General features: G+C 73.5%; 209 protein-coding genes and 2 pseudogenes (2 of these 211 cut by a window edge). 89 read left to right on the top strand and 122 right to left on the bottom strand.

What is annotated here, in order from left to right; genetic code table 11:
- On the top strand, positions 1-606 hold the 3' portion of the coding sequence (cei, locus tag ACQPYX_RS13945) for an envelope integrity protein Cei (RefSeq protein WP_433803501.1). It extends 30 nt beyond the left edge of the window; 606 of the gene's 636 nt are visible here — the last part of the coding sequence; the start codon falls outside the window, past its left edge; its stop codon occupies positions 604-606.
- A 6-nt stretch (positions 607-612) separates the two neighbouring features.
- On the opposite strand, the gene ACQPYX_RS13940 is transcribed toward cei, so the two are convergent.
- Positions 613-1,473, bottom strand: coding sequence for an inositol monophosphatase family protein (locus ACQPYX_RS13940; protein ID WP_433803500.1), 861 nt, complete (start codon positions 1,471-1,473; stop codon positions 613-615).
- 49 nt (positions 1,474-1,522) lie between these two features.
- Here ACQPYX_RS13940 and ppgK point away from each other — a divergent pair, with 49 nt between their 5' ends.
- The 7 genes from ppgK (at position 1,523) to ACQPYX_RS13905 (ending at position 6,503) form a co-directional block, all read left to right on the top strand.
- Positions 1,523-2,269, top strand: coding sequence for a polyphosphate--glucose phosphotransferase (ppgK, locus tag ACQPYX_RS13935; RefSeq protein WP_433803499.1), 747 nt, complete (start codon positions 1,523-1,525; stop codon positions 2,267-2,269).
- Positions 2,270-2,496: 227 nt separating this feature from the next.
- Positions 2,497-3,888: an RNA polymerase sigma factor gene (locus ACQPYX_RS13930; protein ID WP_433803498.1), complete on the top strand. Its 1,392-nt coding sequence runs from the start codon at positions 2,497-2,499 to the stop codon at positions 3,886-3,888.
- An 85-nt stretch (positions 3,889-3,973) separates the two neighbouring features.
- Entirely contained in the window at positions 3,974-4,897 is a 924-nt protein-coding gene (locus ACQPYX_RS13925) for a DMT family transporter (protein WP_433803497.1), read from the top strand.
- Between the two features lie 65 nt (positions 4,898-4,962).
- Positions 4,963-5,169 (top strand): hypothetical protein, encoded by a 207-nt coding sequence (locus ACQPYX_RS13920; protein ID WP_433803496.1) that lies wholly within the window; start codon positions 4,963-4,965, stop codon positions 5,167-5,169.
- On the top strand, positions 5,166-5,603 hold the full coding sequence (locus ACQPYX_RS13915) for a PaaI family thioesterase (RefSeq protein WP_433803495.1): 438 nt from the start codon (positions 5,166-5,168) through the stop codon (positions 5,601-5,603). Before ACQPYX_RS13920 ends, ACQPYX_RS13915 begins: the two co-directional genes overlap by 4 nt.
- Positions 5,604-5,614: 11 nt before the next feature.
- Complete coding sequence (locus ACQPYX_RS13910) at positions 5,615-5,905, top strand: hypothetical protein (protein ID WP_433803494.1); 291 nt, start codon at positions 5,615-5,617, stop codon at positions 5,903-5,905.
- A gap of 52 nt (positions 5,906-5,957) precedes the next feature.
- Complete coding sequence (locus ACQPYX_RS13905) at positions 5,958-6,503, top strand: Uma2 family endonuclease (RefSeq protein WP_433803493.1); 546 nt, start codon at positions 5,958-5,960, stop codon at positions 6,501-6,503.
- Here ACQPYX_RS13905 and ACQPYX_RS13900 read toward each other — a convergent pair.
- On the bottom strand, positions 6,487-6,897 hold the full coding sequence (locus ACQPYX_RS13900) for a hypothetical protein (protein ID WP_433803492.1): 411 nt from the start codon (positions 6,895-6,897) through the stop codon (positions 6,487-6,489). The two genes, ACQPYX_RS13905 and ACQPYX_RS13900, sit on opposite strands and share 17 nt — an antisense overlap.
- A 53-nt stretch (positions 6,898-6,950) precedes the next feature.
- Between ACQPYX_RS13900 and ACQPYX_RS13895 the strand changes: the two genes are divergently transcribed.
- The gene (locus tag ACQPYX_RS13895; RefSeq protein WP_433803491.1) at positions 6,951-7,730 is read left to right on the top strand and encodes an inositol monophosphatase family protein; all 780 of its coding nucleotides are present in this window, start codon (positions 6,951-6,953) and stop codon (positions 7,728-7,730) included.
- On the opposite strand, the gene ACQPYX_RS13890 is transcribed toward ACQPYX_RS13895, so the two are convergent.
- Complete coding sequence (locus ACQPYX_RS13890) at positions 7,714-8,178, bottom strand: hypothetical protein (RefSeq protein WP_433803490.1); 465 nt, start codon at positions 8,176-8,178, stop codon at positions 7,714-7,716. The two genes, ACQPYX_RS13895 and ACQPYX_RS13890, sit on opposite strands and share 17 nt — an antisense overlap.
- 92 nt (positions 8,179-8,270) lie before the next feature.
- On the opposite strand from ACQPYX_RS13890, the gene ACQPYX_RS13885 reads away from it, so the two are divergent.
- Positions 8,271-9,209, top strand: a complete 939-nt coding sequence (locus tag ACQPYX_RS13885; RefSeq protein ID WP_433803489.1) for an aldo/keto reductase — start codon at positions 8,271-8,273, stop codon at positions 9,207-9,209.
- Here ACQPYX_RS13885 and ACQPYX_RS13880 read toward each other — a convergent pair.
- From ACQPYX_RS13880 to ACQPYX_RS13870, 3 genes are all read right to left on the bottom strand, one after another.
- Complete coding sequence (locus ACQPYX_RS13880; protein WP_433803488.1) at positions 9,172-10,170, bottom strand: endonuclease/exonuclease/phosphatase family protein; 999 nt, start codon at positions 10,168-10,170, stop codon at positions 9,172-9,174. The two genes, ACQPYX_RS13885 and ACQPYX_RS13880, sit on opposite strands and share 38 nt — an antisense overlap.
- 52 nt (positions 10,171-10,222) lie before the next feature.
- Positions 10,223-11,611, bottom strand: coding sequence for a glutamine synthetase (locus ACQPYX_RS13875; RefSeq protein WP_433803487.1), 1,389 nt, complete (start codon positions 11,609-11,611; stop codon positions 10,223-10,225).
- A gap of 207 nt (positions 11,612-11,818) precedes the next feature.
- The gene (locus tag ACQPYX_RS13870) at positions 11,819-12,652 is read right to left on the bottom strand and encodes an EamA family transporter (RefSeq protein ID WP_433803718.1); all 834 of its coding nucleotides are present in this window, start codon (positions 12,650-12,652) and stop codon (positions 11,819-11,821) included.
- Between the two features lie 254 nt (positions 12,653-12,906).
- Between ACQPYX_RS13870 and ACQPYX_RS13865 the strand changes: the two genes are divergently transcribed.
- The gene (locus tag ACQPYX_RS13865; RefSeq protein WP_230756975.1) at positions 12,907-13,101 is read left to right on the top strand and encodes a DUF7455 domain-containing protein; all 195 of its coding nucleotides are present in this window, start codon (positions 12,907-12,909) and stop codon (positions 13,099-13,101) included.
- Between the two features lie 366 nt (positions 13,102-13,467).
- On the opposite strand, the gene ACQPYX_RS13860 is transcribed toward ACQPYX_RS13865, so the two are convergent.
- The 6 genes from ACQPYX_RS13860 to ACQPYX_RS13835 form a co-directional block, all read right to left on the bottom strand.
- On the bottom strand, positions 13,468-15,243 hold the full coding sequence (locus tag ACQPYX_RS13860; protein ID WP_433803486.1) for a DEAD/DEAH box helicase: 1,776 nt from the start codon (positions 15,241-15,243) through the stop codon (positions 13,468-13,470).
- A gap of 67 nt (positions 15,244-15,310) precedes the next feature.
- The gene (locus ACQPYX_RS13855; RefSeq protein WP_230756972.1) at positions 15,311-15,562 is read right to left on the bottom strand and encodes a DUF3039 domain-containing protein; all 252 of its coding nucleotides are present in this window, start codon (positions 15,560-15,562) and stop codon (positions 15,311-15,313) included.
- Between the two features lie 31 nt (positions 15,563-15,593).
- Positions 15,594-16,016 (bottom strand): DUF3099 domain-containing protein, encoded by a 423-nt coding sequence (locus ACQPYX_RS13850; protein WP_433803485.1) that lies wholly within the window; start codon positions 16,014-16,016, stop codon positions 15,594-15,596.
- A 68-nt stretch (positions 16,017-16,084) separates the two neighbouring features.
- Positions 16,085-16,735: an ABC transporter ATP-binding protein gene (locus ACQPYX_RS13845; RefSeq protein WP_433803484.1), complete on the bottom strand. Its 651-nt coding sequence runs from the start codon at positions 16,733-16,735 to the stop codon at positions 16,085-16,087.
- Positions 16,732-17,676 carry an ABC transporter ATP-binding protein gene (locus tag ACQPYX_RS13840; protein WP_433803483.1) on the bottom strand — a complete coding sequence of 315 codons (945 nt, stop codon included), beginning with the start codon at positions 17,674-17,676 and terminating at the stop codon, positions 16,732-16,734. Before ACQPYX_RS13840 ends, ACQPYX_RS13845 begins: the two co-directional genes overlap by 4 nt.
- The gene (locus ACQPYX_RS13835) at positions 17,673-17,900 is read right to left on the bottom strand and encodes a hypothetical protein (RefSeq protein WP_433803482.1); all 228 of its coding nucleotides are present in this window, start codon (positions 17,898-17,900) and stop codon (positions 17,673-17,675) included. The genes ACQPYX_RS13840 and ACQPYX_RS13835 overlap by 4 nt, the downstream gene beginning before the upstream one ends.
- A 556-nt stretch (positions 17,901-18,456) precedes the next feature.
- Between ACQPYX_RS13835 and ACQPYX_RS13830 the strand changes: the two genes are divergently transcribed.
- From ACQPYX_RS13830 to ACQPYX_RS13815, 4 genes and pseudogenes are all read left to right on the top strand, one after another.
- On the top strand, positions 18,457-19,917 hold the full coding sequence (locus ACQPYX_RS13830; protein ID WP_286057112.1) for a cytochrome P450: 1,461 nt from the start codon (positions 18,457-18,459) through the stop codon (positions 19,915-19,917).
- Positions 19,918-19,976: 59 nt separating this feature from the next.
- The gene (locus tag ACQPYX_RS13825; protein ID WP_433803481.1) at positions 19,977-21,098 is read left to right on the top strand and encodes an acyl-CoA dehydrogenase family protein; all 1,122 of its coding nucleotides are present in this window, start codon (positions 19,977-19,979) and stop codon (positions 21,096-21,098) included.
- Positions 21,099-21,117: 19 nt separating this feature from the next.
- Positions 21,118-21,789 carry a TetR/AcrR family transcriptional regulator gene (locus ACQPYX_RS13820; RefSeq protein WP_230760762.1) on the top strand — a complete coding sequence of 224 codons (672 nt, stop codon included), beginning with the start codon at positions 21,118-21,120 and terminating at the stop codon, positions 21,787-21,789.
- Positions 21,790-21,870: 81 nt separating this feature from the next.
- Positions 21,871-22,098 (top strand): annotated as a pseudogene (locus ACQPYX_RS13815) (transposase); the annotation flags it as partial.
- Positions 22,099-22,128: 30 nt separating this feature from the next.
- On the opposite strand, the gene ACQPYX_RS13810 reads toward ACQPYX_RS13815, so the two are convergent.
- On the bottom strand, positions 22,129-23,250 hold the full coding sequence (locus ACQPYX_RS13810) for a tyrosine-type recombinase/integrase (RefSeq protein WP_433803480.1): 1,122 nt from the start codon (positions 23,248-23,250) through the stop codon (positions 22,129-22,131).
- A gap of 150 nt (positions 23,251-23,400) precedes the next feature.
- Here ACQPYX_RS13810 and ACQPYX_RS13805 point away from each other — a divergent pair, with 150 nt between their 5' ends.
- Positions 23,401-24,327 (top strand): hypothetical protein, encoded by a 927-nt coding sequence (locus ACQPYX_RS13805; RefSeq protein WP_286057059.1) that lies wholly within the window; start codon positions 23,401-23,403, stop codon positions 24,325-24,327.
- A 21-nt stretch (positions 24,328-24,348) separates the two neighbouring features.
- On the opposite strand, the gene ACQPYX_RS13800 is transcribed toward ACQPYX_RS13805, so the two are convergent.
- Positions 24,349-25,197, bottom strand: coding sequence for a TniB family NTP-binding protein (locus tag ACQPYX_RS13800; RefSeq protein ID WP_433803479.1), 849 nt, complete (start codon positions 25,195-25,197; stop codon positions 24,349-24,351).
- 92 nt (positions 25,198-25,289) lie between these two features.
- Positions 25,290-26,891, bottom strand: a complete 1,602-nt coding sequence (locus tag ACQPYX_RS13795) for a Mu transposase C-terminal domain-containing protein (protein ID WP_433803478.1) — start codon at positions 26,889-26,891, stop codon at positions 25,290-25,292.
- Positions 26,892-27,177: 286 nt separating this feature from the next.
- Here ACQPYX_RS13795 and ACQPYX_RS13790 point away from each other — a divergent pair, with 286 nt between their 5' ends.
- Complete coding sequence (locus ACQPYX_RS13790) at positions 27,178-27,762, top strand: TetR/AcrR family transcriptional regulator (protein WP_433803477.1); 585 nt, start codon at positions 27,178-27,180, stop codon at positions 27,760-27,762.
- A gap of 141 nt (positions 27,763-27,903) precedes the next feature.
- A complete protein-coding gene (locus ACQPYX_RS13785) occupies positions 27,904-28,233 on the top strand; it encodes a hypothetical protein (protein ID WP_433803476.1) in 330 nt (109 codons plus the stop codon).
- Here the strand turns inward: ACQPYX_RS13785 and ACQPYX_RS13780 are convergent.
- Together ACQPYX_RS13780 and ACQPYX_RS13775 are read right to left on the bottom strand one after the other, a co-directional pair.
- Entirely contained in the window at positions 28,219-29,676 is a 1,458-nt protein-coding gene (locus ACQPYX_RS13780; protein ID WP_433803475.1) for a glucose-6-phosphate dehydrogenase, read from the bottom strand. The two genes, ACQPYX_RS13785 and ACQPYX_RS13780, sit on opposite strands and share 15 nt — an antisense overlap.
- Positions 29,677-29,755: 79 nt before the next feature.
- Positions 29,756-31,183 carry an MFS transporter gene (locus ACQPYX_RS13775; protein WP_433803717.1) on the bottom strand — a complete coding sequence of 476 codons (1,428 nt, stop codon included), beginning with the start codon at positions 31,181-31,183 and terminating at the stop codon, positions 29,756-29,758.
- A 46-nt stretch (positions 31,184-31,229) separates the two neighbouring features.
- On the opposite strand from ACQPYX_RS13775, the gene ACQPYX_RS13770 reads away from it, so the two are divergent.
- Positions 31,230-31,943: a M50 family metallopeptidase gene (locus ACQPYX_RS13770; RefSeq protein ID WP_433803474.1), complete on the top strand. Its 714-nt coding sequence runs from the start codon at positions 31,230-31,232 to the stop codon at positions 31,941-31,943.
- Between the two features lie 16 nt (positions 31,944-31,959).
- On the opposite strand, the gene ACQPYX_RS13765 is transcribed toward ACQPYX_RS13770, so the two are convergent.
- Positions 31,960-32,667: a (2Fe-2S)-binding protein gene (locus ACQPYX_RS13765; RefSeq protein ID WP_433803473.1), complete on the bottom strand. Its 708-nt coding sequence runs from the start codon at positions 32,665-32,667 to the stop codon at positions 31,960-31,962.
- A gap of 61 nt (positions 32,668-32,728) precedes the next feature.
- Between ACQPYX_RS13765 and ACQPYX_RS13760 the strand changes: the two genes are divergently transcribed.
- Positions 32,729-34,423: a hypothetical protein gene (locus ACQPYX_RS13760; protein ID WP_433803472.1), complete on the top strand. Its 1,695-nt coding sequence runs from the start codon at positions 32,729-32,731 to the stop codon at positions 34,421-34,423.
- Between the two features lie 101 nt (positions 34,424-34,524).
- Here the strand turns inward: ACQPYX_RS13760 and ACQPYX_RS13755 are convergent, their stop codons facing one another.
- The 8 genes from ACQPYX_RS13755 to ACQPYX_RS13720 all read right to left on the bottom strand — a co-directional run bounded on the left by ACQPYX_RS13755 (position 34,525) and on the right by ACQPYX_RS13720 (position 42,431).
- On the bottom strand, positions 34,525-35,250 hold the full coding sequence (locus ACQPYX_RS13755) for an urease accessory protein UreD (protein ID WP_433803471.1): 726 nt from the start codon (positions 35,248-35,250) through the stop codon (positions 34,525-34,527).
- Positions 35,247-35,906, bottom strand: coding sequence for an urease accessory protein UreG (gene ureG / locus ACQPYX_RS13750; protein ID WP_433803470.1), 660 nt, complete (start codon positions 35,904-35,906; stop codon positions 35,247-35,249). Before ureG ends, ACQPYX_RS13755 begins: the two co-directional genes overlap by 4 nt.
- Positions 35,896-36,639 carry an urease accessory protein UreF gene (locus ACQPYX_RS13745; RefSeq protein WP_433803469.1) on the bottom strand — a complete coding sequence of 248 codons (744 nt, stop codon included), beginning with the start codon at positions 36,637-36,639 and terminating at the stop codon, positions 35,896-35,898. Before ACQPYX_RS13745 ends, ureG begins: the two co-directional genes overlap by 11 nt.
- Before the next feature lie 154 nt (positions 36,640-36,793).
- Positions 36,794-37,288: a methylated-DNA--[protein]-cysteine S-methyltransferase gene (locus ACQPYX_RS13740; protein WP_433803468.1), complete on the bottom strand. Its 495-nt coding sequence runs from the start codon at positions 37,286-37,288 to the stop codon at positions 36,794-36,796.
- Between the two features lie 75 nt (positions 37,289-37,363).
- Positions 37,364-39,415 carry an urease subunit alpha gene (locus ACQPYX_RS13735; RefSeq protein ID WP_433803467.1) on the bottom strand — a complete coding sequence of 684 codons (2,052 nt, stop codon included), beginning with the start codon at positions 39,413-39,415 and terminating at the stop codon, positions 37,364-37,366.
- Positions 39,412-39,714, bottom strand: coding sequence for an urease subunit gamma (locus ACQPYX_RS13730; RefSeq protein WP_018331582.1), 303 nt, complete (start codon positions 39,712-39,714; stop codon positions 39,412-39,414). The genes ACQPYX_RS13735 and ACQPYX_RS13730 overlap by 4 nt, the downstream gene beginning before the upstream one ends.
- A 33-nt stretch (positions 39,715-39,747) precedes the next feature.
- Positions 39,748-41,385 (bottom strand): purine-cytosine permease family protein, encoded by a 1,638-nt coding sequence (locus ACQPYX_RS13725; protein WP_433803466.1) that lies wholly within the window; start codon positions 41,383-41,385, stop codon positions 39,748-39,750.
- A gap of 71 nt (positions 41,386-41,456) precedes the next feature.
- Positions 41,457-42,431, bottom strand: coding sequence for a cation diffusion facilitator family transporter (locus tag ACQPYX_RS13720; protein WP_433803465.1), 975 nt, complete (start codon positions 42,429-42,431; stop codon positions 41,457-41,459).
- 227 nt (positions 42,432-42,658) lie between these two features.
- Here ACQPYX_RS13720 and ACQPYX_RS13715 point away from each other — a divergent pair, with 227 nt between their 5' ends.
- Together ACQPYX_RS13715 and ACQPYX_RS13710 are read left to right on the top strand one after the other, a co-directional pair.
- Positions 42,659-43,546 carry a hypothetical protein gene (locus tag ACQPYX_RS13715; RefSeq protein WP_433803464.1) on the top strand — a complete coding sequence of 296 codons (888 nt, stop codon included), beginning with the start codon at positions 42,659-42,661 and terminating at the stop codon, positions 43,544-43,546.
- A 204-nt stretch (positions 43,547-43,750) separates the two neighbouring features.
- Positions 43,751-44,371, top strand: coding sequence for a maleylpyruvate isomerase family mycothiol-dependent enzyme (locus ACQPYX_RS13710; RefSeq protein ID WP_433803716.1), 621 nt, complete (start codon positions 43,751-43,753; stop codon positions 44,369-44,371).
- Between the two features lie 4 nt (positions 44,372-44,375).
- Here the strand turns inward: ACQPYX_RS13710 and ACQPYX_RS13705 are convergent, their stop codons facing one another.
- Positions 44,376-44,903 (bottom strand): Uma2 family endonuclease, encoded by a 528-nt coding sequence (locus ACQPYX_RS13705; protein ID WP_433803463.1) that lies wholly within the window; start codon positions 44,901-44,903, stop codon positions 44,376-44,378.
- Positions 44,904-44,992: 89 nt separating this feature from the next.
- Here ACQPYX_RS13705 and ACQPYX_RS13700 point away from each other — a divergent pair, with 89 nt between their 5' ends.
- Positions 44,993-45,574, top strand: a complete 582-nt coding sequence (locus tag ACQPYX_RS13700) for a GNAT family N-acetyltransferase (protein WP_433803462.1) — start codon at positions 44,993-44,995, stop codon at positions 45,572-45,574.
- Here the strand turns inward: ACQPYX_RS13700 and ACQPYX_RS13695 are convergent.
- Together ACQPYX_RS13695 and ACQPYX_RS13690 are read right to left on the bottom strand one after the other, a co-directional pair.
- On the bottom strand, positions 45,532-46,197 hold the full coding sequence (locus ACQPYX_RS13695; RefSeq protein WP_433803461.1) for a response regulator: 666 nt from the start codon (positions 46,195-46,197) through the stop codon (positions 45,532-45,534). The two genes, ACQPYX_RS13700 and ACQPYX_RS13695, sit on opposite strands and share 43 nt — an antisense overlap.
- Positions 46,194-47,342, bottom strand: coding sequence for a sensor histidine kinase (locus ACQPYX_RS13690; RefSeq protein WP_433803460.1), 1,149 nt, complete (start codon positions 47,340-47,342; stop codon positions 46,194-46,196). Before ACQPYX_RS13690 ends, ACQPYX_RS13695 begins: the two co-directional genes overlap by 4 nt.
- A gap of 180 nt (positions 47,343-47,522) precedes the next feature.
- Between ACQPYX_RS13690 and ACQPYX_RS13685 the strand changes: the two genes are divergently transcribed.
- From ACQPYX_RS13685 to ACQPYX_RS13665, 5 genes are all read left to right on the top strand, one after another.
- Positions 47,523-47,975 (top strand): hypothetical protein, encoded by a 453-nt coding sequence (locus tag ACQPYX_RS13685; protein ID WP_433803459.1) that lies wholly within the window; start codon positions 47,523-47,525, stop codon positions 47,973-47,975.
- A 38-nt stretch (positions 47,976-48,013) separates the two neighbouring features.
- Positions 48,014-48,646 carry a class I SAM-dependent methyltransferase gene (locus ACQPYX_RS13680; protein ID WP_433803458.1) on the top strand — a complete coding sequence of 211 codons (633 nt, stop codon included), beginning with the start codon at positions 48,014-48,016 and terminating at the stop codon, positions 48,644-48,646.
- Positions 48,643-50,205: a Na+/H+ antiporter gene (locus ACQPYX_RS13675; protein WP_433803457.1), complete on the top strand. Its 1,563-nt coding sequence runs from the start codon at positions 48,643-48,645 to the stop codon at positions 50,203-50,205. Before ACQPYX_RS13680 ends, ACQPYX_RS13675 begins: the two co-directional genes overlap by 4 nt.
- Positions 50,206-50,680: 475 nt before the next feature.
- Positions 50,681-51,928: an ATP-binding protein gene (locus tag ACQPYX_RS13670; protein WP_433803456.1), complete on the top strand. Its 1,248-nt coding sequence runs from the start codon at positions 50,681-50,683 to the stop codon at positions 51,926-51,928.
- Positions 51,925-53,085, top strand: a complete 1,161-nt coding sequence (locus tag ACQPYX_RS13665) for a tetratricopeptide repeat protein (RefSeq protein WP_433803455.1) — start codon at positions 51,925-51,927, stop codon at positions 53,083-53,085. Before ACQPYX_RS13670 ends, ACQPYX_RS13665 begins: the two co-directional genes overlap by 4 nt.
- On the opposite strand, the gene ACQPYX_RS13660 is transcribed toward ACQPYX_RS13665, so the two are convergent.
- The 6 genes from ACQPYX_RS13660 to ACQPYX_RS13635 form a co-directional block, all read right to left on the bottom strand.
- Positions 53,072-53,380, bottom strand: a complete 309-nt coding sequence (locus tag ACQPYX_RS13660; RefSeq protein ID WP_433803454.1) for an EthD family reductase — start codon at positions 53,378-53,380, stop codon at positions 53,072-53,074. The two genes, ACQPYX_RS13665 and ACQPYX_RS13660, sit on opposite strands and share 14 nt — an antisense overlap.
- Before the next feature lie 73 nt (positions 53,381-53,453).
- Positions 53,454-54,413: a phytanoyl-CoA dioxygenase family protein gene (locus tag ACQPYX_RS13655; RefSeq protein ID WP_433803453.1), complete on the bottom strand. Its 960-nt coding sequence runs from the start codon at positions 54,411-54,413 to the stop codon at positions 53,454-53,456.
- A complete protein-coding gene (locus ACQPYX_RS13650; RefSeq protein ID WP_433803452.1) occupies positions 54,410-55,246 on the bottom strand; it encodes a class I SAM-dependent methyltransferase in 837 nt (278 codons plus the stop codon). Before ACQPYX_RS13650 ends, ACQPYX_RS13655 begins: the two co-directional genes overlap by 4 nt.
- Positions 55,247-55,332: 86 nt before the next feature.
- Positions 55,333-55,962, bottom strand: a complete 630-nt coding sequence (locus ACQPYX_RS13645; RefSeq protein ID WP_433803451.1) for a TMEM175 family protein — start codon at positions 55,960-55,962, stop codon at positions 55,333-55,335.
- A complete protein-coding gene (locus ACQPYX_RS13640; RefSeq protein WP_433803450.1) occupies positions 55,959-56,573 on the bottom strand; it encodes a histidine phosphatase family protein in 615 nt (204 codons plus the stop codon). Before ACQPYX_RS13640 ends, ACQPYX_RS13645 begins: the two co-directional genes overlap by 4 nt.
- Positions 56,573-57,001: an HIT family protein gene (locus ACQPYX_RS13635; RefSeq protein WP_433803449.1), complete on the bottom strand. Its 429-nt coding sequence runs from the start codon at positions 56,999-57,001 to the stop codon at positions 56,573-56,575. The genes ACQPYX_RS13640 and ACQPYX_RS13635 overlap by 1 nt, the downstream gene beginning before the upstream one ends.
- 94 nt (positions 57,002-57,095) lie before the next feature.
- Between ACQPYX_RS13635 and glgX the strand changes: the two genes are divergently transcribed.
- A complete protein-coding gene (gene glgX / locus ACQPYX_RS13630) occupies positions 57,096-59,309 on the top strand; it encodes a glycogen debranching protein GlgX (RefSeq protein WP_433803448.1) in 2,214 nt (737 codons plus the stop codon).
- Positions 59,306-61,693 (top strand): malto-oligosyltrehalose synthase, encoded by a 2,388-nt coding sequence (gene treY / locus ACQPYX_RS13625; RefSeq protein WP_433803447.1) that lies wholly within the window; start codon positions 59,306-59,308, stop codon positions 61,691-61,693. The genes glgX and treY overlap by 4 nt, the downstream gene beginning before the upstream one ends.
- 104 nt (positions 61,694-61,797) lie before the next feature.
- On the opposite strand, the gene ACQPYX_RS13620 is transcribed toward treY, so the two are convergent.
- From ACQPYX_RS13620 to ACQPYX_RS13605, 4 genes are read right to left on the bottom strand one after another with little or no spacing between them, the layout of a single operon-like run.
- Positions 61,798-62,529, bottom strand: a complete 732-nt coding sequence (locus ACQPYX_RS13620; protein WP_433803446.1) for a ferric reductase-like transmembrane domain-containing protein — start codon at positions 62,527-62,529, stop codon at positions 61,798-61,800.
- A gap of 4 nt (positions 62,530-62,533) precedes the next feature.
- Entirely contained in the window at positions 62,534-62,782 is a 249-nt protein-coding gene (locus ACQPYX_RS13615; protein WP_230748881.1) for a hypothetical protein, read from the bottom strand.
- Positions 62,783-62,815: 33 nt separating this feature from the next.
- A complete protein-coding gene (locus tag ACQPYX_RS13610) occupies positions 62,816-63,607 on the bottom strand; it encodes an ergot alkaloid biosynthesis protein (protein ID WP_433803445.1) in 792 nt (263 codons plus the stop codon).
- Positions 63,604-64,014 (bottom strand): nuclear transport factor 2 family protein, encoded by a 411-nt coding sequence (locus tag ACQPYX_RS13605; protein ID WP_433803444.1) that lies wholly within the window; start codon positions 64,012-64,014, stop codon positions 63,604-63,606. The genes ACQPYX_RS13610 and ACQPYX_RS13605 overlap by 4 nt, the downstream gene beginning before the upstream one ends.
- 92 nt (positions 64,015-64,106) lie before the next feature.
- On the opposite strand from ACQPYX_RS13605, the gene ACQPYX_RS13600 reads away from it, so the two are divergent.
- Positions 64,107-64,694: a TetR/AcrR family transcriptional regulator gene (locus tag ACQPYX_RS13600; RefSeq protein WP_433803443.1), complete on the top strand. Its 588-nt coding sequence runs from the start codon at positions 64,107-64,109 to the stop codon at positions 64,692-64,694.
- Here the strand turns inward: ACQPYX_RS13600 and ACQPYX_RS13595 are convergent.
- On the bottom strand, positions 64,691-65,698 hold the full coding sequence (locus ACQPYX_RS13595) for an aldo/keto reductase (protein WP_433803442.1): 1,008 nt from the start codon (positions 65,696-65,698) through the stop codon (positions 64,691-64,693). The two genes, ACQPYX_RS13600 and ACQPYX_RS13595, sit on opposite strands and share 4 nt — an antisense overlap.
- 99 nt (positions 65,699-65,797) lie before the next feature.
- Positions 65,798-66,469: a hypothetical protein gene (locus ACQPYX_RS13590; protein WP_433803441.1), complete on the bottom strand. Its 672-nt coding sequence runs from the start codon at positions 66,467-66,469 to the stop codon at positions 65,798-65,800.
- Positions 66,470-66,664: 195 nt separating this feature from the next.
- Between ACQPYX_RS13590 and ACQPYX_RS13585 the strand changes: the two genes are divergently transcribed.
- Entirely contained in the window at positions 66,665-68,758 is a 2,094-nt protein-coding gene (locus ACQPYX_RS13585; protein ID WP_433803440.1) for a sensor histidine kinase, read from the top strand.
- Positions 68,755-69,426, top strand: coding sequence for a response regulator (locus ACQPYX_RS13580; RefSeq protein WP_433803439.1), 672 nt, complete (start codon positions 68,755-68,757; stop codon positions 69,424-69,426). Before ACQPYX_RS13585 ends, ACQPYX_RS13580 begins: the two co-directional genes overlap by 4 nt.
- Here ACQPYX_RS13580 and ACQPYX_RS13575 read toward each other — a convergent pair.
- A complete protein-coding gene (locus ACQPYX_RS13575; protein ID WP_433803438.1) occupies positions 69,403-74,262 on the bottom strand; it encodes an ATP-binding protein in 4,860 nt (1,619 codons plus the stop codon). The two genes, ACQPYX_RS13580 and ACQPYX_RS13575, sit on opposite strands and share 24 nt — an antisense overlap.
- Before the next feature lie 102 nt (positions 74,263-74,364).
- On the opposite strand from ACQPYX_RS13575, the gene treZ reads away from it, so the two are divergent.
- The gene (gene treZ, locus ACQPYX_RS13570) at positions 74,365-76,101 is read left to right on the top strand and encodes a malto-oligosyltrehalose trehalohydrolase (protein ID WP_433803437.1); all 1,737 of its coding nucleotides are present in this window, start codon (positions 74,365-74,367) and stop codon (positions 76,099-76,101) included.
- Between the two features lie 55 nt (positions 76,102-76,156).
- Here the strand turns inward: treZ and acs are convergent, their stop codons facing one another.
- The 4 genes from acs to pyk all read right to left on the bottom strand — a co-directional run bounded on the left by acs (position 76,157) and on the right by pyk (position 81,117).
- Positions 76,157-78,082, bottom strand: a complete 1,926-nt coding sequence (acs, locus tag ACQPYX_RS13565; RefSeq protein ID WP_433803436.1) for an acetate--CoA ligase — start codon at positions 78,080-78,082, stop codon at positions 76,157-76,159.
- An 86-nt stretch (positions 78,083-78,168) separates the two neighbouring features.
- Positions 78,169-78,381 carry a hypothetical protein gene (locus ACQPYX_RS13560; protein ID WP_433803435.1) on the bottom strand — a complete coding sequence of 71 codons (213 nt, stop codon included), beginning with the start codon at positions 78,379-78,381 and terminating at the stop codon, positions 78,169-78,171.
- Positions 78,382-78,453: 72 nt separating this feature from the next.
- The gene (locus ACQPYX_RS13555; protein ID WP_433803434.1) at positions 78,454-79,623 is read right to left on the bottom strand and encodes a MalY/PatB family protein; all 1,170 of its coding nucleotides are present in this window, start codon (positions 79,621-79,623) and stop codon (positions 78,454-78,456) included.
- Between the two features lie 75 nt (positions 79,624-79,698).
- A complete protein-coding gene (gene pyk / locus ACQPYX_RS13550; RefSeq protein ID WP_433803433.1) occupies positions 79,699-81,117 on the bottom strand; it encodes a pyruvate kinase in 1,419 nt (472 codons plus the stop codon).
- Positions 81,118-81,295: 178 nt separating this feature from the next.
- Here pyk and ACQPYX_RS13545 point away from each other — a divergent pair, with 178 nt between their 5' ends.
- Both ACQPYX_RS13545 and ACQPYX_RS13540 read left to right on the top strand, forming a co-directional pair.
- A complete protein-coding gene (locus tag ACQPYX_RS13545; RefSeq protein ID WP_433803432.1) occupies positions 81,296-82,594 on the top strand; it encodes an AI-2E family transporter in 1,299 nt (432 codons plus the stop codon).
- The gene (locus ACQPYX_RS13540) at positions 82,591-82,842 is read left to right on the top strand and encodes a hypothetical protein (protein WP_433803431.1); all 252 of its coding nucleotides are present in this window, start codon (positions 82,591-82,593) and stop codon (positions 82,840-82,842) included. Before ACQPYX_RS13545 ends, ACQPYX_RS13540 begins: the two co-directional genes overlap by 4 nt.
- Here the strand turns inward: ACQPYX_RS13540 and ACQPYX_RS13535 are convergent.
- From ACQPYX_RS13535 to ACQPYX_RS13515, 5 genes are all read right to left on the bottom strand, one after another.
- Complete coding sequence (locus ACQPYX_RS13535) at positions 82,832-84,061, bottom strand: acyl-CoA dehydrogenase family protein (RefSeq protein WP_433803430.1); 1,230 nt, start codon at positions 84,059-84,061, stop codon at positions 82,832-82,834. The two genes, ACQPYX_RS13540 and ACQPYX_RS13535, sit on opposite strands and share 11 nt — an antisense overlap.
- 79 nt (positions 84,062-84,140) lie before the next feature.
- On the bottom strand, positions 84,141-84,938 hold the full coding sequence (locus ACQPYX_RS13530; RefSeq protein WP_433803429.1) for an enoyl-CoA hydratase/isomerase family protein: 798 nt from the start codon (positions 84,936-84,938) through the stop codon (positions 84,141-84,143).
- Positions 84,925-86,559, bottom strand: coding sequence for a class I adenylate-forming enzyme family protein (locus ACQPYX_RS13525; RefSeq protein WP_433803428.1), 1,635 nt, complete (start codon positions 86,557-86,559; stop codon positions 84,925-84,927). The genes ACQPYX_RS13530 and ACQPYX_RS13525 overlap by 14 nt, the downstream gene beginning before the upstream one ends.
- Positions 86,556-87,296, bottom strand: a complete 741-nt coding sequence (locus ACQPYX_RS13520; protein ID WP_433803427.1) for an SDR family NAD(P)-dependent oxidoreductase — start codon at positions 87,294-87,296, stop codon at positions 86,556-86,558. The genes ACQPYX_RS13525 and ACQPYX_RS13520 overlap by 4 nt, the downstream gene beginning before the upstream one ends.
- A gap of 14 nt (positions 87,297-87,310) precedes the next feature.
- Positions 87,311-88,453, bottom strand: a complete 1,143-nt coding sequence (locus ACQPYX_RS13515) for an acyl-CoA dehydrogenase family protein (protein ID WP_433803426.1) — start codon at positions 88,451-88,453, stop codon at positions 87,311-87,313.
- Between the two features lie 84 nt (positions 88,454-88,537).
- Here ACQPYX_RS13515 and ACQPYX_RS13510 point away from each other — a divergent pair, with 84 nt between their 5' ends.
- The gene (locus tag ACQPYX_RS13510) at positions 88,538-89,128 is read left to right on the top strand and encodes a TetR/AcrR family transcriptional regulator (protein WP_433803425.1); all 591 of its coding nucleotides are present in this window, start codon (positions 88,538-88,540) and stop codon (positions 89,126-89,128) included.
- Positions 89,129-89,132: 4 nt separating this feature from the next.
- On the opposite strand, the gene ACQPYX_RS13505 is transcribed toward ACQPYX_RS13510, so the two are convergent.
- From ACQPYX_RS13505 to ruvC, 9 genes are all read right to left on the bottom strand, one after another.
- Complete coding sequence (locus tag ACQPYX_RS13505) at positions 89,133-91,436, bottom strand: RelA/SpoT family protein (protein ID WP_433803715.1); 2,304 nt, start codon at positions 91,434-91,436, stop codon at positions 89,133-89,135.
- Positions 91,437-91,707: 271 nt separating this feature from the next.
- Positions 91,708-94,128: an FUSC family protein gene (locus ACQPYX_RS13500; RefSeq protein ID WP_433803424.1), complete on the bottom strand. Its 2,421-nt coding sequence runs from the start codon at positions 94,126-94,128 to the stop codon at positions 91,708-91,710.
- Positions 94,129-94,342: 214 nt separating this feature from the next.
- Positions 94,343-94,876, bottom strand: a complete 534-nt coding sequence (locus ACQPYX_RS13495; RefSeq protein WP_433803423.1) for an adenine phosphoribosyltransferase — start codon at positions 94,874-94,876, stop codon at positions 94,343-94,345.
- On the bottom strand, positions 94,873-96,246 hold the full coding sequence (secF, locus tag ACQPYX_RS13490; protein ID WP_433803422.1) for a protein translocase subunit SecF: 1,374 nt from the start codon (positions 96,244-96,246) through the stop codon (positions 94,873-94,875). The genes ACQPYX_RS13495 and secF overlap by 4 nt, the downstream gene beginning before the upstream one ends.
- On the bottom strand, positions 96,243-98,048 hold the full coding sequence (gene secD / locus ACQPYX_RS13485) for a protein translocase subunit SecD (RefSeq protein WP_433803421.1): 1,806 nt from the start codon (positions 98,046-98,048) through the stop codon (positions 96,243-96,245). Before secD ends, secF begins: the two co-directional genes overlap by 4 nt.
- A 210-nt stretch (positions 98,049-98,258) precedes the next feature.
- The gene (gene yajC / locus ACQPYX_RS13480) at positions 98,259-98,720 is read right to left on the bottom strand and encodes a preprotein translocase subunit YajC (protein ID WP_433803420.1); all 462 of its coding nucleotides are present in this window, start codon (positions 98,718-98,720) and stop codon (positions 98,259-98,261) included.
- Positions 98,721-98,768: 48 nt separating this feature from the next.
- Positions 98,769-99,842: a Holliday junction branch migration DNA helicase RuvB gene (gene ruvB / locus ACQPYX_RS13475; protein ID WP_433803419.1), complete on the bottom strand. Its 1,074-nt coding sequence runs from the start codon at positions 99,840-99,842 to the stop codon at positions 98,769-98,771.
- 28 nt (positions 99,843-99,870) lie between these two features.
- The gene (ruvA, locus tag ACQPYX_RS13470; protein WP_433803418.1) at positions 99,871-100,497 is read right to left on the bottom strand and encodes a Holliday junction branch migration protein RuvA; all 627 of its coding nucleotides are present in this window, start codon (positions 100,495-100,497) and stop codon (positions 99,871-99,873) included.
- Between the two features lie 115 nt (positions 100,498-100,612).
- Positions 100,613-101,185, bottom strand: coding sequence for a crossover junction endodeoxyribonuclease RuvC (ruvC, locus tag ACQPYX_RS13465; RefSeq protein WP_433803417.1), 573 nt, complete (start codon positions 101,183-101,185; stop codon positions 100,613-100,615).
- 107 nt (positions 101,186-101,292) lie between these two features.
- Here ruvC and ACQPYX_RS13460 point away from each other — a divergent pair, with 107 nt between their 5' ends.
- The gene (locus ACQPYX_RS13460) at positions 101,293-101,757 is read left to right on the top strand and encodes a nuclear transport factor 2 family protein (protein ID WP_433803416.1); all 465 of its coding nucleotides are present in this window, start codon (positions 101,293-101,295) and stop codon (positions 101,755-101,757) included.
- Between the two features lie 9 nt (positions 101,758-101,766).
- Here the strand turns inward: ACQPYX_RS13460 and ACQPYX_RS13455 are convergent, their stop codons facing one another.
- The gene (locus ACQPYX_RS13455) at positions 101,767-102,438 is read right to left on the bottom strand and encodes an alpha-ketoglutarate-dependent dioxygenase AlkB (RefSeq protein ID WP_433803415.1); all 672 of its coding nucleotides are present in this window, start codon (positions 102,436-102,438) and stop codon (positions 101,767-101,769) included.
- Between the two features lie 75 nt (positions 102,439-102,513).
- Between ACQPYX_RS13455 and ACQPYX_RS13450 the strand changes: the two genes are divergently transcribed.
- The 4 genes from ACQPYX_RS13450 (at position 102,514) to ACQPYX_RS13435 (ending at position 105,341) form a co-directional block, all read left to right on the top strand.
- Positions 102,514-102,780 carry an acylphosphatase gene (locus ACQPYX_RS13450; RefSeq protein WP_433803414.1) on the top strand — a complete coding sequence of 89 codons (267 nt, stop codon included), beginning with the start codon at positions 102,514-102,516 and terminating at the stop codon, positions 102,778-102,780.
- A 10-nt stretch (positions 102,781-102,790) separates the two neighbouring features.
- Complete coding sequence (locus tag ACQPYX_RS13445; protein ID WP_433803413.1) at positions 102,791-103,894, top strand: DNA glycosylase AlkZ-like family protein; 1,104 nt, start codon at positions 102,791-102,793, stop codon at positions 103,892-103,894.
- Positions 103,895-103,962: 68 nt separating this feature from the next.
- A complete protein-coding gene (locus ACQPYX_RS13440) occupies positions 103,963-104,136 on the top strand; it encodes a CsbD family protein (protein WP_179792893.1) in 174 nt (57 codons plus the stop codon).
- Positions 104,137-104,369: 233 nt separating this feature from the next.
- Complete coding sequence (locus ACQPYX_RS13435) at positions 104,370-105,341, top strand: FAD-dependent oxidoreductase (protein WP_433803412.1); 972 nt, start codon at positions 104,370-104,372, stop codon at positions 105,339-105,341.
- Here ACQPYX_RS13435 and ACQPYX_RS13430 read toward each other — a convergent pair.
- Positions 105,338-106,105 (bottom strand): hypothetical protein, encoded by a 768-nt coding sequence (locus ACQPYX_RS13430; RefSeq protein ID WP_433803411.1) that lies wholly within the window; start codon positions 106,103-106,105, stop codon positions 105,338-105,340. The genes ACQPYX_RS13435 and ACQPYX_RS13430 overlap by 4 nt on opposite strands.
- A 25-nt stretch (positions 106,106-106,130) precedes the next feature.
- Here ACQPYX_RS13430 and ACQPYX_RS13425 point away from each other — a divergent pair, with 25 nt between their 5' ends.
- The 5 genes from ACQPYX_RS13425 to ACQPYX_RS13405 all read left to right on the top strand — a co-directional run bounded on the left by ACQPYX_RS13425 (position 106,131) and on the right by ACQPYX_RS13405 (position 109,183).
- A complete protein-coding gene (locus ACQPYX_RS13425) occupies positions 106,131-106,727 on the top strand; it encodes a hypothetical protein (protein WP_433803410.1) in 597 nt (198 codons plus the stop codon).
- Positions 106,727-107,467, top strand: coding sequence for a hypothetical protein (locus ACQPYX_RS13420; protein WP_433803409.1), 741 nt, complete (start codon positions 106,727-106,729; stop codon positions 107,465-107,467). The genes ACQPYX_RS13425 and ACQPYX_RS13420 overlap by 1 nt, the downstream gene beginning before the upstream one ends.
- An 84-nt stretch (positions 107,468-107,551) precedes the next feature.
- Positions 107,552-108,058: a hypothetical protein gene (locus tag ACQPYX_RS13415; protein ID WP_433803408.1), complete on the top strand. Its 507-nt coding sequence runs from the start codon at positions 107,552-107,554 to the stop codon at positions 108,056-108,058.
- Complete coding sequence (locus tag ACQPYX_RS13410; protein WP_433803407.1) at positions 108,055-108,672, top strand: hypothetical protein; 618 nt, start codon at positions 108,055-108,057, stop codon at positions 108,670-108,672. The genes ACQPYX_RS13415 and ACQPYX_RS13410 overlap by 4 nt, the downstream gene beginning before the upstream one ends.
- A gap of 37 nt (positions 108,673-108,709) precedes the next feature.
- Positions 108,710-109,183 carry a hypothetical protein gene (locus ACQPYX_RS13405; protein WP_433803406.1) on the top strand — a complete coding sequence of 158 codons (474 nt, stop codon included), beginning with the start codon at positions 108,710-108,712 and terminating at the stop codon, positions 109,181-109,183.
- Here the strand turns inward: ACQPYX_RS13405 and ACQPYX_RS13400 are convergent.
- Positions 109,173-109,616, bottom strand: coding sequence for a DUF3293 domain-containing protein (locus ACQPYX_RS13400; protein WP_433803405.1), 444 nt, complete (start codon positions 109,614-109,616; stop codon positions 109,173-109,175). The genes ACQPYX_RS13405 and ACQPYX_RS13400 overlap by 11 nt on opposite strands.
- Before the next feature lie 93 nt (positions 109,617-109,709).
- Here ACQPYX_RS13400 and ACQPYX_RS13395 point away from each other — a divergent pair, with 93 nt between their 5' ends.
- Together ACQPYX_RS13395 and ACQPYX_RS13390 are read left to right on the top strand one after the other, a co-directional pair.
- Positions 109,710-111,008 (top strand): SLC13 family permease, encoded by a 1,299-nt coding sequence (locus tag ACQPYX_RS13395; protein ID WP_433803404.1) that lies wholly within the window; start codon positions 109,710-109,712, stop codon positions 111,006-111,008.
- 40 nt (positions 111,009-111,048) lie between these two features.
- Positions 111,049-111,300: a hypothetical protein gene (locus ACQPYX_RS13390; RefSeq protein ID WP_433803403.1), complete on the top strand. Its 252-nt coding sequence runs from the start codon at positions 111,049-111,051 to the stop codon at positions 111,298-111,300.
- Between the two features lie 13 nt (positions 111,301-111,313).
- Here ACQPYX_RS13390 and ACQPYX_RS13385 read toward each other — a convergent pair whose 3' ends face one another.
- From ACQPYX_RS13385 to ACQPYX_RS13375, 3 genes are all read right to left on the bottom strand, one after another.
- A complete protein-coding gene (locus tag ACQPYX_RS13385) occupies positions 111,314-111,709 on the bottom strand; it encodes a hypothetical protein (RefSeq protein ID WP_433803402.1) in 396 nt (131 codons plus the stop codon).
- Positions 111,700-112,914, bottom strand: a complete 1,215-nt coding sequence (locus ACQPYX_RS13380) for a DUF3293 domain-containing protein (protein ID WP_433803401.1) — start codon at positions 112,912-112,914, stop codon at positions 111,700-111,702. Before ACQPYX_RS13380 ends, ACQPYX_RS13385 begins: the two co-directional genes overlap by 10 nt.
- A 127-nt stretch (positions 112,915-113,041) precedes the next feature.
- A complete protein-coding gene (locus tag ACQPYX_RS13375) occupies positions 113,042-114,067 on the bottom strand; it encodes an EcsC family protein (RefSeq protein WP_433803400.1) in 1,026 nt (341 codons plus the stop codon).
- A gap of 179 nt (positions 114,068-114,246) precedes the next feature.
- On the opposite strand from ACQPYX_RS13375, the gene ACQPYX_RS13370 reads away from it, so the two are divergent.
- Genes ACQPYX_RS13370 through ACQPYX_RS13355 form a run of 4 tightly spaced genes read left to right on the top strand, consistent with a single transcriptional unit; the run spans position 114,247 to position 128,178 of the window.
- Positions 114,247-119,346 carry a DEAD/DEAH box helicase gene (locus ACQPYX_RS13370; protein ID WP_433803399.1) on the top strand — a complete coding sequence of 1,700 codons (5,100 nt, stop codon included), beginning with the start codon at positions 114,247-114,249 and terminating at the stop codon, positions 119,344-119,346.
- Between the two features lie 32 nt (positions 119,347-119,378).
- Positions 119,379-122,246: a helicase-related protein gene (locus tag ACQPYX_RS13365; RefSeq protein WP_433803398.1), complete on the top strand. Its 2,868-nt coding sequence runs from the start codon at positions 119,379-119,381 to the stop codon at positions 122,244-122,246.
- Positions 122,243-126,343: an Eco57I restriction-modification methylase domain-containing protein gene (locus tag ACQPYX_RS13360; RefSeq protein ID WP_433803397.1), complete on the top strand. Its 4,101-nt coding sequence runs from the start codon at positions 122,243-122,245 to the stop codon at positions 126,341-126,343. Before ACQPYX_RS13365 ends, ACQPYX_RS13360 begins: the two co-directional genes overlap by 4 nt.
- On the top strand, positions 126,340-128,178 hold the full coding sequence (locus tag ACQPYX_RS13355) for a DUF262 domain-containing protein (protein WP_433803396.1): 1,839 nt from the start codon (positions 126,340-126,342) through the stop codon (positions 128,176-128,178). The genes ACQPYX_RS13360 and ACQPYX_RS13355 overlap by 4 nt, the downstream gene beginning before the upstream one ends.
- A 15-nt stretch (positions 128,179-128,193) precedes the next feature.
- Here ACQPYX_RS13355 and ACQPYX_RS13350 read toward each other — a convergent pair whose 3' ends face one another.
- The 7 genes from ACQPYX_RS13350 to ACQPYX_RS13320 form a co-directional block, all read right to left on the bottom strand.
- Positions 128,194-129,054, bottom strand: a complete 861-nt coding sequence (locus ACQPYX_RS13350) for a DUF3037 domain-containing protein (RefSeq protein ID WP_433803395.1) — start codon at positions 129,052-129,054, stop codon at positions 128,194-128,196.
- A complete protein-coding gene (locus ACQPYX_RS13345) occupies positions 129,051-129,860 on the bottom strand; it encodes a hypothetical protein (RefSeq protein WP_433803394.1) in 810 nt (269 codons plus the stop codon). Before ACQPYX_RS13345 ends, ACQPYX_RS13350 begins: the two co-directional genes overlap by 4 nt.
- Before the next feature lie 72 nt (positions 129,861-129,932).
- Positions 129,933-130,235 (bottom strand): hypothetical protein, encoded by a 303-nt coding sequence (locus ACQPYX_RS13340; protein WP_433803393.1) that lies wholly within the window; start codon positions 130,233-130,235, stop codon positions 129,933-129,935.
- Positions 130,222-130,446 (bottom strand): hypothetical protein, encoded by a 225-nt coding sequence (locus tag ACQPYX_RS13335; RefSeq protein WP_433803392.1) that lies wholly within the window; start codon positions 130,444-130,446, stop codon positions 130,222-130,224. The genes ACQPYX_RS13340 and ACQPYX_RS13335 overlap by 14 nt, the downstream gene beginning before the upstream one ends.
- 51 nt (positions 130,447-130,497) lie before the next feature.
- Positions 130,498-134,877, bottom strand: a complete 4,380-nt coding sequence (locus ACQPYX_RS13330) for a protein kinase domain-containing protein (protein ID WP_433803391.1) — start codon at positions 134,875-134,877, stop codon at positions 130,498-130,500.
- A gap of 70 nt (positions 134,878-134,947) precedes the next feature.
- A complete protein-coding gene (locus tag ACQPYX_RS13325; protein WP_433803390.1) occupies positions 134,948-137,263 on the bottom strand; it encodes a GmrSD restriction endonuclease domain-containing protein in 2,316 nt (771 codons plus the stop codon).
- Between the two features lie 74 nt (positions 137,264-137,337).
- On the bottom strand, positions 137,338-138,186 hold the full coding sequence (locus ACQPYX_RS13320; RefSeq protein ID WP_433803389.1) for a hypothetical protein: 849 nt from the start codon (positions 138,184-138,186) through the stop codon (positions 137,338-137,340).
- A gap of 113 nt (positions 138,187-138,299) precedes the next feature.
- Between ACQPYX_RS13320 and ACQPYX_RS13315 the strand changes: the two genes are divergently transcribed.
- On the top strand, positions 138,300-139,046 hold the full coding sequence (locus ACQPYX_RS13315) for a dienelactone hydrolase family protein (protein ID WP_433803388.1): 747 nt from the start codon (positions 138,300-138,302) through the stop codon (positions 139,044-139,046).
- Here the strand turns inward: ACQPYX_RS13315 and ACQPYX_RS13310 are convergent.
- The 6 genes from ACQPYX_RS13310 to ACQPYX_RS13285 all read right to left on the bottom strand — a co-directional run bounded on the left by ACQPYX_RS13310 (position 139,018) and on the right by ACQPYX_RS13285 (position 143,378).
- A complete protein-coding gene (locus tag ACQPYX_RS13310; protein WP_433803387.1) occupies positions 139,018-139,440 on the bottom strand; it encodes an NUDIX domain-containing protein in 423 nt (140 codons plus the stop codon). The two genes, ACQPYX_RS13315 and ACQPYX_RS13310, sit on opposite strands and share 29 nt — an antisense overlap.
- 22 nt (positions 139,441-139,462) lie before the next feature.
- The gene (locus tag ACQPYX_RS13305; RefSeq protein WP_433803386.1) at positions 139,463-139,951 is read right to left on the bottom strand and encodes a DoxX family protein; all 489 of its coding nucleotides are present in this window, start codon (positions 139,949-139,951) and stop codon (positions 139,463-139,465) included.
- Positions 139,952-139,989: 38 nt separating this feature from the next.
- A complete protein-coding gene (locus ACQPYX_RS13300) occupies positions 139,990-140,661 on the bottom strand; it encodes a hypothetical protein (protein WP_433803385.1) in 672 nt (223 codons plus the stop codon).
- 93 nt (positions 140,662-140,754) lie between these two features.
- A complete protein-coding gene (locus ACQPYX_RS13295; RefSeq protein WP_433803384.1) occupies positions 140,755-141,789 on the bottom strand; it encodes a GGDEF domain-containing protein in 1,035 nt (344 codons plus the stop codon).
- Between the two features lie 103 nt (positions 141,790-141,892).
- Complete coding sequence (locus tag ACQPYX_RS13290) at positions 141,893-142,876, bottom strand: sensor domain-containing diguanylate cyclase (protein WP_433803383.1); 984 nt, start codon at positions 142,874-142,876, stop codon at positions 141,893-141,895.
- A gap of 67 nt (positions 142,877-142,943) precedes the next feature.
- Positions 142,944-143,378, bottom strand: a complete 435-nt coding sequence (locus ACQPYX_RS13285; protein WP_433803382.1) for an acetyltransferase — start codon at positions 143,376-143,378, stop codon at positions 142,944-142,946.
- 47 nt (positions 143,379-143,425) lie between these two features.
- Between ACQPYX_RS13285 and ACQPYX_RS13280 the strand changes: the two genes are divergently transcribed.
- From ACQPYX_RS13280 to ACQPYX_RS13270, 3 genes are read left to right on the top strand one after another with little or no spacing between them, the layout of a single operon-like run.
- The gene (locus tag ACQPYX_RS13280) at positions 143,426-144,187 is read left to right on the top strand and encodes a MerR family transcriptional regulator (protein WP_433803381.1); all 762 of its coding nucleotides are present in this window, start codon (positions 143,426-143,428) and stop codon (positions 144,185-144,187) included.
- Between the two features lie 57 nt (positions 144,188-144,244).
- The gene (locus ACQPYX_RS13275; protein WP_433803380.1) at positions 144,245-144,763 is read left to right on the top strand and encodes a Uma2 family endonuclease; all 519 of its coding nucleotides are present in this window, start codon (positions 144,245-144,247) and stop codon (positions 144,761-144,763) included.
- 1 nt (position 144,764) lies between these two features.
- Positions 144,765-146,216: an FGGY-family carbohydrate kinase gene (locus ACQPYX_RS13270; RefSeq protein WP_433803379.1), complete on the top strand. Its 1,452-nt coding sequence runs from the start codon at positions 144,765-144,767 to the stop codon at positions 146,214-146,216.
- On the opposite strand, the gene ACQPYX_RS13265 is transcribed toward ACQPYX_RS13270, so the two are convergent.
- From ACQPYX_RS13265 to ACQPYX_RS13250, 4 genes are all read right to left on the bottom strand, one after another.
- Complete coding sequence (locus ACQPYX_RS13265; RefSeq protein WP_433803378.1) at positions 146,206-147,183, bottom strand: zinc-binding alcohol dehydrogenase family protein; 978 nt, start codon at positions 147,181-147,183, stop codon at positions 146,206-146,208. The two genes, ACQPYX_RS13270 and ACQPYX_RS13265, sit on opposite strands and share 11 nt — an antisense overlap.
- 64 nt (positions 147,184-147,247) lie before the next feature.
- Positions 147,248-148,711: an aldehyde dehydrogenase gene (locus tag ACQPYX_RS13260; RefSeq protein ID WP_433803377.1), complete on the bottom strand. Its 1,464-nt coding sequence runs from the start codon at positions 148,709-148,711 to the stop codon at positions 147,248-147,250.
- A gap of 5 nt (positions 148,712-148,716) precedes the next feature.
- Positions 148,717-149,292 (bottom strand): 3,4-dihydroxy-2-butanone-4-phosphate synthase, encoded by a 576-nt coding sequence (locus ACQPYX_RS13255; protein WP_433803376.1) that lies wholly within the window; start codon positions 149,290-149,292, stop codon positions 148,717-148,719.
- A 38-nt stretch (positions 149,293-149,330) separates the two neighbouring features.
- The gene (locus ACQPYX_RS13250; RefSeq protein ID WP_433803375.1) at positions 149,331-149,870 is read right to left on the bottom strand and encodes an NAD(P)H-dependent oxidoreductase; all 540 of its coding nucleotides are present in this window, start codon (positions 149,868-149,870) and stop codon (positions 149,331-149,333) included.
- A 502-nt stretch (positions 149,871-150,372) separates the two neighbouring features.
- Between ACQPYX_RS13250 and ACQPYX_RS13245 the strand changes: the two genes are divergently transcribed.
- The gene (locus tag ACQPYX_RS13245) at positions 150,373-151,362 is read left to right on the top strand and encodes an AraC family transcriptional regulator (RefSeq protein ID WP_433803374.1); all 990 of its coding nucleotides are present in this window, start codon (positions 150,373-150,375) and stop codon (positions 151,360-151,362) included.
- Positions 151,363-151,472: 110 nt separating this feature from the next.
- Positions 151,473-152,615, top strand: a complete 1,143-nt coding sequence (locus ACQPYX_RS13240; protein WP_433803373.1) for an LLM class flavin-dependent oxidoreductase — start codon at positions 151,473-151,475, stop codon at positions 152,613-152,615.
- A gap of 50 nt (positions 152,616-152,665) precedes the next feature.
- On the opposite strand, the gene ACQPYX_RS13235 is transcribed toward ACQPYX_RS13240, so the two are convergent.
- Positions 152,666-154,354: a DUF885 domain-containing protein gene (locus ACQPYX_RS13235; protein WP_433803372.1), complete on the bottom strand. Its 1,689-nt coding sequence runs from the start codon at positions 154,352-154,354 to the stop codon at positions 152,666-152,668.
- 44 nt (positions 154,355-154,398) lie between these two features.
- On the opposite strand from ACQPYX_RS13235, the gene ACQPYX_RS13230 reads away from it, so the two are divergent.
- Complete coding sequence (locus ACQPYX_RS13230) at positions 154,399-156,765, top strand: transketolase-like TK C-terminal-containing protein (protein WP_433803371.1); 2,367 nt, start codon at positions 154,399-154,401, stop codon at positions 156,763-156,765.
- Positions 156,766-156,812: 47 nt separating this feature from the next.
- Here ACQPYX_RS13230 and ACQPYX_RS13225 read toward each other — a convergent pair whose 3' ends face one another.
- From ACQPYX_RS13225 to ACQPYX_RS13200, 6 genes are all read right to left on the bottom strand, one after another.
- Positions 156,813-157,091, bottom strand: a complete 279-nt coding sequence (locus ACQPYX_RS13225) for a hypothetical protein (RefSeq protein WP_433803370.1) — start codon at positions 157,089-157,091, stop codon at positions 156,813-156,815.
- Positions 157,092-157,114: 23 nt separating this feature from the next.
- The gene (locus tag ACQPYX_RS13220; protein WP_433803369.1) at positions 157,115-157,594 is read right to left on the bottom strand and encodes a (2Fe-2S)-binding protein; all 480 of its coding nucleotides are present in this window, start codon (positions 157,592-157,594) and stop codon (positions 157,115-157,117) included.
- 13 nt (positions 157,595-157,607) lie between these two features.
- Complete coding sequence (locus tag ACQPYX_RS13215) at positions 157,608-159,965, bottom strand: molybdopterin cofactor-binding domain-containing protein (protein ID WP_433803368.1); 2,358 nt, start codon at positions 159,963-159,965, stop codon at positions 157,608-157,610.
- 311 nt (positions 159,966-160,276) lie between these two features.
- The gene (locus ACQPYX_RS13210) at positions 160,277-162,037 is read right to left on the bottom strand and encodes a pyruvate dehydrogenase (protein ID WP_433803367.1); all 1,761 of its coding nucleotides are present in this window, start codon (positions 162,035-162,037) and stop codon (positions 160,277-160,279) included.
- Positions 162,038-162,156: 119 nt separating this feature from the next.
- Complete coding sequence (locus ACQPYX_RS13205; RefSeq protein WP_433803366.1) at positions 162,157-162,372, bottom strand: hypothetical protein; 216 nt, start codon at positions 162,370-162,372, stop codon at positions 162,157-162,159.
- Positions 162,373-162,454: 82 nt separating this feature from the next.
- Positions 162,455-163,129, bottom strand: coding sequence for a hypothetical protein (locus tag ACQPYX_RS13200; RefSeq protein WP_433803365.1), 675 nt, complete (start codon positions 163,127-163,129; stop codon positions 162,455-162,457).
- A gap of 169 nt (positions 163,130-163,298) precedes the next feature.
- Between ACQPYX_RS13200 and ACQPYX_RS13195 the strand changes: the two genes are divergently transcribed.
- Positions 163,299-164,054: a hypothetical protein gene (locus ACQPYX_RS13195; RefSeq protein ID WP_433803364.1), complete on the top strand. Its 756-nt coding sequence runs from the start codon at positions 163,299-163,301 to the stop codon at positions 164,052-164,054.
- Positions 164,055-164,058: 4 nt separating this feature from the next.
- Here ACQPYX_RS13195 and ACQPYX_RS13190 read toward each other — a convergent pair whose 3' ends face one another.
- Positions 164,059-166,014, bottom strand: coding sequence for a protein kinase domain-containing protein (locus ACQPYX_RS13190; protein ID WP_433803363.1), 1,956 nt, complete (start codon positions 166,012-166,014; stop codon positions 164,059-164,061).
- A gap of 96 nt (positions 166,015-166,110) precedes the next feature.
- Here ACQPYX_RS13190 and ACQPYX_RS13185 point away from each other — a divergent pair, with 96 nt between their 5' ends.
- The 4 genes from ACQPYX_RS13185 (at position 166,111) to ACQPYX_RS13170 (ending at position 171,325) form a co-directional block, all read left to right on the top strand.
- Positions 166,111-166,518 (top strand): DUF1490 family protein, encoded by a 408-nt coding sequence (locus ACQPYX_RS13185; RefSeq protein WP_433803362.1) that lies wholly within the window; start codon positions 166,111-166,113, stop codon positions 166,516-166,518.
- A gap of 1 nt (position 166,519) precedes the next feature.
- Positions 166,520-168,736 (top strand): heavy metal translocating P-type ATPase, encoded by a 2,217-nt coding sequence (locus tag ACQPYX_RS13180; protein ID WP_433803361.1) that lies wholly within the window; start codon positions 166,520-166,522, stop codon positions 168,734-168,736.
- Entirely contained in the window at positions 168,733-170,115 is a 1,383-nt protein-coding gene (locus ACQPYX_RS13175) for a YibE/F family protein (protein WP_433803360.1), read from the top strand. Before ACQPYX_RS13180 ends, ACQPYX_RS13175 begins: the two co-directional genes overlap by 4 nt.
- 70 nt (positions 170,116-170,185) lie before the next feature.
- On the top strand, positions 170,186-171,325 hold the full coding sequence (locus ACQPYX_RS13170) for an MFS transporter (protein ID WP_433803359.1): 1,140 nt from the start codon (positions 170,186-170,188) through the stop codon (positions 171,323-171,325).
- On the opposite strand, the gene ACQPYX_RS13165 is transcribed toward ACQPYX_RS13170, so the two are convergent.
- Complete coding sequence (locus ACQPYX_RS13165) at positions 171,306-172,679, bottom strand: protein adenylyltransferase SelO (protein WP_433803358.1); 1,374 nt, start codon at positions 172,677-172,679, stop codon at positions 171,306-171,308. The two genes, ACQPYX_RS13170 and ACQPYX_RS13165, sit on opposite strands and share 20 nt — an antisense overlap.
- A gap of 36 nt (positions 172,680-172,715) precedes the next feature.
- Here ACQPYX_RS13165 and ACQPYX_RS13160 point away from each other — a divergent pair, with 36 nt between their 5' ends.
- The gene (locus tag ACQPYX_RS13160) at positions 172,716-173,486 is read left to right on the top strand and encodes a class I SAM-dependent methyltransferase (protein WP_433803357.1); all 771 of its coding nucleotides are present in this window, start codon (positions 172,716-172,718) and stop codon (positions 173,484-173,486) included.
- Between the two features lie 4 nt (positions 173,487-173,490).
- On the opposite strand, the gene ACQPYX_RS13155 is transcribed toward ACQPYX_RS13160, so the two are convergent.
- The 5 genes from ACQPYX_RS13155 to ACQPYX_RS13135 form a co-directional block, all read right to left on the bottom strand.
- A complete protein-coding gene (locus ACQPYX_RS13155; RefSeq protein WP_433803356.1) occupies positions 173,491-174,147 on the bottom strand; it encodes a potassium channel family protein in 657 nt (218 codons plus the stop codon).
- Positions 174,140-175,468: a TrkH family potassium uptake protein gene (locus ACQPYX_RS13150; protein ID WP_433803355.1), complete on the bottom strand. Its 1,329-nt coding sequence runs from the start codon at positions 175,466-175,468 to the stop codon at positions 174,140-174,142. Before ACQPYX_RS13150 ends, ACQPYX_RS13155 begins: the two co-directional genes overlap by 8 nt.
- 1 nt (position 175,469) lies before the next feature.
- A complete protein-coding gene (locus ACQPYX_RS13145) occupies positions 175,470-175,799 on the bottom strand; it encodes a DUF1330 domain-containing protein (RefSeq protein ID WP_433803354.1) in 330 nt (109 codons plus the stop codon).
- Between the two features lie 170 nt (positions 175,800-175,969).
- Complete coding sequence (locus ACQPYX_RS13140) at positions 175,970-176,689, bottom strand: TIGR03943 family putative permease subunit (RefSeq protein WP_433803353.1); 720 nt, start codon at positions 176,687-176,689, stop codon at positions 175,970-175,972.
- Between the two features lie 34 nt (positions 176,690-176,723).
- A complete protein-coding gene (locus ACQPYX_RS13135) occupies positions 176,724-177,698 on the bottom strand; it encodes a permease (RefSeq protein WP_433803352.1) in 975 nt (324 codons plus the stop codon).
- 63 nt (positions 177,699-177,761) lie between these two features.
- Between ACQPYX_RS13135 and ACQPYX_RS13130 the strand changes: the two genes are divergently transcribed.
- On the top strand, positions 177,762-178,598 hold the full coding sequence (locus ACQPYX_RS13130) for a PaaX family transcriptional regulator (protein ID WP_433803351.1): 837 nt from the start codon (positions 177,762-177,764) through the stop codon (positions 178,596-178,598).
- A 78-nt stretch (positions 178,599-178,676) separates the two neighbouring features.
- Here ACQPYX_RS13130 and ACQPYX_RS13125 read toward each other — a convergent pair whose 3' ends face one another.
- The gene (locus tag ACQPYX_RS13125; protein WP_433803350.1) at positions 178,677-179,066 is read right to left on the bottom strand and encodes a RidA family protein; all 390 of its coding nucleotides are present in this window, start codon (positions 179,064-179,066) and stop codon (positions 178,677-178,679) included.
- Between the two features lie 46 nt (positions 179,067-179,112).
- Here ACQPYX_RS13125 and ACQPYX_RS13120 point away from each other — a divergent pair, with 46 nt between their 5' ends.
- The 7 genes from ACQPYX_RS13120 to ACQPYX_RS13090 all read left to right on the top strand — a co-directional run bounded on the left by ACQPYX_RS13120 (position 179,113) and on the right by ACQPYX_RS13090 (position 185,489).
- Positions 179,113-179,805, top strand: a complete 693-nt coding sequence (locus ACQPYX_RS13120; protein WP_433803349.1) for a fumarylacetoacetate hydrolase family protein — start codon at positions 179,113-179,115, stop codon at positions 179,803-179,805.
- Positions 179,802-180,272, top strand: coding sequence for a cupin domain-containing protein (locus ACQPYX_RS13115; protein WP_433803348.1), 471 nt, complete (start codon positions 179,802-179,804; stop codon positions 180,270-180,272). Before ACQPYX_RS13120 ends, ACQPYX_RS13115 begins: the two co-directional genes overlap by 4 nt.
- Positions 180,269-181,120 carry an acyl-CoA thioesterase gene (locus ACQPYX_RS13110; protein ID WP_433803347.1) on the top strand — a complete coding sequence of 284 codons (852 nt, stop codon included), beginning with the start codon at positions 180,269-180,271 and terminating at the stop codon, positions 181,118-181,120. The genes ACQPYX_RS13115 and ACQPYX_RS13110 overlap by 4 nt, the downstream gene beginning before the upstream one ends.
- A gap of 94 nt (positions 181,121-181,214) precedes the next feature.
- Positions 181,215-182,597, top strand: a complete 1,383-nt coding sequence (locus ACQPYX_RS13105) for a phenylacetate--CoA ligase family protein (protein ID WP_433803346.1) — start codon at positions 181,215-181,217, stop codon at positions 182,595-182,597.
- Positions 182,594-182,800 (top strand): hypothetical protein, encoded by a 207-nt coding sequence (locus ACQPYX_RS13100; RefSeq protein WP_433803345.1) that lies wholly within the window; start codon positions 182,594-182,596, stop codon positions 182,798-182,800. The genes ACQPYX_RS13105 and ACQPYX_RS13100 overlap by 4 nt, the downstream gene beginning before the upstream one ends.
- 2 nt (positions 182,801-182,802) lie before the next feature.
- A complete protein-coding gene (locus tag ACQPYX_RS13095) occupies positions 182,803-185,091 on the top strand; it encodes a bifunctional salicylyl-CoA 5-hydroxylase/oxidoreductase (protein WP_433803344.1) in 2,289 nt (762 codons plus the stop codon).
- On the top strand, positions 185,088-185,489 hold the full coding sequence (locus ACQPYX_RS13090; RefSeq protein WP_433803343.1) for an acyl-CoA thioesterase: 402 nt from the start codon (positions 185,088-185,090) through the stop codon (positions 185,487-185,489). Before ACQPYX_RS13095 ends, ACQPYX_RS13090 begins: the two co-directional genes overlap by 4 nt.
- A gap of 114 nt (positions 185,490-185,603) precedes the next feature.
- Here ACQPYX_RS13090 and ACQPYX_RS13085 read toward each other — a convergent pair whose 3' ends face one another.
- The 5 genes and pseudogenes from ACQPYX_RS13085 to ACQPYX_RS13065 form a co-directional block, all read right to left on the bottom strand.
- Positions 185,604-186,356: a dihydrofolate reductase family protein gene (locus ACQPYX_RS13085; protein ID WP_433803342.1), complete on the bottom strand. Its 753-nt coding sequence runs from the start codon at positions 186,354-186,356 to the stop codon at positions 185,604-185,606.
- Positions 186,356-187,210, bottom strand: a complete 855-nt coding sequence (gene folP, locus ACQPYX_RS13080) for a dihydropteroate synthase (protein ID WP_433803714.1) — start codon at positions 187,208-187,210, stop codon at positions 186,356-186,358. The genes ACQPYX_RS13085 and folP overlap by 1 nt, the downstream gene beginning before the upstream one ends.
- Before the next feature lie 124 nt (positions 187,211-187,334).
- Positions 187,335-188,909, bottom strand: a complete 1,575-nt coding sequence (locus tag ACQPYX_RS13075; protein ID WP_433803341.1) for a phytoene desaturase family protein — start codon at positions 188,907-188,909, stop codon at positions 187,335-187,337.
- A gap of 15 nt (positions 188,910-188,924) precedes the next feature.
- Positions 188,925-190,544, bottom strand: a pseudogene (locus ACQPYX_RS13070) (thiamine pyrophosphate-binding protein); the annotation flags it as partial.
- 5 nt (positions 190,545-190,549) lie between these two features.
- On the bottom strand, positions 190,550-191,332 hold the full coding sequence (locus ACQPYX_RS13065; protein WP_433803340.1) for a cyclase family protein: 783 nt from the start codon (positions 191,330-191,332) through the stop codon (positions 190,550-190,552).
- A 212-nt stretch (positions 191,333-191,544) separates the two neighbouring features.
- Here ACQPYX_RS13065 and ACQPYX_RS13060 point away from each other — a divergent pair, with 212 nt between their 5' ends.
- From ACQPYX_RS13060 to ACQPYX_RS13050, 3 genes are all read left to right on the top strand, one after another.
- On the top strand, positions 191,545-193,734 hold the full coding sequence (locus ACQPYX_RS13060; RefSeq protein WP_433803339.1) for a thiamine pyrophosphate-dependent enzyme: 2,190 nt from the start codon (positions 191,545-191,547) through the stop codon (positions 193,732-193,734).
- Positions 193,734-195,353: an indolepyruvate oxidoreductase subunit beta family protein gene (locus ACQPYX_RS13055; protein WP_433803338.1), complete on the top strand. Its 1,620-nt coding sequence runs from the start codon at positions 193,734-193,736 to the stop codon at positions 195,351-195,353. The genes ACQPYX_RS13060 and ACQPYX_RS13055 overlap by 1 nt, the downstream gene beginning before the upstream one ends.
- Positions 195,354-195,507: 154 nt before the next feature.
- Positions 195,508-196,599, top strand: coding sequence for an LLM class flavin-dependent oxidoreductase (locus ACQPYX_RS13050; RefSeq protein ID WP_433803337.1), 1,092 nt, complete (start codon positions 195,508-195,510; stop codon positions 196,597-196,599).
- 43 nt (positions 196,600-196,642) lie between these two features.
- On the opposite strand, the gene ACQPYX_RS13045 is transcribed toward ACQPYX_RS13050, so the two are convergent.
- Entirely contained in the window at positions 196,643-197,599 is a 957-nt protein-coding gene (locus tag ACQPYX_RS13045) for an AraC family transcriptional regulator (RefSeq protein WP_433803713.1), read from the bottom strand.
- A 95-nt stretch (positions 197,600-197,694) separates the two neighbouring features.
- On the opposite strand from ACQPYX_RS13045, the gene ACQPYX_RS13040 reads away from it, so the two are divergent.
- The 4 genes from ACQPYX_RS13040 (at position 197,695) to ACQPYX_RS13025 (ending at position 201,832) form a co-directional block, all read left to right on the top strand.
- Positions 197,695-198,489: an SDR family oxidoreductase gene (locus tag ACQPYX_RS13040; RefSeq protein ID WP_433803336.1), complete on the top strand. Its 795-nt coding sequence runs from the start codon at positions 197,695-197,697 to the stop codon at positions 198,487-198,489.
- Positions 198,490-198,492: 3 nt separating this feature from the next.
- Entirely contained in the window at positions 198,493-199,974 is a 1,482-nt protein-coding gene (locus tag ACQPYX_RS13035; RefSeq protein ID WP_433803335.1) for a flavin-containing monooxygenase, read from the top strand.
- 12 nt (positions 199,975-199,986) lie between these two features.
- The gene (locus ACQPYX_RS13030) at positions 199,987-200,985 is read left to right on the top strand and encodes an alcohol dehydrogenase catalytic domain-containing protein (RefSeq protein ID WP_433803334.1); all 999 of its coding nucleotides are present in this window, start codon (positions 199,987-199,989) and stop codon (positions 200,983-200,985) included.
- A gap of 271 nt (positions 200,986-201,256) precedes the next feature.
- Positions 201,257-201,832: a hypothetical protein gene (locus tag ACQPYX_RS13025; protein WP_433803333.1), complete on the top strand. Its 576-nt coding sequence runs from the start codon at positions 201,257-201,259 to the stop codon at positions 201,830-201,832.
- 134 nt (positions 201,833-201,966) lie between these two features.
- On the opposite strand, the gene ACQPYX_RS13020 is transcribed toward ACQPYX_RS13025, so the two are convergent.
- From ACQPYX_RS13020 to ACQPYX_RS12975, 10 genes are all read right to left on the bottom strand, one after another.
- On the bottom strand, positions 201,967-203,478 hold the full coding sequence (locus ACQPYX_RS13020; RefSeq protein ID WP_433803332.1) for a CHAD domain-containing protein: 1,512 nt from the start codon (positions 203,476-203,478) through the stop codon (positions 201,967-201,969).
- A 74-nt stretch (positions 203,479-203,552) separates the two neighbouring features.
- Positions 203,553-204,242 carry a response regulator gene (locus tag ACQPYX_RS13015; protein ID WP_433803331.1) on the bottom strand — a complete coding sequence of 230 codons (690 nt, stop codon included), beginning with the start codon at positions 204,240-204,242 and terminating at the stop codon, positions 203,553-203,555.
- A complete protein-coding gene (locus ACQPYX_RS13010) occupies positions 204,239-206,896 on the bottom strand; it encodes a DUF4118 domain-containing protein (protein ID WP_433803330.1) in 2,658 nt (885 codons plus the stop codon). The genes ACQPYX_RS13015 and ACQPYX_RS13010 overlap by 4 nt, the downstream gene beginning before the upstream one ends.
- Before the next feature lie 27 nt (positions 206,897-206,923).
- Positions 206,924-207,616: a potassium-transporting ATPase subunit C gene (locus ACQPYX_RS13005; protein ID WP_433803329.1), complete on the bottom strand. Its 693-nt coding sequence runs from the start codon at positions 207,614-207,616 to the stop codon at positions 206,924-206,926.
- Positions 207,617-207,620: 4 nt separating this feature from the next.
- Positions 207,621-209,720 carry a potassium-transporting ATPase subunit KdpB gene (gene kdpB, locus ACQPYX_RS13000; protein WP_433803328.1) on the bottom strand — a complete coding sequence of 700 codons (2,100 nt, stop codon included), beginning with the start codon at positions 209,718-209,720 and terminating at the stop codon, positions 207,621-207,623.
- Positions 209,717-211,420 carry a potassium-transporting ATPase subunit KdpA gene (gene kdpA, locus ACQPYX_RS12995; protein WP_433803327.1) on the bottom strand — a complete coding sequence of 568 codons (1,704 nt, stop codon included), beginning with the start codon at positions 211,418-211,420 and terminating at the stop codon, positions 209,717-209,719. The genes kdpB and kdpA overlap by 4 nt, the downstream gene beginning before the upstream one ends.
- A complete protein-coding gene (gene kdpF, locus ACQPYX_RS12990) occupies positions 211,420-211,515 on the bottom strand; it encodes a K(+)-transporting ATPase subunit F (RefSeq protein ID WP_179792835.1) in 96 nt (31 codons plus the stop codon). The genes kdpA and kdpF overlap by 1 nt, the downstream gene beginning before the upstream one ends.
- Entirely contained in the window at positions 211,512-211,652 is a 141-nt protein-coding gene (locus ACQPYX_RS12985) for a hypothetical protein (RefSeq protein ID WP_433803326.1), read from the bottom strand. The genes kdpF and ACQPYX_RS12985 overlap by 4 nt, the downstream gene beginning before the upstream one ends.
- 229 nt (positions 211,653-211,881) lie before the next feature.
- Positions 211,882-212,409, bottom strand: coding sequence for a GrpB family protein (locus ACQPYX_RS12980; RefSeq protein ID WP_433803325.1), 528 nt, complete (start codon positions 212,407-212,409; stop codon positions 211,882-211,884).
- A gap of 12 nt (positions 212,410-212,421) precedes the next feature.
- Positions 212,422-212,844: a group I truncated hemoglobin gene (locus ACQPYX_RS12975; RefSeq protein WP_285597123.1), complete on the bottom strand. Its 423-nt coding sequence runs from the start codon at positions 212,842-212,844 to the stop codon at positions 212,422-212,424.
- A gap of 116 nt (positions 212,845-212,960) precedes the next feature.
- On the opposite strand from ACQPYX_RS12975, the gene ACQPYX_RS12970 reads away from it, so the two are divergent.
- Positions 212,961-213,746, top strand: a complete 786-nt coding sequence (locus tag ACQPYX_RS12970; RefSeq protein WP_433803324.1) for an enoyl-CoA hydratase/isomerase family protein — start codon at positions 212,961-212,963, stop codon at positions 213,744-213,746.
- A 48-nt stretch (positions 213,747-213,794) separates the two neighbouring features.
- A complete protein-coding gene (locus ACQPYX_RS12965; protein WP_433803323.1) occupies positions 213,795-214,136 on the top strand; it encodes a hypothetical protein in 342 nt (113 codons plus the stop codon).
- A 6-nt stretch (positions 214,137-214,142) separates the two neighbouring features.
- Here ACQPYX_RS12965 and ACQPYX_RS12960 read toward each other — a convergent pair whose 3' ends face one another.
- Positions 214,143-215,639: a flavin-containing monooxygenase gene (locus ACQPYX_RS12960; RefSeq protein WP_433803322.1), complete on the bottom strand. Its 1,497-nt coding sequence runs from the start codon at positions 215,637-215,639 to the stop codon at positions 214,143-214,145.
- Positions 215,640-215,644: 5 nt separating this feature from the next.
- The gene (locus ACQPYX_RS12955; protein WP_433803321.1) at positions 215,645-216,577 is read right to left on the bottom strand and encodes an alpha/beta hydrolase; all 933 of its coding nucleotides are present in this window, start codon (positions 216,575-216,577) and stop codon (positions 215,645-215,647) included.
- Positions 216,578-216,723: 146 nt separating this feature from the next.
- Here ACQPYX_RS12955 and ACQPYX_RS12950 point away from each other — a divergent pair, with 146 nt between their 5' ends.
- Both ACQPYX_RS12950 and ACQPYX_RS12945 read left to right on the top strand, forming a co-directional pair.
- A complete protein-coding gene (locus tag ACQPYX_RS12950; RefSeq protein WP_433803320.1) occupies positions 216,724-217,992 on the top strand; it encodes a PucR family transcriptional regulator in 1,269 nt (422 codons plus the stop codon).
- 26 nt (positions 217,993-218,018) lie between these two features.
- Positions 218,019-219,764, top strand: coding sequence for an acyl-CoA dehydrogenase (locus tag ACQPYX_RS12945; protein ID WP_433803319.1), 1,746 nt, complete (start codon positions 218,019-218,021; stop codon positions 219,762-219,764).
- Here the strand turns inward: ACQPYX_RS12945 and ACQPYX_RS12940 are convergent.
- The 3 genes from ACQPYX_RS12940 to ACQPYX_RS12930 form a co-directional block, all read right to left on the bottom strand.
- Entirely contained in the window at positions 219,677-220,105 is a 429-nt protein-coding gene (locus ACQPYX_RS12940; protein ID WP_433803318.1) for a tetratricopeptide repeat protein, read from the bottom strand. The two genes, ACQPYX_RS12945 and ACQPYX_RS12940, sit on opposite strands and share 88 nt — an antisense overlap.
- Complete coding sequence (locus tag ACQPYX_RS12935; protein ID WP_433803317.1) at positions 220,102-220,281, bottom strand: hypothetical protein; 180 nt, start codon at positions 220,279-220,281, stop codon at positions 220,102-220,104. Before ACQPYX_RS12935 ends, ACQPYX_RS12940 begins: the two co-directional genes overlap by 4 nt.
- A 139-nt stretch (positions 220,282-220,420) precedes the next feature.
- On the bottom strand, positions 220,421-220,729 hold the full coding sequence (locus ACQPYX_RS12930) for a tetratricopeptide repeat protein (protein WP_433803316.1): 309 nt from the start codon (positions 220,727-220,729) through the stop codon (positions 220,421-220,423).
- 115 nt (positions 220,730-220,844) lie between these two features.
- Here ACQPYX_RS12930 and ACQPYX_RS12925 point away from each other — a divergent pair, with 115 nt between their 5' ends.
- Complete coding sequence (locus ACQPYX_RS12925; RefSeq protein WP_433803315.1) at positions 220,845-222,125, top strand: acetyl-CoA hydrolase/transferase family protein; 1,281 nt, start codon at positions 220,845-220,847, stop codon at positions 222,123-222,125.
- A gap of 1 nt (position 222,126) precedes the next feature.
- Here ACQPYX_RS12925 and ACQPYX_RS12920 read toward each other — a convergent pair whose 3' ends face one another.
- A complete protein-coding gene (locus ACQPYX_RS12920; protein WP_433803314.1) occupies positions 222,127-222,723 on the bottom strand; it encodes a TetR/AcrR family transcriptional regulator in 597 nt (198 codons plus the stop codon).
- A 71-nt stretch (positions 222,724-222,794) separates the two neighbouring features.
- Between ACQPYX_RS12920 and ACQPYX_RS12915 the strand changes: the two genes are divergently transcribed.
- From ACQPYX_RS12915 to ACQPYX_RS12905, 3 genes are read left to right on the top strand one after another with little or no spacing between them, the layout of a single operon-like run.
- On the top strand, positions 222,795-223,514 hold the full coding sequence (locus tag ACQPYX_RS12915; protein WP_433803313.1) for an SDR family oxidoreductase: 720 nt from the start codon (positions 222,795-222,797) through the stop codon (positions 223,512-223,514).
- 47 nt (positions 223,515-223,561) lie between these two features.
- A complete protein-coding gene (locus tag ACQPYX_RS12910) occupies positions 223,562-223,972 on the top strand; it encodes a DUF1707 SHOCT-like domain-containing protein (RefSeq protein WP_433803312.1) in 411 nt (136 codons plus the stop codon).
- 47 nt (positions 223,973-224,019) lie between these two features.
- A complete protein-coding gene (locus tag ACQPYX_RS12905; RefSeq protein WP_433803311.1) occupies positions 224,020-224,913 on the top strand; it encodes an SMP-30/gluconolactonase/LRE family protein in 894 nt (297 codons plus the stop codon).
- An 82-nt stretch (positions 224,914-224,995) separates the two neighbouring features.
- Here the strand turns inward: ACQPYX_RS12905 and lpdA are convergent, their stop codons facing one another.
- Positions 224,996-226,777 (bottom strand): dihydrolipoyl dehydrogenase, encoded by a 1,782-nt coding sequence (gene lpdA, locus ACQPYX_RS12900; protein ID WP_433803310.1) that lies wholly within the window; start codon positions 226,775-226,777, stop codon positions 224,996-224,998.
- Positions 226,778-226,871: 94 nt separating this feature from the next.
- On the bottom strand, positions 226,872-227,531 hold the 3' portion of the coding sequence (locus ACQPYX_RS12895; protein ID WP_433803309.1) for a 2-oxo acid dehydrogenase subunit E2. Its footprint extends 690 nt past the window's final position; 660 of the gene's 1,350 nt are visible here — the last part of the coding sequence; its start codon lies beyond the right edge, outside the window; the stop codon is at positions 226,872-226,874.

The following is a 227,531-nucleotide window of genomic DNA, read 5'->3' as shown; positions in this document are numbered from 1 at the left end:
GGCGGGTACCGGCGGCGGCACCTGCTGCCGATGGCCCTGCTGGTGGTCGTCCTGGCCGTCGCGAGCCTCCTCACCTGGGTCGTGGTGTTCGTGAACTCGACGGCGCAGTCGGTCACCTCGTGCAACGCGCCGCCCTCGGGCGGCGGCGCCGTCCAGGCCCGCACCGCCCTGGACCAGACGGCCGCGGCCGCCCCGTCCGCGGTGGCCGTGCGGGTGCTCAACGGCGCCGGCCAGCGCGGCCAGGCCCAGCTCGCGGCCGTGGAGCTCGGCGAGCTCGGCATGCCCGAGGCCGCGCAGCCCGACAACGATCCGCTCTACCCCGCCCAGGACCTCAGCTGCGTGGGGCAGATCCGCTACGGCCCGGACGGCGCGTCCGCGGCCCGCACCCTCTCGCTCGTCGTGCCGTGCGCGGAGCTGGTCGACGACGGGCGCCAGGGCTCGGCGGTCGACCTCGCCCTGGGCAGCGACTTCCGCGACATCACCCCGGGCGCGGGCGTGAACGACGCCCTCAAGGCGCTCGCCCGCGGCACCGAGTCGGGCGCGCCGGTGCCCGGCACCGACCCCGCGTCGTTGTCGACCCTGCGTGACGTCGACTGCTCCCAGTAGCGCGAGCTAGAGCTCTGCTGCCCCGGCGGCGCGCAGCAGGTCGGACAGCGGTCCCGCCACGGCGGGACCGGCGGCGAAGGTCGCCTCCGGACCCCACCCGTCGTCGGGACCGACCGACGGACGCCGCACCACCGCCCCCGCCTCCTCGGCGATGAGGGCGCCCGCGCACCAGTCCCACGGCTTGAGGCCGTGCTCGTAGAAGCCGTCGATCCAGCCCGCCGCCACCGAGCAGAGGTCCAGCGAGGCGCAGCCCTGGCGGCGCACGTCGCCGATCGAGCCCGCGACCCGGCCGAGCAGGGCCGCCTGGCGGGACCGTCGGGCCGGGTCGTAGGCGAGACCGGTGCCGACCACGGCGAGCTCGACCCGCTCCAGCGCGGACGCGCGCAGCCGGCGGCCGTCGAGACGGGCGCCGTGGCCCCGGGCGGCGGTCCACACCCGCCGCGAGACCGGCTCCACCACCGCGCCCGCGACGGCGTGCCCGTCGACCTCGGCGCCGAGCGAGACCGAGAACCAGGGCAGGCCGTGCGTGTAGTTCACGGTGCCGTCGATCGGGTCGACCACCCAGCGCACCTGCCCGGGGCGCGGCGAGGTCTCCCCGCCCTCCTCCTCCCCGAGCACGGCGTCGTCGGGGCGCAGCACCGCGAGGCGCTCACGCACGAGGGCCTCACACTCGCGGTCGCCGGCGGTGACGACGTCGGTCGCGGAGCTCTTGGTGCTCATGTCCGCGACGGAGCGGTCGCCGACCACCCGGTCGCGCACCGCGAGGGCCAGCTCGGCCGTCTCCTGCGCCACCTCGACCGCGATCTTCTCCAGGCCGACCGCGAGTTCGGAGCGCTCCTCGTCGTCCACGTCCCCATCCGACCACATCTGGCTAGGCTCGCCCGATATCGCGCGAGGGGAACGGGGTGTGAACGGGATGCGACGGCTGGGGATCGACGTCGGCGGCACCGGCGTGAAGGGCAACGTGGTCGACACGGAGACCGGGGACCTGCTGGCCGAGCGGGTCCGGATCGAGACGCCGCACCCCGCCACCCCGGAGGCGGTCGCCGACACCGTCGCGGCGGTGGTCGAGGCGCACGCCTACGACGGCCCGGTGGGGATCACCTTGCCCTCGGTGGTCAAGGCCGGCATCGCGCACACCGCGGCCAACATCGACCCCGCCTGGCCCGGCACCGACGCGGTGACCCTGTTCGGCGAGCGGCTCGGGCGCCGTCCGGTGTTCGTGCTGAACGACGCCGACGCGGCCGGGCTCGCGGAGGTGCGCTTCGGCGCGGGGGCCGGCCGCCGCGGCGTGGTGTGCATGCTGACCATCGGCACCGGCATCGGCTCGGCGCTCTTCCTCGACGGGCGCCTCCTGCCCTCCACCGAGTTCGGGCACCTCCAGGTCGACGGCCACGACGCCGAGAGCCGCGCCTCGGCGTCCGCCCGCGAGCGCGAGGAGCTGTCCTGGGGCAGGTGGGCGAAGCGGTTCTCCCGCTACCTGCAGGTGCTCGAGGACCTGATCTGGCCCGACCTGTTCATCCTCGGCGGCGGGGTGAGCAAGAAGCCGGACAAGTGGCTGCCGCTGCTGGAGGCGCGCACCGAGATCGTCGTCGCCCAGCTGCAGAACCAGGCGGGGATCGTCGGTGCGGCCATGGCCGCGGCCGAGGACACGAGCCCCTGACCTGCGGTTCCTTCCCGACGACCGGTCGCCACGCGCCGCCTGCCTGTGAGGTACGGGCGCCGGTCACCCGGCGTCGTTACAATGGCTGACAGCTTGCGGCGGTTCACCGCCGGAGCCGGAGCCCAAACCTTCCCGACCACTCCGCGTCGTGATCGTCCCGGCCCCGGGTCCGTCGATCCGGTGTCCGCCTCCACGCCCCTGCAGTAGATCGTCGCGAAAGGTCGTTTGTGGCAGCCGCAGATTCCGCCCGCCGTCGCGCCACCACCGCCACGGCGGAGCAGCCCTCCGGCCCGATCGGGGTCGTCACCGAGGACGCCGACGCCGCCGCGCCCGCCGCGGCGCCGAAGGCGACCCGGGCGCGGACCGCCACGAAGGCCGCTCCCAAGGGCGCCGCCGCGACGAAGGCGCCGGCCAAGAAGGCCCCCGCGAAGAAGGCCGCGCCCGCCAAGAAGGGCGCGAAGACCGAGGGTGCCGAGGGCGCCGAGGGCGCCGAGGGCGAGGCCCCGGAGGGCGAGCTCGAGGACGCCCCCGGCGACGCCGACCTCACCGAGGAGGTCGAGGCGCTGGGCGCCGAGGTCGTCGTCGAGGAGGTCGAGACCGAGGAGCCCACCGAGGAGGACAAGAAGTCCGGCGACTTCGTCTGGGACGAGGAGGAGTCCGAGGCGCTGCGCCAGGCGCGCAAGGACGCCGAGCTCACCGCCTCGGCCGACTCGGTCCGCGCCTACCTCAAGCAGATCGGCAAGGTGGCGCTGCTCAACGCCGAGGAGGAGGTCGAGCTCGCCAAGCGGATCGAGGCCGGCCTCTACGCGGCGGAGCGGCTGCGCAAGGTCGCCGAGACCCAGCAGGAGCTGCAGACGCAGATGCGTCGCGACCTGCGCTGGATCGTCCGCGACGGCGAGCGCGCCAAGTCCCACCTGCTCGAGGCGAACCTCCGCCTCGTCGTCTCGCTGGCCAAGCGCTACACCGGCCGCGGCATGGCGTTCCTGGACCTGATCCAGGAGGGCAACCTCGGTCTGATCCGTGCGGTCGAGAAGTTCGACTACACCAAGGGCTACAAGTTCTCGACCTACGCGACGTGGTGGATCCGCCAGGCCATCACCCGCGCGATGGCCGACCAGGCGCGCACCATCCGCATCCCGGTGCACATGGTCGAGGTCATCAACAAGCTCGGCCGCATCCAGCGCGAGCTGCTCCAGGACCTGGGCCGCGAGCCCACCCCGGAGGAGCTCGCCAAGGAGATGGACATCACCCCGGACAAGGTGCTGGAGATCCAGCAGTACGCCCGGGAGCCCATCTCGCTGGACCAGACCATCGGCGACGAGGGCGACTCGCAGCTCGGTGACTTCATCGAGGACTCCGAGGCGGTCGTCGCCGTCGACGCGGTGTCGTTCACGCTGCTGCAGGACCAGCTGCAGTCCGTCCTCGCGACGCTCTCCGAGCGTGAGGCCGGCGTGGTCCGGCTGCGCTTCGGCCTCACCGACGGCCAGCCGCGCACCCTCGACGAGATCGGCCAGGTCTACGGCGTGACGCGCGAGCGCATCCGGCAGATCGAGTCGAAGACGATGTCGAAGCTGCGTCACCCGTCGCGCTCCCAGGTGCTGCGCGACTACCTGGACTAGTCGTTCCCGACGAGGGCCCCCGAGCACCGCTCGGGGGCCCTCCGTCGTTTGCACGCCCGGTCGATCTCGCGTTGGCTGATCGCCCGTGACGTCGTCGCGGTGGACCGTCCCGCTGCTGAGCGTGCTGTTCGTGCTGCTGTGGGCGTCGGGGTTCATCGTCGCGAAGCTCGCCACCCGCACCACCGACGTCCCGACGGTGCTCTTCTGGCGGTTCGTCATCGCCGCGGCGGTCACCGGGGCGGCCGTGGCCTGGCTGCGCCCGGGGATGCCCCGCGGCCGGTCGCTGGTGCACCTCGTCGTGACGGCACTGCTGCTGCAGGTGGGCGTGTTCTCGGCCGTGTTCACCGGCCTCGCCCGCGGCGTGCCCGCCGGGCTGACCAGCCTCGTCGTCGGGCTGGCACCGCTGCTCGTCGGGCTGCTCACCCCGCTGGTGCTGCGGACCCGGCTCGGCGCCGCCCCGGCGATCGGGCTGATCATCGGAGCGGGCGGGGTGTACATCGTGGCCTCCGGCGGCCTCTCCGCCGGTGGACCGATCGGGCCGGTGCTGCTCCCGGTGCTCGGGATGGCCTTCCTGACGGCGGGCACGCTCTACCAGAAGCGGTTCAACGACGACACGCCCGTCGCCTCCAGCGTGGCCGTCCAGATGGTGACCTCGATGGTCGTCCTGGCCGTGGCGATGCCGTTCCTCGGCCCGCAGTGGCTCCCCGCCGGGGCCGGTGGATGGGTCGCGGTGGCCTGGTTGGGCGTGATCAACTCTGCCGGCACCTTCGCCGTCATGTTCGTGCTCCTGCGGCGGCGCTCGACGGTGCACGTGTCGGCGCTGATGAACCTCTCTCCCGCGACGACGGCGCTGCTGGCCGTCCCGCTGCTCGCCGAACCGCTGACCGGGCGCGCCGTGCTCGGCCTCGCCGTCGCCCTCGTCGGGATGTTCGTGGGCCTGGGGATCTGGCCCCGGCGGCGGGCGCAGGACGTGTCCCAGGTCACGCCGTCCGGTTCGATGCCCCCATGAGGACCACCGCGGCCGGGCGGACCATCGAGCCGGTGCTGCGCATCTGACCCGCTAGCGTGGGGCTCGTGCCGATGGAGGAGCGGGTCCGTCCCGACGAACGCCGCCGCTACGTGTTCCTGCTGTGGTTCAACGTCACGCTGGGCGTCCTCTGGGCCGTCGTGCTGGTGCTGACCGGGGTGTGGTGGTTCGCGGCGCTGCTGGCCGTCTCGGTCGTGCTCGGCAGTCTCTCGGCCTGGGCACTGAGCGTGCTGAACCGCGAAGGCCTGCGGTGACCGCAGCGTCGCTCGCCGAGCGTGCCGCGGCGGCGCTCGCGATCCCGCTGCAGGAGGCCCTCGGAGCGCGTCCGGCCGATCCCGCCGCGCCCACCGGCGGGCTCGTGTTCCCGGTCCGCGACCTCGCCCTCAACCCCGGCGGCACGCTGCACGCGGGCGCGCTCGGCGCGATCCTCGAGCTGCAGGGATTCCTGACGCTGCTCCCGGAGCTCGCCGACGACGAGCACGCCGTGACCCACCACATCTCGACGCAGCTGCTCAGCCCCGGGCAGCGGGACGAGGAGGTGCTCGTGACGGCGGTCCTCGAGCGCCGCACCCGGCGCCTGGGGTTCGTGAGCGCCACCGCGACCGTCGGCGACCGGCTCGTGGCACGCAGCCAGATCACCAAGTCCGTGATCGCCCTCCGCCGAGCGGAGCCCGCACGGGGTCTGTGATGCTCGCCGGCATGACCCAGCACCCCGAGGCCGACGACCTCCCGGGCCCCGACCCGGCCGACGTGCACCAGCGCAGCGTGGCCGTCATCCGCGCCATGGACGCCGGGGACCTGCGCGCCGTCGGCGAGCTGCTCGGCGAGCTCGGCGGCCCCGAGGAGTTCGGCGCCCAGGTGGTCAGCCTCGCCAGCCTCGCCCGCCTCCTGCTCGACCAGAACCCGCAGACCGCGCCGGAGCGCGACGACGCCCGGGGCGCCGTGCTCGACGAGCTCGCCCGGGTCCTGATCGCCGCGGAGACGCCGTAGGACCGCACGGAACCGTGCGAGCATGAGCGGCGTCGGAGGAGGTAGGAGGTCCATGACGATCGCGCGGCCCTGGCCCGACCACCTGCTCTCGCTCGACGAGTGGGAGGCGCTGGACGAGGAACTCGTCAAGACCGCCGAGCTCGTCGAGGGGGTGCTGGTCGTGTCGCCGAGCCCCTCGCCCGTCCACCAACGCCTCCTGTGGCGGCTCTGTGCGGCCCTGGAGCCACAGGTCGCCCCGGGCCACGTGCTGATCCCGGACCTCGACGTCCTCATCGACGCCGGGCCTCCCCCGACCGTGCGCAAGCCCGACGTCGCCGTGGTCCGGGCCGAGGCCTACGAGCGCGGTGAGCGCCTCGTCCCGGCCGACCTCCTCGCGGCGTTCGAGATCCTCTCCCCCGGCAGCCGACGGACCGACCGGGTCGCCAAGCTCGCGGAGTACGCGGAGGGCGCGATCCCGCACTACGGCATCGTCGACCCCGACGGCCCGACGCTCACCGAGTTCGCGCTCGTCGACGGCGCCTACCGGCCCGTCGCCGAGCACCAGGGCCTCGCCACGCTCGCGTTCGGCGCGACGCTCGACCTCACGACGCTGCCGTAGCGGTCACCCCGAGCCACACCAGCCCGGCCACCTTCGCCACCTCGAGCGCGACGTAGACGAGATGGGTGTGGCTGCGCCGGCCGGTGTCCGCGCCTGCGAGCACCCGGTCCGAGCGCCGTGTCAGCACGGGACGCACCGCCACGAGCTGGACCGTCAGCACCCCCACCGCGACCACACCCGCCGTCCGGAACGGCCCGAGCACCAGCCCGACCACGACGACGACCGCGAACACCACCTCGACGGCGTTGAGGGCGCGGAACACGACCCGGCCGATGCCGAGCCCCACCGGCAGCGTGACCCCGGTAGCGCGGAACTTGAGCGGCGCCTCCAGGAACGAGATCGCCAGCACCATCCCGAGCCACACCCATGCCACCGCGGCGAGCACATCGAGCACCTCACCACCCTGCCACCGCGCACCCGCCCGGTGGTGTGGGCCAAGATCGGGGGGTGAGCTCCGCCGACACCGTCCTGCCCGGCAGTCCCGCCTACGCGGAGGACGCCGCGCTGGCCCGGGAGCTGGCCGACGCGACCGGGCGCCTCCTGCTCGACCTGCGGGACGCGACGCCGCCCGGCCGCGACCGGGAGTACGCGGGCGACGAGCGCGCGCACGAGTACCTGACCGCCGAGCTCGCGCGGCGCCGGCCCGACGACGCGGTGCTCTCCGAGGAGGGCTCGCTCGACCCCCGCGGCCGCCGCGGGGCCCACCGGCTCTGGATCGTCGACCCGCTCGACGGCTCCTCCGGGTTCGGTCGCGGCACCGACGAGTGGGGCGTGCACGTGGCCCTCGTGGTCGACGGGCAGCTGGCCGCGGGCGCGGTCGCCGTGCCCGGCCTCGACGCCCTCGTCGACTCCGACACCGTGGAGCACGTGCCCGACGACCCGATCGGCGACGAGCTGGCGGTCACCGTGAGCCGGTCGCGGCCCCCGCACGAGCTCCGGGCGGTCGAGCGCGCGTTCCCCGTCCGGCTGGTCCGGCGCTCGGCGGCCGGGGTGAAGACGCTCGCGGTGCTCGACGGCGAGGCGGACGTCTACCTGCACTCCGGCGGGCAGTACGAGTGGGACAACGCCGCGCCGATGGCGGTCGCCATGGCCGCGGGCCTGTTCGCGACGCGCATCGACGGCTCGCCCGTGCCGTACGGGCAGGACGACCCCTACTCCCCCGACCTGCTCATCGCCCGCCCGACCGTGCACGCCGCGGTGCTGGCGGCGCTCACCGGCGAGCGGTGACCAGCTCCTCGAGCACCTCGACGACGTCCTCCGCCTCGGCGACCCGGTAGACGCCGTGCTCCGGCTCGTCGTCCGGGTCGGCCCCCGCCTCGACCAGCACCCCGAGGTCCCCGGCGCCCACTCCGGCGAGCGTCGCGGGATCGGTGTCGACGACGAGGACCACCGCGCCGAGCTCGCGGCGCAGTGGCTCCACGCCGTCCGGGTCGAGCATCCGCAGCCCGCCCTTGGCCCCGGAGAGGAACATCAGCTCGGCGACCTCGTCGGCGGGTCGCCGGGAGACGACCGCCACCGTGGTCCCGGGCAGGGCGAGCAGCACGTTGAGCGCCTCGGACGACTGCTGCAGCGCCCGGTCGTCCCCGAGCGGGGCGAGCGCACCGTCGAACCCGCAGGCCACGAGCAGGGTCGGCGCGTCCCCGAGGGCGGCCACCTCACCGAGCAGTTCCTCCACGGTCGCCGACCCTGCCACCGCGCCGATCACCCGACCAAGATCCCTCGGGCGCGTGCAGGGTCTGCCCCCGGCGGGCGGGGTAGACCCCTGACATGACTGCTCTTCCTGACGACGGGTTGTGCCTGGGCGGGAACGTCTTCGGCTGGACCGCCGACGAGCCGACCTCCCACGCCCTGCTCGACGCCTTCGTCGACGCCGGCGGCCGCATGATCGACACCGCCGACTCCTACATGGCGCGCGCCGAGGGCAACTCCGGCGGCGAGTCCGAGACCGTGATCGGGAACTGGCTGGCGCGCACCGGGCGCCGCGACGACGTCGTCATCGCGACGAAGGTCGGCTCCTGGGAGCAGCGCAAGGGCCTGCGCCCGGAGAACATCCGCGCCGCGTGCGACGACTCGCTGCGCCGCCTGCAGACCGACCACATCGACCTCTACTACGCCCACCGCGACGACCCCGACACCCCGCAGGAGGACTACGTCGGCGCGTTCGACGAGCTCGTCCGCGCCGGGAAGGTCCGGGCGGTCGGGGCGTCCAACTTCGACGCCGACCGGCTCGCGTGCGCCCTCGAGCTCGCCGACAAGCACGACCTGACCCGGTTCAGCGCCGTGCAGCCGCACTACAACCTCGTCGAGCGCGACTACGAGCGGGACCTGGCGCCGCTGGTCGAGCGCGAGGGCCTCGTCTGCTACCCGTACTTCGGGCTGGCGAAGGGTTTCCTCACGGGGAAGTACCGGCGCGGGTCCGACCAGGTCGACTCCGGGGCGTCGTCGGGAGCCATGGCGGGCGCGCGCGCCGAGGGCGCCCGGGCCTACCTCGACGACCACGGGGTCGCGGTGCTCGGTGTGCTCGACGAGATCGCCGCGGCGCACGACGTCCCGGTCGCCGCGGTGTCGCTGGCCTGGCTCGCCGCCCAACCGACCGTCGGTGCGCCGATCGCCTCGGGGCGCACGCTCGACCAGCTCCGCGAGATCCTGCCGGCGGTGTCGCTACGGCTCAGCGACGACGAGCTGCGGCGGCTGTCGGCCGCCTGAGCCGGGCGAGCACCGCGCGGTGGTCGCTGCCGGGGACGTCGAGGACCTCGACGGAGCCGACACCCACCGCGTCCGAGACGAGGACGTGGTCGATCGCGACGCCGAGGCGGCGGGGGCGCTGCGCGGGCCACGTCGCCTCGCGGGCCCGGCCCGCCTCGGCGGCGGCCGAGCGGACCCACCGCAGCACCCGCTGCAGCGCCCGGTGCTCGAGGGTCGCGTTCAGGTCGCCGACGACCACCGTGGGCCGGGGATCGTCGGCGACGAGGCCGGCGAGACGGTCCAGCTCGCGGCGCCACTCGTGGGTGCGGCTGGGCAGCAGCACCGCGGGGTGCACGGCGAGCAGGCGGGTGTCGCCGAGCGCCCCGCCGGACAGTTCGACCCACCCCGAGGCGGTGTCGCGGGTGACGGCCCGCACCGTGACGGCGCCGAGCCCGGGGGCGGCGAGCACCGAGGTGCAGGCGTGGTCCCCGGCGCCGGCGGCCTCCACCTCGACCCGACCCGGGGCGCACGACCACCCGCGGTAGCCCAGGTCGTCGATCTCGGAGGTGAGCGCCCACCGGAACCGGTCCCCGGCCTCGAGCAGCGCCACGACGTCCGGGCGTTCCCGGCGGATCGTCGCGCCGAGCGCGACCGGGTCCGCCCGCCCGATCCACACGTTCGCGCCGAGCACGGCGAACGGCTCCCCGACCGGGGTCCCGCCGGTGCGGCGTCGGTGCCGCACCGTCGAGACGGCGAGGGCGCCGGCCGCGACGATCCCGCTGCCGACGCCGAGGTCGCGCCACGGGCCCGGTCGCGTCGCCGCGAGGGCCGAGAGACCCGCCGTCGTGAGGGCGAGCCGGCGGCGGAACGCGGTGATGATCGGCCACGGCGCCGTCCGGTCGACCCCGAGGGCCTCGGGCAGCAGGACGGCGGTGGTCACCAGCGCGCCCGCGGCGGTCCGGGCGATCGTCGAACGTCCCACGCGTCGATGATCGCCCAGTCGCCGTCGGATCGGCGCGAGGCTCGTCCGGCGCTCAGTACTTCCAGCGCCAGGCGGCGAGGACCTCCTCGGTGTCCTTCTCCGCGGCCCAGGCGGCGTCGGCGCGGCGCACGGCGAGGAAGGCCTCGAGGAGCTCGTCGCCGAGCACGCCCGCGATGCGCGGGTTCGCGCGCAGCGCCTCCTCCTGCTCGGCCTGGGTGCTCGGCAGCTTCGCGATCCCCGCGGCGGCGCGTTCCTTCTTCTTCCAGGTGCCCGGGTCCTGCGCGGTCGGGGCCGGCGGGACGAGGTTCTCCTCGATCCCGGCCGCACCCGCCGTCAGGATCGCGGCGAGGGCGAGGTAGGGGTTGGCCGAGGCGTCGGAGGTCTTGAGCTCGACGTTGGCGTGGTCCTCGCCGAGCAGGGCGGAGCCGGGCACGTAGCGCAGCGGGGCCTCGCGGTTCTCCACGCCCCAGAAACCGGAGAACGCCCCCGCGAAGAAGCCGGGGCGCAGGCGGGCGAGCGAGCCCTGCGAGGGCGCGGTGATCGCGGCGAGCGCGGGCAGGTCGCGCAGCAGCCCGGCCACGTAGCCGGCGCCCGCGGTGCCGCGCGGCCCCTCCGGGCCGCCGGCGAGCAGGTTCTCCCCGCCGCGCCACAACGAGGTGTGGACGTGCCAGCCGTTGCCGGCGCCGTTCAGGGTCGGCAGCGGCGCGAAGGAGACCCGCAGGCCGTGCGCCTCGGCGGCCGCGAGGATCGTCTGGCGGGCGAGGAGCTGCTGGTCGGCGGCGGTCAGCGGGTCGGTGGCGGCGAGCGAGAGCTCGACCTGCGCGGGCCCGTACTCGGCGTGGATCTGGCCGAGGCGCAGTCCGTTGGCCTCCGCGTCGCGCATCACCGAGGCGATGAAGCCGTCGATCGGCAGGAGCGCGTGCGGGCTGTAGGCGGGGCCGTGGTGGGCGGGGAGCAGCTCCGTGTCGTCCGGGTCGGTCTCCGGCTCGAAGACGCCGAACTCCATCTCGTACCCGACGAGTGCGCTGTAGCCGTCGGCGGCGAGGCCCTCGACGACCCGCTCGAGCACCGAGCGCTGGTCGAACGCCCACGGCCCGCCGTCGGCGGCGAGCTGCTTCCCGGGTGCCCACGCGAAGGCGGGCTGGCCCGCGAGGCGGGTGATGCGGTCGAGCTGCGGGACGAGCCGGACGTCACCGGACGCGTTCTGCATGCCCGGGGAGCCGAACGCGATCGCGTCGTCGGTGTCGAAGACGGCGAACAGGTGGGTCACGCCGACGCCGCTGACCGCGACCTGCGGTAGCGCCGACACCGGGACCGTCCGCGAGCGCGGGATGCCGTTGTTGTCGGCCCACGCGACGGTCAGCCCGGCCACCCCGTCGGCGGCCAGCGCCGCGGCGAGCTCCCGGCCGCGCTCGCGCAACTCCTCGGTCACGTTCCCCACCCCTCGTCGACGGTCCAGCGCGGGTGAGGCTAGCCAGCGCCGCCTCCCGGCCCGTCGCCGACCGCCGCGTGGGGCAGCGCCGTCCCGAGCGAGCACCTGCGGTGGTCGACCGGGCCCGCAGCGGACCGACGGTGCTCGTTGATCAGAGCAGCCGGGCCGCACGCGTGAGGGGAGGATTCGAGCGCTCTTGTGGCACGAGGGTTCCCCTCACGCCGGCGGGTCGGCCGACGACGGGGGCGCGGGCTCCCGCCGCAGCGCCACCCCGACGACGACGGCCGCGATCCCCACCGCCTCCAGCGGCGCCGGGACCTGCGCGAGCCCGACCAGGCCCACCACCGTGGCGGTCAGCGGCAGCAGGGCGAGCAGCAGCGCGAAGCGGGCCCGGCCGACGCGGCGCAGCACGACCTGGTCGAGCACGTAGGGCACCACCGACGACAGCACCCCCAGCGCGAGCGCCGAGGAGAGCAGCAGGGGCTCCCCGGCGATCGGGCCCGCCGTCAGGGCCAGCGGCGAGAGCACCACGGCGGCGACGACGAAGCCGATCGCGAGCCCGTCGATGCCCTCCCCCGTCGAGCCGGAGCCGCTCGACACCCGGGCGCCGAGCACGATGTAGCCGGCCCACAGCAGCGCGGCCAGCAACGCGAACACGACTCCGGCCGGCGAGCCCTCGAGCCGCACGTCCGCGATCAGGGCGACCCCGACGACGACGAGCGCCAGCGCCGACCAGTCCCGCCGGCTCCGCGACCCGAGCGCCGCCACGAGCACCGGGCCCGCGAACTCGACGGCGACCGCGGTGCCCAGCGGCAGCCGCGCGATCGCCTCGTAGAAGACGATGTTCATGCCCGCCGTGACGAGACCGAAGGCCCCGGCCAGCGCGACCCGTCGTCGAGACCAGCGCACCCGCTCGGACCGCGACCAGCGCCGCGCCGCGAGCCGCCACACCGCGAGCACCACCGCGGCGCCCGCGAGCCGCAGCCAGGCGACCCCGGCGGGCGAGACCCGCTCGAACAGCCCCACCGCGAGCGCGGCGCCCACGTACATCGACACGCCGCCGAGCACGAAGAGTAGCGGCGCCGGGGGACCGCTCGTCGTCGATGATCGACTCACCATCGTGTGGTCCGCCCCCTTCCCGGATAACAACGGTCGCAATCCGTCGATGAGCGGTACGTGACCGAGAACAAAGCGTCGCGTGAACACGAGCGGTCGTCGCCCCGGTCTGACACAGTGGAGGGGCGACGGTCACTCGGCCGGAGCCTGCGGGACCGGTTCCCACACCGGTCTCCGAACGGAGGGAGATGACGATGCCCGGAACCCTGACCCGGCCAGAACTCACCGCCTCGGACCGTTGCGACCGCTGCGGTGCAGCGGCGAAGGTCCGCGCCATCCTGCCCTCCGGCGGGGAACTCCTCTTCTGCGGGCACCACGCCCGTACGCACGAGGCGAAGATGAAGGAGCTCTCCATCGACGTGCAGGCCGGGGAGTCGGCCTGACGGCCCGCTGACCTGCGGCGACGCCGATCGCCGCGAGAAGCCTCGAGACCACGGCGGGCGGGGACCACGACGGTCCCCGCCCGCCGTCGTCGTGTCCGGCCCCGTCCGCGGTTCCCGCCGACGAGCCGCCGCCGCGGGTCCACGGCGACACGCGCGAGCGCCGTCGATGACGCGCACGGTCGGGTGGTCCGCACCGTCACCCGCAGGCGTGACGCGGCCCCGGATCCGGCCGCCGACCCGGACCCGGCCTCGCGACCGTGCGTGACGACCACGTGTCGTCCGTGACGGCCACGTTTCGCGACGTGATCGACACGGTCGGCACACGTCACCCGACGGTGTGACGTCGACCACAGCGACGACCGACGGTCAGCGCTGCGGCTGCGATCGCCAGGACCGCAGCGTCGTGATCCGCTCCTCGATCTGCTCCGCCGTGGCCACCGGGGTCGCCGGTCCCCCGCAGGCCTTGCGGAGGTCGCCGTGGATCACCCCGTGCGGCTGGCCGGTGCGGTGGTGGTGCGCCGCGACGAGCGTGTTGAGCTCGCGGCGCAGCTCCTTGAGCTTCTCCGCCGCGGACGGCTTCAGCCGCGCGGGCGGCGGGGCGGCCGGCTCCGCCGGGGCCTCCCGGGCGCGCCGCGTCTCCTCGTCGAGCTGGTCGCTCTGGCGCTTGCGCAGCAGCGCCCGCACCTGGTCGGGGTCGAGCAGCCCCGGGAGCCCGAGGTAGTCCTGCTCCTCGTCGCTGCCCGCGCCGGCGGCCGTCCCGAACGAGGCCCCGTCGTAGATCAGCTGGTCGAGCTCCGCCTCCGCCGAGAGCGCCTCGAAGCTCTTCTCCTGCTCCCCCGGCTCGTCCTCGGTGCGGTTGGCCTGCTCGAGGAGCTCGTCGTCGAGACCCTCCTTCGGCCGGTGCGGCTCGCCCAGCACGTGGTCGCGCTGCAGCTCGAGCTCGCTGGCCAGGCCGAGCAGGGTCGGCACGCTGGGCAGGAAGACCGACGCGGTCTCGCCCGAGCGCCGCGACCGCACGAAGCGGCCGACCGCCTGGGCGAAGAAGAGCGGGGTCGAGGCGCTCGTGGCGTACACCCCGACGGCGAGCCGTGGGACGTCGACGCCCTCGCTGACCATGCGGACGGCCACGAGCCACCGGTCGTTCGACGCCGAGAAGCCCGCGATCCGCCCGGAGGCCTTCGGGTCGTCGGAGAGCACGACGACCGGCTCCTCGCCGGAGAGCCGCCCGAGGATCTTCGCGTACGCCTTGGCGGTGGTGTGGTCGGTGGCGATGACCAGGCCGCCGGCGTCGGGCATGCCGCCCTGCCGGAGCTGGGTGAGCCGGGTGTCGGCGGCCTGCAGGACCGCGGGCATCCAGTCGCCCTTGGGGTCGAGCGCCGTCTTCCAGGCCCGGGACGTCTGCTCCGCGGTGAGCGGCTCGCCGAGCCGGGCCGTCATCTCCTCGCCCGCGCTGGTCCGCCACGACGCCTGCCCGGAGTAGGCCAGGAACACCACGGGCCGCACCACTCCGTCGGCGAGCGCGTCGGAGTAGCCGTAGGAGTGGTCGGCCTTCGAGCGCAGGGCGCCGGCCGAGTCGGGCTCGTAGGTGATGAAGGGGATCGGGCTGTCGTCGGAGCGGAACGGCGTCCCGGTCAGGGCCAGTCGGCGCGTGGCGCCGCCGAACGCCTCCCGCGTGGCCTCGCCCCAGCTCTTCGCGTCCCCGGCGTGGTGGATCTCGTCGAAGATCACCAGCGTGCGCCGTGACTCGGTGCGGTTCATGTGCAGCATCGGGTGCGCCGCCACCTGGGCGTAGGTCACCGCGACACCGTGGAAGTCGGCCGAGAGCTTCCCGACCGAGTTCGAGTACTCCGGGTCGATCGCGATCCCGGCGCGCGTGGCCGCGCCCGCCCACTGGTGCTTGAGGTGCTCGGTGGGGCAGACGATCGTCACGGTGTCGACCGTGCGGTCGCCGAGGAGCTCAGCCGCGACCCGCAGGGCGAAGGTCGTCTTGCCCGCGCCCGGCGTCGCGACCGCGAGGAAGTCCTTGGGGCGCTCGGCGAGGTAGCGGGTCAGGGCGCGCCGCTGCCACTGCCGCAGGGGCGGGGCCGAGGGCGTGTCCGTGGCGGTCGTCGGGCCGGGTCGTCCGGGCGCGCGCGTGGTCAAGGACCCTCCGGGGAGCTGGTGAGCAGGCACCGGCCTCCGTCGTGGGAGGCCCGCGGGGGACGACGTCCTACTCGTCGTCCCCGCCGCCGCGCGGCAGCTTGTTGAAGATCTCCTTGCACGCCGGGCACACCGGCGAGCCGGGCTTGGGCGAGCGCGTGACCGGGAAGGTCTCCCCGCACAGCGCCACGACCATGTTCCCCATGACGGCGCTCTCGGCCACCTTGTCCTTGCGGACGTAGTGGAACATCTTCGGATCGTCGTCGTTCGTCCGATCCGTGGCGTCCGGGCGGACGTCGGGGAGGACCGCGGTCTGGCTCATGGCTCCATTGTGCCCCGGCGGGGTCCGACTCTCAGCCGTCGGTCCCGGTCCGCGGCGGCGCATGATCGGGACCGTCCTGCTGGGGCTGGCGGGGACCGTCGGTGCGCTGGGCGCGGGCGTCGAGCGCCTCGGCGGCCTCGATGATGCGCGCCTCGCTGACCTTCGGCAGGGCCGTGGCGTCCGACCGGTAGCGGTTGACCTTCTGCGACTTCTTCGGCGGCCGGTCGTTCGCAATAAGCACGGCCACCCACGGCAGCGGTACCGACAGCACGATGAACGCGACCGCCACCCACGGCCAGTTGAAGCCGATCCCGAAGATCCCGGCCAGCACCAGGCACGGGATGCGGAACGCCATGATCAGCGAGTACCGCTTCTTGCGGGCCGCGAACTCGTCCTCGAACGAGACGGCGGCCTCGGTGATCAGCACCGGCTCGTCCTCGTGACGCCGCTTCACGCCACCACCTCCAGGTTCCCACTGTCCCACCACGGGTCCCCGATGGCACGGCGGGCAATCATCCGGCCTCACCAGGGCCGCAGGACCTCGTCCGCCCAGGCCGCGAGCAGCGGTTCGTCGTGGCTGACGGTGAGGACGCCGAGGCCCCGCCCGACCTCCGCACCGAGGACCGCCACGAGCGCGGCGGTGGTCGACGCGTCGAGCATGGCGGTCATCTCGTCGCAGAGCAGGTAGTCCGGCCCCGCGGCGAGCGCCCGCGCCAGGCACGCGCGCTGGAGCTGCCCGTCGGAGACCTCGTGCGGCCGCCTGGTGCGCAGCTCCGACGTGAGGCCGACCCGCTCGCACAGCTCCGCCGCCCGCGCGTCGAGGACCGCGCGGTCCCGCTCCCCCGCGGCCCGCAGCGGCTCGGTGAGCACCTCGGTGAGGGTCAGGCGCGGGTCGACGGACGCCCGGGGCTGCTGGAACACGACCCCGACCCGACGGCGCAGCGCCGCCGGCGCCCGGTGGCGCATCCGCCGCACCGGGGTGCCGTCCACCGACACCGACCCGCCCCACGGGGTGTGCAGCAGGGCCAGCATCCGCACGAGCGTCGACTTCCCGCAGCCGCTCGGTCCCGCGATCCCCAGCACCCGGCCGGGCTCCACCGCCACGTCCAGGCCCGCGACGACGGGGTGGCCCCGGCGCCAGCCACCCACCAGGCCGCTCCCGACGAGGCTCACGCCGGCACCGCCGGGTGACAGGCGACGGCGCGGTCGCCGTGCCCGACGAGCGTCGGGTCGTCGCTGCAGGCCGACCGTCCACAACGCGGCCGGAAGGGGCACCCCGGCGGGAGGTCGGACAGCTCCGGGGGCTCCCCCGGCACGGGCACGAAGCCCTCCTCCGGCAGCGCTCCGAGCAGCCCGGCCGTGTACGGGTGCCACGGGCGGGCGAGCACCTCGGACGCGGGACCGGACTCCACGATCCGGCTGGCGTACATGACGGCGAGGTCGACGGGGCCGGCCGCGGCGATCCGGCGGACCGCGCGCAGGTCGTGGGTGATCAGCAGGACCGCCGTCCCGGCGCGGGCCAGGTCGACGAGCAGGTCGGTGGTGCGGTCCACGAGGGGCCGGTCGAGGCCGGCCGTGGGCTCGTCGGCGAGCAGGACCTCCGGGTCGCCCGCGAGGGCGGCCGCGAGACCGGCTCGCTGGGCGGTGCCGCCGGAGAGCTCGTGGGGGTAGAGGTCCAGCGCCGTCGCCGGCAGCCCCGCGCGCTCGGCGAGCACCTCGGCGGGCTCGGGTCCGTCCAGCAGCCGCACCGCCTCGCGCAGCTGGGCGCCCACGGTGCGCGTCGGGGTGAGGAAGGTGCCCGCGGACTGCCCGACGAGCCCGATCCGCCGCCCGCGGACCTCGTCGCGCAGGACGGTCTCGGGCGCCGCGAGCAGGTCGAGGCCCTGCAGGAGGGCCCGGCCGCGAACCTCGGCGTTGCCCGGCAGCAGCCCGGTGAGCGCCTCGGTGAGCACGGACTTGCCGCACCCCGACTCGCCGACCAGTGCGAGCAGCCGCCCGTGCCGCAGGGTGAGCCCGACGTCGCTGGCCGCGCGCACAAGCCGCGGCGGACCGCCCCGCGCCCCGCGAAGCCGGAAGCGCACGTCGAGTCCGGTGACCTCGAGCGCGGCCGTCACAGCGCCAGCTCCGAGCGCCGCCGGGGGCGGGTGCGGTCGCGCCACCAGGCCGCGATCCCGGCGACCGCCAACGTCGTGGCCGCGAGCAGCGCGGAGGGGAACACGACGATCCACCAGCTGCCCAGCAGCACCGCCTGGCGTCCTTCCGCGAGGATGTTGCCCAGACTCGCCAGGTGCGGCGGGAGCCCGAGGCCGAGGAACGAGAGCGCCGTCTCGTGCCACAAGACCGCGCCCGCGACCACCCGCTGGCGCGACGTCCGAGACCGCGCCCGCCGCCTGCCAGAACTCGAGACCGACGGCGCACATCACCTCCGCGACCTCGCACAGGCCCTCACAGCCTGAGCACTCGCCGACCCACGCGGGGCCGGGGAACCGACCAGCCACCGCAGAGCCGAGGTCACCGACCACGTTGGCCGGCCACCGGCCCGCAAACCTAGAGTCGCCTCCCCGGAAGCGGCGGCCCGAGCCCCGTGGCGGACCAGGCACGGGCAGGCCCCACGAGGACCCCGACGTCGATCGGGCGGCCGCCGGCTGGTTCCCGACTGATCCCGTCGTCGCCCGAGGCTGGCTCGTCGTGCGGCACGAGTCCGGAGGAGTCGCGCGGCCCGTCCCACTCCACGGACACGGTCCTTCTACATGTCCAGTCTTGACGGCAGCCCGGCCGCGAAGCATTCTGATGGCAGCCGCCTGCAGATGGCCCCGGGGCACGTCGAGTGCAGCCGCGCCCCCGTTCGACCCCCCCTCAAATTCGTCGTACGAGACACCGCAGCAGGAGCCCACATGACCACGCTCACCCAGCATGCACGGCGCGCCGTTCGCGAACGGATGTCCTCGGCGCTGCTCGCGCCGCTACCGTCCGCGATCGATCGCCGCCTGCTCGACCGGGTGCGTCAGGCACCGGGCACGCCCCTCGCCGCGCCGCCGCCAGATTCGGGCCTGTCACCCGTTCCCGGCGATCAGGGCCTCCCGGGGCTCGGCCGCACGCTGGAGTACATCCGCTTCGGCTCCGCGTTCACCCGCGCGCGATTCGAGCGGTACGGCCCGGTCTCCTGGTCGGGTTTCCTGGGGGAGCAGGTCGTCCAGGTCGCCGGACCTGAGGCGACGCACACCGTGCTCACCAACGCCGACAAGGCCTTCTCGCAGGAGGGCTGGCGTTTCCTGATCGACAACTTCTTCCACCGCGGACTGATGCTCCTGGACTTCGACGAGCACCGCTTCCACCGCCGGGTGATGCAGGAAGCGTTCACCGCTGAACGCCTGAGGGGCTACACCGACGAGACCGTCGCCTGCGTGCGGGAGACGGTGCCGACGTGGCGGCAGGACGCGCCCATTCGGCTCTACCCGGCGCTCAAGAGCCTCACGCTCGACGTCGCCACCCGGGTGTTCATGAACGAGCGTCCCGGGCACGAGGCCGAGGAAGTCAACAAGGCCTTCGTGGACTGCGTTCGAGCTGCGAGCAGCATCGTGAAATGGGATGTCCCGGGCACGCGGTGGCACGCGGGCCTGCGCGGTCGCCGCGTCCTCGAACAGTATTTCCGGGCGAACGTCGCTGCCAAACGAGCCAGCGGCGGGGCGGACCTGTTCTCGGCGCTGTGCCAGGCCCGGACACCGGACGGTGAGACGTTCTCCGACGACGACGTCGTCAACCACATGATCTTCCTCATGATGGCCGCCCACGACACGTCCACCATCACGAGCTCCGCCGTCGCCTATCTGCTCGGCGCGAACCCGCAGTGGCAGGAACGGGCGCGCGCCGAGTCACTCGCCCTCGGAGACACCCCGCCCGACCGCGCAGCCCTGGAATCACTGGACACGCTCAATCGCGTGATCAAGGAATCCCTGCGACTGGTCGCGCCGGTGCCGGTGGTGATGCGCCGCACCGTGGCCGACACCGCCGTCTGCGGACGCTACATACCGGCCGGGCAACTGATCATGGTGGCCGGAGCGGTCAACCACTTCGATCCGTCGTGCTGGAGCGAACCCGACACGTTCGACCCCGACCGCTTCGCGGAGCCCCGACGCGAGGACAAGACCCACCGCGACGCGTGGCTGCCCTTCGGCGGCGGCGTGCACAAGTGCATCGGCATGATCTTCGGGAGCCTCGAGGTGACCGCGATCATGCACGAGATGCTGCGCGCCCACCGGTGGAGCGTCGACCCCACATACCGCCCACGCTGGGACAACACCTCCCTCCCGGTCCCCGCCGACGGGCTGCCCCTGCGCCTGCGCCCACTGCACTGATCACCCCAATCGCCGCCGGCAACGACCCCTGGAGCAGCTACGTGACCCGCTCACCGTGGATGGACACCGACCTGGACGACTTCCGCGCCATGGCGCGGACGTTCTGCGAGAAGGAACTGGCCCCTCACCAGGAGCGCTGGGCCGCCCAGAAACAGGTCGACCGCGACCTGTGGACCCGCGCCGGCGAAGTCGGCCTGCTCTGCCTCTCGATTCCAGAGGAGTACGGCGGCGGAGGCGGAACCTTCGCCCACGAGGCGGTCCTTCTCGAGGAGCAGACCGCCGCCGGCGACAGCTGCTGGGGAGTCGCCCTGCACAACGCGATCGTCGCGCACTACGTGCTCGCCTACGGCACCGAGAGCCAGAAACGCTCCTGGTTGCCGAAGCTCGCCACCGGCGAATGGGTCGGCGCGATCGCCATGACCGAACCCGGCACGGGATCCGACCTGCAGAACATCACCACCCGGGCGCGCCGCGACGGCGAGGACTACGTCGTCTCCGGCTCCAAGACCTTCATCACCAACGGAGCTCAGGCCGACTTCGTGCTCGTCGCAGCGAAGACCGACCCTGACGCCGGCGCCCAAGGCGTCTCCCTGGTCGCAGTGGAGACCGCGCGAACCGGATTCAGCCGGGGCCGGGTCCTCGAGAAGGTCGGAATGAAGGGCCAGGACACCGCCGAGCTGAACTTCGCCGACGTCCGTGTGCCCGCAGAGAACCTCCTCGGCGAAGCAGAAGGCCAAGGCTTCGTCCAGCTCATGCAACAGCTTCCCCAAGAACGTCTCCTCATCGGCATCACCTCGGTGACGGTCATGGAGAGAGCTCTCTCGGAGACCATCGCCTACACCAAGGAGCGGACCGCATTCGGACGGGCGGTGTTCAACTTCCAGAACACCCGGTTCACCCTCGCCGAGGCCGCGACCGAGGCCCGCATCTGCCGGGTCTTCCTCGACGACTGCATCCTCAAGCACCTCGACGGACAACTCGACATCCCGACAGTGGCGATGCTCAAGTGGTGGACCAGCGACCGGGCCATGCACGTCGTCGACCAGTGCGTCCAGTTGTTCGGCGGCTACGGGTACATGGCCGAGTACCCCATCGCCCGCCTGTGGACGGACCAGCGGGTGCAGCGAATCTACGGCGGCACCAACGAGATCATGAAGGAGATCATCTCGCGCACCCTCTGAACAGGTACGGCCCGCGGTCGTGACCCAGCACGGGCTGCGTCAGGATGGGCGAGTGCATGCCCAGGGAACGGCGGGGACCTACGGAGGGCGCAGCGCCGAGGCGCGCCGGATCGAACGCCGACTGCGCCTGCTGGCCGCCGCTCGTGAGGTCTGGGGCACGGACGGCTGGGCCGCGGTCACGATGCGCGGCGTGTGCGGACGCGCCGGACTCGTCGACCGGTACTTCTACGAGAACTTCTCCGATCGTGACGCTCTCCTGGGCACAGTGTGGGACCAGGAGCGGGACGCACTGATCTCCCAAGTCCGCGCGGCGTTCGTCGTCAACGCCGGCCGCGATCTCGTCGGTGCGCTCCGCACCGTCATCGGCGCCGTGGTCGAGCACCTGCGCAGCGACCCGGTGTGCGCGCGCATCGTGCTCGGCGACCACGCCGGTAGCGCGGTGCTCGAGCCTCGGCGCCGGAAGATGCTGCGCACCGTCGCAGACCTCTTGGTCGACACCGCTGGCCCACATCTGCCGCCCACGACCGACCCGGCCCGGCTCCGCATGAGTACCTTGCTGGGCGTCGGAGGGTTCGCTGAGATCGTCGCGGCCTGGAACGCCGGCGAACTCGACGTCGACGCCTCGGACATCACAGAACACGCCACGATGGTCGCCGCGCTGCTCGTCGAGGGCCACCAACCACGAGGGTAGGCCGCCGCGCCTGCCCAATGTCGGAAGTTCCGAGCCCGGAGCCCTACGTAGAGACGCGGGTTGTCGCTCTACGAAGCTACGGTTGGGATCGAGGTCCCTCGCGACCGCGACTCGAGCTTCGACCCGGTCATCGTCGGCAAGCGTCAGCGGCGCCTGGACGGCATCGACGAGATCGTCCTGTCGCTGACCGCTCGGGGCCTGACCACCGGCGGAGTCAGCGCCCACTTCGAGGAGGTCTACGGGGCCAAGGTCTCCAAGGACACCATCTCCAGGATCACCGACAAGGTCCTCGAAGACCTCGCCGAGTGGGGAGAACCGGCCGCTGGATGCAGCCAATCGCTATGTCAGCCAGTGGGTGGGGTTGGTGGGGTCGAAGGTGCGGGCGGCGTCGATGTAGGAGTCCATGGAGGCGCGGGAGCGCCAGCGGCCGTGGCGTTGGACGTCGCGTTCGGGGACGCCGGCGGCGATGGCTTCGGTGGCGAACCCGCGGCGCAGGCTGTGTCCGCCCCACAGCTGCGCGTCGTCGAGGCCGGCGGCGTTGGCGCGGCGTTTGATGATCTCGGCGATCGAGTTGCGGTGCAGCCCGCCGGCGCGGGGGCGGCGGCCGTAGCGGTCGATCCCGCGCCAGGCGGGGCCTTCGAGGATGCCGTGGGAGCCGAGGAGGTCCCGCCAGCGGGTCCAGGCGGCACCGGCGTCGAGCAGCGTCGATTCGTCGCTCCCCTCCCCTACCGTCGCCTCGGGTGACGGGGCGGCGATGCCGAGCGTGGTGCCGGCGCCGTGCTGGTCGGTCTTGGAGCGGGCCAGGTGGACCGAGAGGCCCTGCTCGGAGGGGTGCAGGTCGGCCATCTGCAGGCGGGCGAGGTCGTCGGTGCGCAGCGCCGCCTTCCACCCGACCAGCAACAGGGCGTGGTCGCGGGCGTCCGCGAGCACCTCCTCCGGCTTCAGCAGGCGCAGCACCTCGACCAGCGGCTCCCGGCGGGCGGCGGCGCGACGACGGGTCGGGGCGACGCCGGGGTGGCGCCGGATCCCGGTGATGGTGCGGCGCACGGCTTCGGCCTGGACGGGGTTGTCAACCTGGGCGGTCTGGTGCACCACCGAGATCGCCGCCAGATACCCGGACAACGTCCCTGGTCGCAGGCCCTCCCGCTCACACACCTGCCCGGCCACCACCGAGCTCGACGGATCGGCCGGAGTCGCGGGCCGCCAGACCGGGGCGAGGTCGGCCAGGAACCGGGCCACGGTCAGCGGACCCGCCGGCAGCGCCCGCTCCCCCGCCGCCGCGCACCACGTCTCGAAGCGCCGCCACTGCCGCTCGTAGGCCGACCAAGTTTTCTCCGCCCGCGCCCCGCGCGCGTAGGACTCGGCGCGCGCGGTCAGCTCGTCGCGGAACCCGCGCAACGCAGCGGGCTCACTCCCGGGAACGGCGACGAGGGCTTCCTCATTCAGCTCCGCGGCGGTCATCGCGCCATGTTCTAACCGGCGGGCGAGCTGGCCCGGGAGGCGCGCCGCGCCAACCGTGCAGACATGCAGATTATGCACTGTAGGCCTTGAACAGGTCAGCCTAGAAGACGTAAAGCCTGACTAGACATGTAGAGCGGTACCCTCGTTCGCGTGGTCGCCGTCTACCCCTACGTCGGGAGCCGAGAGCGGGACGCGGCGCTGCGTCGGATCGCTGCTAGGCACCTGCGCTGCGAGGATTCTCGCTGGTCAGAGGCCGGGTGCGAGGGCGACGATCCGGCCCGCGACGTCCTGGACTACCTGCGTCGCCACCACACCCGGCTGCCCCGCGCGGTGTCCAGCGAGGACACCCGCGACGCCCTGGTGCTCAGTGCCTGGATCTACTGGGAGGAGCGCCGGCGGGAGCGGGATCTGCTGCGCCGCGCCCGCGGGTACGGGCACTCCCTGGGCGAGCTCGGAGCCTTCCTCGGGCTGAACACCCGCCAGGGCACCTACGACTACCTCGACCGGCTCGAGGCGCTCGTCGAGGCCCACAGCACCGACCAGGCACGCCAGCAGCGGGTGGCCGACGAGCGCGTGGAGCACCAGCGCGTTGCCGATGGGGTCGTGCGCGACCCTGATCTGATCGCCGGCCCGCTCGCGACGTCGACGTTGACTCCCCGCGACGACCTCTACCGACGCACCCGCGGGCGGCGGGCCTCCACCGCGGGCGCCGACCCCGACACGGTGCGGGCACGGCGACGCGACAGCAGGACACTTCCGGCGCGGGAGCGCTGGATCGCTGAGCACCACAGCGAGCTCGACGTCTTGGTCTCCGAGCTTCTGGGCCAGCTGCAGCGGCTCGGCATCGAGGCGCGCGAGCAGGAGTCCGACGACTTCGAGCTCGAGGACACCCTCGCGGTGCTGGACCGCCACCGAGACACCGGCGACTACTCCCCCGCCACCTTCGGCGCCATCGGGCTGGTGCTCGGCGAACTCCGCTTCCACCCCGCCCTTGGGCCGCTCGCCCGCAACCACGGCGTCCACCGAGCCATCGCCGCCGCCGACCGGCTCCGGGCACGCTTCGGCGCCTTGAGCTGACACGCCTCGACGCTCGGAGGGTCACCCCAGGGCGCGCTCGAAGACCCGACGGCGCTCGCTCGGGCCGAGGTACTCGGTCGCAGCCAGCGTCTCGGCGTTGATCGACTCGTCCCCACTGCTGATCGCGAGCGCGGCCGCGGAGGACAGAAGCGCGGCGAGCTCGCCGATCGTGCCCTCGGATCGCGCGATCAGGTACTCGGCCATCTCCGGCTGCGCGATGTCCGAGCGCCGACGCAGCGGGAACGACGCCGCGAAGCTCGCGAGCAGCGAGCGGGTCTCGTCGCTGTCGGCCTCCCAGCGCGGCAGCACCACCGGCTGGAAACGGTTCTCGAGCTGGTCGTCCGAGCGGATGGCGAGGTAGGCGTCGTGGGTGCCGACCCCCACCAGCGGGACACGCAGGTTGTTGCCCAGCTGGCGGAGCAGGTTGAGGAACTCGCGGCGACGGGAGGCGTTGCCGGCGAGCATGTTGTGCAGCTCGTCGATGACCAGGACCCGCAACCCGTTGCCGCCGAGCCACCACATGGCGGTGCGCTCGAGGTCGACCGCCCGCGGCCGGGCCTGACCACCGACCGGGTCGGGAGAGCCGCAGGCGTCCAGCAGTGCCGCGTAGAACCGCGTGACCGACGGCTCGGAGGGCATCTGCATGACCACCAGCGGGATCGGTGGCGTGAGCCGGTCCTCCGGCATGGCGGCGACGCGGGCGTCCACGGTGCGCCGGAACTTCTCGATCAGCATCGACTTGCCGTTGTTGGTCGGGCCGGCGATCAACAGGTTCGGCATGCGCTGTCGCGACGGCCAGTCCCAGAGTTCGTCGAGGCGGCGCAGGGCGGCGGCGACTCGTGGGTAGCCGATCCAGCGTTCGGCGCGCACACGTCGAAGGCGCTCCTCGTCGGGTCGGCGCGCGTGGTCTCGAGCTCCTGGGTGCAGGTGGGACAGGTCGAGCTCGTCGGGATCCACCCGAGTCACCACTCCTCGATGTCGTCGAACGGTGCTGGCGCCGGCTCTTCGGCTCTGGCGTCCCGGCGAAGGTCGGGCGGTGGCGGTGGGACGGCGATCGGACCGGGAGACGGCGTTGACGCCACGGGGCGGCGCTGACGTTCCCGGCGGGCGCGTCGGGTCGACTTCGTCGCGGTGTCGCTGACGTGGCGCATTTGCTCGACCGAGGCGAACAGGGCCTGCTCGTCGACCTCGCCGCGTCCTTGCTCCCGCAGGCTCGCGACGGCGGCCCGGTGTTCCCAGAGGCTGATTGCGGGGTGAGCGAGGTGGCGGTAGCCGACGCTGAGGTAGGCGTTGCTCTGCGGGTCGAGCACCCAGACCCGGGACAGATCGCGGGGGTCGCGCCGGACAACTACTTGGCCGATCTGTTGTCGGCGGGCGATCAGGGGCTTGAGGGTGTCGCTGAAGTAGTGCACGTGGTCGATGACGAGGCCGGTGCGGTTAAGTCGCCGGCGGACGACGGGCAGGAAGTCGACCAGGAAGGACCGGGGGTTGGCCACTGTCGTCGGCGGGTGCGCGGTGGCCTTCTCCTCCCACACCGCCAGCGGCGGGCGTCCGTGACCCTCGTGGACCTGGTGGTGGTAGGCGGCGACGGCGAAGGCCAGCCAACGTTGCAGCTCGAGCAGGGTCAGCGCCGCGGTCGCCTCACTGTCGTAGGGCCCGCGGTCGACCGGGTTGGAGAACGTCGTCCCCGGTAGCTCGTGAACCTCGCTCATCAGCGTGCCGATGAGCCTCTCCACGACTCCGCCGTACTGTGGTTCACCCGGCGGCCGGTAGTCCAGCGCGATGCCGTGTTCCTCGCACCCTCGTCGTAACGCCTCGGAGTGGAACTCCGCGCCGTTGTCGACGTACAGCTGCGCTGGCTTACCCGCCATCGGCCAGCTGACCTGCGCGCCGAGCGTTTCCAGCCATGCCTGCTTGTCCGTCGCGATGTGGGCCAGGCAGAGCCCGACAGAGGTCGCCGACGGCGGATCGAGGGTGACGACCATCCCGACGATCGCCCGGGTGGTCACGTCGATGCCCACTGTGAGAAATGGCCGGCCGATCGGGGCTCGGTCCTGCTCGTCGACGAGGACCACATCGATGACGGTGTGGTCGATCTGCACCTGCCCCAGAGGCTCGACCGGAGTCGTCGTGCTGCCTCCCGCTGAGTCGACCTTGCGTGCGGCGTCGGGTCCGCCACGAGAGCCCGCTGCGGCTCGAGGATCCAGAACCGCGATCCGACGCTCCACGGCACCACGCGACGGTGCGCTCAACCCCCTCACACGGCAGGCCCGCACGATCGAGCGGTGAACAGAGGCGACCGAGGGTCGTTGCCGCTTCAGATACCGCTTGCGCAAGACGTCCTTGATGACAGCCTCGACGTCGTCGGGTAGGCGGCCCTTGCCCCTCCCCCCAGACGACCGTCGGGGCAGCAGGTCCGAGACTCGACCGTCGCCGGCGCGCCATCTCAACAGCAGGGAGTAGGTCTGGCGACGGGAGAGATCCAGCGCGAGGGCCGCGCGATCAACTGCCTCGTGGCCCGGTGCGTCCAAGTGGGCGAGCTCGCGCACGACCGCGGCGCGCATGCGGGCCAGGGCCCAATCAGCCTCAGAGGCAGCGAGGAGCCCGCGCTCGGCTCCTGCAAGGTCCTCGCCTGCCATCACCGACCTCGCTCTGTGCAGCGCACTTCGGTCAAGATGCTGACCGTGCACATGACTCCGGCCAACACCAGTGTTCGCAGCCCTCTGCACCTGGTCAAGAATCCGCAGTTCAGGAGCGCAGTCCACTTCGAGAATTGACAGGCGCCACGCGGGTCGGGTTCCACCTGTACAACACCGACGCCGACGTCGACCTCGTGCTGGACGCCGTGCGGTGACCCGGCGCCGCGAGCCGACGCAGGAGCGGTCCCGGGCGACCGTGGAGCGCATCCTCGTCGCCGCGCGCGGCGTCCTGGCCGAGCGCGGCTACGCGGGGGCGAGCACGAACCGGATCGCGGCGGCCGCCGGCGTCGGCCCCGGGACGCTCTACCAGTACTTCCCGGACAAGGACGCGATCGTCGACCGGGTCGTCGCCGAGGTGTCCGCGGAGATGGAGTCGCGCATCCTGGCGGCGTTCCTCGCGAGCCTGCGGGCCGAGGACACGGTGCGGGCCAACCTGGAGGCGCTGCTGGACGCGCTCTCCGCCGACGCCGCGCTCCTGCGCACCGTCCGCGAGCACGCCCCCGGGTTGCTCGAGGCGCGGCGGCGGGAGTTCGCGGTGCGCGTCGAGCAGATGGTCGCGGGCGTGCTGCTCGCCGAGTCCCGCGACCTCCCGGCCGCCACCGTCGCCTGGATGCTGGTCCGCACCGTGGAGCACGTGACCGTGAGCTGGGTCGTCGAGGCACCCGACGTCCCGCGTGCGGCGCTGCTCGACGAGCTCACCGCGATGATCGGCGGCTACCTGGCCCGACGAGGCTGACGCCGGTGGGTGTGGTCACGCCGCACGGCCCCCGACGACGCCCTGACCTGCGGCGACGTCGGGGCGCGACGTGTCTCACCCGTCGTCGGGAAGAACCTCGGGCACCCTGGGGGTGCTCCCCGATCGTTCAGGAGGTGCGAGATGCGCACCCGAACCCACCACCGGCACGCCGTGACCGTGCTGCTGCTCAACGCCCGGTCGATCGTGCTGGCCCGCCGCCGCTCCGGACGCCACCCCGAGCTGTCGGACGCGGCGGTCAACGTCGTCTGCAACGGGCTGACCGGGGTCGCGGTGGACCCCGGCGCGGTGTCGGCGCAGCTGCGCGAGGAGGCGACGGCGCTCGCCCACCGCATCGTCGACGACGACCACCCCGAGGAGTCCCCGCTCTGGCCCGTGCCCGGGTGGGACCTGCCGGTGACCAGCTGGCTCCACCCCGAGCAGCGGCCCCGGCCGGCGTCACTGGTCGCCTAGCGTCCACCCGATCGGCTCCGCCAGGCGCAGCGCCTCGCGCGGACCCCACGAGCCCGGCTCGTAGGAGTGCAGCGGGGCCGAGCCGTCGAGCGCGGCGCCCGCGGCCTCCCAGACCTCCTCGAGCCCGTCCGGCCGGGTGAACAGCGTCCGGTCGCCGAGCAGGATGTCGTGGATCAGACGCACGTAGGGCGGCAGCGGGTCGCCGCCGCGCACGTCGTGCAGCGGGATCGACGTCCACTGCGTGGTGAGTTCCGACTGGCTGCCCGGCAGCTCGATGTTCATCGACAGCGACAGCTCGCCGTCGCCGGAGAGGTCGAACCGGATGACGTTGCCGCGCGGCGGGATGTCCGCGCACGCCGGGTTCCCGTCCTCGCCGGCCGGGCAGTACGGGCCGCCCTGCGGATCACGCATCACCAGCGACACCTTCTGGTGGCTCTCGGCCATCATCTTGCCGGTGCGCATGAGGAACGGGACGTCGCGCCAGCGGTCGGTGTCGACGAACATGCGCGCCGCGACGAAGGTCTCGGTGTCCGAGTCGTCGGCCACGTCGTCGATGTCGAGGTAGCCGTCGAACCGGCCGCGGACCACGTCGTCGGTGGTGAGCGGGCGGAAGGCCTTCACCGCGTCCGCGCGGGCCTGGGCGATGTCGTCCGACGCGAGGCTCGTCGGCGGCTCCATCGCGATCTCGGCCGCCACCTGGAACAGGTGGGTGACGAGCATGTCGAGCACGGCGCCGGTGGCGTCGTAGAACTCGGCGCGGTCGGCGACGTCGAGGGTCTCCGGCACGTCGATCTGCACGGCGGCGACGTGGTGGCGGTCCCAGCTCGTGCCGAACAGGCCGTTGGCGAAGCGCAGCGCGCGCAGCTGCTGCGTCGCCTCCTTCCCGAGGAAGTGGTCGATCCGGTAGACGTACGCCTCGTCGTAGACCCGGTGCACGGCCTCGTCGAGCTCGCGGAAGCTCTCCAGCGACGTGCCGAACGGCTTCTCGTAGACCACCCGGGAGCGGTCGGCGAGACCGTGCGCCCCGAGGGCGTCGGTGGTGGGCCCGAACGCGGTCGGCGGGACCCCGAGGTAGTGCACCCGCTGGACCGTCGACGGGTCGCCCTCGCCCAGCTCCTGCTCGGCCTGCGCCACCTTGTCGACCAGCTGGCCCGGGTCGTCGACCGAGAACCCGTCGCTCGCGAAGTGCAGGCGGGCCGCGAAGTCGTCCCAGGGCCCGTCGTCGGTCGCGGGCCCGAACTCGTCGAGCTTCTCCCGGACGTGCGCGCGGAAGTCGTCGTCGGAGAGCTTCCGACGCCCGCTGCCGATCAACTGCCAGGAGGGAGGCAGGAGCTTCTCCTGGGCGAGCCGGAAGAACGCCGGCAGCACGAGCCGCGCCGCGAGGTCACCGCTCGCGCCGAACAGGACGAACACGGTGGGCGGGGTGTCTCCGGGATCGGTCACGTGGACCTGCTTCCCCCGTCGGCGCACGTCTGACACGTCCCGGGGTCCGAACGCGCCCAGCGGCTGGTCCGGGAGGAGCTCAGCGCGCGTCCGGCGCCGGCTCGGAGACCCCGCAGTGCGAGCACTCGTGCACCTGGAAGCGCGACGACGGGCGCAGCAGCAGCGCTGTCAGCAGGGCGGCGCCCAGCAGCAGGCACGCCGCGATGATCACGGCCCGGTGGTAGCCCGCCGAGAACGCGGCCGGGTCGGTGTAGTCCGCGCCCGCGATGCCCGCGGCGGCCGGGATGACGGCGACGGCGAGCAGGTTGGCCGCGCGGGCGACCGCGTTGTTCACCCCCGAGGCGACCCCGGCGTGCCGGTCGTCGGCGGCGTCCAGGACGGTCGCGGTCAGCGGTGCGACGGTCGCCGCGAGCCCCAACGCGAAGATCAGGACCGCGGGCAGCACCTCGGTCCAGTAGGAGGCGCCGGGCCCGACGCGCAGGAGCAGCAGCATCCCGCCGGCCGCGACGACCAGGCCGACCGTCATCGGGAGGCGGGGGCCGATCCGGGTCGCGAGCCGCCCGGCACGGGCGGAGAGCAGCAGCATCACGAGCGTGATCGGCAGGGTGGACAGGCCCGCGCCCAGCGGCGAGAACCCGGCGACCACCTGCAGCTGCAGCACCAGGAGCACGAACAGCACCCCGAGCGCGGCGTACATCAGCAGCGTCACGACGTTGAGCGCGCTGAACCGGGGGTTGGCGAACAGGTCCGGCGGCACGAGCGGCGAGCGCGACCGGCGCTCCACCACGACGAAGGCGACGAGCGCGACCACCCCGGCCACACCCATCGTCACGACCGCGGGGGTGGCGCCGGCGGACCCGGCCTCGGTCAGGGCCCAGGTGACCGCGCCCAGCCCGAGCAGCGCGAGGACGGTGCCGGGGAGGTCGAGGTGCCTCGCCGCGGACGGGTCCTTCGACTCCGGCACGTGCCGCACCGCCGCGGCCACGACGACGGCGGCCACCGGCAGGTTGACGAGGAACACCGCCCGCCAGTTCCACTCCACGAGCCAGCCGCCGACGAACGGCCCGACGGCGCCCGCGACGCCGGCCAGGCCGGACCAGGCGCCGATCGCGGCGGCGCGGTCCTCCCCGTGGAAGGACGCGGAGATCAGGGCGAGCGAACCCGGCGTCAGGAGGGCTCCGCCGATCCCCTGCAGAGCGCGGGCCGCGATCAGCACCTCGACCGACGGCGCGAGGCCGCACAGCGCGGACGCGACAGCGAACCAGACGACGCCGAAGACGAAGATCCGGCGACGGCCGAACCGGTCGCCCAGCGACCCCCCGAGCAGGATGAAGCCCGCGAGCGTGAGCGTGTAGGCGTTGATCGTCCACTGCAGGTCGGCGAACTCGGCGTCGAAGTCCGACCCGATGCGCTCCAGCGCGACGTTGACCACCGTCGAGTCGAGCATCGCGAGGCCCGAGCCGAGCACCGTCGTCGCCAGCACCCAGCGCCCCGCCGGGGTGCGCATCCGCAACTCGGTCGTCACAGGGTCCCACGCTACGGTTCCGGGCACTGTGCTCGAACCACTCGGTGACCTCACCGCCGACCAGACCCAGGTCGCCCTCGTCGTCTGCGCCGGCCTCGTCGCCCTGCTCGTGATCGCCTTCGACACCACCTGGCGGATCGCGCGCAACGTCGTGACCATCGCCCACGAGGGCGGGCACGCGCTCGTCGCCATCGCGACCGGGCGCACGATGACCCGCATCCGGCTGCACTCCGACACGTCCGGCGTGACGCTGTCGAAGGGGCGCCCGACCGGGCCGGGCATGGCCTTCACGGCCTTCGCCGGCTATCCCACCCCACCGCTGCTGGGGCTGGGCGCGGCCGCACTGGTCGCCGGCGGGGCGGTCCAGACCATGCTCGGCCTCGCGATCATGGTCCTGCTCGGCACACTGGTGCTGATCCGCAACCTGTTCGGCGTGGTGTCGGTGGTGCTGACCGGGGCCGTGGTCGCGCTCGTCATCGCCTACGGGTCGGTCACCTGGCAGTACGCGTTCGCCTGCTTCGTGACGTGGTTCCTCATCGTCGGCGGCCTGCGGACCGTGGTCGAGATGGCGCAGAAGCGCTCCCGGCTGCAGCGTCGGGGCGCGCCGACGTCCGACCCCGACCAGGTCGAGCACCTCACCGGCATCCCCGCCGGGGCGGTCGTCGCGATGTTCGCGCTGATCGGCGTGATCGCGCTGATCCTCGCGGCGAACCTGCTGCTCGCGTGGCCGCCCCTGCCCTGATCCACCGGGCCCTGATCTACCGGGCCAGCACGCAGTCGGCGCAGGTCCCGCCGCCGGGCACCTGGTAGAAGAGGCAGCACGTCCGGCGGGAGAACCCGATCCCGGTCGGGTGCGCGGGCTCCGGCCCGAACTCCCCCAGCCCGGCCAACGGCGGGTTCCCGACGACGCCCCGGGCGAGGTCGATGGTCGCTGCGCCGGTGCGCGGGCGGTCGGTGAGGATCATCCGCAGGGCGCCGCCCACCGAGGACGCGACGTTCCCCCAGAGCACCTGGTCCGAGACGCGGGCCTGGGCGCCGATCGCGGCGAGCACGGGGTCGAGGGTGCGGGCGATCTCGGCGGTGGCGGTGGCGGCGAGATCGTCGTGGTCGTCGTCGGCAGCTGCGGGGGACTCGAGCCAGAGCGGTGCGGGACCCCCGGACCAGGGGCGCCAGCGCAGGCGGCCGTGCAGCCGGGGCACGAGGCCGTGCAGCGCGGCGGCACCGAGGACGAGACCGGTGATCCGGGCGGACACCGAGAGGCCGAGCAGCGACCCGGCGACCCGGCGGGAGGCGCCGAGCTGCTCGGCGACGGCGTCGATCCGGGCGTCGAGGACCTCGCCGGCGAACTCCGGGAGCGGGCGCCAGGACGGGTCGGCGCCCTCGGTCGGGCCGGTGGCGAGCACGAAGAACCCGCCGAGGGTGTCGACGTCGGCGAGGGCGTCGGCGGCCGTCGAGGTCGGTGCCATGTCCCCATGCTCCCGGAACCACGTCGTCATGGGTGTCGGTGGTGTTCGTTAGATTCGGCCCATGCTCGAGTCCGGTCTGCGCTTCGCGTTCGCCTTCCTGCCGGCGGGCGTCGCCGTCGTCGTGGGCCTCGTCCTGGCGATCCAGCGGCGTCGGGTGCAGCCCGACGTGGCGACGCCGGCGATGTGGGGGCTCGGGCTCCAGCTCGTGGCGATCGTCGCCGGGGCGCTGGTCAACGTCATCCCGTCCTCGATCGTCCAGGGCGGCGGGAACCCGTCCACCGCCGTCACCGTGGCCACGGTGATCGCGCTGCTGGTCGCGGCCCTCACCGTCGTGTCCTGGGTCCTCATCCTCACCGCGCTCTTCCGGCGTCTGCCGGCCGTCGCGAACGCCGACGCGCCGACCACGGCCGTGCCCACCCCGCCCCCCGGCTTCACCCCGGAGCCGTTCGCCGACGACGCGCCCACCGGGCGGCACGCGCTGCTCGACGAGCACGGTCAGCAGGTGGTCGCGCAGGCCGGCGTGCGGCTGTCGCCGCAGACGGCGGGGCTCGCGGCGGGCGCCGGTGTCGTGGGCGCGGCGGGTCTCGGTGCGGCTGCGGCGGCGTCCGACCCGGATCCGTCGGCACCCGGCCCCACCGCGGACCTGCCCACCGAGGCGGTGCCGATCGTGGGCCACCGCCCGGGCCCCTCCTCTGATGACAGCAATGCGTCACCGCTTGCGTCCGGTGACAGGGAATCCGGCTCCGTCGAGGCGCCCGACCCGGGCCCGGCCGGGGTCGACGAGGCCGCCGTGGGCGGGACCCCGACCGGCGCCGAGCCGGACGACCCGGCTGCCCCGTCCTCGCCCGCCCAGGTCGCGCGCCCGACCCCGTCCCCCGTCGCCACGCCCGACCCGGGGCCCGTCGGGGTGGACGAGGCGGCCGTGGGTGGCACGCCGACCGGCGTGGACCCGTCGGCCGACGAGAACGACACCGACCTCACGCCCGTGCCGGACGCCGAGCAGGTGGCCGAGGGCGTGGACGCCGCCGCCGAGGTGGAGGTCGACGAGGCCGCGGTCGGAGGCACGCCCACCACGGCCGACGCCGACCCGGCATCGCCGTCGACGGACGGGCAGTCCCCGACCCCGTCCTCCTCCCCGTTCCCGGCCGCCCCGGCCCGTCCCTCGCCGCGGCCCCAGCCCTCGGCGCCGTTCCCCGCGGCGTCCGGCCCGACGGCCGACCGCCCGGCGGCCTCGCCCTCCGGCCCGCAGCCCGCGGGGTCGGCGCCCTCCGGCCCGCAGCCCGCGGCACCTGCGCCCTCCGGCCCGCAGCCCGCTGTCGCGCCGCCCTCCGGCCCGCAGCCCGCGGCGCCGGCGGCGTCGTTCCCGAGCCCCGCACGCCCGGCCCCGCGTCCGCAGCCCTCGCCCGGCGCGGCCACCCCCGACCGCTCCGAGACACCCACCGCGGGTGGCTCGCGCCAGGACCCGGCCGCCACCGAGCACGACGACTCCGCCGAGCCGCCCTCGGGCACTCCGGCGAGCCACCCCGGGCTCGCGGGCACGATGCGCTCGCCGCGGCCGGCTCCGTCCGCGAGCGGTTCCGACCTGTTCACTCCCTCCGCGCCGATCCCCGAGGTCGCCGACGAGGCCGTCGGCGGCACGCCGGCGGAGCCGCCGGCCCGGCAGAGCCGGTCGTCGCGGGCGCCCGTGGCGGGCTGGTTCGAGCCGGTCACCGACGGTGCCGCCGACGGATTCGGGGCGGAGAACCGGGACAACTGACGGCGCGGTGCCGCGGCTAGGCAGATGATCATGCCGAGCGCGACGGATCGGGGCGTCGCGCTCGACGTGATCAACTGTCTAGCGGGCCGCGGGTGCTGTCCCTAGGCCGACGCCTCCACGCGCCCGGCCGCCGCGTCGAGCACCCGCGCGACACCCCGGACGCTCCCCACGGCCGAGAGCATCGACCCGGGCCCGTCGAGCGGGCTGCAGGCCCACGTCACCTCGTCCTCGGCTCCGGCGTCCTCGGTCGCGCCGACGTCGCCGATCCGCACCACCGCGCCGACCGACCGCGCTCCCCCGGAGCCGCCGATCCCGGCGAGGGCCGGATCCGTGCCGTCCAGGACGGTCGTGGTCGCCAGGAGGGGGCGCCCCTCGACCGTCGCCCGGATGGACGAGGCGCACCGCCCGCCCCGCTGCCCGGCGCGCCCGAGCACGACCTGCTCCGCGACCCGCGCCGTCGCACCTGCCGCCGCCGCGATCCGCACCGACGGGGCCCACACCGCGCCGTCGCACACCACCGTCGGCTCCGGCAGCCAGGCGAAGTCGGCACCGGCCGCGAGGCGCACGTCGACCACGAAGGACGCCTCCGACCCCGGCCGCCGGCCCGGCTGCACCACCGTGGCGGCGGCGGAGTGCACGGTGAGGCGCTCCCCCGGCCCGACGTCGATCCGCAGCCCCAGCCGGTCCCCGCCCAACGGCCCGCCGCCGACGGCGACGACGTGCACCTGCCGCACCCCGGTCCGGCGCAGCACGACCGGCGGCGACGACGCCCACCGCACCCGCCCATCCAGGACCGACAGCCGCGCCTGCGCGGCGACCTCGGTCACGCGGCGACCCGGACCTGGGCGCGCACCCAGTCCACCACCTCCGGGATCGGCGCGGTCCGCACGCTCACCAGCGCGGTCGGCCTGCCGTCCCGCACACGGGCGGCGTCGGCGGCCATCCGCTCGGTGTCCGCGCCGACGAGCGGACCGAGATCGACCTTGTTGATCACCAGGAGATCGGCCCCGGCCACGCCCGGTCCGCCCTTGCGCGGCACGTCGTCCCCGCCCGCGGTGTCGATGACGAAGATCTGGCGGTCGATCAGGCCGTAGCTGAAGGTCGCGGTGAGGTTGTCCCCGCCGGACTCGACGAGCACCAGGTCGGGATCGAATCGCTCGACCAGGTCCTCCACGGCGTCGAGGTTCGCCGTCACGTCGTCGCGGATCGCGGTGTGCGGGCAGCAGCCGGTCCGCACCGCGACGATCCGCTCGGGGTCGAGCACCGCCTCCCGGCGCAGGAAGTCGGCGTCCTCGGTGGTGTAGATGTCGTTCGTGACGACGGCGACCGACAGCTCGTCGCGCAGCACCCGGCACAGCGCCGCGACCAGCGCCGTCTTCCCGCATCCCACCGGCCCGCCGATCCCGATACGGACCGCGCGCCCGGGCTTCGGGTGGTCGTGCACGCCGCCGGACAGGTCGTGCTCGTCGAGTCTATGAAGCAAAGAGGGCCCCCTCGGATCGGGCGTGCAGGACGGCGAGCACCTCCGGCAACGGCGTCGTCGCGGTGGGCAGCAGGTCGGGGTCGTCCGCGAGCGCGGCCGCCGTCCCGGCGTCGGAGGCCTTCCCGACGACGGGTCCGTGCTCGGCCAGGGCACGGGCGTGGACACCGGCGAGGGCGAGCGGGTCGAGGCCGAGGAGACGGACGGCGGCGGAGCACACCTGGCCCACGAGGTGGTGGACGGCGAGCGCGGCGGCGTCGTGGGGAGTGCCGGCGGCCGCGGCGGCCGCCACGCCGAGCACGAGCGCCTGGTGCGGGCGGGTGCCGAGGCCGTCGACGGCGGCCGCCGGCCAGGCGGCACGCACCGTGCGCAGCATCGCCCGACCCTGCTGGCGCGACACCTCGCGCAGGGCCGCGACCGGCGTACGGGCCGAGATCGCGGTGTCCCAGGGCGCCCAGTCGACCGATCGCTCCCCGCGTGAGGGGACCCCTCGTGCGACAGGAGCGCTCGCATCCTCCCCTCGCGCCCGCGGCGTCCCGACGAGGGCGCACGCCGCAGCGGCCGCGGCGGCCGTGACCAGACCGGTCGTCGGGACCCTCCCGGCGAGCCACGATGCGACATCGGCCGGAGCGCGGACGAGGCCGTGGCGCACCGCCGCCTCGATGCCGCCGGAGTGGGCGTGCCCGCCGGTCGGCAGCCGCGAGTCGGCGAGCAGCCAGAGCTCCGGTGCGGGCACGCGGTCACCGTAGACGGCCCGTGTTACCGGCAGATTCCCCGGCAGCCCGCGCTGCATCCGGGCATGATCACGTCGAAGGGACCGTGGTGGCCGGATAGAAGATCGACATCAGCCACCTCCGCCCCGCCGGCGTGATCACGGACGAGCAGGGCGGTCACCCGAACAGCGTCGGCGCACCGAGCCCCTCGTGGTCGAGCAGGGCGCGCTTGCGCTCCATGCCCCCGCCGTAGCCGGTGAGGGACCCGTTCGCGCCGATCACCCGGTGGCACGGCACGACGATGCTGACCGGGTTCTTCCCGTTCGCCAGGCCCACCGCTCGGACGGCGGTGGGCGCGCCGATCGCCGTGGCCAGGTCGCCGTAGGTCCGGGTCTCGCCGAACGGGATGGTGCGCAGGGCCGACCACACGCGCGACTGGAACTCCGTGCCCCGCAGGACGACGTCGACGGTGAACTCCCGCAACGCCCCGTCGAAGTAGGCCGCCAGCTCCTCCCGCGCGGCCGGCACCGCGTCGGCGACCCGCTCCCCCAGCGCCTCGGCGCCCGGCCCGTGGCGGTGGTCGGTCATGTAGAGCCCCGACAGCACCCCGTCGTCGGCCCGCAGGGTCAGCGGGCCGAGCGGGCTGTCCATGATCGAGTGCGTGACCGCCATGTGAGGTGGCCTCCGGCCCTGTGAGTAGTAGTCCGTGCTCTGACACGGAAAAGTACTCACGAGGCCGAAGGCCACCTAGAACAGGAAGTACCGCTGGGCCATCGGCAGCTCGCGCACCGGGTCGGGGTCGACGACCGTGCCGTCGATCGTCACCGTGAACGTCTCCGGGTCGACGCGGATGTCCGGGGTCGCGTCGTTCTGCGGCATGTCGACCTTCGCCACGCCGCGGGTGGACCGCACCGGGACGAACCGGCGCGACACGTCCACGTCGGGCGGGGTGACGCCGGGCGCCGTGAAGAAGACGGACGACGCCGCCGGGGCGGCCCCCATCGCGCCGAACATCGGGCGGGACAGCTCGGGCTGTGGGGTCGGGATCGAGGCGTTGGCGTCGCCCATCCGGCCCCAGGCGATCATGCCGCCCTTGACGACGACCTGCGGACGGACGCCGAAGAACGCCGGGTCCCACAGCACGAGGTCGGCGAGCTTCCCGACCTCCACCGACCCGACCTCGCCGTCCAACCCGTGCGCCACCGCGGGGCAGATCGTGTACTTGGCGACGTAGCGCCGCGCGCGGTCGTTGTCGTCGCCGGACGCGGACACCCCGGTGAGCCCCGTGACGCGTCGTCGGGCCGCGTGCGCGGTCTGCCAGGTCCGCAGCACGACCTCCCCGACCCGCCCCATCGCCTGCGAGTCCGAGCCGATCATCGAGATGGCGCCGAGATCGTGGAGCAGGTCCTCCGCGGCGATCGTCGACGCCCGGATCCGCGACTCGGCGAACGCCAGGTCCTCCGTGATCGACGGCGAGAGGTGGTGGCAGACCATGAGCATGTCGAGGTGCTCGTCGACGGTGTTCACGGTGTGCGGGCGGGTCGGGTTGGTCGACGACGGGAGCACGTGCGGCTGCCCGGCGACCGTGATGATGTCCGGCGCGTGCCCGCCCCCGGCACCCTCGGTGTGGTACGCGTGGATCGACCGGCCGGCGATCGCGCCGAGCGTCGAGTCGACGTAGCCCGCCTCGTTGAGCGTGTCGGTGTGCAGCGCGACCTGCACGCCCGTCTCGTCGGCCACCCGCAGGGCCGCGTCGATCGCGGCCGGGGTCGCGCCCCAGTCCTCGTGCACCTTGAACCCGGACGCGCCCGCCGCGACCTGCTCGCGCATCGCCTCGAGCCCCACGGTATTGCCCTTGCCGAGCAGCGAGACGTTCAGCGGCACCGCGTCCAGCGCGGTGAACATCCGCGCGAGCCACCACGCGCCCGGCGTCACGGTCGTCGCCTTCGTGCCCTCGGCCGGGCCGGTGCCGCCGGCGATCCACGTCGTGATGCCGGAGCCGAGCGCCTCGGGGATCTGCTGCGGGCTGATGAGGTGGACATGGCAGTCGACCCCGCCCGCCGTCAGGACGAGGCCGTTCCCGGCGAGGATCTCCGTGGACGGGCCGATCACGAGCTCCGGCGAGACCCCGTCCATGGTGTCCGGGTTGCCGGCCTTGCCGAGCCCGACGATCCGTCCGTCGCGCACGCCGACGTCGGCCTTCACGACCCCCCAGTGGTCGAGCACCAGTGCCCCGGTGATCACCAGGTCGGCCGCACCCTCGGACCGGGTCGCGCGCGACTGCCCCATCGACTCGCGGATGACCTTCCCGCCGCCGAACACCGCCTCGTCCCCGCCGCGCGGGCCCCGCGAGCGGTCCTCCTCGACGCGGATCGTCAGGTCGGTGTCGGCCAGGCGGACACGGTCGCCCGTCGTCGGGCCGAAGAGCGCCGCGTAGCGGTCGCGCCCGACGCTCCAGCCACTGCTGGTGCTTCCCGACGACCACTCGGTGCCAAAGGGATCGGCCACGTCCAGACGCCCGCCCGGGAACGACCCCCGCCCGCCGAGCGCCACGAGGTCGACGTCCTTCTCGACACCGGGCTCGAACCGCACCGAGGTCCCCGCCTGGATCGCCAGGCGCATCCCGGACGCGGCCGCGCGGTCGAACGCCAGCGCCGGGTTCGTCGACGCGAAGTGCATGTGCGAGCCGACCTGGATCGGCCGGTCGCCCGTGTTCGTCACGGTCAGCGAGAGCGTCCGAGCTCCCTCCCCCGCGACGATGTCGCCGTCGCCGGGGAGGATCGCACCGGGGCCGGTCACTGGATCGGCTCGTGCACGGTGACGAGCTTCGTGCCGTCCGGGAACGTCGCCTCCACGGCCACGCTGGGGACCATCTCCGGCACGCCCTCCATGACGTCGTCGCGGGTCAGCACGTGCTGCCCGTCGGCCATGAGTTCGGCGACCGACCGCCCGTCGCGGGCGCCCTCGAGGATCCAGGAGCTCAGCAGGGCGACCGCCTCGGGGTGATTGAGCCGCAGGCCCCGCCCCCGACGTTCCCGGGCGAGGTTCGCCGCCACGTGCAGCAGCAACTTCTCCTGTTCGTGGGGCGACAGCAGCACCCTGGGCTCCTCCCGGTCGGCGTCGCGGCGAGATTACGGGGACGCCGGCAGGACGTGGGCTCCGCTGCGGTCGGTGGACAGGCACAGCGAGCAGACGTGGCCGCTCCCCGTGCCGGACGCGGTCATGTCCGGACGCTCGAAGTCCTGGTCGCAGACCTGGCAGTGCAGCGTCTCCGCCGAGGGATTGCCGTACTCGTCGAGCAGGGGCGAGTCGATCCCGTCGTCGGGACGGCGCAGGTAGTACCTCCCCTTCGTGGCGATCGCGAGGATCGGCGGCAGGACGAAGGCGAGCACGATGGCGACCAGGGGCGAGTACGGCGCGATCGTCGCCCCGAGCCCGCCGAAGAAGGCGACGATCGAGACGCCCGCCGAGACGATCATCGAGACGAACCCGACCGGGTTGACGTCGTAGATCATCCCGCGCCGGAACTCCGGCTGCTTCGGGGAGAGGCCGAGGACGTACTTGTTGATCGCGATGTCGGTGGCCACGACGACCACCCACGCCATGCCGCAGTTGGCGTAGAAGCCGAGGATCGTGTTGAGGAAGTCGAACATGTTGGCTTCCATCAGGATCAGCGCGATCGCCAGGTTCACGCCGAGGAACACGAGCCGGCCCGGGTAGTGCTTGGTGACGCGGGTGAACGAGTTCGTCCAGGCCAGGGAGCCCGAGTACGCGTTCGTCACGTTGATCTTGATCTGGCTGATCACGACGAGGATCACCGCGAGGGTGAGCGCGAGCCAGCCCGGCAGGATGTCGTTGTAGATCACGACGAACTGGCGCACGGGCTCGTTCGCGAACTCCGACGCACCCGCGACGTTGGCGAGCAGGTACACCGCGAGGAAGAGGCCCACCACCTGCTTCGCCGCCCCGAAGATGACCCAGCCAGGGCCGGCGAGCACCACCGCGGTCCACCAACGACGGGAGTTCGCGGGCGTCTTCGGCGGCATGAACCGCAGGTAGTCGATCTGCTCGGCGATCTGCGCGATCAGGGAGAGGCAGACCCCGGCGGCGAGGAAGACCGCGCCGAGCGACGGGGTCCCCTGCCCCTGTTCACCCTGGTAGGCGAAGAACGTCTGCACCGACTCCGGGTGGCTGAGCAGCAGGTAGACGAACGGCGCGACCATGAGGACGAGCCACAGCGGCGTCGTCCAGAGCTGCAGTTTCGAGAGCAGGCTCATCCCGTAGACGACCAGCGGGAAGATGATGACCGTCGAGAGGGCGTACCCCGCCCACAACGGCAGGCCGAGCCCGAGTTCGAGGCCCTGCGCCATGATCGAGCCCTCGAGGGCGAAGAAGATGAAGGTGAACGTCGCGAAGATGATGTTCGTGACGACGGACCCGTAGTAGCCGAAGCCGCTGCCCCGGGTGATGAGGTCGAGGTCGAGGTTGTAGCGCGCGGCGTAGTAGGCCAGCGGGAACCCCGACAGGAAGATGACGACCGCGAACACGCCGATCCCCCAGAGCGCGTTCACCGTGCCGTAGGAGATGCCGATGTTGGCGCCGATCGCGAAGTCGGCGAGATAGGCGATCCCGCCGAGGGCGGACGTCGCGACGACGCCGGTCGACCATTTCCGGTAGCTCCGTGGCGCGAACCGGAGGGTGTAGTCCTCCAGGGTCTCGTTGGCCTTCGCCGGAGCTGCCGCCGCCGGAGCCTGCACGTCCTGCGACATCCGCACCACCCCTTCCGCCCGCCACCCCGTTCGAGTGGTGGCGCGGTGAAGCCTGGGTGAGCCCGATGAGGTCAGCTTTGCCGCGGTGTCACGGGGTGGTTAACGGCGGGCGGGGCGCAGTGCTCCTCGTGGTCGGCGTGCTCGGGCGTCTCGATCTGCAGCGTGGAGTGCTCCAGGCCGAAGCGGTCGCGCAGCGCCGCGGCGGCCCGGTCGAGCACGCTGCCGTGGTCGGAGCGACCCTCGCAGTGCGAGGTGGTGCCGTCGTCCACGACGAGGTGCGCCGACGCGGCCGGGGTGCGGTCGGAGATGACCCACACGTGCAGGTCGTGCACCTCCCGCACGCCGGGCACGGCGAGCAGGGCCGCCCGCACCTCCTCGACGTCCATGCCCGCCGGCGCACCCTCGAGCAGGACGTGCGCGGTCGTCGAGAGCAGCGCGACGGTGCGCGGGACCAGGATCGCGACGATGACCAGCGAGGCCACGACGTCGGCGTAGGGCCAGCCGGTGAGCAGGAGGACGCCCGCGGCGACCATCACGGCCACCGACCCGAGCGCGTCGCCGAGGACGTGCAGCGCCGCACCGCGGACGTTGAGCGAACCGCTCCCGCCGGAGAGGACGGCCAGGGAGATCAGGTTCCCGACGAGGCCGACCGCACCGAAGACGAGCAGCGCCAGCCCGGGCACTTCCGGCGGCGTGTCGGCGAGCAGCCGCTCGACCGCCTCGACCGCGACCCACACGGTGACGGCGAGCAGGGCCAGAGCATTCACGGCGGCGCCGAGCACCTCGCTGCGCCCCAGCCCGAACGTGCGGCGGGCGCTCGGCGGACGCTGCGCGAGCCGCGCGGCCACGACGGCCGTGACGAGCGCGGCCACGTCGGTGACCTGGTGGCCGAGGTCGGCGAGCAGCGACAGGGAGCCGGTGATCCAGGCCCCGATCGCACCCGAGACGAGCACGAGCGCCGTGACCACGAGGGCGATCGTGAGCCGGCGCCCGTCGGCGCCTGCCCCGTGCCCGTGGCCATGTCCGTGCCCGTGATCGTGCCCCATGACCCGGACGATACATGCACGCATGCGCATGTGGGGCTTGCGCTTCATCACGCGTTGAAACTCGTCCGGAACCGACCCATCACCCTTCCGTGATCGTTTCGTTACCCGCGGTGTGACTGCGTCCGCGGTCGCGTCAGGACATCGGGGGAAGGACGCACCGGATGGGCAAGCACCGCATTCGACTGGGACGACGGACGGTTGCCGCACTCGCGGCAACCGGGGCACTGGTGATCGGCGGCACCTCCGCCGCGCTGCTCGGGTCGAGCAGCGCCGCGCCGCTCGACCTGCTGCCGATCGCGACACCCGCGAACACGACCTACGTCCTGCCGGACCTGATTCCGTTCGAGGACAACGGCTCGAAGGGCGCGGGGAAGGGCGAGGTCTCCGACGAGTACGGCGCGCCGGCCGGCGGCGGTAAGGCGGCTTTCCGCCTGTCGACCCCCACGGGCGACGACAAGGCGAGCTACGCCGCCCCGGCCCAAGGGGCGGAGACCGACCTGGCGAACTGGATCGCGACCGGGGCCTACTCCGCCTACCAGGGCGCCGCCGACACCGCGTTCCAGTTCCCGAGCCTGCAGCTGATCGTCGACTTCAACGGCGCCGAGACCGGAGGCTTCGCAACCCTCTTCTACGAGCCGGTCTACAACGCGGGCGCCAGCACCGCGCCGGACCAGTGGAACCGCTACCAGGCCGGGGCCGGTCGGTGGTGCTCGACGAAGGTCATCCCCGGCGTCCTCGCGGACAACCAGGCATTCTGCGCCAACGGCGGCGACAAGCCGCTCACGGACTACGTGACGGGAGCACCCGACCTCGTCGTGCAGGGCGTGGCCATCAACCAGGGCAGCGGTAACTCCGGCCTGGAGTCGGCGGTCGACCTGATCACGACGCCGAGGACCACCTACGACTTCGAGCTGACGAAGCCGACCACCCCGGTCGACCCGACCACGCCGCCCACCACGCCGCCCACCACCGAGCCCGGCAACGGCGGCGGCAACAACGGCGGCAACAACGGCCACCCGGGCAACAACCACGGCAACAACGGCCACCCGGGCAACAACGGTGGCGGCAACAGCGGGGGCCACGGCAACAACGGCGGCGACTGCGTCTGCGGCTGACCCCCACTCCCCGCCGCGAGAGGTACATGGGGCAGGTTCCGAAGCTCCGGAACCTGCCCTGTGTGCACCTCGGCGGTCGGGCCGCACGCCGCAGGACAGGCCCGTCTCGCGAGAGGCACACCATGCAGGACCCGCGGCCCCGGAACCTGCCCTGTGTCCCACTCAAGGAAGAGTCCGGTCCGTAGGGTGCCGCCCGTGACCGTGATGGATCTCGCCCGGGCCGAGCGCACCGAGTTCACCGACCTGCTCGCGGGGCTCACCGCGGAGCAGTGGGAGGCGCCCAGCCTCTGCGCGGGCTGGACGGTGCGCCAGGTCGTCGCCCACACCATCAGCTACGACGAGCTGTCCTGGGCGGACCTTGGACGCCGGCTCCTCCGGGCCGGCGGGAACCCGGACGGCGCCAACGCGCTGGGCGTGGAGGAGTACGGCCGACGCTCACCCGACGAGCTCGTCGCACTCCTGCGGGCCCACCTCACCCCGCAGGGTCTGACCGCCGGGATGGGCGGACGCATCGGTCTGGTCGACGGGCTCATCCACCAGCAGGACGTCCGGCGCCCGCTCGGGCTGCCGCGCTCCATCCCCGAGGAGCGACTCCGCCCGGCACTGACCCTCGCACTGTTCGCTCCGCCGATCCGCGGCGTCCTCGGCGTCCACGACCTGCGGCTCGAGGCCACGGACATCGCCTGGTCCTTCGGGCCCGTCACCCGCCGGCGCGGCACGGTGCGAGGACCGGCCGAGGCGCTCGTGATGGCGATCGCCGGGAGGCCGGTCGCCGATGAGCTCGAGGGCGACGGTGTCCCGGTCCTCGCCCCTCGACTCGGTTGATCGTTCAGATCGAGATCGTCGGACCGAGCGTCAGGCTCGCAGTTCCTCGGTGCTCCGCGACGAGCCGGTAGGTCCCGTCGTCGAGGACGAACTCCGCGACGGACCCGTCCGGGTCAACGATCACGTAGTACGGGATGCCGACCTCGGCGTACTCGGCGAGCTTCGCCACCCGGTCGGTCCGTCCCGAGCCAGGTGAGACGACCTCGAGCACAGCGACGAGGTCCCCCCGGCGGGCGCGGGCACGGTCCGCCACGAGGTCGGTCGGGAGGACCGCGACGTCGGGCACGCGCACGGTGGCGGGGCCAACGGAGTCGACGACGAGCTCGATCTCGGGCAACGCGGTCAGACCGTCCGGGAGCTGGGTCCGCAGTTGTCGGCACAGCTCGAACACCAGCTCCTGGTGCCGGAACGCCGGGCGAGGGCTGACGACCAGCACGCCCTCCACCAGCTCGCACCGCGCGGAGGTGTCCTCGGGCAGGGCCTCCCACTCGGCCAGGTCGATCAGGTGGTCCGGCGGGACGGTCACGGTCATCTCACCTCCTCGGACGCAGCCGATCGTCCCACGGTTCCCGCCGGACGAAATCCGTCCCGACCCGTCGTCGGCCGGAGTTGGCTGGCCCCGTGCACCTGATCTTCCGCCGCGTCACGGCCGACGACTTCCCGCTCATCGGGCGCTGGCTGGACGAGCCGCACGTGGCGCGATGGTGGGCGCACGACCCGAGCCCGGAGGCGGTCGAGCGGGACTTCGGACCGACCCTGCGCGGCCAGGAACCGGCCGAGGACCTGATCGCCGAGCTCGACGAGCGTCCCCTCGGCCTCTGTCAACGCTCCTTCTGGCACGCGTACCCGGAAGAGGTCGAGGAGTTCGCGAGCCAGATCGACGTCCCGACGGACGCGATGACGATCGACTACCTGATCGGCGACCCGGCCGACGTCGGCCACGGTCTCGGCACCGCGTTGATCCGCGCCCTCGCCGCCGACACCTTCGCCGCCCATCCGGACTGCGGCGTCCTGCTGGTCCCGGTCGTGGCCGGCAACCCCGCGTCCTGGCGGGCGTTGGAGAAGGCCGGGTTCCGGTTCGTCGGCGAGGCGCTCGCTGCGCCCGACAACCCGGTCGATCCCCCGGACCACCGCGTCTACCGCCTCGAGCGGGGGGCCGGTCAGCGATCGACCTCCCCGGGCTCCACGAGACCGGACTCGTAGGCGAGGACGACGGCCTGGACCCGGTCGCGCAGGTCCAGCTTGCGCAACAACCGGTTCACGTGGGTCTTGACCGTGCCCTCGCTGAGGAACAGGGTCCGGGCGATCTCCGCGTTGGACAGGCCGCGCGCCACGAGGCGGAGGACCTCCGACTCACGGTCGCTGATGTGCGCGAGTACGTCCCGGGCGGCCATGGCCGGCGACGGGCGCGACACGAAACGTTCGACCAGCCGACGGGTGATCGACGGATCGAGCAGCGACTCCCCCGCCGCGACCACCCGCACGGCGTGCACCAGGTGTTCCGGTGGAGAGCTCTTGAGCAGGAACCCGCCGGCACCGGCGCGCAGGGCGTCGTACACGTGGGCGTCCTGGTCGAACGTGGTCAACATCAGCGCCTTCGTCCCGGCCGACGAGCGGACGATCCGGCGCGTGGCCTCGAGCCCGTCGAGGCGCGGCATGCGGACGTCCATGAGGACCACCGCGGGGCGGAGATCGACGACGAGCCGGACGGCCTCCGCCCCGTCGGCGGCCTCGCCCACGACGACGAGATCGCCCTGGGCCTCGAGGATCATCCGGATCCCACCGCGGACCAGGGCCTCGTCGTCGGCGACCACGACGTCGATCACACCGGGGCACCGATCCGGGGCAGACGGGCCCGCACCACCCAGCCGCCGTCGTCGCGCGGTCCGGCGACGAAGTCGCCGTCGAACACCGCCACCCGCTCGCGCATCCCGATCAGCCCGAGGCCGGAGCCCGGCGTGCCGACACCGCCGCCTCCGCGTCCCTGGTCGTCGACCTCGACGGTGATCTCGTCCGGTGCGTAGTGCAGCCGGACCACCACGTCCTCCCGGGACCCGTGCCGCAGCGCGTTGGTCAACGCCTCCTGCACGATCCGGTGCACGGTGAGCGCCAGGCTCGGTGCGACGTCGTGGTCGCTACCGAACGTCACGACGGTGACGGGGAGCCCGCCCGCGCGGGTGCGCTCGACCAGATCGGCGACGCCGGTCCCCTGCAGCCCGCCGTCCGGTCCGTCCGCCGGGCGGAGCAGCCCCAGCAGTCGATGCATGTCGTCCAGCGAGCGGCGGCCGTTGTCCTCCACGGCCAGCAGGGCAGCCGTGACCGCCGGCTGGTCGTCGCTCAGCACCTGACGAGCCGCGCCCGCCTGGAGCGTCATGACGCTGATGCCGTGGGCGACCACGTCGTGGAGCTCCCGCGCGATCCGCGTCTGCTCCTCACGGACCGCCCGGCGCGCGCGTTCCTCCTGGTCCCGTACCGCGACAGCCGCCTCCACGCGACGTTGCTCCGCGTGCTCGCGCCACCGCCGAGCTCCTCGACCGAGGCCCCAGATCCCGACGAAGATGGCGGCGTTCCCGACGAGGTCGGCGACGCTCGTCTCCTCCCAGAAGAGGACGTCGTAGACGTGTACCCCGATCAGCACCCCGGCCAGCCCGACGCACGCCGCCACACGCTCGCTGCGGAGGGCGACCGAGTGCGTCACGACCATGAGCGCGAGGAACCCGCCGACGACCCCTGCCGCCCCGAGGGGCGTCTGCGCTGCCATCGCCGCAGCGCAGATGAGGGCGGCGCCGAGTGGAGCCGACCGGCGTAGACCCACCGCGAGGGTCGCGAGGAGGAACGTCAGCCGCTGGGCCCACTCCGGCCCCTCGACGACCTCGGCGAGCGAGAGTTCGACCTGCGTGGCGACAGTGAGGACGACCGCGAGGAGCACGTCGACGACCGGGGCCCGCACACGGTCCCAGCGCTCGGTCATGCGGCGGACGCTAACCGGACGAACCACGCGCGTCATCCATCCGTGGAGGTAGTGCCGCACACCTGGAGGCCGACGACTGCACCCCGTCCGTCCGGGTCGTCGTGCCCGTCGGTCGACGTCCGCACGGGCCGATGGTTCCTAGCGTCGGCATGGCCGGTTGACCTCACGAAAGGGTCCGACATGACCACCTCGACGCGTACGTCAGCACTCGCCCCTCGGCTCGCCCTCGGAGGCGCCGCCCTCCTCCTCATGTGGACCGCGGACGTCGTCGGGCTCCTGGTCGGGCCGGAACACCGCGTCGACGGGGGCGATCTCATCGTGATGTCGATCCAGACCGCAGTCGCCGTCGCGGTGTGGGCCGTCGTCCTGCTCCTGGCCCGCGAACCGGACGCCGGGAACCGTGCGGCTCCGGGCGCCGTCGTGACCGGGGCGCTCGGCACCCTCGGCTGCGCCGTCTTCTGGACCGGGGTGCCCCTGGTCCTCGGGATCGGGGCGGTGCTGCTCGGCCGGCTGGCGACGACGCGCGCCGACCAGGGGGCGGGCCGACTGTCGCTCGCCCGCACCGGCCTCACCCTCGGGGTCCTCGCGATCGTGCTCTGGCTGGCGGCCTTCGTGTTCGTCCAGGACTGGTGAGCCCGTCGCTCCGCCCACCTCCGCACTAACATGCGCCGGTGCCCGAGAACCCCTGGATCGCCGTCACCGGAGGCACCGCCGGACCCGGCTACGCGGAACGGTTCGCGACGATGGCGGCGGAGGGCGCCGACCTGCACGGCGAGGCCCGGCGGGTCCACGAACTGCTCGGCGCCTGCCCCGGGGACGTGCTCGACGCCGGGTGCGGGACGGGCCGCGTCGCGATCCACCTCGCCGGGCTCGGGCACCGCGTGGAGGGCGTCGACCTCGACGTCTCCATGCTCGACGAAGCCCGCGCGGCCGCGCCGCACCTCACGTGGCACCTGCGCGACCTGACCGCCCTCGACCTCGGCCGCCGTTTCGACCTCGTGGTCGGCGCAGGCAATCTCTGGCCGCTGCTGACGCCGGGGACGCACGCGCGCGTGGTCGCCCGCCTGGCCGCCCACCTGCGGCCGGGCGGGCTGCTCGTGCTCGGGTTCGGGCTCGACGACGAGCACGTCCCGTTCACCCTGCCCGACGGCGTCCCGTTCCCCGACCTGCACGCCTACGACACGGCCGCCGTCGGCGCCGGCCTGCAGCTGCTCACGCGCACCGCGGACTGGGACGGCGTCGAGCCGTACGCCGGTGGCGGCTACGCGGTGAGCGTCCACCGCCGAGGGAGCACCACCCCGTGAACGGCCTCGCCCTGCTCGTCGTCCTCGTCGTCTCGCTGGCGGTCACCGCCCTCGCCGACCGCTTCCGCGTCTCGTCGCCCCTGCTGCTCGTCCTGGTCGGGCTCGTGCTGTCCTTCGTCCCGGGCATCCCGAACGTGCCGCTGAACCCCGACCTCGTCCTCTTCCTCGTCCTCCCGCCGCTGCTCTACTCGGCGGCGCTGGAGTCCTCCGCGCTGCGCATCCGGGAGAACCTCAACCGCATCGGCCAGCTCGCGTTCGGGTTGGTCATCTTCACGACGGCGGTCGTCGGTCTCGTCGCGTGGTGGGTCGTCCCGGGCCTCCCGCTCGCGAGCGCACTCGTCCTCGGGGCGGTGGTCGCACCGCCGGACGCGGTGGCCGCCGCGTCGATCGGGCGCCGCCTCGGCCTCAACCGCCGCATGATGACCGTCCTCGAGGGCGAGAGCCTGCTCAACGACGCGACGGCGCTGACCCTGTTCCGGGTGCTCCTCGCGGTCGCCCTCGGCACCGGCGCGTCGCTCTGGGAGGGCATCGGCGAGTTCGTCCTCGCCGCCGCGGGCGGCATCGCCATCGGGGCCGTCGCGGGCTGGGTGATCCACCGCGTGCGGCTGCGGCTCGGCGACTCGTCGCTGGAGAGCGCGGTCGGTCTCGTCGTCCCGTTCGCGATCTACCTGCTCGCGGAGGAGGTCCACGCGTCCGGGGTGCTCGCCGTCGTGATCGCCGGGCTCTACCTCGGGCACAAGTCCAACGAGGGCGGGTTCGCCACCCGCATCCAGGACCAGGCGGTGTGGAAGGCGCTCGACCGGCTGCTCGAGGCACTCGTCTTCGCGCTGATCGGGCTGCAGCTGGCGGTCGTCGTCGCCGACCTGCGCATCTCCTTCGCCGTCGTCGCGTGGTCCTCGGTCGCCGTGCTCGCCGCCACGATCCTCGCCCGGTTCGCCTGGATGTTCCCGACGATCTACCTGCCGCGGCTCCTGCCCAAGGTCCGGGCGCGGGGACCGGCGATGCCGGCCCGGGTGCCCCTGGTGCTGTCGTGGGCCGGGATGCGGGGCGTGGTGACGCTCGCCGCGGCCTTCACCATCGACCCGCTGATGCCGGGCCGCGACATCGTGCTGTTCCTGGCCTTCGTCGTGACGGTCGGGACGCTCCTCCTGCAGGGCCTGTCGCTCCCCTGGGTCATCCGCCGGCTCAACGTCTACGACACCGGCGCCCAGGCCGACACGCTCAAGGAGGCCGCCGCGAAGCAGGCGGCCGCCGAGCACGCGCTGGCCCGACTCGAGGAGCTGACCGGGACCGACGACGACCGCACGCCCGACCACGTCACCGACCAGCTCCGCTCCTGGGCCGAACAGCGCTCCAACGGCGCCTGGGAACGGCTCGGCCGCCCCGCCGAGGAGATCGGCGAGTCGCCCTCGGTGGCGTTCGTCCGGCTGCGCCGCGCCATGCTCGACGCCGAGCGCCAGACCTTCGTCCGCTTCCGCGACATGGGACGTCTGGAGGAGACCGCGATGCGCGAACTCCTCCGCGAGCTGGACTACGAGGAGGCCATGCTCGACCGCTGATTCCCGACGACGGGCTGCGCTCGGGTGGTGTACCGCGCCCGAGGCGTTGCGCAGCGCACACGGTCAGGCGCGCCGGTGCCCCCGCACTCCCGCGTTGCGCGGCGCACACGGTCAAGCCCGCCGGTGCCCCCGCACTCCCGCGTTGCGCGGCGCACACGGTCAAGCCCGCCGGTGCCCCCGCACTCCCGCGTTTACGCGGCGCACACGGTCAGGCCCGCCGGTGCCCCCGCACTCCCGCGTTGCGCAGCGCAACGCGCGGCCCGACACGGGTCGTCACCCTCCACCGTGTGCGTCCCGCAACATGATCCGCCCCCCAGGTCCTTCATCCCGACCGTGTGCGGCACGCAACCCGACCCGCGCGGCAGGTCCGCCGGCCCGACTGTGTGCGTCCCGCAACCCACCCTGGGGGCTCCGTCCCCGGACGACTCGATCGTCCGGTCCCTCAGGGTGCGGCCGCAGCACTAGGGTGCGTCGGGTGAGCGGCGCCGATCCCCTGCTCGACAGCCTGCGGGCCGCCGTCACGGCGGCGCCGGAGGACACGACGCTGCGGCTGCACCTCGCCGGGCTGCTGCTCGACGCGGGCGAGCAGCCGGAGGCGGTCACGCACGTCGCCGCCGTGCTCGGGCGGGAGCCCGGGAACCCCGAGGCCACCGCCCTGATGGCGCGCGCCCTCGCGCCGCCCGCCGCGCCCCGACCGCCCGAACCGCCCCGCCCCGTCGTCGGGAAGCCCGCCTTCGACTGGGCGGCGGCCGAGGCCGAGGTCAGCGACGTCGTCGGACCGCGGTTCGCGCCCGAGGACGAGGCACCGGAGCCGGTCGGCGTGCACCCGCCCACCGGGAGCGGTCGCTTCGCGGTGGAGCGCCCGGACCTGCGGCTGGCCGACGTCGGCGGGATGGACGCGGTGAAGAAGCGGCTGGAGGCCGCCTTCCTGGCGCCGCTGCGCAACGAGAAGTTGCGGGCCTTGTACGGCAAGAGCCTGCGCGGCGGGCTGCTGCTCTACGGGCCGCCGGGATGCGGCAAGACGTTCTTCGCGCGAGCGCTCGCGGGTGAGCTGGGGGCGGGCTTCCTCGCCGTCGGCATCCACGACGTGCTCGAGCAGTGGGCCGGCACCTCCGAGCGGAACATGCACGACGTCTTCCTCGCCGCCCGCGCGGCCGCCCCCTGCGTCCTGTTCTTCGACGAGCTCGACGGCATCGCGCAGAAGCGCTCGGCGGTGGTCGGTGGGGTGCTGCGCCAGGTGATCACGCAGATGCTCGCCGAGCTCGACGGGGTGTCGGCCGACAACGAGGGCGTGTTCGTCCTGGCGGCGAGCAACATGCCGTGGGACGTCGACCCGGCCCTGCGCCGACCGGGACGGTTCGACCGGACGGTCCTCGTGGTGCCCCCGGACGACCATGCCCGCCGCGCCATCCTGGAGTACCACCTGCGCGACCGGCCGGTGGAGAACGTGAAGCTCAAGCCCCTCGTGGCCCGCACCGAGGGGTTCTCCGGCGCGGACCTGGCGCACCTCTGCGAGGCGGCGACCGAGCACGCCCTGCTCGACTCGGTGAGCACCGGCACCGTGCGGATGATCAGCCAGGACGACCTGCTCGCGGCAGCGGCCGAGATGCGGCCCTCGACCGGGCCGTGGTTCACCACCGCCCGGCAGGTGGCCCTGTACGCCAACGGCGACGGGTCCTACGACGACCTCGCCGCCTACATGAAGCGCCACAAGCTGCTGTGAGCGGCGAGGCCCGGCGGCGGGCGGGTCTGCTGGTCGACGCCCGCCAGTACGACCTCGCCCGCCCCGAGATCGTCCGCGCGCTCGCCGAGGACCCGGACGACGCGGCGGCCTTCCACGTGCTCGCGCTGCTGGAGCAACGGACCGGGAACCACGACGAGTCGCTGGCCGCGCTCGACCGCGCGGCGGAGCTCGGCCTCCCGCCGACCGCCCACCTCTACACGCGCCTCAACACGCTGTACCACGCGCGCCGCTTCCCGGAGGCGGTCGCGACCGCCGACGAGCTGCTCCGCCACGACCCGCAGCACGTCCTCGCGCACGTCCTGCTCGCCCAGATGCTCGGCGGGGAGGGCCGCGCCGACTACCACCGGGCCCGCGCGCACGGTGAGCAGGCCGTCGCGCTCGCCCCGGAGAACGACCACGCCCACTACGCCCTCGGGCAGGTCCTCGCCTCGACCCACGGCCGGTGGGGTGCCCGGGCAGCCCTGCCGCACCTGCAGCAGGCGGTGCGCCTCAAGCCCGACGACCCGGCCAACCTCAACGCCCTCGGGGTCGTCGAGCTGACCCTCGCGCGCTCGCGCCGTGCCCTGCGCTCCTTCGCGTCGGCCCTCGCGATCGACCCCACGCTGGAACCGGCGGCCTTCAACGTGCCGCTCGCCATGCTCGGGCTGGTGCGCCGCGCGGGTCTCGTGCTCGCCGTGCTGTTCCTCGCGGCGGCCGTCGTCGGCGTCGCGCTCGCCCCACGGCTCCCGACGTCGGCCGCGGGCGCCTCGACGGGCGCGGGGGCGCTCGGGCACGGGGCGGCGGTCGTGGCGGTGCTCGCCGTCGTGGGGCTGGTCGCCGCGTGGCTGCGCCGCGCGATCCCGGACTCGCTGCGGCCGGCGGCCGCCCGGGCGTGGCGGCGGGACCCGGTCGTCGCGCCGCTCGTGGTGTCCGCGATGGTGACGGCGGCCCTCGCCGTGGTGCTGGTCGCCCTGCCGGTGCCGAACGGGGTGCACGTCCCGCCCCTGCTGCTGCTCGGGCTCGTCGTGCGGCTGGTCGCGGTGCTCGTCAGCCGGGCCCGGACCGCGCGCTACGGGCGGGACCGGGCCACGGAGCGGGCCGAGCTGTGGCGGCCGCCGCCCAGGCGTCCGCCACGACCCGACGTCACACCGTCCTGACGACCTCCTGGAACTCCATGTCCATGCCGGCCTGGGCGAAGTTGTCGAGGTCGGCGACCGCCTTCTGCCCCGCCTCGGAGCCGAGCGACGCCTGCGCGGCCTCCTTCGAGTCCCAGTCCAGGACCGCGATCAGCGCGTGCGCCGGCTTCGAGCCGTCCGGCGTCTCACACACCCCCCAGGTGAACGCCCGGAGGTCCGGCAGGTCGTTGGCCAGCGGAGCGTGGACGTCGCGGTAGTGCGCGACGAACTTCTCCATGTCGGCGGGGTGGTGGTAGCTGGCGGTCAGGCGGTACATCGGTGGACCCTCCCTGCGCGGAATTCCGTGTGCGCTGCAACACAACCAGCCCGACCCGCCGTCGGGAAAGGGGTCAGCGGCGAACGGTGACGATCGGGTTCCGGGTGCTCGCCGCCGCCTCGCCCGGCTCGGTGTCCGGGACGAACAGCCGCCAGTCCCCGCTGACCATCGTCGGGTGGTCGATCACCCGGGCGCCATCGGCGTAGTAGGTCGCCCCCAGCACCATGCGCGGGGTCGTCGTGTGGTTCGCGCCGGCGGTGTGGAAGCACAGCGTCGAGTGGAAGCTGACGTCGCCGAGGGCGAACGGCTCGTCGTGCACGACGACGCCCGCGTCCCGCAGCGCCTCCGAGACGCGCAGGTCGTAGGAGGTCCCGACCTTGTCGAACGGCACGTCCTCGACCAGCCGCCAGGTGTCCATGCCGCGCGCGAACGAGAGCGGACCCATCGCGGCGGGCACGGGCTGCAGCGGCATCCAGGTGGAGATGACGTCGTGGGAGTCGAGCGGGAAGTGGTGGGCGTCGTAGTGCCACGGCGTCCGGCCCGCGCCGGGCTCCTTGCAGAGCGCGCTGTCGTGGTAGAGCCGCAACGTGTCGTGCCCGAGGAGGGCGGCGCAGATGCCGGCGATCCGCGGCGACAGCACGGCCGCGCGGACCAGCGGGTCCTCCAGCCACATCATCTCGCGGGCACGCAGGGCGGACCCGGTCGTCGTCGCGAGCAGGTCGGTCAGGCGGCGGCGCAGCACCTCGGCGGCGCCCGGGGACACCACCCGCGGGAGGACGACGAAACCGTCCGCGGCGAAGGCGCCGGCCGCGCCGACGGGCAGGTCGTAGGGCTCGGCGAGCTCGGCGATCACCGCGTCGTCGTCGGGCAGCGGGCCCGGATCCGCAGCGGGCACGTCGACGAGCTCGGCCGGGGCCCCGCCCTCGGCGAGGGACATGTACCAGTCCCACCACTGCTCGTTGTCACCGTCCCAGGCGGGGGCGACGTCGTCGGGGGCACCGGCCGCGGTGGCTTCGCTGAGGTGCGGGTTCATGCGGGTCTCTCCCATGTGAGGACGTGGACGACCTGGGTGAAGCGGTAGCCGTCGTCGCCGGCCCGGCCGGCGAGGTACTCCCCCACCGCGCCCTCGGACTCCATGCGCTCGAGGGGGACCGAGTCGTCGAACACGCAGCGCTGCAGGAACCCCTCGATCACCCGCCGGTCGGGGTGGCCGACGTCGTAGCGGATCGGGGCGACGGCGGGCTCGACGCCCGCCGCGACGAGGGCCTCGCGCACCTGCTCGGCGGTCGTGAACGGCACCGCGTCCGGGGCGAAGGTGGCGCGGAAGGCCTCTGCGAAGCGCAGGTAGTGCGAGTCCGCGGAGGCGTGGACGATCGCGCCGAACCCGCCGGGACGCTGCGCCTCGACCATCCGGGCGATCCCGACCCCGATCTCGGTGGGCGGGACGGCGTAGAGGGCGTGCGTCGCCCACGCGACGTCGAACCCGCCGACCTCGGCGGGGAGATCCTGGATGCGGACCTCGTGCTCGGCCCGCACGGTGAACGGGGCCGCCAGCACGGAGCGGGCCTCGGCGATCGAGAACGACGAGGGGTCGAGCAGATCGATCTCCACCCGGAGGTCGCCGACGGCGTCGGCGAGGCCCTGCCGCTGCAGCTCGGCAGGGAACTTGCCGCTGCCGCAGGCGACGTCGAGCACGGTGACCGCACCGCCGCGGGCGTGGTCGCGAAGGTCGGCCGCCCAGTCCCGGGCGGCGACCATCTGGCGGTAGTCCTCGGTGGCGAGCGCGTAGAACGCCTCCATGCCCGCCCGGCCCTCCTCGGCCCAGTGGGCGAGGCTGCGTTCCTCCGTGGTGCCCTGCTGCGGCATGGGTGCGCGCCTCCGTAGGTGCCGTGATGCCTGCTCCCGAACAGAACCACGTCCCCGGGGGTTCGGCAGGGCGAACCCAGCCCGGCTCAGCGGCGGAGGCGGCCGACGATCCTGGTGGTGAGCGGATCGAGGAACAGGGTCAGCAGGGCGAGGTAGCCCACGGCCGGGACGACCAGGACGAGCACCAGGGCGAGCACGATGTCGACGGTGGCGGCGAACGACCCGGTGACGAACGCCTCCGGCGGCCGGCGGGGGTCGTCGTGGGCGAGCGCCGTGCGACGCATGAGCACCGCCATCGCGGTGAGCAGACCGGTGGCGAGCGTCAGCACACCGATGTAGGTGCGCAGGACGAACGGGTCCGGGCCGTAGGTCGAGGTCAGCTGGGTGGTGAACGGCAGGAGGACCACCGTCAGCACCCAGAGGAGGTTGAGCAGCACCAACAGCGGGGTGAGACGCCCGCCGAACCCGAACAGGCGGTGGTGGACCAGCCAGAGCCGCCCGATCACCGCGAAGCTCAGCAGGAAGCTGCCGAACACCGGGAGGTTGTCGCGGATGAGGTCGAACGGCGGACCGGCCGGGCGGTCGTCGGCGGGGACGAGATCGGTGAGCTGGAGGACGAGCAGCGTCAGCGCGATGGCCACCGACGCGTCGACGAAGGCGACCATCCGCTCCTGGCCCGGCAGGGCCTCCGGGTCCGGCTCGTCCTCCGGGTTCACAGCAGGTCCGTCACATGGCCCGTCTCGTTCACCGACCGCACCTTGCGGCGCCCCGAGCGCGAGACGAGCACCCGGCTCAGGCTCACGTGGTCCAGCGGGAACGTCAGCGGCCGCGCCAGGCCCAGCTCGAGGGCGAGGAACAGGTTGATCGTGCCCGCGTGGCAAACGACGAGCACGGTCTCCCGGCCGGCGTCGGCGTGTCGGGCGACGATCCGGTCGAACGCCCCCCGGACGCGGGCCGTGAAGGCGCCCACGTCGACGAACTCGGGCAGGAACCCCTCCTGGATCCGTTCCCAGTCGGGGTCGTCGGACCCGAGCCGCTGGTGGACCGGGGTGTAGGACGGCCGGCCGACGTCGAACTCCGCCAGGTCCTCGTCGACGACCGGGGTGAGGCCGAGCGCGTTCGCCGCCGGCTCGGCGGTCTCCTGCGCGCGCCGCATCCCCGAGACGACGATCTCGGTCACCTTCTCGCCGGTGTTGTTCGCCGCCCACCAGCCGAGCGCGCTGGCCTGCACGCGCCCGCGCGGGGACAGCTCCGGGTCGGCGGCGGAGCCGTCGGGGGCCGCCACGGCCGCGACCGGCTCGGCGTGCCGGACGAGGACGAGCTGCATCAGGAGGCCGGGACGTGGTCGCCGTGACCCGCGGCACGCAGCCCGGCCCGGATCCGCTCGGCCTGGTCGTCCATCGCCGCCGGGTCGGGGTCGGACGCGGCCTGCGTGAAGTCGAACGCCTCCAGCCCCCACGCAGGGTGGACGTGGACGTGCAGGTGGGGCACCTCGAAGCCCGCGATCATGAGGGCGACCCGCGGGGGCTCGAAGACGTCGCGGATCACGGTGCCGATCGTGCGGGCGGTCGCCATGGCGTGCTCGAAGAGCCCGGTTGGCGCGTCGATCCACTGGTCAATCTCCTCGCGCGGCACCACGAGGGTGTGGCCGGGCCCCAGCGGGTTGATCGAGAGGAACCCGACGACCTGGTCGTCGGACCACACGAAACGCCCGGGGATCTCGCCGTTGATGATCTTGGTGAAGACGGTCGCCACGCGGCGGAGCCTAACGACCCGGGGGTGTCGGTGGGGGCCGGTAGCGTGGCGCGGGTCGACGTCGGGTCGGTGTTCGAGGTGTTGAGGAGAATCGATGCAGCCCTGGCCGGGCACGTCCTACCCGCTGGGCGCCACCTACGACGGGGCGGGGACCAACTTCGCGCTCTTCAGCGAGGTGGCGACGGGCGTGACGTTGTGTCTGTACGACGCCGACGGTGCCGAGACCTGCATCCCGCTCCCGGAGCGTGACGGGTTCGTCTGGCACGGCTACCTGCCCGGGGTGGTGCCCGGGCAGCGCTACGGCTACCGCGTGGAGGGCCCCCTCGACCCCGAGGCGGGCCAGCGGTGCAACCCGCACAAGCTGTTGATCGACCCGTACGCGAAGTCGATCGACGGGAGTCTCGGCCAGACCTACGGGTGGGACGAGTCGCTGTTCGGCTACCACTTCGAGAACCCCGACGAGGTCAACCACGACGACTCGGCGCAGCACGTGCCGAAGGCCGTCGTGGTCAACCCGTTCTTCGACTGGCACGACGACCGCCCGCCGCGCACGCCCTACCACGAGACGGTCATCTACGAGGCCCACGTCAAGGGCCTCACCTACCAGCACCCGGACATCCCGGAGGAGATGCGCGGCACGTACTCCGCCGTCGCGCACCCGGCCACGATCTCCCACCTGCAGCGGCTCGGGATCACCGCGATCGAGCTCATGCCGGTGCACCAGTTCGTGCACGACGACGCGCTCGTCCAGCGCGGGCTGCGCAACTACTGGGGCTACAACACGATCGCCTTCTTCGCGCCGCACTACGGCTACGCGAGCACCGGGCCCACCGGGACCACCGCGCCGGGCTCGCAGGTGCAGGAGTTCAAGGCGATGGTGCGCGACCTGCACGCCGCCGGCATCGAGGTCATCCTCGACGTGGTCTACAACCACACCGCCGAGGGCAACCACCAGGGCCCCACGCTGTCCATGCGCGGCATCGACAACCAGGCCTACTACCGGCTGGTGGACGACGAGCCGCGCTACTACATGGACTACACCGGCACCGGCAACTCGCTGAACGTCCGGCAGCCGCACACCCTGCAGCTGATCATGGACTCGCTGCGCTACTGGGTCACCGAGATGCACGTCGACGGCTTCCGCTTCGACCTCGCGTCCACCCTCGCGCGGGAGTTCTACGACGTCGACCGGCTGTCCACGTTCTTCGACCTCGTCCAGCAGGACCCGGTGATCTCGCAGGTCAAGCTGATCGCCGAGCCGTGGGACGTCGGTCCCGGCGGCTACCAGGTGGGCAACTTCCCGCCCGCGTGGACGGAGTGGAACGGCAAGTACCGCGACACCGTCCGCGACTTCTGGCGCGGCACCCCGGGCACCCTGGGCGAGTTCGGCTCGCGGCTCACCGGCTCCTCCGACCTCTACCAGGACGACGGCCGGCGCCCCTACGCGTCGATCAACTTCGTCACCGCGCACGACGGCTTCACCCTCAACGACCTCGTCTCCTACAACGAGAAGCACAACGAGGCCAACGGCGAGGGCGGCAACGACGGCGCCGACGACAACAACTCGTGGAACTGCGGCGTCGAGGGCCCGACCGACGACGCCGAGGTCCTCGAGCTGCGCCACCGCCAGCGGCGGAACTTCCTCGCGACGCTCTTCCTGTCCCAGGGCGTGCCGATGCTGCTGCACGGCGACGAGCAGGGCCGCACGCAGGACGGCAACAACAACGGCTACTGCCAGGACTCCGAGATCTCGTGGATGGACTGGGCGCCGGAGAAGGCCGACTCGGCGCTCATGACCTACACCTGCGAGCTCTCCGCCCTGCGCGCGGCGCACCCGGTGTTCCGCCGGCGCCGCTTCTTCAACGGCCGCGAGATCCGCCCGGCCCTGCCCGGCTCGTCCGACGAGCCGCAGCGCGACATCGCCTGGTTCACCCCGTCCGGGGAGGAGATGGGCGACGAGGACTGGGAGGCCGGCACCGCGGCGACGCTGACGGTCTTCCTCAACGGCGAGGGCATCGCCGAGGCCGACCAGCGCGGACAGCGGGTCGTCGACGACTCGTTCCTGCTGATCTTCAACGCCCACTACGAGGACGTCGAGGTCACGCTGCCCGGCGAGGGCCTGCCCGACCGGTGGGCCACGGTGCTCGACACCGTCGACGGCACCGTGGTGGTCGGCACCGCCCGCAGCACCGCGGTCACCGTGGTCGACGCGCTGCCCGACGACCTCGACACCCGCGGCGGCGGCGACACGGTGACGCTCACCGCGCGCTCGATGCTGCTCCTGCAGAAGACGGACGCGGGCTCGTGAGCGGCCGCATCCCCTCCTCCGGGTCCGGCTCCGCTTCGCTGCGCGTCCCGTCCTCCACCTACCGGCTCCAGCTCTCCCCCGAGCAGGACTTCGCCGCGGCGACCGACCTCGTCGGCTACCTCGGCGACCTCGGCGCGGGCGCGCTGTACTGCTCCCCGCTGCTGCAGCCCTCGCCCGGGTCGATGCACGGCTACGACGTCGTCGACCCCACGAAGGTCAACGACGAGCTGGGCGGTGAGCAGGCGCGCGTGGCGCTGATCGGCGCGCTGCGCGAGGCGGGTCTCAAGGCGCTGATCGACCTGGTGCCGAACCACATGGGCGTCGCCGTGCCGGAGGCGAACCCGTCGTGGTGGTCGCTGCTGCAGCTGGGTCCGGAGTCGCCGTACGCGTCCTGGTACGACGTCGACCTGTCCGTGCCGATCCTGATCCCGGTGCTCGGGTCGCCCGAGGACGTCGAGAAGCTCGAGCTGTCCGACGACGCCTCCGAGCTGCGGTACTTCGAGCACCGCTACCCGGTGGCGCCCGGCAGCGCCGAGGGCACCGCGCAGGAGGTGCACGAGCGCCAGCACTACCGGCTCGTGCACTGGCGGCGCGGCAACGCCGAGCTCACCTACCGGCGGTTCTTCGACGTCTCCGACCTCGCGGCCGTGCGGGTGGACGACCCGGCGGTGTTCGACGCCACGCACGCCGAGGTGCTGCGCTGGGTCGGGGCCGACCCCGACGTCGTGGCCGGCCTGCGGATCGACCACCCCGACGGGCTGACCGCCCCCGGCGCCTACCTGCTGCGGCTGCGTGAACGGTTGGGCGACGAGGCCTGGCTGCTCGTCGAGAAGATCACCTCGCTGCGGGCCGACGGGGTCACCGAGGCGCTGCCCGCCTCGTGGCCGGCCGACGGCACCACGGGCTACGACGCGCTGCGCGAGGTGTGTGGCCTGTTCGTCGACCCGCGCGGCGAGTCGCTGATCGAGCAGGTCGCCGCGGAGCACACCGGACAGAGGCAGCGCCTGTCGGTCGCCGAGCACACCGCGAAGCGGCTGGTCACCGACGAGATCCTGCTCGCCGAGGTGCGCCGGATCGCGCGGCTCGTCCCCGCGGAGGACGGGGACGACGAGGCGACGGTGCAGGACGCGGTGGCCGAGCTGCTGGCGGCCTACCCGGTGTACCGGTCGTACCTGCCCGAGGGGCGGGCCGACCTGGAGCTCGCCGTGGACACCGCGTCGACCGCGCGCCCGGAGCTGGCCCCCGTGGTCCGCCGGATCCGGGCCGCGATGATCGCCGACCCCGACGGGCCGCTGACGCTGCGCGTCGAGCAGACCAGCGGGATGGTCACCGCCAAGGGCGTCGAGGACACGACGTTCTACCGGTGGAACCGCTTCGTCGCCCTCAACGAGGTAGGCGGGAAGCCCGACCGGTTCGGGGTCTCCCCCGCCGAGTTCCACGCCGCGGCCGCGCACCGCGACGCGGCGACGCCGGTCGCGATGACCACGCTCTCGACGCACGACACCAAGCGCTCCGAGGACGTCCGGGCCCGGCTCGCCGTGCTCTCCGAGCTCACCGCCGAGTGGGGCGCGCTGCTGCGGACGCTGTCGGTACGGCACCCCCTGCCCTCGCCGTCGCTGGAGCTGCTGGCCTGGCAGTCGGTGATCGGGGCGTGGCCGCTGACCGAGGAACGGCTGGGCGGCTACCTGACGAAGGCTTCGAAGGAGGCGAAGCTCGTCACCGCGCACGTCGACGCGAACGCCGAGGTCGACGAGCAGATCGCCGCCTGGCCCGCCCAGGTGCTGGGCTCGGCGGAGACCGTCGCCGAGATCGAGTCCTTCGTCGCGCAGATCGACGGCCACGGGCGGTCGAACGCGCTCGGCCAGAAGCTGCTGCAGGTCGCTGGCCCGGGCGTGCCCGACGTCTACCAGGGCACGGAGCTCTTCGAGTACTCGCTGGTCGACCCCGACAACCGGCGGCCGGTCGAGTTCCCCCGGCGCCGCGAGCTGCTCGCGCGGATCGACGGTGGCTGGCTCCCGCCGGGCGACGACCCCGACGGCGCCTCGAAGCTGCTGGTCACCGCCGCGGCACTGCGCCTGCGCCGGTTCCGTCCGGAGCTGTTCGACGGGTACGCCCCGCTGCCCGCCGCCGGTCCGGCGGCCGAGCACGCGGTGGCGTTCGCCCGTGGCGGCCCGGCCGGGCGGGAGCGGCTCGTCGTCGTGGCGACCCGGCTCCCCGTGGGCCTCGAGGCGGCCGGCGGCTGGGCCGACACGGTGCTGCCGCTGCCCGGCGGGGCGTCGGACTGGACCGACATGGTCACCGGGGAGGCCGTCGTCGGGAGCACCCCGCGCATGGCCGACCTGCTCGCCCGCTACCCCGTGGCGTTGCTGGTCCGCCCGGCCTGATCGCTGCCCGCGCGAGGGTGACGTAGGGCAGGATTCGAGGCCGGAACCCCTGTCTCACGTCACCCTCGCGGAGTGGGTGGAACGCGGCGAGCCGGTGCGAACCCTCAGCGGCGCGGCTTCGGGGCGAGCGGGACGACCTTGCGGGCCGGGCGCACCGCCGGGAGCACCTCGGTCGCCGCCTCGACGGGCAACAGCGTCTCCGTCACCGCCTCCTCGACGGCCGGGCGGGCGATCGGCACCTCACCGGTGACGGCGCGGATGGCCTCCTCCGGCACCCGGCCCCGCTCGGCCACGGGCACGGCGGTGCGCCGCTTGTCCCGGCGCCGGTAGAACAGCGCGCCGACGATCGCGACGGTCGCGACGAACGGCACCACGAGCGTCCACCACGTGGTCCCGCGGAACGACAGGTTGAGCACCGCGTGGGCCACCACGATCGGCCAGCACAGGTACGACGACCAGTGCACCCAGAACCACACGCGCCGCGAGATCCGGGACCGGAGCACCGACGTCAGGATGATGGCGAGGATCAGGTCGAAGGCGAGCGTGCCCATCGCCGCGCCGATCGGGTTGTACAGCGCGATGCCGGGCACGAACACGTCCACCACGCGCAGGTGCACGTAGTCGGTCACCAGCACCGTCACGATGTGGAGCACCACGAACACGACCGTGATCAGCGACAGGTTCCGGTGCAGCGCCACCAGCACGAACCGAGGCAGCCCCAGCTCGGCGTTCTTCACCACCGAGGTGTTGTGCAGGATCCCCAGGACGACGACGAGGCTGAGCAGCAGCAGACCCATGGCCCCGAGGGCCCGCGAGACGAACCAGAGCTGGAGCACCGCGTCACCGCGTGAACGGCGTGTAGACGAGCGGGCCCTCCTGCGGCCGCGTGTACTGGTACTCCAGCGGCGTCACGCGCGGCACGTCGGGCGCCGAGGCGGTCGCCGAGATCGCGGCCTGCAACCCGACCGTCAACGCGGCGGCGACGGCCGTGATCCACGCCGTCGTCTCGACGATCATGCGCTTGTTCGTCTCGTGCTGGGTCTTCTTGCGCGCGCCAGTGCCCGCCCGCACCGCTCCCGACGCCGCCACGGACCCAGGATGCCGGATGAAGTCCCCGTGAGATCACCCGAGGGCGGCTCGGAGCACCGTGTCGAGCGGGCGGGCCGGCCGTCCGGTCACCCGCGCCACCACGTCCGTCACCCGGTCCTCCGCCCCGGCGGCGATCAGCTCGTCCAACCCGGCCAGCACCTGCGCCATCGGACGGGGCAGGCCCGCCTCCACCAGGTGGTCCACGAAGGCCGCCGGCGGCACCGACACGTGCTCCACCGGGTGCCCGACGACCCCCGCCGCCACCGCGCACGCCTCGTCGTAGGACAGGGCCTCGGGCCCGGTGATCAGCTGCTCGCCGGGCGCCGTCCCGACGAGGCCCGCGGCCGCGACCGCGGCGATGTCGCCGGCGTCGACGAACGGCACCCGACCCGCGCCGGTCGCGGTCAGCACGCGACCCGCCCGCACCCCCGCCGCGACGGCGTGGTCGCCGGTGAAGTTCTGTGCGAACCAGCTCGGCCGCAGCACCGTCCACTCCGGCGCCTCGCGCACCAGCGTCGCGAGCCCGCCGTACCCGCTCGACGACGGCTCGATCAGGGACGACGACAGCAGCACCACCCGGCGCAGGCCCCGGTCCAGCGCCCGCCGCAGCACCGGCTCGACCACCGGCAGCGGGTCGGCCTCCCCCACCGGGGCCATCAGGTAGAGCGCCTCCACCTCGTCGAACGCCGCGTCGTGCGTCGTCGGGTCGGCCCAGTCGAAGCCGGACAGCGACCGCGACGCCCGCCGTACGGGGACGTCGAGCGCCTCGAGCGCCGCCACCACGCGCCGACCGGTGGTCCCGGTCGCCCCGGTCACGAGCGTCACCACGACGGACCTCCCGCCGCACCCGTCGTCGGGAAGGCCAGGGGATTCCAGTAGTCGCGGTAGGAGGTGATCCCGTCGTCGCCGACGCTGATCACCGCCACGTAGCGCATCTCGTAGGGCGCACCCGTGGCCGCGACGTCCCCGGCCACGGTGAACTCGACGACGACGGTGGCGGGGTCGGCGGTGTCGTGCCGCTGCTCCCACGTCACCCGACGCGGCAGCACCGCGTCGGTGTAGCCCTCGAGGTAGGCGGCGACGGCGGCCCGCCCCTCCAGGTGCGTCACGCCGCCCGGCGGGGCGAACGGAAAGTCCATCGTGCCGTCGGGCGCCCACTCGGCCGCGAACGCCGCCATGTCGTGCGCCAGGACCGCCTCCAGCAGGCGGTCCACCGTGGTGTGTGTCCTCATCGGTCCTCCGTGACGTCGATACGGTCCCGTCCCGACGTCACGCTACACCGTCCCGACGACGGGTCGGTCCCGTCCCGACGTAGACTCCGACCATGGCCCGTGAACCCGCCGGTGCGGCGCTCCTGCGTCCGGAGCTCACCGAGGCGGTCGTCGACGCCGTGTTCGCGGAGCTCGCGGAGGTCGGCTACGGCCGGCTGTCGATGCAGAAGGTGGCCGCACGGGCCGGCGTCGGGAAGAGCGCCCTGTACCGGCGGTGGCCGGGCAAGCAGGAGATGGTGAGCGACGTGCTGTCGCGGCTCGGCGTGCCGGACGACCCGCCGCCCGACACCGGTGACCTCGCCGAGGACCTGCGCCTGCTGGTCCGCGACGTCCGGGACTGGCTGACGCACCCGCGGCTGCGGGGCATCGCCCCGGACCTGCTGGCCGAGGTCGGTCGCAACCCGGGCCTGGCGGCGGCGTTCCGCGACCGCCTCGCCGGGCCGCGCCGCGACCGGGTCCGGCCCGCCCTGGCCGCCGCCGTCGCCCGCGGGGAGATCGCGGACGACCCCACGACCGTCGAGGTGGTGACGGACGTGCTGGGCAGCGCGCCCTACTGGCGGCTCACGGTCGCGGGCGAGGACGTCGACGACCGGTACCTGGACCGGCTCGTCGACGTCCTCGTCGGAGGCCTGCGCCCCTAGCCGCGCTCCTGGCCGAGCAGCGTCGCGTCCGCCGGGGAGAGCCGGTCGGTGATCGTGTTCCGCTGGTGCCAGTACGGGTAGAGCAGCGGCATCGCGGAGACCTCGTCGAGGCGGCGGACCTCGTCGTCGGTGAGCGCGAGGTCGGCGGCGGCGAGGTTGTCGGCCAGCTGCTCCTCGGTGCGCGCACCGATCACGAGCGAGGTCACGCCGGGCTTGTGGAGCAGCCACGCGTTTGCCACCTGGGCCACCGAGACCCCGTGGGCGTCGCCGATCCCCGCGGCGACCTCGATGATGTCGTAGAGCCGCTCCCGGTCGTGCACCGGCGGCTCGGACCACTCGCCGAGGTGGCGCGAGGTCTCCGGGTCGTCCTGGCCGCGGCGGAACTTGCCCGAGAGCAGACCACCGGCGATCGGGCTCCAGACGAGGATGCCGAGCCCCTGGTCGATCGACACCGGGACCAGCTCGTTCTCCGCCTCGCGCGCCTGCAGCGTGTAGTGGATCTGCTGCGAGACGAAGCGCTGGAACTCACCGCGCTCGGAGACCCCGAGGGCCTTCATGATGTGCCACGCCGAGTAGTTCGAGCAGCCGATGTACCGGATCTTGCCCTTGCGGACGAGCGTGTCGAGCGCCTCGAGGGTCTCCTCGAGCGGCGTCTGCCCGTCCCAGCCGTGCAGCTGGTAGAGGTCGATGTGCTCGACGCCGAGGCGCCGGAGGCTGTCCTCGCAGGACCGGACGATGCGGGTCCGGGAGGCGCCGCCGTCGTTCGGGCCGTCGCCCATCGGGAAGCGCATCTTGGTGGCGAGGTAGAGGTCGTCGCGGTGGTTCTTCGTCGCCTGCCCGACGATCTCCTCGGACTGCCCGGCCGAGTACATGTCGGCGGTGTCGACGAGGTTCACGCCGTGGTCGACGCACAGGTCGATCTGTCGCGTGGCGCCCTCGACGTCGGTGGTGCCGAGCTGTTCGAACATGCCCCGGCCGCCGAAGGTCATCGTGCCCATCGTCATCGTCGAGACCTTCAGTCCCGACCGGCCCAGTTGCCTGTACTCCATGCGCGCCGGATGCCCGTCCGGGGACGTCCCCGAACGGGCGTGGCGGTCGCGGATTCAGCGGCGGGTGAGCTCCGGGCGGATCGCGAGGAGCAGGCCGAGCACCGTGTAGCCGAGGAGGAAGTGCACCCCGGCGACCACCGATCCGACGGCCGGGCCGAGCACGGCCAGCGCGGGGACCGCGACGAACACCCAGCTCTCCGCGACGACCGGCCAGGCCCGCAGCGCCCTCCGCCAGCGACCGGCGACCGCGACCTTCACCCCGATGACGGCCATGCCGAGCATCGACAGCGGCCAGAACGGGTCGAGGACGGTGGCGAGGGTGCTCCACTCGCCGTTTCCCGTCGGCAGGGTCAGCACGGACTGCACCGTGGCGATCCCGAGGACGACCGACTCGACGACGAGCATGCCGCGAGCGAGCCGGGTGGTCCCGGTGGCCCCGGTCCGCCACATCGCGGCGAGCAGGGCGAAGACCCCGAGCTGGAAGAACAGGCCGGTCAGCGAGATCGCGAAGCTGCCCTGCTCGGCGCCGTCGCCGGTGAGGACGAAGGTCGTCCCGTAGGCCCCGGCGCCGGCGGCGAGGGCGGCACCGAGGAGGCGGAACGTTCCCGACGATCCCGGGGTCACGTCCGGCGGGACCGGCGCGGGCGGGGCCACGTCGGTGCGGGCGGGGGCGGGGACGTGGCTGACGTGGCTGACGTGGCCGGTGGTGGCGCGGGTGCTGGTCATGGCGGGCTCCTGGAGGCATCGGTCGACGGTGGCGGGGTGCCGGTCGGTCATGGCGGCAAGCCTGCGGTGCCCGCGTCCCGGTCCCCCAGGGCCTGCGCTCCCGGTTCCGGTCCCGTCCCGTGTCCCGGACGTCCGGGACATCGCGCGGGACCGCGGTCCCTCGGCGGGGCGGCGATGGCGTGGCAGGGTCGGCGTGTGACGGAGACCCTCCCCCGCGCGCGGGCGACGGACGCGGACGTGTCGCGGGCGCCGTCGTCGTCGTGGGTCCGGGAGGCGGGGCTCGCGCTGGTCGCGCTCATCGCCCTCGTGATCACCGTCGTCGTGGTGGTGCTCGACGTCCGGGCGTCCGGTCGCCCCGTTCCGATGGGCGTGAACGCCGAGGCGAACTGGCCGATCGCCGCGTCGGGGCTCGCGCTGCTCGTGCCCGGCCTCGTCGTCGTCCGGGGTCGGCCGGGCCACCGGCTGGGGCCGGTGCTGCTCGTCGGGGGCCTGGCCTGGGTGGTCGACGCGCTCGCCGGCGCGTGGCTGCTGGAGGCGCTGGCGAGCGGCGCCCCGCTCGGCGGCCTCGCGTTCACCGTGATCGCGCGGTGGGGGGCCTTCCTGCTGCTCACCCTGCCGCTCGTCCTGCTGCTCTTCCCCGACGGCCGGCTGCCCCGCGGCCGGGCGGGCCGGTCCGCCGCGGTCGGCAGCCTGGCCGCCACCGCCCTGCTGCCGACGTGCCTCGTCGTCGTCCCGTCCGAGGTGCTGGACGCGCGGTTCGGCGAGACCACCGCGCCGGAGGTCCGTGTCCTCGGGATCGACACGCTGTCGGTGCCGTGGTCGGGCTGGCCGCTGGTGCTCGACGTCGCCTACGCGTTCCTCCCGCTCGGGCTGGTCGTGCCGCTGATCGCGGTGGTCGTGCGCTTCCGGCGGGCGACCGGGGTGCGGCGCCTGCAGATGCGGTGGCTGGTGTGGGCCGCGATCGTCGACGCGCTGGTGATGCTGACCAGCCGGGTGCTCCCGGCCTGGGCGACGGCGCCCGCGCTCTGCCTGGCGATCGGGGTGACGGCGGCGGCGGTGCTGGTGGCGGTGACCCGCTACCGGCTGGCCGAGATCGACCGGCTGCTCCCGGCGACGGTGCTGACCGCGCTGCTGGCGCTCGGCGTGGTCGGGGTCGACCTCGTCGTGCTGGGGCTCGCGGGATCGGTGCTCGGCGGACGGGACACCTTCTTCCTGGCCGTGGCCGTCGTCGCGGTCGCCTACACCCCGCTGCGCGGCCGGCTGTGGCGGCTCGCGCGGCGCCTGGTCCGGGGGACGCGCGACGACCCGGAGGGCACCGTCGCCGCTCTGGCGGACCGCCTCGAGTCGGCGTCGGCGCCCGACGCGCAGCTCGCGGCGCTGGCGCGCTCGGTCGTCGACGCCTTCCGCCTGCCCGGGGTCCGCGTCGAGGTCGACCGGGCCGACGGGGCCCGGGCCGTCGTCGAGCACGGGCGCCCGGGCGACGAGGTCGTCGAGCTCCCCCTGCGCTACCGCGACGAGCCGATCGGCCGCGTCGCCGTGCCCGCCCCCGCCTTCGCGGCGCTGTCCCGACGCGACCAGCGCCTGCTCGCCGACCTGCTCCGCCAGGCCGCCGCGGCCGCCCGCGCCGGTGCCCTCGGGGCGTCCCTGCAGCAGGCGCGCGAGCAGCTCGTCACCGCCCGCGAGGAGGAGCGCCGGCGGCTGCGCAACGACCTCCACGACTCCGTCGGACCGGGCCTGGGCGCCGTGACGCTGCGGATCGAGACCGCCCGGGAGCTCGCCACGGTCGACGTCGCGGCCGCGGACGCGATGCTCGACCGGGCCACCACCGAGGTCGCCGAGCTGCTCACCGAGGTCCGGCGCCTGGTGCACGACCTGCGCCCGCCCGCGCTCGACGAGCTCGGCCTGCTCGCGGCCCTGCGGGAACGGGCGCGGGCGCTCTCCGGCGAGCACCTGACGATCACGGTGCACGGGGACGAGCCGGGCGCGCTCGGCGCCGCGGTGGAGGTCGCCGCGTTCCGCATCGTCTCCGAGGCCCTCACCAACGTCGTCCGGCACGCCGACGCGGCCCACGCGCGGGTGGACCTCGCCCGCGAGGCCACGGCCCTCGTCGTCACCGTGACCGACGACGGCCGCGGCATCGACCCCGGACGCACCGCCGGCGTGGGCAGCCGCTCGCTGCGCGAGCGCGCGGCCGAGCTCGGCGGGACGACGACCGTGACGTGCCCGCCCGCCGGCGGCACCGTGGTGCGCGCCGTGCTGCCCGTCCGTCCCCCGGGGGGAGACCCGTGACCCGTGTCCTGCTGGCCGACGACCACCCGGTCTACCTCGAGGGGCTGGCCGGGCTGCTCGCCGCGACCACCGCGGCCACCGGGATCGAGGTGGTCGGCACGGCGGCCGACGGGACCGAGGCCGTCGCCCGCGCCGCGGAGCTGGCGCCCGACGTCGTCGTGATGGACGTCCGCATGCCCGGCCTCGACGGCATCGCCGCCACCCGCCGGGTCCTGGAGGCGCAGCCGGGGACCGGCGTCGTCGTGCTGACGATGAGCGAGGAGGACGAGACCGTCTTCGCCGCGATGCGCGCGGGGGCGCGGGGCTATCTGCTCAAGGGCGCGACCCGCGCGGAGATCACCAACGCGATCGCCACCGTCGCCGCGGGCGGGGCGGTGTTCGGGCCCGCGATCGCGCGCCGGGTCGCCGACTTCCTCGCGCCGCGCCCGGCCGCGGGCAGCGACGTGTTCCCCGAGCTCACCGGCCGCGAGCGCGAGGTGCTCGACCTCGTCGCTGCCGGTCGGGCGAACCCCGGGATCGCCGCCGCGCTGCACCTCTCGCCCAAGACGGTGCGCAACGTCGTGTCGTCGATCTTCGCGAAGCTGCAGGTGGCCGACCGGGCCGAGGCGATCGTGCGGGCGCGGGAGGCGGGCCTGGGCCGGGGCTCAGGTCCGGGCGGCCTGCGGTGAGGTGAGTCCGCTGAGCGCGAGGACCCGCGCGGCGGGCCCCGTCTCCGGCAGCACCAGCTCCGCGCCCGCCCCGGCCGCCGCGAGCAGCACGCCGATCCCGGCGCTGGCGAGGTGCCCGACGCCCGTGACGTCGAGCGTCCAGCGCGGGCCGGGCGGGGCGTCCAGGGCGCGCGAGAGCACGTCGGCCCCGGCGAGGTCGAGGTCGCCGGTGACCCGCACGGTGGTGCCCTCGACGGTCACCGTCGCCGTCCGGTCCGGGGCGACCACGGCGGTCGTGTCCCGGTCCGCGGCGCTCGAGCGGCGGGCCGGCGGCACGGTGAACGACACGGTGGTGCCGTCCGGTCCGGCGTCGAGGACGACGTCGGAGGCGAGCGCCCGGATCAGCGACAGGCCGCGGCCGCGGTGCCCCGGGTCGGTGGGGATGGTGCGCCAGGCGCCGTGGTCGGTGACGTCCACCGTCACGCCGCCGTCGGGCCGCACCGCGAGCGTGACGGTGACCTGCGCACCGGGCGGCGGCACCGCGCCGTAGGCGTGCTCGACGGCGTTCGTGGCGGCCTCGCCGAGCGCGAGCTGCAGGTCCTCCGCGACCTCGTCGCGCAGTCCGGCGGGCCCGGCCCACGCCCGCACCGCCCGCCGCATCCGGGCGAGCTCGGTGGGGTCGGCGGGGAAGGTCCGGGTCATCGGCGACGGAGCGAGCCGCACGACGACCACCGCCACGTCGTCGATCGCCTCCGCGGGGGCGAGCGCGTCGAGCAGGTGCGAGGCCATCGGCTCGGGGGCCGGGTCGACGCTCTGCCCCGCCACCGCGACGAGCCGGTCGAGGCCCTCGTCGAGGGACTCGCCGCGCCGTTCGACGAGGCCGTCGGTGTAGAGCACGAGGTCGGCGCCCGGCCGGACGTGGACCACGCCCTCGGTGCGGGGCGGCCGGTTCTCCTGCGCGAGCCCGAGCAGGGGGCCGTGTCCGGCGGCATCGGTGAGCAGGCGCGGCCCGGCGTCGTCGATCAGCAGCGCCGGCAGGTGGCCGGCCCGCGACCAGCGCACCTCGCCGGACTCGAGGTCGACGAGCAGGCAGATCGCCGTGGACGCCCGCGCACCGGCGACCCGCGAGACGAGCCCGTCGAGCAGGTCGAGCGCCGGACCCGGTCCGTGGCCGGCGAGCAGGTAGCCCGACAGCGCGGTGCGCAGCTGCCCCATGACGGCGGCCGCGGCGGTCCCCTGGCCGACGACGTCGCCGACCACCACCGCGACGTGGCGGGGCCCGACCTCGACGACGTCGTACCAGTCGCCGCCGGCCGAGGTGCCGACCGCCCCGGGCAGGTAGCGCACCGCGATCGGCAGGCGGGGCACCTCGGGCAGCGCCTGCGGGAGGAGCGAGCGCTGCAGCGTCTGCGCGATCTCGTGCTCGGCGCGGAACAGGCGCGCCCGGTCGAGGGCCACCGCGCAGGGCTCGGCGAGCGCGAGCAGGGTGGTGCGCTCCCCCGCGTCGAGCCGGCCCATGACGTCGCGGCCGACGGTGATGCCCCCGACGACGTTGCCCGCCGCGATCAACGGGACGGTGACCACCTTGCGCAGTCCGCGGGCCCGCATCAGCGCGACGAGCTCGGGGTCCTGGGCGTCGGTGGGCTCGCCGGGCTCGGGTTCGTGCACCCACAGCGAGCGCTCGGAGCGGACGGCCCGGGTGAGCAGGGTGTCGGCGTCCAGGGGGACGACGTTCCCGTTCGAGCGCGGGTCGAGCTGCGCCGGCCGCCGCGTGACCATGCGCAGCTCGCGCGTGGCGCGGTCGTACTCGAAGACGGCCGCCTGGGTGTCCTCGCCCAGCAGCTCCACGACGTGCTCCATCATCGCCCGGCCGACGTCGGCGGGCGTCGCGGCCGCGGAGAACGCGGTGGTGGCGTGGTGGACGATCGCGAGCCGGTGCGCGGCGCTGCGCTCGTCGGCGTAGAGCAGGGCGTTGTCGAGGCTCGGGAGGGTGCGGGCCACGACCTCGTCGACGAGGGCGCGGTCGGCGTCGGACCAGGCCGCGGCGGACGGGTCCCGTTCCAGCACCAGGACGCCGAGCGTGCGGTCGCGCACCCGCAGCGGACGTCGGAGCCGGTGCGGACCCTCGTCCACCCCGACCTCGCCGCTCTCGTCGACGTACACCCGGTCGCCGAGGTGCGCCTCGCCCAGCACCCGGGCCAGCTCGCGCAGCCGGCCGGCGACGGTGTCGGTCGACTCCATCCCCGCCCCGACCTCGGCGAGCAGCCGGGCGCGGTCGGCCTCGCGGAGCCGGGTCTCCACGTCCACCGCCGCGCCGACCCAGCCGCTGGCGTGGCCGTCCGGGCCCGGGACGGGCGTGGCCTGCTCGACGAGGCGGTGGTAGGTCCCGTCGGCGTGGCGCAGCCGGAAGTCGGTCTCCCAGCTCCGACCCCCGGCCCGGGCCGGGGCCACCACGGCCTCGTAGGTCTCGCGGTCCGCCGGGTGCAGCCCGGTGAGCCAGCCCCGGCCGAGCTCGTCGGCCCGGTCGCGCCCGGTGAACCGGGTCCAGCCGGCGTTGAGGAACACCCGCCGGCCCACGGCGTCGGACACCCAGATCATGGCCGGGGCGAGGTCGGCCACCGCGGAGAAGCGGGCCTCGGCCTCGCGGCGGGCGCGCCCGAGCTGCAGGTGGGCCTGCACGCGGGCCTGCAGCTCGCCGGGCGCGAACGGCTTGACGAGGTAGTCGTCGGCCTGGGCGGCGAGGCCCTCGACGGCGGCCTCCTCCCCCGCGCGCGCCGAGAGCAGCAGCACCGGGACGCGGTCGGTGCGCGGGTCGGAGCGCAGCGCGGTGAGCAGGCCGAGCCCGTCGCGGCCCGGCATCATCACGTCCGACACGATCATGTCCGGCGGGTCGGCGAGGGCGAGCTCGAGCGCCTCGTCGCCGTCCGCGGCGGTCTGCACCGTGCACCGCGGGGCGAGCAGGCGGCTCACGTAGTCGCGCATGTCGGCGTTGTCGTCGACCACCAGGACGCGGCCCAGCACCGACCGGTCCGACGCCGCCGGGCCCGCGCCGGCACCCGCGGGGACCCACAGCTCCGCCTCGTCGACGAGGGCCCGTGACCGGTCGGTCGGGTCGGCGGTCGTGTCCGCGGGGTCGGCCTCCGTGGTCGTGGTGACGGGCAACCGGACGGTGAACGTCGTCCCGACGCCGAGCTCGCTCCCGACCTGCACCGACCCGCCGTCGTACTCGACGAGGTCCCGCACGAGGGCGAGGCCGATCCCGCTGCCCTCCGCGGAGCGGGCCCACGTGCCCTCGATGCGGTGGAACCGCTCGAACAGGCGGGGCAGCTCGTCCGCGGCGATCCCGATGCCGGTGTCGGTCACGGTGAGCACCGCGTGGTCGCCCTCGCGGCGCAGCCGCACGGTCACCGAGCCGGCGCGGGTGTACTTGAGCGCGTTCGAGACGAGGTTGAGCACGACCCGTTCCCAGCCCGTGCGGTCCACCGCGACCCGCTCCGGCCAGGAAGGGGCGTCCACGACGTAGTCGAGTCCGGCCCGCTGCATCGCCGAGGCGACCATCCCCGCGACGTCGACGGTGAAGCGGCCGAGGTCCACCGGGGTGCGGACCGGCTCGGCGCCGCCGGCCTGCAGCCGGGCGACCTCGAGCAGGTCGCCGACGAGGCGGGTCAGCCGCCGGGTGTTGCGAGCGACGACCTCCAGGTCCCCGCGGGCGCGGGCCGGGGCGAGCCCGGGGTCGGCGAGGAGGCCGTCGACCGGCCCGGCGATCAGCGTCAGCGGTGTGCGCAGCTCGTGGCTGGCGTCGGCGAAGAAGCGGCGCCGGGCCTCGTCGAGCTCGGCGAGGGCCTCCGCCCGTCGTCGTTCCGACTCCGCGGCCCGGGCGTCGAGCACGCCGGACGTCACCTGGCTCGCGACGAGCTCGACGAAGTCGCGGTAGAGGTCGTCGAGGGCGAGGAAGCGGGACAGTCCGACGACGAGGACGCCGAGCAGGTCGTCGTCCGTGGCACCGGGCGGGCGCAACGGAACGAGCGCGACGCGGTCGCAGTCCTCCGGCACGGCCCCGCGCACCGCGGCCGGCAGGTCGACCACCGTGGTGCCGGCCCGCGCCCGGCCCAGCGGCCAGGGGCCCGCGTCGTCCGGGCCCGCGGTCCACGGCGCCGCCGGCCCGCCGCGCTCGGTGCCGATGGCGGCCACCAGCTCGGCCCCGCCGTCGCCCTGGAGGTAGACGAGCCCGAACGGGACGTCGCGGTGGTCGTCGCCGAGCACCGCGGCGGCCGCGTCGGCGACCGCCCGGGTGGAGCGGGCCGTGGTCATGGCGGTCGCGAGGTCGCGCAGGAAGGCCATGCGCCGTTCGGCGAGCACCCGCGGCGTGGTCTCGGCGACCGCGCAGAACAGCCCGCGGATCGTGCCGTGCTCGTCGGCGAGGGGACTGTAGGAGAACGTGTGGTACGTCTCCTCGGGCCAGCCGTGGCGCTCGAGGAAGAGCAGCAGGTCCTCGTCCCAGGTCGACTCGCCGCGCTCGATCACGGCCGTGACCCGAGGGAGCACCGCGTCGTACACCTCGGACCAGACCTCCCGGAACGGGCGGCCCAGCGCCCCCGGGTGCTTCGAGCGCAGCGTGTCCCGCCGGTAGGAGTCGTTGTAGAAGAACGTGAGGTCCGGACCCCACGCCATCCACATCGAGAACCGCGAGGTCAGGAGCACGCGGACCACCGTGCGCAGCTCCCGGGGCCAGGACCGCGACGGCCCGAGCGGGGTCGCCGCCCAGTCGACCTCCGCCATCGCGGCGGCCACGTCACCGCCGGTGGCGAACAGCGGATCGACGCCCGTCGGATCCACCTCGTCCGCTGCCCCAGCCATCCCCTGTCTCTCCTCCGTCTCCGCGACGATCGAGCCTAACGCCGGGGGCGTGTACCCGGTTCGCACGGCGATGCCCCGTGCGGACCGGGAGGATCGGCGCCCGTGACGGGTACGGGTGTCGACGGGACGTTCTCGGTGTGGGCTCCGACGGCGGGGACGGTGTCGGTGGTGGTCGACGGCGTCGCCTGGCCGATGAGCGCCGACGAGGGCTGGTGGACCGCCACCGTCGAGGGGGCCGGACCGGGAAGCTCGTACGCCTACGCCCTCGACGGCGCCGACCCGCTGCCCGACCCGCGCTCGCGCCGCCAGCCCGACGGGGTGCACGCGCCCTCCCAGGTCTGGGCCGCCCCCGGGGTTCCCGACGACGGGTGGACGGGCCGGGGGCTGCCGGGTGCGGTGATCTACGAGCTGCACGTCGGGACGTTCACCCCCGGCGGCACCTTCGACAGCGCGGTCGAGCGTCTCGACCACCTCGTCGAGCTCGGCGTGACGATCGTCGAGGTGCTCCCGGTCAACGCCTTCGACGGCACCCGCGGCTGGGGCTACGACGGGGTGCTGTGGTTCGCCGTCACCGAGAACTACGGCGGCCCGGACGCGTTCCGCCGGTTCGTCGACGCCTGCCACGACCGCGGCCTCGGCGTGGCGCTCGACGTCGTCTACAACCACCTCGGGCCGTCCGGGGCCTACCTCGACCGGTTCGGCCCGTACTTCGCGGGCTCCAACGACTGGGGCTCGGCGCTCAACCTCGACGGGCCCGGCTCGGACACCGTGCGGGCCTACATCCTCGAGAACGTGACGATGTGGTTCGTCGACTTCGGGGTCGACGCGCTGCGCCTGGACGCGGTGCACGCGCTGCGCGACACCCGCGCGACGCACCTGCTCGAGGAGATGGCGGTCCACGTCCAGGGCCTGGAGGCCGCGTTGGGGCGGCCGCTCACGCTGATCGCCGAGTCCGACCTGAACGACCCGCGTCTGGTCACCCCCCGCGAGGCCGGCGGCTACGGGCTCGACGCCCAGTGGTGCGACGACATCCACCACGCCCTGCACTCGACGCTGACCGGGGAGACCCAGGGCTACTACGTCGACTTCGGCGAGCTGGAGACGCTCGGACGCGTGCTGCGCGAGGCCTACGTGCACGCCGGGACGTGGTCGACGTTCCGTGGCCGCACGCACGGGCGACCCGTCGACCTCGACCGCGTGCCCGGGTGGCGCTTCCTCGCGTACCTGCAGGACCACGACCAGGTGGGCAACCGCGCGGGCGGCGACCGGCTCTCCGCGTCGCTGTCCCCCGGCCGGCTCGCGTGCGGCGCGGCGCTGGTGTTCTGCTCCCCGTTCACGCCGATGATCTGGATGGGCGAGGAGTGGGGCGCGTCCACCCCGTGGGCGTTCTTCGTCGGCTTCGAGGACCCGGAGCTGCAGGACGCCGTCCGGGAGGGGCGTCGTCGGGAGTTCGCGGAGCACGGCTGGGGCGCCGAGGAGGTCCCCGACCCGACAGACCTCGCGACCTTCGAGCGCTCCCGCCTGGACTGGACCGAGGCCGAGGAGGGCCAGCACGCCTGGCTGCTCGACGTCTACCGCACGCTCGTCGCGCTGCGCCGCACCGAGCGGGAGCTGGCCGACCCGCGGCTGGACCGGGTGCAGGTCGACGTCGACGCGCACGCCCGCACGCTCGTGGTGCATCGCGGGGCGCTGCGCCTCGTCGTGAACCTCGGTGGCGGGGAGGCGACGGTGCCCGTCGACGGCGCCACCGAGGTGGTGTGGGCGCCGTTCGAGGTGGGCCTCTCCGAGGCGGCCGTGGTGCTGCCGGCCGAGTCGTGCGCGGTGGTGCGGACCTGCTGAGTGCAAGCAATGCGTCACTGCTTGCACCCCGAGACAGGAAACCCCACTTCGTCGTTCAGGCCTGTAGCGCCGCCCGGGCCTGGTCGAGCGCCGTCGGGTCGACGATCGACGTCGTGTCCCCCGGCTCCCGGCCGGACGCGAGATCGAGCAGGAGCCGGCGCAGGATCTTGCCGGAGCGCGTCTTGGGCAACACCGACACCACGTGCACCTGCTGCGGGCGGGCGACCGGTCCGAGCTCGCGGGTCACGTGGGCGCGCAGATCGGCGGTCAGATCCTCGTCGGGCGCCGGCTCCCCGCGGGTGACGACGAAGGCCGTGACGGCCTGGCCCGTCGTCGGGTGCGGGGCGCCGATCACCGCCGCCTCACCGACCCGCGGGTGGCTGACCAGCGCGGACTCGAGCTCGATCGACGACAGCCGGTGCCCGGACACGTTCATCACGTCGTCCACGCGGCCCTGCAGCCAGACGTACCCGTCGGCGTCGATGCGGGCGCCGTCCCCGGCGAGGTACCAGCCCTGCGCCCGGAACCGCTCGAAGTACGAGGAGACGTACCGGTCCGGGTCGCCCCAGACGGTCCGGGCCATCGAGGGCCAGGGTCGGTCGACGACGAGCAGGCCGCCCTCGTCGGGGTCGGCGTCGGTGCCGTCCTCGCGGACCACCCGGACGCCGATCCCCGGCAGCGGTCGCGTCGCCGAACCCGGCTTCAGCGTCGTCGTGCCGGGCAGGGGCGCGACCATCGCGGCGCCGGTCTCGGACTGCCACCACGTGTCGACGATCGGGCACCGCCCGCCGCCGACGTGGGTGTGCAGCCACCGCCACGCCTCCGGGTTGATGGCCTCCCCGACGCTGCCGAGCAGCCGCAGCGACGACAGGTCGTGCCCGTCGGTGATCTCGGTGCCCCAGGTCATGAAGGTCCGGACGAGGGTCGGTGCCGTGTAGTACACGGTGACGCCGTAGCGGGCGAGGATCTCGAAGTGGCGACCGCGGTGCGGGGTGTCGGGCGTGCCCTCGTAGAGCACCTGCGTCACGCCGTTGGCGAGCGGGCCGTAGACCTCGTAGGTGTGCGCGGTGACCCAGGCGAGGTCGGCCTGGCACCAGTAGACGTCGTCGTCACGGTGGTCGAAGCACGCCCACGCGGTCCACGCGGTCTGCGTGAGGTAGCCGCCCATGGTGTGCACGAGGCCCTTGGGCTTCCCCGTGGTCCCGGAGGTGTAGATGAGGAAGAGCGGCGTCTCCGCGTCGAAGGCCTCGGCGGCGTGCTCGGTCGGCTGCTGCTCGACGACGTCGTGCCACCAGACGTCCCGGCCCTCGGTCCACGGGACGTCCTGGCCGGTCCGCCGGACGACGAGGACGTGCTCGATCGAGTCGACCGCGGTGACAGCGTGGTCCACGTTCTCCTTGACCGCGACGGCCTTCCCGCGCCGGTACTGCCCGTCGGTGGTGACGACGACCTTCGCCCGTCCGTCGGTCACCCGGAACCGCAGCGCCTCGGCGGAGAACCCGCCGAACACGAGCGAGTGCAGCGCCCCGATCCGCGCGCAGGCCAGCATCACGACGACGGTCTCGACCAGCACGGGCAGGTACACCACGACGACGTCGCCGCGCCCGACCCCGAGCGCGGTCAACCCGTGCGCCGCCTGCGCGACCCGGCGCTGCAGGTCGGCGTACGTGACGGCGACCCGGTCCCCCGGCTCGCCCTCCCAGTACAGCGCGACCTTCCCGCCGCGCCCCGCGGCCACGTGCCGGTCGACGCAGTTGTGCGCCACGTTGAGCCGGCCGTCGGCGAACCAGGTGACGAAGGGGTGGTCGCTGCCGTCGTGGCCCTGCGTCGGCTCGCGCTCCCAGTCGAGCTCGCGAGCCCGGGCGAGCCAGAACGCGTCGAGGTCGGCGGCCGCCTCGGCGCGCAGCCGGGCCTCGTCGGCGGCGGTGACGTTCGCGCGGGCGGCGAGGTCGGCGGGCGGGGCGTAGCGATCGTCGTCCATCGCGAGGTTGGGTTCCCCCTCGGTGGCAGCAAAGCGTCGTTGCTGTCGTCCAGTGGGAGGAAACCCACATCGTCGAGCGCCGTCGCTCAGTCGGGCGGCTCGTCGATCAGCTCGTCCAGCGTGACGAACAGCGGCTCCCCCCGAGCCTGGGCCCGCGCCGCGGCCCGGCGGGCGGCCGCGGCGATCCGGCCCAGCTCGTCGGCGCCGACCACCCGGGTCTGCACGACCTCGCCGTTCTCGTCCGTGAGCGTGACGGCGACCAGGCCGGTCTCGCGCTCCTCCGAGAACGACAACGGCATGGCTCCACCCTAGGCGCCGACGGTGCCGGATTTCCTGTCACTGGATGCAAGCAGTGACGCATCGCTTGCACGTCAGTGCAGCGCCGCCGCCATCCGCTCCAGCGCCTCCGCCAGCACCGGCCGCGCTGTCGCCAGCGTGAGCCGCATCCCGCCCGGCCCGCCGCACAGCGCGCCGTCGGTCATCACCACCCCGGCCTCCCGCGCGAAGAACGCCGACGCCGGCTCGTCGAGCCCGAGCCCGGACGCGTCCAGCCACGCCAGGTACGTCCCCTCCGGCACGATCGCCCCGACGCCGGGCAGGGTCGCCTCGCGCAGCAGGGCGCGGTTGCCGTCGAGGTAGGCGAGCACGTCGTCGAGCCACGGGTCGCCGTGGGCGTAGGCGGCCGTCGTGGCGAGGACACCGGGCGTCGCGGTGCTGTGCTCGGCGAGGTAGCCGTGCTCGGCCCAGGTCGCGGCGTCCTCGTCGTTCGACAGGATCACCTGCCCGCACTTCAGCCCCGGCAGGTTCCAGGCCTTCGACGCCGAGGTCGCCGTGATCGCGTGGGCCGCGGTCGTCCCCGACAGCGACGCGTAGGGCACGTGCGCCCGCCCGTCGAACGTCAGCGGCGCGTGGATCTCGTCGGCGAACACCCGCGCGCCGTGCCGCTCCACGACCGCCGCGACCGCCGTCAGCTCCTCCGCGGTGAACACGCGGCCGGTCGGGTTGTGCGGGTTCGTCAGCACCAGCAGCTTCGATCCCGACGAGGCGAACGCCGCGTCGAGTGCGTCCAGGTCCAGCGTGAAGGGGTCCCGCGCCATCGGGACCGGCACCATCTCGCGCCCCAGCCGCCCGGGCACCGTCAGGAACGGCATGTAGGCCGGCATCGGCAGCAGCACGGGCGTGCCGGGCGGCGTGAAGCGCTCGATGGTCGCGACCAGTGCGGTCATGACGTCGGGCACCGGCCGGATCCGCGCCGGATCCACCGACCAGCCGAACCGGTCGGCCCAGAACGCGGCGCACGCGGCCGCCATGTCGGCCACCCACGCGTCGGCGAGATAGCCGAACCGGGACGCGTCGACGCTCGCGCGGACCGCGTCGGCGACCGGATCCGCCGTCGGGAAGTCCATCTCGGCGACGAACGCGCCGATCAGGCCCCGGCCGTGCCGGTCGGTCCCGCCGGCCACGCCCTGGCCGGACCACTTCCACGTACCGCCGGCCCGCATCACGTCCGCGGTCAGGGCGTCGAACGGGTGCGCAGCCACGGCACCCATCCAACCGAACGAGCGGCACTTTCGCGCACATAGAAGCTGCGAGAGTGCCGTTCGCTCAGAACCCGGCTAGTGCGTGTCCTCCCCCAGCCGGTGCACCCGGATGAGGTTGGTCTTGCCGGCCTGCCCGGGCGGCGAGCCGGCCACGATGACGACGAGCTCACCCGGCGCGAAGCGGCCGATCTGCAGGATCGAGGCGTCGACGCGCGCGATCATCGCGTCGGTCGTCTCCTCCCAGGGCACCAGGAACGTCTCGACGCCCCACGACAGCGACAGCTGGGAGCGGATCGCCGGCACCGGGGTGAAGGCGAGGACGGGCAGCCGGGTGTGCAGCCGGGCGAGCCGGCGCACCGTGTCGCCGGAGCGCGTGAAGGCGACGAGCGCGCGGGCGTTGAGGCGCTCGCCGATGTCGCGCGCGGCCGTCGTCACCACGCCGCGCTGGGTCCGCGGCACGTGCTGGATCGCCGGGACCGAGGCCGGGCCGGACTCGACCGCCTCGACGATGCGCGACATCGTCTGCACCGTCTCGATCGGGTAGGCGCCGACCGAGGTCTCGCCCGAGAGCATCACCGCGTCGGCCCCGTCGAGCACCGCGTTCGCGACGTCGCTGGCCTCGGCGCGGGTCGGGCGGAAGTTGTGGATCATCGACTCGAGCATCTGCGTCGCGACGATCACCGGCTTGGCGTTCTCGCGGGCGATCTGCACCGCACGCTTCTGCACCAGCGGGACGTCCTCGAGCGCGAGCTCCACGCCGAGGTCGCCGCGCGCGACCATCACCGCGTCGAACGCGAGCACGATGGCCTCGAGCGCGTCGACCGCCTCGGGCTTCTCCAGCTTGGCGATCACGGGGAGCCGGCACTCGTACTCGTCCATGATCTTGTGCACGAGCTCGGCGTCCGCGGGCGAGCGCACGAACGACAGCGCGATCATGTCGACGCGCAGGCCGAGGGCGAAGCGCAGGTCGGCCTCGTCCTTCTCGCTCATCGCCGGGACCGACACCACGGTGCCCGGCAGCGAGATGCCCTTGTTGTCCGAGACCTTGCCGCCCTCGACCACCCGGCAGACCACGTCGCGGCCCTCGACCCCGGTGACCTCGACCGACACGTTGCCGTCGTCGATCAGCAGGGACTCGCCGGGTCGGACGTCGTCGGCGAGGCCCTTGTAGGTGGTGGAGACGCGGTCGTGCGTCCCGGCCACGTCCTCGGTGGTGATCCGCACGGTCTCGCCGGTGGCCCACATCTGCGGCCCGTCGGTGAAGCGGCCGAGCCGGATCTTCGGGCCCTGCAGGTCGGCGAGGATGCCGACCGCGCGTCCCTCGGCGTCCGCGGCGGCGCGCACGTTGGCGTAGACCTCCGCGTGCTGCGCGTGCTCCCCGTGGGAGAAGTTCAGGCGCGCGACGTCCATCCCCGCCCGGACGAGAGCGCGGATCCGCTCCGGGGACGACGTCGACGGGCCCAGCGTGCAGACGATCTTCGCGCGACGACTCACGGCCCTCACCCTACGCCGTTCTGCACCGATCCAGTAGGCCAGGACACCCCACTTTCCCGACGACGGGTCGCTCGGCTGCGTCCGCCCGTCGCCGACGTGGACGGCGGGCGAACCCGTCCGGAACATCTTCAGCCCGGCCGTCCGGCCCTGCGACCAGCGCAGGTCTACCGTGACGCCCGTGACGGCGCAGCGCGGTTCCGAGCCCGGCGCCCCGGAGGTCGTGGGCGACCGGCTCACGGATCCGGCCGCCGGTCGGGCGACGACGGCGGCGCCGGGCGTCGAGCCGGGGCCGGTGAAGCCGATGCGGCAGCGCTGGACGATCCCGCACGGCCTCGACGTCGCCGCGGGGCTCGCGTGGCGGGTCGTGCTGATCGCGGCCGCCGTGGCCACGCTGATCTACGTCGCGAGCACGCTCTCGGTCGTCCTCATCCCCGTGGTGATCGCCCTCATCCTGGCCTCGCTGCTCGCGCCCGAGGCCCACCTGATGAGCTCCCGGGTGCGCTGGCTCCCCCACGCCGTGGCCACCGCGATCGTGATCATCGCCGGGCTCGCGGTGGTCGGTGGCGTGTTCACCGGTGTCGTCTACGCCTTCATCTCCGGGCTCCCCGAGCTGACGAGCGCCTTCACCGGCAGCCTCGCCGAGATCCAGAACTGGGTGCGCACCGGACCACTCGGGCTGAACAACCAGCAGTTCGCCCAGATCGGCGAGCAGGTCCTCGGCAGCATCCAGGCGAGCCAGGCCGCGATCGCGGCGAGCGCCCTCGGCGCGGTGGGCACCGTCGGGGAGCTGTTCACCGAGGGGCTGCTCGCCCTGTTCACGCTGATCTTCCTCATCCACGACGGCGGCGTGATCTGGCGGTTCCTGCTCCGGGGCGTCCCGCGGGCGGTGCGCAACCGGGCGGACGTCGCCGGCCGGCGGGCGTTCGCCTCCCTCGTCGGCTACACCCGGGCGATCATCGTGGTGGCGTTCATCGACGCGGTGACGGCGGGCATCGGCCTCTGGCTCATCGGCGTCCCGCTCGCCGTCCCCCTCGCCGCCCTCATCTTCTTCGGGGCGTTCATCCCCACCCTGGGCGCCGTGATCTCCGGGGCGGTCGCGGCGCTCGTCGCGCTCGTCAGCGGCGGCCTCACCGACGCCCTGCTCGTGGTCCTGCTCCTGCTCGCCGTGCAGAACCTCGAGGGCTACATCCTGCAGCCCCTGTTCCTCGGGAAGTCGATCAAGTTGCACCCCCTGGCCGTGGTGCTCCCGATCGCGTGCGGGCTCGTCGTCGCCGGGATCGCGGGCGCGCTGCTCGCGGTGCCGCTGGTGACCGTCATCGACAACGGCGTCCGCTCCCTGACCCGGAAGTCCGACGCCGACGTCGACCCGGCCACGGTGAACCCGCTCGACCCGCGCAGCGCCCGCCCGGAGTACAACGCCGATCCCGCGGTGAACGTGGTCCCCGACGAGGAGGCGGCTCTAGGGTCCCGGTCATGACCCTGGTCGTGGCCTCGCGGTTCACCTGGAGCGACTACCCCGGGCTGCGCCCCGGCCGGGTCTACGCGGGCAGACCCGACCTGTTCCGCCGCCCGTCGGGCGACGTCCACGTCCTCGCGGAGGCTGACGCCACCAGCACCGTGTGCGGCCTGCCGCGGGCCGACTTCCCCTACGAGTTCACGACCGCCGACGCGATGGTGAAGGCGACCCCGTGCCCGGGATGCGGCCTGGGGTCACCTACCCCGTGACGTCGCGGCCGATGAGCTGCCGGGCGATGATCCAGTTCTGGAGCTCGTTGGCACCCTCGAAGATCTCGAGGATCTTCGCGTCGCGGTACATCTCCTCGAGGCGCACGGACTCGCCGGACTCGGAGACCTGTCGGGCGAACCCGACGGCCCCGTGGATCTGGATGGCCTCGCGGACGATGTCGTTGGCCAGCCGTGTGCCGAACTCCTTGGCCATCGCGGCCTCGGGCATCGCGGTCCGGTCCCCGCGGTCGAGCAGCATCGACGCCTTCTGGTAGAGGGTCCGGGCGCACTCGATCTCGGTGGCAAGCCGGGCCATCGTGAACTGCCAGTGCTGCATCGCCCCGAGTGGACCGCCGAACACGTGCCGGGTCCGCAGCCGCTCCACCGCGAGGTCCAGCGCGGCCTGCGCCATGCCGACCCCAGCGGCCCCGATCCCGATGCGTCCCCGCACCAGCGACCCGAGCGCGACGCCGAGGCCGTTGCCCCACTCCCCGAGCAGGTTCGCGGCCGGCACGTGCACGTCGTCGAACACGATGTCCGCGGTGATCTGGTCGCGATGGCCCATCTTCAGGTCCGGCTCGCCGATCCGGACCCCGGGCGAGCGCAGGTCGACCAGCAGCATCGCCGCGCGGTCGGTGTCCTCCGCGCGCACCAGCACCGTCACCCAGCCCGCGACCACGCTGTTGGTGATCCAGCGCTTGCGGCCGGTCACGGAGAAGCCGCCGTCGACCCGGGTCGCGACCGTCGACATCCGCTCCGCGGTGAGGTCGGAGCTGGTGTCCGGCTCCGTCGTGGCGAATGCGAACGACGTCTCGCCCGAGGTCAGCTCCGGGATCAGGCGTTCCCGCAGCTCGCTCGACGCGTGCACGAGGGTCTGCGGGACGAGCAGGCACTGCCCGTCGTAGACCCCCGCCATCGACGAGGAGTGGTAGGCGATCTCCTCGGTGACCGTGCACGTCGCGAGCATCGGGTACTCGAGTCCCGGCCCGAACGGTTCGGCGAACGGCACCGCGAACAGCCCCTCGCCGGCCAGACCCCGGAACGCCTCCCACGGGAACGAGTCCCGGGACTCCTCCCGCGAGCCGATCTCGCGCGCCACCGGCACCAGGTGCTTCTCCACGGCGACCCGCGCGCGGGCCCGCAGGTCGACGGTCTCGTCCGGCAACCAGACGTCGTGGGTCATGCGCTCCTGGGTGCGCGGCACGGCGGGAGAGGTCATGGACGCTGGATAGCAGAGCCCCCGGGGCCGGTCCCACGGATCGGATCGAAGGGGGCACCGGTCTCCCCCTCAGGTGCGGTCAGGTGGCCGACGGCCACGCCGGCGCCCGCTTCTCCCGCAGGGCCGCCACGCCCTCGTGCACGTCCGGGCCGAGGAAGCAGAGCATCTCGTAGGCCACGGACTGGTCGAACGTCGGTCCCATGGCGCGCAGCCAGTTGTTGAGGGACTTCTTGGTCAGCCGGATCGCCTGCTGCGACCCGGTGGCCAGCACGTCCGCGACCCGCAGCGCCTCGTCGAGCACCTGCTCGCGCGGCAGCGCCTTCGCCACCATGCCGAGCTTCTCCGCCTCGGCGCCGGTGACCATCTCGCCGGTGAGCAGGTAGTAGCGCGCCTTCGCCATCCCGGCCAGCAGCGGCCAGATGATCGCCGCGTGGTCGCCGGCGGAGACGCCGAGCTTGACGTGCCCGTCACCGAGCTTCGCGTCCTCCGCGGCGATCGCCACGTCCGCCAGCAGCGCCACCACCACGCCGGCGCCCACCGCGACGCCGTTGATCGCCGAGACGATCGGCTTCTCGCAGTCGATGATGTTGTAGACCAGCTCGGACGCCTCCTTGAGCATGTGCGAGACCCGCGCGTGGTCGCCCGCCATCCGCTCCACCATCGCGAGGTCGCCGCCGGCGGAGAACGCCTTGCCGGCGCCGGTCACCACCGCGACCCGCACGTCGGGGTCGGCGTCCACCTCACGCCACACCCGCGCGAGCTCGCCGTGGAGCTGCTCGTCGGTGGCGTTGTACTTGTCCGGGTTGTTGATCGTGATGAGCAGGACGCCGTGGTCGCGCCGCTCGAAGAGCAGCTGCTCGTAGCTATCGAAGGACATCCGTGCCTCCTCGCACGTCGGTGAACCGACCCGCCGCGACGTCGTCGACCGCCTGTTCGGTCGCCCGGTAGTGAATCTTCTTCCCCGTCGCGGTCAACGGCAGCGCGTCGACGAACCGGTAACCGCGCGGGCGCTTGTAGCGCGAGAGCATCGGGTGGTCCCGGCAGTGCGCCTCGCAGTCCTCCGCGGTGAGCGCCGGGTCGGCCCGCACCACGTAGGCCACGACCCGCCGGCCCCAGCGGTCGTCGGGCACGCCGACCACCAGTGAGTCCGCGACGCCGGGCAGCTCGTTGAGCGCCTCCTCGACCTGCACGGGGTGCACGTTCTCCCCGCCGGAGACGAGCATGTCGTCGGCGCGGCCGACGATCGTCACGACCTCCCCCGCCGCCCAGGTCGCGAGGTCGCCGAGGTGGATCCAGCCGTCGTCGTCGAACTTCGTCCGCTCCTGCTCGGGGACGTTCACGTAGGCGTAGCCGGCCTTCGGCGAGCGGACGATCACCTCCCCGACCGTCGCGCCGTCCGTCGGGACCTCCTCGTCCGGTCCGCCGCCGAGCGCGACCACCCGCACCTCGTCGTCGGTGCACGCCCGTCCCGCCGCCCCGGCGTGCGCGGGCAGGTCGGCCGGGCGGAGGAAGGTGTTCCAGAACGACTCGGTGGTCCCGTACCCGTTGAAGATCCGCTCGGTGAGGACCGACTGGTAGCGCAGGCAGGCCTCGCGCTCCAGCGGCGCCCCCATCGTGACGATGCCGCGCAACGACGCCAGGTCCCGTGGCCGCGCCTCCTGCGCCGCCGCCAGCATCGCCAGGTTCGTCGGCGCGCCGACCAGGAAGGTCAGCCCGTGCCGCTCGACGAGGTCGAGCACGAGGTCGGCGTCGAAGGCCCGCAGCGGCACCACCTGCGCGCCCACGTAGAACGCCGGGTTCGGTCCGCCGGAGTACAGCCCGCCGCGGTGGAACCACGGCGTCATGTTGAGCGTGACGTCCTCCGGCCCGAGCGGGAAGTGCATCGCCACGTCGTGCGCGCTGAACACCTCGACGAGGCTGTTCAGCGGCACGCCCTTCGGCACCCCCGTCGTCCCCGAGGTGTAGAGCCGGGTGGTCTCGTCGTAGACCGTTCCCGGCGGCGGGTCGACCGGGCCGCCCTCGGGCAGGAGGCCCGCGAGCTCCTCCCCCGGCTGCACCGCGATCACGACGTCGGGTCGGTGCGGGCTGCGCCGCAGGGCTTCGGCCACCGTCTCCTGCAGTGTCGCGTCGTACACGAACACCCGCGGCTCGCTGTCGGCGAGCACGTGCGCGACCTCCCCCGGCGCGAGCCGGAAGTTGATCGGCGATCCCACCGCGCCGAGGGCCTGCGTGGCGAGGTAGAGCCGCGCGAACTCCGGCGAGTTGTAGAGCTGGTAGGTCACGACGTCGCCCGGGCGCACCCCGGCGGCCGCGAGGCCCGCGGCGAGCCGGTCGACGTCGACGGCGAGCTCGGCGTAGGTCCAGGCCCGTCCCGACGAGGGGTCGGTGATCGCGGGGCGCTCGGCGAACCGCCGGGCGGTGCGCCGGAACCCGGCGAGATAGGTGAACGAGTGCTCGAAGAACCGCCGGTACGCGGTGGGGTCGTAGGTGTAGCTCATGACATCGTCATCCCGCCGCTGACGCTGACGGTCTGCCCGGTGACGAAGCCGGCCTCGTCGGAGGCCAGGAACGACACCGTCGGCGCCAGGTCGGTCGGCTGGGCGAGCCGGCGCATCGGGATGGCCTTGACCAGGGCGTCGCGCAGCCGGTCGTTGCCCTCGACGACGGAGGCGAAGAGCGCCGTGTCGGTCGGGCCCGGGCACACGCAGTTGGCGCGCACCTGGTGGCGGGCCGTCTCGCGGGCGATCGTCTTGGTGAACGCGATGATCCCGCCCTTGGCCGCGGAGTAGACCGCCTCCCCGGACGAGCCGACCCGGCCGGCGTCCGACCCGAGGTTCACCACCGCCCCGCGTCGCTGCGAGATCATCACCGGCAGCACCGCGTGGCAGGTGTTGAGGACGCCGACGAGGTTGATCCCGATGATGCGGCCCCACTGGTCGGGGTCGGAGTCGACGAACGGTCCGACGACGTCGAAGCCCGCGTTGTTCACCAGCACGTCGATCCGGCCGTGCTGCTCGACCGTCCGCGCCACCAGCGCGTCGACGGACGCCCGGTCGCTGACGTCGGCCGCGACCGCGGTGCCCCCGACGGCCGCCGCCGTGTCCTTCGCCGTGCCCTCGTCGACGTCGGTCGCCACCACCGTGGCGCCCTCGTCCGCCAACCTCTCCGCGATCGCCCGGCCGATGCCGCGTCCGGCGCCGGTCACGATCGCGACGTTCCCGTCGTGCCGTCCCATCGTGTCGGTCCTCCCTAGGGTGCGAGCGCTCGGCCGACGCGCTGCCGGGCGATGACGAGCTTCATGATCTGGGCGGTGCCGTCGCCGATCTGCAGACCGAGGACGTCGCGCATCCGCTGGTCGAAGGGCAGCTCGCGGCGGTAGCCGTACTGCCCGTGCAGCAGCAGGCACGCGGTGATCGCCTCGTGCGCCGCCTTCGGGGCCCACCACTTGCACATCGCCGCCTGCGCCGTGTGCGGACGGCCGGTGTCCTTGCGCCACAGCGTCTCCAGGCACAGCAGCCGGGCCGCCGCGAGGTAGGTCTCGTGCTCCGCGAGCGGGAAGGCGACGCCCTGCCGGGTCGACAGCGGGCGGTCGAACGCCTCCCGCTTCGTGACGTAGGACCAGGTCTCGTCGACCGACTGCTCCGCCGCGCCGAGGCACTGCAGCCCGATCAGCGCCCGGCTGAAGTCGAAGCCCTGCATCACCTGTCCGAACGCGGCGCCCTCGGCCCCGATGAGGTTCTCCGCGGGGACCCGGACGCCGTCGAGGTGCACGGCGCCGCGCCCGATGGCCGTGGTGCCCACGTCCGGGTAGGGCTCGCGCGTCACGCCGTCCGCGTCGAGGGGCACCAGGAACGCGGAGATCCCCTTGCCCCGGATGTCGCCCCCGGTCCGCGCGAAGACCACCACCGCCGCGGCGTCGGTCGCGAAGGAGAGCGACTTGACCCCCTCCAGCCGCCACGACCCGGCGTCCCGAACGGCCGTCATCCGTGGCATCCCGGCGTCGGAGCCGCCGTGCGGCTCGGTGAGCCCGATCCCGACGATCTCCTCCCCCGCCGTGATCCGCGGGACCCACTCCCGGGCGAGGTCCGGGGCGTTCGCCACGAGGATCTGCCCGACGAGCGAGCCGACGACCTGCAGGTAGGCGACGTTGACGTCGCCACGGCCGATCTCCTCGCACACCAGGCCGGTGGTGACGCGGTCGGTGCCGCGACCGCCCAGCTCCACCGGCAGCTCCGGGGCGATCAGGCCGAGCCCGCCCAGCTCGCGGCGCACCGCCGGATCGATCCGTCCCGCCCGCTCCCGCGCGGCGTAGCCGGGGAGCAGCGTGCCCATCGCGATCTCCCGAGCCGTGTCCCGCACCCGACGTTGGGCGGCGGTGAGTTCGAGGTCCATCGTCGGCCTCCGTCCTGGTGCTGACGAAGGTGCCGAAGTTTGACCGATGAGTCAAGAGTCGGCTCATGGGTTAAGATCGGGACCGTGAACCGGGTCCAGCGCAAGCGCGACGAGCGTGTGCGGCGCATCGTCGCGGTCGCGGCCGAGGTGTTCGGGGAGCGCGGCTACGAGGCGACGACCCTCGAGGAGGTCGCCGAGCGCCTCGACGTCACGAAGGGCTCGCTGTACTACTACTTCGCCGGGAAGGACGAGCTGGCCACGGCCGCGATCGAGACGCTCGGGACCGACTGGACCGAGCGGCTCGAGGCGCTGGCCGGATCGCTGGTGGACGCCCCGCGCCCCGAACGGCTGCGGGCGCTGCTGCGCGAGCACATCGCGATCGCCGTCGGTGAGTACCCGGCGGCGCTGCGCCTGTTCCTGGTCCCCGACTCGTGGCCGGCCGCGCTCCGCGACCGCATCCGGGAGCTCCGGCGGCGCCACGACCTGGTGTTCCGCCGCGAGATCACCGAGGGCGTGGCGGCCGGGGAGTTCACGGTGGTCTCGGTCGACGCGACCCTGCAGGCCATGCACGCAACGATGAGCCAGGCCCCCCTGTGGTGTTCACACCTCGCGGCGGAGGCCCGGGAGCAGGCGATCGACGACCTGGCCCAGGTGCTGAGCAAGCTCAGCACCTGACCGCTCAGCTGGCCGAGGTCATCCGGTACACGTCGTAGACGCCCTCGACGTTGCGGACCACCCGCAGCACGTGCCCGAGGTGCTTCGGGTCGCCCATCTCGAAGCTGAACCGGCTCACGGCGACCCGGTCGCGGCTCGTGGTCACCGACGCGGACAGGATGTTGACCTTCTCGTCGGCGAGCGCCTTGGTGATGTCGGAGAGCAGGCGGTGCCGGTCGAGCGCCTCCACCTGGATCGCCACGAGGAACACCGCCGTCGACGACGAGGCCCAGCTGACGTCCACCAGGCGCTCCGGCTCGGAGCGCAGGTCGTCGGCGTTGGTGCAGTCGGTCCGGTGGACCGACACCCCGCCGCCGCGGGTGACGAAGCCGAGGACGTCGTCGCCCGGGACGGGCGTGCAGCAGCGGGCGAGCTTGATCCACAGGTCGGTGGACGACTCGTCGTCGGAGTCCACGCCGTTCACGACGACGCCCACGTCGCCGGTGCCGCGGCGGCGCTGGACCGTCGACGGCGTCGCGCGCTCGGCGAGCTCGTCCTCGTTCTGCTCGACGCCGCCGAGCAGGGCGACCAGGCGCTGCACGACGTGCCGCGCGGAGACGTGGTGCTCCCCCACCGCCGCGTACAGCGCGGTGACGTCGGCGTAGCGCAGCTCGCGGGCGAGCGCGCCCATGGAGTCCGCCGAGACCAGGCGCTGCAACGGCAGCCCGGTGCGGCGCGCCTCCCGGGTGATCGAGTCCTTGCCCTCCTCGATCGCCTCCTCGCGGCGCTCCTTGGCGAACCACTGCTTGATCTTCTGCTTCGCCCGCGGCGAGGCGACGAAGCCCGTCCAGTCCTTCGACGGGCCCGCGCTCTCGGCCTTCGACGTGAAGATCTCGACGACCTCGCCGTTCTCGAGCTGCCGCTCGAGCGCGACCAGGCGGCCGTTGACCCGCGACCCGATGCACTTGTTGCCGACCTCGGTGTGGACCGCGTACGCGAAGTCCACCGGCGTGGAGCCGGCGGGCAGCGTGATCACGTCGCCCTTCGGCGTGAACACGAAGATCTCGCGGGTGGCGAGGTCGTAGCGCAGCGACTCCAGGAACTCGCCCGGGTCGGCCGCCTCCCGCTGCCAGTCGAGGAGCTGGCGCATCCACGCCATCTCGTCGAGCTCGAGCCCGCCGGTGTTGTGCGAGCCCTTGGTCTCCTTGTAGCGCCAGTGCGCGGCGATGCCGTACTCGGCGGTGCGGTGCATCTCGTGGGTGCGGATCTGCACCTCGAGGGGCTGCCCGTCCGGCCCGATCACGGTGGTGTGCAGCGACTGGTAGACGCCGAAGCGGGGCTGGGCGATGTAGTCCTTGAACCGGCCCGGCATGGGCTGCCACAGCGCGTGGACCATGCCCATCGCGGCGTAGCAGTCGCGCACGTCCTCGACGAGGATGCGGACGCCCACCAGGTCGTGGATGTCGTCGAAGTCCTTACCCTTGACGATCATCTTCTGGTAGATCGAGTAGTAGTGCTTCGGGCGGCCGAGCACCTCGGACTTCACCCGCGCGGCCTCGAGCTGGCCGGACACCTCGTCGATCACCGTGCGCAGGTAGGTGTCGCGGCTCGGCGCCCGGTCGGCCACCAGCCGCACGATCTCGTCGTAGCGCTTCGGGTGCAGGATCGCGAACGCGAGGTCCTCGAGCTCCCACTTGACCGTCGACATCCCCAGCCGGTGCGCCAGTGGGGCGAGCACCTCGAGCGTCTCCCGCGCCTTCTTCGCCTGCTTCTCGGGCTTGAGGAAGCGCATCGTGCGCATGTTGTGCAGCCGGTCGGCCAGCTTGATGACGAGCACCCGCGGGTCGCGCGCCATCGCCACGACCATCTTGCGGATGGTCTCCGCCTCGGCCGCCGCCCCGAGCTGGACCTTGTCGAGCTTCGTCACGCCGTCGACGAGGTGCGCCACCTCGGCGCCGAAGTCGGTCGCGAGGCGCTCGAGGGAGTAGTCGGTGTCCTCGACGGTGTCGTGCAGCAGCGCCGCGACCAGCGTCGTGGAGTCCATGCCCAGCTCGGCGAGGATCGTCGCGACGGCGAGCGGGTGGGTGATGTACGGGTCGCCCGACTTGCGCATCTGGCCCTCGTGGAAGGCCTCCGCGGTGTCGTACGCGCGCTGCAGGATCGCGAGGTCGGCGCTCGGGTGCAGCTCCCGGTGCACCGTCGCCAGCGGCTCGAGGACCGGCTTCACCGGCCCGGTGCGCTGCGCGGTGATCCGGCGGGCGATCCGGGCGCGGACCCGGCGGGTCGCCGAGCGCGGCCGCCCGGTGCTCGTGCCACCGACGGGTTCCAGCCGGCGGGCCTCGCGCGGCTCCGTCGACCCGACGGTCGGCTCCGCCGCCGCGCCGGACGACTCGGGCGTGACCGTCTCGACCGGCCCCACGTCCTGGCTCACGGTCACCTCCGCTGGTGCGACCCCCTGCTCACCCCGGTGAACGTCGTCGTCCACCGGAATCAGTCCAGACTAGGTCAGGAGCGGGTGCCCTGTCCGGCGGCGTCGCCGGTCGGTCACCTGGGGACGACGGCCCGTGTCCGCCCGGGCCGCCGCCTCGGTGAGCGGTCGTTCAGCGACGGAGGGCGCGAGCCGGGCGCAACAGGACGTCGTGCGTCCCGCCGGCCACCCGCCCGGCGTACGGCGTGTGACCGTCGGCCGCGACGACCACCTGCCACCAGCCGTCGTCGGGAAGGTGGAGGGCGAAGCTCCCGTCGGAGGCGGTGGTGACCCGCCCGTGCTGCGTGCCGTCCGGGTCGACCACGGTGACGACCGCGGCGACGCCGGCCCCGGTCTCGTCGTGCACCCGCCCGCGCAGGCCGCTCCCGACGACGGGCCGGCTCGGCCCGGGGTCGCCCTCCGCGGCCTCGGGGGCCGCGTCCGGGTCGATCTCGTGCAGCGCGACCAGGGCGCCGTGCAGCGCCGAGAGCTCGGTGAGCACGTCGTCCGGATCGTCGTCCCAGGCCCGGTGGCGGTGCTCGCCGGGGTCGCGGCCCTCGGCGAGCGCGTCGACCAGGCCCTGCACCGCGCGGGTGGCGGCACCGACGCGCTCGTGGCGCAGCGCGGGGTCCGAGCGCCGGCTGTGCTCAAGCTGCCGGGCGGCCTCGACGAGGGCCCGGACCCGCACCGCGCAGCGCACCCAGGCGGCGAGGCGACGGGCGATGGTCGGGCGGCGCCGGGCCCCGCCGGGCGCGACGCGCAGCGAGAGCGGCACGCCGATCAGCGCGAGCTGGTGCACGGCGGCGTCGAGGGCCCGGGCGCGGGCGTGCAGGTCCCGTCCCGTCTCCCCGTGCACCACGGCCGCCACGTCCGCGGTGGCCGCGCGGAGCTCCTCCGCCAGCCGGGTCCGGGCGGCGCGCTCGGCGCGCACGGCCGTGATCGGCAGGAAGGAGACGGCGACGACGCCCCCGACGACCGCCCCGAGCGCGGTCTCGCCGACGCGCAGGGCGAGCAGTCCGCTGGAGTAGGTGCCGAGCAGCTCGTAGAGCTCGGCGACGATGAGGGTCACCGCGAACGCCAGGCACGTGTACGAGACGCGGAACAGGTAGAAGCCGACGAAGATCGCCACGAGGATCACGGTGAGCGACACCGCGGCGGACGAGCCGAGCCACGGCACCACCACGAGGGCCACGACGACCCCCACCAGCGTGCCGACGGTGCGCTGCACGGCCTTGCGGATCGTCTCCGCGGCGGTGGCGGTGCCGGTGAACGCCAGGAAGCACGCGAGCACGGCCCAGTACCAGCGCTGACCGGACAGCGCGTCGCCGAGCGCGATCGACAGGCCGCCGGCGAGGGCGATCTGCCAGGCCTGCCGAGTGGAGAGCAGCATCCGGCCGGGGCGTCGGGTCCCGTCCGGCTCGTCCGCCCCCTCGTCCGGGGCCACCATCGGGCCGACGGTGGCGGCGCTGCCGGGCAGGAAGCCCGCGAACAGATCGGTGGCGGGCTCGAAGGGAGCCTCCTCCGGCCGGCCGCCGGGGCGGGGGCGACCGGCCCGGTCGTCGTCGAGCACGGTGTCGAGGTCGGCCAGCGCCTCGGTCACGGCGCGGTCGCCGCCCGGGTCGACGTCGTCCAGTGCCCGGGCGAGGGCGGCCTCGACCCGGATGACGGCGGCGCGTACGTCGACGGCGCGTGCCGCGTCGGTGAGAGCCCCGGGGACGGCCAGCTGGCCGTCGACGAGGACGGCGGCCTCGTTCACCCGCAGCACCGCGCGGTCTCGGGCGGTCTCGTCGGCGCGGCGCCACACCGGCCGCAGATCCGGATCACGGTGCTCGGCGAGGGCGACGCGGGTGCGCGCCGCGAACGAGTCGACCATGCGGCGCAGCCGTCGCGCGGGTCGCTGCGGGGCGATGACGAGTGCGATCACCAGCAGCAGCACGGTCGTCGTCGCGACGGCGAGCAGGACGACCGGGAGCTGGGCGAACGACAGCTGCAGGAACAGGGCGATGAAGTAGCCCATCCACGCGACCATGCCGCACGCGAATGCACGCGGCCCGAAGCGCCGGACCCACACGACCACGAACATCACGACGACGAACAGCGCGAGCGAGAGCACGCGGTGCTTGTCGACCAGCGTGCTCAGCGTGATCCCGGCGAGCATCGCCAGCGGCAGGCTCACCTGGGTGAGCGCCCGGCCGCCCGGCGTCGGGTCCGAGGCCGTGAACGTGGTGATCATCGTGAGGACCGCGCCCAGCACGATGACGATCACGGCCTGCGTCCCGACCAGCCCGAGGGCCTGGGCGAGGAGCGCCGACACCCCGAGTGCGAGGGCCAGCGATGCGGCCGCACGGGTGGCGAGCGCGAGCCGGACGTGCCCCGGGTCGGAGGCGACGAGACGGTCGCGCAGCCGGATGCGGGGCGTCGCGCCGGTGGTGGTCCGTTCGGGCGTCGACCGGCGTTCTCGGGTCGAGGCACCGAGCGTGTGGTCCGTCGGGGTACGGGGGTCCTCCGACCCGTCCCCGATGTCCGCGCGGCGCCCGGTCGCCTGGATCGTCATCGTCCTCCCTCGCCTCGGCCGCCAAAGATGTTAGCTGGGCGAACCAATCTGTGGAGGCAGACGGGGAGTTCCCGGACCGGATGTGGTCAATCCCCTAGGACGTCCGGCTCACGCCGGTCGCCCGCTCCCGGACTCGCGCGAGGTCCACACCACGCAGGCCCGGCGGCCCCGGACCCTGCCCCACGTCACCCTCGCGAGCGCAGCGGGACGGGGTTCAGCGGTCGAGGACGGCGTGCACCGGGCGGTCGCCGAGACGGGCGCGGCCGGACAGGGCCGGGAGTTCGAGCACGACCGACAGGGCTACGACCTGGGCGCCGCAGCTCTCGACGAGCTCGCTCGCCGCGGCGGCCGTGCCGCCCGTGGCGAGGACGTCGTCGACCAGCAGCGCCCGGGTGCCGGACGCGAGGACCCCGGCGGGCAGCTCGAGCGTGGCCGAGCCGTACTCCAGGTCGTAGGACCGGGACGCGGCGACCGCCGGGAGCTTGCCCTGCTTGCGCACCGGCACGATCCCGAGGCCGAGCGCCTGCGCGACCGCGGCGCCGAGCAGGAACCCGCGCGCCTCGATCCCGACGACGACGTCGACGCCCGTCGCGGCGACCGGCTCGCTGAGCAGTCGGGTGGTCGCGGCGAGCCCGGCGGCGTCGGCGAGCACCGGGGTGAGGTCCCAGAACCGGATGCCCGGCTCCGGGAAGTCGGGGACCGCCCGCAGCAGCTGCTCGACGGTCCCGCGGTCGTCCGCCGGGCTCACCGGCGACGCTTGCCGCTCGGCCGGCCCGACTTGCCCGCCGGGCGGGCACCGGGGCGCGGCGCCGAGGCCCGGCCGTCGGTGACGGGGCGGGACGCCGCGCCGGCACCCGCGGCGGCGACGGCCCGGGTGTCGATCACGTCGGTGTTCTCCCCCCGCGGGGCGTCGCCGGTCGTGGCCTTCCGGGCGTTCTTCTCCCGACGCGCCTGCACCCGCTGCGCCTGCTGGCTCCAGACGCGGTCGCGCATGGCGAGGTCGACGACGATCGGCGTCGCGAGGAGCACCGAGGACGCCGCCCCGATGATGGTGCCGACCAGCTGGACGAGCGCGAGGTCGCCGAGCACGCCGACCCCGAGGAGCACGACGCCCACCACGAACAGCCCGATCAGGGGCAGGGCCGCGATGAGCGAGGTGTTCAGCGACCGCATCAGGGTCTGGTTGACCGCGAGGTTCGCCGCCTCGGCGTAGGTACGGCGGGTGAGGCTCTGCAGGCCGCGCGTGTTCTCGCGGACCTTGTCGAACACGACCACCGTGTCGTACAGCGAGAACCCGAGGATCGTCAGCAGGCCGATGACGGTCGCGGGCGAGACCTCGAACCCCACCAGCGAGTAGACGCCGGCCGTCACGATGATGTCGTTCGCGAGGGCCACCAGCGCGGCGAACGCCATCCGGCGCTCGAAGTAGAACGCCAGGTAGACCGACACGAGCACGAGGAACACGACGAGCGCGATCAGCGCCTGCCGCGTGATCTCCCCGCCCCAGCTCGCGCTGACGGCACTGTCGCTGACCGCGTTCTGGTCGGGGGCCCCGGCCGTGTCGAGGGGCTGGAACCGGTCGAACAGGGCCTGCCGCAGCGCGACGACCTCGGCCTGGGAGAGGCGGTCGGACTTGATGATGATCGTCGCGTTGTCGCCGGCACCGGCCGTCTGCACGGTCTCGGCCGGGCGACCGACCGACTGGTCGAACACCTGCTGGACCTGGCTGACCTCGGCCACCCCGGTGGCCCCGCGGGCGGGGAACTGCACCGAGGTGCCGCCCTCGAAGTCGATCGAGAAGTTGAACCCGCGCAGGATCATGGAGAGCAGGCAGACGACGACGACGGCGCCGAAGACCGCGTACCAGGTCTTCGAGCGGCCGACGATGTCGAGCCCGCCGTTGCCCTCGTAGAGCGCGTCGAGCCGGCTGCGCCGCACCCGACGCCCGGCCGGCGCGTCCACGGGCCCGTCGTCCGGGGTGTCGTCGGCGTCGTCGACGTCGTCGGCGTCGCGGGCCTCGAGGTCGTCGTCCTCGGGGAGGGCGTCCTCGAACTCCTCGTCCCGGGCGTCACGGGGTTCGCGGGCGTCGCGGCCGGAGCGGCCGCCTGCGCGGGTCATCGGGCACCTCCGCGGCCGGAGCCGCTGCGCGTGGTGGAGCGGTTCGAGCGGCTGCCGCCGCCGCGGGAGCCGGCGGCGCGGGCCCCGACCCGGGGTGTGGCGCCGGGTCGCGGGCCGGAGCGGCCGGTCTGGTTGGCGACCTTGCCGAGGCCGGACCACGCCGGGCTCGCGAACAGCTTCGAGTTCGAGGCCAGCGCGAGCAGCGGGTGGGTGACGAGGAAGACCACGATGAGGTCGAGGATCGTCGACATGCCCAGCGTGAAGGCGAAGCCGCGGACCTGGCCGACGGCGAGGACGTAGAGCACGACGGCGGCGAGGAAACTGACCGCGTCGCCGGAGAGGATCGTGCGCCGGGCGCGGGTCCAGCCGCGGGGCACGGCGGACCGGAAGCTGCGGCCCTCGCGCATCTCGTCCTTGATGCGTTCGAAGAAGATGACGAACGAGTCCGCCGTGATGCCGATGGCCACGATGAACCCCGCGACGCCCGCGAGGTCGAGCGTGAACCCGATGCTGCGCCCGAGGAGCACGAGGACCGCGTAGACGATCAGCCCGGACAGGACCAGCGACAGGATCGTGAGCACGCCCAGCGCGCGGTAGTAGAACAGCGAGTAGACGAACACCAGGATCAGCCCGATGACGCCGGCGATCAGCCCGGCCTCGAGCGAGGCGAGCCCGAGCGTCGCGGAGATCGTCTGCGCGTCCGAGGTGTCGAAGGACAGCGGGAGCGAGCCGTAGCGCAGCACGTTCGCGAGGTCCTGCGCGGACTGCTGGTTGAAGTTGCCGCTGACCTGCGACGTCCCGGCCGGCTGCGCCGCCTGGATGACCGGCGCCGAGACGACCTCCGAGTCGAGCACGAACGCGACGGCCTGGCCGATGTTGGCGCTCGTGTACTGCGCCCAGATGCCCGCGCCCTCGGACTTGAAGGTCACGTCGATGACGTAGCCCGCGCCCTGCGGGTTCGGCGACGCGTTGGCGCCGGCGACCTCGGTGCCGGACAGGATCGACGGGCCCAGGACGTACTTCGCGGTGCCGTCGCGGTCGCAGGCGACGAGCGGCCGCGTCGGGTCGTCGTAGCCGCGCAGCGGGTCGTCCGCCGCACAGTTCAGGGCCTGCAGCGCCCGCGCCTGCACGGCGGGGTCGGTGCTCTGCCGGGTCTCCTTGGCCTGGGCGATCGCCGCCGCGAGCCGGGGGTCCTGGGAGGTCCCGCCCCCGGGCGAGGGGGACGGCGGCGGCGTCGGCTGCTGCGCGGGCAGCCGGACGGCCTGCCCCGCGGGCGCCTGACCGGGCGTGGCCGCGCCGCCCCCACCGGTCTGCCCGCCCTGTGGTTCGGTGCCCTGCTGTCCCGTGCCCTGCTGTCCCGTGCCCTGCTGTCCCGTGCCCTGCTGCCCGGTCTGGCCGGGCTGCGCGGCCGGCGGCGTCGCCGCGACCGGCCCGTTGGTGACGGGGCGGAAGTACAGCCGGGCGGTCTGCCCGAGGCTGCGGGCCTGGTCGCCGGAGGTGCCGGGGACCGTGATGACGAGGTTGTTGCCGTTCTGGACGACCTCCGCGCCGGACACGCCCAGGCCGTTCACACGCTGCTCGATGATCTGGCGCGCGAGGTTGAGCTGGTCGGGCGTCGGCGCGACCCCGGTCTCGGTGCGCGCGGTGAGCGTGACCTGCGTACCGCCCTGCAGGTCGATGCCGAGCTTCGGGGTGGGCCGACCGTCGCCGGTGAGGAACACCAGGCCGTACAGGATCGCCACGATGGCCACGAAGAAGGCCAGGTAGCGCCCGGGCCGGAACCGGACGGTGGGAGGGGCCACGCTGCGAACTCCTGGGTCGGGCGGGGATCAGGTCCTCGGGTCGGTCTCGCTGGCGGGCCCGGCGTCGGTCATCGACGCCCGGCCCACGGGCGCCGCGGCACCGGGCCGCGGCGGCCCGCGAAGGACCTCACCGCAGGGTAGGACCACCCTCCGACAGCGACCGCACCCGGCCCGTGACGTGCGACCGGGCGGCGTCCGCTAGGGACGGTCTCAGTTGTTGCGCGACTCCTTCGTCCCCGCGGGGACGCCGTTGCCGCTCGGGTCGGCGGTGGGATCGCCGAACGCCTGGTCGGAGCGGGTGTCCTTCGGCTCGGCGGCCGTGGCGGGCGCCTGCACCGACGCGGCCGGCGCGGCGGGCGTGGCCGTCTCGAGAGCGGGCTCGTCGTCGGCGTCCTCGACCAGGGCGGCGTCGGCGTCGCTCGACAGCTTCTCGCGCACCGCGGCGCGCAGCCACGTGGTGATGACGTCCGGCGCGATCTCGAGATCGATCGTGCGCTCGTCGTCGGTGTCGACCACGGTGCCGCTGATCCCGGAGGTCATGAGCACGACGTCGCCGACCGAGATCGAGTTCTGCAGGTTCTCCTGCTGCTGCTGCTGCTTCTTCCGCTGACGGTTCGAGAAGAAGATCATGCCGATCATGAAGATGATCAGGAGCGGGAAGAGGAGGTCCATCTCTCTCCAATGCGGGTACTCGGTGCGGTCGACCCCGAGTCTGCCAGCTCAACCGAAGAGCGTCGGCGGGCCCTGCTCCTCCGATTCGTCCCGCACGTCCGGTTCGGGGGGTGTCTCGCCCAGGTGTCGCCACGCCGCCGGGGTGGCGACGCGCCCGCGGGGCGTCCGCGCCAGCATGCCCGCGCGCACCAGGTAGGGCTCGCAGACCTCCTCGACGGTGCCGGGCTCCTCCCCCACCGCGACGGCGAGGGTGGACACCCCCACCGGGCCGCCGCCGAACGAGCGCACCAGGGCCCCGAGCACGGCGCGGTCGAGCCGGTCGAGGCCCAGCTCGTCGACGTCGTAGACGGCCAGTGCCGCACGCGCGACGTCGCGGGTCACCCGACCGTCCGCCCGCACCTCCGCGTAGTCCCGCACACGGCGGAGCAGCCGGTTCGCGATGCGGGGCGTGCCGCGGGAGCGCCGGGCGATCTCCCGCCCGCCGTCGGGCTGCAGGTCCACCTCGAGGATCTGGGCGCTGCGGCGCACCACCAGCTCGAGGTCCGAGGGCTCGTAGAACTCCATGTGGCCGGTGAAGCCGAACCGGTCGCGCAGCGGTCCGGTCAGCGACCCGGCGCGGGTCGTCGCGCCGACGAGGGTGAAGGGGGCGACGTCCAGCGGGATGGACGTGGCTCCCGGGCCCTTCCCGACGACGATGTCGACGCGGAAGTCCTCCATCGCGAGGTAGAGCATCTCCTCGGCCGGCCGGGCCATCCGGTGGATCTCGTCGATGAACAGGACGTCGCCCTCGACCAGGTTCGACAGCATGGCCGCGAGGTCGCCGGCGCGCTCGAGGGCGGGACCGCTGGTGATCCGGACGCCGCTGCCGAGCTCGGTGCCGATGATCATCGCGAGGCTCGTCTTGCCCAGCCCGGGCGGGCCGGAGAGCAGGACGTGGTCCGGCGGGCGGCCGCGGCGCAGAGCGCCCTGCAGGACGAGGTCGAGCTGCTCACGCACCCGGGGCTGGCCGATGAACTCGGTGAGCCGGGCCGGGCGCAGACGGTTCTCCAGGTCGGACTCGCCGACCTCGCGGGTGGCGGCCAGCGCCCGCTCCAGGTCGGCCGAGAGCTCGTCCCCGCTCATGCCGTCCTCCCGTCGCCCCGCTCGCCCCTCACCGGTTGGGACCCAGCCGGTGCAGGGCCGCGCGCAGCACCGCGGAGGAGCCGGCGGACTCGCCGAGTGCCCCGACGGTCTCGTCCACGGCCTTCTCCGCGGGCTTGGCGGCGAACCCGAGGCCGACCAGGGCCTCGACGACCTGGTCGCGCATCGTGCCCGACGCGACGACCGACCCGATGCCGTCGCCGTCGGCGCCCGCGGGCGGGTCGGCGACCGGGTCGGGCGGGGCGACCTTGTCGCGCAGCTCGACCACGAGCCGCTCGGCACCCTTGCGCCCGATCCCGGGCACGCTCATCAGCGTGGTCAGGTTGCCGTCGGCGAGCGCCCGCGACAGGGCCGCCGGGTCGAGCACCGCGAGGGTCGCGAGGGCGAGCCGGGGGCCGACGCCGGTGACCGTCTGCAGCAGGCCGAACAGCTCCCGCTCGGCGGCGTCGGCGAACCCGAAGAGGGTGAGCGAGTCCTCCCGCACGACGAGGGCGGTCTCGAGCCGGGCGCTCTGCCCGCGGCGCAGACCGGCGAGCGTGGTGGGCGTGGCCTGGACCGCCATCCCGACGCCGCCGACCTCGACCACGGCGTGGTCCAGCCCCACCGAGAGGACCTCACCGCGCACCGACGAGATCATCGTCCACCTCTCCCCGCCCCACCGACGACCACGAACACCTGTTCGACACGGGACGCTACCGCGCGGGTCCGACGATCACGGGAGGACCCGCCGGGCCCCCGTCGGGTGACGGAGGTCAGCGGCGGGCGCCGCGCCGGGTCGCGGCGGCGAGCTTCGCGGCGTGCACGCGGGTGAGCTCGGCCGCCCGGGCCTGCGCCTCGGCCATCCGAGCAGCCATCGGCGCGCGCCAGCAGTGGCAGACCGCGAGGGCGAGGGCGTCCGCGGCGTCGGCCGGGCGCGGCGGGGTGTCGAGGGCGAGGACGCGGGTGACCATGGCGGTCACCTGCGCCTTGTCCGCGCGACCCGAACCGGTGACCGCGGCCTTCACCTCCGAGGGCGTGTGGAAGGCGACCGGCAGCCCGGCCCGGCCGGCGACGAGCGCCACCACCCCGCCCGCCTGGGCGGTGCCGATCACCGAGCGCACGTTGTGCTGGCTGAACACCCGCTCCACGGCGACGACGTCGGGGCGGTGCCGGTCGATCCAGCCCTCCACCGCGTCGGCGATCGCGCCCAGCCGGGCGGCCACCTCGTCGTCGGGCGGGGTGCGCACCACGTCGACGGCGATCGCGCGGACCTCCCGGCCACGCACGCCCTCGACCACCCCGAGGCCGCACCGCGTGAGGCCGGGGTCGACGCCCAGAACCCGCATCCGTCCCCCGTCGCTCGGTGGTGTTCCCGGCGCACGCTACCGACCGCTCCGGGACGACCCGGACGACGACGCGCCCGGCGCCCTCCGGACGTGGTGAGGTGATCACCATGAGCAGCTCCGAGGAGGCCCGCCCGCCGTTCCCGCCGTTCGACGCCGAGAGCGCCGGGAAGAAGGTCCGCGCGGCCGAGAACGCCTGGAACACGCGCGACCCGCAGAAGGTGTCGCTCGCCTACACGGCCGACACCGTGTGGCGGAACCGCGACACCTGGGTGCAGGGCCGGGACGAGGTCGTGGCGTTCCTGACCGGGAAGTGGGAGCGGGAGCTCGACTACGCGCTGCGCAAGTCGCTCTGGGCGTTCTCCGGCCACCGGATCGCGGTCCGCTTCCAGTACGAGTGCCGGGACGCCGACGGGCAGTGGTGGCGCTGCTACGGCAACGAGAACTGGGAGTTCGCCGAGAACGGCCTGATGCGCCGCCGGGAGGCGAGCATCAACGATCTGCGGATCGACGAGGCGGACCGCCGGATCCACGGCCCGCGCGCCGAGGGCGACGAGTCCGACCTGCCCGTGTGACGGCGACGCTCAGCGCAGCGCCCACGCCGGGACCTCGCGGGCGCGCTCCGTGCGGGCCGCCACCGGCCCCGGGTCGGAGTGCCGGAACGTCACGCTGATCCGGGGCCCGGCTCCGGGGTCCTTCGGCACGGTGTGCTGCCACTCGTGCTGGCAGCGTCCGCCCATCACGAGCAGGTCCCCGCCGCAGACCGTGAGCCAGCGGGTGCGCCCGCCCGCGCCCACGGGGCGGAGCCCGAACCGCCGCGGCGCCCCGAGCGACACGATCGCCACGACCGGCGCCGGGTGGGTGAACCGCACCCGGTCGCCGTGCCAGGCCACCGAGTCGGCCCCGTCGCGGTAGAAGTTGGCGGACACCCGGTCGAACGTCTCCCCGTAGTGCTCCGCGAGCACCGGACCGAGCTCCGCCGAGGGCTCCGGGGCGTCCGCGAGCGCCCACCCGCACGTGAGCCGCGGCTCGACGATCTCCTGCTCGAACATCCGGCGGCGCCGCTGCTGCCAGGGCACCTCGCGGACCAGCCGGTCGAACCACTCCTCGGCACCCGGCAACCAGCCCGGCACCACGTCCACCCACGACCGCGCGTCGAGCTGCGTGCGGTGCGCGCCGGACCACGACACGTCGGCGGACGGCCCCGACGCGAGACCGGGGACGTCGAACAGGGAGGGGGTGAAGACCGCCGTCATGCGCTACAGTCGAACACATGTTCGACGCACCGGCAAGCCGCGTCACCCGGCGGCCGCCAGGGTACGAAGCACGCCATGAGCGCGCGTCACCTCGTCGTCCACGGCACCGTGCAGGGTGTCTTCTTCCGTGCGAGCGCGGAGCAGGAGGCCGGTCGGCTCGGCGTGGCCGGGTGGGTCCGCAACCGTGCGGACGGCACGGTGGAGATGGTGGCGGAGGGCGACGACGACGCGGTCGAGGCCCTCGTCCGCTGGGCGCACGAGGGTCCGCGGCGCGCGGAGGTCACGGGGGTGGACGTCTCCGACCGCGAGCCGGAGGGCCTCTCCGGATTCGTCCAGCGGTGAGGACGCCGCCGTGAGCACCGAGGTCCGCACCCACCGCGTCCTGGCCCGACGCGCCCGGCGACACTTCCTCGCCGACGCGACGGCGCCGGACGCGGTCGCGGTCGCCGCGCGGCTGCTCGGGATCCAGGCCCAGGTGACGACGGCCGCGGACCAGGCCGTCGCGGTCCGTGGGCCGGCGGTGACCGCGGTGCGCGACGGGCTCGCCGACGGCTCCCTGGTCCGCACGTGGAGCGTGCGCGGCACGCTGCACGTCCTCGACACCGCCCGGGCGCCCGATCTCCTGGCCCTGCTCGCCGCCGCCCGCACGTGGGAGAAGGGCTCGTGGCAGCGGGAGTTCGCCACCGCCGACGAGATCGCCCGCCTCGCTGAACTGGTCGGCGACCTGCTCGTCGAGGGACCGCTCACCCGTGACGAACTGGTGGCGGGGCTCGCCCCGCACGTGTCCGACGGGCTCGCCGACCGGCTGGCGTCGGGCTGGGGCACGGTCCTCAAGCCCCTCGCCTGGCAGGGACTGCTCGTCAACGGTCCGCCCCGCGGCCGGCGCCCCACCTTCACGGCGCCCCCGTGGTCGACGCTCCCCGATCCCGACGAGGCCGCCGCCCGCGTGATCCCGGCCTACCTCGACGTGTACGGCCCCGCGAGCCCGGACACGTTCGACGCCTGGTTGCTGCGGGGCGGCACACGTCGGGCGACGCTGCGCCGCTGGTTCGCCGATCTCGTCGCGGCCGGGACGATCACGCCGGTGGTCACCGCGGACGGCGAGCCCCGCTACACCCGCACGGAGGACGTCGACGAGCTCGTCGCGGACGCTCCCCCGCCGCCGGACCACCTCCGGTTCCTGCCCGCCTTCGACACCTGGGTGCTCGGACCGGGGACGCGCGACGCCGACGTGCTCCCGCCCGAGCACCGCGGCCGCGTGAGCCGCGCCGCGGGCTGGATCGCCCCGGTCGTCGTGCGGTCCGGTCGGGTGGTCGGCACCTGGTCCGGGCGGGACGTGCACGACGCCGAGCTCTTCGACGGCGGGGAGCTGCCCGCGGACCTCGTCGACGCCGAGCACGAGCGCTGGCTCCGGATCACGTCCGACCCGCCGGCCGGGGAGAGCGGTTCCCCGTGATCGCGATCGGGTAGCCCGGCGGCCGAGCGGATCGCTCCCGATCCGACGTCCGACGGGAAGGGGACGCCATGAGCGGCGCCGACAAGGCCGAGAACAAGGGCGAGGAGCTCAAGGGCAAGGTCAAGGAGACCGCCGGCAGCGCGGTCGGCAACGAGTCCCTCGAGGCCGAGGGCAAGGCCGACCAGAGCAAGAGCAGCATCAAGCAGGCCGGCGAGAAGATCAAGGACGCCTTCAAGTCCTGACGACGCCCGACCGACGGCGCCCGTGGCCCCGGCCCGGGCGCCGTCGTCGTGTGCGGGGACGTCGACGTGGTGATCGACAACGTACGAGGACGTTTTCCGACACCGGCGGGACGCGGCCAGGTCGTTCGCAAGACGACTCGCGGTGGACCTCGGTCACCGCAGCCTCGGTCCGTTCGGGTGACCACGAGGCACTCCCGGCCGCCTCGGTCCTCGCCGCCGCTACGGTCCGTCCCGTGTCGACCGTCCCGACGACCCGTCCCGAGGTCGTCGTCGTGGGAGCGGGCGTCGTCGGTCTGACCACCGCGGCGGTGCTCGCCGACGCCGGGCTGCGCACCGAGGTGTGGAGCGCCGACGACCCGTCGACCACCGTCTCGGCCCACGCCGCGGGAGTGTGGACGCCGATGTCGCAGGCGCCGCTGAGCGCGTCGCTGGCGTGGGCGGAGCGCTCGTTGCGGGAGTTCTGCGAGCTGAGCCGCGTGCCGGGCTCCGGGGTCACGCTGGCCGAGGGCCTCACCCTGACGCCCCTGGACAGCGGGGGCCACCTCCCGCCGCTCACCCGGCTGTCCCCCGATCTCCGGGACGCCCGTCCCGACGAGCTGCCGGTCGGGTTCGCCGCCGGGCTGCGCTACCGCCTGCCGCGCATCGACATGCCGCGCTACGTGGTGTGGTTGCTCGACCGGTTGACCGCGTCCGGCGGGCAGGTCGTCCGCCGCCGGGTGGAGAGCCTCGCCGAGCCCCTGGCGACCGCACCCGTCGTCGTGAACGCCTCCGGCCTGGGAGCCCGGGACCTGACCCCCGACCCGGCGGTCCGACCCGTGTTCTCGCAGTACGTGGTCACGGACAACCCGGGGTTGGACCGGGTCGTCGTGGACACCACCGACCAGCGGCGATGGGTCTCGATCATCCCGCACCCCGACCGCGTCCACCTCGGCGGCGTGCGCGTGAGCGGGCGCGACGACGACCGCCCCGACCGGGAGCTGGCCTCCGACGTGCTGCGGCGCTGCCGCGAGGTCGAGCCGGCCCTGGTCGACGCCCGGGTCCTGCGCGTGGACACCGGGCTGCTCCCGAGCCGCCCGACCATGCGGGTCGAGACCGAGGACCGCGCCGAGGGCCTGGTGGTGCACGCCTACGGACACGCGAGCGGCGGGGTGACCGTCAGCTGGGGCGTGGCCCACGCGGTCGCCGCGCTGGTCATCCGACGCTAGAAGGGCCGGCGTCCGACCCCGGCGGCCCGTGGCGGCGGGACGACCTCACCGCGGGCGCGCTGCGCGGCGTGTCGCAGCACCTCCACCAGCCGGTCGCCGTTGCGCCGGCCGGTCACCGGGTCGAGCCGGTCGTGCACCAGCGGGTTCGGATGGGGCGCGCGGGACACGGTCGCGCGGGTGAGCTGCCACGGCAGGCCCGCCCGCCGGACCAGGACGTCCCACGCCTTCGCCGCCGGGGCGCCGAGCAGGACCACCTCGGACGGCGGCGTGCCGAGCAGGTCGAGGAACTCCGCGAGGCGCGGCTTCGCGCGCACCACCTCGTCGACCAGGCGGCGGGGTGGGTGGTGGTTCGGGTTGGCGATCCACCACGGGACGAGGTGCCAGTGCAGGGTCACCTCGTGCTCGAGCCCGGCTCGGTCCGCGGCCCGGTAGAGGTTGGCCGAGACCGCGTCGTTGGCGTAGCGGCTGACGAACCCGCTGCCGTCCTCGGCGTCCGCGGCCGGTTCGTGCAGGAGCAGCAGCACCCGCGCGCCGTCCGCCGCGGCCGTGGGGTCGACGTACGGGACGTTCTCCAGCGTGGTGTCGCGGAGGCGGTCGACCCAGCGGTTCAGCCGCCCGGGGCCGCCGTCGTGCCGGCGGGCCCACCAGTACGCGTGCCGCTCGGGGTCGAGCTCCCGGCTGAACAGCTCGCCCCGACGCTGCGCGAGCCGGTTCCACACGACCCGCTCCGGCCGGGCCACCGGGCGTCGCTCGTCCTGCCCCACGCGCTCCACCCTAGGGTGCGCCACAATGCGCGGCGTGCTGTTCGCCCGGCGCTTCGCGGAGCCGATCGCGCGCGGGGAGGTCGACCTCACCTTCCGGCGGTGGCGCCGCGCGCAGGTCCGGGCCGGGCACCCGTACCGCACCCCGGTCGGGCGGCTGCACGTCGACGCGGTCGACGAGGTCGAGCCGGGGTCGGTCACCGACGCGGACGCGGTCCGGGCGGGCTTCCCGACGGCGGATGCGGTGCTCGCCGAGGCCGGGCGCCACGCGGCAGACGGCACACCGCTCTTCCGCATCCGGTTCCACCTGCTCGACGAGCCGGACCCGCGCGCCGAACTGGCGGGGAGCCCGCCGTCGGGACCGGAGTGCGAGGCCATCGCGGCGCGGCTCGACGCGATGGACCGACGCAGCGCCCACGGCCCGTGGACGTGGGCGTCGCTCCGGGCGATCGCGCGGGAGCCCGGGCGGCGCGCCCCCGACCTGGCCGCCGGAGCCGGCCGCGAGACCGCGCCGTTCAAGGCCGACGTCCGCAAGCTCAAGGCGCTCGGTCTGACCCACTCGCTCCCCGTCGGCTACGAACTCTCGCCACGTGGCCGGGCGGTGCTCGCCCACCGGGAGCCCTGATGGCCGACGACGTCGTGGTGCGGCTGGTCGGCGGGCCCGACCACCCCGGGGAGCTCGACGCCGCGGGGCTGCGGGGGCTGCTGGCCGCGCTGCAGCTGCTCACCACGCGGGTGGCGCGTCACCTCGTGGACCAGGCGCGGCCCGGCCGCAGCGCCGGGGTGGTCGAGCGCTCGGCCCGGGTGCGGGTCGTCGGGCTCGCCGCGGAGGGCACGGCGACGGTGCTGCGGTGCGCGGTCGGCGAGGAGGGCGTGCTGGGCGACGGCCTCGAGCACGAGGTCACCGACGCCGTGTTCGAGCTCGTGCGGGGTCTGTGGAACGAGGTGCCGCCCGGCTGGACGACGCCGCTGCTCGGCGAGGCGTGCGTGGACCTGCTCGACGCCCTGGCGCGGGTCGGGCGCACCGCGACGTTCGGCGGGGCCCGGTTCCGCGAGGTCAGCTTCGCGCCGGGCGCCCTGTCCCGGGACGTCTGGCCGCGGGAGGACGCGCCGCGCCGGTACGGGTCGGCCGCGACCGTGCGCGGCCGGCTGGACCGCGTCGACCTGCGGCGACGGATGCTGCGGGTGCTCGACGAGACCGGCGCCGACGTGGTGGTCGAGAGCGTGCTCGCCGGCCTCGACGTCGACGGCGACCCGTTCGTCGAGGCGGCCCGGCTGATCGGCGCGGAGGTGGTGGTGACCGGCCCCGCGAGCCGGGGTCCGGGCGGGCTGCGCCTGCGCGGCGCAACGGTCCGGCGGGCCTGACCGCGGACCGGGAAATGCCGGGAACCGATCGGCGCCCGGCGCACTCCAAGGGGATGACGGCACCCGTGATCCCCAGGAGGCCCCGTGAGCACGACCGTCCTCGCCCCCGTCCCGTTCCCCCTCCCCCTGCCCGGCTGGGACGGCGTGGTGGTCACCGCCCTGGTGCCGCCCGCCGCCCTGCCGCTGCTCCGCCCGCGGCGGCCCGGGGAGACCGTGCGGCTCGCCCTCGCCATCGCCGACCACGAGGTGCGGGCGGCCTTCGTCGGCGCCGACCGGTGGCGCACCGACGGCCGGGCCCGGCTCGACGCCCGCGGCTCGTTCGGCCGCCGGCCGCGCGAACCACTCTGCTCCCCCGGCTTCCTCGAGGTCGTTGGACGACGCTGGCCGCTCGACGCCGGCGCCGACGTGCGGGCGGGCGCCCGCCTCGAGGTCGCGGGTGTGCTCCACGTCGCCCTGGACGCGGCGCCGTACGTCCGGCCCTGGACGATCCGGGCCTGGCGGCGGGAGGGCCGGGCCGCCGTGGTCGACCTGGTCGCCACGGTCGAGCCGGCCGGGCCGGTCGGCGCGGCGCCTGCCGGAGCGTCGGCATGAGACGGCCCCGCCGTCGACCCGTCCGCGTCGCGGGCGACCGGCGCGGCGGCCCCGTCGCCGTCCGACACGCCCGCACCGACGAGCTGGCCGTTCAGCTGCCGGGGACGTTCCTCGACGATCCCGACCTGGCCGCGCTCGTGCCCGGGCGCCTGATCGACGCCGCACCCGCCCTGTTCGTGGCCGAGACGCTGCCCGTCGGGACGGGCCGCGACGGGTGGAGCCACGACGAGCTCGGCCTCGTGCGCGCCCAGGGCACCGTGCTGACGGCGCTGCCGAGCGCCGACGACTCGGCCCCGGTCAGCGTCCTCGACGCGGGCGAACGGCTGTTCCCGCTGTTCTGGTCGACGGCCGAGCCGCGGACGGGCCGCCTCGCCGTCGGCGGGGCGCTGTACCTCGACCCGGAGCTGGCGCCGGGGACGGACCACGGCGAGCAGGTGGCGCTGTGCCGGGAGCGCTACCGGGTGACCGCGATCCGGCTCTCCTCGCGACTGTCGTGGCGTCCGGAGCCACCGCGCCGGCTCACCGCGGTGCCCCGGCAGGTGGACGAGGACCTCGTGCTGGTGATCGGGCTGCTGCCGGTCGGGGTCGCCGACACGCGTCCCCGCGTCGGCTGACCGGGTGCCGACACCGCCAGGGCCTACGGTGCACGGCGTGCGGGTGGAGGCGGTCGTGCCGGCGTGGATGCTGGCCGACGGGGAGTACGTCGGGCTGGCGCCCGGCGACCTCGTGCACACCGGCTTCGCGCTCGCCGTCACCGCGACCGGACCCGGCGGGTCCGAGGGCCTCGAGCAGTCCGGTGGGCGTCCGGGGCTCACCACCGCCGACGGGCGGACGGAGGCCGTCGAGCGCACGACGGTGCTCCGCTGCGGCCCGTGGTGTCTCGTGCTCCTCGCGGCGAACCGGGTGCCGGCCGACGCGGACCTGCAGGTGGAGGGCTGGCTGACCGTCGAGCCCTTCCTCTGGGTCCCCGACGGCGGGCTCGCGCGGGCCTGCCCGGAGGGGCGCCTCGGGTGGACCGTCGCCCGGGTGCGCGCCGTCGGCGGGGCCGCGGCGGAGCTCGCGAGGCTGCCGGGTGAGGCCGACGTCGACCCGGACGCGGCCTACGTCCTCGACCTCACCCGCTGATCCGCCAGCCCGCGTCGCTCGACGGGCCCCCGTCGCAGGGCAGGACCGACCACGCCGCGGCGCTCCACCGGAACACCGCGTCCTGGCCGTACCGGGCGCCCAGGGCCACCGCCTCATCGTCGGTGAGCCCCTCGACGAGCACGCCGTGCTCGGTGTGCGAGCCGTCGACGGCGCCGGTCTCGGACGCCCACCGCCGGACGTGCGCGGGGAGCTCCGACACCAGCGCCCGGTGCCGGCGGGCGTTCTCGGCGGCGGGCAGCCGGGCCGCGCCGGGGTCGTACGCCGTCAGGACGTGGACCGGGGCGTCGAACGGGAAGCGTCCGGTGCGCTCGCCCGGCGGGGCGGGGTGCACCTCGAGCGGCGCGCCGTCGAGATCTGGCACCCGCAGCCGGGCGAGCCGGTAGCCGACGAAGCGTTCCTCGCGCCCGGACACGGCGCCCATCGTGCCCTGTCCGGTTTGACGGACTGCGCGCCGTGTGTCGCAATCCCCGCACCACCGGCGGGTGGCGGGCTCACGGAGGTGCGCATGGGACCGGAGGTCGTCTCGATCCTGGTGCTGGTGGCGATGTTCGTGATCGCCACCCTGCTCCCGGTCAACCTCGGGGCGATCGGCTTCGTCGCCGCCGCCGGGGTGGGCGTGCTGGTGGCGGGGCTCGGTCTCGACGACGCGCTCGCGGGCTTCCCGACGGATCTCTTCCTGATCCTCGTCGGGCTGATGTTCCTGTTCGGCATCGCCCAGCAGAACGGCACGATCGACCTGCTGGTGCACGGGTCGATGCGGCTCGTCCGCGGCCACCTGGTCGCGGCGCCCTGGATCTTCTTCACGCTCGCCGCGGTGTTCTCCGCGATCGGGGCGCTGTTCGCGGTGGCCATCGTGGCGCCGCTCGCGATGCCGTTCGCCCGCCGGTACCGGATCGACCTCCTGCTGATGGGCATGATGGTCGTCCACGGGTCCCTGGCCGGGGCGTTCTCCCCGATCAGCGTCTACGGCGTCGTCGTGAACGGGATCGTGGGCGGTACGCCCCTGCCCTCGAGCCCGCTGACCCTCTTCCTCGTACCGCTGGCGTTCAACGTCGTCATCGCGGCGGCGGTCTTCCTGCTGCTCGGCGGCCGCGACCTGATGGGGGTGCGCTCGCACCACGTCGAGCAGGAGGAGGAGCCCGACGACGAGGCGGGGCCGGAGGGCGCGGGCGGGGTCGCGGTGCGCGAGCGGACCGCGACGCGGGTGAGCTACCCCCAGGTGCTGACCCTCGCGGCGATCGTGGTCCTGGCGGTCGGCACCGTCGGCTTCGGGCTGGACGTCGGCGTCCTGGCGATGAGCCTCGCCGTCGTGATCGGCATCCTCTCCCCCGCCGGCAACGCCGAGGCGCTCAAGGGCATCAGCTGGTCGACCGTGCTCCTGGTGTGCGGCGTGATCACCTACGTCGGGGTCCTCCAGGAGGTCGGGACCACGGACCTGGTGGGGCAGGGCATCGTCGCGCTCGGCGTCCCGCTGGTGGTGGCCCTGCTCCTGCTCTACCTCGGCGGCGTGCTCTCCGCCTTCGCGTCCTCGGCGGGGATCATCGGGGTCGCGATCCCGCTCGCGCTGCCGTTCCTGCTGCAGGGCTCGGTGAGCGCGATCGGCATGGTCGCCGCCCTGGCCGTCGCCACCACCGTCGTCGACGTCAGCCCGTTCTCGACCAACGGGGCGCTGGTGCTCGCGAGCACGCCCGAGGACGTCGACCGGGACGCCTTCTACCGCCGGATGCTCGCCTACGCGGGCACCGTGGTCGTCCTGGGGCCGCTGCTCGCGTGGGCCGTGCTGATCCTGCCGGGGTGGCTGTAGATCTTGACCTCGGCGGGTGACGGCGGTCACCATTGTTGGGATGACCAAGGATCGGATCGTGAACGTGCTCGGCGTCCTCGGGGCGATCTTCTGTCTGGTGGCGGTGCTCACCGGCTTCGGGCACGCCGCGGAGGGCGACGACGATGACGACGCCCCCGCCGCCCCGCCGCCGACCAGCCAGGTCGTGCCGGCCCCTGCCCCGGCTCCCGGGGCGCCGGCCCTGACCCAGGTTCCCGCGCCCGCCGCACCCGCTCCGGCGCAGGACGACGACGGGGACGACGACGACGGCTAGGCCCGTTCGCCGGTCAACGGTCGCCCGGTGCTGCCTCGCCACGAGTGAGGTCCGCAATGCCCGGCACGGACTCGGCCGTCCAGAGGTCTGCGTGATCCGGCACGGGGACGGCGCCGAGTCCGCCGTCGACGGCGACACCGAGCCACGAGCCCCGCACGTCGAGGAGCCGGAACTCCTCGTGCACGCGGACCGGGTCGCCCGGCGACACCCAAGCCTCGCGGTGATGCGTGAGAGTCACGTCCACGCCCGGCTCGACGTACCTGACGACGACCCGCCCGCCCGTCACGGACTCCACCACGGCGTCCCGCCATCCCCAGGGCGACTCACCGGCCCTGCGAGCACGGATGTGGTGCACCCGGTGCGCGTCGGCAAAGCTGCGGCAGCCGTCGCCGCACAGCATCACAGCCACATGCCGTAGGTGACCGACTCCGGGAGGTCCTCACCCTCCTCGACGGCCGAGACCATCGCGCGCAGGCGCTGCCCATCGGCGCCGCCGGGGTCCTGCAGGGCGTCGCGAGTACGCCGGTAGTGCTCGTTCCGTTCCGCGAGGAGCGCACGTGCTCGGCGGCCGAGGTCGTCGTTGGGAAACAGGAGATCGAGCTCCCAGCCGTCGATGCGCTCGCGCGTCTCCGCGTCGGTCTCCTCGGTCGCCAGCGCGACGTCGATGGCGAGATCGCAGCGCTCGACCCACGCCGCGAGCGATTCGGCCCCGTTGTCCGGCAGCAGTTCGTGCTCGGCGCCGAAGTCGCCCCACTGTCGGGCGTACAGGACGCCGGGTCGGATGCGCCCGAGGCTGTTGCCGCCGTCGGTGCTCATCGGCCGACCGCCACCGTCGGAGTCCCAGGAGTGGGATGCGATGACCTCGACCTCCGCGAGCTGGATCCCGTCCTCGTCGAGCACCGGCACGAGATGCTCTCCGACACGTGCCACGGAGCCGGGATGCCCGTTCACGCCGAAGTAGCGGTGGACCCAATCAGGGCCGGGGAATTCCTCATCGAATGTCTCGATGTGCTCGGCGAACTCGTCGTCCCAGTCATCAGGGTTGTCCGGCTCGTTGCCGACGACCTGCACCTTCGCGGTCAGCTCGGCCGGGCTCGCGACGAACTCGTCGATCAGGAAGGTCGTGCTCGTGCCGGGCTCCAGCACGAGAGTCGTTTCGTCGAGCGTGGGCCGGTCGAGGACCGCCTCCGAGCCGTCCGGTCGACCGGTGACGCGGCGGAGCACCATGCCGTTGGGCAGACCCGATGGCACCGAGCGGGTTCGCCAGCCGTGATGGAGGGGCGCGCCGCCGTCGCAGGGAAGGATGCTCCACGCCTCTGCGGTCCAGCGGAAGATCGCGTCCTGCCCGTAGCGCCGGGCGATCTGCAGAGCCGCTTCGTCGGACAAGCCGCGGACTGCGACGCTCACCTCGGTGTGCGACCCGTCGATCGACCCTGCCTCCGCGCGCCACTGCTGCACATCGCTGGGGAGCTCGCCGATCAGAGCCGCTTGGCTACGCTCGTTCTCCACCACGTCGAGAACCTCGGGGCCTGGGTTGTATGCCGTCAGGACGTGCACCGGCCCGTCGTACGGGAAGTACCCCGTGCCCTGCTCACAGGGCCTGAGTTCGGTCATGCCTCCACGCGGTTCGTGCACCCGCAACCGCGCCCGCCGATAGTTGGCGAATCGTTCGTCTCGCTCCCCCATGGCTCGCCAGGATGCCGCGACAACGCCGCGCCCCGGACACCGGGGCCGGATCCGCTCAGTCGGACTCGTCCACGATCTCGGCGTCGACCGCGTCGATCACCCCGCCCGAGGTGGCCAGGTCCTCCGCGTCGATGGCCAGGCCGTACTTCTCCCGGAGGAACCGCTCCATGTAGGCGTGCTCGGCGTCGTCGACCACGCGCGCCAGCGTCCGCGCATTGAGTCCGGCGCCCACGGCGACCCCGATCACCGGGACGGCCGTCGCGAGCTTCTTCTTGGTCAGGGTCATGCCGAGCGCCTTGTAGACCGCGCCGACCACCTGGGCGACCTGGTTCTTGCTGAGCTGCTGCCATGCCTGCCGGCGGGCCAGGGCCTGCACGATCCCGTTGAACTGCTGGTAGGCGACGAGCTTCCCTGCGTCGCTCGCCAGCCCCATCGACAGGACCCCGAGAGCGAGGACCCGCTCCGCCGGGTCATCGAGGTCGTAGCCGTAGTACGCGGCGACGTGGGCCACCGCGCGGTTCGCGGTGATGATGCCCGCCGCGGCGTCGATGGCCATGGCGCTGACGACGGCTCCGGCCCCGGGGGCCGCGGCCACACCGCCGGTACCGACCGCACCGCCTGCCGCGATCATCGTCCCGCCCGACGCGAGGAAGCCGGTGCCCGCGCCCTGGGCGGCGGAGCCTGCGATGTAGGCCAGGTCGAGCCTCGGCTTGACCCGCTGGACGTCGGTGACCTCGAGACGCCGGATGTCCGCCAGCCGGTCGACCTCGTAGTCCTTCTTCCGGTACGCCTTGAGGACCGCCTCGACACGGACCGAGGCCGCGCCCGCCCGGGCGCCGGCTTCGGAGGCACCTTCGAAGGCACGGCCGACGAACTCGCCGATGCGCTCGCTCTGCGGGATCCGCTCGACGGCAGCGCCGGCCTTCTCGCGCACGGCGGTGGTCGCCGAGGCAGCACGGGCGCGCCAGCTCCCGGGCTCGATCTCACGCGGGGCCGCGCGCAGGCGCCTGGCCTTCCACGTCTGGACCGCCTGCCAGTACTTGCGGTCCTCCGCCGTCATCCCGGCCGTCGGATCCGTCATCGTCGTCCCCCAGTCGATCATCATTGTCGAGATCTCCAGGGACGGTAAAGGATGCCCGGAATCGCGCTCTGGCGGGACCGGTGCTCGCCCGATCAGACGTGTCGACTGCTCCGGAAAGAGATCTGTAGCGTGATCCACCCGACAGTGACTTGGTGGGGCGGTCGGACGACAGGGGGACGATGGACGCGTTCACGGTCCGTGACGAGGTGCTCGACGACTACGCGCGTTTCGTGCGGAGTTTCCTGACGATCAAGGACCCGCAGATCGAGGACCAGGTCGCGCGCGAGATCGCGGACGGTCTCCTCTGGCCCGAGCCGTGGCTGGGCCTCAACCCTGCCTTCGCCCCCGGGGGCACCGTGTCCGAGCTCGTCGACGAAGGCGTCCTCGACCGACGGTGCCTGGACATCTTCCGAGCCCGGACCTCCCCGACCGATCTCGGGCGGGAACTCGCGTTCCACCGCCACCAGGCCGACGCGTTCCGCCTGGCCCGCGAGCAGCAGTCCTACGTGCTGACGACGGGGACCGGGTCCGGCAAGTCCCTCTCCTACATCGTCCCCATCGTCGACCGCGTCCTGCGGGAGGGTTCCGGCCGCGGGGTCCGGGCGGTCGTCGTCTATCCCATGAACGCGCTGGCCAACTCGCAGCTCGGCGAGCTGGAGAAGTTCCTCGGAACGACGAGGCAGGCGGTGACCTTCGCGCGGTACACCGGGCAGGAGAACAAGGCTGCGCGGGAGGAGCTCCTGCGGAAGAAGCCGGACATCCTCCTCACCAATTACATGATGCTGGAGCTGATGCTCACGCGGCCGTACGAGCGCCGTGAGCTCATCTCGAGTGCGGAGAACCTGTCATTCCTCGTGCTGGACGAGCTCCACACCTACCGCGGCCGGCAGGGAGCCGACGTCGCGATGCTGGTCCGACGGCTCCGTGGCGCCGTTGCGGGCGGGCGGGACCTGCAGTGCATCGGCACGAGCGCCACCCTGGCCGGACCGGGCACCGATCTCGAGCAACGCAACGAGGTCGCTCGCCTGGCGAACCGCATCTTTGGAACGGAGATCGGTCCCGACAACGTCGTCGGCGAGACGCTCCAGCGCGCGACCCAGGGCATCCCGACGACGGACCAGCTGCGGCAGCGCGTCACGGACGGGCCGCCCGGCGACTTCGAGGCGTTGCGCACCGACCCACTCGCGTCGTGGGTCGAGACGACCTTCGGCCTGGAGCCACGCGAGGGCCGGCTCGTCCGACGCAAGCCGATCCGCCTCGGTCAGGCCGCCCGTGACCTCCACGAGACGACCGGGGTCGACGAGGCCGTCGCTCGTGAAGCCATCCGGAAGACCCTGCTCACTGGCTCGGAGGTCCGGGACCGGGCGGGCCGCTCGCTCTTCGCCTTCAAGCTCCACCAGTTCATCGGCAAGGGCGACACGGCCTACGTCACCCTGGAGCCTCCGGCGTCGCGCCACCTCACCACGCAGTACCAGCGCAGCGCGCCCGGTGAGCCCCGGGGGCGACCGCTCTTCCCGCTGTCGTTCTGCCGCGAGTGCGGCCAGGAGTACCTCGCGGTCGTCCGGACCCGCGAGACGCTCGCGCCCCGGACGACAGGTCCCGGCGCGCAACCCGCGATCGGGACGCCCGGCCTCCTGCTCCTGCTCGACGCCGACTGGCCCTCCGACGACGCGGCCCTGCTCGACCTGGTGCCCGACGAGTGGATTCTCGACGACGCGGGACCGCGCCGACTCGTCGACGACCGACGCAAGCGGCTCCCCGAGGCCGTCCGGATCGACCCCTTCGGCACGATCGGCACCGTCGGTGTCCCTGCGGCGTTCTTCGAGACCCTGCACTTCTGCCCTGGCTGCCGGACGAATTACGAGAGCACCCAGCAGTCCGAGTTCTCCCGCGTCGCCACGCTGGGAACCGAGGGCCGCGCGAGCGCGGTCTCGGTCCTGTCCCAGGCCGTCGTGCGCATCCTCCGTGCGCAGCAGGACCTGGACGACGTGGCCCGGAAGTTCCTCGCGTTCTCCGACAACCGCCAGGACGCGAGCCTGCAGGCCGGTCACTTCAACGACTTCGTGCTCGTCGCCCTGATGCGCTCGGCGCTGTTCGCCGCTGTGCGCGAACAGCAGGAGAAGGACCCCGACGAGCCGCTGACCGACGACGTGCTCGCGGCACGCGTCGTCGACAGGCTGCAGGTGGAGCCGCACGAGTACGCCCAGGAGCCGGACGCGACGCCCGCCGTCGCCAAGCTGACGACGAAGGCGCTGCGCAGCGTGGTGGCTCACCTCGTATGGGCCGACCTGCGCCGGGGCTGGCGGATCACGATGCCGAACCTGGAGCAGACCGGCCAGCTCACGCTCACCTACCTCGGACTGCCGGAGCTCGCCGCGGACGACGCAGCGTGGGCGGGCGCCGGGGAACCGCTCGCCGGCGCCGACGCGGCCACGCGGGAGCAGCTGATGCAGGTGCTCCTCGACGAACTCCGCCGCAATCTGTGCGTGGCCACGGAGCACCTGACCGAGGAGAAGTACGAGTCCACTCGCAGCGCCGCCGCGCAGCGGTTGACGGCTTCCTGGCAGTTGACCAGCGACCAGGGCACCTACGCCGCGGTCGGCTACCCCGCGCCCCGCCCGAAGGGCGGCGCCCCCGGTGCGGGCAGCGACCTGTTCCTGAGCGGTCTCGGCCTGTACGGGAAGTGGCTGCGCCGTCCGCAGCGGTTCCCGCAACACCGTCAGCCGCTCAAGCCGGCGGACGCGATGGGCATCATCGAGTACCTGATGACCCGGCTGGAGAAGGCGGGCCTGCTCGAGCGCATCGCCGTGCGGAACCGTCCGGTCGGCTACCAGATCAAGGCCGACGTCATCGAGTGGCGTGCCGGGACCGGAGGGCGACGGGCCGAGGACCCGCTGCGCGGGGCCCGCGGCGAGGGACGCGTGAACGAGTACTTCGCGCGCCTCTACGGCGAGACCGCCGGGTCGCTCTCGGGACTCGTGGCCCGCGAACACACCGCTCAGGTCCCTCCGGAGAAGCGCGAGGAGCGGGAGAAGGAGTTCGGCGACGCCCGGCTGCCCGTCCTGTACTGCTCGCCGACCATGGAACTCGGTGTCGACATCAAGTCCCTGAACGTCGTCGGGATGCGGAACGTGCCACCGACCCCCGCGAACTACGCCCAGCGCTCGGGCCGAGCCGGGCGCTCGGGGCAGCCGGCCGTGGTGCTCACCTACTGTGCCCGGGGCAACGCGCACGACGCCTACTACTTCGGCCGAAGCCAGGACATGGTCGCGGGCGTCGTGTCCCCGCCCCGCCTCGAGCTCGGCAACGAGGACCTGGTCCGGGCCCATGCGCACGCAGTGTGGCTCGTTCACACGGGACTGGACCTGAAGGCCAGCATGGTCGAGCTCCTCGACATCGACGAGCCCGGCCAACCTCTGCGGGCGGAGGTGCTCACCGCCACCCGCAACGGCCGGGCCGCGGAGGATGCGGCCCGCCACGTGCAGTCGCTCCTGGCGGCCACGCCTGAGGTCTCCGAGGCGCCGTGGTGGCGGGACGACTGGGTCGAGGCGGTCGTGCGGGAGGCACCGCAGCGCTTCGATGGGGCAGTCGGCCGGTGGCGCGGTCTCTACGCCGAGGCCCAGCGCGAGCTCGACAACGCCGGCGCCGTCCTCAAGGAGATCGGGGCATCGGAGCCGGCGAAGCGTCGGGCGAAGGCGCAGCAGAACGAAGCGCGCGCTGCGCTCGACCTGCTCAAGGGCCAGATCGACGACGTCAATCAGGGCGACTTCTACCCCTACCGCTACTTCGCGTCCGAAGGTTTCCTGCCCGGCTACTCGTTCCCCCGGCTCCCCCTCGCGGCGTTCATCCCGGGCGAGCGCCGAACCCGCAACGGCGGCGAGGGCGACTACGTCCAGCGTCCCCGCTTCCTCGCGATCAGCGAGTTCGGGCCGAACGCGTTCATCTACCACGAGGGCTCGCGCTACGAGGTCACGCGCGTCAGCCTCCCGGCGAACGACGACGGCACCGGGGTGCGGCTGACCTCCTTCTGGCGGTGCCTGCGCTGCGGCTACCTCAACGACGGCAACGGGCCCACCGGGTCGGTGCAATGCGAGCAGTGCGAGAGCACCGAGCTCCGTGAGATGCAGTCCCAGATGCGGCTGCTCGCCGTCCGCACCCGTCGTCGTGACCGCATCAGCGCCGACGAGGAGGAGCGGCAGCGGGCCGGGTACGAGCTCCTCACCTCGATCCGCTTCGAGCCGCGTGGACAGCGGGGCAGCCAGCTGCGCGCGAGCATCCCCGGGCTGGCGACCCTCGCCTACGGCGACACCGCGCTCATCCGCCGGATGAACGTCGGACTGCGCCGCCGCAAGGATCCCGACGTCCACGGCTACCGCCTTGATACCGTCGAGGGCCAGTGGCTCAGCGAGACGAGGGCCGCCGGGCTCGACCCGCAGCGGGCTCCCCGTGTGGTGCCGTACGTCGAGGACCACCGCAACGCCCTGGTCCTCGAGCTCGACCGACGCTTCCCCGCCGACCAGCGCATGGCCGCCATGTACGCGCTGAAGCGGGCCGTCGAGGCGCGATACGAGCTGGAGAGCTCCGAGCTGGCGGCCGAACCCATGCCGGCCCGCGACGGCGACCACGCCTGGGAGTACCTGCTCTTCTTCGAGGCCGCGGAGGGGGGCGCCGGGGTGCTCCGCCGGCTCGCGACCGAGCCCGACGAGCTCCCGGCGGTGGCCCGGCGGGCGATCGAGCTGCTGCACTACGACCCCGACACCGGCGTGGACCTCGGCAAGGCGGAGCACGCAACCGAGGAATGTGCCCAGGCGTGCTACGACTGCCTGCTCTCCTACGGCAACCAGTGGGACCACCAGGCCCTCGACCGGCATGCGGTCGTCCCGCTGCTCGCCGAGCTCGCGGACGCCGCGCTGACCCCGCGGGGCGATGACGGCGACGCCCACGACGACGAGCTGTACGCGCGGAGCAACGGGCTCGAGCGGCAGTTCCTGGACCTGCTCCGCGAGCACGGCTTCCGTCCGCCCGACGACGCCCAGCGGCTGGTCGACGGCTACTACGTGCGGCCCGACTTCACCTACCACGTGAACGGGCTGGACGCCGCGATCTTCATCGACGGTCCGGTCCACGACGAGGCCCGCCAGGCCGAGAAGGACCGTGCTGCCGGCGAGCGACTCGAGGACGAGCTCGGGTGGCTCGTTCTCCGGTTCCGCTACGACGACCCCGATTGGACCGTGCGGATGCGGGAGTTCGAGAGCGTCTTCGGTCGGGGCCGTCGGTGAGCGGAGACGTAGCGGAGCGGAGCTCGACCCGGATGACGGCGACCTTCGCCCCCGGCACCCTGGTCAGTGCCCGTGGGCGCGACTGGCTGGTGCTGCCCGGCTCTGCGCCCGGGACGCTCCTGGTCCGACCGCTCGGCGGGCGGGACGACGAGACCGCGCTGCTCCTGCCCGATCTCGACCGCCCGCAGCCCGCGGAGTTCACGCCGCCGACAGTCGACGACCGTGGCGACGCCGTCCGGGCGCGCCTACTCCGGGACGCCCTGCGGCTCAGCTTCCGCGACACGACCGGGCCCTTCCGCTCGTTCGCGGGCCTCGCCGTCAGTCCCCGCGGCTACCAGCTCGTGCCGCTGATGATGGCCACGGCGCAGGACACCACCCGCCTGCTGATCGCCGACGGCGTCGGCATCGGCAAGACCGTGGAGGCCGGGCTCATCGCGGCGGAGCTCCTGGCGGCCGGCGACGCCGCGCGGCTCGCCGTCCTCTGCTCCCCCCAGCTCGCGCCGCAGTGGCAGTCGGAGCTGCGCACCAAGTTCGGCATCCGCGCGGAGGTCCTGCTCCCCTCGACCGCGAACCGCCTCGCCCGGGACGTCCCCTTCGGGAAGACGATCTACGACCACCATCCGCACCTGATCATCTCCACCGACTACATCAAGCAGCGCTCCCGCCGGGACGAGTTCGCGGTGCACTGCCCCGACCTCGTCATCGTCGACGAGGCGCACACCTGCATCGCGCCGACGTCGGCCGGGCCCTCCAGCAAGGCCCACCAGCGCTACACGCTGCTCCGCGCCCTGGCCGACGACCCGCAGCGGCACCTGCTGCTGCTCACCGCGACCCCGCACAACGGCGACGACGGGGCCTGGCAGTCGCTCGTCGGCCTCCTCGACGACCGGCTCGCGGCCCTGCCGGCCGACCTGTCCGGCCCGCAGCGCGAGGACGACCGGAAACTGCTCGCCCGCTACCTGGTGCAACGTCAGCGTGCGGACGTGCGCGACTTCCCGGGCTCGACGACCGACGAAGCCACCGAGGAGACCCCCTTCCCGACGCGGGAGCGGGCCGAGGAATCCTACGCCCTCACCCCGGCGTACCGGAAGCTCTTCGACCGGGTGCTCGCGTTCGCGAAGGAGCAGGTCACCGACCCGGAACTCTCGACGGTCCGACAGCGGGTGCGCTGGTGGTCCGCCATCGCCCTGCTGCGTTCCCTGGCCTCCAGCCCCGCCGCGGCCGAGCAGACGCTGCGCAACCGGTCCGGGCTCGAGGTCGAGAGCGTCGCCGATGCGGACGCCGTCGCCGGGCCCCTGGTGTTCGACGTCGAGGCCGAGGACGCCGGGGAGGACGACGACGCCGGTCTCGGCGCGGACACCACGACCGACCCGGAGGCGTCGACCCGCCGTCGGCTGCGGGAGTTCGCGGCGGAGGCCGCCGCCATCCGCGGACCGACCGGGGACGCCAAGCTGAAGCGGCTCGTCGCGATGCTCGGGCGGCTGCTCGACGACGGGTTCCACCCCATCGTCTTCTGCCGCTACATCCCCACCGCCGAGTACCTCGAGGAGCACCTGCGGAAGGCCCTCGGTCGTCGGGCACGCGTCGAGTCGGTGGCCGGGAGCCTTCCGCCCGAGGAGCGCGAGCAGCGCGTGGCTGCCCTGAGCGCCCACGACGGCCCGCGCCTCCTCGTCGCCACCGACTGCCTCTCGGAGGGCGTGAACCTCCAGGACGGGTTCACCGCCGTCGTCCACTACGACCTCGCCTGGAACCCGACCCGCCACGAGCAGCGGGAGGGCCGGGTCGACCGGTTCGGGCAGCGGGCGTCCACCGTCCGTGCCGTGACGTACTACGGCTCCGACAACCGGATCGACGGAGTCGTCCTCGACGTGCTCCTGCGCCGCCACGAGAACATCAAGCGCTCCACCGGCGTCTCGGTGCCGGTCCCGGCCGACTCGGCCACCGTCATGAACGCCATCTGGGAGTCGCTCCTGCTCCGCGGCACCGAGCCGGAGCAGATGACCCTCGACTTCAGCGGGACCGTCACCGGGGACGTCGGCGAGGCCGTCCTGACGCGCTGGGAGGACGCGGCCGAGCGTGAGAAGGCCTCGCGGTCGCGCTTCCGGCAGGCCGGCCTGCGGCCCGACGTCGTCGCGGAGGCCCTCGCCGACGCGCGGCGCAGCCTGGGCGGCCCGGCCGACGCCGAGCGCTTCACCCGCGAGGCGCTCGGTGTGCTGAACGGCCAGCTCGCCGCCACCGACGACGGGTTCTCCGCGACCGTCGACACCCTCCCCCGCGCGCTGACCGACGCGCTCCCGCCGTCGAGAGGCCGCCTCCACTTCCACCGGCAGCCGCCCGCCCCGTCGGGTGAGCCGCTCCTGAGCCGGACCGACGCTGCAGTCGAGGCGATCGCCCGCTACACCCTCGACGCCGCGCTCGACCCCCTCACACCCGACGCCGCCCGTCCGTCCCGGCGGGCCGGGGTGATGCGTACCGACGCCGTCGACGCCGTGACGACGCTGCTTGTGGTCCGGTACCGCGTCGAGCTCGTCGTGCCCGGTGCGCGCCGGACGGTGACCCACGTGGCCGAGGACGCCCAGTTCGTCGCGTTCCGCGCGAGCGGTGACGACCTCATGCTGCTCGACGACGACGTGGCCGAGACCCTGCTGTCCGCCTCGCCCAGCGGCAACGTCCACGACGATCTCGCTCGGCGCCAGCTCGAGAAGGCCCTCGCCCGCGTCCCGCTTCTGGCGGACGACCTCGTGGCCCGGGGCGAACGGGTCGCCGCCGAGGCGGTCGCGTCGCACCGAGCGGTACGGCAGAGCAGCCGTGTCGCGGTGCGCGGGCTCACGGCCCGGCTCCTCCCGCCGCCGGACGTCCTCGGGGTGTACGTCTACTTACCAGGTGGAGGAACGGCGTGACGGCGCTGTCGATCTCGGCGTTCCCGTCGGTCCGGACGGTCGGCGCGGTCCTGCCCAGCGAGGCTCTCGTCCCGGCGGCAGAGCTGAAACTGCCGGGCCAGTCCGCCACGGACTATGAGCTGCCACCGGGTACCACGATCAGCGCCGCCGTGGCGCGGGCCTGGGAAGTCTGCCTCAACGCCTATCGCGCTTGGGTCCTCGAACGAGAGAAGCGTCCCGAGGACGACGCCGCGGTCGCCCTCACCCGCGATAAGTGGCTGCTGCCGCTGCTCGACGTGCTCGGATACGGACGTCCCGACCAGTTGCGCCTGCAACGGGGCGTCGAGACCCCTGCCGGGGTGGGAGACGACGAGCCGACTCGCTATCCGCTGTCACATCACCGGAAATGGCCCGGCGGGGAGGACGAGCTGCAGGTCGGGGTGGCGCTGCACCTCGTCGGCGCCGGCGTCGACCTCGACGTGAAGACGGCGGGGCTCGCGAAGCGCGGGCCGCAGGGCATGGTGCAGGAGCTGCTCAACCGCCATCCGCGCTACCTGTGGGGCCTGCTGTCCAACGGCCACCTGCTGCGCGTCCTGCGCGACGCCTCGTCGCTCGCGCGGGGCTCGTACGTCGAGTTCGACCTCGACGACATCTTCACCCACCAGCGCTTCGCCGACTTCCGGCTCCTCTTCCTGACGGTGCACGCGAGTCGCCTCACCCCGGCGCTCCCGTCCGTCACCGCCATCGACGAGGACGCCGAGGAGCCGGTCGAGGCCCCGACGCTGTCCGCCGAGACCTGTTGGCTCGAGCGCTGGCGGACGACGGCCATTCACGACGGCGCGCGGGCCCTCACCGCCCTGCGCCAGAACGTGGCCCGCGCCCTCGCCGTCCTCGGGACCGGCTTCGTCGCCCACCCCGCGAACGACGCCCTGCGGGCACGCCTCGCCTCGTCGCCCCACGGCACGGAGGACCTGCACCGCGCCCTGCTGCGGGTCGCCTACCGGCTGCTGGTGCTGTTCGTCGTCGAGGACCGCGGGCTGCTGCACCCGCCGGACACGCCCGACGACGTCCGCGCCCGGTACGCCGACTACTTCTCGACGGCGAAGCTGCGCCGGTTCGCGTCGTCGCGCCCCGGCACCAGCCACGGTGACCTGTGGGCGGCCCACCTCCTCGTCACCGACGCGCTGGCCGACGACGGCCTGCCCGCCCTGGGGCTGCCGGGTCTCGCGGCCTGGCTGTTCGACCGTGACGCCCTGGACGCCCTCGCCGATGCCTCGATCTCCAATCGCGACCTGCTCGCGGCCGTCGCCGCGCTCGCACAGATCCACGACCCGGTGACCGGCGTCCGCCGCCCGGTCGACTACCGCAACCTCGGCTCCGAGGAGCTCGGCGGCGTCTACGAGGGACTGCTCGCCTACGTGCCGCGGTACGACCCGGCCGCTCGCGAGTTCACCCTGCAGGAGGCGGCAGGCAGCGACCGCAAGAAGTCGGGGTCCTACTACACGCCGTCCGCGCTCATCTCCCTCGTCCTCGAGGAGGCCCTCGACCCGCTCATCGTCGAGGCACGCGCCGCCCGCGACCCCGAAGCCGCACTGCTCGACCTCACCGTCCTCGACCCCGCCTGCGGCAGCGGGCACTTCCTCGTCGCCGCCGCACGACGGATCGGCCAGGCGCTCGCCGAGGTCCGGACGAACGAGCCCGAGCCCGGTCCGAGCGCCGTCCGGGCCGCCGTGACCGACGTCGTCGGTCGCTGCATCTACGGCGTCGACCTCAACGCCCTGGCCGTGGAGATCACCAAGGTCGCGCTGTGGCTCGAGGCGTTCGACGGCTCCCGACCGCTCCCCTTCCTCGACAGCCACGTCAAGCTCGGCAACGCCCTCCTCGGCACGACCCCCGCCCTGCTGGCCGACGGCATCCCCGACGCCGCCTTCACCGTGCTGCCCGGCGACGACAAGGAACGGACCGCCAAGCTCAAGAAGCGCAACAAGGCCGAGCGCGCCCGCGGCGAGAACCAACTGACCCTGGAGACCGGGGACGCCGACGCCGCCGACCGGATCGCCGCGCAGGCCCGCACCCTCGAGGCTGGCGACGACGGCTCGGTCGAGGCAGCCCGTCGCCGCGCCGACGCCTGGCGACGCTTCGACGAGTACGACCCCGACCTCACCGCCGCCCGCTTCGTCGCCGACGCCTGGTGCGCGGCGTTCGTGCAGCCGAAGGACGCCGACAGCGGCGTCGGCATCACCCACGGCTCGCTGCGCCGCCTCGCCGCCGACCCGCTCGACATCGACCCCGGCGTCGGCCGCATCGTCGAGGACACCGCGCGTGCCTTCCGGTTCTTCCACTGGCACCTGGAGTTCCCGACGATCTTCGCCGTTCCCGAGGACGGGGCCGACCCCGCCACGGGCTGGACCGGCGGGTTCTCCTGCGTCGTCGGCAACCCGCCCTGGGAAACCCTTCAGGTGGAGGACAAGCAGTTCTTCGCCTCGGTCGACCGCGACGACATCGCTGACGCTAAGACGGCTGCCATACGCCGCAGCATGATCGAGAAGCTCCCGAGCGCCGACCGCCCGCTTCACGACGCCTACGTCGAGTTCCAACGGACATCGGAGGGGACGAACCACTTCCTGAGAGAAGGGGGCCGATTCCCGCTCACCGCGACGGGCAAGCTGAACACCTACGCCGTCTTCGCCGAAACTTTCCGGACCATGACCGGACCGACCGGCGCCGCCGGCCTCGTTACCCCGACCGGCATCGCCACTGACAAGACGACCTCTGCCTTCTTCGCAGACCTCCTTGCGTCGAAAAGCCTCCTCGCGTTCTACGACTTCGAGAACGAGGCCAAGATTTTTCCGACGGTCACCAACAAGTTTCGTTTCGCCGTGACATCCATGAGCGGGCCCGATCGAGTGGCCACACGAACACGCCTCGCCTTCTATACTCGTCACCTAACCGATGTGCCACAGCGCCGATATGAAATAGCCCCTGAGGAGGTTCTTCTTCTTAATCCGAACACGGGCACCATGCCTGTGTTCCGCTCACGGACCGACGCCGATCTGGTGCTCAAGATCTACGCGAATCAGCTGGTCCTAGTGCGTGACTCGCCCCTAGCCAGTCCGTGGGGCCTGTCCTTCCGCCAGGGTCTCTTCAACATGGCAACGGACTCCGACCTCTTCCGCGGCCCGGAATCACTGAACTCCGGCGACTTCGACGGCTGGTCCTACCAACAGCCCGACGATGAAGACGTCCCGCTGTACGAGGCGAAGATGCTCAGCCACTTCGACCACCGCTTTTCGACGTACCGCGATGCCACGCAGGCGCAGCTCAACAAGGGCACCTTGCCCCGCGTCACTGCCGAGCAGCACGACGATCCTGACATCGAGTCGATCGCTCGCTACTGGGTCGACCGGAGCGTCGTCGAGAAGCGGCTCGCGGGAGTGTGGGATCGCGATTGGCTGCTCGGCTGGCGCGACATCACGACGCCGAGCAATGAGCGAACATTTGTCCCATCTGTCTTCCCCATGAGCGCGGTCGGCCACGCATTCCCGCTCGCCTTTCCCTCCAGCCCGGAGCACGGTCCGCTGCTGCACGCCACGTGGTCGTCGTTGGTCTTCGACTACGTGTCGCGCCAGAAGTTGAGCGGCACGCACATGACGTACTCGGTCGTCCAGCAGCTCGCGTGCCCGCCACCAGAGGTTTTCGAGCGGCCATGCTCGTGGCAGCCCGACGTCACGCTCGCCGCCTGGGTCGTGCCCTACGTTCTCGAGCTCTCGTACACGTCGTGGCGCCTGCGGCCGTATGCACGCGAGATGCACGACCACGGCCCGCCGTTCCGCTGGCACCCCGAGCGCCGCACCCTGCTCCGCGCCGACCTCGACGCCGCCTTTATGCACGTCTACGGCCTGAGCCGCGTCGAGACCGAGCACGTCCTCGACTCCTTCTTCGTCGTGCGCAAGTACGAGCATCGCGACCTCGGCGAGTTCCGCACCCGCCGTCTCATCCTCGACGCCTACGACCGCATGGCTGCCGCGATCTCCCGTGGCGGCGTCGGATGGACCTCCCTCGCCGACACCCCCGCCGGCCTCGGCCCCCGCCACCCTCCGAGACAGGAGCCTTTGTGAGACAGCCGAGCACTCAAACCGTCTACGACCTCTTCAACGGTCGGATTCAGTTCATCGTTCCTGTCTACCAGCGTCCCTACGTCTGGAAGCAGGAAGAAAACTGGGCGCCGCTCTGGGACGACGTCTCCGACATTGCAACGCGATATCTCAGGGATCCGGGAGCGAGCACGCACGATCGCCATTTCCTAGGGCCGATCGTCCTCGAACAGCAACACTATGAGCCGGGCGGAGTCGACCAACGCTTGGTCATCGACGGACAGCAGCGGCTCACCACCCTACAAATTCTCCTCAGCGCCGCGCGAGATGTGACACGAGAGTTCGACGCGTCGGCTGTTTCCGACGATATCGCCTCACTGACGGTCAACAGGGGGCCCTCCGTCACCGGCGATCTCGAACTCAAGATTCGACCTTCGATGCGAGACCGGGGCGCATTCCTCTCTGCCGTGAGAGTCGGCGGCCCGACCTCAGGGCAGGAGGAGGGCCTCGAGGCCGCATACCGCTACTTCGCACGACGCATCCGCTCCTGGCTCAAGAGCTCGGAAGAGAGCGACGAGGAGGCCGAGACTGAGGCCGATCTACCCTCGTGGTCGATTCTGGAGAAAGCCGACGCTCTCCGTCGTTGTCTGAACGGGCTTCTCTACGTCGTCTCCATCAATCTCGACGAGACCGACAATGCCCAAGTCATCTTCGAGACCCTGAACGCCAGGGGCACGGGTCTCGGGGCGCTCGACCTCGTCAAGAACGCCGGCTTCCTCAAAGTCCAGCAACAGCGTGGTCCCGCTGACGCTCTGCACCGCGACTACTGGCTCCCCACCTTCGAGACCGACTCCTACTGGAGCCAAGAAGAACGCCAGGGCCGCCAGCTGAGACCGCGGGCGGACTGGTTCCTCATGCACTGGATGGCGGTCGAGTGCGAGGAAGTAGTGCGGGTAGACGCACTCTTCAACAAGTTCCGCTCGAAGCTGCTCACAAGCAATGCTTCGACTGGCGACCTGATGCGACGTCTGTGCGAGGACGCTCAGACATACCGCAGCTTCATATCTTACCCGATCGGCAGCCCTGAGCAGTTGTTCTTCTCACGCATGGCCACCATGGATACGACGACCATGCTCCCGATCGCACTCCTCCTGTTCCGGACCAATGAACTCGACCCGGTCCGTCGGACGCGAGCACTGGCAGCCTTGGAGAGCTGGCTCGTACGCCGAGCAGTACTGCGTCTGACCGGAAAGAATTACAATCGACAGCTGAATGCTCTCATCAAGGCGATCAAGGCCGATCTGGCTCACGCGGATGACGCCGTGATCGAAACCCTCCGCAGCTCGAAGGCGACGACATCGGTATGGCCGGACGACGACCAGATCTGTGATCGTCTTCTTAATAGAACACTCTACCGTTACGTGGGCCAACCTCGCGTGCGGATGCTTCTCGAAGCGTGCGAGATCGCGCTGCGACAGAACTCCATGACCGAAGCCGGGCCCGTGCCATCCGATTTGTCGATCGAGCACATCATGCCGCAGCAATCGGAGGAGCACTGGCCCCTTCCCTCGGGGGAAGACGAAGAATCAGCTCGGGCTGACCGCGAGGAACGAGTGGATCGTCTTGGCAACCTGACCCTGGTTGCCCATCCGCTGAACTCGTCGATGTCGAACGGTCCGTGGACGAACAGCAACGGTGCTGGCGGCAAGCGCGGCGCTCTAACGGAGCACAGCGTTCTCCTTCTGAACAATCGACTGCAGAGCCTCGACGAGTGGGATGAGGAGGCCATCGACCGACGTGGCCAGGAACTGACGGAGCGTATTCTTCAGACCTGGCCGGGCCCGAGCAGTTGGAGCTGAGTAGCGCTGAACCCCTCAGGGTTCTCCTCGGCCGAGGCGTCGTGCAGCCGTCCGCGCCACCGCATCCACTTCCGCTGCGCCGCGAAGGGTCACGTCAAGGTGCTCCAGGACCTCGGCGGCCTCGTCGAGCGCACGCCGCCCCTCGTCCGAGACGGGATCGTCGTGCAGGACGTCGATCGGCACCCCGCCGTTGAGCGACGGAGGCAGTCCCATCGAGAATCCGTAGTCGAGGTGGCCGTCGCGGTCGCGGACATCCCTCATGGTCCAGCTCCAAGCCTTCACCCGGCGCACGGTGTCTGACGGGTTCTGTCCGCGGAAGGTGAAGGCATGGGCCAGCTGGGCGACGTGGCCGTTGGCGATGGCGAAGTCGACGCGGACACTTTGCCGGCCAACCTGGGCGCGACAGTTCTCGTGAATGAGAGCCGGGTCGATCGCAGCACTCAAATACGCCTGACGGAGTGCGCGACGTGTCGGTTGTGTCGAGGCGCGCGGCTGCTCGGCGGGGTCGACCACCAGCCGCCGCCAGAGCAGGTCCATGGCTTCGTCGACGTTCTCCGCCGAAACCGGTCGGGGACGAGAGAGCTGCACGAGGTTCTGCAGCCGACGGTGCTCCTCGGTCAGCCATGCCGGGCCCAGGTCCCCGCTGACGACGCCGTCGTCCTCGACGGCGGCCGCCATCGCATCGACACGATCGAGGTAGTCCCAGACCGCGCCGAGTTCGGCGCCGTTACGGAACGCCTGGGCACGGGACGCGTTGGCCACGCGCCGGGTGGCCCACTCGCCGGTCGTCGGGTTCCCGACGATGAGAGCGACGTTGACGAACTCGCCGCGAAAGGGGTCGGGGACGAAGCGGACAACGCTGTAGTCGAACTTCACCCGGTACTCCTCCCGTCCACGATCGCTGCCAGCTCGGCCATCCGGCGCGCCACCTGCGGCGCGCGACGCTCCAGGAACCATCCGAGCGCCTCGAGTTCCTGCTGGTCGACCGGCCAGCCGGTCGGCACCGTCCGAAGCATGCCTCGAATCTCGTCCGCCGTCAGCGCATTGAGGCGATTGGCGTACCCGCGAACGGCGTCGACGTCGAGCCCGACCGGGTCGGCCGAGAGCTGGTGGGGTTGGTCCGCGCACCGTTCGAGATCCTCGATGGTCCAGTCCGCGCCTGGCCCGGGCAGGAAGAAGGCGTGGTCATGGCTGTGTAGTCGGTAGCCGTCACTCCAGTCGTACAGCCACTGGTCGTCATCGCCCCAGCACCAGTCGTAGAGCGCGTACACCCCGGCGTGGCGTCGACGGTTGTCGTCGTCCTGCCGGTGCTCGAAGGTCCGCAGCGGGTTGACATTGGGGACATCCCGCGACCCACTCGCCAGCCCCGCTTCGAGAAACCGACCCGGCGCGAACTCCTGGGCCGCGAAGTCCGGACCGACCTCGACGAGCTGCACCTCGCACACAGGCGCTCCGACCAGCAGGCCCAGGCGACCGACGATGTACTCGTTGACCGGGACGCGTGGAGACTGTCCATTGTTCAGCGGCTTCACCCAGAAGTCGCCCTCGTCGGTCAATCCGCGGAACGCTCCTGCGGAACCGTCGGAGGAAAACCCGGCGATGGCGCGAAGAGGCAGCGCGTCGGCATCGAGACGAACCTCCGGCCCGAGCGTGCCTGTCCACTCGTCGCGACCGCCGACCACGAGGACACATTGGCACGTCGTCCGGTCGGCGCTCGCAGGCCACGCCCGAACTACGGACGAGTCCACGGACGGTCACAGCTCGAGCACCGCCCGGAGGGCGTTGTCGACGCTGTCCATCTGTCCGGCCGTGGCCTCGCCAAGCCGGGACGTCAGCATCGACCGCGGTGGGCGGTCGAGCAGGAGGACCGACGCCCACCCCCACTCCGTCTCGACCGCCAGCAGCGACTGCGGGTCGCTGTCGAGGACGTGGAGGGCGTAGCACGTGGCGACGTGCTCGCTCTCGTTCAGCAGGTCGGCCGAGACGACCAGTCGGCGCGTGGACTGACCTTGCCGGCCGAGCAGACCGCTGTACTGCCAGACCTCACCGCGACGCATCGCGAACCGCGGCGGCCTCGTCCTGGGCGTCGGAGTCGTAGTCCGGGTGCTGCTCGAACCACTGCCCGTGAGCGCGCAACGCCTCGCGCAGCTCGTCCTGCCGGACGAGGCGCTCGAGATAGCCGCTGGCGCCACCGCGAGTGTGTGCGCCGCACTGCCGGACGCGCCTCGCCACCGACTCGTCGAAGCTCACCGTGATGCGCTCGGCCATGCACACCAGCGTACGCACCTCTGGCGCCCTCACGTGCGTGGATCGCAGGGATCAGGGCAGGAACGGACTCGGGGTGCCGTGCCAGGACACGCGGAGCCGCTCGCGGGGGCGTGTCGCGGCGACGAAGAGCAGGTTCCGCTCGTCCTGCGTCTCGTTGCGGTGCACCACGAGGTCCTCGTCCGCCGACGTGACGCCCGGGTGGGGGATGATGCCGTCGCTCACCCCGACCACCGCGACGGCGCGGAACTCCAGGCCCTTGAGCCCGTGCATGGTGCCGATCCGCACGGACTCGTCGCCCGTCGCGGCCTTCTTCAGTTCGACGACAGGGACGCCCGCGCGTCGCATCGCCGCCGCGGCGGGCCGCCAGATGTGCTGACCACGGGCGACCACGGCGATGTCCTCCCAGTCGATGCCGTCGGCGTGCCACGCCTGGAGCGCCTCGGCGAGATCGGCCATCTCCTGCGCGCGGTCCTCAGCGCTCACAACGACCGGGTCCTCGCCGGTGAACGCGGAGCGGTAGGCCGCGAGATCGTCGGCGACGTCGTCGAGACCCGTCTCGTGGTGCTCACCCAGCATGCGGAGCGCCCACGCGAGGATCTCGGCACTGGTCCGGTAGCTCAGCGTCAGCTTCGTCGAGCGGCGACCGCCGATGTTGATGCCGACCTTCCGGAGCGAGACCCGGTGCCCGTAGATGCGCTGGTGCGGGTCGCCAGTGAGGAAGAGGTCCTCGGGCTTGGACCTCACCGCCGCCCGGACGAGCCGCCAGTGCGCGGGATGGAGGTCCTGGATCTCGTCGACGACGACGTGCTCGTAGGGCGGATCGTCGGCCGCGAGCAGGCGCGCGGCCTCGTCGGCGATCATGGGGTGCGTCCACTTGCCGTCGGCCCGGAGCTCGCGCGTGAAGGTCTCGACGGCGCGCCAGATGGCCGGGCGGCGCGCGGGTGGCAGGGCCTTGCCGCGCCCCGGGCGTTCACACCCGACGTAGTCCTGCTCGGAGGTGATCTGCTGGGCGAGCACGACCTGCTCCCACTCGGCGTGCAGGAACTTCGCGCCCTGATCCACCCCGGCCGAGGCCGCGGCGCGCCGCCAGCGTTCGTCGCGTTCCTTGGTGTCCGAGAGCACCGAGAGGCGGATGCCCCGGCGCTCACGGACGAGGCCGTTCGACCAGGCGTCGATGTTGACCACCTGCACGGCCGCCATCTGCTCCGGGTCCAACATCCCGCGGAGGTCGCGCTCGAGAGCCTGCGCGAGGCCCTTGGTATAGGTCGTCAGGAGGATCTTCCCCGGTCCGGGCTGCTTCTGCTCCACCAGGTACTTCACGCGGTGCAGGGCCACCACGGTCTTACCCGTGCCCGGCCCGCCGGTGACCTGGGCGCTCCCCCAGTTCGGACGGTAGGCGAGTTTCTCCTGCGAGGGGTGCAGGAAGGTGCGGAAGTGGCTCATCGGCTTCTCGAGGAGCTTCCGCAGCTCCGCGAGGTCGTCGATGACGACGACCTGGCCGCCGGACCGGCCCACGGCCGCACCGAGATCGATCGGGTCCACCGGGTCGGTCGTGCGGGTGGCAGCGATGCGCTTCTTGACCGCCTCGACGGATTCGCCGCGCGCGAGTGGCAGCAGGACGGCGTACTGCGCGGCCGGCAGGATGCCCTGGGCGTTCTCGAGCTGCACGACGGTCTGGACGGCACGGGCCCACTCCACAATACGCTCGTCCACCCCCAACTCGTCGAAGGCGGCCGCGTCGACGTGCGCGAACAGGTCGACCTTCGGCCCGCCACCGCCCAGGGCATCGGCGAGGCGGTCGAGGGCGACGGCGTCCCGGAGCTCCAGCTCACCGCTGACCCGGTTCACCGACGCGGTGCGCGACCGCGCGTAGTCGGCCGCGTCCGCCGGTGACGTGAGGGAGAGCAGCAGCCCACGTCCCGTGCCCTCCGGAAGGAGGACCACGCCGACCAGCTCGGGGCCGACCGCGAGCAGCCGCATGCGCTCGTCGCGGGCCGCCTCCGGCGCCACGAGGCGGGGCCTGGGCGAACACGCCGTGGTGAGCGCTGCGACGCTGGCGTCCCGTTCCGACACGGACAGTCGCCGCAGTGCCGTGACGACGTCGACGTGGATGTCGAGCGCCAGCGGGGGCGGCGCCGGCGCACGCTTCGTCTCCCGCGCCTCCGCGAACACCTCCTGCCAGCCCTTGCGGAGCTCCGGGATCGAGGGGAAGCGATCGCCCGCAGCCTTCGCGAGAGCGCGACGGAAGAAGGTCCGCAGAGCGCCGCGCCGTTCCGGGTCGAAGGCGTGCTCGGCGAGGCTCACCTCCTCCACGAAGACGGGAGCCGTGCCGTCGTCGCCCCATCGCGGCAGCTCGCCGCTGGCGAGCTCGTGGAGGGTCGCGGCGACCGCGTACTGCTCGGCGGCACTGTCGTAGACGGTGCGCTTGGCCGACCCGAGGTGGGGATCGAGGTAGCCCGGCGTCCCGGACGCCGTGTCCTCGGCGGGGGCGGCGGCCAGCGAGAAGTCGAACAGGATCGCCTGCGGGGACCCGTCGGCGGCCTGGTCACGCAGGCCGACGTTCGCCGGCTTCACATCACGGTGGTGGACACCGCGGCCGTCGAGGTACTCGACGGCCGCGAGAATCTGGTCGCCGATCTCGGCCAGCGCAGCCCCGCGCTGCGAGCCCTCCTTGCGCAGGAGATCGGCGAGAGTCCGCGCACCGGCATGGGACATCTCGATGGCGTAGCGGCGACCGACCGGGAACGAGGCCCGTCGCAGGACCACGACGTGGTCGTGCCGCAGGTCCTCGAGTGCGGCGGCCTCGGCGGCGAGCAGGTCCTCGGCCTCGGCTCCACGGCCGATCTTGAGTACCGATTCGAGTCCGTCGCGGCGGACCAGGAAAGCCCGGGCCGAGCCACCCTGACCGAGCACCCGCTCGACCGTGTACCCCCATGGAAGCACCGCGCCCTCGGACGCCTCGAGAGGATCGATGTCCGAGGAATCGTCGCGCCGGTCCTGCTCGGGGCGCCGTGGGCGGAGCGCCTCGAGGAAGTCCTCCATCGAGGGCATCCGCTCGCTCAGCGACGGGTGGGTGGCCGTACGGACCGCCGCGTCGACGGCCGCATCGCCGGTGGCCGGGTCGAGCCCGCCCTCGGCCACGACGCGGTCACGCAGCTCCGCCTGGCTCGCAGCGGGCGCCCGACCGGTCAGGATCAGGTAGGCGATCGCCCCGACGCCGAAGATGTCGAGATCGGTGCGCCCGTCGGTGCCCTCGCTCGCGAACTCGGGCGCGAGGTAGGGCTCGACCGTCGGGTCGAGGTGTGTGGCAGCCCGCGCGGTGGCGGCCATCTGCCGTGGGCTCCCCGACCGGGCCATGTCGCGGGTGGAGAGCTGCCACTCCCCCACGCGCAGGACCGCCGACTCGACGAGCACCGCGCGGGGTGAGAGCGCGCGGTGGACGAGACCCTTGCGGTGCGCGTAGGCCACGGCGGACACCAGCTGGCGGACCAGGCCCAGCCGTTGCGGCATCGGCAGGTCGCCCTCGCTGACGAGCCACTCGTCGAGGCGCCGGGCGCCGCGCTCCTGCTCGATCAGCAGGGCCGGGCCCAACTCGTGCTCCACGAGGTCGTAGGGCGTCAGGATGCCCGGGTGGTGGACGCCCTCGGCCGCCCACATCTCGCGCTCGGCAGCGCGTCGGACCGAGGCGCGCGCCTCGGGATCGTCCAGCCGGTGCTCCAGGTAGACCCGCACGCGGCGGTGCGGGTTGCCGGGCACGCCGGGGCGGTAGGCGTGGAAGTCCTGCCAGGACGGGCCCTCGTCGTAGGGACGGGAGTCGAGCGTCCAGTTGCCGACCGACCTGCTCGGCGCCCGCGCGCTGATCCCGATCTTCTTCAGGAGCTGCGGGAGCTTCGCGAGCAGCTTGGGGTCGGGTGCGTCCCGCTCGGGCGGGGCCAGCAGCAGCCCGCCGAACAGGCGCGGCATGCGGCTTGCGGCGTCGTCGGGCACGTAGACGCGATGGCGCTGGTACGACGACAGCTCGACGCGCAGCGACGGCTCGGCGAGATACACCGACGCGCCGACGAACGGAGGCGCCATGCGCGTGTCGACCCGGCGCGCCTCCGTGGCGAGGTAGGACGCCAACGCCTTGCTCTTGCGGTCCGCCCCGTACACCGGGTTCGGCTCGGTGTGGGCCCGGTGGGTCCAGAACTGCCCGTCGTCGGTCAGTCGACCCTTGTAGTTCTTGATCTCGATCAGATACACGCCGTTCGGGCCGGCGATGAGCAGGTCGACCTCGTGGAGGCGCCCGTCCCGGGCGGCGAAGGTGAAGTTCGACCACGCGTTCCACGGGTTCTTGTCGGGCAGGAGCTCGCGGATGTGCGCGAGCGCCTCCCGCTCCCACGGATACTCCGACGGCGTGACCTCGTGCCAGCGTGGTGACGACGCGTCCACCCGGTACCCCCTCCGTGTTCCAGTCCAGCACGGTAGGCGACGGGTCCGACAGCCTCGACAGCCGTCCGGATCAGGCGGCGGCGGACCAGCCGAACTCCGCGAGCCGGGTCCGCGCGATCTCACGCTCCTGCTCGGAGAACAGCGCGGCGAACCGGGGGTCGACGACGAGAGCTTCGATCGTCAGGTCCAGACGGCGGTTCTCGTGCAGCTTGACGAAGCCGTCGCTGACGGCCGGCTGGGCCAGCAGCCGGCGCGCCGTCCCCAGCGTCCCGTGCTGGGACACCAGAAGACGCAGGTAGCTCGGGTTGTAGCGCAGATCGGCGACACAGGTGTCGATCTGCGCGAGCACCGCGCGCTCGAACTCGGCCTCGACCGGCGCCCCGTCCGCGTCGACCGGACCCCGCTCGTCGTCGGGAACGGCCTCTTCGCGCACGGCGGGGGCCGGGTGCCGCGTCCCCTCGTCCGGCTCGTCGCCCCGGATCACCGCCTGGCGGCGGAGGGCGAAGTTGCGCAGGGTGTCGACCGAGGTGAAGACACGGCAGCCGTTCTCGGCGAGCCGGTCGAGGTCCGCCTCGTCCGGGTCGAGCTCGAGCACGACGGCCTCGTCCTGACCGGCCTGGAGCCCGTCGGGCCAGAACGCCTCGGCGTGCGCGAGGAGCTGACCGGTGACGAGGTCGGGGACGTCGCAGTCGACCATCGGGTCGGCGAAACCCAGCGCGGCGAACTCGTCGAGCAGGGCCTTGATCTGTGCGGCCCGGGCTCCCCGGTCGATCGTCTCGGTCGGGGCGTCCATACCGTAGAGCGGCGGCGAGGGCCACGGTGCGGAACCCTCGGCGAGAGCGGCGAGGAAGCGGTCGGCCTCGTCGGCGAGCAGGGCGCGGCGCGCGGCGAGGAACTCGGGATACCTCTCGACCGTCCACAGCTCCCTGTCGGCGGGAATCCACTGGGCACGCAACCCGTCCGGCGAGCAGTCGGCGAGGGCCTCGGTGGGGAGCCGGTCGCCGAGGCGGGCGCCCGAGCCGTGGGTGACGAACGCGAAGTTGGCGATCGCGTTGATCTCGTTGCGGGGGTAGCCGTGGGCGACGAGCGCCGCCTTCGGGAAGATCTCCTGGACGTGCAGGGAGGCCACGGTGCGATCGAACACCTGGCCCGTCAACAGGTCTCTCCCGGCGACCGCGCGCGTCAGCAGGTAGAGCAGCGGATAGGAGCGGGCGCCCCGTCCGACCCCCTCGAAGTCCTCGGCCCGGATCGCGAGCGATCCCTTGTGCAGCCTCGTCAGGGAGGCGAGCAACCCGTCGACGCCCTCGGCGTCGGCGATCTGCAGGTCCTTGTTGAGGTTGGTCTCGATCGCGCCGGTGTATCGGCCGCGCAGCGCCGCGTGGACGATCCAGGCCATGGCTCGATTGGCCTCGGCCGGGCCCGAGAACCGCCCGTCCTCACTGCGATCGAGGACGCGGGTCAGGACCGGGAAGGCGCTCTTTCCCAGCAGGACCCGGTCGTGGTCGAGCCCGAAACGCTCGAGGAGGGTGTGGAGCAGGTGGTCGACGTGCCGGTGGGCGCCGGCGAGCGCGACCTCGAAGTCGTCGGCCGAGACGTCGGCGAGGGCGCTGAAGGGCGCGCGGCCGGTGGCGACGGCGGTGGTGTTGCGCAGGACCCAGTCCAGGCTGAAGGAGAATCCCCGCCGTGACCAGTCGTCGACGAAACGCCGCATGGTCGGTCGGGCCTGGTCCCACTCCGAGCAGATGCGGGCGAGGGCGAGGTCGCCCTTGGAGAGCTTGGTCCCGCCGGAGTTGACGCGGTTGAAGATGTCGACGACGACGTCGATCGTCTTGTCGGCGCCCGTGATGACCTCGATGTGGAAGTCACGGCTGCTGATGTTCGTGAGCTGCGTGAGACGTTCGACGTAGCACGAGAAGACGTCGTCGTCGAGTCCGAGACGCGTGAGGCTCGGGATGACCGACGCCATGCCCTTGCGGAAGAGCGAGGTGACGTCGATCCACCGCGGGTCGTTCCTCATGCGCGTCGGCGCGTAGAAGAGGAACTCCTCGGTCTCGACGTTGAAGTGCAGGCCGGTGAAGGCCTCCGGATCGCCGTCGAAGAAGCCAGGCGCCTCGCCCCGGATGACGCCGTAGAGACTCGTCACCCGCTGCTGGCCGTCGAGCAGGAGCCGCTTCTGCCCCCCGGAAGCGGCGAAAACCCCGCCACCCCGCGTCCGGTCGGCGGAGACGTCGGTCTCCCACACGAGCAGGGCACCGACCGGGAACTCGCGGTAGACCGACTTCATCAGCCCGCGGACCTGGTCGCGGTTCCAGACGTACCCCCGCTGGAACTCGGGGAGCAGCATCGTCCCGTTGTCGACCTGGTCCAATACGACCGACAGCTTCACCTGGCAACCCCCACGAGATCCTCGGCCGGGTGATCCTGCCCGACCTGGCACGAGCGGGCACGACGGCCCGCCGATCAGGCTCGAAGGCAGTCGAGGTCGAGGTCGGCGAGGGCGATGAACCGCAGTCGCGGGAGATGGCGCATCAGAACGAGCGCGTCGCGGTCGATGCTCTCGCCGATCAGCACCCCCTCGATCGCCCGACCCGGCCGGTACTTGGTGATCAACGCGTCGCGGTACCGAACCACCTGGCCCACCGCTCCGGGGCCCACCCTGCCCTTCTTGACCTCGATCACGACCTTCGGGTTCTTCACCCGGCCGAACCCGATCAGGTCGGCCCGTCCCGCGCCGGGCCCCGGAGCCTTCTCGATGATCAATTCCTTGAAGTCCAACCCCTGTGCCTTCAGGAGTTGACTCTTCTCCTTGAGCTCCCGACAGATCGTCTTCTCCAACGTGTCGACCTTGTTCGCCGCCACGATCCGGCTCTCCAGGACAGCGGTGGTCACCCCGGCGAGCTCGAGGATCCGCGCCCAGACATCGTCGGGCACTGCCCAGGCGCTCTTGACGAACGCTGCCCGCAGCGCAGGCCAGGTCGCGACGACGGGGTCGGCCTTCATCTCGGCAAGAGGAATTGGTCGAGGCAGCCGCTGCAAGACCTCGAAGCCGCACTGGTGGCCGCGTCCGAATTCCTGGACCTGCGCCTCGTCGAGTGGATGCGCATCGGTCGTGGTGCGAATCAGGTAGGCGACGTCCTTCTTCACCGTCGACCGGTAGAGGAGAACGAGGTCGCCGGCGCGCGTGTCCTTGTGACACGTCCACCAGTCGTCGGTCGAATAGCCGCGGTCGGGGTCCAGCTCGGGATTCTCGTTCCCGTCCTCGTCGAGGTAGTAGTCCGGCCCGGTCACCCACACCCAGTGCTGCGTCATCGCGTCCCCCTCGGGTCCTGATCGCCGCGACCCTAGGGCCGGGAGCGGACAGTGCCCGTTCGCGGTCGGCGAACCGCACCGCACCCGCCGTCGGGAAGGTCGACGATGCCCCCGTGACCCGTACCGAGCTCGCCGTCGAGACCCCCGACGGCACCTGCCGCGCGACCCTGCACACGCCCGAGGGCTCGGGACCGTGGCCCGGGGTCGTGTACTACCCCGACGCCGGCGGGGTGCGCGAGACGCTCGCCGGGATGGCGGACGCGCTGGCCGGGCGCGGCTTCGCCGTCCTGCTGCCCGACATCTACCACCGGACGCCCTACGCGCCGTTCGACACCGCGACGCTGTTCGGGGACCCCGAGGAGTTCGCCCGGCTGACCGCCCTCGCGGGCGCGCTCACGCCGAGCCAGGTGGTCACCGACGCGCGGGCCCTCGTCGCGGTGCTGCTCACCCGGGCCGAGGTGGCCCCGGGCGGGGTCGGTGCGGTCGGCTACTGCTTCGGCGGGTCGATGGCGTTCCGCGCGGCGGCGGCCGAGCCGGAGCACGTCCGGGCCGTCGCGACCTTCCACGGCGGGAACCTCGCCGCCGCGGACGACCCGTCGAGCCCGCACCTGCTCGCCCCCTCGATCCGGGCGGCGGTGTACGTGGCCGCGGCGACCGACGACGCGAGCTTCGACGCCGACCAGGCCGCCCGACTGCAGGAGGCCTGCGACACGGCGGGGGTCACGCTGACCCTCGAGACCTACCCGGCCGCGCACGGCTTCGCGGTGCCCGACAACCCCACGCACGACGACGAGGCCGACCGCCGCCACCGCGAGACGCTCGCGGCGTTCCTCAGCGAGCACCTCCGTCGTCGGGAATGAGCGGGAGCGCCCGTTCGCGGAAGAAGCGGCCGTCGGCGGGATGGGAGAGCAGGCCGGCGACCTCGGCGGCCGGCACCCAGCGGGCCTCCGGGTTGGCCGGGTCGAGCGGGCGCAGCTCGGCGGGGTCGCTGCGGAACAGGAACAGCGTGATCGTCTTGTGCTCCGGCAGGCCGTGCCGGACCGCGAGCCGGCTGAACGACCCCAGCTCACCGACGAGTTCGAGGTCGGCGAGCCCGCACTCCTCGTGGATCTCGCGGCGGGCCGCGTCGAGGACGCCCTCGCCGTCCTCCACGTGCCCCTTGGGCAGCGACCACGTCTGCGAGCGCTGCCGCACGACGACCACCCGCCCCGCCGGGTCGACGACCACTCCCCCTGCCGCGTGACTCCGGAACATCCCCGCAGTGTCCCGGACGCCGTCAGGCCAGCGACCTCGCGCGCGCGGCGACCCCCGCCGAGCCGAGCAGGCCGGCGCTGATCGCGGCGAGCGCGATGGCCGGGCCGGAACGCTCGATGCCGAACGCGTGGTCGAGGGAGAGCTCACCGGGCCCGGCGGCCGCGACGGCGAACACGACCGCGGTCAACACGGCGTTGTACTCCCAGCCGCCCTGGCTCACCCAGGGGCCGTTGTCCTTGTGCACGTGGTAGACGGCCGACCCCATCGCACCCGAGACCATCGTCGCCGCCAACGGCGTCGCGAGACCGGCGGCCAGCAGGGCACCGCCGCCCGCCTCGGAGAGGCCGGCGGCGACGGCGTTGTCCCGCCCCGGGCGAATCCCCATCGCCTCGAAGCCCTGCGCCGTGCCGTCGATCCCGCCGCCGCCGAACCAGCCCGCGAGCTTCTGCATGCCGTGCCCGACGAACAGCAGTCCGACCACGAGCCGCAGCACGGCCATCCCGATCTTCACGTGAACTCCTTGCTCGACGAAACAGTTGTTCCGTCAAGCTAGACCTCTCGCGGTGGGACCGGTGGAGCGGGCCAGGTCTCCGGTGGGTCGCCCAGCGCCTCGCGCACATTCGCGATCACACTCCGCGCGACGAGCGCGTTGCCCACGCCCCCGAGGACCGCGCCGAACCCGAACGGCAGCACCTTCCCCCACAACGCCCGCCCCTGCGCCGCGCCGAAGGTGGTGACGGCGTTCTGCGTCAGCACCCGCTGGACCTTGAGGAGCTGACCGGCGGGGATGCGCCGCACGGCGGCCGCACCCCAGGTACCGCCGACCACGCCGGCAGCCTCCTCCACGATCGCGGTCCCCCGCGCTCCCCCGAGAACGGCGAGCACGAGCAGCCGGCGGCGGTCGACCTCGTCGGGCCGCACCCCGTGGACCGCGGCCACCGCGAGGGCGTGGAGCACGGCCGCGTTGAGCGAGAAGGCCAGCTCGCCCCCGCCCAGGGCCACGGCCAGCCCCGTCCCGACGACGGGAGCGGCGGCGGAGGCCCCGACCGAGGCCCCGGCGGCGGTGACCGTCGTGAGGTAGGTCCGCTCGAGGACGGTCACGACCTGGGCGGGGGTCCGGTCGGAGCGCGCCCGGGCCAGTCGGAGCGTCAGGTCGACCTGGGGCTGCTGCACGGCGAGCGCGCGGTCCAGGAGTCCGGGGAACGCGCTCCAGTCCGCCACGGGGTGATCATGCCCGAACGGGCGTGTCCACGATGTGGCGTTCCTGCCACTGGATGCATGCAACGACGCTTCGCTGCCACGGGGGGACGGGGGTCAGTGCGCCGGTGTCACCTCGACGGCCGGCTCGTGCACCCCGGCGACGCCCGCGTGCACCGCCCCCGCGGTCTTGCGGGCACGCTTGTTCGCGTACATGGCGGCATCGGCGTCGGCCAGGGCCTGCGCGAACCCGCCGTCGACCCGGAACGGCGCCGCGCCCACCGAGCACGGGACGTCGGCGTCGGCGAGCACCGCCTGGAGCCGGTCGGCCAGCCGCGCCGCGTCGTCGGCGCCGACCGAGGCGACCAGCCCGAACTCGTCGCCACCGAGACGGGCCAGCGGGTCACCGGTGCGCACCGCCCCGAGCAGGGTCCGCGCGGTGCGCCGCAGGTAGCGGTCCCCCGCGTCGTGGCCCTCGGTGTCGTTGACGGTCTTGAGGCCGTCGAGGTCGAACATCACCACCGCGGCGGGGTCGCCGAAGCGGCGGAACCGGTCCTCCTCGCGCTCCATCCAGCGCTGCCAGCCCCGCCGGTTCAGCAGCCCCGTCAGCGGGTCGGTCTCCGCGTCGGACACCGCACGCTCGAGGGCGCGGGCGGTCTCCACGGCGGTGCTGTCGGCCTCCAGCACGCTCGACAGGAGGCTGGAGAGCAGGTCCAGCAGGGTCTCGTGCGCCAGGTACGTCTCGGGCAGCGGGTCGGGGTTGAGGCCGACGACGGTGCCGAACAGCGACCCGTCGGGCTGCAGGACCGGCGTGCCCACGTACGCGCCCACGCGCACCGCGTCGCGCGCCTGCGCGTCGACCGCCTCGGCGAGGTCGGGCACGAGGGCGGTGTCCGGCACCACCCGCGGGGTCGAGCCCAGCGACATCGTCCGGCACAGCGACGTCGACCACGCGACCTCCGCCCCCGGGCGCAGCCCGTAGGTCCGGTCCGCCGTCACGAGCATCGTCTGGCGGCGCCCGACCACCCGGGACACCGCCCAGACCCCCATCGGCACGGTGTCGGCCAGGTAGTCGACGACCATGCGGCACGCCGCGTCGAACGCCCTCGGCGGCACGAGCTCGGCCGCCACCTCCGTGAGTCGCGTCGGCACCAGGACCCCCTCGTCGTCGCGGGACGCGCCACCGGCGTACCACCCCGACCGTCCGCGCTACCCGTCCGGAGCCCGACGACCACCCCCTCGGGCGGTCCGGTCCCTACGAACGGGTGCCGGCCTTCCGTGCCCGCTTGTCCGAGTACATCGCGGCGTCCGCCTCCGACACCGCCTCCGAGAAGCCCGTGGCGACGCCCACCGGCGCGACGCCGATCGAGCAGGGCGTGCCGGCCTCGTCGAGCACCCGGTGCAGCCGGTCCACGAGGGGGCCGGCGTCGTCGGGACCGACCGTCGCGACCATGGCGAACTCGTCGCCGCCGAGGCGGGCCAGCGGGTCGCCGTGGCGGGTGGCGTGGCGCAGCGTCTCGGCCGTGCGCTGCAGGTAGCGGTCCCCGGCCTCGTGGCCCTCGGTGTCGTTGACCGTCTTCAGGCCGTCGAGGTCCATCATCACCACGCAGGCCGGGTCACCGAAGCGGCGGAACCGCTCCTCCTCGCGTTCCAGCCAGCGGGTCCAGCCGCGCCGGTTGAGCAGCCCCGTCAGCTGGTCGGTCTCGGCGTCGGACACGGCCCGCTCGAGCTCCCGGGCCGACTCGACGGACGTGGTGTCCGCCTCGAGCACGCTGGAGAGCAGGCTCGACAGCAGGTCGAGGAGCCCCTCGTGCTCGACGAAGCCGGGGTCCATCGGGTCCCGGTTGATGCCGAGCAGGGTGCCGAACAGCTCACCGCCGGGCTGGACGATCGGGGTCCCGACGTAGGCGCCGATCGGGAAGTCGAGCGCGGCCGCGGACTCGTGCGGCGCGGCCAGCTCGGGGCGGAGGGCGACGTCGGGCACCACCCGCGGGGTCTCGCCCGAGATCATCGTGCGGCACATCGTGTCGGTCCACCGGTTCCCCGCGCCGGGGGCGAGCCCGTAGTCGCGGTCGTGCGCCACGAGCACGGTCTGCCAGCCGGCGGCCACGCGGGTCACCGCCCACGCGCCGAGCGGCACGGTCTCACCGAGGTAGTCGACCACCATCCGGCAGGCCTGGTCGAAGGCCCGCGGCGGCCCCACGTCGGTCACGATCATCGTCTCGTCACTGGTGATCACGTCGTCCCCTTGCGAAACCCACAGCCCGCCCCCACCACTCATTGTGACCGATGGTGGCCCTCGGTGGTCAAGGTGGGGTGACCCGTCGGAGGTGGATCAACGGGTACGGCAGGCCGTCCGCGTCGGTCTCCGCGCGACCGGTCTCGACGAACCCACGGCGCCGGTACCAGGCCCACGCCGACTCGTTCTGCTCGTTGACGTCCAGGGTGAGGATCGGGGCGCGAACGTCGTCGAGCAGCGCGGTCCCGACGCCGCGACCGTGCGCCGCCGGGTCGACGAAGAGCATGTCGATCTCGCCGCCGCGCGCGGCGAGGAAGCCGAGCGGCCGGTCGTCGGGACCGACGGCGACGCGGGCCGCCGCCCGCGGCAGGTGGGTGCGCAGCTGCGCCTGGAACTCCTCGAGGTGCGCCGGGTCGAGGAAGTGGTGGGTCGCCTCGACGGCCCGCCGCCAGATCCCGACGAGCGCTTCGAGGTCGTCGGGCACGGCATCTCGCAGTTGCACTTGACCCTCACGCGACGTCAGGCCGGAACCTCTCCATCATGACCGGGATGACGGACACGGGGCTCACGGTGGGTCGGCTCGCCGAACGCTTCGGGCTGACGGTGCGCACGCTGCACCACTACGACGAGATCGGGCTGCTCCGCCCGAGCGGTCGCAGCCCGTCGGGCTACCGCCTGTACGCCGAGTCCGACATCACCCGCCTGCAGCACGTCGTGGTCTACCGCCGGCTCGGGTTCGCCCTGGAGGACATCGCCGTCCTCCTCGACGACCCGGGCGCGGACGTCGCGGCCCACCTGCGTCGGCAGCGGGACGCGGTCACCCACCGGCTCGACGAGCTCACCGACCTCGTCGTGGCCATCGACCGAGCCCTGGAGGCAGAAGTGGACGGAATCCAGCTGACCCGTGAGGAGCGCAAGGAGCTCTTCGGTGACGGCTTCAAGGACGAGTACCAGGCCGAGGCGCAGGAGCGCTGGGGCGACACCGAGCAGTGGCGCCAGTCCCAGGAGCGGACCGCGCGCTACACCAAGGACGACTGGGTCGCGATCAAGGCCGAGACCGACGCGGTGAACGCCGCCTTCGTCGCCGCGAAGCGATCCGGCGCGGCCCCGGACTCGGAGCCGGCCCGCGCGGCCGCCGAGGCGCACGGGCGCCAGATCCACGAGCGGTTCTACGACCTCTCGCCGGAGATGCACCGCAACCTCGCGTGCCTGTACGTCACCGACGAGCGCTTCACCACGACCTACGACGACCTGGAGCCGGGCCTCGCGCAGTACGTGCACGACGCGATCCAGGCGTATCGGGCCGAGTGAATCGGCCCCACCCGTCGTCGGGAACGTGTCACGATCGACGGGCACCGAGGAGGTGACATGAGCATCAGCTACTCCGCTCCCTCGCGGCTGCTCGAGCTCGCGGACTGGGAGGCGCTCCCCGAGGACGAGCTCCATCACGTCGAGCTCGTGGAGGGGGTACTGGTCGTGTCGCCCCGAGCGCAGTTCATCCACGGCCGCGCGGTCGCGCGCATCGCCCGGGCTCTGGACGAGCAGGTGCCCTCCGCATGGCTCACGGTGATCGAGGTCGAGATCGTCGTCGAGGGCGACCCCTTCCCGACGGTGCGCGTCCCCGACGTCGTGGTGGTGCCCGCGGCGATCGTGGACCGGCGGGCCCGCTGCGAGGCCGCCGAGGTCCGGGTCGCGGTCGAGGTCCTGTCCCCGGGCTCCCGACGGACCGACCGGATCATGAAGGCGGACGAGTACGCGTCGGCGGGGGTCCGGCACTACGTCCTCGTCGACCCCGAGGGCGCGACCACCGTGCTCTCGCTGCAGGAGGGCCGCTACGTCGAGGTCGATGCCCTGGAGCTGGACGGCGTGCGGATCGACCTCGGCTGAGATGCCCACGTACCTCGGCGTCGACATCGGGACGCAGAGCTCGAAGGGCGTCCTCGTCGGCGACGACGGCACCGTCCTGGCCCGGGCCCAGGTCGAGCATGCGACGTCGTACCCCGCTCCCGGCCACGTCGAGCACGACGCGGAGGGCGTCTGGTGGCATGACTTCGTCCACCTCACCCGCGAGCTCGGTGGCACGCCCGACGCGGTGGGCGTGAGCGGGATCGGCCCGGTCCTGCTGCCGGCCGACGCCGACGGGCGCCCGCTGCGGCCCGCGATCCTCTACGGCGTCGACACGCGGGCCACGCGGGAGGTCGCCGAGCTGACCGAGCGGTTCGGGGCGGCGGAGATCCTGCGCCGGGGCGGGACGCCACTGTCGAGCCAGGCGGTGGGGCCGAAGATCGCGTGGCTGCGCCGGCACGAGCCGGAGGTCTGGGACCGCACGGCGATGCTGCTGATGGCGAGCTCGTACCTGGTGCACCGGTTGACCGGCGAGTACGTGCTCGACCAGCACTCGGCGAGCCAGTGCGACCCGCTCCACGACCTCGACTCCGCCGACTGGGCCCACGACGTGGCCGACGAGGTCGCGCCGGGCCTGGCGCTGCCGCGGTTGGCGTGGTCGACCGAGGTGGCCGGACACGTGACCGCGGCGGCCGCGGCGGAGACCGGGCTGCGCGCGGGCACCCCGGTCACGTCCGGGACGATCGACGCCTGGGCCGAGGCGGCGTCGGTGGGCGTGTCCGGTCCGGGCGACACGATGGTCATGTACGGCACGACGATGTTCCTGGTGCAGACGGCCCCGGCGCCCGCGCGGCACGAGACGCTGTGGTCGACGCGCGGGCTCGCACCGGGCTCCTTCACCACGGCGGCCGGGATGGCCACCGGCGGGGCCGTCACCACGTGGCTGCGCGACCTCGTCGGCGGTGACCACGCGGCGCTGACGGCGGCGGCCGGCGAGGTCCCGGCCGGCGCGGACGGTCTGCTGCTGCTCCCCTACTTCGCCGGGGAGCGCACGCCCGTGTTCGACCCCGACGCCCGTGGGGTGCTGATCGGGCTGACGACGCAGCACGAGGCGCCCGCGCTGTACCGGGCCGCGCTGGAGGGGATCGCACACGGCGTGCGGCACAACCTCGCGGCGTTCCCGGCGCCCGACCCCCGCCTCGTCGCGGTGGGCGGGGGCACGGCGGGCGGGGTGTGGACGCAGATCGTCAGCGACGTGACCGGCCTGCCCCAGGACGTCCCGGCCGACACCACCGGCGCCGCCCTCGGGGACGCCTGGCTCGCGGCGGTGGCGGTCGGGGCCGGGCCCGACATCACGACGTGGAACCCCGTCGTCGGGACCGTGCGGCCGGACCCGGCGACCCGGGAGCTCCACGACGCGATGCACGAGCACTACCGCGCCCTCTACCCGGCGACCCGGGAGACGGCGCACTTCCTCGCGGGCCTCAGACGGTGATCGCGACCTTCCCCGTCATCCGCCCGCTCTCCACCAGCTCGTGGGCGCGCTGCAGGTTCTCGGGCGTGAGGCCGTCGAACCGCTCGGACAGCGTCGTGCGCACCGTGCCGGCCTCGACGAGCTCCGCGGTGCGGTCCAGCAGCTCGTGCTGGGCGATCATGTCGGCCGCCTCGAACATCGGCCGCGTGAACATGAGCTCCCAGTGCAGCGCGAGGCTCTTGTCCTTCAGCGGCAGCGTCTCCAGGCCCTCGGGCTCGTCGATCGCGACGATGCCGCCGCCGGGGTTCAGCAGCTCCGCGTAGGTCTCGATCATGCCCTCGGTGAAGGGCGAGAACACCAGGTCGACGCCGTCGGGGGCGACCTCGCGCACCGAGGCGAGGAGGTCGTGGTGGTCGGCGACGTGGTGGGCGCCCATCGCGGTGGCCCAGTCGCGGGAGGCCTCCCGCGACGCGGTGCCGACGAGCGTGAGGTCGGTCAGGGCCCGGGCGTACTGCAGCACCATGGAGCCGACCCCACCGGCCGCACCCATGACGAGCAACGTGCGCGAGCGGTCGTCGGGAAGACGGAAGCGGTCGAAGAGCGACTCCCAGGCCGTGATCGCGGTGAGCGGCAGGGCCGCGGCCTCGGCCCAGTCCAGCGTCGCGGGCTTGCGGCCGACGATGCGCTCGTCGACCACGTGGTACTGCGCGTTCGTGCCCGGCCGCAGGATCGAGCCGGCCTCCATGACCTCGTCCCCGACGGCGAACAGCGTCACCTCGTCGCCGACGGCGGTGACCACCCCGGCCGCGTCGAAGCCGAGGACCTTCGGCTCCCCGCCCGGGTCGACGCCGTGGTGGAGCTTCGTGTCCACCGGGTTGACCGAGACCGCCCGGACCTCGACGACGAGGTCACGGGGTCCGGGGGTCGGGTCGGGTTGGTCGATCTCGGTGAACGGGCCGGAGGGCTCGGTGTAGGCGATGGCCTTCATGCAGGTGCGGTACCCGCATGTGAGCACTTTCCGTGCCTCCGGCGACGGAAAGTGCTCACATGCGTCAGCCCAAGGTGAACGGGTCCCGGGTGCCGCCGGTCAGCTCGACCCACACCGCCTTCGTCTCGAGGTAGGCGTCGATGCCGTTCAGGCCGTTCTCGCGGCCCAGCCCGGACTGCTTGAACCCGCCGAAGGGCACGCTCGGCGACAGGACGCGGTAGGCGTTGATCCACACCGTGCCGGCCCGGATCTTCCCGGCGACCCGGTGGCCACGGTGGATGTCCTTGGTCCAGACCGCCCCGGCCAGGCCGTAGGGCGTGTCGTTGGCGAGCTTGATCGCCTCGTCCTCGTCGGTGAACGTGACGGCGGAGAGGACCGGCCCGAAGACCTCCTCGCGGTACACGGTGTCGGTGGGCTTCACGCTCAGCACGGTCGGCTTGACGAAGTAGCTGCCCAGCGACTCCTCGGCCGACCCCCCGTAGGCGATCGTCGCGCCCTCGGCGCGGGCCTTCTCGAGGTAGCCGAGCACCTTCTCGTACTGCGGCTGGTTGGCCACCGGGCCCATCTCGGTCTCGGCGTCCATCGGGTTGCCGAGCTTGATCGACGAGGCACGCTCGGCGACGAGCCGGACGAGTTCGTCGTGGACGTCGGCATGCACGATGAGGCGGGAGCCGGCCATGCAGGTCTGCCCGGTCGCGGCGAACACGCCCGCGACGAGGCCGTTCGCGGCGGCCTGCAGGTCGGCGTCGGGGAACACCACCTGCGGCGACTTCCCGCCGAGCTCGAGGGTGACCGGGTTGAGGTTCTCCATCGCGGCCTGACCGACGTGCTTGCCGGTCGCCGTGGACCCGGTGAAGGCCACCTTGTCGACGCCGGGATGCGCCGCCAGGTGCGCGCCGGTCTCGCGGCTGAGGCCGGTGACCACGTTGACGACGCCCGCCGGGATGCCCGCCTGCTCGATCAGCTCGACGAAGCCCAGGGTGGAGGCCGGGGCGTGCTCGCTCGGCTTGACGACGACCGTGCAGCCGGCCGCCAGCAGCGGCGCGAGCTTGAAGGTCATCAACAGCAGCGGCGAGTTCCACGGCGTGATCGCGGCGACGACGCCGATCGGCTCGCGGCGGGTGTAGACGAGGTAGTTCGGGTTCGGCGAGGGGATCTGCGCGCCCTCGATCTTGTCGGCCAGCCCCGCGAAGTAGTGGTACCAGCCGCCGAGGCCGTTGAGCTGCCCGAGCATCTCGCGGTAGAGCTTGCCGGAGTCGTTGACCTCGAGGGTCGCGAGGCGCTCGGCGTTCTGTCCGATGAGGTCGCCGAGGCGGCGCAGGCAGGCGGCGCGGGCGAACCCGGTCATGGCGCCCCACTCGCCCTCGAAGGCCGAGCGCGCGGCGGCGACGGCCGCGTCGACGTCCTCGGGCCCGCCGTCGGGGATCGACGCCCAGGTCTCCCCGGTGTAGGGGTTCTGCGAGTCGAAGGTCTTCCCCGAGATCGCGTCGACGGCGCGGCCGCCGATCAGCATCCGGAACTGTTCCATGCTTCTCACCTCGAGATCAGATCGGTGACGGCGAGGTCCACGAGGCCCTCGACCCGGGCGAAGGCGATAGCGGTGACGGGGTCCAGGAGCTCGCCCGTCTCCTCGTCCAGCATCGTGCAGAGCACCGCGACCGGTCCGAGCCCCGCGAGCGCGGCGAGGGCGGAGGCGACCTCGACGGTGTCGGCCCGTCCGGCCCGGGTCGCGGTGGCGACGACGTGGCCGGGCCGGGTGAGGTCGTCCGGGCGGGTCGCGGGGTCGGCGAGGAGGGCGAGGGTGCGCGCCCGTTCGGTGGCGCTGATGCCGGTGCTCACGCCGGTCGCCGCGTCGAACGGCACCGTGCGGGCGCTGCGGCCGTGCGCCGGCGGCAGGTCGAGCGCGTCGAGCAACGACGGCGGGGCGGCTGCCTCCAGGAACCCGCTGCCGTACCGGACGAGGAACGCGACGGTGGACGGGTCGATCCCGGCGGCCGCGGCCACCAGGACCGCGCCCTGGCTGCCCCCGTGCACGACGACGGGTCGACCGCGGCCGAGGTCGGCGACCGCGTGGTCGACGACGTCGACGATCTCGGCGGTCAGGGTCACGACGGCTCCTTCTCGACGGCGGGCGGCCTCGGCGGGGATCACAGCAACGGCGCCAGCGCGGTGACGGCGGGCGCGCCGCGCACGGCCCCGGTGAACTGGCCGAACGCGCGTCCGTGGGCGGCGACCAGGTCGAGGGCCTCGGCGGTGAGTTCCCCGTCGGGACCGTAGTGCCCGCCGTGCAGGAACAGTCCCGGCGAGAGGACCTGGGCGGCGAAGAACCCGGCCAGCACCGAGCGCAGGTCGTCGACGGCGAGGAAGTGCTCGGCGGCGTTGCCGGTGTGCAGGATCGCGGTGGCCTTGCCGCGCAGCGGTGCACGCTGCTCCCCCTGGGCGCCGCGCTGCGTGTTCTCCAGGAACGCCTTGATCAGCCCGGACGAGCGGGCGCGGTAGGTCGGGGTCGCGAACACGACGCCGTCCGCGGCCTCCGCGGCACGCTGCAGGTCCTCGGGGTCCGGTCCCTCGCCGAGTTCGACGACGGTGCTCGGCACCCCTGTGGCGTCGAGGAACGCCGCCAGCGCGGTCGACGAGCGACCCCCCGCGTTGGGCGACCCGACGAGACCGAGCAGGGACAGGGTCACCGGTCGACCTCCGGGTGCGCGCTCACGGGGTGGGAGTACCCCCGGAACGTTAGGGACCCGTCGTCGTGGCCCCCATCCGTCTCGCGCACGCCGTCAGCCGATTCGCGCAGGGTGCACCTCTGGATGGCAGCGAAGCGTCGTTGCTGTCATCCCGTCGGCGGATCGCCACATCGTCGCGGCCTCGAGGCGGGCGGTCGCCCGCGCATGGTCCGGATCTTCGTGAGCGTGTCGCATCAGCGCTTGCGCGTGTCGCGCACGACGTCGTGATCATGGTCGAGCGGAGACCCGCCAGGTCGGGCACGCACCGTCGTCAGGAACGGGCCGCCGCAGCGCGGCATGATCCGGACCCGCCGAGCAATGTGCTCGCTGAGCGCGCACGTCGCTCCGCAGGACCGGATCTCGAGCCAGGTGGAGTCGGGATCGGTTTGGTTGCACGCATTTCGTCCGCGTGCCACGGTGGCCGACACCACACGACGGCGTGATCGAGCAAGGGGTCATGCAGGTGAGCGCTCCGACCGAGGAACCCCTGGCCGCGCACGCGGTGATGAACACCGACGACGTCGACGAGGCCCGGCACGTCGTCACCGAGGTCTACGTCCCGCACGAGCTGGACTCCCTCGGCGGGCGCCCGCTCGACGCGCGGCTGAACAGCGTCGCCTCCGACCGACTGACGCTCGGCTACCTCGTCTACGGCGCGCACGCCTCGCTCGACCTGCCGCCGCTCGAGCACTGCTACCACGTGAACCTGACCCTCTCCGGGCGGACCGAGGTGACCCGTCGTCGGGGGCGGGAGCGGGCGATCACCGAGGGCGGGCGCAGCGGGGCGGTGCTGCTGCCGACCGAGGACTCGACGGTCACGTGGACCCCCGAGGCGACCCAGTTCGCGATGAAGTTCCCCCGCGGGCCGCTCGAGGAACACCTCGGCGGCCTGCTCGGGCACCCGATCCACGACGCGCTGGACTTCGACGTCTCGATGGACCTGACGTCGGGTCACGGCGCGGCGCTGATGAGCGCGGTGCGGTTCCTGCAGACCGAGCTCGACCGGCCGGGCGGCATCGCCGCGGCCCCGCTCGCCCGCGCCCAGCTCGAGACCTACGTGCTCACCGCACTCCTGCACGGGGTCGGCCACCAGTACACGAACGAGCTGCTCGCGCCGAGGACCGAGGACCGGCCCACCGTCGTGCGCCGGGCCCTCGAGTTCATCGAGGCCCACGCCGCGGAGCCGTTCAGCATCCCGCAGCTCGCCCGGCGGATGGGCGTCTCCACCCGCACGCTGCAGGTCACGTTCGCGCGCCACGTCGGGATGACGCCGAGCGAGTACGTCCGCGACGTCCGCCTCGCCCGCGTGCACGCCGACCTCGTCGCGGCCGACCCGGCGGACCGCTCGGTCAGCGAGCTCGCGGCCGCCTGGGGGTTCCTGCACCAGGGGCGCTTCTCCGAGCAGTACCGCGCGAAGTACGGGCGGCTGCCCTCGCAGACGCTGCGTTCCTGACGACCGGCCTGCGCACTTCGGATGGCCGCCTGCGCCTCGCGGATGGAACGGCTGCGCACGACTTCCTAGCGTGATCGCAGTCACCGACGACGCCGCTGGAGGTCACCCCCATGGTCCAGACGATCACGTACGGCCGCGAGCAGACGCTGCCCCTGGAGCACCCGCGCACCGGGCCGTCGATCTTCAACGACCAGAAGATGAAGCTCGGGCTGTTCGGGTCGAACTGCTCGGGCGGCCTGTGCATGACCGACGCGCCGACCACCTACGAGATCACCTGGGACCACACGAAGTCCATCGCGCAGAAGGCCGACCGGCTCGGCATGGAGGCCATGGTCCCGGTCGCCCGCTGGAAGGGCTTCGGCGGCAACGTCAACTTCAACGGCACGAACTTCGAGACGTTCACCTGGGCCGCCGGCATCGCCGAGTGCACCGAGCAGATCACGGTCTTCACCACCACCCACATCCCGACGGTGCACCCCGTCGTCGCCGCGAACATGGCCGTCACCAACGACCACATCGCCAAGGGCCGGTTCGGGATGAACCTGGTGATGGGCTGGTTCACCCCGGAGATGGGGATGTTCAACCCGAAGCAGCTCGAGCACGACGAGCGCTACGTCTACGGCGGGGAGTGGCTCGAACTCGTCGAGCGCCTCTGGACCGCCGAGGGCGAGTTCGACTTCGAGGGCACGTACTTCCAGGCCGAGAACCTGGAGTCCGAGCCGAAGCCGGTCCAGGACCCGCGCCCGGTGCTCATCAACGCCGGCAACTCGAAGTCGGGCACCGACTTCTCCGCGAAGTACGTCGACATCAACTTCGCCTCGCTCGACATGGACGCGATGGCCGACTACACGAAGGACATCAAGCGCAAGGCCCGCGAGGACTACCAGCGCGCGATCTCGACGATGACCTACGGGCTCGTCGTCTGCCGCGACACCGAGGCCGAGGCCAAGCGCGACCACCAGCGCATCATCGACGAGGGCGACTGGCCGGGCGCCCGCAACCTCATGTCGATCATCGGCATGGAGTCGCAGTCGTTCAACGAGCAGATCGAGAAGTTCCAGGAGCGCTTCATCGCCGGCTGGGCCGGACAGCCGCTGGTCGGCACGCCCGAGCAGGTCGTCGAGGGGTTCCAGCAGCTCTCCGACCACGGCATGGAGGGCATGATCATGGGCTTCCTCGACTACAACGTGGAGATCGACCAGTTCGGCGAGCAGGTCATGCCGCTCATGCGCGAGGCGGGTCTGCGGCACTGAGGTGGCTCCGCCCTGTGAGTACTCATCCGTGCTGGAGCACGGATGAGTACTCACAGGAGCGCCAGCTCACCTCGCAGGTCGTCCAGGCCCAGGGATCCCTGGGCCAGGGCGGCCGCGTGCCAGGCCGGCAGGTCGAACGCGTCGCCCGCCCGACGACGAGCCTCCTCCCGCCCCGCGAGCCACGCCCGCTCCCCGAGCTTGTAGCCGATCGCCTGCCCCGGCCCGCCGAGGTAGCGGATCAGCTCCGAGTCGAGCATCTCGACCGACCGGCCGCTGTGCCGCCCGAAGAACTCCCGCGCGAGCTCCGGGGTCCACCGCTCGCCCGCGCTGACCGGCGAGTCGTCCGGGATCGGCAGCGACAGGTGCATGCCCAGGTCGATGACCACCCGGATCGCCCGCAGCATCTGGGCGTCGAGGTAGCCCAGCCGCGATCCCGGGTCGGAGTGGTGCCCGAGCTCGTCCATGAGGCGCTCGGCGTAGAGCGCCCAGCCCTCGACGTTCGCGCTCACCGCCCCGGCCATCGAGGTCTGGTAGAGCGAGAGCCGCTCGGCGTGCAGCGGCCACGACGCGAGCTGCAGGTGATGCCCGGGGACGCCCTCGTGGTACCAGGTCGAGTACAGGCCCCACATCGGGTAGCGGTCGTCCGACGACGCGGGCAGCCAGGTGCTGCCCGGGCGGGCGAAGTCCATCGACGGCGGGATGTAGTAGGGCGCCGCGGCGCTGCCCACCGGCGCCAGCCGCGCCTCGACCCGCCGGATCGGACCGGACAGGTCGAACTGCGTCCCGTCGAGGGTCGCGATCGTCGCGTCCATCAGCTCCTGCAGGTGCGCGACGGCCGCCTCGCCGCCGACGATCACCTCGCCCGCCGTGTCCAGGTGGGTCATCGCCGCGGCGACACCCGCCCCGGGGAGCACCCGCTCCGCCTCGACGGCGATCTCGTCGCGCAGCCGGAGGAACTCCGACCAGCCCCACGCGTACACCTCGTCGACGTCGAGGTCGGTGCCGTTCCAGTACCGCGCGGCGACGCGGTAGCGCTCGGCCCCGACCCCGTCCGGCGTGCCCTCGGCGGCCGGGAGGTACTCCTCGAGCAGCCAGTCCCGCAGCCCCGCGAGGCTCCCGGCCGCGGCCGCCGTGCCCCGGTCGAGCTCGCTCCGGACGGCGGGTCCGACCTCGGCATCGTGCGCGAAGGCCGAGAACCAGCCGCGCCCGCCGTCGTCGTCGAGCCAGGCCCGCAGCTGGGCCGCCACCCGCACCACCTGCCGCGGCGCCGCGAACAGGCCCCGTCGGCGGCCCTCCTCCAACGTGCGCCGGTAGCCCTCCAGCGCGGCCGGGACGCGGGCGGACCGGCGGGCCACCGCGGCCCAGTCGTCCTCGGTCGCGGTCGGCATCAGGGTGAACGCCGTCCGCACACCGGCGGGCGGGCCGAACAGCTCCTGCACCGAGCGCAGCGGCTCCCCCGACCCGCTGTGCGCGAGCTCGGCCTCCAGGCGTTCCGTGAGCAGCCGGGCGCAGCGGCGCTCGTCGGCGTCGGTGGGGGCGGGCAGCGCCGCGAGCCGGGCGAGCGTGTCGCGCCGGACCTCGTCGCCGGCGGCGATCCCGTCGGGCGAGAGGTCGGGCAGCTCGTCGATCCGGTCGGACCACCCGAGCTCGCCGGCGAGGATCGGGTCGAGGGCGGCGAGGCGGTGGACGTGGTCGTCGGCGAGGGTGCGGACGGCGCGCTGCGGATCGGTCTCGGTCATCGCGGTGCAGTGTGCCCCGCTGCGGGCGCGGGCACAGGGAGAGTGTGTCGACGACGCTGCCGGTCACCACGGACGAGTCCGCCGACCTCGACACGCTGCGCGACGTCGAGAAGCGGGTCCTCTGGCTCTCGACCGCGATCGTCGACCACGCCAACCGCGTCCGGGAGCACCCGGGCGGCGTGAAGGTGGGCGGACACCAGGCGTCGTCGGCCTCGATCGTCTCGATCATGACCGCGCTGTGGTTCGGGGTGCTGCGCCCCGAGGACCGCGTGTCGGTCAAGCCGCACGCCTCGCCGGTGCTGCACGCGATCAACCACCTGCTGGGGATGCTCGACGCGCGCTACCTGACGACGCTGCGCGAGAAGGGCGGGCTGCAGTCCTACCCGTCGCGCGCCAAGGACCCGGACCCCGTCGACTACTCCACCGGCTCGGTCGGCATCGGCGCGACCGCCCCGATCTGGGGCGCCATCGCCCGCCGGTACGCCCACGGTCTGGGCACGCGGGCGGGAACCGGGCGACAGTTCTCGCTGGTCGGCGACGCGGAGCTGGACGAGGGCGCGGTGTGGGAGGCCGTGCTCGACCCGATCGTCCGGGAGCTCGGCGAGGTCACCTGGATCGTCGATTTCAACCGGCAGTCGCTCGACCGCGTCGTCCCCGACATCTCCGCCACCCGCCTGCAGGGCCTGTTCGAGGCGGCCGGGTGGCAGGTCATCACGGTCAAGTACGGCCGGCTGCTCACCGACCTGTACGCCCGCGAGGGCGGCGACGCGCTGCGCCGACGCATCGACACGATGTCGAACCCGGAGTACCAGCGCCTGCTGCGCTGCCGTGCCGCGGAGCTGCGGGAGCGGCTGCCGCAGGCGTCGGAGGACCATCCCGACGACGAGGCCGCGATCGCCTCGTTGCTCGGTGGGATCGACGACGACGCCGTGCACGCCGCCATCCGCAACCTCGGCGGCCACGACCTCGGCGCCCTGCTCGACGCCTACGCGCGCATCGACGACACCCGCCCCACGGTGATCTTCGCCTACACCGTGAAGGGCTACGGCCTCGCGACGCAGGGCCACCCGCAGAACCACAGCTCGCTGCTCACCGAGGACCAGATGCACGAGCTCGCCGCGTGGGCGGGCACCGACCTCGACGAGCCCTGGGCGCCGCTCTCCCCCGACTCGGCGGCCGCCCGGCTGTGCGCCGACGCGGCCGCGCGGCTCACCCGGCCCGACGAGACCGAGCGCTCCGGCTCCCGGCCGGCGAGCCAGGACCACGGCCCGGCCGACCTGCCGGACGTCCCCACCGACGTGGGCCGGACCCCGACCGGCACGGGCACCACCCAGCAGGCTCTGGGCCGCGCCCTGCTCGACCTCACCCGCTCCGCCCCCGAGGCCGCCCGCCGGGTCGTGACCTGCTCACCGGACGTGGCGAGCTCCACCAACCTCGGCGGCTGGCTCAACAAGGTCGGCTCCTGGTCGCCGCGGGAGCGCCGGGACTGGTTCGCCGACGACGCCGAGACGATCCTGCACTGGAAGGAGCGCCCCTCGGGGCGGCACATCGAGCTGGGCATCGCCGAGACGAACCTCGTCGGGCTGCTCGGCGAGCTGGGGGCGACCTGGTCGCGGTGGGGCGAGCCGCTGCTGCCGATCGGGGTGCTCTACGACCCCTTCGTCGCCCGCGCCCTCGAGCCGTGGGCCTTCGGCATGTACGCCGGGGGCCAGTCGATCCTCGTCGGGACCCCGTCCGGGGTGTCGCTCGCGCCGGAGGGCGGCGCCCACCAGTCGATCACCACGCCGTCCATCGGCCTGGAACAGCCCGGCTGCGTCGCCTTCGAGCCCGCGTTCGCGATCGAGGTGACGTGGTGCCTGCTCGACGGCCTCGGTCGCCTGGGCCGGCCGGACGGGTCGTCCACCTACCTCCGCCTGTCCACACGGCCGGTCGACCAGTCGATCGCCGCGGTGTCCGAGGACCCGGCGGCGCGGGAGCGGCGTCGTCGTCAGGTGGTCGGCGGTGGGTACCTGCTGCGGCGCAGCGAGCGCCGCCCGCAGGTGACGATCGCGGCGATGGGCGCGGTGGTGCCGCAGGCGCTGAAGGCCGCCGAGCGGCTGGAGGCGCTCGGGCATCCGGTCGACGTCGTCGTCGTGACCAGCGGGGACCTGCTCTTCCGGGCCCTCGACACCGGTCAGCGGGCGGTCCTCGACGCGGCGCTGCCGGCGGATCGGGCGGCGCCGCTGGTGACCGTGCTCGACGGGCACCCGCACACGCTGGCGTTCCTCGCGGGCGTGCACCGGGTCCGGGCACGCCACCTGGGGGTGCGGACGTTCGGCCAGTCGTCCGACCTCGCCGACGCCTACGCCGTGCACGGCATCGACGCCGACGGGATCGTGACGGCGGGCCTCGATGTGGCTGCCGCCATGTGAGCACTTTCCGTGGCTGGGGCCACGGAAAGTGCTCACAAGCGGAGCACCTATTCGAACGGGCCGTTCTTCAGCAGACCGCCCGCGGGGCCCTCGACGAACCGGTAGTCGGCGCCGGGCACCCGGGTCTCGGTGCCGTCGGCACCGTCGGGGCGGTCCTGGCCGTTGGCGGCGTCGTTGAGCGAGTACGCCTGGGTGTCGCCGGTGGCGAGCACGGCGGACACCGCCTGGAGCGGGGACTGGGACTCGTCGGCCTGGGCCACGCCCGCCAGCATCGGCAGCGCGGCGCCGGCCAGCCCGAGGGCGGCGAGCGGCTTGCGGAAGGTCACGGTCTCTCCTCGATCTCTCGCGGTCACATCTTCTCCGCGCCGGCCTTGATGGCCTCGCGGATGCGGTTGTAGGTGCCGCAGCGACAGATGTTGCGCAGCTCCTCGATCGCGGCGTCGTCGACCTCGCGGCCCTCCGCCTGGCACTGCCGGACCTTCGCGACGGCGGCCATGATCTGGCCGGGCTGGCAGTAGCCGCACTGCGCCACGTCGTTGTCGATCCACGCCTGCTGCATCGGGTGCAGGCCACCGCCGGCCTCGGTGTCGGCGAGGCCCTCGATGGTGGTCACCTCGTCGGTCGGCTTGATCGCCCCGACCGGCACCGAGCAGGGGTTGAACGCCTTGCCGTTGATGTGGCTGGTGCACGCCTTGCAGACGTTGATGCCGCAGCCGTACTTGGGGCCGGTGACCCCGAGCAGGTCGCGGAGCACCCACAGCAGGCGGACGTCGTCCTCGACGTCGACGTCCACCGACTCGCCGTTGAGCTTGAAGGTGTGGTTGGGCATGCGGGGCTCCGTCTCAGAACGTGGTCTCGAGGCCGTTGGTCGGCGACGGCGGCACGGGCGGCGAGGTCGGGTAGGGGGTGAAGGGCAGCGGGTCCTTGTGGTCGAGCGGGAAGTAGGTCGGCATCTTCCCGGTGGCCCGCTGGTAGGCGCAGGCGATCGCGCCGCAGGTCGCGGCGACGCCGAACTCGCCGACGCCGCCGGGCTCGGGGGCGTCCGAGTCGTCGATGACGATGATGTTCATCTCCGGCGGGGTGTTCCACTGCCGGGTGTAGAAGTAGTTGTCCCAGCTCGCCTCGACGAAGTGGCCGTCGGTCAGGTGCAGGCTGGAGGTCAGGGTCATCGCCAGGGCGTCGTTGATCCCACCCATCATCTGGGCGCGCACGCCCCGCGGGTTGATCACGAGGCCGACGTCGACGACGTAGGTCACCTTGGTGACGCGGGGGCCGGTGCGGGCCTGGCGGATCTCCCGGTTGACCGTCTCGGGGCGGCAGTCGAGTTCGACGACGGCGCAGGCCACGCCCTTGTACTCGACGTGCATGGCGATGCCCTGGGCCGTGCCGTCGGCCATCGACTTCCCCCAGTCACCCTCCTGGGCGGCCCGGTCGACGACCTTCTTCCAGCGCTCGAGCTTGGTGAACTCGCTGCGGAACTCGTAGGGGTCCTTGCCCATCTGGCCGGCGATCCGGTCGACCATGAGCTCGCGGGCGGTGGCGACGTCCGGCGAGTAGATGTTGCGCATCGAGCTGGTGTTGAATCGCATGTCGACCTCGTTGAGGAGGTTCGTCGACACACCGAAGTTGTAGGGCGTCACCTGCGTGGTCACGTAGATGCTCTCGGAGACCGTGAGGTTGCCCCCGGGCGCCTTGTTGGCCGCGGCGGTGATGGCCTCGGAGAGACCCGGGTTGACCTCGGTCGCGACGCTGGTGTGCCGGATCTCGAAGCTCGAGACCGCGTCGGCGGTGACGTTGGCGCGGATGCGCGTCGTGGCCATCGGGTGGACGCGGCCCTGGCGGGAGTCGTCGGAGCGGGTCCACATGAGCTTGACCGGCTTGCCCATGGCCTGCGAGACCTCGGCGGCCTCCAGCGCGGCGTCGAAGAAGAGCTTCCGGCCGAAGGACCCGCCGCCCTCGATCACGTGGAAGGTGACCGCGTTCTGCGACATCCCGAGCTTCTTGGCGATCTCGGCCTGGGCGGCGATCGGGCTCTTCGACGGCCCCCAGATCGTGGCGCTGTTCGCCCGGACGTCGGCGATCGCGCAGTTGGTCTCCAGCGAGGAGTTGCTGCGGAAGTAGAAGACGAAGTCGTTCTCCAGCGTCTTCCCGACCCCCTTCGGCACGGCCAGGGGCAGCTCGCCGGCCCGCAGCTTGCGCAGCACCGAGTCGTCGTCCTCGCCCGCCACGGTGCCGGCCGCCCACCGGACCTCGAGCGCGTTGACCGCGTCGATGCACTGCCCGAAGGTCTTGGCCCGCACGGCCACGCCGTCGCCGATCTTGACGACGTCGGTGACGCCGGGCATGGCCCGGATCGCCTCGAGGTTGCCGACCGAGCGCGGAAACCCGTTGAGGTCGGGCGCCCGGCAGATCACCGTCGGCAGGGCGTCCGGGATCTTCAGGTCGGTGGTGAACTTCTTCTTGCCCGTCACCATGGCGAGCGCGTCGGACTTCGTCCGGTTCTTGCCGATGACGGTGAACTTCTCGCGGTCCTTCAGGACGACGTTCGCGGCCTCGGTGACCGGGGCCGCGGCCTTCGCCGTGAGTTCGCCGAAGGGCAGCGACTTCCCGTTCGGGCCGGTGATCAGGCCCTGCCGGCTCGTCAGGACCGAGATGTCCTGGTCGAGCTCGTTGGCCGCCGCGCCGAGGAGTCGGCCCTGCGCGAGCGCCGCCGCGACGCGGATCGGGGTGTAGGTACTGAAGGTGGTGCTGGAACCACCGGTGAGCTGGTTGAACACCAGCTCCGGCCGGGCGTCGGCCAGGGTGACCACGACCTGGTCGGGGTCGAGGTTCATCTCCTCGGCGATGATCATCTGCGTCGAGGTGATGATTCCCTGCCCGTTGTCCGACCGGGGCAGCGCGAACGAGACGGTGCCGTCCTTGTTCACCTTGACGGTGATCAGGTTGGCCGTCGGACGGGCGCTGTCGCGGATGACGTCGAGCAGGTCGTAGACCTCGGCCGGCTGCGGCGCCGAGGGCAGCGCCACGGCGGACGCGTCCGGCACCGTGTCGAAGATGGTCTGCCGGCCGATCTCGGCCGCGGTGACCAGGACCGGGGCCGCGACCAGCAGACCGAGGAAGCTCCGACGCTTCACGTCGGCGCGGTGAGCGGGCTCGGTGGTCGGTCGCGAGCGTGTGGTGGTCGCTCGGTGAGTGGGCATCGTCGCCTCCCGACAGCGTCCGATCGGCACAAGGGGGGAGCGACCGTTCGGACGAAGACTGTGTTGGGGGCCTCAACGAAGTGGTGTTTTAACGGTCACGCGACCTTTCGTCGACGTACTGTTGAATCTCCGACCACCGGACAGCGTTCTCGCAGGTCAACAGCTGTGAAACACAGATGAAAATCTGTTACTCACTCGATCGGGTGTCGCGGCGGGTCGCACGCCGACACGCCGAGGTGAGGTGGCCTGCGGCCTCGTGAGCACTTGTGACGGTCATAGCCGTCACAACTGCTCACGGGCGCGCAACGCACCTACCGCAACGGGTGCCGCGGGATCGAGCGGAGGTTCGCGCGGGCCAGCGTGACCATCTTCCCGACGCCGCCGGCGAGCACCGTGCGCATGCCGGCGAGGGCGAACCCGCGGACCTGCTCGGCGGTGATGTGCGGCGGGATGGACAGCGCGTCGGGGTCGGTCCGGACGTCCACCAGGGACGGCCCGCGGTGGTCGAGGGCGGCACGCAGTGCGCCGCGCAGCTCGGTCGCGTGCTCCACCGTCACCGCGTGCAGCCCGGCCCCGGCCGCGATCGCCCCGAGGTCGGCGGGGCCGTGGTCGGTCTGGAACGACGGGAAGCCCGCCACCATCATCTCGAGCCGGATCATCCCGAGCGCACCGTTGTTGAACGCGACCACCGTGAGGTCGAGATCGTGCTCGGCGGCGGTGAGCAGTTCCCCGAGCAGCATCGTCAGCCCGCCGTCGCCGGACATCGACACGACCTGGCGCCCGGGGTGCGACACGGCGGCGCCGATCGCGTGCGGCAGCGCGTTCGCCATCGTCCCGTGCCGGAAGGAGCCCAGGATGCGGCGCCGGCCGGTCGGGGTGATGTAGCGGGCGGCCCAGACGTTGCACATGCCGGTGTCGACGGTGACCACGGCGTCGTCGGCGAGCTCGTCGTCGAGGACGTCGGCGACGTACTCCGGGTGGATCGGCGTGTGCTCGGAGACCTTCGAGGTGTACGCCTCGACGACGTGCTCCAGGGCGTCGGCGTGGTGGCGCAGCATCTCGTCGAGGAAGGCCCGGTCGGTCTTCTCGGCGACCAGCGGCAGCAGCATCCGCAGGGTCTCCCCCACGTCGCCCTCCACGCCCAGGTCGAGCACGGTCCGCCGCCCGAGGTGCCGGCCGTCGGCGTCCACCTGCACGGTGCGGGCCTGCGGCAGGAACGCGTCGTAGGGGAAGTCGGTGCCGAGCAGGACCAGCAGGTCGGCCTCGTGGGAGGCCTCGTAGCAGGCGCCGTAGCCGAGCAGGCCGCTCATCCCGACGTCGTAGGGGTTGTCGTACTGAATCCACTCCTTGCCGCCGAGTGAGTGCCCGACCGGCGCCTTCACCTTCTCGGCGAGCGCGAGCACCTCGTCCCGGGCGTCCCGCGCGCCGGCTCCCACGAACAGCGTCACCCGGCCGGCCCGGTTCACGTGCTCGGCCAGCGCCACGACCCGGTCGCGCGCGGGGACGACGACCGACGAGGGGGCGACGAGGTCGCCGGCGCCGGTCGGGTGCGCGGCCGCCTCGGCGGTGATGTCGCCGGGGATCACCATCACGGCCACGCCCCGGTCGGCCAGCGCGGTCTGTATCGCGATCCGCTGCAGCCGGGGCAGCTGCTGGGGCCGGGAGATCAGCTCGCACCAGCTCGAGGCCTCGAGGAACAGGCGCTCGGGGTGGGTCTCCTGGAAGTAGGTCGTCCCGATCTGGGTCGAGGGGATGTGCGAGGCGATCGCGAGCACCGGGGCGCCCGAGCGGTGGGCGTCGTAGAGCCCCTGGATCAGGTGCGTGTTGCCCGGCCCGCAGCTGCCGGCGCACACCGCCAGCGTGCCGGTGAGCTGCGCCTCGGCCGCGGCGGCGAGCGCCCCGGCCTCCTCGTTGTGCACGTGGATCCAGTCGATCCCGCCCTGCGCGGCACCCCCGGAGCGGCGGACGGCGTCGACGATCGGGTTCAGGCTGTCGCCCACGAGCCCGTAGATCCGCCGGACGCCGGCCTGCACCAGCACCTCGATCATCTGGTCGGCGACGGTGCGAGCCATACGTTGTCCTCCGGGGCGCTCGGGTCCGAGCCCCCGATCATGCCCCGGGGTCCGCGCCGGCACGACCGTCGAACGACCGTTCCGGTTCCTCCCGACGACGATGCCGTCACCCGGGGCGCTCACCCCGCGAGCGGCCCCCGGGAATCGGTGTACACCGCGAAGACCTGCTCGAGGGGCACCCGCTCCCGGCCGGGAGCCACCTCGGGGTGCAGCCCGCGCAGCCGGCACGCGAGCCCGCGGCCGTGGCGCTCGGCCCGGAACCGGCACAGCCGGGCGAGGGCGAGGGTGGAATCGGACCAGGCTGCGCTCAGGTCGACGACGACCGTCTGCGGCACCGGCGCGAGCGCCTCGAGCAGTGCCTCGAGGCGCTCGCGGGACGGGCGGTCCAGGTCAGGTTCACGTCCTTCCGGGTCCTGATCAGGCCGCCACGCCGAGCGTCGACCCGACCTTGCGCGCCACACCCTTGATCTGGTCGGATGGCTTCTGCTGCTCGCCGGCCTGGGCGTTGAGGACGACCAGGGCGCCGGTAAGCGCCGGGATGATCATCTGCAGGACGGTCAGCTGGCGCTGCGCCTCGGCGGCCCCGATCTGCATGGACTCCGCGGCCTGGCTCATCGCCTGGCCGGCCTGCTTGTCGGCCTCCTGCACGGCCTGCGCCGCGCCGCCGCGCCCCTCCTGGGTGGTGCCGCGGTCGAGGTGGGTCGTCGTGCTCGACGAGACGCCGGGCGAGTTGTGGATGACCGCGTCCTCGACCTTCTTGCCGACCACCCGGGTGTAGGCCGTCACGCCGAGGGCGGCGCCCGTGAGGACGAGCTTGGCGATCGTCGTCCCGGTGGCGCCCTTCTGCACCGCGGCCCGCTTGCGGTTGTTGACGAGGAGGCCGGCGCCGCCGACGAGGTGCGCGCCGATCAGCGCGGTGTTGACGGGGCTCCACTTCGCCCACCCGATGCTGGTGATGCGCGCGGTGGTGCGCTGCTGGTCCGCCTCCTCGGCGGCGGCGTTGAGGCCGGCGACGCCGAACAGCGAGCCGCCGAACCAGGCCGCGAGGCCGACGTCGTGGAGGGCGCGGAAACCGGTGTCGCGAGTGCTCATGGGGGTCTGCTCCTGCTGACGGGGTGTGCGCCTGCGGGGGCGCCGGATCCGTCGGCCCCGGGGTGGACCGCCGTGCGCGGTGATGCCCTGCGTCCCGGCGCCGCGAATCGTCGTCCTGGACACGACCGGACACCGCCCACGCACGGCCCGGGTCCGGCACCATCGCGGGATGGTGAGCGGAGCGGGACGCACCGGGGTCGTCCTCCGCCTGCCGGGGACCGGCCCGGAGGCGGTGCCGTCCGAGCGCGCACTCGCGGCGGTCGTCGGGTACGCACGGGGGCGTCGCTGGCTGCGGTTCCGCTCCCCCGGGCTCCCGGAGGGCCGCTGGGTCGAGGTCCCCGCCTACGGCTGGGCGCGGTTCGACGCGCACCCGCCGAGCACCGGACCCGACGCCGACGTGCTGATCGCCGAGGGCCTGCACGGGCGCCTCGACCGCACCGGCTGGCACGAGGTCCACGACACGCTGCTCCGCGTCACGCCCCTCGTCGACCGGATGTGCGCGCGGGCGGCGGGCCGACCGTTCTGGGCGCTGCCCCCGTCCGAGTTCTCCGTCCTCGACGAGCCCGGCACGGTCGGGGCGTCGCTGCGCCGGCTCTCCGACGAGGCCGGTCCGCACGGGGCGCACGTCCTCGCCGCCCTGCACCACCGGCACCCCGCGCTGGTCCCGCACCTGACCACCACGACGCGACGCGCCCTCCTCCCGCACGTCGAGGAGGGCGACAGCGGCGTCGAGGCCGTCGTGCACCGGGAGCTGCGCGCCAACGCGGACGCCTTCGCGGACCTGGAGGCCGCGATCGCCGAGGTCGTCCACGACGCCCGACCCACCCGCCTGCGCCTGCACGACGTGCTGCTCTGGCTCGCGACCACGCTGCGCCTCGCGCACGCGGTCGAGTGCGGACGGCGGGTGCTGGACCCGCCGTCCTGACGATCTAGGGCGCGCCCACCGTCGTGACGGTCAGCTGGGGCTTCCCGACGGTGCCCGAGCAGGCCTTCCCGGCGCGGGCCAGCGTCGCCGCCGCCGTCGCGCCCGGAGCGCGGACCCGCAGACCGGAGACGTCCACGGCCTGACAGTTCTTCGCGTCGAACTGGCCCACCGGCACGATCCGCAGCGTGGCCGCCACCGAGCCGTTCGGCGCGAGCGTGAGCGCCGCCCCCGCCGCTCCGGCCCGGCTCGCCGGCCTGCCGACGGCCTTCGCACCCGCGACGAACCGCACCGCCGGGAAGCCACGCAGGGTGCACGGCGTGTCGGCCCGGTTGGTGAACACGATCTTCACCGTCGCCCCGGCTCCCGCCAGGGAGGACACGACGCTGCGACACGCCGCGGGCGGGTCCGGCGGCGCGCCGGGGGCGGGAGCGGGCGCCGGGACGACCGGCGCCCCGGCCTCGTCGGGATCGTCGCCCGCGGCCGGGTCGGTGCCCGGGGCCGTGGCCGCCGGGCCGGTCGGGTCACCGGGGTCGTCGCCGGCCGGGTCGACGGCCGCGGCGACCGGGTCCGCGCCGGGCGACGGCGGCGCCGGGGCGGGCACCGGGGCACCCGGCGCCGGCAGCGCCGGAGCGGCCGGGAGGGCCGCGGGCGCCGTCAGGGGCGAGGAGGCGCCGGTCAGGACGACCCCGCCGACCACACCCCCCGCGAGCACGAGGACGGCGGCCGCACCGAGGAGGCCGCGGCGCAGCGAGCCGGTGCGCGCCGGGGTGGCGACCGGGCCGGTCGGCGGGTCGACCGGCCGGACGACGAGCGGGGCGGCCGCGACGGGTGCGGCCGCGATGGGTGCGGCCGCGATGGGTGCGGGGGAAGCAGCGGATGGCAGCAACGACGCTTCGCTGCCACTGGCTGCCAGCAACGACGCTTCGCTGCCACGAGGAGGGGGCGCCACACCGGGAGTACCGGAGGTGACCGCCGGGCCGATCACGATCGGCGACCGGGCCGGGAGCCCGTCGGTGAGGGCGGCGGCGGGGACGGCGAGCGTCTCCTCGTCCAGCCCCAGGGCCGGCGCGAGGGCGCGGAGCCGGGCCCGGGCGGCGTCGGCGGAGGGCCGGTCGACCGGGGCGGCGGCCGTCATCGCCGTGAGGAGGTCCCGCAGGTCGTCGGGCAGGCCGGGCGGCACCACCGGGTCGCGGTGCAGGCGCGCGACCGACGACTCGACAGGGCCGCCGGGGAACTCGCGCCGCCCGGTCAGGCACTCCAGCAGGACGAGCCCGAGCGCGTAGACGTCGGCCGGCGAGGACACCTCGTCGCCGCGGACCTGCTCGGGCGCGAGGTAGGCCGCGGTCCCGGTGACCTGCCCGTGCACCGTCGTGGCGGTGGCGACGGCCGCGACGCCGAAGTCGGCGAGGACGGGATGGACCCGCTCGGGTCCGTCGGCGGCGTCGTCGGGACCCTCCGGGTCGACCGGGTCGAGCAGGATGTTCGCGGGCTTCACGTCGCGGTGGACGATGCCGAGCGCGTGCACGTGGGCGAGGGCGGCGAGCAGCTCCCCCGCCAGACCGACCACCACCTCGGGCGGCAGCGGGCCCCGCTCGAGGGTGTCGGCCAGCGAGCCGCCCAGGACCAGCCGGGTCACGAGGAACACCCGGTCCCCGGTCTCGCCGACGTCGAACACCTCGAGGACGCCGGGGTGCGAGACCTGGGCGGCGGCCTGCAGCTCGCGGCGCACCGAGGCCGACTCGAGGGTCCCGACGCCGGGGGCGAACAGCTTGACCGCGACCTCGCGCTGCAGGAGGCGGTCGTGCGCCCGGTACACCGTCGCCGTCGCCCCGCGACCCAGGCGCGCGCCCACCTCGAAGCGGTCGCCGACGAGGGCGGGGACCGCCGGGTCGGCGAGGGTCGCGACGGTGCCCGCGGCGGTGTCGTCCTCGGAGGTCCCGTGCTCGCTGTCCGGTTCCACCCCGAGATCGTGACCGATGCCATCCGAACGGGGTCATCCACCCCCCGATCGGGGGCACGCGGACCCGTCGTCCGTGATGGAATGACAGCGATAACCATGACCGACAAGGGTCACCCGGAGGTCGTGATCCCGGTCCCGACCTGCGGAAGCTCGACGGCGGTCGGCTACCGTCGGCTGACGATCACGGCGTTCAGGACCGAGCGGACGAGGAGACGACGGATGGTGGCGTGGGGTGCCCTCGCGGTGAAGGCGGCCGGGGCCGTGGCGAGCGGAGTGGCCGGGGTCGCCGTCGTCGAGGGCGTGAAGAAGCTGTCCGGGGGCCGTGCGGTGCACCAGTCCGCGGTCGCCGTGACGACCCTCGGCCTGCGCGTCTCGCGGGCCGCCGAGGTCGGGGCGGAGCGCGTCCGGCTGAACACCGCGGACGTCGTCGCCGAGGCCCGCGAGCGCCTGGGCGAGCAGGCGCCGCCGCCCGGGGCCGTCGAGAAGCACGACCACGAGCACTGACGTGACGGCCGTCCGGCACCTGCACCCGGTGCACGACGACGGGCCCGCGCTGCGGGTCGTCTCCGACGCCGCGGGCCGCGTGCGCTTCGACGCCCCGCACCTGCGCGCCGCGACCGGGCTCGCCGTCGCCGTCGAGGAGGCGCTCGACGGCGTGGACGGCGTCCGCCAGGTCCACGCCTTCCCGCGGACCGGCGCCCTCGTCGTCTGGTACGACCGCGACCGCTGCTCCGCCACCACGATCGCCGAGGCCTACCGCGGCGTCACCGCCTCGACCCCGCACGACGAGCCCGCGACCCGCCTGCCGCGCTCGGCCGAGGTCGGCAACGGCGACCTCCTGCGCATGGCGGTCGGCGGGATCGCGCTGCTCCTGCTCGGTGGTCGCCGCTGGGTGCTGCGCCGCCCGCCGGTGCTCGGCCCGACCAGCCGCACCGTCGCCACCGGCGTCACGATCTTCACCGGCTACCCCTTCCTGCGCGGGGCGCTGCGCTCGCTGGTCGGTGGCCGGGGCGCGGGCACCGACGCGCTGGTCTCGGCGGCCACGGTCGCCTCGCTCGTGCTGCGCGAGAACGTCGTCGCGCTGACGGTGCTCTGGCTGCTCAACATCGGCGAGTACCTGCAGGACCTCACCCTGCGGCGCAGCCGCCGCGCCATCTCCGACCTCCTGACCGGCGCGCGGACCACCACGTGGATGCGGGTGGCCCCGGCCGACCCCGCGGGCGAGGCGGTCGAGGTCGAGGTGCCGATCGAACGGGTGCGCGTCGGCGACGAGATCGTGGTCCACGAGCACGTCGTGCTGCCCGTCGACGGCGTCGTGGTCGAGGCGGCCGAGGCCGGGTGCCTGGTCGACCAGGCCGCGATCACCGGGGAGAACCTGCCCGTGACCGTCGACGTCGGCGACGAGCTGCACGCCGGGTCGGTCCTGCTGCGCGGCCGCCTCGTGGTCCGCGCGACCGCCGTCGGCGCCGACACCGCCGTCGGCCGCATCATCGAGCGGGTCGAGGCCGCCCAGTCCGACCGGGCCCCCATCCAGACCGTCGGCGAGAACTTCTCCCGGCGCTTCGTCCCGCTCTCCTTCGCGCTCTCCGCGGCCACCCTGCTCGTCACCCGCGACGTGCGCCGGGCCATGACGATGCTGCTGGTCGCGTGCCCGTGCGCGGTCGGGCTCGCCACGCCGACCGCGATCAGCGCCGCGATCGGCAACGGCGCCCGGCGCGGCATCCTGATCAAGGGCGGGTCGCACCTCGAGGCGGCCGGGCGGGTCGACGCGGTCGTCCTGGACAAGACCGGGACGGTGACGACCGGCCGCCCCGTCGTCACGAACGTCGTCTCCTTCGACGACGACTACGCCCCCGAGCAGGTCCTCGCCCTCGCGGCCTCGTCGGAGATCCACTCCCGGCACCCGCTGGCGCAGGCCGTGATCCGCTCCACCGAGGAACGCCGGATCGAGATCCCGCCGCACGAGGAGTGCGAGGTGCTCCTCGGGCAGGGCATGCGGGTGCAGGCCGACGGCCGGACCCTGCTGCTCGGGTCGCGCGCCCTGTTCCGGGAGCAGAAGGTCTCGGTGTCGCGGAAGGCGTCGGACTGGGTCCGCCGCCTGCAGCGCCAGGCCGAGGCGCCCCTGCTCCTGGCCGTGGACGGCAAGCTCACCGGCCTGATCAGCCTGCGCGACACCGTGCGCCCCGAGGCCGTCGAGGTGCTCGAGGCACTCCGGGCCGACGGCGTCCGGCGGATCGTCATGCTCTCCGGGGACCACCCCGACGTCGCCGAGGCCGTCGCCGCCGAGCTCGGCATCGACGAGTGGCGCGCCGAGGTGATGCCCGAGGACAAGCAGGACGCGGTGCGGGCGCTGCAGGCCGAGGGCTACACGGTCGCGATGGTCGGCGACGGCACCAACGACGCGCCGGCCCTGGCGCTCGCCGACCTCGGCATCGCGATGGGGGTCGCGGGCACGGACGTCGCCGTGGAGACCGCCGACGTCGCGCTCGCCGGCGACCGCCTCACCGCGCTGCTCGACCTGCGCGACCTCGGCCGCCACGGGGTCGGGGTCATCCGGCAGAACTACGGCATGTCGATCGCGGTCAACGCCGTCGGGCTGGTCGTCTCCGCCGGCGGCGCCCTCTCCCCCGTCGTCGCCGCGATCCTGCACAACGCCTCGTCCGTGGCGGTCGTCGCGAACTCGTCGCGCCTGATCCGCTACCAGGTGTCCCCGGCCGCGTGACGCCCGAGGACCCGCCGACGGCGCCGATCCCGGTCCGGCCGGTATCGAGCGAACGGCACTCTCGCGCACATAGAACGCGCGAGAGTGCCGTTCGCTCGGATCGGAAGGGCCGTTCCCGACGACGCGGCGCGCCCGCCGGGCACGGCCACGGGCACGGCCACGGGCCCGCACCCGCGGTCGGACGGACCGTGCGGCGCCTGCTCGCCGCTCTCCTCGTGCCGTGCGGCCTCGCCGTCGTCGTCGGGCTGGTGCTGCTGGCGCCCTCCCCCTCGGAGTACCGGGCGGTGCTCGACGGCAGCCACGCGGCGGCGGCCGCCGGCACGACGACGGGTGCGGCGGCCGCGGTGGCGACGCAGCCGCTGGACGGCACGGTCGTGCGCGCCGGCGCGGAGGCCGACTGCTCCGACCCGACGCTCGCCGTCGAGGCCGGCACCGGCTGCTTCCCGCTGCAGGTCCGGCTGGACGAGGGCCCGGCGTCCGGGCGGACGATCGACACCCTGCTGCCGGGCGGTCCGGCGACCCCGCGGTTCGCCGACGGCGACGCGGTCGTGGTCGCGTGGTCGGGCGGCGACCCGGCGGACGCGTCGGGGTACCAGGTGGTCGACCGGCAGCGCGGCGGCTCGATGCTGCTGCTCGCGGGGGTGTTCGCGCTGGCGGTCGTGCTGCTCGGGCGCTGGCAGGGACTCGCGGCGCTCGGGGCGCTGGGCATCACGCTGGTCGTGCTGGGCCTGTTCGTGCTGCCCGCACTGCTGACGGGCGCACCGCCGGTGCCGGTCGCGCTCGTGGCGTCCGGACTGATCGTCGCGGTGGTGTTCCCGACGATCCACGGGTTCTCCGCGCGCACGGCGACGGCGGCGCTGGGCACGGTGGTCTCGCTCGGCCTGATCGGGGTGCTGGCACTCGTCTTCGGCGGGCTGACCCGGCTCACCGGGCTCGACGACTCGTCCACCGAGCTCATCGGGGTGCTCGGCGCCGGCATCGACGCCCGCGGCCTCCTGCTCGCCGGCCTGATCATCGGCGCCCTCGGCGTCCTCGACGATGTCACGGTCACCCAGACCTCGACCGTGTGGGAGCTCCACCGGGCCGACGCGTCGTCGGGAACGCGGGAGCTCTACGCCGCGGCGATGCGCGTCGGACGCGACCACGTGGCGTCGGCGGTGAACACCCTGGTGCTCGCCTACGCGGGGGCGGCGCTGCCGCTGCTGCTGCTGTTCACGCTCTCCGGGCGCGGCGTCGGTGACCTGCTGACCGCGGAGGACGTCGCGCAGGAGGTGCTGCGCACGCTCGTGGGCTCGATCGGCATCGTCGCCGCGGTGCCGGTGACCACGCTCGTCGCCGCGGTGGTGGCCCGGTCGGGACGCTCCCCCGTCCCCGCGTGAGGGGAAGTCCTGAGCGCTCTTGTGGCACGAGGGTTCCCCTCACGCGGTGCGGGTGACGGAGGATCACCGCGTGCGGACGACCGAGACGCGGGTGGCCATCGCCGGGGCGACCGTGGTCGGGGTGGCCTTCGGGATGGGGCGGTTCTGCTTCGGGCTGACGCTGCCCGACCTGCGGGTCGACCCGGGGCTGTCCGCGACCGGGGTGCCGGAGGCCGTGCTCGGCCTCATCGCGGGCGGGACGTTCGCCGGGTTCCTCGCCGGGATCATCTGCGCGCCGCTGCTCGCCGCGCGCCGGGGACCGCGGACGCCGACCACCGTCGGCGGGGTGTGCGGCGCGCTCGGGGCGCTGATCGTGGTGCTGGCCCCGTCGCCCGGCGTCCTCGCGGTCGGCGCGGTGCTGGCCGGGAGCGCGGCGGGATGGGTGTGGGCGCCGTACTCCGACCTCGCCGCCGCGCTGGTGGCGCCGGAGCGGCGGCCGCGGCTGCTGTCGTTCATCAGCACCGGGACCTGCGGCGGGCTGGTGCTGGTCGCGATCGTGGCCGTCGCCGCCGCGTCGACCTGGCGGGTGGCGTGGGCCTCGGTGGCCGTGTGCTCGACGGCCGCGGCGCTGCTCAACCTGCGCTGGGTGCCGGCGGTGCCGCCGACCCCGGTCGCCGAGCGCCGCCCGGTGCCGTGGCGGGCGCTGCGGGCCCCGGCGCTCTACGCGATCGTCTACCAGGCCGGGACGGCGGTGGCGTTCACGTACTCGGCCGACGTGGCCACGCGCGCCGGCCTGTCCGCGGGGGTCCGCCCTGTCCTCTTCGTGATCATCGGGGTGCTGGGCCTCGCGGGCCTGTTCACCGGCGCGATGACGGCCCGCGTCGGTCCGCCGCGGGTGGCCGCCGGGTGCCTGCTGACGATCGGGGTCGCCCTGCTGCTCCTGGCGTTCGGGGACCGATCCCCGGTGGTCGCCCTGCTCGCGGCGGCCGTCTTCGCCGCGCCCTACATGGTCGGGGCGGCGACCCTCGCGGTGTGGACCGGCAGCGTCGCGGCCTCCGACCCCGGCCGGGCCCTGTCGGTCGCCATGGTCGTCGGTGCGCTGGGGGCGATCGCGGCGCCGGTGGTCGTCGGCGCGCTCGTCACCGCGCTCGGGCTCCCGGTGCTGCTGGTGGCGTTCGCCGTGCTCTGCGGCGGGGTCGGCGCGGGCCTCGTCAGGTCCCGCAGTACGTGACGAACGGGCCCGAGCCGGGCTCGGCGTAGCGCTCCCGACCCGGCTGCTCGGTGTACGGCCTCGTCACGACCTCGAGGATCTCCTGGAACGGACCGAGGTCGCCCCGCTCGGCCGCCGTCAGGGCCTCGTCGACGAGGTGGTTGCGCGGCACGTAGAGCGGGTTGACGTGGTCGCGGGCCTCCGTGGGCCGCCAGCGGGCGGCCCACGTGTCGTAGGCGTCCCGGTCGAGGAAGAGGTCCCGCGGGTTCTCCGCGCGGAAGAAGGTCGTCCAGTCGACCCGTTGGGCGTGCAGCAGCGCGAGCAGGTCGGCGACGAGGTCGGGGTCCGGGTCGCGCAGCCCGAGCTTCGCGGCCATCCCCGCCTGGAAGTGCCGCTCGTAGACGTCGCCGAACTCCTGGACGACGGCGGTCGCCCGCTCGATCGCCATGTCGGTGTTCTCGTCGATCAGCGGCAGGAGGGCCTCGCCGAGGCGGGCGAGGTTCCACCGCGCGATCGGCGGCTGGTGGCCGTAGGCGTACCGGCCGGCGTGGTCGATCGAGCTGAACACGGTCTGCGGGTCGTACCGGTCCATGAACGCACAGGGGCCGTAGTCGATCGTCTCGCCCGAGATCGTCGTGTTGTCGGTGTTCATCACGCCGTGCACGAACCCGACGAGCATCCACTGCGCGATCAGCTCCGCCTGGGCGTGGACGACCCGGCGGTAGAAGTCGAGGTAGCCGTCGGCCTCGGGGTGGTGGCGCGCGATCGCGTGGTCGGCCAGCGCGCGCACGACGTCCGGCCCGCCATTGGCGGCCGCGTACTGGAACGTGCCGACCCGGATGTGGCTCGAGGCCACCCGCGCGAGCACCGCGCCGGGGAGCAGGCCCGTGTCGCGCGGGACGTCCTCACCCGTCGTCGAGACCGCGAGGCCGCGGCTGGTGGGGATGCCGAGGGCGTGCATCGCCTCGCCCATCAGGTACTCGCGCAGCATCGGCCCGAGCGCGGCCTTCCCGTCGCCCCCGCGGGCGAACGGGGTGCGCCCGGAGCCCTTGAGGTGCAGGTCGTGCCGCCGGCCCTGCGGGTCGACGAGCTCGCCGAGCAGCAGCGCGCGTCCGTCGCCGAGCCGTGGCTGGTACATCCCGAACTGGTGGCCGGAGTAGACCATCGCCACCGGCTGTACGCCTTCGGGCACCGTGCCGGTGAGCAGCCCGGACTCCCGCAGCCGCGCCGGGTCGAGCCCCAGCTCGCCCGCCAGCTCGTCGTTGACCACGAGCGGGTTCGGGTGCGGCGCCGGCGCGGCGGACCAGGTCGTGACGAGGTCCGGGACGGCGTCGGCGTAGGTGTGCTCGAGCTGCTGCGCGATCGCGGTGCTCACCCCCTCGACGCTACGCGGGCGTGGGACGGTGTGCCGGTGACCGCCTACAGCCAGGGGCACGCCGCGAGCGTGCTCCGCTCGCAGACGTGGCGCACCGTCGACAACTCGGCCGCCTACCTCGCCCCGCACCTGCGCCCCGACATGCGGGTGCTCGACGTCGGGTGTGGTCCCGGGACGATCACCGCGGACCTGGCGACGCGGGTCGGGTCGGTCCTCGGGGTCGACAGCGACCCGGGGGTGGTGGAGAAGGCCCGGGCGCTGGGGGTGGACGCGGTCGTCGGGGACGTCGCCGCGCTGCCGGACGGGCCGTTCGACGTGGTGCACGCCCACCAGGTGCTGCTCCACCTGACGGACCCGGTGGCCGCCCTGCGCGAGATGATGCGGGTCACCGCGCCGGGCGGGCTCGTCGCGACCCGCGACTGCGACTACGCCGGGATCGTGCTGTACCCGCACGACCCGCGGCTCGACCGGTGGCTGGAGATCTACCGCGGCGTCGCCCGCGCCCACGGGACGGAGCCGGACGCGGGTCGTCGGGCGCTCGCCTGGGCGCACGCCGCCGGAGCGGTGGACGTGACGCCGTCGGCCTCGATCTGGTGCCACGCGACGCCCGACGAGCGCGCCTGGTGGGGCGGGCAGTGGGCCGAGCGCATCGTCGACTCCACGATCGCCGAGCGGGCCGTGGACGGCGGGTTCGCCACGCGCGAGGAGCTCGCCGACATCGCGTCCGCGTGGCGGGCGTGGGCCGCGCACCCGGACGGCTGGTTCTCCCTGCCGCACGGCGAGGTGCTGATCCGCGTCCCCGGCTGAGGGCTCAGGAGTCGTCGAGGAGCTGCTCGACGTCGTCCTCGCGGCCCACGACGAGGACGACGTCGCCCCGGCGGACGACGGTGTCGTCGGTGGTCGCGGTGAACTCCCCGTCGCGGCGGATGGCCACGACCGTGACGCGGTAGCGGTCCTGGATCTCCGAGCGCCCGAGCGGGACGTCGACGAGGCCGCGCGGCGGGCGCAGCTCGGCCAGGGCGCACCCGTCGTCGAGCCGCAGGTAGTCGAGCGCCGTCCCGGAGACGAGGTGCGCGACCCGCTGCCCCATGTCCCGCTCCGGGAACACGACGTGGTGGGCACCGATGCGCTCGAGGATCCGGCCGTGGTGGGTGCTGATCGCCCGCGCCCAGATGTCGGGGACCTCGAGGTCGACCAGCAGCGACGTCACCAGGATACTGTCCTCGAGGTGGTCCCCGATCGCCACGACCGCGCGCCGGTACTCCCCCACCCCCAGCTGGCGCAGGGTCTCGAGGTCCGTGCAGTCGGCGGTGACCACCTGCCCGATGTCGCGGGAGACCGCCTGCACCACGTCGTGCGAGGAGTCGATGGCGAGCACCTCGGTGCCCTGCTGCGTCAGCTCCAGGGCGATCGACGCCCCGAACCGGCCCAGCCCCACGACCACCACCGGCTCGTGCCCGTCACCCAATGATCGTCCTCTCCTCGGGCCGGCGGTACCGGCGCGGCCGTTCCCGCAGGGCCAGCGCGGACGCCAGCGCGAGCGGTCCGAGGCGCCCGACGAACATGAGCACGACGAGCACGATCTCCGCGGCGTCGGGCAGGTCCGCCGTGATACCCGTCGAGAGGCCGACCGTACCCAGCGCGGAGAGCACCTCGAAGACCACGCGCTCGGTGGCGTGCGGGGTGAGGGCGAGGACCACGAAGGTCGAGACGACGACGAGGCCGAGGCCGAGCAGCGCCACGGCGAGCGCCTGGCGCTGGTTGGCCTCGGGGATGCGGCGCGGCCCGACGTCGACGTCGGCCTCGCTGCGCATCTCGGCCCACAGCACCAGGGCGAGCAGCCCGAACGTCGTCACCTTGATGCCGCCCGCCGTGCTGGCGCTCCCGCCGCCGATGAACATGAGGACGTCGGTGACGAGCCAGCTCTCGGGCGTCATGCTGCCGACGTCGACCGCGGAGAAGCCTCCGCTGCGGGGCATCACCGCCGAGAAGAAGCCGGCCAGGAGCTTGTCGCCGACGCCCAGCGGGCCGAGCGTCGCCGGGTTGGCGTACTCCATCGCGGTGAGCGTCACGGTGCCGACCACGAGGAGCGCGCCGGACGTCACGACCGTGATCCGGGTGGTGACCGACCAGGTGCGGGGGCGGTACGAGCGCACCAGCTCGAAGATCACCGGGAAGCCCAGGCCGCCGACGACGACGGCGAGCGCGACCGGCAGGAGCATCCACGGGTCCCCGGCGAACCCGATCATGCCGTCCGGCCAGAGCACGAACCCGCCGTTGTTGAACGCCGAGACCGCGTGGAAGAGGCCCTCCCAGAGCGCGGTGCCGAACGCGGCGTCGTAGCCGAGGTGGAGCCGCAGGACGAGGACGAGGGCAGTGACGGCCTCCCCGGCGAGGCTGAACAGGACGACGTTGCGCAGGACCCGGCGGACGTCGCTGAGGTCGAGGCTGCCGGACTGGGCCCGGGCCACGAGCCGGGCCCGCAGCCCGAGCCGCCTCGACACCAGCACGACGAGCAGCGACGCCACCGTCATGATGCTCAGCCCGCCGACCTGCATGAGGCCGGCGAGGACGACGTGCCCGAACGACGACCAGTACCCGCCGGTGTCGACGACGACCAGCCCCGTCACGCACACCGCCGACGTCGCGGTGAACAACGCGTCGAGGAACCCGGCACCCTCCGCGCCGGCCGCCGACGCGGGCAGCATCAGCAGCCCCGTCCCCACGACGATCCCGGCCGCGAAGGCGACGGCGATGACGACGGCGGGGTTGCCCGCCCGGGTGGCCACCTCAGCGGTCGTTGAGCACGGGCCGCAGGTCCTCGAGCCGGTCGTAGGCCCACCACAGGTAGTTCTCGGTGCCGCCCTCGCGCAGCGGGTGGAGGTCGGTGTGGTCGGGGTCGTCCTTGAACTCCTGGAACGCTTCGGCGGACGGCCACTCGACGAGGACCATCACCTGGCGCGGCGTGTCTCCCGACGACGGGGCGTCCGCGCTGAGCTTCCCGAGCGCGACGACCCGTCCCCCGTACTTGCCGACCGCCGCGACCGAGCGCTTCGAGTAGGCCTTGTAGTCGTCGTTCGCAGCGAGGTCGAACAGGTTCAGGGCGTAGACGGCACTCATGGGGGCGGAGCCTCGCACGTCCGGCCGCCCTTCTCCTGGCGACGATGGCGCGCTGGACCCACCCGGTGGGAGCAGATCGCCATCGTCGCCGCTGTGCTGGGAGATCCACACCGTTGAGGTCTCCGGCCGTCCGGACCTGCCCTGCGTCATCCCCGGCGCGAGGGGTCCGCTCAGTACTCGTACGCGGGCGACGGCTCGGGCACCTCGACGGCGTCGAGCACCGTGGCCGTCGGGACGAAGCCGGACTCCCGGGTCGCCGTGCCGGGGACCAGCCGGACCCGGGCGTCCACCCAGCGGTCCGCCCCCACCCCGGGCGCGCCGACCAGGGATCGTGGGTCGTCCAGGTGCACCCGCACCGGGCTCGCGTCGGCGGCGCAGCAGGAGATCACGAGCCGGGCGAGGTCGACCCCGGCACCGTCGCGGGCCGGCACCACGAACCCGGTCAGTGTCACGTCCCGCCCTGCCAGCGCTCCGCCGTCCGGGGTCGCCGCCGCACGCGCCACGAGGTCGACCACCGGGATCGCGGGCGCCTCCCCCGGCGGCAGCGGCTCTTCCGGCGCCCGTCCCACGGCCACGGTCCGCGAGCCGGCGAGGTCGACCGCGTCCGACCCCAGCGACGGCGGCGCGGCGAGCAGGACCACGAGCACCGGGACGAGCAGGAGCCACGCCGAGCGCCCCGACCCGTGGTCGTGCCCGTCGTCCGGTTCCGGGGCGCGGCGCAGGTCCCGCGCGACGTCCAGCAGGGCCAGCGCGATCACCGCCACGCCCGCCGCCGCCACGAGCGGCGCCATCCCGGGCCGGACGTAGTGCAGCACCGTGCCGTCGGCGACGATCAGCACCAGCACCGCCCCGACGAACACCAGCAGGGCGTTCCGCACCTCGCGCGTCATCGGGTCGAGCTCCGCTCCGCTGCGTCTCCCGGCGTCACAGGCCCACCGCCAGACCGGCGCCGACGCCGCACAGCACGGCCACCACGAACGTCAGCGGCGCGAACCGCACGGCGAAGGACCGGCCGAACGTCCCGGCCTGCAACGCGATCAGCTTCAGGTCGACGGCCGGCCCGACGACGAGGAACACCAGCCGCGGCAGCAGCGGCAGCGCCGAGAGCGACGCCGCCACGAAGGCGTCGCCCTCGCTGCACAGCGACATCACCACGGCGAGCAGGGCCATCACCCCGACGGCGAGCACCACCTGCTCCCCCAGCCCCGCGACCCACGCCTCCGGCACGACCGTCGTGAGCACCGCCGCCGCCAGGCCGCCGAGCACGAGGAACCCGCCCGCGTCCACGAGGTCGTGCCGCGCGGTGGCCGCCGCGACGCGCCAGCGGGGACCGCCGTCCGTCGTCGGGACCCGCCGGACCCGCTCGGCCAGCCACTCCGCGCGACCGGCGCGGGCCCACACCCACCCGACCACGCTCGCCGTCAGGAACGAGCCGAGGAACCGGGCACCGACCATCTCCGGGGCGTCGGGGAACGCGACCGCCGTGGCCACCAGCACCACCGGGTTCACCGCGGGCGCCGCGAGGAGGAACGCGAGCGCCACCGCGTCGGGCACGCCGCGCGCGATCAGCCGCCGCGCCACGGGGACCGACGCGCACTCGCACCCGGGCAGCGCCACTCCTGCGGCCACCGCGACCGGGACCGCCGCCCCGGGCCGGGCCGGCAGCACCCGCCGGAGCGCGAGCGGCGACACGTACGCCGTGAGCACGCCCGACAGCAGCACGCCGAGCACCAGGAACGGCAGGGCCTGCACCACGACGGCGACGAAGACGGTGGCGCCGACCCGCAGCCGCGGCGTGACCAGCGGGTCGACCCCGAGCACCCGCAGCCCGAGCGCGACGACGAGTACGGCGGCGAGGACCTCCACGCCGCCGACCCGCCGCACCGCACCCGTCGTCATGATCGCGATGGTGGCAGAGGGGTCCGACGGCGTGGGGCGGAACTCCGCACCTACGGTGGTCGGGTGAGCACAGCGGAGGTGCGTGAGGTCGAGAGCCCGTCGGCTCCCCGCGCGCTGATCGTGTCGCTGTTCGGGCTCTACGCCCGGGAGCTGGGCGGGTGGCTGTCGGTCGCGGCGATCGTGCGCCTGATGGCCGACCTCGGCGTCGACGAACAGGCCACGCGTTCGGCCGTCTTCCGGCTCAAGAAGCGCGGCTGGTTGGACGCGGAGAAGGAGGGCCGGACGGCGGGGTACCGCGCCTCGACCGAGGCGCTGGAGATCCTCGCGGAGGGCGACGAGCGCATCTTCGGGCGCCGCCGGGCCACCACGGACGACGGCTGGCTCCTGGTCGTCTTCTCGGTCCCGGAGTCCGAGCGCGACAAGCGCCACCAGCTCCGGACGACGCTGACCCGGCTCGGCCTGGGGACGATCGGCCCGGGGACGTGGGTCGCACCCGGACACCTCGGCGACGCGGTGCTGGGCGCCCTGGACCGGGCCGGCCTGCGCCAGTTCACCGACGTCTTCCGGGCCGAGCACCTCTCGGGGACCTCGGCGCGGGACACGATCGCCGCCTGGTGGGACCTCGACGCGCTCGAGAGCACGTACGCCGACTACCTGCAGCGCTTCGCGGCGGTGGCCGACCGCCTCTCCGACGGCCCGGTCGACGACGCGCAGGCGTTCGCCGACTACGTCCCGGCCATCACCGGGTGGCGCCGCCTGCCCTACCTCGACCCGGGCCTGCCCCTCGACGCGCTGCCCGAGCACTGGATCGGGCTGCGCGCCGAGGCCCTGTTCGGGCGGTTCCGGGAGCACCTGGCCGGGCCGGCCGCCGCGCACGTCCGGGCGGTCGTGCGCGGCTGATCCGGCCTGCGCGACGAAGCCGGATTTCCTGGCACTGGATGCAAGCAGTGACGCTCTGCTTGCACTGGGGCGAGGGCACTACACCGACGCCACCGCCTGGATCTCCACCAGCGCCTCGGTCTGCCACAGCCCGGTGACGCCCACGCCGGTCATCGCCGGGTAGTCGCGGCCGACCAGTTCCTTCCACACGGCGCCGATCTCCTTGCCGTGCGCCTGGTAGTCGGGGATGTCGGTCAGGTAGATCGTCACCGACAGGAACTTCCGGGGATCGCCCCCGGCCTCGCGCAGCGACGTCACCACGTTCGAGAGCGCCTGGCGGAACTGCTCGACGATCCCGCCCGGCACGATCCTGCCGTCGGCGTCGAGGGCCGTCTGACCGGAGAGCCAGACGGTGTCCCCGCAGCGCACGGCGTGGGTGAACCCGCTGGGCTTCGCGAGGGACGCCGGGTTGTGCAGCGAGATGGTCATGAACTCCTCCTGGTGTCGCGGACGGTCCTCAGGTTAGTGTGTTTTCGTGACCGCCGTAAAGCAGACGACATACAGCGGCCGCGACGTGCCCCGCAGCGCCAAGGTCATCTGCTGCGGCCGCAACTACCGGGCGCACGTCGCGGAGCTCGGCAACGAGCTGCCCGCGCACCCGACGCTGTTCACCAAGTTCGCCGACTCACTGACCGGCGCCGGGGACGACGTCGTCATCACCCCGGCGATCGAACAGGCGGGCCTGGACTGGGAGGCCGAGCTCGCCGTCGTCGTCGGGACGCCCCTCCCCCGGCACGCCACCCCGGAGCAGGCGCGGCAGGCGGTCGGCGGCTACACCGTCGCGAACGACCTGAGCGTCCGCGGGTGGCAGTGGCGCACCACCCAGTGGCTGCCGGGCAAGGCGCTCGACGCGTCGACCCCGGTCGGGCCGGTCCTCGTCAGCGGCCTCGACCCCGCGGAGGGCCTGGCCCTGACCTGTCACGTCAACGGCGAGCTCGTGCAGTCCGGATCGACCGACGACCTCGTCTTCGACGTCCCGACGCTGCTCGCGGCGATCAGCGAGTTCACCACCCTCGCCCCCGGCGACCTCGTCCTCACCGGCACGCCGGGTGGGGTCGGCGCCGCGATGGACCCGCCCCGGTTCCTGCACGACGGCGACGTCGTCGAGTGCGCGATCGAGGGCATCGGCAGCACCCGCACCACGATCCACGTCAAGGAGGCAGCATGACCACCTCGGAAGAGGCGCTCCGCACCGACGTCGTCCCGGTCGTCACCCGGGCCGGCAGCGAGGCGCAGAACGAGAACCAGGGCGAGGGCGTCCACCGCATCTCCGGTGTCTCCCCGCAGCACACCCCGGCCACGAAGATCTGGTTCGGGAAGGTCTGGAACGAGCCCGGCTTCCGCTCCCCGCCCCACCACCACGGTGAGGCCGAGACCGGCGGCACCGTGCTCAAGGGCCACGGCCGCATCTACTTCGGCGAGAACTACGCGCAGTACGTCGACATGACCGAGGGCGACTTCGTCTTCGTCCCGCCGTACATGCCGCACGTCGAGGCGAACATGTCGACCACCGAGGAACTGGTCTGGCTGACCTGCCGGACGCCGGACAACATCGTCGTCAACCTCGACGAGGTCGACGACTCGATCCTCGAGGGGTACCAGCGGGTGGCCGGGCGGGAGGGACACAGCGCATGAGCTTCGAGCCCACCGTCCGGCCCCTGCTCGACGCGCTCGCGCTCAAGGCCGACGGCACCGACACGTTCCTCGTCGACCCGCAGATCATCCCCTCGGGGCGGGTCTACGGCGGCGAGCTCGTCGCCCAGGCCGCCGCCGCGGGTCAGCTCACCGTCGACGACGACCGGCGCATCCACTCCCTGCACGGCTACTTCCTGCGGGCGGGCGACGTGCACACCCCGACCCGGTGGGAGGTCGAGCGCCTGCGCGACGGCCGCGGCTTCTCCCAGCGCGTGGTCCGGGGCCTGCAGGGCGACCGCGAGCTCTTCCGCGCGATGGCCTCCTTCCAGGTCCCGACGCCGGGCGCGCCGCAGCACGCCGAGCCCGCTCCCGACCTGCCCGACCCGGAGTCGCTCCCGACCTCGGCGCAGGCGGTCGCCGGCACCGGGGTCCGCGACGAGGCGTACTGGGCCGGCGGCCGGTCGTTCGACATGCGCCACTGGCCCGACCCGGTCTACGTCGACCGCGGGACCGGCACCGACCAGGTGGTCTGGCTGCGCGCCTTCGAGGCCCTGCCCGACGACCCGGCGGTCCACCGCGCGGCGCTGGCCTACGTCTGCGACTACACGCTGCTGGAGCCCATCCTGCGTCGCCACGGCGCCGCCTGGTCCGACGACGGGATCATGACGGCGAGCCTCGACCACGCCATGTGGTGGCACGCCGACGGGCGGATGGACGACTGGGTGGCCCTCGTGCAGGACTCCCCCTTCGCCGACCGTGGCACGGGGATCGGCCGCGCGCGGCTGTACTCCCGCGACGGGACGCTGCTCGCGAGCGTCGTCCAGGAAGGCGTCGTCCGCCTCCCCTGAGCGTCGACGCGTGCCCGCGCAACGGTGCGGATCACTGACGCCCGTACCGGAACCGAACCGCCGACCCGGAGCCGCCCGACCACGGAGGACCGCCGTGAGCGACCAACCCTTCTGGAACCCGAAGACCGAGACCCTGCCCCGCGAACAGCTGCGTGAGCTCCAGCTCGCGAAGCTGCGCCGGACGGTGGAGTGGGCGAAGGCGCGCAGCCCGTTCTACGCGCGCACGCTCGCCGACGTCGACCCCGACCGGCTGCGGAGCTGGGACGACCTGGCCCGCCTCCCCTTCCTCACCCGCGAGGAGTGGATGACCAGCCAGGACGCGGTGCCGCCCTACGGCGAGCTCCCGGCGGTCGGGCCGGGGTCGGCGATCCGGGTGCACACCACGTCGGGCACCTCCGGGCGCACGCCGCTGCGCGCCCTGGACTCCCGCAAGGACTGGTCCTGGGCGGCCGAGATGTGGTGCTACGCGCTCTGGGGCGCGGGCGTCCGGCCGCAGGACATCGGCTACGTCGCGTTCGGGTACGGCAGCTTCATCGGGTTCTGGGGTCTGCACAACGGGCTCGAGAAGATCGGGGCGCTGACGGTGCCCGGCGGGGCACAGACCACCCCGAACCGGGTCCGGCAGATCGTCGACTTCGGCGCCACGGTCGTCGCGTCGACGCCGACCTACGCGCTCCGGCTCGCCGAGGAGGCCCGGACGATGGGGATCGACCTCGCCGCGGGGCCGGTCCACACGCTGATCCTCTCCGGGGAACCGGCCGGGTCGATCCCGGAGACCAAGGGCCTCATCGAGCGGGCGTGGGGGGCGAAGGCCATCGACACCGCCGGCATGACCGAGATCTCCACGATCGTCATGTTCGAGCCCGGCAACCAGCCCGGCGGCTCCCACGTGATCGAGGACCACTTCATCGAGGAGGTCATCGACCCCTCCAGCGGGCGGGCGCTGCCCTACGGCGAGCGCGGCGAACGGGTGTGCACGTCCTTCGGCCGGTCCACCACCCCGCTGCTGCGCTACCGGACCGCGGACCTCGTCGTGAAGGTGCCCGCGGCGAGCGCCGGGAACGGCCGCACCTTCGACCTCTACCAGGGCGGCATCATCGGCCGCGTCGACGACATGAAGCTCGTCCGGGGCACCAACGTCTACCCGGGTGCGATCGAGGCGATCGTCCGCGGCTTCACCGGCATCGAGGAGTTCCAGGTCCGCCTGGAACACATCGACGGGCGCGACGAGGTCATCCTCATCGTCGAGTGCACCCCCCACATCGCCGACGACGGCTGGGCCCGGCTCTCCGCCGACCTCGGCCGCGAGCTCGCCGACGCCCACGAGGGCCTGCGCTTCCTGCTGCGCCGCGCCGCCACGGACGAGCTGCCGCGCTTCGAGCTCAAGGCCAGGCGCCTGACCGACGTGCGCGCCGAGCAGCAGCGCGCCGCGCTGGCCGGACACGCCGCCGAGCACGCCGCGAAGGAGCCCGCATGAGCACCACGGATCTGATCGGCACCGAGCTCACCCCCACCGAGACCGACCTGCTCGCCGCGTACGACGCGCTGCGTGCCCTGCTCGCGTCCGACGACCTGCCGCCCTGCGCCGCCGCCGGCGTCCGCGCGGCGCTGGCCCCGCTGGCCGTCGTCGTGACCGACCTGGGCCTGCGGTTCGAGCACCTCACCGACCTGGGAGTCTGACCATGAAGATCGCCTCCATCGGCGGCGGCCCCGGCGGGCTGTTCACCGCCATCCTGGCCAAGAAGGCCGACCCCGGCCGCGAGATCGTCGTCTTCGAGCGCAACGCCGCCGACGACACCTTCGGCTTCGGCGTCGTGTTCTCCGAGGAGACGCTGCAGAACATCGCCGACGCCGACCCGACCTCGATCGAGCGCATCCAGGCCGAGTTCCGGCACTGGTCGGCGATCGACACCGACTTCCTCGGCACCGTCGAGCGCTCCGACGGGCACGCCTTCGCGGCCCTGGAGCGCAAGCGGCTCCTGCAGATCCTCGGCGAGCGCGCGCTGGAGCTCGGCGTCGACGTCCGCTACTCCACCGAGGCCCCGACGCTCGACGAGGTCCGTCGCGACTTCGACGTGGTCCTCGCCGCCGACGGCGTCAACAGCCGCACCCGTGAGGCGCTGGCCGACCAGTTCGTGCCCAGCCGCGAGGGCCGCACGGCCAAGTACGCCTGGTTCGCCACCGAGCGGCCGTTCGACTGCTTCACGTTCCTCATCGTGGAGACGCGGTACGGCCTGTTCTGGGCGCACATCTACCCCTTCGACGACACCCGCTCCACGTTCATCGTCGAGACCGACGAGGAGACCTGGCGGCGGGCGGGGCTGGACGCGAACGCGGCGGTCGAGCGCCGACCCGGGGAGAACGACGAGGCCTCGATGCGGTTCTGCGAGGAGATCTTCGCCGACCACCTCGACGGGCACCCGCTGATCGGCAACAACTCCGGCTGGCTCTCGTTCACCGTCATGCGCAACGAGCACTGGTCGGCCGGCAACGTGGTCCTGGTCGGCGACGCCGCGCACACCGCGCACTTCTCCATCGGCTCGGGCACCAAGCTCGCGCTCGAGGACGCGATCGCCCTCGCCGGGGCGATCGACCGCGAGTCCGACGTCGACGCGGCGCTCAAGGCCTACGCCGAGGAGCGCAAGCCCGTCGTCGCCTCGCTGCAGCGATCCGCGCAGACCAGCCTGGAGTGGTTCGAGGGCCTCGCCCGCTACCGCCACCTCCAGCCGCAGCAGTTCGTGTTCCAGCTGCTCACGCGCTCGCAGCGCGTCACCTACGACAACCTCCGCCTGCGTGACCCGGAGTACGTCGGACGGCTGGACCGCTGGCTCGCCGAGCAGACCCGTGCCCTCGGCCTGGAGGTCGCCGACGGCACGCCGCCGATGTTCCACCCCTGGCGTCTGCGGGGCCGGACCTTCGCCAACCGCATCGTCATGTCCCCCATGGCGCAGTACTCCGCGGTCGACGGCGTCCCCACCGACTGGCACCTCGTGCACCTCGGCTCCCGCGCGGTCGGCGGCGCCGGCCTCGTCATGACCGAGATGACCTGCGTGAGCCCCGAGGCCCGGATCACCCACGGCTGCCCGGGACTGTGGAACGACGAGCAGACGCAGGCGTGGCGCCGGATCGTCGACTTCGTCCACACGCAGACGGCCGCGCTCATCGGCGCCCAGATCGGGCACGCCGGGCGCAAGGGCTCCACGAAGGTCATGTGGGAGGGCATCGACGACCCCCTTCCCGACGACGAGGCGTGGGAGATCGTCGGGCCGTCCCCCGTCCCGTACCGGTCGGACTCGCCGGTGCCCCGCGAGATGACGCAGGCCGACATCGACGCCGTCATCGCGGAGCACGTCGAGACCGCCCGCCGCGCGGCCGAGGCAGGGTTCGACCTGCTGGAGCTGCACTACGCGCACGGCTACCTCGTGTCGTCGTTCCTCTCGCCGCTGTCGAACCGGCGCACCGACTCCTACGGTGGCTCGCTGGAGAACCGGGCCCTCCTCGGGCTGCAGATCCTCGACGCGGTGCGCGAGGTGTGGCCGGCGGACCGTCCGATCAGCGTGCGTATCTCGGCCACGGACTGGGTCGACGACGGCGGCTTCACCGGCGACGACGCCGTGGCGCTCGCGCCGATGCTCGCCGCCCACGGCGCGGACGTGATCGACGTGTCCACCGGACAGACCTCGGTCGACGCCGACCCGAAGTACGGCCGGCTCTACCAGACCCCGTTCGCCGACCGGATCCGGCAGGAGACCGGCGTCCCCACCATCACGGTCGGGGCCGTCGCGTCGGTGGAGGACGCGAACACGATCATCGCCTCCGGTCGCGCCGACCTGTGCGCGATCGCCCGCCCGCACCTCGTCGACCCGTACTGGACCTGGAACGCCGCGCTCGACCAGGACTACCGCGGCGTCCCGGTGCCGAAGCAGTACCGCTCGGGTCTCTCGGCACGTCGTCGGGAACAGCAGCCGTGATCGTCTCCCGCCGCCGGGTGGAGTGGCACGACACCGACGCCGCCGGCCACCAGCACCACTCCGCCGTGCTGCGGTGGGTGGAGGCGGCCGAGGCGGAGCTGCTCCGCTCGGTGGGGTGCGCCCGGCTGTTCGGGCGCACCCCGCGGGTGCGGCACGAGGTCGACTACCGCTCGCGCGTGTTCTTCGGCGACGAGGTGGAGACGACGCTGCGGGTCGAGGCCCTGGGGCGGTCGTCGCTGACGTACGCCTTCGACGTCACGTGTGCCGACCGCCCCGTCGCGACCGGCCGCCTCGTCATCGTGCACGCCCCGTCGGCCACCGGGGGCGCCGAGCCGTGGCCGGACGACGTCCGGGCGGCCCTCACCCCCACCCCGGTGGTCACCCCCACCCCGGCGTGAGGGGAACCCTCACGGTGCTGGGGCGGGCGATCTCTCCCCTCACGCCGGTGTCGGTGGATCGCACCCGGGTCGTGAGGGGAGGATCCGAGCGCTCTACCAGCATGAGGGTTCCCCTCACGCGGAAGAAGGGCGGCGCAGGTAGCGCACGAGGAGCGTCGAGTCCTCGACCAGCAACGAGTCGACGGTGAACCCCCTCGGCTCGTCGAGCGGGTCGTCGGTGCGCGCCACCCGGCCCGCCCGACCCGCCACCGCGGTCGGCTCGAAGCTGATCCGCATCTCGTCGACGAGGTCGGCGTCGAGCAGCTTCCCGACGAGCCCCGGGCCGCCCTCGCAGTCGATGCGCCGCAGCCCACGTTCGGCCAGCTGCCGGACCGCGTCGGCCAGGTCGACCTCCTCGTCGCCGGCGATCAGCACCTCGGCGCCGGCGTCGGACCACGCCTGCTGCTTCTCGGCCGGCGCCGACGCGCACGTGATCACGATCGTCGGCACCAGCACGTCGACGATGCTCGGCGCGTCCGCGGGCAGCGACCCAGAGGTCACGACGGCGAGCGGCGGCACCTCGGCCAGATCGTGGCGGCGGCGGCGCTCGGCCGACTCCCCCTCCGGCCGCAGCCCCGGGTACTCCTCGGCGACCGCCGTGCCGGAGGCGAGCAGGACGACGTCGGCCAGGTCGTGTCCGAGCCCGAACACCTTCCGGTCGGCGTCGGAGGACAGGCCCCGGCTCTTGCCGTCGATCTCGATGCCGCCGTCGAGCGAGCTGACGAAGTTGACGGCCAGCCACCCCGCGTCGCGCTCCGGGTAGACGTACAGCTCCTCCAGCTCTTCGGAGGAGAGCTCGCCCGCCGGCAGCGGCCACACCCGGTGCACTACATCCACCTCTCGGCGCGCGACGGCGGCCGGTGCCCCAGCACGCTCGCGACCATCTCGACGGTCTGGCGGGTCTCCTCGACCTGGTGGGCACGGACCATCGTCACGCCCATCTGCGCGCACAGCGCGGTCGCGGCGAGCGTGCCGGTGAGCCGACCGTCGAGCGGCACGTCGAGAGTCTCACCCACCACGCCCTTGTTGCTCATCGCGAGCAGCACCGGCCACCCGGTGTCGATCAGCCGCGGCAGCGTGCGCAGCACCTCGAGGCTCTGCAGCGTGTTCTTGCCGAAGTCGATCGTGGGGTCGAGCAGGATGCCGTCGGCCGGCACCCCCGCCTCCATCGCCCGCTCCGCGAGCCGCACGGTGAAGTCCACGACGTCGCCCATGACGTCGTCGTAGACCGGCTTCTCCGGGTCCGTCCGGGGCGTCAGCCCGCCGGTGTGCGCGGCGACGTACCCGGCGCCGTAGCGAGCGGTCACGGGAAGGATGTCCTCGTCCCAGCCCGCCCAGCTGTCGTTCACCAGGTCGGCGCCCGCCGCCAGCAGGGCCTCCGCGGCCTCGGCGCGGTAGGTGTCGATGGAGATCGTCAGCTCGGGGAACCGCTCGCGTGCCCACACCAGCGTCGGGCGGACGCGGTCGATCTCGTCGGCGACCGTCACCTCCGGCCCCGGGCTGGCGGGGACGCCGCCGAGGTCGACGACGTCCGCGCCCTGCGCCACGGCCCGCTCGATCGCCGCCTCGGCGGCCGCGGGCTGCCACGTGGACCCGTGGTCGTAGAAGGAGTTCGGCGTGCGGTTGACGATCGCCATGATCAGGGCGCGGTCGCGTCGGAGCCGCCTCCCGTGGATCGTCATCTCGACACCCGCTCGTGCGGGGGCGCTCACCGGATGACCGTGGTCTCGATCAGGATCGGCATGAGGACTTGATACCCCGAGCACCCGACCTCGGCCACCGGGCCCGCTGCAGTCACACCGCGCGTCACCCCCGACGCCGCCGCAGCAGCGCCTCGGCGACCAGGTGCCCGGACGCCCCGGCGAGGCCCGGCCCGGGATGGGTCGAGGCCCCGAGGTGCCACAGGCCCGGCACGCAGGTCCGGTGCCGGCCCGCGGAGGGCAGCGGCCGCCACGCGAAGTTCTGGTCCAGCTCGGCCGACCCGGCGTAGGGGTCGCCGCCGATCGCGTTCGGGTTCCGCCCCTCGAGGTCGGCCGGGGAGATCACGTCGGTGCCGAGCACCAGGTCCCGCAGCCCCGGCGCCTGCGCGGCGACCCGGTCGAGGACCCGGTCGGCGTAGGCGCGCGCCAGGGCGGGCGTCCACTCCCCCGAGCCGACGTCGAGCTCTCCCGCCGCGTCGCCCACCGGTCGCGACGGCACCTCCTGCAGCTGCAGCCACAGCGCCGCGCCCCCGGCCGGCACCCGCGACGGGTCGAGCACGTGCTGCTGGCCTACGACCACCGTGGGCCGCCGCGGCAGCAGGCCGGCCTCGGCCTCCGCGCACGCGATGCCGGTCGACGCCGACCCGTCGGTGAGGTGGACGAGCGGCACCTCGCGCAGCGCCGGGTCGCGCCACGGCACCGGCCCCGAGAGCGCCACGTGGATCTGCATCGCGGCCCGACCCGGGCGGTAGGCGCGCGCCTCGTCGGCGATCCGCGGCGGCACCACGCCGCTGGGCAGCAGCTGCGTGTAGAGCGCGCCGGGTGCGACGGACGCGAGGACCGTGTCGGCGCGCACCGCGAAGCCCTCCCCCTCCACGCCGACGGCGCGCCCGCCGCGCACGACGATCCGCTCCACCCGGTGCCCGAGCCGGACGTCCACGCCCCGCTCGGCGAGCAGCGCGGCGAAGGCGTCGACGAAGCGGCCCGCCCCGCCGACCACCACCGGCAGGCCCGCCCCGTGCATCGTCGCCGCGAACACCGGCACCATGGCCCCGCCCGACGCGGCGTCCGGCGCGAGCCCGGCGTGCAGCAGCCAGGGCGCCCACAGCCGGTCGACCTCGACCCCGCTGAAGCGTCCCCGCAGCCACGACCGCCCGCTGGTCACCGCGTCGCGGGCGTAGGCCGCCGCCCCGCGCCGTCCGGCCGAGCGCAGCAGCGAGACCAGCGGCTTCCCGACGGCGGGTGACCACAGTTCCGAGCCCAGGAGCGTCCCGAGCGCACCGACGTCGCGCCCGAAGCCCGCGATCATCGCGCGGTAGGCGTCGGCGTCGTCGGGATCGGCGAACGTCTTCACGGTCTCCTCGACGTCGCGGTAGGCGATCGTCGCAGTGCCCTCGTCGGGCACGGTGGCCGTGACCGGCCCGTCGGTGTTCGCGTAGGCCAGCCCGTGCCGGGCGAGGTCGTCGCCGAGCTCGACGAACGCGGGGCCGGTGACGAACAGCGGGTGCCAGGAGGACCACGTGTCGTGGACATACCCCGGCACGGTGCGCTCGGCGCTGCCGATGAACCCGCCGAGCTGATCGGCGCCGTCGAGCAGCGTCACCGACCGGCCCGCGCCCGCGAGCCGCGCCGCCGCGACCATGCCGTTGATCCCGGCGCCGACGACCACCACGTCCGTCATCCGACTCAGTGCTCCCTAGTGTTCTCTGAACGCCTCGGCCAGCCACCACGCGGGCTCGTCCGAGGTCACCTTCGCGTCGATCAGCAACGGCCGGTCCCGAGGACCGTCGAGCCACCCGCGCACGCCGCCGAGGTCGCCGACCGACCGGACCGTCACGGCGTCCGCGCCGTACCCGCGCGCGATCGCGGCGAGGTCGGCGTCCGGGAAGCGGACGGTGCTCTGGTCGTCGTCGGCGAAGTGGTGGAACTCCGCGCCGTAGCCGGCGTCGTCGTACACCACGACGAGCATCCCGAGTCCGAGCTCTCCCGACCGGCACAGCCGGACCACGGTCTCGAACTCGCTGATGCCCATGAGGAATCCGCCGTCGCCGCACGCGACCACGGGCAGCCGGTCGGGACGGGCGAGGGCCGCCCCGAGCCCCGTCGCGAGCCCCAGTCCGACCGACTGGAACCCCTGGGTGAAGCAGAAGCCGGCCTCGTCGGGGACCCGCAGGTAGCCCGCCGGGTAGCCCATGAAATGGCCGGAGTCGGTCGCCACCGTCCGCTCCAGGGGCAGCAGCTCGTCGAGCGCCGCGCTGAGGGTGCGCGGGTCGATCCGGTCGTCCGGCTCGGTGTCCGGCACGAACGTGTGCCGCGGGGCGATCCGCGCGGCCACCTCCGGGGTCCGGTAGCCGACCTGCTCGTCCACGACGGCGAGGGCGTCGCGGGCGGTCACCGCGACGTCGCCGAGCACGGCCAGGTCGACCGGGCGCTGGGCCCCGAGCGCCTCGGGGGTGTCGTCGACCTGGGCCACGGTCGCGCCGGCGAGCAGCTCGCCGCCGCGCACCGTCCAGCGGGTCAACGCCGCGCCCCACGCGACGACGAGGTCCGCGTCGGTGATCAGCGCCGCCGTCTCCGGCGTCGAGAACCCGCCCGAGATGCCGAGCGAGAACTCCGCGCCCGTGAACAGCCCGTGCGCGACGGCGGTCGTCGCGAGCAGGGCACCGCAGCGCGCCGCCAGCGCCTCGAGCTCCGCCCGGGCCCCGCGGGCACCCCGGCCCGCGATGAAGACGGGCCGCTCCGCGCGGTCGAGCAGGTCGACGAGGGCCACCACGGCGTCCGCGTCCGGTGCGGGCGGCCGCCAGGAGGTGCGGGCGGGGCCGGTGCCGACGGCGGGCTCGGCCTGGACGTCGATCGGCAGGCTGAGGACCACGGTGCGCCGCTGGTCGCGGCACGTCCCGTAGGCGCGCACCACGTCGGCCGCCGCCGAGGCCGCGGTGTGCACCCGCTCGGCGACGGCGCCGACCGAGCGCACGAGCGCGTCCTGGTCGACCCGGAAGTTCGACCGCACGGCCGCGCACGGCGAGTCGGCGGCGAGCACGAGCAGCGGGGTGCGGCTCTTCGCGGCCTCCGCGATCCCGGTGAGGGCGTTGGTCAGCCCGCACCCCTGGTGGGTCGTCAGCACCGCCACCTCCCCGCTCGTCCGTGCCCACGCATCCGCCGCGGTCGCGGCCCCGCCCTCGTGGCGCGCCGCCACGTAGGGCACGCCGGTGGCCCGCAGGGCGTTGACGAGCCGCAGGTTGCCGCTGCCCACCACGCCGAACGCGTGCCCCACGCCGAGCTCGCCGACCAGCCGGCCGACCTGCTCGGCGACCGATGCGCCTACGCCTCCACCAGGGCGAGCACCCGGGTCGGGCTGCCCGAGCCGCCCAGGATCGGCAGCGGGCACACGATCAGCAGCGCGCCCGTCGCCGGCAGCCGTCCGAGGTTCCGCAGACTGGTCAGTCCCCACTTGTTCGCCCCCATCAGGTAGTGGTGGCAGGAGAAGGGCGGGTCGAAGCCCCCGGCCGCGCCGGCGTCCGTCCCGACCGTCTCGACCCCGAACCCGGTCAGCGGGGACTCCTGCGCGATCCAGCGCGCGCACTCGGTCGACACCCCGGGGGTGTGCGGCCCGGCGGCGTCGGCGTTGACGAACTCCTCCTGGGTCTCCCCCCGAGCCTCCCAGCCGGTGCGGTAGAGGAGCCACCCACCGTCGGGGAGGGGACCGTGCTCGGCCTGCCAGGCCTCCAGGTGGGCGACCTCGAGCAGGAAGTCCGGGTCCTTCTCCACCTCGGCGGACATGTCGATCACCGCGACCGGGGCGACCATCGTGCCCAGCGGCACCTGCGAGACGTCGGGGCCCTCGCGGCCGGTCACCCAGTGGTTCGGGGCGTCGAGGTGGGTGCCGGTGTGCTCGCCGGTGTGGATGTCGTTCCAGTACCAGGCCGGGCCGCGGTCGTCGTAGCGCGAGAGCTCCTCGAGCCGGAACCGCGAGGTGTTCGCGAACGGCTCGGGCAGCTCGAGGATCGGGGTGGACTCCTGCAGCGGCGTGGTGAGGTCGACGACCTCCACGCCCCCGGAGCGGGTGGCCTGCACGAGGGCGGACAGCAGGGACGCCTCAGACACGGTGACTCCTTCGGGGGTGGGGCTGGGTGCGAAGCATGGTGATGTGCGCACGGGAGCGGTATCCACCCTGCGCCCCGGTTGTCCACCCGCCGTCGGGTGCGGTGACTCCTCCGGCGCCCGGCGGACAACGGCGGCGCGGCGGGGATAGCTCCGCGGGGCCCGCCCGGCGACGGTGTGGTGGTCCCACCCACCACCTGCTCGAGGAGGCCCCCGTGGCCGAACGGTCCTTCGCCGCCGAGGTCGCGAAGCTCCGCCTGGGCGCCGGCGAGACCCTGCACGTCGAGGGCATCCTGGCCGTCACCAAGGCGCTGCTGCAGTCCGGCGTCGCCTACGTGGGCGGCTACCAGGGCGCGCCGATCTCGCACCTCATGGACGTGCTCGGCGACGCGCGCGAGATCCTCGACGAGCTCGACATCCGCTTCGAGAACTCCGCCTCCGAGGCCACCGCCGCCGCCATGCTGGCCGCCTCGGTGCACCAGCCGCTGCGCGGCGCGATCACCTTCAAGTCCCCGGTGGGCACGAACGTCGCCTCCGACGCCCTGGCCAACCTCGCCAGCGGCGGCGTGACCGGCGGCGCGCTGGTGATCCTCGGCGAGGACTACGGCGAGGGTTCCTCGATCATGCAGGAGCGGTCGCACGCGTTCGCCATGAAGTCGCAGATGTGGCTGCTCGACCCGCGCCCGAACATCACCGCCATCGTCGATGCGGTCGAGGCCGGCTTCGAGCTCTCCGAGGCCAGCAACACGCCGGTGTTCCTCGAGCTGCGGCTGCGCTCGTGCCACCTGCACGGCGGCTTCATCGCGAAGGACAATGTGCGCCCGCCGATGACCGTGCGCGAGGCCGCCAACGCCCCGCGGCGCGCCGTCGACCGGATCGTGCTGCCGCCCGCGTCCTTCCAGCACGAGAAGGAGAAGCTCGCCGACCGCTGGCCCGCGGCGGTCCGCTACATCCGCGAGCGGGGCCTCAACGAGGTGTTCCCGGGCGGTCCGGAGGCCTCCGACGTCGGCATCGTCGTGCAGGGCGGGCTCTACAACACCCTGAACCGGTCGCTGGAGCTGCTCGGCGCCTCGGACAGCCACGGGCGCAGCCGGGTGCCGATCTACGTCATGAACGTGACCTACCCCGTCGTCGACGAGGAGATCCTCGACTTCTGCGCCGACAAGCGGGCCGTGATCATGGTCGAGGAGGGCCAGCCCGACTACATCGAGCAGAACCTCAACGCGATCCTGCGCCGCGCGGGGTCGACGACGGCGCTGCACGGCAAGGACCTGCTCGCCCCCGGCGGCGAGTACACGACCCAGGTCGTCACCCGCGGCCTCGCGGCGTTCCTCGACAAGTACGTCCCCGACGGCGTCACGGCGCGCCCCGCGCTGCTGCGCGAGGCGGACGACCCGACCAGCCCGTTCGCGCCGCGGGTCGCCGCCGACGTGGTGCGCCCGCGCCCGCCGGGCCTGTGCACCGGCTGCCCCGAGCGCCCGATCTTCTCCGGGCTGAAGCTCGCCGAGCGCGAGACCGGGCAGCACCACGTCAGCGCCGACATCGGCTGCCACCTGTTCGCGATCAACGCCCCGTTCGACCTCGGCGCCACGACCATGGGCTACGGGCTCGGGGCGGCGGGTGCGGCCGCGCTCTCGGCGCCCGGGTCGGAGCAGCGCGCCATCTCGATCATGGGTGACGGCGGGTTCTGGCACAACGGCCTGACCAGCGGCGTCGGCAACGCGGTGTTCAACAAGTCCGACCAGGTCATGGTCGTGGTGGACAACGACTACGCCGCCGCCACCGGCGGACAGGACGTGCTCTCCTCGCACGCCGACACCGACCGTCGCTCCACCCAGCACCCCATCGAGAAGGCCGCCCGCGGGCTCGGCGTCGAGAACGCGACGACGATCGACCACACCTACGACGTGCAGCGCGTGAAGGACACGTTCCTCAAGGCGTTCCGGCGGAAGAAGGGGTCGGGCCCCGAGCTGCTCGTCATGCAGTCGGAGTGCCAGCTCAACCGGCAGCGGCGGGTGAAGAAGGAGCGGTCGGAGAAGCTGAAGCGCGGGGAGCGGGTGGTCCGCGAGCGCTTCGGGGTCGACCCCGAGACCTGCACCGGCGACCACGCCTGCGTGCGCATCTCCGGCTGCCCGTCGCTGACCATCACCGACAACCCCGACCCGCTGCGCAGCGACCCGATCGCGACCGTGCTCGACAGCTGCGTCGGCTGCGGGGTGTGCGGCAACAACGCCCACGCCGCGGTGCTGTGCCCGTCGTTCTACCGGACCGACGTCGTGGACAACCCGACGCGCGGCGAGCGGCTGCGGGCCGCGGTCCGGTCCCGCTGGATCGCGCTCGCCGGACGTGCCCTGGAGCGGCACGCCGCACGCATGGAGCCCGCGACCGAGAAGGAGGCCGCCTGATGCCCACCCTGATGCCCGCGCCGACCGCCGCCGCCGGCGCCTCCTGGTACGCCGGGCAGCGCCCGATCACGATCGCCGTGCTCGCCATGGGCGGCGAGGGCGGCGGCGTGCTCGCCGACTGGATCGTCGCCGTGGCCGAGGGCGCGGGCCACCACGCCCAGACCACCTCGGTCGCCGGGGTCGCCCAGCGCACCGGCGCCACCGTGTACTACGTCGAGCTGTACCCGCCGGTCGCCGAGGACGTGACCGGCGGGCGACCGGAGCCGGTCCTCAGCGTCTTCCCCGCCCCCGGCGAGGTGGACCTCGTCGTGGCCTCCGAGCTGATGGAGTGCGGCCGGGCCGTGCAGCGCGGCTTCGCCACCCCGGACCGGACCACGCTGATCACCTCGACCAACCGCGTCTACTCCATCGACGAGAAGTCACACCTCGGCGACGGCCGCGTGGACACCTCGGCGCTGCTCGACGCCGCCGGGAAGGCCGCGAAGCGCCTCGTGGCCGCCGACTTCTCCGCGATCGCCGCCGAGCACGGCAGCGTCATCTCGGCCTCCCTGCTCGGCGCGGTGGCGGGCTGCGGCGTGCTGCCGTTCGAGCGGACGGCCTACGAGGACGCGATCCGCACCGCCGGCAAGGGCGTGGAGCCGAGCCTCGCCGCGTTCGCCGGTGGCTTCTCCGCGGCCGTCCCCCCGGACCCTGCGCCGAAGCCCACGTCCACGCCGGTCGACATCACGATCGGCCCCCGCCCGGTGTCGGCCCAGGAGCGCAAGGACCGCGAGGAGGCCCGCCGCACCGAGATCGCGGCGACCGATCCGGCGTCGCTGGTCGGCCCCGATCTCGCCGAGCTCGCCGTCGCCACCCTCGACCTGCCACGCGCCGTGCGCTCGACCGTCCTGCACGGCCTCGTCCGGACCGGCCTCTATCAGGACGTCGACCACGCGCGGCGCTACCTGGACCGGGTCGTGCGGGTCACGGAGCACGGGAACGACGACCTGACGACCGCCGTGGCCCGGCAGCTCGCCCTCTGGATGTGCTACCAGGACACGATCCACGTCGCGCTGCAGAAGTGCCGCGCGCGCCGGATGGAGCGGGTGCGCACCGAGGCGAAGGCGACCCGCGCGCAGCTGTCGAAGGTGCACGAGTACCTGCACCCGCAGGTCGACGAGATCACCGACACTCTTCCCGTGCGGCTCGGGGCGGCCCTGCGGCGCTCCAGGCTCTTCGCGCGCGTGGTCGGGCGGGTGACCCGGGACGGCCTGGTCCTCGACACCACGTCGGTCCGCGGCTACGCCATGCTCGCGACGATGGCCCGGATGCGGCCGCTGCGCCCGCGGTCGCTGCGCTTCGCCCGCGAACAGGAGGCGATCGGGGCGTGGCTGGACCTGATCGACGAGATCGCGGCCGACGACCCCGACCTGGCCCGCGAGGTCGCCGAGTGCCAGCGGGTGCTCAAGGGCTACGGCGCCACCTGGGAGCACGGCGAGGAGAGCTACGCCGCGCTCACGACGGCGGCCCGGCAGCTGCGGGGCCGCCCGGACGCGGCGGCGCGGCTGGCGGAGCTGCGCACGGCCGCCCTGGCCGACGAGGACGGGACGGCGCTGGAGGTGGCGCTGCGCGCCATGTGAGGTGTGCCGACGGCCTCGTCGCGAGTGGGACACCAGTCAGGATCCACAGCACCGGAACCTGCCCCACGTCCCACTCGGCGAGGCGCGCTCCCAGGAGCACCCCGGACCCGCAACGGAGCGGACGTCCGACGATCGCGACAGGAAGGCGAAGAGCATGCTGCGGAACGATTCCGACCACTTCCTGCTGGGACTGTTCTCCCCCAACTGCTCCTCCGGGCTCGCCGTCACCAAGGTCCCCGAGCGCTGGTCGGGCAGCTGGGAGGACAACCTGGCGCTCGCGGTCCTGGCCGACGAGGTCGGGGTCGACTTCCTGCTCCCGATCGCCCGATTCATCGGCTACGGCGGCGAGACGAACTTCCACGAGGGCGTCCTCGAGCCGGTGCCGTGGGCGGCGGGGCTGCTCGCGCGCACGAAGGACATCCACGTCTTCTCCACCGTGCACACGGCGTTCAACCACCCGGTGGTCACCGCGAAGCAGCTCGCCACCGTCGACCGCATCGGCGGCGGCCGGGCCGGCATCAACATCGTCGCCGGGTGGAACAAGCCCGAGTACGACGCGATGGGGGTCGACCTGCCCGCCGACCACGACGCCCGCTACGCCCGGGCCCAGGAGTGGTGGGACGTCGTCCGGAAGCTCTGGACGACCCCGGGGCGCTTCGACCACCACGGCGAGTACTTCGACCTCGTCGGCCTCGAGGGCGAGCCCAAGCCGGTGCACGGCACGCTGCCGGTGCTCAACGCCGGCTCCTCCGGGCAGGGCCGCGGGTTCGCCGCCCGCAACGCCGACCTCGCGTTCACCGTGGTCGCCGGGCCGGAGGACGGCGCCGGGATCGTCGACGCCGTCCGCGCCACCGCGCGCGAGCAGTACGGCCGCTCGATGGGCGTGCTCACCCTCGGCCACGTCGTCTGCCGGCCGACCCGCGCCGAGGCCGACGACGCGCTGCACCACTACGCCGAGGAGGGTGCGGACTGGGCGGCCGTCGACAACCTCATGGCCCTGCAGGGCCTGCACGCGCAGTCGTTCACGCCGGAGATGCTCGCGACCTTCCGCTCCCGGTTCGCCGCCGGCCACGGCAGCGTGCCCCTCGTCGGCACGCCCGACGACGTGGCCGCCGAGATCGCGCGCTACGCGAAGGCCGGGTTCTCGGGCATGACCCTCGCGTTTCTCGACTACCTCGCCGAGCTGCCCTACGTCGCCCAGGAGGTCTTCCCGCGCCTGGAGCGGCTCGGGGTGCGGGTGCGCTGACGCGCATGTGAGCACTTTCCGTGGTCGGAGCCACGGAAAGTGCTCACATGCGCAGCACCTCCGACGGCGAGCACCCGTACCGCTGCCGGTGGGCGATCGAGAAGCGGCCGAGGTGGGTGAAGCCCCAGTCGCTGGCCACGGCGGACACGCTGGTCGTCGCCGGGTCGGCCGCCTCGAGCTCCGCGTGCGCGCCGGCGAGGCGCACCTGGCGGAGCCGCTCGGTCGGCGTGGTGTCCAGGTGCCGCCGGAACCCCTCCTGCAGCGCCCGCACCGAGAGACCGACGCACTCGGCCACGTCCTCCACCGTCAGCGGTTCGCGGGCGTGGGCGACGATGAGGTCGTCGGCCTTGCGGATCAGGCGCGGCACCGGCGTTCCCGACGACGCCTCCGGCGCGGCCGGGGCGTGCGCGAGCAGCAGCCCGGAGAGCACCATCTGCTCGACCTGCGGGCGCAGCGTGGGGTGGTCGAGGCGGCCGTCGTGCTCGGCGTCGGTCCGCAGCAGGTCCAGGGTCTGGCGCCAGGAGCGCGCCGCCGGGGTCGTGAGGTCCATCGCGAGCGGCAGGCGCACCCCCTGCACGTAGCCGAGCAGGGCGGCCTGGCGCTCGAGCGCGGTCCGGTCCATCCGCACGATCAGCTGGGCGTTGCCGTCCCCCCACGACATGTCGACGGGGGCATCCGGGTCCGGCACCGACGCCGTCGTCGGGTCGGAGACGATCTCCTCGCCCCCGGAGCGCACCCGAGCCCGACCCGCGAGCGGGATCTGCACCAGGACGAACGACTCGAACGGTTCGGGAGAGATCCGCACCGGCGCGCCGTAGGAGAGGTAGTTGAGCCCGACCGCGCCGAAATTCACCGAGCTGAAACACACGCGGTGCTCGCCGGAACGATCTTCCGGACGCAGGTCGTGCGGGCAGAACACCTCGGTGACCCGCTCGCGGGCCTCGTCGAGGTCCGGGGAGTCCACCTGGCGGTGGGCCGCCAGCGGGGCGCTGACCTGCATCGTCGTCACGATCTACCTCCCGGGACGCGTCAGCGGGATAGCGTCCGCGTGACGAGGATAGTCGATGCGCTAGGCAATTCCTACTGTTCCCCGCCATGACCGAACTCGACGGACGCACGATTCTCGTGACCGGCGGATCGACACTTCTGGGCCACGGTGTGATCCGCGAGCTCCGCACGGCGGGTGCCCGGGTGGCGATCGCGGACGTCGACGCCGACGGCGCCAAGCCGCTGCTCGACGACGCCGGCGTCACCTTCCACGCCACCGACCTCACCGACGACGCCGCCGTCCGGGCCACCGTCGCCGCCGTGGTCGCCGAGCACGGTGGCCTGCACGGCGTGGTCAACCTCGCCTGCAGCTACCTCGACGACGGCCTCGCCACCACGCGCGCCGACTGGCTCGCCGCCCTCGACGTCAACCTGGTCAGCGCCGTCGTCGTCGTGCAGGCCGCGCTCGGGCACCTGCGCGCCGCGCGGGGTGCCGTCGTCAACTTCGGGTCGATCTCCTCGAAGGTCGCGCAGACCGGCCGCTGGGTCTACCCGGCGTCCAAGGCCGCCGTCGTGCAGCTGACCCGCTCGATGGCGATGGACCTCGCGCCCGACGGCATCCGGGTCAACTCGGTCTCCCCGGGCTGGACCTGGTCGAAGATCATGGACTCGCTCTCCGGCGGCGACCGTGCGCACACCGACCGCGTCGCCGCCCCCTTCCACCTCACCGGGCGCGTCGCCGACCCCGACGAGGTCGGCGCCGTCGTCGCCTTCCTGCTCTCCGACGCCGCGTCCGCGGTCACGGGCGCCGACTGGGCCGTCGACGGCGGCTACTCGGCGACCGGACCCGAGCGCGCCGTGCCCGCCATCCCGCAGCTCGCTACCGCCACCGAGGAGTCCTGAGAGATGAAGATCGCGATCGTCGGCGCCGGGTTCGCCGGCCTGTCCTCGGCCAAGGTCCTCCGGGCCGTCGGCCACGACGTCACCGTGTTCGAGAAGGCCCCGGACGTCGGCGGGGTGTGGAGTGCCAGCCGCCGCTACCCGGGCGTGACCACGCAGAACGGCAAGGACACGTACTGCCTCTCGGACTTCCCGATGCCCGCGGACTACCCGGAGTGGCCCAGCGGCGCCCAGGTCCAGGCCTACCTCGCCGACTACGCGCGCCACTTCGGGCTGGAGCCGTACCTGCGGCTGGACACCGAGGTGATCAGCGCCGACCTCGCCGACGGCTCGTGGACCGTGACGACGTCCGCGGGCAGCGAGACGTTCGACCACCTCGTCGTCGCGAACGGCATCTTCTCCGAGGCCGCCGTGCCCGACTTCGCGGGCGCCGAGGAGTTCACCGCCGCGGGCGGGCGCGTCGACGCCGCGTCCGACTTCAACGTCCTCGACGACGCCGCGGGCAAGCACGTGGTGGTGGTCGGCTACGGCAAGTCCGCCTGCGACATCGCCTGCGCGCTCGACGAGGTCTCGGCGACGACGACCGTGGTCGCCCGGGAGCTGCTCTGGAAGCTGCCGAAGATGTTCGCCGGGGTGCTGAACTACAAGTACCTGATGCTCTCCCGGATGGGCGAGGCGCTGTTCCGCTACGTCGAGCTCGCCGGCTTCGAGAAGTTCCTGCACGGTCCGGGCCGGCCGGTCCGCAACTCGATGCTCGGCTCCGTGCAGTCGCTGATCCTGCGCCAGTGCGGCCTGGAGAAGCTCGGCCTGCGCCCGCCGGGAACGCTCGAGGCGATCGCGCGGTCGACGGTCTCGCTGGTCACCGAGGGGTTCTACGAGAAGGTCGCGGCGGGCGAGATCGTCGTCCGGCGGGACACCCAGATCGCCCGGCTCGAGGCCGGCCGTGCGGTGCTCACCGACGGCAGCTCGATCCCCGCCGACGTCGTCGTCTGCGGCACCGGCTTCCACCAGCGCGTGCCGTTCCTGTCCGAGGAGCTGCAGGCGCGGATCACCGACGACCGCGGGAACTTCGAGCTCTACCGCCAGATCCAGCCGGTCGACGTGCCCGAGCTGTCCTTCTGCGGCTACAACTCCTCGTTCTTCAGTCCGCTCTCGGCCGAGGTCGCCGCGCTGTGGATCGCCGCGCGGCTGGCCGGCGGCCTGGACCTGCCCGCGCCCGCCGAGCAGCGCGCCCACATCGCCCGCCGCCTCGCGTGGATGGAGGAGCGCACCGAGGGCAAGCACGCCCGCGGCACGAACATCATCCCGTTCTCGCTGCACAACATCGACGAGATGCTCGACGACCTCGGCACCCCGGTGCGCGGTCTCCAGCGGCTGCGGGAGTGGCTGCTCCCGGTCGACCCGGCCGACTACGCCTGGATCGCCGACGAGATCGTCGCGCGCCACGGCACCACGGTCACGCCGCTCCGGACGGCGTCCGCCGCCTGAGACCATGCGCCCGTGCGTGCCGTGGTGATCACCGAGTTCGGGGCCGAGCCCGCCGTCGTCGAGCGGCCGGACCCGGTCCCGGACCCGCACGGTGTGGTGGTGGCGGTCGAGGCGACCGGGCTGTGCGCGAGCGACCGCTTCGCCTGGCGGGGTCACGACGGCGGGGTGGTGCTGCCCCTGGTGCCCGGCCACGAGCTGGTCGGGAGGGTGGTGGCGGTCGGTGCGGAGGTCCGTCGCGTCCGGGTGGGCGAGCGGGTGCTCACCCCGTTCGTCGAGGGCTGCGGGCGGTGCGCGGAGTGCGCCGCCGGGCGCGCCCAGGTCTGTCCGGACCAGTCCCAGCCCGGGTTCACCCACGACGGGTCGTTCGCCGAGCTGGTCGCCCTGCGGCACGCCGACACCAACGTCGTCGGGGTGCCCGAGGACCTCGACGCCGGCGGCGCGGCGCTGCTCGGGTGCCGGGTCGCGACGGCCTACCGCGCCGTCGTCGACCGCGCGCGGGTCCGGGCCGGCGACCGGGTGCTCGTCCTCGGCGGGGGCGGCGTCGGTCTCGCGGCCGTGCTGGTCGCGGGCGTGCTCGGCGCCGAGGTCACCGTCGCGGACCCCGCCCCCGCGGCCAGGGCCCGCGCCCTCGACCTCGGGGCGGGTGCCGCGATCGACCCGGCGGACGTTCCCGACGACGGCGTCGACGTCGCGATCGAGGCCGCCGGGCGACCGGAGTCCCTGACGACGGGCGTGCGGGCACTGCGCCGCGGCGGAACGCTCGTGCAGGTCGGGCTCCTCGCGGCCGACCCCGTGGTGCCGGTGCCCGCGATGATCGCCCGTGAGCTCGCCGTCCTCGGCAGCCACGGCATGGCCGCCGCCGACTACCCGGCCCTGATGGGCCTCGTGACGACGGGGCGGCTCGACCCCGCCCGCCTCGTCACCCGGCGGATCGGCCTGGACGATGCACCGGCGGCGCTCGCCACCCCGCCCGTGCCGGGCGAGGTCGTCGTGATCGGGCCCAGGAACTGACGTCGGCCCCCGAACGGCTCCTACCGCTCCGATGCGGTACCGCTCGACTGATTGGCCGCGCTGGTATTGCCCACGTCGGAAACGCGAACCGGACCGTCTCGCGGCGCGGAGACCTCACGATGCAACAGAGGTTTCCTTGAGCGGAAGCCACAGCCCTACGTGATCTGGACATACGGTGCGTCGGCGGTGTTTTCACTCTGATGCCGAAGGCATAGCGTTGAACGATCACGCATCGCGACCGTGCACCCGAGCGCGGGGACGGAGCAAGGCCATGGGGGACATTGACGGACGGGTCGTGCTCGTCGTCGGGGGGTCCGGGGGACCCGGCGGCGCGATCGTCGACGCCCTGGTGACGGGCGGCGCGAGCGTCGAACTGCTCGACGAGGACGCCGAGGCCGGGCAGGAGGCGCGCCGACGGCACGGGGGCCCGCTGTCGCCGGTCTCGTTCCGCCCGCTCACGCCCGGTGCGTGCGCCGAGCTGGTGCGTCGGACGGTGGCCGCGGTGGTGGCCGACCGCGGCGTGCTCGACGGCATCGTCGCCGTCGGTCGCTCCGAGGACGAGATCGTGACGATCCTGCGGGCGGCCCGGGCTCCGCTGCGCGCCTCGCGGCACGCGGCCGTCGTCCTCGTGGGCGACGGGACCGAGCAGGCCCCGGTCCTCGCCCGGTGGCTCGGCGACGACGGCGTCCGCGTCAATGCCGTCGGCTCCGACCAGGACGACGTCGACACCGCCCACGCCGTGCGGTTCCTGCTCTCCGAGGCCGCCGAGCGGGTGACCGGCCTGCAGTGGCCCTCCGCCGACCGCGACGCGGCCCTCCCCCGCCGCCCCGGACCGGTCCCCGGCTGACCCGGACCCCGGCGACCGGCCACCCCCCGCACGGTCGCCGGGTTGCGCGGCTCCCGGTCCGGCACTCCGCCCGGGCCGGGAGCCGTGCCCCTCCGCGGCCGGCCGTGATCGTCGCGCGCCCGGGGCCGTCCCGCTCACCGGCCCGGCGGCGGCACCTTCGCCCAGACCGCGGGCAGCCGGTCCTCCGCGTCGTGGGCACGCGCGACCTCCGAGGCGTACAGGACGCCCAGGGTGAAGTCGTGGGCGACCTCGCGGCGGTCGCCCCCGCCCGCGAGCTCCAGCAGCGTCGCGCGGGTCACCGCCGCGTCCTGGTGCACGCCGAGCAGTTCCTGGACGATCTTCATCCGTCGCTTCAGCCGACGCGCCGGCTTCCCCAGCACCGGCTGGGCCAGCTCGTTCGCGTACCGCAGCCGCTTGGCCTTCTTCCGCGTCTCGTGCAGCGCCTCGTCGCGCTCGGGGCCGCGGGGGTACCGGTCCGCGTCCGCCATCGCGGCCACCACCTTCCGGTGCGCCCGGTCGACCTCCCGCGGGAGGAGCCGGCGCGCGGGCCGGGCCGCGCGGGCGGTCAGCGGCGGGTCGGCGAGCAGGGCGTCGAGTGCCTCGAGCAGCGCGACGTAGCGCTGCGAATCGAGCGCCTCGAGCACCTGCTCCCGGGCCGCGGCCGCGCGGCGCGTGAACGCCTGGGCCACCTCCGCCGCGACCGGTCCGACGACGAGCGTCGTCGGCACCTCCGCGAGCAGCTCCTGCAGGCGGGCCAGCATGACCTCGGTGTCGCGGGCCGGGGCGAGCTCGCCCGCGAGCCAGCGCAGCTCGTCGGTCAGCGGCCGCGTCCGCTCCCGGTCGAGCACGCGCCCGAAGCCCTGCAGCGCGCTGCGCAGCCGGCGCGCCGCCACCCGCATCTGGTGCACCGCGTCCTCGCGGTCGAGCCGGACCAGCGGGTCCCAGCCGCGCAGCGTGCGGGCCTGCCCGGCGAGGTAGCCCAGCACCACCCCGGCGGCGCTGTCCTCCGGTGGCATCGGGTCGGCCGGCCGGTCACCGAGCACCCGGCCGACCTTCGACGCACTGGCCGACCGCCGGATCCCCAGCGCCGCGAGCCGCTTCTCCACCACGTCGAGGAACCCGTCGGGGGCGGCCGGTCCGAGCTCGACCTCGATCTCCTGCCAGGCCTGCAGGTCGCCCCCGCCGCCGCCGTCGAGCGTGCGGGCCGTGACCTCGTCGACCACCAGCTCGGCCACCACCCGGCCCCGCTCGTCGGTGGCCTCCCACGCGCGCCGCCGGGTCAGCAGCTCGGCCACCGGGACGAGCGGGCGACCCCGCGCGGACGCCCGCACCATCGCCGCGATCCCGGCCGGCGGAGCGGACCCGTCCGGGGTGAGCGGCGCGCGCAGTTCCTCGCGCCGGTCGCCGGCGGCGGGCAGCTTGACGTGCCACCCGTCGTCCGGGCCGCCCGTCCGGCGCCGGAAGGCGACGCGGTCACGGTGCAGCGCCCGGTCCTGCGTGTCGAGGTAGACCGCCTCCTGCAGCCGTTCCTCCGGCTCCCCGGGGACGTGGTGGCCGAGGACGTCGCGCACCTGGGCGGCGTCCAGCGCCTCGATCCCCGACCCCTCGAACGTGCGCTCGACCTCGCCGGCCGTCGTCACGGGCATCGTCGCCACCTCCGTCCGCGGACAACCCCGATCCAACATCGTCGGGCGCCGGACGGGCAGGCTCCGGGAACGGTTCAGCCCGTCGGTTCGAACCGGTAGCCCCGTCCGGGCTCGGTGATGAGGTAGCGCGGCCGGGAGGGCTCGGGCTCGAGCTTGCGCCGCAGGTGCCCGAGGTACACGCGCAGGTAGTGCCCCTCGGTGCCGTACTGCGGGCCCCACACCTCCTGCAGCAACTGCTGCTGCGTGACGAGCATCCCCGGGTGGCGCACCAGGTGCTCCAGCACGCCCCACTCCGTCGGCGACAGGTGCACCTCCGCCCCGCCGCGCACCACCTTCTTCGCGACGAGGTCCACCTCGAAGTCGGGCGTGGTGACCCGCGGCTCCCCCTCCCCGGGCACGGTGGCCGCTCGGCGCACCGCTGCCCGGATGCGCGCGAGCAGCTCCGGCATGCCGAACGGCTTGGTCACGTAGTCGTCGGCGCCACCGTCGAGGGCGGCCACCTTGTCGCTCGCGTCGGTGCGGGCGGACAGCACGATCACCGGCATCGCGCTCCACCCGCGGATGCCCTCGAGCACCTCGAGGCCCGGGATGTCGGGCAGGCCGAGGTCGAGCACCACGACGTCGGGCGCCGGTCGGTCGGCGGCCGCGCGCAGCGCGCCCGCCCCGGTGGCCACCGGCACCACGGTGTGGCCGTGCGCGGTCAGGTTGATCCGCAGGGTGCGCAGCAGGTGGGGGTCGTCGTCGACGACCAGGACGCGGCTCACGAGGCGGCTCCTGCCACGACGGGCCGCACCGTGCGCGACGCCTGCGCCCGGGGCAACGAGAGCACCATCGTCAGCCCGCCGCCCGGCGTCTCCTCCGGCTCGAGCGTGCCGCCCATCGCCTTCGCGAAGCCCCGCGCCACGTGCAGCCCGAGTCCGAGTCCGCCCGCCGTGCCGGACGAGTCGTGGTCGCCGAGGTGCTGGAAGGCGGTGAACATCTCGGCGTCGCGGGCCACGCCCGGCCCCCGGTCGACCACCCGCAGCTCCACCCGGTCGGCGTGGGCGCTGGTCCGCAGGGACACCGGCCCGTCGCCCCCGTGGCGCACCGCGTTGTCCACGAGGTTGGCCACGATGCGCTCGGCCAGCCCGGGGTCGGCGACGACCTCGTCGGACTCCCCCGGCGGCGACGGCCGGATCTCCACGCGGTCGCGGACCTCGGCGGTCGGCAGGGCGGCGACGGCGGCATCGACGATCTCCGCCACGCCCACGGTGGTGCGGTGCGGGGTCACCGCGCCGGTGGCCAGCCGGGAGGAGTCGAGCAGGTTGTCGACGAGCGCGACCAGCCGGTCGCCGGACTCCTCCACGGTGGCGAGCAGCTCCTCGCGGTCGCCGGGGTCGAGCGCCAGCTCGGGGTCGCGCAGGCTCGACACCGCGGCCTTGATCGCCGAGAGCGGCGTCCGGAGGTCGTGTCCCACCGCGGAGAGCAGCGCCGTCCGCAGACCGCTCGCCTCCGCCCGCCGGGCCGCGTCGACCGCCTCCGCGCTGATCCGCCGGTTGCGCAGCGCGAGCAGGGCCGGGCCCGCGACCGCGGCGAACAGCCGGTTCTCCGCCGCGGTGAGGGTGCGCCCGCACCCGACGAGGTGCGAACCCTCGTCGATCTCGACGTCGGCGTCCGCCTCGGCGGGGTCGCCGCCGCCCGGCACCGCGTCGTCGGGCGGTCCCTCCGGCGTCCGCGCGATCACCGCCCACGACGACTTCGGGCCCCGCTCCAGCACGGCGACCGAGGTGAACCCGAACGCCTCGCGCACCCGCTCGAGCAGCCGCGGCAGCGGGTCCGACCGGGAGATGACCACCCGCGCGAACGACGCGAGGAGGGTGGCCTCGGCGCGGGCCTGCGCGGCCTGGGCGGCGCGCCGGTCGGCCCGGTCGACCACGGCGGCCACCAGCACGGCGATCAGCAGCATCATCGTCACCGCCACGAGGTCCTCGAAGCGGCCGACGGTGAAGGTGTAGAGCGGCGGGGTGAAGAAGAAGTTGAGCAGCGCCCCGCCGAACAGCGCGGCCACCACCGCGGGCACCAGGCCGCCGATGATCGCGGTGAGCACCGTGGCGAGGAAGAACGCCACGGTGTCGGTGGAGAGCCCGACCGCGGGGAACAACCACCCGAAGCAGGTGGCCAGAATCGGCAGCACGATCGCCGCGGGCCAGCCACGGGCCGCCCGTCGGCCGCGCACCAGCTGCCCGAGCCGCGGCCACCGGCGGGCGTCGTCGTCCTGCCCGTCGTCCCGGGTCTCGACGTGCGAGACGAGGTGCACGTCGATCGGGCCGGACGCCGCGACGGCACGGGCCCCGATGCCGGGGTCGACGAGCCGGGCCAGGCGCGAGCGGCGGGACGTGCCGAGGACGAGCTGCGTGGCGTTGGCGCCGCGGGCGAAGTCGAGCAGCGCCGTGGCGACGTCGTCGCCGACCACCGTGTGGAACGAGGCCCCGACCTCCTTCGCGAGCCGGCGCAGGTCGCGCCAGCGGCCCGTGTCCCGCGTGGCCACGCCGTCACCGCGCAGCACCTGCACGCACAGCAGGTCGGCCGCCCCCGCGCGCCGGGCGATCCGCGCGGCGCGGCGCAGCACCGTGAGGCTCTCCGGCCCACCGGTCACCGCCACGACCACCCGCTCGCGGGCCTCCCACACCTCGTCGATCTGCTCGTCGGCCCGGTAGCGCCGCAGCGCGACGTCCACCTGGTCGGCGACCCAGAGCAGGGCGAGCTCGCGCAGCGCGATGAGGTTCCCGGTGCGGAAGTAGTGCGCCAGGGATGCGTCGATCCGCTCCGCCGGGTAGACGTTGCCGTGCGCCAGCCGCCGGCGCAGCGCCTCCGGGGTGATGTCGACGAGCTCCACCTGCTCGGCGGCGCGGACCACCTCGTCGGGCACCGTCTCCTGCTGCCGCGTGCCGGTGATCCGCTCCACGACGTCGTGCAGCGACTCCAGGTGCTGCACGTTCACCGTCGAGATGACGTCGATGCCCGCCGCGAGGATCTCCTCGACGTCGGAGTAGCGCCGCGCGTGCCGGCTGCCCGGCGCGTTGGTGTGCGCCAGCTCGTCGACCACGACGACCTCGGGCGCGCGGGCGAGCACGGCCTCCACGTCGAGCTCGGCGAGCGTGGTGCCCCGGTGCGTGACGGTCCGCCGCGGCAGGACCTCCAGCCCCTCGAGCAGATCGGCGGTGCGGGCCCGCCCGTGCGTCTCGACGAGCCCCACGACGACGTCGGTCCCCCGGTCGAGCCGCCGCCGCGCCTCGCAGAGCGCCGCGTAGGTCTTCCCGACGCCCGGCGCCGCCCCGAGGTGGATCCGCAGCTCACCCCGAGTGGGGTCGCTGCGCACCGACTCCCGGCCCGCGGGCCGGGGGTCGTCGCGCTGCGCGGTGTCCTCCACGTCGTCCATTGTGGCGCGACCCCCCGACAACGTCGGTTACCGCAGCCCCGGACGGGCGGCCACGAGCGCCGCGTTCAGCTCGGTCGTGTTCACCGTCGGCTCCCCCAGCACCCCGAGGGCGCGCCCGTCGGTCGCGTCCGCGACCAGCTCGCGCACCTGCGCCACGGGCAGTCCGGTCACCCGGGCCACCCGGGGCACCTGCAGCGCGGCGTACTCCGGGCTGATGTCGGGGTCGAGGCCGGACGCGGAGGCGGTGACGGCGTCGTCGGGAACCCGCGCGGGCGTGACGCCCTCGCGGGCCGCGATCGCGGTCCGGCGTTCCGCGACGGCCTTCGCGAGGTCCAACGCCGTGGTGGCGAGGTTCGAGCCGCCGGAGGTCGACGGGTCGGCCGGGCCGAGCCCCGCCGTGGCGGTCTCCGGGGCCGAGGCCGAGGGCCGGAGGTGGAACCACGGGTCGGCGGCGGGGTCCGCCGGGACCGGGTCGATCCCGATCAGCGTCGAGGCGCCGGACGCCGTCACCGACCCCTCGGCCGGCCCGGACAGCCCGGGCACCCGGCTGATCCCCCAGACCACCGCGGGGTAGACGACCCCGAGCAGGAGCGTCGCGACGAGCATGAGGCGGACCGCCGGTCCGAGCTGGCGCACCAGCCCCCGCAGGACGGGGGTCCGGGGCACCTCCTCGGGCGCGTCGGGGAGGTTGTCGGGGGTCTGGTCCAGTGTGCTGGTCATGAGGTCACCCGATCCCCGGGATCAGCCGGACGACGAGGTCGATGAGGGGGATGGCGAGGAACGGCACGATCACGCCGCCGACGCCGTAGATCAGCAGGTTGCGGCGCAGCATCTGCTCGGAGCTCACGGGCCGGAAGCGGACGCCGCGCAGGGCCAGCGGGATGAGCGCGATGATGATCAGCGCGTTGAACACGACGGCGGAGAGGATCGCCGACTGCGGGGTCGCGAGGCCCATGACGTTGAGCAGGCCGAGCTGCGGGTACAGCGCGGCGAACATCGCGGGCAGGATCGCGAAGTACTTCGCGAGGTCGTTGGCCACCGAGAACGTGGTGAGCGCGCCGCGGGTGACCAGCAGCTGCTTGCCCACCTCGACGATGCCGATGAGCTTGGTCGGGTCGGAGTCCAGGTCGACCATCGACCCGGCCTCCTTGGCCGCCGTCGTCCCGGTGTTCATCGCGACGCCGACGTCGGCCTGCGCGAGCGCGGGCGCGTCGTTGGTGCCGTCCCCGGTCATGGCGACGAGCCGCCCGCCGCGCTGCTCGCGTCGGATCAGCGCGAGCTTGTCCTCGGGCGTCGCCTCGGCGAGCACCTCGTCCACGCCGGCCTGCTCGCCGATCGCCTTCGCCGTCACCGGGTTGTCGCCGGTGACCATCACGGTGCGGATGCCCATGGCCCGCAGGTCGGCGAAGCGCTCGGCGATCCCGGGCTTGACCACGTCGGAGAGCTCGATCGCCCCGCCCAACGTCGCGCGGGACGCTGCCACCTGCCCGCACACCAGCGGCGTGCCGCCGCGCGAGGAGATTTCCTCGGCGATCGCGCGGACCCGCTCGCCGTCGGCCGGGTCGACCCCGCCGTGCTCGTCGAGCCAGGCGAGCACCGAGGCCACGGCACCCTTCCGGACGGCGGTCGTGGTGCCGTCGGGTCCGGCGACGTCCACCCCGGACATCCGGGTCGTCGCGGAGAACGGTACGAACTCGGCGCGCGCCTCGTCGGCGGACGCCTCCGCGGGCAGGCCGAAGCGCTCCGCGCACAGCTCGACCACCGACCGCCCCTCGGGCGTCCCGTCGGCCAGCGAGGCGAGCCGGGCGAGCCGGGCGAGCTCGTCGTCGCCGACGCCGACCGGGTGCAGCGCGGTGGCGCGCCGGTTGCCGTAGGTGATGGTCCCGGTCTTGTCGAGCAGCAGCGTGGAGACGTCCCCGGCCGCCTCGACCGCGCGGCCGGACGTGGCGAGCACGTTGCGCTGCACGAGCCGGTCCATGCCGGCGATGCCGATGGCGGAGAGGAGCGCACCGATCGTCGTCGGGATGAGGCAGACCAGCAGGGCCACCAGCACGACGAGCGACTGCGGCCGGCCGGAGTAGACCGCCATCGGCTGCAGCGTCACCACGGCGAGCAGGAAGACGATCGTCAGGGCCGAGAGCAGGATCGACAACGCGATCTCGTTCGGCGTCTTCTGCCGCTGCGCGCCCTCGACCAGCGCGATCATGCGGTCGACGAAGGACTCCCCCGGCTTCGCGGTGACCTGCACGACGATGCGGTCGGAGAGCACCGTGGTGCCCCCGGTCACCGCGGACCGGTCGCCGCCGGACTCGCGGACCACCGGGGCGGACTCACCGGTGATGGCGGACTCGTCGACGGTGGCGATGCCCTCGACGACGTCGCCGTCACCGGGGATCGTCATGCCCGCCTCGACGACCACGCGGTCGCCCGGGCGCAGCTCGGTCGCCGGGACCTCGCTGCCGTCCTCGCGGCGCGCGACCGTCCCGGTGCGGGTGCGGCGCAGCGCGTCGGCCTGGGCCTTGCCGCGGCCCTCGGCGACGGCCTCGGCGAGGTTGGCGAACAGCACGGTGAACCAGAGCCAGACCGCGACCAGCCACGCGAACACGCTGGGCTCGACGATGGCCGCCACGGTGACGACGACCGAGCCGACCCACACCACGAACATGACCGGGTTGCGGAGCTGGACCCGCGGGTCGAACTTGCGCAGCGCGAGCGGGGTCGCCTCGAGCAGGGCCCGCGGCCGGAAGGCACCGGCCGGGACGGCCCGGCCGGAACCCTGCGGGGTGTCGGTGCCGGAGGGCGGGGTGAGGACCGAGGAGGTCATCGCGACGCTCCGTTCTGCGCGGAGACCTGGGCGGTCGCCGTCAGGCCCTCGGCGATCGGGCTCAGGGCCAGGGCGGGCAGGAAGGTGATGGCGCTGACGAGCACGACGGTCGCGGTGACGAGCCCCGCGAACAGCGGCGTGCCGGTCCGCAACGTGCCGGCGGACTCCGCGCGCCGCGGCTGTGCCGAGAGCAGACCCGCGAGGGCGAGGACGGCGAGGATCGGCAGGAAGCGGCCGAACAGCATCGCCGCGCCGAGCGCGATCTGGAAGAACGGCGAGGTGACGGTGAGCCCGCCGAACGCCGAGCCGTTGTTGTTGGCCGCCGACGCGAACGCGTAGAGGACCTCGGACAGACCGTGCGGACCGCTGTTGGTCATCGCGTCCGACGTCCCGGGCAGCACCACCGCCGCCCCCGTCCCGAGCAGCACCAGGGCGGGCATCACGAGCACGACGATCGCCGCGCACGTGACCTCGCGGCGCCCGAGCGACTTGCCGAGCAGCTCCGGGGTCCGCCCGACCATCAGGCCGGCGAGGAACACGGCGATGATCGCGATGACGAGGATCGAGTAGAGCCCGGTCCCCACGCCACCGGGGCTGAGCTCCCCGAACAGCATGTTGAGCAGGGTTCCGCCACCCCCGAACGCGGTGTAGGAGTCGTGCAGCGAGTTCACCGCGCCCGTGGACGTCCCCGTCGTGGTGTCGGCGAACAGGGCCGAGGACGGAATCCCGTACCGGGTCTCCTTGCCCTCCATCCCGCCGCCGGTCAAGGCGGGGGCGTGCGCCTCGGCCGCCCAGATCACCGCGAGCATCCCGCCCCACAGGGTCGCCATGACGGCGAGCAGCGAGACGCCCTGCCGCACGTCCCCGACCATCCGTCCGAACGTCCGGGTCAACGACACGGGGATCAGCAGGATGGCGAGGATCTCGAGCAGGTTGGACACGCCGTTCGGGTTCTCGAACGGGTGCGCCGAGTTGGCGTTGAGGATGCCGCCGCCGTTGGTGCCCAGCTCCTTGATCGCCTCCTGGGAGGCGACGGGCGCGATCGCCGCGGCGTGGGTGGAGCCGTCGGCCGCGGTCAGCGTGATCCCGGTGCGGAAGCTCATCACGACCCCGCACGCCACGAGCACGACGGCGAGGACGGTCGCGATCGGCGCGAGGACGCGGACGGTGCCGCGGACGATGTCCACCCAGGCGTTGCCGATGCGGCCGCTACGGGAGCGGACGAAGCCGCGGATCAGCGCGACCGCCACCGCCATGCCGACGGCCGCGGAAACGAAGTTCTGCACACCGAGGGCCGCCGCGTTCGCGACGTGGCCCATCGTCGTCTCGGGGACGTAGGACTGCCAGTTCGTGTTGGTCACGAACGAGATCGCGGTGTTGAACGCGACCGAGGGGTCGACCGCGCCCTTGCTCTCCCCCGCCGCGGTCGCGTCGAAGGGCAGGAAACCCTGCAGCCGCTGGATCAGGTAGGTCAGCACGACGCCGACGAAGGAGAAGGCCAGGATCGCGAGTGCGTAGGTGCCCGCGCGCTGGTCGGAGTCGGGGTCGACGCGGGTGACCCGGTAGATCGCCCGCTCGACGCGCCAGTGCTTCTCGGTGGTGTAGACGTGCGCCATCCAGTCGCCGAGGGGACGCCAGGCGGCCGCGACGAGCACCAGGAGGACGACCAGCTGCAGCAGCCCGGCTGCGGTGTCCGACATCAGAACCACTCGGGGCGCAGCAGGGACACGACGAGGTAGAGCAGCAGCGCGAGCGCCACGAGCCCGCCGACCACGTCGCCGGCCACCCCGCTCACAACCGCTCCAGCCCGCGCGCCGCGAGCACCAGGACCGCGAACATCACGATCACCAGGCCCACGTAGAGGAGGTCCGCCACGTCCGCCGTCCGTTCGGTGAGGGCGGCCCTCGGGGTGGGCCGCCGTGCGGACGCCACCCTGCGTCCGGCCCGACCCGGCTACGCGCGCGTTGACGCGTCGTTGACGCCCGCTCCGGTCCTCTTGACGGCCCGCGCACGGGGTCTGTGACCTTCCCGACGGCGGATGTGGCCGGTTCGCCGCGGCCCTCGCGTCGCGAGGTGTACACCACGCAGCCCGGCGAGCGCCCCGACCTGCCCCACGTCACCTTCGCGGGCCAGCGGGTCGGCGGACCAGCGGGCCAGCGGGTCAGCCCCGGAGCAGCGCCGTGATCACCGGGCCCTTGGCGCGGCGGTAGTCACCGAGATCGCCGTACTCCCCCGCCAGACCACGCCGCACGTCGGTGTACCGCCGCGCGGCCTGCGGGTCGCGGCGCAGCAGGTCGCGGAACCGGAGCACGGGCTCGACGGCCCCGTCGCCGACCCGCAGCAGGCGGACCTCGACGGCGGTCGGGCACGGTCCGTCGTCGGGAAGGGCGGGCCGGACCCAGAGGTGGGAACCGCGGGGCGACAGGTCGCGCGCCTCGAGCGCGACCTGCACCGCCTCGTCGTCGGGATCGTCGACGAGGACGAGCAGGTCGAGCCGTGGGAGGGCCGGCAGGCCGGGCACCGCGGTCGCCCCGACGTGGTGGACCTCCCCCACGCCGGCGAGGCGATCGGCCCAGCGCGCCGCCTCGTCGGGCCACCCGGGATCGGCCGGGACGAGCTCGACCCGCACCGGGCGCGGCCACGCGGCCGACGCCCGCTGCAGGTCGAGGTCCAGCGACTCCTCGCTCACGAGCTCACGAGCTCACGCGACGGCGGGCTCCAGCGTGCCGGCCTGCTCGACCTTCTGCTGCTGGGTGACCTCGGGCCGGTAGTGCTCGATGATCGCCATGAACTCCTTCGTCTCGGCCTCCGGGACGCCGAGGAAGCGCAGGGTCGCCTCGATCTCGTAGTACACGGCGTTGAACTGCTCGTCGGTGATGTGCAGCTTGGTGTGCGCCGCGATCATGTCGAGCCCCGGGTAGCACTTGGGTCCACCCGCCGCCTCGATGGACCAGGCCGTGACGAGGAACTTATACCCGGGCCCGTTGGCCGCGACGTGGTGCTCGGCGACGGCCGGGTTCGCGATGACCCCGGCGTTCTCGAAGAGCCGGTCGACCAGGACGTCGACCGCGCCCGCGATCGCATAGGTCCCGCCGAGACGCTCGAAGAGTGAGGTGCTGCTCATGTGGTGGTGGCCCCCGTCACGAGTCGTGTGGTGATCCACACCACTGTCGCACCCCAGTCGATCGCGCACAACCGCAGCCGTTGATCGCGTGGTCCCGCTCCGCGAAGCTGTCGGCCGTGCCGATCCGCGTCGCGACCGACCCCGACGACGAGCGCGTCCTCGTCATCACCATCGACCGCCCGGAGGCGCGCAACGCCCTCGATCCGGCGCACCAGCGCGACCTCGGCGCCGCCGTCGCCGACTTCGAGGCCGACGACGCCCGGCTCGTCGCCGTGCTCACCGGCGCCGGCGACACGACGTTCTCCGCGGGCGCCGACCTGAAGGCGCTGATCCCCGCGTACCGGGAGGCCGTCCGGGCGGGCGAGGACCCGCCGTGGAACTTCGGCGGGTTCACGGCCACCACGCGGCACAAGCCGCTGATCGCCGCCGTCAACGGGCACGCCCTGGCCGGTGGGCTGGAGATGGCGCTGGCCTGCGACATCCGGCTCTGCTCGCCGAACGCGACCTTCGGGCTGGCCGAGACGAAGTGGGCGATCATCCCCGGCGCCGGCGGCACCGTGCGGCTGCCCCGGGCCGTGCCGCTGGGCCTCGCGATGGAGATGATCCTGTCCGGGGAGCCGATCGACGCGGCCGAGGCGTACCGGTCCGGGCTGGTCAACCGCGTCGTCGAGCCGGCCGACCTGGTGCCCGCGGCCTGCGCGCTGGCCCGGTCGATCGCCGCGAAGGGTCCCCTCGCGGTGCGCGCCGCCCGCGAGCGGGTGCTCGACGGCCTGGGCCTGGACCACCCGACGGCGATGGCCCGCGAGCACGAGGCGTTCCTCGCCGTGATGCGGACCGACGACGCCGTCGAGGGCCCGGCGGCCTTCGCCGAGAAGCGTCCGCCGCGCTACCGGGGCGCCTGAGTAGTTCCCCGGTCCCGGGGCCGGGGCGGGCCGAGCAGGGTCTCCGGCATGCTCCTCGAGACCCGGCCCCGACCCGCCGTCGTGATCGCCTCCGCGGTGCACGCGGCCGTGCTGCTGGCCGCGGGCGGCCTCGTCGGGATGGTCGCGCTGCTGCCGATCGCCATGGCGGCGGACTCGTGCACGTCGTCGAGCAGCGCCCTGCTGTGCACCGGGCTCCCCCAGCTCGTCGCCCTGGTGCTGATCGGGCTGGGGGTGCTCGGCTCCGTGGTCGTCGCGGCGCTCGGTGCCCGCCGCGGAGGGTGGGGCGCCCTGGCCCACGCCCTCGGCGGCTGGCTCACCCTCGCGACGAGCCTCGTCCTCGCGGGGCTCGTCCTGCGGGCGTCGACGTGAGCGGACTCAGTCGTACTTCAGGGACCCGTCGTCGAGGTCGGCCGCGGGCAGCGTGTGCCGCTCCTCGGCGAACTCGTGCATGTGGGTCCACGGTGCGCGGTCGCCCTGCTTGAACATCTTGTCCTGCGAGCGCATGACGTACCCGGGGTTGAAGTTCTCCGGGTCCGACCAGGGCCGCAGCTCGACGTCCGGACCGGCCACCGGGGTCACCGAGCGCACCCCGAGCGAGTCCATGTGCTGCAGCAGCCGCGTCACCAGGTCCGAGATCAGGTCGGCCCGCAGCGTCCAGGAGTGCCGGAAGTACCCGAAGACGAAGGCCATGTTCGGCACGCCGTCGATCATGATCCCGCGCCAGGTGACCCGCTCCGAGAAGTCCACGGGCTCGCCGTCGACGGAGAACGCGACGTCGCCGAAGCAGGACAGGTTGAACCCGGTGGCCGTGACGATGATGTCGGCCTCGAGCTCCTCCCCGGACGCCAACCTGATGCCGGTCTCGGTGAACGTCTCGATCGTGTCGGTGACGACGGAGGCCTTGCCCTCCTTGATCGAGGCGAACATGTCGCCGTCGGGCAGCAGCGCGATCCGCTGCTGCCAGGGCCGGTAGGCCGGGTTGAAGTGCTTCTCGATGTCGAAGCCCTCGGGCAGGTGCGGCCGCATCTCGTCGAGCAGGTACTGCCGCGCGGTGTCCGGGTCCTCGGCCGAGAGCCGTGTCAGCTCGTTGAACTGCTCGATGTAGGTCCGGCGGAGGATCTCGTAGGTCCACTCCTCCGGGATGTCGAGGGCCCGGAGCTGGATCGCGAGCTCGTGGGTCTTCGGCGCCGCGATCATGAAGGTCGGCGTGCGCTGCAGCATCGTCACGTGCTCGGCCGTCTCGGCCATGGCCGGCACGACGGTGGCCGCGGTGGCCCCGGACCCGATGACGACGACCTTCTTGCCGGTCCAGTCCAGGTCCTGCGGCCAGCTCTGCGGGTGGAACACCTGGCCCGTGAAGCGCTCGCGCCCGGGGAACTCGGGCGTGTAGGGCTCGTCGTGCTTGTAGTAGCCCTGGCACATCCAGAGGAAGTGGCAGCTCAGCCGCACGGTCTCGCCGGTGTCCTCGCGGTGCACCTCGACGGTCCAGCGCGCGTCGTCGGACGACCAGCTCGTCGAGACCACCCGGTGCTGGTACCGGATGCGCTCCTTGAGGTGGTCCTCCTCGATCACCTCGTCGAGGTAGTTCAGGATCTCCTCGGAGGACGCGATCGACGGGCCGCGCCAGGGCTTGTGGCGGTAGCCGTAGGTGAACAGGTCGGAGTCCGAGCGGGCGCCGGGGTAGCGGTGGGTCCACCACGTCCCGCCGCGGTCGGGGTGGGCGTCGAGGAGGAGGAAGCTGCGCTCCGGGAAGTTCTCGCGCAGGTGGTGTCCGGCGCCGATGCCGGCGACCCCGGCACCGACGACGAGGACGTCGACGTGCTCGGTGGCGCCGCTGCCGGCGGTCTCGGGGCGGGTCTCGGTCACGGTCATCGTGCTCACCTCTCCAGGGCGGAACGCAGGGCGGCGACGGAGTCGTCCACCAGCCGGGCCCCCGACGGCGTCGCGCCGAGGGTCCAGAGGAAGCCGTGGATCATGCCGTCGTAGCGGGTGGTGGAGACCTGGCCGCCGGCCGCGCGCATCGACTCGGCGTAGGCCTCGCCCTCGTCGCGCAGCGGGTCGAACTCGGCGGTCGCGACGAAGGCGGGGGGCAGGTCGGCGAAGGACGCGGCGCGCGCGGGGAAGACCGTCTGGTCCTTGTCCGGGTCGGACGCGCCGAGGTAGTGGGCCCAGAACCACTGCATCGTCGCGCGCTGCAGGAGGTAGCCCTCGCCGTTCTCGGTGTGCGACGGCGTGGTGAACGCGAAGTCGGTCACCGGGTAGATCAGCAGCTGGAAGGCGATGGCGGGACCGCCGTGGTCGCGGGCGTGCAGGGAGACCGCCGCGGCCAGGTGCCCGCCCGCCGAGTCCCCGCCGACGGCGAGGCGGGACGGGTCGACGTTGAGCTCCTCGGCGTGCTCGGCGACCCACGCGGTCGCGGCGAAGCAGTCCTCGAAGGCCGCGGGCTGGGGGTGCTCGGGCGCGAGCCGGTAGTCCACCGAGACCACGACGACGTCGGCCGCGTTCGCGATGCTGCGGCACGGCCGGTCGACGGTCTCGAGGTCGCCGATCACCCAGCCGCCGCCGTGGAAGTACAGCAGGACGCCGCGGACCTTCTCGCCCTTCGGCACGTAGATCCGCACCGGGATGTCGCCGGCCGGGCCGGGGATCGCGCGGTTCGAGACGGTGCCGACCTCCTCCGCCGGGGGCTGCAGGTCGAGGAACGCGGCCGTCGCCTGGCGGGCCTGCGGCACGGTCATGCACTCGAAGGGCGGGCTGCCCATCTCGGCCAGCGCGTTCAACAGAGCCTGGGCCTCGGGGTGCAGGGGCACGGAATCTCCTCGTCTCGTCGGGACCTCCCACCGTGACCCGGGACACACCGCGACGCTTCGTCCCCGCGGGACGAACCGGGACCGCTGGTTCGTCCGCCCGCATGGGACTACGGTCGCGGTGGCGGGCGTCACAAGGTGGTGATCGGGTGCGGGAGCTCAACGGCACGCTGCCCCGTCCCGACGACGGGTCCGCCGCGGTCGCCGCGGTCGCCGCCGGTCTCGCCCGGCACCGCGACGAGATCAGTGCGGAGATCCGGGACCTGCTCGCCGCCCGGATCGACGAGCTGCGCGGTGATCCCGCGCTGATCGACCTGCTCGGGGCGAGCGTCGGCGGCAACGTCGAGACGATCCTGCACGTACTGGCGCACGGCCTGCCCCCGCGCGAGGTCGAGGCGCCGCCGGCCGCGGTGGAGTACGCACGGCGGCTCGCCCAGCGCGGGGTGCCGGTGAACGCGCTCGTCCGTGCGTACCGGCTCGGGCAGGCGCGCCTCATGGAGTGGGCGTTCACGTGCGTCGAGGCGGCCGTGGAGCGCGACGCGGTGGCCGCCGTGTCGCAGCACGTCGTGCTGACCGTCTTCGAGTACGTCGACCACGTCTCGCAGACCGTCGTCGCCGTGTACGAGGCGGAGCGCGACCGCTGGCTGGAGAACCGGCACGCCATCCGGGTCGCCCGCATCCGCGACGTGCTCGACCGGCGCGCGCCCTCCGGGCCCGACGAGCGCCGCGCGGTGGAGGCGGTCCTGGGGTACCGCTTCGGGCGCGACCACCTCGGACTGGTGCTCTGGCTCGACGAGCCCCCGACGGCGGGTCCGGCGCTGGTCGCGCTCGAACGCTGCGCCGACGCCCTGGCCCTGGCCCTCGAGGCGCAGGGCCGCGCCCTCGTCGTCCCCTGGGACACGACGAGCGCGTGGGTGTGGTTGCCGGGCGTCGTCGAGGTGTCCCGGGAGACGGTGGCAGCGGTGGTGCGCCGGGGCGGGGAACCGGTCCGCGTGGCGTGCGGGGCTCCGGCGGCCGACGTCGAGGGGTTCCGGGTGACCCACGAACAGGCGCTGCGGGCCCGGGCCGTGACGCTCGCGGCCGGCGAGGACGCCCCGGCCGTGACGCTGTTCGACGAGGTCGGGGCGGTCGCCCTGCTCTGCGCCGACCTCGACGGGGCCACGGCCTGGGTGAAGCGGGTGCTCGGTCCGCTCGCCGAGCCCGGGCAGACCCGCGCCCGGCTGCGCGAGACGTTGCGGGTCTTCCTCGCGACCGGCGGCAGCAACGCGGCCACCGCGACCCAGCTCGGGGTCCACCCGTCGACGGTCAAGTACCGGGTCCGCCGGGCGAAGGAGATCCGGGGCCGCCCGGTCGACGGCGACCGCCTCGACGTGGAACTCGCCCTCCTGGCGTGCGCCTGGCTGGGGGCGGGCCGGTAGGGCCCGGCGGGGCGCATGATGGACCGGTGACCTCCCGGATCCTCGACCGCGCCGACCTGGACTTCCTGCTGCACGACTGGCTGCGCGTCGGCGACCTGCTCGACCGCGCCCCCTTCGCGGAGCACGACCGCGAGACGATCGACGCCGTGCTCGACCTCGCCGAGCAGATCGCCACCGAGCGCTTCGAGCCGCACAACCGGGCCGCCGACCTCGCCGAGCCCCACCAGGGACCGGACGGGAAGGTCGTCCTCGTCGACGGGGTGCAGGAGGCGATCCGGGCGTTCGCCGAGGCCGGATTCCTCGCCGCCTCGGTCCCGGCCGAGCACGGCGGCACCGGGCTGCCGTTCACGGTCGCGCGCGCCGCGCTCGCGTGGTTCCAGGCCGCCAACATCGGCACGGCCTCCTACCCGTTCCTGACGACCGCCGCGGTCAACCTGCTCCTCGCCCACGGCACGCCGGAGCAGATCGAGGCGTGGGTGCCGGGCATGCTCGACGGCTCCACGTCCGGGACGATGTGCCTCTCCGAGCCCCAGGCCGGCTCCTCGCTCGCCGACATCACCACCCGCGCCGAGCCGCAGCCGGACGGCTCCTACCGGGTCGTCGGCACGAAGATGTGGATCTCCGGTGGCGAGCACGAGCTCACCGACAACATCATCCACCTCGTGCTGGCGAAGATCCCCGGAGGTCCGCCCGGGGTGAAGGGCATCAGCCTGATCGCGGTCCCGCGCATCCTCGACGACGGCACCCGCAACGACGTCGTCCTCGCCGGCCTGAACCACAAGATGGGCTACCGCGGCACCGTCAACACGCTGCTGAACTTCGGCGAGCGTGAGGGCGCCGTCGGCTGGCTCGTCGGCGCCGAGCACGGCGGGCTCGCCGCCATGTTCCACATGATGAACGAGGCGCGGGTGGGCGTCGGGATGGGCGCGACCGCCCTCGGCGTCACCGGCTACCTGCACTCCCTCGAGTACGCGCTCACCCGCACGCAGGGCCGCGCGGTCGGCGGCCGCGACGTCTCCACCCCGATGATCCCGATCGCGCAGCACCCCGACGTCAAGCGGATGCTGCTCGCGCAGAAGTCCTACGCCGAGGCCGGGATGGCGCTCGGGCTCTACTGCTCGCGGCTCGTCGACGAGAAGGACACCCATCCCGACGAGGAGGCCCGCGCGCGCGCCGCGCTGCTCCTGGACGTGCTGACCCCGGTCGCGAAGAGCTGGCCGTCCCAGTGGTGCCTCGCCGCCAACGACCTCGCGATCCAGGTGCTGGGCGGGTCGGGCTACACCCGCGACTTCCCCGTCGAGCAGTTCTACCGCGACAACCGGCTGAACCCGATCCACGAGGGCACGCACGGCATCCAGGCGATCGACCTGCTCGGCCGCAAGGCCGTCATGCGTGGCGGCGCCGGGCTCGACCTGCTGCTCTCCACCGTCCGCGACACCCTCGGCCGGGCCGGCGACCACCAGGAGTACGCCGCCGCCCTGGAGGCGGCGCTGGTGCGGATCGAGAAGACCACCGCCACCCTGCACGCGGCCGGCGACCCCGACGTCACGCTCGCCAACGCGAGCGTCTACCTGGAGGCCGTCGGCCACGTCGTCGCCGCGTGGATCTGGCTCGAGCAGCTGCTGGCGATCGGGGAGCGGGACGACGCGTTCGCCGCGGGCAAGCGCGCCGCCGCCCGGTACTTCTACCGGTTCGAGCTGCCCCGCACCGGCCCCTGGTTCGACCTGCTCGACTCGCTCGACACCACCACGCTGGAGTGGGACCCGAGCTGAGCCGCGCACCGCTCCAGCAGGAACGCCGCGTAGGCGTCCGCCGGGTGGTCGGCGAGCAGTCGGCGCAGGTGCGCCGCCGCCGGCCGCCACTGGGCGGAGGACATCAGGGCCTCCACCAGGAGCACCCGCGGCACCGGGCTCGAGAGGTCGTCCTCGACGACCGTCCCGAGCAACCGGGCCGCCTCGCCCCACTCCCCGCGCTCGCCGTGCGCCAACGCGGCACCCCACCCGTCGTCGGGATCGTTCCCGACGACGGGTGCCGCGGCCGGCGCGGAGGGCTCGGTCCGTCGCGCCTCCAGCGCCACGAACCGGCGCAGCGTCAGCTGCCCCACGCCGCTCACGACCGCATCCGCGCCGCGAGCACGACCACGTCTCCCAGCTCGTCGAGGTCGAGCTCCGCCGCGCACCACAGCCGCAGCCGCTCCGCCTCCTGCCGCGAATAGGGTCCGAAGCTCTCGATCCCGCCCGTCTGCGGGTCCGAGAGGACCACCACCCACGGCTCCCCCACCTGCGTCATCCCACTCCCTCGCCGTTGCTCGACGAGCCGGATATCGGGCGCCGACGGGCGAATGTCAGCGCCGTGACGCGGGACCCTCACATTGAGTAGTGCGCAACCGGAGTCGGCGTGTCGTTCACTCACACGGCCCAGTGACCCGCTAGGCACCAGCGCCGAGGGCGGCGGCGAGCCGCAACGGTCCCGTCGCCTCGTCGTGCCGGCCCTGCCGCTGCAGCGACCGGCCCAGCAGCAGGTGGGCGTAGCCGTCGTCTGGACGGTCGGCGACGAGCCGGCGGGCCTGCTCCTCGGCCCGGCCCAGCTGGGCGGAGTGGTAGTAGGCCCGCGCGAGCAGCAGTCGCGCCGCCGACGCCCCGGGCTCGGCCTCGACGAGGTCGGCGAGCACCCTCGCCGCGTCGATCCACTGGCCGAGCTCGGCGTGGAAGGTGGCCCGGTCCCACAGGGTCTGCATGGAGTCCTCCTCGGTCGCCCCGGGCGAACCGTCGCCGGTACCCGGTTGTTCCCGGCCGGTGAGACGGTGATCGCGACCGGCGATGGCGGACCGGTCGGCGGGGTACGCGCGGAGGGTGAGCGCACCGCTGTCCACCGACGAGGCCCGCGCCCTCCTGCGGGAGCTGGTCCCGCCGGGCGCCGACGTCATCGTGCCGATCGGCCAGGGCGAGCCGCAGACGCTGCTCGACCTGCTCGAGTCGGAGGCCGACACGCTCGAGCGGGTCCGGGTGCACCGCATGGACCCGTTCGTCGAGCGCCCGTACATCCGCGGCGAGTTCGGCGACCGGCTGCGCCACGTCGACTACTACCTCGGCCCGGGCTCACGCCATGCGTACCGCAACGGCACCTGCGACCTCGTCCCGAACCACTTCTCCGAGATGCCGCTGCTGCTGCGTCGGGCCACCCGGCGCAGTGTGGTGCTCGCCGCGGCCGCCGGTCCCGACGACGAGGGCCGGTTCAGCCTGGGCACGAACGCCGACTACGTGGCGTCGATGATCGGCGACGTGCCGTTCGTGCTCGAGGTCAGCTCGGCCATGCCGTTCACCCGCGGGGCGAACCTGCTGCGCCCCGACCAGGTCGCCGGCTGGATCGCCACCGACCGGGCGCTGCCGCCGGTCGCGCACCGCGACCCCTCCCCCGCCGACCACGCGATCGCCGGACTCGTGGCCGACCTGGTGCCCGACGGCGCGTGCCTGCAGATCGGTGTCGGCGGCACGCCGGGCGCGGTCACCGCGGCCCTCACCGGGCACCGCGACCTCGGCATCCACACCGAGTGCCTCGCGAGCGGCCTCGCCCACCTCGTCGACCTCGGCGTCGTCACGGGTGCGCGGAAGAAGCAACGTCCGGGCGAGCACGTCACCACGTTCTCGATCGGCGACGAGGCGATGCACCGCTGGCTGGACGGGCGCACCGACGTCGCGTTCCTGCCGGTGGAGTGGACCAACGACCCCCGCGTGGTCGCCGAGGAGCCGAACTTCGTGTCGATCAACGCGACCACCGAGGTCGACCTCCTGGGCCAGGCGGCCAGCGAGACGATCGGCGGCCGGTACTGGTCGTCCTCGGGCGGCCAGTCCGACTTCGCCCGCGGCGCCATGTACTCCGAGGGCGGCCGGGCCTTCCTCGTCACGCACGCCGCGACGTCCTCGGGCCGGTCGCGCATCCGCGCCCAGCTCACGGCCGGCAGCGTGGTCACGACGCTGAAGAACACCGTCGACCACGTGGTCACCGAGCACGGGGTCGCGTCGCTGCGCGGACGCTCGATCGCCGAGCGCGCCCGGGAACTGATCGCCATCGCCGCCCCGGAGCACCGCGACGAGCTGCGGCACGAGGCGAAGCGCTCCGAGCTGCTGCCGTAGGTCAGCCGCTCGCGCCGTCGATGAGCGCCCGTGCCGCCCGGCCGGCCCGGACCCCGGTCGGCTCGTCGGTGACCCGGTCGGCGGTGAGGAAGCCGTCGGCGTCGAGCGTCCCGTAGCCGTGCGCCAGGGCGACGACCTGCTCGGTCAGCCGGAGCCCCGCGTCCCCGGCGATCTCCCGCGCCGGGTCGAGGAACAGCGCCATGACCGTGCGGCCCGCCGCGGCGAGGTCGGCGTCGCGCGCCCCGCGCAGCGCGGGGGCGTAGACGACGTCGAACCCGGTGCGGTGCTCGGCGACGAACACGGCGTAGGCGCCGGCGGCCGCCGCCAGCCGCTCCCGGGGATCCTCGTCGGTCGCCGCCGCGGAGATCGCCGTGGCGAGCCGCTCCGCCGCCCGGGCGGCCACGGCGGCCAGGAACCCGTCGCGGTCGGTGAAGTGGCGGTACGGGGCCGCGGTGCTGACGCCCACGCGCCGGGCCACCTCCGCCACCGAGAACCCGGCCGGACCCGCCGTCGCGAGCTGCTCCAGCCCGGCGTCGAGCAACGCCGAGGGCAGGTCGCCGTGGTGGTAGCGACCCCGCCGGCGAGGGCCTCCGGGCATCGGTCCTCCAACCCATGTGAGAGGGCTGTTACTCTAGCGAGTGATAGCCCTATCGCATCGAGGAGCGCACCGTGGACGCACCCGTCGTCGTGATCACCGGAGCCAGCAGCGGGATCGGGGAGGCGACCGCGCGGCTGCTCGCCGCGCAGGGCGCCCGCCTGGTCCTCGGGGCCCGCCGGGCCGACCGCCTCGCCGCGCTGGCCGCCGAGCTCGGCGGGGACGTCCGCACCCTCGCCACCGACGTCCGGTCCCGGGCGGACGTCGCGGCCCTCGTGGACCTCGCCGTCACCGCCTTCGGACGACTCGACGTGGTCGTGGCGAACGCGGGCGCCGCGCACGTCGGCCCGCTCGACGAGCAGCCGGTCGAGGCCTGGGACGAGATGATCGACGTGAACCTGCGCGGCGTGCTGCACGCCGTCGCCGCCGCCCTGCCGGTGTTCCGGGCGCAGTCCGCCGGGCACCTGATCAGCATCGTCTCGACCTCGGGCCTGCGGATCGTGCCGGACCAGGTCGTCTACGCCGCGACGAAGAACGCCGTGCGGACGTTGTGCGAGGGGCTGCGCCAGGAGGCCGGACCACACCTGCGGGTCACCGCGATCTCCCCCGGCTTCACCGCGACCGAGTTCGTCGACGCGGTGCCCGACCCGACCCGCCGCCGGGAGTACCGGGAGCAGATGGATCGGATCGCGATGCCGCCCGACGCGATCGCCCGCGCGGTCGCCTACGCGATGGCGCAGCCGCCCACGGTGGACGTCGGGGAGATCGTCGTGCGGCCCACCGCGCAGAATTGAACGTCGACCTCACGGCACGATCGGCGATCCGGGCGCACCATGGAGGCATGGACGACGACCCCGCGGACCGGCCGGCCGAGACGCCCCGCCTGCGGGTCGGCCACGACGAGCGCACCGCCGCCATGACGGCGCTCGACGCGCACCTCGAGGCCGGGCGCCTCGACGTGGCCGAGTACAGCGACCGGTCGGCCGCCGCCGGGGCCGCGGTCTACCGGGACGAGCTGGACGCCCTGTTCCGGGACCTGCCCGAGCCGCACCTCGCGCCGGCCGGCCAGGTCGTGCCGGCGCAGCCGCACCTGCCCGCCCGGCACACGGTGTGGCCGGTGGCGCTGCTCCCGATCGTGCTGGCCCTCGGGATGGTGACCCTCACGGTCCTCGGCCACCCCGTCGGGTTCGTGATGTTCCCGCTGCTCTTCCTGCTCATGGGCACGCTCGGACACCGCCGCCGGCCGTTCTGAGTGAGTAGGGTCCTCCCGCCCCACTGCCGAGGCCGGGAGGTCCCCCCGTGAGCCGCGAGATCCGCACCGTCGCCGACGGCCTGACGTTCACCGAGTGCCCGCGCTGGCACGACGACCGCCTGTGGTTCGTCGACTTCTACACCCACCGCGTGCTCTCGGCCCGCGAGGACGGCGCCGACCTGCGCACCGAGCTGGAGATCCCCGAGCAGCCGTCCGGCATCGGCTGGCTCCCGGACGGCCGGCTCCTCGCGGTCTCCGCGCTCGACCGCCGGATCCTGCGCCGCGAGGACGACGGGTCCGTGGTCACGCACGCCGATCTCTCCGACCACGTGCCCGCCCAGCTCAACGACATGGTCGTCGACCCGACGACCGGCCGGGCGTGGGTCGGCAACTTCGGCTTCGACCTGATGGGCGGCGCCCCGGTCGCGCCGACGACGGTCTTCCGCGTCGACCCCGACGGCTCGGTGACCGCCGCCGCCGAGGACATGTGGTTCCCGAACGGCAGCGTCGTCTCCGGCGGCACGCTGCTCGTCGACGAGACGTTCGGCAACCGCATCAGCGCCTTCGACGTCCACGACGACGGATCGCTCGGCCCGCGCCGGGACTGGGCCTCGTTCGGCCCGCTGCCGACGTCCTCCGACCTGCAGACGGTGCTCGGGGGCCAGCTCGTCGTCGGTCCCGACGGCTGCTCGGTGCTCGACGCCGAGGGGTGCCTGTGGGTCGCCGACGCGCTCGGCAACCGCGCGATCCGGGTGCGCGAGGGCGGCGAGATCGTCGACTCCGTCGAGCCGGGCACGGGCGTGTACGCCTGTGGTCTCGGCGGCTCCGACGGGCGGACGCTCTACCTCTGCACCGCCCCGGACTTCCACGCCGAGGCCCGGCGCGCCGCCCGCGAGGGGGCGGTGCAGGCGGTCACGGTGGACGTGCCGATGGCGGCCTGACCGGCCCCGACCCGAGCGAGCGGCACTCTCGCAGCATCTATGTGCGCGAGAGTGCCGTTCGCTCGGAAAGGGCGGAGCCGCCTCAGGCCTTCGCCGGCTTCTTCGGCAGGTACAGGTCGGTCAGCGTGCCCTCGAAGGCCTCCGCCGCCATGCCCACGGTCTCGGACAGGGTCGGGTGCGGGTGGATGGTGAGCCCGATGTCGGCGGCGTCGGCACCCAGCTCGATCGCGAGCCCGGCCTCGGCGATGAGGTCGCCCGCCGCGGGGCCGACGATGCCGGCGCCGATGATGCGGTCGGTCTCGGTGTCGAACAGCAGCTTCGTCGACCCCTCGGAGCGGCCCAGCGACAGCGACCGCCCGGACGCGGCCCAGGGGAAGGTGCCGGTGCCGTAGGACAGGCCCTGCGCCTTGGCCTCGTTCTCGGTGACGCCGACCCAGGCGACCTCGGGGTCGGTGTAGGCCACCGACGGGATGACCTTCGCGTCGAACGCGCTGGGCTTCCCGGCCGCCACCTCGGCGGCGACCTTGCCCTCGTGCACCGCCTTGTGGGCCAGCATCGGCTGCCCGACGATGTCGCCGATCGCGAAGATGTGCCCCACGTTGGTGCGCATCTGCTCGTCGACGGCGAGGAACCCGCGGTCGTTCACGTCGACCCCGGCCGCGTCCAGCCCGAGCACCTTGCCGTTGGGCACCCGGCCGACCGCGACGAGCACGGCGTCGAACGTGTCCTGCTCCGGGGCCTTCTTCCCCTCCATCGACACGACGAGGCCCTTGTCGGTGGCCTCGACGTTCGTGCACTTGGTGGAGAGGAAGACGTTCTCGTAGCGCGACGAGATGTGCTTCGCGAGCGGCTTCACGAGGTCCTTGTCGGCCCCCGGGATGATCTGGTCCATCAGCTCGACCACGGTGATCCGCGACCCGAGCTCGGCGTACACCGTGGCCATCTCCAGCCCGATGATCCCGCCGCCGAGCACGAGCAGCCGCTCCGGCACCTCGGCGAGCTCCAGCGCGGAGGTCGAGTCGAGCACCCGCGGGTCGTCGTGCGGCACGAACGGCAGCTGCACCGGCTCCGACCCGGCCGCGACGATCGCCTGGTCGAACCCGATCGTCGTCGTCGACCCGTCGGCCGCGGTGACCTCGACGCGGTGCGGCGAGACGAACCGCCCGACGCCCTGCACGGTGGCGACCTTGCGCTGCTTGGCCAGACCGCCGAGGCCGCCGACGAGCTTGCCGACGACGCCGTCCTTCCACTCGCGCAGCTTGTCCAGGTCGATCTGCGGGGCGCCGAACGAGACGCCGTGGTCGGCCATCTCCTTGGTCTCCGCGATCACCTTGGCGGCGTGCAGCAGCGCCTTCGACGGGATGCAGCCGACGTTCAGGCACACCCCGCCGAGGGTGTCGCGGGAGTCGACGACGAGTACGTCCATGCCCAGGTCGGCCGCCCGGAACGCCGCGGTGTAGCCGCCGGGTCCGGCGCCGAGCACGAGCAGCCCGACGTGCCGGTCCTCGGCCCCGTCCGACGCCGGCGTCGGCGCGGTGCGGTTGCGCTCCTTCGCGCCCGGCTTCTCGGTCTGGGTCGAGGCCTTCTTGGTGGGCGGCGGGGTCGCGGTGGTGCCGCCCGCATCGCTCGGGGTCACGACGAGGATCGCGCTGCCCTGCGAGACACGGTCGCCGACCGCCACCCGCACCTCGGTGACCGTCCCCGCCACCTCGGCGGGCACGTCCATCGTCGCCTTGTCCGACTCCAGGGTCAGCAGCGGTTCGTCGAGCGCGATCTCGCTGCCCTCGGCGACGTGCACCTCGATGACGGGGACGTCGGTGAAGTCGCCGATGTCGGGGACCTCGACGACGACGGTGTCAGCCACAGCGGAACCTTTCCGGAAGATGGGGTGGCCGGAGGCCATGTGAGCACTTTCCGTCGCCCTGGCGACGGAAAGTGCTCACATGCGCGAAGCGCACCTAGAGGAGCAGGCGGCGCTCGTCGCCCATGGTGTGGGCGACGTGGCGGGTGAAGCGGGCGGCCAGGGCGCCGTCGATGACGCGGTGGTCGTAGGAGAAGCACAGCGGCAGCAGGGTGCGCGGCTCGAACTCCGAGCCGTTCCACACCGGCGCCACCCGCGAGCGCACCACGCCGAGGATCGCGACCTCGGGGGCGTTGACGATCGGGGTGAACGCCGTGCCGCCGATCCCGCCCAGCGAGGAGATCGTGAAGGTGCCGCCCTTCATGTCGTCCCCGGTGAGCTTGCCGTCGCGGGCCCGCGCCGAGACCTCGCCGAGCTCCTTGGACAGCTCGACGATGCCCTTGCGGTCGACGTCGCGGATCACCGGCACCACGAGGCCGCCGGGCGTGTCCACCGCGACGCCGATGTTGTAGTAGCGCTTGAGGATCAGCGCGTCCTTCTCCGGGGTCAGCGAGGCGTTCACCGTCGGGAAGGCCTTCAGCGCCGAGACGCTCGCCTTCATCAGGAACGCCAGCAGCGTGACCCGGTAGCCCTCCGCCTTCGCAGCGGTGTCGAGCTCCTTGCGGTACCGGTCGGTGTCGGTGATGTCCGCGTCGTCGTTGTGCGTGACGTGCGGGACGTTCAGCCACGACCGGTGCAGGAACGGCCCGGAGATGCG

It is taken from the genome of Actinomycetospora sp. CA-084318 (genome assembly GCF_050955885.1).
Classification (GTDB): domain Bacteria; phylum Actinomycetota; class Actinomycetes; order Mycobacteriales; family Pseudonocardiaceae; genus Actinomycetospora.
Note: the sequence above shows the minus strand (reverse complement) of the source record. Positions and strands in the feature narration are given on the sequence as shown.

Excerpts from the sequence above, each read along its gene's own strand:
- ACQPYX_RS13940 (WP_433803500.1), bottom strand. The coding sequence starts at position 1,473 with ATGTGGTCGGATGGGGACGTGGACGACGAGGAGCGCTCCGAACTCGCG.
- ppgK (WP_433803499.1), top strand. The coding sequence starts at position 1,523 with ATGCGACGGCTGGGGATCGACGTCGGCGGCACCGGCGTGAAGGGCAAC.
- ACQPYX_RS13910 (WP_433803494.1), top strand. The coding sequence starts at position 5,615 with ATGACCCAGCACCCCGAGGCCGACGACCTCCCGGGCCCCGACCCGGCC.
- ACQPYX_RS13905 (WP_433803493.1), top strand. The coding sequence starts at position 5,958 with ATGACGATCGCGCGGCCCTGGCCCGACCACCTGCTCTCGCTCGACGAG.
- ACQPYX_RS13885 (WP_433803489.1), top strand. The coding sequence starts at position 8,271 with ATGACTGCTCTTCCTGACGACGGGTTGTGCCTGGGCGGGAACGTCTTC.
- ACQPYX_RS13870 (WP_433803718.1), bottom strand. The coding sequence starts at position 12,652 with ATGTACGTGGGCGCCGCGCTCGCGGTGGGGCTGTTCGAGCGGGTCTCG.
- ACQPYX_RS13865 (WP_230756975.1), top strand. The coding sequence starts at position 12,907 with ATGACGATGCCCGGAACCCTGACCCGGCCAGAACTCACCGCCTCGGAC.
- ACQPYX_RS13855 (WP_230756972.1), bottom strand. The coding sequence starts at position 15,562 with ATGAGCCAGACCGCGGTCCTCCCCGACGTCCGCCCGGACGCCACGGAT.
- ACQPYX_RS13830 (WP_286057112.1), top strand. The coding sequence starts at position 18,457 with ATGACCACGCTCACCCAGCATGCACGGCGCGCCGTTCGCGAACGGATG.
- ACQPYX_RS13825 (WP_433803481.1), top strand. The coding sequence starts at position 19,977 with ATGGACACCGACCTGGACGACTTCCGCGCCATGGCGCGGACGTTCTGC.
- ACQPYX_RS13810 (WP_433803480.1), bottom strand. The coding sequence starts at position 23,250 with ATGACCGCCGCGGAGCTGAATGAGGAAGCCCTCGTCGCCGTTCCCGGG.
- ACQPYX_RS13795 (WP_433803478.1), bottom strand. The coding sequence starts at position 26,891 with ATGCGCGCCGCGGTCGTGCGCGAGCTCGCCCACTTGGACGCACCGGGC.
- ACQPYX_RS13785 (WP_433803476.1), top strand. The coding sequence starts at position 27,904 with ATGCGCACCCGAACCCACCACCGGCACGCCGTGACCGTGCTGCTGCTC.
- ACQPYX_RS13775 (WP_433803717.1), bottom strand. The coding sequence starts at position 31,183 with ATGCGCACCCCGGCGGGGCGCTGGGTGCTGGCGACGACGGTGCTCGGC.
- ACQPYX_RS13765 (WP_433803473.1), bottom strand. The coding sequence starts at position 32,667 with ATGGCACCGACCTCGACGGCCGCCGACGCCCTCGCCGACGTCGACACC.
- ACQPYX_RS13760 (WP_433803472.1), top strand. The coding sequence starts at position 32,729 with ATGCTCGAGTCCGGTCTGCGCTTCGCGTTCGCCTTCCTGCCGGCGGGC.
- ACQPYX_RS13740 (WP_433803468.1), bottom strand. The coding sequence starts at position 37,288 with ATGGCGGTCACGCACTCGATCATGGACAGCCCGCTCGGCCCGCTGACC.
- ACQPYX_RS13725 (WP_433803466.1), bottom strand. The coding sequence starts at position 41,385 with ATGTCGCAGGACGTGCAGGCTCCGGCGGCGGCAGCTCCGGCGAAGGCC.
- ACQPYX_RS13720 (WP_433803465.1), bottom strand. The coding sequence starts at position 42,431 with ATGGGGCACGATCACGGGCACGGACATGGCCACGGGCACGGGGCAGGC.
- ACQPYX_RS13710 (WP_433803716.1), top strand. The coding sequence starts at position 43,751 with ATGGATCTCGCCCGGGCCGAGCGCACCGAGTTCACCGACCTGCTCGCG.
- ACQPYX_RS13705 (WP_433803463.1), bottom strand. The coding sequence starts at position 44,903 with ATGACCGTGACCGTCCCGCCGGACCACCTGATCGACCTGGCCGAGTGG.
- ACQPYX_RS13690 (WP_433803460.1), bottom strand. The coding sequence starts at position 47,342 with ATGACCGAGCGCTGGGACCGTGTGCGGGCCCCGGTCGTCGACGTGCTC.
- ACQPYX_RS13685 (WP_433803459.1), top strand. The coding sequence starts at position 47,523 with ATGACCACCTCGACGCGTACGTCAGCACTCGCCCCTCGGCTCGCCCTC.
- ACQPYX_RS13660 (WP_433803454.1), bottom strand. The coding sequence starts at position 53,380 with ATGTACCGCCTGACCGCCAGCTACCACCACCCCGCCGACATGGAGAAG.
- ACQPYX_RS13655 (WP_433803453.1), bottom strand. The coding sequence starts at position 54,413 with ATGAACCCGCACCTCAGCGAAGCCACCGCGGCCGGTGCCCCCGACGAC.
- ACQPYX_RS13650 (WP_433803452.1), bottom strand. The coding sequence starts at position 55,246 with ATGCCGCAGCAGGGCACCACGGAGGAACGCAGCCTCGCCCACTGGGCC.
- ACQPYX_RS13640 (WP_433803450.1), bottom strand. The coding sequence starts at position 56,573 with ATGCAGCTCGTCCTCGTCCGGCACGCCGAGCCGGTCGCGGCCGTGGCG.
- glgX (WP_433803448.1), top strand. The coding sequence starts at position 57,096 with ATGCAGCCCTGGCCGGGCACGTCCTACCCGCTGGGCGCCACCTACGAC.
- ACQPYX_RS13605 (WP_433803444.1), bottom strand. The coding sequence starts at position 64,014 with ATGAGGACACACACCACGGTGGACCGCCTGCTGGAGGCGGTCCTGGCG.
- ACQPYX_RS13600 (WP_433803443.1), top strand. The coding sequence starts at position 64,107 with ATGGCCCGTGAACCCGCCGGTGCGGCGCTCCTGCGTCCGGAGCTCACC.
- ACQPYX_RS13595 (WP_433803442.1), bottom strand. The coding sequence starts at position 65,698 with ATGACGATGGGCACGATGACCTTCGGCGGCCGGGGCATGTTCGAACAG.
- ACQPYX_RS13590 (WP_433803441.1), bottom strand. The coding sequence starts at position 66,469 with ATGACCAGCACCCGCGCCACCACCGGCCACGTCAGCCACGTCAGCCAC.
- ACQPYX_RS13575 (WP_433803438.1), bottom strand. The coding sequence starts at position 74,262 with ATGGCTGGGGCAGCGGACGAGGTGGATCCGACGGGCGTCGATCCGCTG.
- acs (WP_433803436.1), bottom strand. The coding sequence starts at position 78,082 with ATGGACGACGATCGCTACGCCCCGCCCGCCGACCTCGCCGCCCGCGCG.
- ACQPYX_RS13560 (WP_433803435.1), bottom strand. The coding sequence starts at position 78,381 with ATGCCGTTGTCGTTCTCGGAGGAGCGCGAGACCGGCCTGGTCGCCGTC.
- ACQPYX_RS13540 (WP_433803431.1), top strand. The coding sequence starts at position 82,591 with ATGACCCTGGTCGTGGCCTCGCGGTTCACCTGGAGCGACTACCCCGGG.
- ACQPYX_RS13535 (WP_433803430.1), bottom strand. The coding sequence starts at position 84,061 with ATGACCTCTCCCGCCGTGCCGCGCACCCAGGAGCGCATGACCCACGAC.
- ACQPYX_RS13530 (WP_433803429.1), bottom strand. The coding sequence starts at position 84,938 with ATGTCCTTCGATAGCTACGAGCAGCTGCTCTTCGAGCGGCGCGACCAC.
- ACQPYX_RS13525 (WP_433803428.1), bottom strand. The coding sequence starts at position 86,559 with ATGAGCTACACCTACGACCCCACCGCGTACCGGCGGTTCTTCGAGCAC.
- ACQPYX_RS13520 (WP_433803427.1), bottom strand. The coding sequence starts at position 87,296 with ATGGGACGGCACGACGGGAACGTCGCGATCGTGACCGGCGCCGGACGC.
- ACQPYX_RS13515 (WP_433803426.1), bottom strand. The coding sequence starts at position 88,453 with ATGGACCTCGAACTCACCGCCGCCCAACGTCGGGTGCGGGACACGGCT.
- ACQPYX_RS13500 (WP_433803424.1), bottom strand. The coding sequence starts at position 94,128 with ATGACGATCCAGGCGACCGGGCGCCGCGCGGACATCGGGGACGGGTCG.
- secF (WP_433803422.1), bottom strand. The coding sequence starts at position 96,246 with ATGACCCGCGCAGGCGGCCGCTCCGGCCGCGACGCCCGCGAACCCCGT.
- yajC (WP_433803420.1), bottom strand. The coding sequence starts at position 98,720 with ATGGACCTCCTCTTCCCGCTCCTGATCATCTTCATGATCGGCATGATC.
- ruvB (WP_433803419.1), bottom strand. The coding sequence starts at position 99,842 with ATGAGCGGGGACGAGCTCTCGGCCGACCTGGAGCGGGCGCTGGCCGCC.
- ruvA (WP_433803418.1), bottom strand. The coding sequence starts at position 100,497 with ATGATCTCGTCGGTGCGCGGTGAGGTCCTCTCGGTGGGGCTGGACCAC.
- ruvC (WP_433803417.1), bottom strand. The coding sequence starts at position 101,185 with ATGCGGGTTCTGGGCGTCGACCCCGGCCTCACGCGGTGCGGCCTCGGG.
- ACQPYX_RS13460 (WP_433803416.1), top strand. The coding sequence starts at position 101,293 with ATGAGCAGCTCCGAGGAGGCCCGCCCGCCGTTCCCGCCGTTCGACGCC.
- ACQPYX_RS13455 (WP_433803415.1), bottom strand. The coding sequence starts at position 102,438 with ATGACGGCGGTCTTCACCCCCTCCCTGTTCGACGTCCCCGGTCTCGCG.
- ACQPYX_RS13450 (WP_433803414.1), top strand. The coding sequence starts at position 102,514 with ATGAGCGCGCGTCACCTCGTCGTCCACGGCACCGTGCAGGGTGTCTTC.
- ACQPYX_RS13440 (WP_179792893.1), top strand. The coding sequence starts at position 103,963 with ATGAGCGGCGCCGACAAGGCCGAGAACAAGGGCGAGGAGCTCAAGGGC.
- ACQPYX_RS13425 (WP_433803410.1), top strand. The coding sequence starts at position 106,131 with ATGCGCGGCGTGCTGTTCGCCCGGCGCTTCGCGGAGCCGATCGCGCGC.
- ACQPYX_RS13420 (WP_433803409.1), top strand. The coding sequence starts at position 106,727 with ATGGCCGACGACGTCGTGGTGCGGCTGGTCGGCGGGCCCGACCACCCC.
- ACQPYX_RS13410 (WP_433803407.1), top strand. The coding sequence starts at position 108,055 with ATGAGACGGCCCCGCCGTCGACCCGTCCGCGTCGCGGGCGACCGGCGC.
- ACQPYX_RS13395 (WP_433803404.1), top strand. The coding sequence starts at position 109,710 with ATGGGACCGGAGGTCGTCTCGATCCTGGTGCTGGTGGCGATGTTCGTG.
- ACQPYX_RS13390 (WP_433803403.1), top strand. The coding sequence starts at position 111,049 with ATGACCAAGGATCGGATCGTGAACGTGCTCGGCGTCCTCGGGGCGATC.
- ACQPYX_RS13380 (WP_433803401.1), bottom strand. The coding sequence starts at position 112,914 with ATGACCGAACTCAGGCCCTGTGAGCAGGGCACGGGGTACTTCCCGTAC.
- ACQPYX_RS13375 (WP_433803400.1), bottom strand. The coding sequence starts at position 114,067 with ATGACGGATCCGACGGCCGGGATGACGGCGGAGGACCGCAAGTACTGG.
- ACQPYX_RS13370 (WP_433803399.1), top strand. The coding sequence starts at position 114,247 with ATGGACGCGTTCACGGTCCGTGACGAGGTGCTCGACGACTACGCGCGT.
- ACQPYX_RS13365 (WP_433803398.1), top strand. The coding sequence starts at position 119,379 with ATGACGGCGACCTTCGCCCCCGGCACCCTGGTCAGTGCCCGTGGGCGC.
- ACQPYX_RS13340 (WP_433803393.1), bottom strand. The coding sequence starts at position 130,235 with ATGCGTCGCGGTGAGGTCTGGCAGTACAGCGGTCTGCTCGGCCGGCAA.
- ACQPYX_RS13335 (WP_433803392.1), bottom strand. The coding sequence starts at position 130,446 with ATGGCCGAGCGCATCACGGTGAGCTTCGACGAGTCGGTGGCGAGGCGC.
- ACQPYX_RS13320 (WP_433803389.1), bottom strand. The coding sequence starts at position 138,186 with ATGACGCAGCACTGGGTGTGGGTGACCGGGCCGGACTACTACCTCGAC.
- ACQPYX_RS13310 (WP_433803387.1), bottom strand. The coding sequence starts at position 139,440 with ATGTTCCGGAGTCACGCGGCAGGGGGAGTGGTCGTCGACCCGGCGGGG.
- ACQPYX_RS13280 (WP_433803381.1), top strand. The coding sequence starts at position 143,426 with ATGACGGACACGGGGCTCACGGTGGGTCGGCTCGCCGAACGCTTCGGG.
- ACQPYX_RS13275 (WP_433803380.1), top strand. The coding sequence starts at position 144,245 with ATGAGCATCAGCTACTCCGCTCCCTCGCGGCTGCTCGAGCTCGCGGAC.
- ACQPYX_RS13270 (WP_433803379.1), top strand. The coding sequence starts at position 144,765 with ATGCCCACGTACCTCGGCGTCGACATCGGGACGCAGAGCTCGAAGGGC.
- ACQPYX_RS13265 (WP_433803378.1), bottom strand. The coding sequence starts at position 147,183 with ATGAAGGCCATCGCCTACACCGAGCCCTCCGGCCCGTTCACCGAGATC.
- ACQPYX_RS13260 (WP_433803377.1), bottom strand. The coding sequence starts at position 148,711 with ATGGAACAGTTCCGGATGCTGATCGGCGGCCGCGCCGTCGACGCGATC.
- ACQPYX_RS13240 (WP_433803373.1), top strand. The coding sequence starts at position 151,473 with ATGGTCCAGACGATCACGTACGGCCGCGAGCAGACGCTGCCCCTGGAG.
- ACQPYX_RS13235 (WP_433803372.1), bottom strand. The coding sequence starts at position 154,354 with ATGACCGAGACCGATCCGCAGCGCGCCGTCCGCACCCTCGCCGACGAC.
- ACQPYX_RS13220 (WP_433803369.1), bottom strand. The coding sequence starts at position 157,594 with ATGCCCAACCACACCTTCAAGCTCAACGGCGAGTCGGTGGACGTCGAC.
- ACQPYX_RS13215 (WP_433803368.1), bottom strand. The coding sequence starts at position 159,965 with ATGCCCACTCACCGAGCGACCACCACACGCTCGCGACCGACCACCGAG.
- ACQPYX_RS13210 (WP_433803367.1), bottom strand. The coding sequence starts at position 162,037 with ATGGCTCGCACCGTCGCCGACCAGATGATCGAGGTGCTGGTGCAGGCC.
- ACQPYX_RS13200 (WP_433803365.1), bottom strand. The coding sequence starts at position 163,129 with ATGAGCACTCGCGACACCGGTTTCCGCGCCCTCCACGACGTCGGCCTC.
- ACQPYX_RS13195 (WP_433803364.1), top strand. The coding sequence starts at position 163,299 with ATGGTGAGCGGAGCGGGACGCACCGGGGTCGTCCTCCGCCTGCCGGGG.
- ACQPYX_RS13185 (WP_433803362.1), top strand. The coding sequence starts at position 166,111 with ATGACCGACAAGGGTCACCCGGAGGTCGTGATCCCGGTCCCGACCTGC.
- ACQPYX_RS13145 (WP_433803354.1), bottom strand. The coding sequence starts at position 175,799 with ATGAGTGCCGTCTACGCCCTGAACCTGTTCGACCTCGCTGCGAACGAC.
- ACQPYX_RS13140 (WP_433803353.1), bottom strand. The coding sequence starts at position 176,689 with ATGACGCGCGAGGTGCGGAACGCCCTGCTGGTGTTCGTCGGGGCGGTG.
- ACQPYX_RS13135 (WP_433803352.1), bottom strand. The coding sequence starts at position 177,698 with ATGACGACGGGTGCGGTGCGGCGGGTCGGCGGCGTGGAGGTCCTCGCC.
- ACQPYX_RS13125 (WP_433803350.1), bottom strand. The coding sequence starts at position 179,066 with ATGACCATCTCGCTGCACAACCCGGCGTCCCTCGCGAAGCCCAGCGGG.
- ACQPYX_RS13115 (WP_433803348.1), top strand. The coding sequence starts at position 179,802 with ATGACCACCTCGGAAGAGGCGCTCCGCACCGACGTCGTCCCGGTCGTC.
- ACQPYX_RS13110 (WP_433803347.1), top strand. The coding sequence starts at position 180,269 with ATGAGCTTCGAGCCCACCGTCCGGCCCCTGCTCGACGCGCTCGCGCTC.
- ACQPYX_RS13100 (WP_433803345.1), top strand. The coding sequence starts at position 182,594 with ATGAGCACCACGGATCTGATCGGCACCGAGCTCACCCCCACCGAGACC.
- ACQPYX_RS13095 (WP_433803344.1), top strand. The coding sequence starts at position 182,803 with ATGAAGATCGCCTCCATCGGCGGCGGCCCCGGCGGGCTGTTCACCGCC.
- folP (WP_433803714.1), bottom strand. The coding sequence starts at position 187,210 with ATGACGATCCACGGGAGGCGGCTCCGACGCGACCGCGCCCTGATCATG.
- ACQPYX_RS13075 (WP_433803341.1), bottom strand. The coding sequence starts at position 188,909 with ATGACGGACGTGGTGGTCGTCGGCGCCGGGATCAACGGCATGGTCGCG.
- ACQPYX_RS13055 (WP_433803338.1), top strand. The coding sequence starts at position 193,734 with ATGCCCACCCTGATGCCCGCGCCGACCGCCGCCGCCGGCGCCTCCTGG.
- ACQPYX_RS13050 (WP_433803337.1), top strand. The coding sequence starts at position 195,508 with ATGCTGCGGAACGATTCCGACCACTTCCTGCTGGGACTGTTCTCCCCC.
- ACQPYX_RS13045 (WP_433803713.1), bottom strand. The coding sequence starts at position 197,599 with ATGCAGGTCAGCGCCCCGCTGGCGGCCCACCGCCAGGTGGACTCCCCG.
- ACQPYX_RS13040 (WP_433803336.1), top strand. The coding sequence starts at position 197,695 with ATGACCGAACTCGACGGACGCACGATTCTCGTGACCGGCGGATCGACA.
- ACQPYX_RS13035 (WP_433803335.1), top strand. The coding sequence starts at position 198,493 with ATGAAGATCGCGATCGTCGGCGCCGGGTTCGCCGGCCTGTCCTCGGCC.
- ACQPYX_RS13025 (WP_433803333.1), top strand. The coding sequence starts at position 201,257 with ATGGGGGACATTGACGGACGGGTCGTGCTCGTCGTCGGGGGGTCCGGG.
- ACQPYX_RS13020 (WP_433803332.1), bottom strand. The coding sequence starts at position 203,478 with ATGCCCGTGACGACGGCCGGCGAGGTCGAGCGCACGTTCGAGGGGTCG.
- ACQPYX_RS13010 (WP_433803330.1), bottom strand. The coding sequence starts at position 206,896 with ATGGACGACGTGGAGGACACCGCGCAGCGCGACGACCCCCGGCCCGCG.
- ACQPYX_RS13005 (WP_433803329.1), bottom strand. The coding sequence starts at position 207,616 with ATGACCAGCACACTGGACCAGACCCCCGACAACCTCCCCGACGCGCCC.
- kdpB (WP_433803328.1), bottom strand. The coding sequence starts at position 209,720 with ATGACCTCCTCGGTCCTCACCCCGCCCTCCGGCACCGACACCCCGCAG.
- kdpA (WP_433803327.1), bottom strand. The coding sequence starts at position 211,420 with ATGTCGGACACCGCAGCCGGGCTGCTGCAGCTGGTCGTCCTCCTGGTG.
- ACQPYX_RS12975 (WP_285597123.1), bottom strand. The coding sequence starts at position 212,844 with ATGAGCAGCACCTCACTCTTCGAGCGTCTCGGCGGGACCTATGCGATC.
- ACQPYX_RS12965 (WP_433803323.1), top strand. The coding sequence starts at position 213,795 with ATGCTCCTCGAGACCCGGCCCCGACCCGCCGTCGTGATCGCCTCCGCG.
- ACQPYX_RS12960 (WP_433803322.1), bottom strand. The coding sequence starts at position 215,639 with ATGACCGTGACCGAGACCCGCCCCGAGACCGCCGGCAGCGGCGCCACC.
- ACQPYX_RS12935 (WP_433803317.1), bottom strand. The coding sequence starts at position 220,281 with ATGACGCAGGTGGGGGAGCCGTGGGTGGTGGTCCTCTCGGACCCGCAG.
- ACQPYX_RS12930 (WP_433803316.1), bottom strand. The coding sequence starts at position 220,729 with ATGCAGACCCTGTGGGACCGGGCCACCTTCCACGCCGAGCTCGGCCAG.
- ACQPYX_RS12920 (WP_433803314.1), bottom strand. The coding sequence starts at position 222,723 with ATGCCCGGAGGCCCTCGCCGGCGGGGTCGCTACCACCACGGCGACCTG.
- ACQPYX_RS12910 (WP_433803312.1), top strand. The coding sequence starts at position 223,562 with ATGGACGACGACCCCGCGGACCGGCCGGCCGAGACGCCCCGCCTGCGG.